Source organism: Stakelama pacifica (assembly GCF_004361835.1).
GTDB lineage: Bacteria > Pseudomonadota > Alphaproteobacteria > Sphingomonadales > Sphingomonadaceae > Sphingomonas > Sphingomonas pacifica.
This window is the reverse complement of sequence record NZ_SNWD01000002.1, coordinates 56,307-285,866: the sequence shown is the minus strand read 5'-3', so window position 1 is coordinate 285,866 and position 229,560 is coordinate 56,307. Positions and strand designations below refer to the sequence as shown.

Below are 229,560 nucleotides of genomic sequence, written 5' to 3'. Positions count from 1 at the left end.
ATATCCCTACTCAGGGATCAGAATTTGCTGTCGCGGTACAGCTGGCAGACATCCTCGTCCCATGCCTTGGCATAGCGTTCGAGCATCTGCTGCGCGGGCACCTTGCCCGACCGCACGATCTCGCGCAGCGGATCGAGAAAGCCGGTCTCATTATCGCCCGACGCATTGAACCGGGCGCGGGCGGTCAGTCCGGCATTGGCGATGTCGAGCACCTCGCCGGCAATATCGCGCAGCGTGCCGCCGCCGGGCAGGGGCGCATCGAGCGCCAGTTTGGGCACCGAATCGCGCAGCGCCTGCCGCTCTTCAATCGACCAGTCCTTGACCAGATTCCATGCCGCATCGAGCGCCTGTTCGTCATACAGCAGCCCGACCCACAAAGCGGGCAGCGCGCAGATCCGGCCCCATGGCCCGCCGTCCGCACCGCGCATTTCGAGGAAGGTTTTCAGCCGCACTTCGGGAAAGGCGGTCGACAGATGATCCGCCCAGTCATCCATGCTGGGTTTTTCGCCGGGAAGGACCGAAAGCTCGCCCTTCAGAAAGTCGCGAAAGCTAAGCCCGGCCGCGTCGATATATTTGCCATCGCGGTAGACGAAGTACATCGGCACATCGAGCGCATAGTCGGTATAGCGTTCATAGCCGAAGCCGTCTTCGAACACGAAGGGCAGCATACCGGTGCGATGCGGATCGGTATCGGACCAGATATGGCTGCGGAACGACAGGAAACCGTTGGGCTTCTTCTCGGTAAACGGCGAATTGGCGAAGAGCGCGGTGGCAAGCGGCTGCAGCGCCAGTCCGACCCGGAATTTCTTCACCATATCGGCTTCGGACGCATAATCGAGATTCACCTGAATCGTGCAGGTGCGCAGCATCATGTCGAGGCCGAGGCTGCCGACCTTCGGCATATGGTTCGCCATGATGCCGTAGCGCCCCTTGGGCATCATCGGCAGTTCGGCGCGGCTCTTGTCGGGCCACATGCCGAGGCCGAGAAAGCCGAGGCCGAGCTTTTCGCCGACAGCCTTGACCTGTTTTAGATGGCGATCCGCCTCGCCGCAGGTCTGATGGATATTGTCGAGCGGCGCGCCAGACAGTTCGAGCTGGCCTGCCGGTTCAAGGCTGACCGTGCCGTCCGGCCCGGCAAGCGCGATGACCTTCCCGCCTTCCTCAATCGGGGTCCAGCCGAATTCGGTGAGTGCCATCAGCAGGTCACGAATCCCGCCGGGCTCGTCATAAGAGGGCGCGTGCAGATCTTTCGTCGAATAGACGAACTTTTCATGCTCGGTGCCGATGCGCCAGCGCGCTTTGGGCTTTTCCCCGCCCGCGAAATACCCAACAAGCTGAGCACGATCCTCGATCGCGACCGCGTTGCTGTTCGAAACTGTTTTCGTGCTCATGCGCGCCCTGTAATCGTCTCGGCGGCGATCCGCCAGTGGGTTCACCAATCTCCCGCTGCGGCCATCCAAAGCGATGTCGCCGCCGCTGCCGCCGTATCGGCGCGCAGGATTCGCGGACCCAGCGAAATCCCGACCGCCTGCGGCACTGCCCGGATCGCAGCGCGTTCGTCTGCATCGAATCCGCCTTCGGGACCGATCAGGACCGCTGCCGGGCCGGGGCGCTCGCCCATCGCCTTTGCGGCGGGCGCGCCGCCGGTCTCGTCCGCGAAGAACAGCGTCCGTTCTTCCGGCCAATCCTTCAGCAGCGCGGAAAGTTTCACCGGATCAGCGATTTGGGGAAGCGCCGTGCGGTCGCACTGCTCCGCCGCCTCCACCGCCTGCGCGGCGAGGCGGTCGTGTTTCAGCTTGTCGACGACCGTGCGGCGGGTCAGCACCGGGACCACCCGCGCCACGCCCAGCTCGCACGCCTTTTCGACCATCCAGTCGATTCGCCCCTTTTTGATCGGCGCCATCACCAGCCAGAAATCGGGCACGCTTTCGCGGGGGCGCAGATGATCGGTGATTTCCAGCGTGAGGCCGCGCTTCTGCACCTCGCGCGCAATGCCCAGCCATTCGCCGGTCTGATCGTCGAACAGCTTTACCGGATCGCCCGGCCGGGTGCGCATCACCTGAACCAGATAATGCGCCGCGCCGCCGTCGAGGCGGAGCATCGCGCCCTGCGTCAGCCGTTCAGCGACATAAAGGCGCGGAGTGGATTGCGGCGGCCAGGCGGGGGTAGCGGGCATCCATGCCCTTTAGCGCCCGATGCCCGGCGGGGGCAATCCGCGTTCAGGCCGCGGGAAGGTTCAGCGACCGAAAAAGCGACCGTTCGATCGGCTCGTCGAACCGGCACCCGATCCGTCCGCTTTCATTCCAGATCAGCGTCGCTTCAACCGGATTGGCACCCGACAGCAGGATGCGCACCTTCTCGCCATGCTGCGCCGACGTCTGAATTCCCAGCCGACAGCCATAGATGGAAAGGTCGAGCAACTGCGCTTCGCAGGGCGGCTCGTCGGGCGCACCGATTCTCGCCTGACTTTGCCGGGCCAGAAAGGCGCGATGGCGGACATGGGCGCGCCGCTCGGCCGCCGGACAGGGTCGGTTGGGCAACGAATGGGTCTGTGGTGTCATGCTGCGCTCCATGATTCGCACCGCATATTGCGAAAAAATCGTAAATTACCGCTTAACTGCATGTCGGCGAGGTTCCGCCGCCCGGCGCTTTATGGCAGCAGGCGGCGCATGAGCCATTCCGACACCGTCGCCGATACCGAACATCGCGGCATGATCGCCATTCTGCCCGGCGCTGCGCGGCCTTATGCCCTGCTCGCGCGGTTCGACCGGCCGATCGGCTGGTGGTTGCTGTTCTGGCCCGGTGCATGGGCGATCGCATTGGCGGGCGGTGCGATTGCGCGCTGGGATCTGTTGCTCTGGTTCCTGCTCGGGTCGATCGCGATGCGCAGCGCCGGATGCGTGTATAACGATATCGTCGATCGCGATCTCGACCGGCAGGTGGCGCGCACTGCCAATCGTCCGCTGGCAAGCGGCGCAGTGTCGCTGAAGGCGGCATGGGCCTGGCTCGTCTTTCTTTGCCTGATCGGGCTGGTCGTACTGGTGCAGCTGAACCTGCTCGCGGTCGCGATTGCGCTGGGCAGCCTCGCGCTGGTCGCCGCCTATCCGTTCATGAAGCGGATTACCTGGTGGCCGCAGGCATGGCTGGGCCTTGTTTTTTCGTGGGCTGCGCTTGTCGGCTGGGCCGCAATCGCTCGCGAACTGTCGCTGGCGGGTCTGACGCTCTATGCCGGGTCGATCTTCTGGGTGATCGGCTATGATACGATCTATGCCATTCAGGATATTGAGGACGATGCGATTGTCGGCGTGCGTTCCTCCGCCCGCGCAATGGGCGCGCGGGTGCGCGAAGGCGTCGGGCTTTGCTATCTGATCGCGCTGACGCTCTGGGCAGTCGCCATCTGGCTGGTCCGGCCCGACTGGGTCGCGTTGCTCGCGCTGCTGCCGATGGCGGCGCATCTGTTGTGGCAGGTCGCAACGCTGCGCCAAGGCGATGGTGCGGGCGCGCTTCGCCGCTTCCGCTCGAACCGCAATGCGGGCTTTTTGATGTTCGCCGCCTGTCTGGTCGTCGGCACGACGCTTTGACGTCGGGGCACTGCCACCCTAAATCGCATGAATGTTGACCCCTGAACAAGCAAAAGACCGCGCCTGTGCCGCGGTCGAACGCGCCATAAGGGCAGGCGCCGATGCCGCCGATGCCGCCATCTCGACCGATACCGCGATCGCCGTTTCGGTGCGTCTGGGCGCGCTGGAGGAAGTCGAACGGTCGGAAGGTGCCGATCTGTCGCTGCGCGTCTTTATCGGTCAGCGCAGCGCGAGCGTCGGGACCGGCGAGCTCGACGATGCTGCGTTGGACGATCTTGCCCGGCGCGCGGTCAGGATGGCACGCGAGGCGAGCGAAGACCGCTGGTCGGGGCTTGCCCCCGCCGAGAGGCTGATGAAAGGCGCACCGCCCGCGCTCGACCTCGATGACGGTGCAGAGGTTAGCCCCGAAACCCTCAAGGCCGATGCGCTGGCCGCAGAGGCCGCCGCGCGCGAAGTGGCGGGCGTCACCAACTCCGAGGGCGGCAGCGCCAGCGCAAGCCGGGTGGTGATCGCGCTCGCCACCAGCCATGGCTTTGCCGGTGCCTATGCGCTCACCAGCCATGCGGTATCGGCAAGCGTGCTGGCCGGAACGGGCGAGGGCATGCAGCGCGATTACGCCCATCACTCGGCCCGCCATCGCGACCATCTCGAATCATCCGAAAGCATCGGCCGCCGCGCGGGCGAACGCGCGGTGGCGAAGCTGAATCCCGCCAGAATGGCGAGCGGCGCGATGCCCATCATCTTTGACCCGCGCATCGCACCCGGCCTGCTCGGTGCCTTTACCGGCGCGATTTCGGGCGCGCGGATCGCGCGCCGCACCAGCTTTTTGCAGGATATGCTGGGCAAGCAGGTGTTCGCGCGCGGGGTCAGGATCGAGGACGATCCGCACCGTCCGCGCGGCCTTCGCTCGCGCCCCTTTGACGGCGAAGGCCTGCCGGTATCGCCGATGACGATTGTCGAGGACGGTATGCTGGAAAGCTGGCTGCTCGACAGCGCGGCGGCGCGGCAATTGGGGCTGGAGCCGACCGGCCATGCCTCGCGCGGCGGCGGCACCACGACCAGCAACCTCTATATGGCCAATGGCAGCCAGTCGGTGGAGGCACTGATCGCCGATATCGATACCGGGCTCTGGGTGACCGAAGCGATCGGGCAGGGGATCAATCCGGTGACCGGCGACTATAGCCGCGGCGCTTCGGGATTCCTGATCGAAAAGGGCGAGGTCACGCGCCCGGTTTCGGAAATCACGATCGCGGGCAATCTGAAAGACATGTTCCTGAATATGACGCCTGCCAATGATCTGGAGTTCCGCTATGGCGTCAACACCCCGACGCTGCGGGTCGACGGCATGACGGTCGCGGGTGACTGATCGCTTCGCCGCCATTCGCGAAATTGCGGCGGAGGCGGGCGCACTTGCCTTGTCGCGCTGGCGCACCGATTTCGATCGCTGGGAGAAATCGCCGGGCAATCCGGTGTGCGAGGTCGACCTGCAGGTCGATGCGCTGCTGCGCGACCGGCTCGGCGCGCTTGATCCGGAGGCGGGTTGGCTGTCGGAAGAAACCGCCGATAATGCTCAGCGGCTGGGCGCGTCGCGCATCTGGGTGGTCGACCCGATCGACGGCACGCGCGATTATATTCGCGGGCGCGACGGCTGGGCCGTGTCGATCGCGCTGGTCGAAGCGGGCAGGCCAATATTCGGCGTGCTGGAAGCGCCCGCGCGCGGCGAACGCTGGCACGCGGTCGAGGGGCAGGGCGCCTATCGCGGCGCCGACCGGCTGATCGCCAGCGGGCGCACCGACCTTGCCGGGGCACGCGTTCCGGCGGATGCGCTTGCCAAAGCGGATCGCGATTTCGCGCTGGTCGTCAAACCCAATTCGATCGCGCTGCGCATTGCGATGGTTGCTGCCGGAGAGGCGGATCTGGTCGCGACGCTGCGCTGGGGCAATGAATGGGATGTTGCCGCTGCCGTGCTGATCGCGCGCGAGGCGGGTGCGTCGGTCACCGATGCGCTTGGCCGTGCTATCGGGTTCAACACGCCCGAGGCGCGCGCCTTTGGCGTGCTGGCCAGTGCGCCGGGCATTCACGAAGCGGCGGTAGCGCGGCTGGCCGACCGCGCACGCAGCGCGATCGGCCGGTCGGGTTAGAGCATTTTCCAGTCAGGTGGAATCACCTGAAGGTTCAGAACATGCGCCAAAACAATAACTCTAGCAGTCGATTCGTCCGATTACCGCGCCATCGGCCTTTTCCAGCGCGTCGATCGCGGCAATCTCATCATCGCTCAGCGACCAGTCGAGCACGTCGAGATTGCTCTTGCGATGTTCCAGGCTGGCGGCTTTCGGGATCGCCGAATGCCCTTTGTCGATATGCCAGCGAATGATGACCTGCGCCGGGCTCTTGCCGTGCTTTTCCGCGATGCGCCTGATCGCATCCTCCTCGAACGCAGCGCCGCGCCCCAATGGCGTCCAGGCCTGAGTCACGATACCGCGATTCCGATGATAGGCGGTGAGGTCGCGCTGCTGATGGTGCGGATGAAGCTCGATCTGGTTCACGGCGGGCACCACCCCGGTCGCATCGATGATCGCGTCGAGATGTTCGGGAAGGAAATTCGACACGCCGATCGATTTCGCCCGGCCCGAATCGCGCAGCTCGATCAGCGCTTTCCAGGTGTCGACGAATTTACCCTGTTTGGCGCAGGGCCAGTGGATCAGATAGAGGTCGACATGGTCGCGCCCCAGCAACGCAAGACTTTCCTCGAACGCAGCGATCGCTTCGCTATGACCCTGACGGTCATTCCATAATTTGGTGGTGAGGAACGCATCGTCGGCGCTGACAAAGCCGCTGCCGACGCCGCGTTCATTGTCATAGGCAGCGGCGGTGTCGATCAGCCGATAGCCGAGATCGAGGCCCTCGCGCACCGCGGCTGCGGCCTGAGAATCGGGAATCTTGTAGGTGCCGAGGCCAAGCGCCGGAATCCGGCGGCCATCATTCATGTCGAGCATCGGGGTGTCGGTCATCGGAGCTCCTTTTCGCATTTGCAGCGATGAACCCATGGACCCGCGCACAGGTTCAATCCACGGTCGAAAGCTGCAAACGAAGCCCGCCGCGCGGACGCAGGGTTACCTGCCCGACAGGGTCGGGGACCTCGCCCGGAACAAGGGCGAACCGCCGCTCCGAAAGCCAATGGGCAAGGATCACCAGTGCCTCCACGGTCGCGAACCGGGCACCGACACAGATCCTCGGCCCGGCACCGAAGGGGAGGAATTGAAAGCGATGCCGCGTCTTTTCCGAACCGGGAGCGAAGCGTTCGGGGTTAAACGCATCGGCATTCTCCCATAGCCGACGATGCCGATGGATCAGCCAGGGCCAGATCGACACGATTTCTCCGGCACGTACCGTTTCTCCTGCCAGCACATCATCGCCCAGCGCTTCGCGGTCGAAGCGCGGGGCGGGCGGATAGAGACGAAGCGCTTCATCGAGTATCTGCCGCAAATAGGGCAGCCGCTCGGGCAGCGTTGCGGCATCGCCTGTCAGGGCGGCGCGCGCTTCCTCACGTGCACGCTCCTGAACGCCGGGCGCGCCGGCCATCAGATAGCTTGCCCAGCACAGTGCATTGGCCGTGGTTTCATGTCCGGCCAGATAAAAGGTCGCGGCATTGTCGATGGCGAGCGCCACGGCCTCGCCGCCCGGATAGCGCTGGTGCAGATCGCGGATCATGCCGCCCAGAAAATCTTCCCCGCCCTCCGGTCCGCGTTCGCGCACGATCGCGGTCAGCGTTTCGCGCAAATAGCGTTGCCCGCGCGCGCCTGCCCGCGCCACATGATTCAGGCGAAGCGTCGGCAGGCCAAGGATCGCGGTCAGGCGCACCGATCCCGCCGCCTCCAGCGCGGCGGCGATATGCTTCGTCGCCTGTGGCGTCACCAGGCGCGGGTCGCCCGAAAACAGCGCTTCGGCGATGATCCGCATCGTTGTATCGGTCGCGGTTCGGGCAATGTCGATCGTGCCGCTATCGGGCCAGTCCGTCATCGCGGCGCGTGCCGCCTGCGCCATGGTGCCGGTAAGCGCGGCAACCGCGCCCGGCGCGAAGCTTGGCGCGACGATCTTGCGCTGGGTGCGCCATAATTCGCCCTCGGCGCTCAGCAGGCCGCGCCCGACCAGCGGAGCGATCAGCTTCCGGACGATGCGCGGCTTCGCATAATTGGCGGCATTGTCGAGCAGCACGCGCTGTACCGCATCGGGGTGACGGGGGATATGTACCACCAGCCCGGCCAGCCTGCGCCGCGTATGCCATTGGTCGAACGCGGCATTCGACCATCCGGCAATGGCATTGCGGGCATGTTCGCCGAACAGCGACGCCCATGGCCCCGCCATCCGGTCGAGCCGTTCGGGATGCACGGGCGGGGCAGCGGGCGATTCCATCGCGCGACTCTACTCCCGCGCCCGCGCAGGCGCTATAGACCGCGCCGTCGGTCCGGCTGTGTCCGGTGCGCCGTGCGATAGCGCATCACCGCGCCAGCCATCCGCCGGTAAAGCCCGCGCGTTCCAGACCGCGCCGGATCGGCTCGCATCGGCGCATGTAGCGCCAGATCAGATCGTCACGGGCATTGGCGATCATCGTGATGATCGGCCCCTGATCGATGCCCAGCATATCGTCATCGAGCCAGCCGAGCTCCCGATCGACGCTGCCGCGTGTCCCCTTCAGCTCCGGCCAGACGAAACTGGGGTTGAAGGCGTCGTAGAACCCATATTTGCCATAAACCCGCCCGCCCTGAAACTCAGCGAGCGCCTTGGCCGCGGGGATGACGATTTCGGGCGCGAAGGCGATCGAACCCAGCGCGGCGGTCGGCGCGATCGTGCCGTCGTCGAAGCCATATTTCAGCGTTTCGGGGCCGCGTGCCGAATAGCTGCGAAATTTGCGCTGTTCACCTGCATATTCATGCGTCGCATCGCCCGGCCCGTCACAGGCGGTCAGGCCCCAGATATCGCTTGAATACCCCTTCCACCGCATCGGATTGGCGGCCCCATAGCCGCGCTGGAAATAGGTCGCGCGGCGGCTGTTTTCGAAATAATCAAAGCCTTCCCTGCGCATGACCGTGTCGCGAATGCCGCGAAAATCGATCCAGCAATGGCTGTATTGATGGATGAACAGCGGCGGATAGGTGAGCATCCGCATGTCGCCGCTGCCGTGCCAGACTTGCGGATAGGTGCTCGTCCATCCCTGCCATGCCTCTGGCCCCACTGCATGGACCGGCGCGCCGAGCGCGAGGATATAGAGCAGCATCGCCTCATCATATCCCTTCCAGTCGGACGCGATGAAGCCGCTTTCGGGGTGCCAGCCCATGGCGATTTTGGGCGCACGCACCTGAAGCCAGGGCCATTCGATCCGGGCGTAGATCGCCTGCACCAGCTGCCGGATTTCGGCTTCCTCCGGATGATCGCCGTCGAAATATTGTGCTGCGAACAACATGCCGCCCATCAGCAGCGTGGTGTCGATCGACGATAATTCGGTCTTGCCGAAGCGTGTGCCGGTCGCATTGTCGAGGAAATGGTAGAAAAAGCCCTTATAGCCTGCATTGCCGGTCGGCTCCGGCCCCTGCGGCGCATCATGGAAGAAGCGCGCGGTGTTCAGCACGCGGGCGCGCGCCTCGGCCCGCGATACCCAGCCGCGCTCGACCCCGATGACATAAGCGTTGAGCGCGAAGCCGACTGCGGCGATGCTGCAAAACGGATTGGACGGCCAGCGATCGGGCGCAAGCCCGGTTTCAGGATCGCTCGAGACCCAGAAATAGCGGAACGTGCGATGTTCGATATCGTCGATCAGCGGCGGGAATTGCGTCGTGCCCGGCGTGGATGCGGACGTCAGCGCAGGGGTCAGCCGGTTCATCGTGCAGGCGGAGGCAAAGGCCGGAGCCGTGGCGAGAAGGGTTCGGCGATTGAACTTGGGCACGGTGCGCTCCCGAAAGCTTAGGGGCAGGATTGAACGAAATCTGACAATTGTAACCGGTTACATCACTCGACGGGCCGGGACAAGAACCACGACTTGGCGTTTTCGCTCATATCAGCGCTGCAATGGAGCCGCAGCGCAATGCGCGCGCAAAAACTCGGCATGGGAGGGCATCGCCGCGACGGAGCGACGCACGGACTGGCGCAGTTCTTCTACCCGGTGAGCGAGGCTGTTTTCGTCCATCGCACCTACCAGCGGATCGTGCCCCTTCGGGATTATTCCCTGACCCAGAAGCACCGCGACCCAGCTCGCCAGCGAAAACAGCTCGTCATCATAGCGAAAGAAGCGACCCTTTGCACGGAAAAGGTCGATTTTGCGCGCCAGAGTTTCGGGCACATCCATCGTGCGGACATGGTTCCAGAATGGCGAATCGTCGCGAGTCGTCGCGTGATAATGGAGAATGATGAAGTCGCGGACACCGTCATAGGCAGCGCGCATCAGCCGGTTATATTCCCCGGCCTCAACCTCCAGAAACCGCGTATCGGGGAAGAGCGCGAGCAGCTTTGCGATGCCCGTCTGGATCAGATGGATCGATGTCGATTCGAGCGGTTCCAGAAAACCGCCCGACAGGCCGATCGCGACCACATTACGGTTCCAGAACCGGTTGCGACGACCGGTGACGAAGGATAGGAAACGCGGCTCGCCCAGCGGCTCACCCTCGACCGAGTTCAGCAAAGCGGCGCACGCATCCTCATCGCTCAGATATTCATTTGTATAGACATATCCGTTGCCCGTGCGGTGCTGCAACGGAATGCGCCACTGCCACCCACAGCTGCGCGCCGTGGCGCGGGTATAAGGCGGCGGGTCGCCGATATTGGCGGTCGGCACCGCGACCGCGCGGTTGCACGGAAGCCAGTGGCGCCAGTCCTCATAGCCGCTTTCCAGCGCCTCCTCGATCAACAGGCCGCGAAAGCCCGAACAGTCGATGAAGAGTTCGCCCGTGACGCTGCGCCCGTCGTCCAGCGTCAGCGTATCGACAAAACCGTCCTCGCCGCGCAGCGCGACATCGCTGATCCGCCCCTCAATGCGTTCCACGCCGCGCGCCTCGGCATAACCGCGCAGATAGCGGGCGTAGAGCGAGGCATCGAAATGAAAGGCATAGGGCATCGGTCCGAACGTCGGATCGACCGTCCGGTTGAACCGTCCGGCGGCGGCGGCCATGGCGCAGGGCGCGTAATGCCAGATATCGGCGGCAAGCCCGCGCGACGCGAGCTTCAGAAACAGCTGATGGAAATTGGCGCCCTCAATATCGCGCCCGAACTGGCCGAAGGGGTGAAAATACCGCTCGCCGATCTGCCGCCAGTCGACGAATTCGATGCCGAGCTTGAACGTGCCCTGCGTATGGCGGAGGAAATCATTCTCGTCGATTCCGAGCATCTGATTGAAGGTTGCGATGGTGGGAATCGTTGCTTCGCCGACACCGACCGTCCCGATCTGTTCGCTTTCGATCAGGCGGATGCGCGTGCCACCGCCGCCCAGAAAGCGCGACAGCGCGGCGGCGGTCATCCAGCCCGCCGTCCCGCCGCCGACGATCACCACGTCGCGAATGGCGTGATCGGTCATGCAGATGCCTCCAGAGACTTCAGATATGCGGAATGGGCCGGGGCTTTCGCGGCCCCCTGTTCCAGATGCAGGCGGTGATCAGCAAGCGCGCGCTGCGCCTCGCCCGTATCGAGTGCGACGGCCAACGGATCGGCATGCGCAGGGACAGTCCCGTGCCCGAACAGCAGCGCAAGCCAGCTATGTTTGTCGAAACTTTCACCGTCGCGCATCGGCAACCGCCCGCGATGAGCGAACAGGGCGAGCGTTTCGGCGAGCAGCGGGGGCGCCGCATCGCACCGGCCCGAAAGCACATAATGAGCGATCAGGAAATCGCGGACCCGGTCGGCCTCTTCGCCGGTCTCACGGTTATACTGCGCAAGCTCTATCGCATCGAAATCGCGGTCGGGGAGCGAGCCGACGAGCCGGTCGATCTGGCTATGCAGCAGGTGCAGCGGCGCGCCCTCGAGCGGTTCGATGACCGCATAGGCATCGCCGATCGCGACGACATTGCCCGACCATGCTTGCGCGCGACGGCCGCTCGCAAACCGCACCGCACTGGCCCCCGCATCGCCGGGCTTCGCGGTAACGCGGAGGGTTTCGGTGCAGGCGGGCAGCGATATGGTTGCTTCCCATCCGTTCGAAATCGCGCGCACCCGGTCGAACGGAGGCAGCCCGGGGTCGGGCGCGGTCCGGCTGCGCTCCAGCGTGTCGGCGGGCAGCCACTGCCTCCAGTCCTGCCAGTCCGGGTCGGCCAGTGCGCGCATAAGGCTTGCCGCTACGTTGCTGGCATCGACATACATATCCGCGCGAAGCGTGCTGCCGTCGCTTAGCCGAAGCCCGGTGACGCGGCCGTCGGATACGTCCATGCCGGCCAGCGTGCCCTCGCTCACCAGCACGTCGAGATGGCGCGCATAGGCGGCAAGAAAGCGCGGATAGACGTGCAGGTCGAGCATCAGGCCATGCGCATAGTCGCCGGGCAGATCGGTTCCGCCGGGAAGAAAACGCCCCTGTTCGGCGAGCACCGCGCCCGGCGCATAATCCTGATAGGGTCGCGGTGACCCTGCGCGAAGCCATAGCGCGGCAAAGGGCAACTGCCCCTGCGCGAATCCGGCGGGGCCATAGGCGTGGAAGAAGCCGGAGCCCGGTCCGTGCCAGTCCTGATAGCGGCTTCCCAGCCGGAACGCCGCGCCGGTGCGTCGGACGATATCGCGTTCGGAAAGGCCGATATCGCTGTGAAAGTCGCCGATCGAAGGCGCTGCGCTCGCGCACAGATCGGCCAGTCCCGGCTTCAGGTCAGCGACCGGTACCAGCGCGACCGATATGCCCGGAACGCGCTTTTTCAACGCCGCGGCGGCGCTCCACCCGGCGATACCGTTTCCGACGACGGCGATGGTTCGGATGGCGCGCGATGTCATGCCAGCGCCCCGACCCGCTCCAGATAAACCGACTGGTCGGGAAGCGCCGCAGCGGCAGCGGCGACTTCCTGCCGAAGCTGATCAAGCGCGCGCGTAAGCGCCCCGTCATCCGGTCCGTCGGCGCGCTGATCATAGCCGGTCGGCACGATCCGCTGACCGAAATATACCGCAAGCCAGCTCGGTTCGAGGAAAAGCCCTTCGCGATATCTGGCGACGCGGCCGCGTTTTCGGAACAGCGCCATCTTCTCTGACAGGCTTTCGGGCACCTCCATGGTGCGCACATGGTTCCAGAACGGCGAATCGTCGCGTTGCGTCGCGTGATAATGCAGGATCAGAAAGTCGCGGATACGATCATATTCGAGATCGATCGCGCGGTTGAACGCATCCCGATCGATCGCTGCGGCAGGACGTTGCGGAAACAGCTCGATCAGCCGGGTGATCGCAATCTGGATCAGATAAATGCTCGTTGATTCGAGCGGTTCGAGGAAACCGCCCGAAAGGCCGATGCCGATGACATTGCGCACCCAGTTGCGCCGTCGCCTGCCCGCTTTAAACCGAAGCAGGCGCGGTTCGGCAAGCGGCGGGCCCTCCAGCTCGCTCAGCAATTGCTCGCGTGCAGCATCGTCGCCGATATGCGCCGAGGAGTAGACATAGCCGTTGCCGGTGCGATGCTGCAGCGGAATGCGCCAGCGCCATCCCGCCGACATGGCGACCGCGCTGGTATAAGGGAGCAGCGGCCCTTTTCCCTCGCACGGCACCGCCACCGCACGGTCGCACGGCAGCCAGCGCGACCAGTCCTCGAACGGCTCATCGCACGCCTGCCCCAGCAACAGGGAGCGAAAACCCGAGCAATCGACGAACAGATCGCCTTCGACCCGGCGGCCGTCGGAAAGGCGCAGCGCGGCAATATCGCCATGCTCTGACCGCTCTACGGCTTCGACCCTGCCTTCGATCCGTCGGGTGCCCGCTGCCTCGGCCCGGTTGCGAAGATACGGGCCATAGCGGGTCGCATCGAACTGATAGGCATAGCCATAGGTGGATGCGAGCGAGCGCGGGTCGGCCGCCGGCGGCGCGAAGCGGGCTTCGCGTGCCGCCACAATCGGAACCGAATAGTCGAACAGCGTGGCGATGCGACCGGCGCGATTGAGATAATGGTGAAATCCAACGCCTTCGACATCATGACCGAATACGCCAAAGGGGTGGATATAGCTGTCGCCGATGCGCGCCCAGTCGCGAAATTCGATCCCCAGCTTGAAGGTCGCCCCGGTCGCGCGCATGAAATCCGCTTCGTCGATACCAAGCCGTTCGTTGAATGCGCGGATATGCGGCAGCGTCGCCTCGCCCACACCGATAATCCCCACCTCTTCGGATTCGACCAGAGTGACCTGCGCCATTTGCCTGCTGAGCAGGATCGAAAGCGCGGCGGCGGTCATCCATCCGGCGGTTCCTCCGCCCAGAATTACAACGCGGATCGGCACGACGATGCTCCCCTCCATCGGCAAGGTTCCGGCTCATAACGGGTGCATGCGAAAGGCGCGAGTGTGGTTGCCCTGCAACACTTTACACGGCTTCGTTAGCGGTAACCGTTTCCACGCGAGCGGCGATATTGCTCCGGCCAGATTGGACGCTTAGGGGGGAAAGCGAACGTTCACATATTACGGCAAGCGATATGTGACGCATTCCAACGCCGGCCACAGACGTCGGCGCGGGCAGTTTTGGGGGAGTCTCAGATGAAAATCTCTATTTCCCGGCCGATCCGGCCGGTGGCAGGTCGTACGCTGCGCGTCGGCGTTTCCATTCTTGCACTGGTAAGCACAGGACAGGCTTTCGCCCAGCAGGCGGTTCCGGCGCCCAGCGCGTCCGAAACGATGCAGGATGGTCAGAATTCCAGCTCTACCGATGTCGAGGCAGCATCCAGCCAGTCGGGCGTCGAAGACATCATCGTTACCGGCATCCGCGAAAGCCTTGCTACGGCACAGTCGATCAAGCGCGATTCCGACACGGTTGTTGATGCCGTCACGGCGCAGGACATCGGCGCATTGCCCGATCGTTCGGTTACCGAAGCGCTGCAGCGTATTCCCGGCGTGTCGATCAGCCGTTTTGCCGCGGGTAACGATTCCGACCATTTCTCGGTCGAAGGTTCGGGCGCGATCATTCGCGGCCTCAACTATGTCCGCTCCGAATTCAATGGCCGCGATACCTTCTCGGTCAGCGGCGGTCGTTCGCTGAACTTCGAAGATGTTCCGCCCGAACTGCTCGCTGCGGTCGAGGCGTATAAGAACCAGACTGCGGACATGATCGAGGGCGGCATCGCCGGTTCGGTCAATCTCGTCACGCGCAAGCCGTTCGATTCGAACGAAACCCTGCTCGCGCTGTCGGCTGATATGAATTATGGCGACTTCTCAAAGCGGGGCTCGCCTTCGGTTTCGGCGCTTGGTTCGACCACGTTCGAAACCGGTATCGGCCGGTTCGGCATCCTTGCCGGCGGCTCGTTCTCGCAGCTTTACACGCGCGCCGACGGTATTCAGGTCACCAATTATCAGGCGCGTTTCAACGGCTCGCGCGACATCAACGGCGATGGCATCGACGAAACCGATACCTTCCCCGGCCTGTCGCCCGATGAGGTCGTGTTTGCGCCGCTCGGCGCGGGCGTTCGTACGCAGGATTTCAACCGCAAGCGTATCGGCATGAATGCCGCCGCGCAGTTCGAAACCTATGACGAATCGCTCGTTGCAACGCTGCAGTTCATCCGTAGCGATGCGCGTCAGACCTGGGGCGAGCGGACGTTTGAATCGGCGCCCGACAGCGCCGATCGTCAGACCTTCCCACTGCCCGGCACCAACTATACCTTCGATGACGAAGGATTGTTCGAAACCGGCATCATCTCGCTTGATCGCGGCTACACGCCCAATGGCGGTCAGCAGCGCGGCGTTCTGACCCAGCTTTCCAATCGCGGTGTGAAGACCCGGTCGGTCACCGATGATTTCGGCGGCAATGTGAAGTGGAAGGCGAACGATCGTCTGTCGTTCAACTTCGACGCGCAATATGTCCATTCGACGCGCGATCAGACCGACTTTTCGGTGCTGGGGGCGACGTTTGCCGATATCGCGCTCGACATGCGCGGCGATACGCCGGACGTCGAATTTCTTGCACCCGATGGCAGCGACAGCGCAGCATTTTTCGCGAACCCGAACAATTCCTTCTATCGCTCGGCGATGGACCATTTCGAAAAGAATGATGGTCATGAATGGGCGTTCCGCGGCGATGCGACTTATGACTTCGGCGATGAAGGGTTCCTGAAGCGGGCGAAGTTCGGCGCGCGCTATGCCGATCGCGATCAGACCGTGCGGTACACCCTTTATAACTGGGGCGTGCTCAGCGAAACCTGGGACGGTTCCAGCCCGGTGACGTTCGCCGATGCGCCGCAGGTCAATTCGGGGCTCTACAACTTCACCGATCAGTTCCGGGGGGACGGGCCGAGCGGGCTTCAGGGGCTGTATCTGCGCGGCAATCCGGCAGCCGAATATGATTCTGCGGCTGCGCAGGCGCAGGCGATCAATGCGATCTGGCGCAATCAGTTCGGCGCGAATTCGGGTGGATGGACGCCGGTGGCGCAGCGCGCGGGTGTTGTCGACGGCACGCCGTTCCTGCCGTCGGAAATCTACACCAATTCCGAAGCGACCAAGGCGGCGTATCTGCGTCTCGACTTTGGCGGCAATGTGTTCGGCAATACCGGTATTTCGGGCAATGTCGGCGTTCGCTATATCGAAACCACGGACAAGGCGACGGGCTTCTTCACCTTCCCGACGCGCGATCAGATCATCGGCAGTTCGACCGATGTCGCCACCTTCTGCGCGCAGCCATCGCAGACCAGCCCGTTCTGCGGCCTTCCCGCCGATCAGCAGCAGGCGATCCTGAGCTTCTCCGACGGCACCGCAATCAACAATACGACGCGTAACAAGTTCAGCCACTGGTTGCCGAGCTTCAACCTGAAGGTTGAGGTTGCGCCGGGTCTGATCAGCCGTTTCGCCTATTCGAAGGCGATTTCGCGCCCCGGTTTCGAACAGTTGCAGAGCACGATTCAGATCGCTCCGGCGAACGGCATCTCTGTATTCCGTCTGGAGGGCGGCAGCCGCAATTCGAACCCGAATCTGCGTCCTGTAGAAGCCAATCAGTTCGACCTGACAGCGGAATATTACTTCTCGCGCGTCGGCTCGCTGACTGCGGCGGTATTTTACAAGGATCTGACGAACGTCATCGTCTCCAACGTGTCGCAGACGCGCTCGGTGACGAATAATGGCGTGACGCAGGATGTTCTGTTCGTGGGGCCGGAAAATTCGGACGGTCACAGCCATGTGCAGGGGGTCGAGCTTGCCTATCAGCAGACCTATGACTTCCTCCCGGGTATCCTGTCGGGGCTGGGCGTACAGGCGAACTATACGTTCGTAGATGCATCGAACATTCCGCAGGGACGGGCGGCTGAGGCATCATCGCCGACGACGACGATCGACGTGTCGCGGCTTCCGCTGGCCGGCCTTTCAAAGCATACCGTCAACGCGGCGGTATTCTATGAAAAGGGTCCGATTTCGATGCGCGCCGCATATAACTGGCGTTCGCGTTATCTGCTGTCGATCCGTGACGAGATTGCGCCGTTCCTGCCGATCTTCGCTGATTCCTATGGTCAGCTGGACGGGTCGATCATCTATTCGGTGAATGACAAGTTCAAGATCGGCATTCAGGCGGTGAACCTGCTCGACAGCATCACCAAGACCGAGTCCGTCATCAATGCAGAAGGGCAGCGCGCACCGCGCAGCTATTTCCGCAACGATCGCCGCTTCTCGATCACGACCCGGATGCGCTTTTAAAGGGGTGGGGCGGGTCATGAAGGTTCGGCGCATTCTGCTGATGCCCTTCGCCGCAGCGCTCCTGACGGGCGCGGCGGCGGAGGAACCGTCCGAATCTCCGATCCGCTTCAACCAGATCGGCTTCGAACCCGGCGCGCAAAAGCGCTTCGTCGTAGAGGCGCGCCGGACATTTCGCTGGTCGCTGCGCGATGCCGCTGGCGATGTCGTGGCGCAGGGAGAAGCGACGCCACAGCCCGATCCTGAATCGGGCGAGGATGTCGCTGCCATCACCATCGATACCCCGCTACCCGCCGGGCGTTATGCATTCGTTGCGGGCGACAGCGAAAGTCGATCGGTGACGGTCGCGGCGCATCCCTTTCGCGGCCTGGCCCGCGATGCACTCGGCTTTTTCTATCAGCAGCGCGCAGGCATGCCGATCGAACGCCGCTATGTGCAGCGGGCTGATCTGGCGCGTCCTGCGGGCCATCGCAACGAAGTTGCCACCTGTTTCAGCGGGCGGGATCAGAAAGGGCTGGTCTGGCCGGGCTGCGACCGCGAAATCGATATCAACGGCGGCTGGTACGATGCCGGTGATCGCGGCAAATATGTGGTGAACGCGGGCGTCAGCGTCTGGATGCTGCTCGATGCCTATGCCCGCAGCGCGGCCGCTGGCGCCACGCCGCTAACCGGTGACGGGATAGCCGCCATGCCGGAGGCCGGGAACGGCATTCCGGATATCCTGGACGAAGCGCGCTATGAGCTCGAATGGCTGCTGAAGATGCAGTTGCCGGACCATAGCCGGGTCGCGGTTCCCGACACTGCGGGAAATAAGGTTCGGATGATCGACGGGAGCGGGCTGGTGTATCACAAGCTTGCCGATGCGCATTGGGCACCGATGCCGATCCGGGTCGAGGACGATCACCGGCCTCGCTATCTCTATCCGCCCTCGACCGCCGCAACGCTCAACCTTGCCGCGGTCGCGGCGCAGGCTGCGCGCATCTGGCGACCGATTGATCCGGCCTTTGCCGACCGCTGCCTTGCCGCAGCGCGCAGGGCATTTGTCGCCGCTTTGGCGCATCCTGCGCTGTTCGCCGACGACCGGTTCGACGGCAGCGGGGCCTATGGCGACACGGATGTCAGCGATGAGTTCTTCTGGGCGGCGGCTGAGCTCGCCGCGACGACGGGAGAGCGCCGCTATATCGACTATATCGCCGCGTCCCCCTTCGCCGACCGGAAGGCCGCGGGCGGGATCAGCTGGGGCAGTACCGCACCGCTCGGTACTATCACGCTCGCCACGCAAGACGAGCGGCTTCCCGAAACGCTCGTCGCGGCGCAGCGGCGGGCCGTCCTCGCTGCGGCCGATCGACTGGTCGCCGATGACGCGGCGCAGGGGTATCGCTTTCCTGCGGCGCCCGGACCCACGCAATGGGGATCGAACGGCGCTTTGCTGTCGAACGCGGTGCTGCTCGGCACTGCCTATGACCTTAGCGGCGATGGGCGCTATCGCCGGGCGGTAATCGATGCACTCGACTATGTTCTCGGCCGCAATCCGCTCGATCGCTCCTACGTGACCGGCTATGGCGCGCGAGCGATGCGCAACCCGCATCACCGCTTCTGGGCGCATCAGCTCGACCCGTCCTTCCCGCTGCCGCCGCCCGGCGTCGTTTCAGGTGGGCCGAACAGCAGCGCCATGGTCGATCCGGTGGCGCAGCGGATGCGGGGCAGCTGCGCAGCCCTGACCTGCTGGGCCGATGACGCCCGCGCTTATGCCCTTAATGAGGTAGCGATAAACTGGAACGCGCCGCTGCTCTGGACTGCGGTGTTCGCCGATGCCACGGCGGGCGGGGCGGGTTCGGCGGTACGCCCTCACTAATCCCCTGAATCTGCCTTGCCGCATTCCGCTTGCGGAAATCCGCCGCAATCGGCGATTGACAATCCGCGCACGCCGGAAAATTATTAAACCCGAATTATTAAATCCATTTCGTTTCAGCGCGGCCCGATGCCGCGACGGCGGATCGTTTCGGGAATATTTTTACATGACCTTCAAGCTCCCCAAAGCAGAGCGGCGCGCAGCGGCAGGCGGTGCCGATATCAGCGCTGCCCGGCTGACGCTCAGCCTGAGCGGCACCAATCTGGAGCGGGCGGGCGATTATAATCAGCGGATCGTGTTGCAGGCGATCCGGCTGATGGACGAAACGACGCGCAGCGAGCTGGCGCGCGTCACCGGCCTGACCGCGCCGACGATCGCGAACATCACAGCGAAGCTGACCGATCTCGGCTTTGTGAAGCCTGCGGGCCGGTTGCAGGGAAAGCGCGGCCAGCCGGCGATGCGGATCGTCATCAATCCCGATGGCGCTTTTTCGATCGGCCTGAATATCGATCGTGATCATATCACGCTGGTCACGCTGGACCTGGCCGGTCAGGTGCGCAGCCGGAAAAGCCGGGAGGTCGCCTTTGCGTTGCCCGAAACGGTGATCGACTATGTCCGTGAGAGCCTGCCGGCGCTGCTGAAAGAGGGCGACGTCGATCGCAACCGCATCCTCGGCGTCGGGGTGGCGCTGCCCGACGATATGGGGCGAATTTCGCTACCGCACCGCCCGCCTGAATATGATCAGTGGAGCGATACCGAGATCGGCGATCTGCTGGGCGATGTGCTGCCCTGGCCGATCTACACCGATAATGACGCGGCGAGTGCCGCGCAGGGTGAGGCGCATCTGGGCAATGGTCTTGCCGTGACCAGCTTTTTCTACCTGCTGGTCAGCGCAGGACTGGGAAGCGGGCTCGTCATTGATCGCGCCTATGTGCGCGGTGCCGATTCGCGGTCGGGCGAAATCTGGGCAATGCCCGATCCGGTGCATGGGCCGGGGCATAATGTGCAGGACACCGTATCGCTTTCCGCGCTGTACGATCGGCTGGAACAGGCGGGGCATCGGGTCGAATGCCCCAATTCGCTGGTCGATGGGTCGCCGGAAAGGCAGGCGGTCGTAGATGACTGGCTCGACGATGCGGCCGAGGTGCTGGTCCAGCCGCTGATCGCAGTGAACTGTCTGATCAATCCGGCGACGATTCTGATCGGCGGGCGGCTCCCGGGTAAACTTGCAGATGCGCTGGTCGAACGGCTGAACGCACGGATGGCGGATTGCGCGATACCGGCGGTGGCTCCGGTTCGACGTGCGGATACTGCGGACGATGCGTCGGCCATCGGAGCGGCGCTGATGCCGTTCCTCGACAGTGTGCTGCCGTCGGAATCGATTCTGATGCAGGCAGGGCGCTGACCGCAGGCGCGAATTCGCTATTCAGCCAGGCCAGTCTGTCCCGCGACGCGGGTGAACGAAACAGCCCTTTACCGGGGCGCGACGGTCCCTGTCCGGGCTGACGTTCGGCCTCGACAGTGCTGCGACTTTCCGACGTTCACCAGTAACGCATCGTCCCACAGGTAAACGCCAAATTTCAATACGATGAGCAATTGACAAACAATTTGGTTTATTTAACTTTGTCCCCAAGCTGACCGGAGAGTCGGCAAGAGCAAAGCACACAGGGGGAGGGGGACAATGAAGGTCATTCCCAGAAAGACAGGCATGGCGAACGCCTTTGCCGTATCGCTGATCGCGATGGTCGCCGGTCTGTCGGGCGCCGGATCGGCGTTCGCGCAGGACGCCGCGCGAGACAGCAGCGCGGCGGTCGACCTTGCCGATCCACTGGTGGGTACCGCGCCGCTCGATCGTCAGGATCTGATCGGAAACGCGCCGCCACCGGGTGAGCCGGTCTATTCGGGCCAGACCTCCCCCGGCGCGCGCCTGCCGCATGCATCGGTCGCGGCTTCGCCGGTCAACAACAATATCGAACTCAGCTATCCCAACGGCGTCCCGGTTCCTTATTATTATACCAATCCGACGATGATCGGATTTACCGGTGGCGGCGGCCCCACCTATGGCGGCGGCGCAGAGCCGATCGTTTCGCCGGTGGTCGGCGACTGGTCGCCCGCACCCGCCTATCGTCAGGCCTATTATGACAAGGCGCGGGAAAAGGCATCGCCCGGCTATTACTCGGTCTATCTCAACAGCTTCGATACCAGAGCCGAAATGACGGCGACGCGCTGGGCAAGCGTTATGCGCTTTACCTTTCCCAAGGCGGAACGGTCGAATGTAACCATCAGCTTTCCGCGCCATGGCGGCGAGATGGAAGTGGTCGGCGACCGGATGATCCGGGGTAAATCGGCGCAGAGCAGGGGTGCTGACGGTGCCTATTTCGTCGCTGAATTTTCGAAACCTTTTGCGGCGTTCGGCACGTTCCGAAAGGCGCCGGGCGACAATGTCGGCTGGGGCATCGGTGTGAGCGATATCGACCCGGCCGCGCGCAAAACGGACGGCAGCTATGCCGGCGGCTATGCCACCTTCCGCACCGAAGCGGGCGAGAAGATACTGGTGAAAATGGCGCATGGCACCAGCTATGCGCAGGCCGAACAGCGGCTCGCCGATGAAATTCCGGGATGGGACTTTGAGCGGGTCCGGACCGCAGCACGCGACGAATGGTCGGCGCTGCTCGGCCGGGTACGCGTATCGGGTGGCACGGAAAAACAGCGCAAGCTGTTCTACTCGACCCTGTTCCAGTCCTTTGCGAGCCCCCGCCTGATCGCCGCAAAGGGCGAGAAATTCGCCGACAGCAATGGCGAGGTGAAGACCGCAACCCATGACCGCTACGGCCCGGTGCCGTTCTGGGATACCGGGCGCAATCAGATCGTGCTGCTCGAACTGATGGAGCCTGAGGTCGTGCGCAATATCATGGCGTCCGAGCTCGATATGGCGCGCGAAACGGGGTATATGAATACCTCGTTCCACGGCGACAATGCCGTGTTCCTGTATCTCGGCGCATGGAAGCGCGGCATTCCGTTCGATTATGCTGCAGCGTACGAATATCTGCGCAAGAACGCGGTCGATCCGAAAGGGCCGCGCGGCTATCTGGCCGAATATATGCGGCAGGGCTGGATTTCGGACATTGTACCCGATCATAATCCCAGCCCGCCTTATGCCGGGGGCAAGGCCGGCGTGGCGACGACGCTGGAATATGCGTGGGACGATTATGCGCTTGCCCAATATGCGAAGAAGCTGGGCAAGGAAGAGGATTACCGCCTCTTTCTGAACCGCGCGCGCAATTATGCCAATGTCTTCGATAAAAGCACCGGCTTCATGCGCGGGCGTACCGAAGACGGTGCATGGATTTCGCCTTTCGACCCCGCCGAACCCTATTATAATTTCATGATGAAAGAGGCATCGGGCTGGTCGACGCTATGGCTGGTTCCGCAGGATGTCGGTGGACTGATCGCGCTGCTGGGCGGGCGCGAGGCGTTCAATGCGAAGCTCGATCGCTTCTTCAATACGCCCTATGCGCCCAAAGGCATTTGCCGGGACTGCACCGGCATGATCGGCCAATATGTGCAGGGCAATCAGCCCGATCAGCAGGCACCCTATCTCTATGCCTGGAGCGGTCAGCCGTGGAAGACGCAGGCACTCGTCCGCAAAATCCTGAACCTGACCTATGGCAGCGATGCAGCGGGCTATGGCTATCCCGGCATGGATGATCAGGGGGCGACATCGTCCTGGTATATGCTGAGCGCGATGGGGTTTTATCCCGTGGATCCGTCGAGCGACGTTTATGTGATCGGCAGCCCGGTGTTCGATCATGTCGCGCTCGACATGGGCAACGGCAAATCGCTCACCATTACCGCGAAGAACAATTCGCCCGATAATATGTACATCCAGTCGGCCACGCTGAACGGCCGCGCATGGAACAAGCCATGGTTCAGCCATGACGATATCAGCGACGGAGCGGCGTTCGTCTTCGATATGGGGCCGAAGCCGAACCCGAACTGGGGTTCGTCACTCGGTGCCGCGCCGCCCTCGCTGTCCGACGTGAGGAACTGAACCATGGTTCGAATCTCCGTGGCCGCCCCCCGGCGCGGAGACCGGAGCCCGGATGCCATCTTGCCTCTCCAAACATCCGGGCTCCGAACTGCCGCCATCCGCCGTGCCGGTCGGCAAGCAGGAGGAATTGCAATGAAACGACTTCTTATGCTGGCTTTCCTGTTCGCCGCGACGCCCGTGGCGGCGATGCCGCAGAGCACGACGCAGGATGGCGTCTATACCAGCGACCTCATCACTCGCTGGGGCGCGGGGGTCACCCCTGACAATGTCTGGCAAAGCTATCCCCGGCCGCAGCTGAAGCGAGCGCGCTGGCAAAATCTGAACGGGCTGTGGGACTATGCCATCGCCCCCAAAGCGGCAGCGCGGCCGCAGCGGATGGACGGGCAGATTCTGGTGCCTTTCCCGGTCGAATCCCGATTGTCGCGCGTGGCGCGCAAGGTGACGCCCGACCAGCGAATCTGGTATCGGCGCAGCTTCACCGTTCCCGCCGACTGGGCGGGCGAGCATGTCATGCTGAATTTCGGTGCGGTCGACTATGCGGCCACCGTGCTGGTCAACGGATCGGTGGTCGGCGCGCATAAGGGCGGATTTTCGACCTTCGGCTTCGACATCAGCTCCTATCTGAAACCGGGGCAGAACGAACTGATCGTTCAGGTCACCGATCCGACCAGTGCGGGTACGCAACCGCGCGGCAAGCAAATCCTCGATCCTTCCGGCATCTGGTACACGGCGGTCAGCGGGATCTGGCAAACGGTCTGGATCGAACCCGTGCCCGAACTGCACATCGCCGATGTGCGCGCCACGCCCGATATCGATCGCGGCGTCGTCGATGTGGCGGTAGCGCTGAGCGGCTGGGCTGATGATCGCGACGCAGTGCGGTTGACGGCGAGCGCAAATGGCCGGGTGGTTGCATCGACGATCATCCGCGCCAATCGCCGCGCGACGCTGACGGTTCCGCAAGCGCATCTCTGGTCGCCGGACGATCCCTATCTCTATGACCTGAAAGCGGAACTGGTTCGGGTCGAAGATCCCTATGCCGGGTCGAAGGATCGCGATCGCACCGCCTATGATTCGCGCTTCACCCAGCGTGAAGGCGCGGCCTATGCCGGTGCCCGGGTCGTGGGCGAACCGCGCGACAGCGTCGATGCCTATTTCGCGATGCGCAAGATTTCGATCGGTGAGGGCAGCGTTCAGGGCCAGCCCGCGATCCTGCTCAACAATCGCCCGCTCTTTCAGAACGGGACGCTCGATCAGGGCTGGTGGCCTGACGGGCTCTATACACCGCCCTCCGAGGAGGCGATGCGAAGCGATCTCGTCTTCCTGAAAAAGGCCGGGTTCAACATGGTGCGCAAGCATATCAAGGTCGAGCCCGCCCGCTATTATTATGACGCCGACCGGCTGGGTATGCTGATCTGGCAGGACATGCCCTCGGGCGGCGGCGAAGATCAGTTTCTTGCCGGGACCAGCCAGTATCAGGCGGTGTTCCCGTCTGACGCCATGGCGCAGCAGCAGCAGGAGCTTGCCGCGATGGTGGGCGATCTGCGCGCCTTTCCCTCGATCGTGCTGTGGGTGATCAACAATGAAGGCTGGGGACAATATGACTCAGCCACGCTCGCCCGCTTCGTGAAGGGGCTCGACCCCTCACGCCTGATCGATGCCGATTCCGGCTGGGTGGACAGCGCGCCCGACGTGTCGGACGTCTATGACATTCATACCTATGAAGATGTCCCCAAAACCCCGGCGCATCAGGCAAACCGGGCGATCGTGCTGGGCGAATATGGCGGCATCGGCCTTCCGGTCGAGGGGCATATCTGGCGCGCGGGCAAGCGCAACTGGGGATATCAGGTTGCGCGCGATGAGGCCGATTATGTCGAGCGCTTCCGCCGAAAAATGGACGAGGTGATCCGTCAGGCCAAAGAAGCGGGGCTGAGCGCTGCGGTCTACACCCAGACCAGCGATGTCGAGGATGAGATAAACGGCCTGCTCACCTATGACCGCGCCGAAGCGAAGGCACCGCCCGAAACGCTTTCGCGCATCGCCGCACCCTTGTGGGAGGCGAACGATTCGGAACGACAATGATGATGATTCGGCACCTGCCAATCGTCAGAGGTTCATCGCCTAACCACAAAATAAAACGGGAAAGTCGGGAGAATCCCAACATCGGGACACAAGGGCAATTGTGGAATAAAACATTTATTTGACAAATTGTTTTTATGATTATGAAGTGTGGATAGTTGATCGGGCGCAAGACTCGACGGGCTGACCCCGTGGGTATTGCACCCGCGACCAACAGGGAGGGAAAAACAATGAAGACATCCGGAATCCGTCTATCGAAGATCAGCGCGCGTCAGCGGCTGGTTCGTCATCTGATGCTCACCGCCAGCGCGGTGGCGGGGTTTGCCGGCGCGGCATCGGCGCAGGAAACGGGCACGCAGCAGGAAACAACGGCCCCCACCAGCGCTCAGGACGGCGCAAGCGACATCGTGGTCACCGGCTATCGCCAGTCGATCGAGGCGAGTCTTGAACAGAAGCGCGACGCCAACGCGTTTATCGACGTCATCACGGCGGAAGATGTCGGTAAATTCCCCGACAAGAACGTCGCGGATTCGCTCCAGCGCGTTCCCGGTGTCATCATCAGCCGCGACGGCGGCGAGGGCAGCCGGGTCAGCATTCGCGGGTTGAGCTCCGATCTGACGCTCACCGAACTCAACGGCAACTTCATTGCATCGACCGGCGACAATCCGTCGCGTTCGTTCGATTATGTCCTGCTCCCCTCGACCTTTATCGGCAGTGTCGAGGTGTATAAATCGGCCGAAGCGCGGCTCGACGAAGGCGGCGTCGGCGGCGTCATCATCAACCACACGCGCAAGCCGTTCGATCTCGATGCATGGTCGGGCAATGTTCAGGTCGAAGGCACCTATGCCGATGTCACCGAAAAGGTGGAGCCGAACGTGTCCGGCCTGCTGTCCTGGAAAGACCCTGAAGAGCGGCTGGGCTTCCTGGTCGGTGCGACCTATCAGGAGCGCACCAACCGCACGCTCAGCGCTTATGGTTCGTCCTGGCATTGGTGGACCGATGACAAGAGCACACAGCCTGCCGTCGATGTGAACGGCAACACCTTCGCGAACGACGATGCGATCTCGTACTGGAACAGCGGCAACGATGCCGGTACCACGACGCGCGATGGAACGCATTATAGCGGCTATTGGGCGCCGCAGTCGGTCGGCGAAACCATTCAGGACGAAAAGCGCAAGCGGCTCGGCATTCAGGCGACGGCGCAGATGAAGCCGTTCGATAACCTGACCATCACCGCCAATTATTTCCGTTTTCAGGTCAAGGGAGATTATATTTCCAGCACCATCAAGGTGCCCGAATGGGGCTATGGCAATTTCTTCACCGGTGCGAGGCTGGATCCCAGCGGTACGATCTTCACCGGCGCGACGTTCGAAGTTCCGCCTGAGGGCACCGGGTGCCGCGTGCCGGGCAATCTGTGCACCATGGAGACGCCTGCGCCCCAAAATACGCTGGTACGGCAGAAAAAAGTATCCAACACGTTCGACGTTCAGGGCGACTGGAACAAAGATCGGCTCGATGTGCATTTCGCGCTGGGCAAGACCAAGTCGGACGGCGGCCCTTCCTTCCAGTTCTACGCACAGGCAAAGCCGCGTAACGGCACCACCAACGGCAATTTCCTGAGTGCCTGGGACTTCACCAAACAGGGCATGTCGATGGAGTTCACCCCCGAGGTGCTCCAGAACATGCTGGCGGGCACCGCGCAGATCGACCTTGGTTCGACCGGCTCGGGCTTTTCGAACAGCACGCTGTCGCAGCGCTATGCGCAGGTCGACGTAACCCGGCATTTCGACAGCTTCATCGATTCGATTCAGGTCGGTGCGAAATGGCGCGATGCGTCGATCCATCGCGAAACCGGGCGGTTCGAATGGTATTCGGACGATGCGAATACGCGCCGTTTTCAGGATACGCCGGGCGGTGCGCTGGCGCTGCCTGAATTCTTCTATCCTGACTCGCTCAGCAACATTCCCGGCGGGTTCGAAACCAACGCTTTCCCGGCGATCAACATCAAGAATTACATCGATTATCTGAACAAGACCTATAATGGCCCGGTCCGTGTGCCGGAGCCGCAGAATCTGTACAATATCGGTGAGCGCATCTGGGCGGGCTATGCGCAGGTCAATTACAAGACCGAAACCGTTCGCGGCAATATCGGCATTCGTCTGGTCAGTACGAAGCAGAGCGGCACCTCGACCGACGTTCTATATTATGAGAACGACTATTGCGTCGATGGCCCTGCCGGCCCGTTCGATCCGAACAAACCGGTAGGCGAAGACGGTAACTGCCTGGTCATTCCGCAGGATCAGCGGGAAGTTCGCGTGTACAGCCCGAACAACGAGTCCAAGAGCTACACCGAAGTCCTTCCGAGCTTCAACGTTGCATGGAACGTTACCCCCGACCTCCTCGTCCGCGGGGCGGTGGCGAAGGTGATGGCGCGGCCCAGCTACGGCGATCTCGCGGGTGCGCGCTCGCTCACCTTCAATGCCGATCCGTTCGTGTTCGACCGGGCCGAATTCGGCGCGCTGCCCGGCTGGTTCGGCGGCGGCGGTAATTTTGATCTGAAGCCGTTCAAGGCATGGCAATATGATGTCGGCGTGGAATGGTATTTCCAGCGCGGATCGGTGGTCGGCGCTACGTTGTTCCGCAAGGACGTCTCCGACTTCATCGTGCCGCTGGTGCTCGACGTTCAGCAGAATGTCGCTGGCGAGGAAGTCACTATCCAGCAATATTCGACTCAGGCGAACGGGTCGAAGGCAGTGTCGCAGGGTGTCGAACTCTATGCACAGCATACGCTGAGTTTCGGCCTCGGTGCGCAGGTGAACTTCACCTATAACGACACTTCGGTCGCGGATGTCAGCCTGAACGGACAGAAGGTCGGCACCTCGCCGCTGGTCGGCAGTGCGAAGACGCAGGTCAACGCCTCGGTCTTCTACGAACGCGGCCCGGTCCTGCTGCGCGCATCGTACAACCGTCGCGGCGAAGTGGTGGGCGGTCTGTCCTCGGGGCTCAACGTCTATACCGATCCGTATGAGCAGGTTGACCTCAACGCATCGTATGAACTGTTCAACAATGTTCAGCTGACCGCATCGGTCATCAACCTGACCAAGTCGGAACAGCGTCAGCATCTGGGCAACGATACGAAGGCCCGCTTCATCTCGAACGTATATTCGGGACGGCGCGCGTATGTGGGGCTTTCCTACAAATTTTAATGGGTGAAGGAATCTCCCCCGGAACTGGGACGGCCATATTCGCGGATGGCCGTCCCGCTTTTCTTTTCCCGCCCGAACGCCCGGAGGATGTGGCATGAGACAGATGATCAAAGCGTTCGCGCTCATGGCAGCGGGTGCCATGGCAACGATGCCTGCCATGGCCGAAAATCCGATTGTGAAGGGCTGGTATGCCGATCCGGAAATCCGGATTTTCGATGGGCAATACTGGATCTATCCGACCTATTCGGATGACTTTCGGACGCCCGACCGCTCGCACCATTTCACCCGGTCGCAGCTGGAATTGCGTAAGAACAAGATGGTCCGGCCCTCATACGGCATCCAGACCTTTTTCAACGCCTTTTCCTCGCCCGATCTCGTCCACTGGACGAAGCATGAGCATGTGCTGGATGTCGAAAATGTCGCATGGGCTGCCTATGCCGTCTGGGCGCCCTCGGCGATCGAGCAGGACGGCAAATATTATCTCTTCTTCGGCGCCAACGATATTCAGAAAGATGGCGAGACCGGCGGTATCGGCGTCGCTGTGGCGGATTCGCCCGGCGGTCCGTTTCGGGATGCGATCGGCCATCCGCTGATCGACGCTTTTCATAACGGCGCGCAGCCGATCGACCCGTTCGTCTTTCGCGACGATGACGGACAGGTCTATCTCTATTATGGCGGGTGGAACCACTGCAATGTCGTCAGGCTTTCCGACGACCTGCGCTCGGTCGAGCGCTTTCCCGACGGCAGTACCTACAAGGAAATCACGCCCCCCGGCTATGTCGAAGGTTCCTTCGTCATCAAGCGCAAGGGCGTCTATTATCTGATGTGGTCGGAAGGCGGCTGGACCGGACCCGATTATTCGGTCGCCTATGCGATGGGGCCGTCCCCGACCGGCCCGTTCAAACCAATGGGCAAGATTCTGGCGCAGGATTTCCGCATTGCGCGCGGGGCGGGGCACCATTCGGTGGTCAATGTGCCGGGCAGTGACGACTGGTACATCGTTTATCACCGCAGGCCGCTGGGCGACGATAAGGGCGAGCATCGCCAGCTCGCGATCGACCACATGATCTTCAACGCGGACGGTACGATCCGTCCGGTGAAAATGACGAACAAGGGCGTGAAACCGCGCCCCTTGCCGCGCTGAGCGGCGAAAGGGAGAAAGGCAAGTGAACAGGATCGGGCGAATTGCTCTGAAGAGCGCAGCCGCAGCCATGGTGCTGGCGGCGAGCGGGGTGCCGATGGGCATGGCGCGCGAGACAGCGCCCGCTGATACCGGCGCGCTGGTCGATCTGGTCAACCCGCTAATGGGCACCGATTCCAGCTATCGCCTGTCCTATGGCAATACCTATCCGGCGATCTCGGTTCCGTTCGGTATGAACAGCTGGACCCCGGTGACGGCTGACGATGCGCGCACCGGCTGGGCCTATACCTATGATGCCGAGAAGATAAACGGCATCAAGCAGACGCACCAGCCAAGCCCGTGGATGAACGATTATGCGGCTTTCTCACTCTTCGCCGAAACCGGAGAGCTGAAGGTCGGTCAGAAAGAGCGCGGCAGCTGGTTCAGCCATAAGGCTGAGGAAGCGCATCCTTATTCCTACAAAGTCTATCTCGCCGATTATGACGTGACGGCGGAGGTCACGCCGACCGACCGTGCGGCCCAGTTCCGCTTTACGTTCCCCAAGGCGGCGGACGCCCACATCCTGCTCGACGCGCTGCCCGGCGGGTCGATGGTGAAGGTCGATGCCGCCAATCGCCGCATCACCGGCTATGTCCGCAACAATCATGGCGGCGTGCCCGACAATTTCCACAATTACTTTGTTGCCGAATTCGATCACGACTTCACCGTCACGCGGACCTGGGACGACAATGACCAGCTGACCGACGACCGGACGCGCGAGGGCGATCATGTCGGCGCGGTGGTGAGCTTTGCCACCAAAGCGGGCGAGACGGTGCATGTGAAGGTCGCCTCTTCCTTCATCAGCCCCGAACAGGCGCTGCGCAACCTGAAGAGCGAGATCGGCAGCGACGATTTCGACACGACACGCGCTAAGGCGAAGGCGGCATGGGAAAAGGAATTCGCTCGCATCCGGGTGAGCGATCCCGATCAGCAGAACCGGCGCACTTTCTATTCGGCGCTGTACCGGATGCTGCAATTCCCGCGCGAATTTTTCGAAAAGGACGCCAGCGGCAAGGTCATCCACTACAGCCCCTATGACGGGAAAGTGCATGACGGCTATCTTTATACCGATAACGGTTTCTGGGACACATGGCGCGCGGTCTTTCCCTTTTTCGCGCTGATGTATCCCGAACGCGACAGCCAGATCATGCAGGGGCTGGTCAACACCTATAAGGAGGGCGGCTGGCTGCCCGAATGGGCGAGCCCCGGCTATCGCGACGTCATGATCGGGTCGAATTCGGCGAACCTGATCGCCGATGCCTATATCAACGGCGTGCGCGGCTTTGACGCGGAAACGCTCTACGAAGCGATGATCAAGAACGCGACCACCAGCGAGGGACGACCGAAAGACAAGCGCGGCAATGTCGTCGAGGCGGTCGGCCGTGAGGGCGCGGAATATTATAACCGGCTCGGCTATGTCCCCTATGATGTCGGCATCAACGAAAATGCCGCGCGCACGCTGGAATATGCGACCGCCGATTTCTCGATCTCGCAAATGGCAAAGGCGCTGGGCAAGACCGAAGACGCCAAGAAATATGCGCAGCGCGCGCTAAATTATCGCACGCTCTATGATACCGAGAGCGGCTGGATTCGCGGGCGCAATCAGGACGGATCGTGGGAGACGCCGTTCAACCCGTACAAATGGGGCGATGCGTTCACCGAAGGCAATGCGCTGCATTATAGCTGGGCGGTGATGCAGGACCCGCAGGGCCTCATCAACCTGATGGGCGGGCGCAAGAAGTTCGTCGACCGGCTCGATTCGATCTTTACCACGCCGCCGATTTTCGACGACAGCTATTATGGTCAGACGATCCACGAAATCCGTGAGATGCAGATCGTCGATATGGGCCAGTACGCGCATGGCAATCAGCCGATCCAGCACATGCCCTATCTCTATGACTGGGCCGGTGCGCCGTGGAAGACGCAATATCATGTCCGCGACATCATGGCGAAGCTCTATGCCCCCACGCCCGACGGCTATCCGGGCGATGAGGATAATGGCCAGACATCGGCCTGGTATGCCTTCTCGGCGCTGGGCTTTTATCCGGTAGCGTCGGCAACCGGCCAATATGCGATCGGCAGCCCGCTATTCCGCGATGCGGTGCTGCAAATGCCGACGGGCAAGACGCTGCGCATCGTCGCGCAGAACAACAGCCCCGAAAATGTCTATGTCCAGTCGGTGACGTTCAACGGCAAGCCGCATCCCAAGACATTCCTGACGCATGATGCACTGGAACAGGGCGGTACGCTGACTTTCGTGATGGGGCCGAAGCCCAACAAACAATGGGGCGCCGATCCCGCCGACGCGCCGTTTTCGCTGAGCGCGCCTGCAAACTGATCGAAGGGAAGAGCCTATGACCCCCAACCGCCGACAGATCATGGCGGGGGCGGGCGCAGCCGCGCTGACCGCCGCCATGCCGCGAATGGCGAGCGCCGCTGCGTTCGTCAGCAAGCGCCCGTCGCCCGCGAAACGCAATTTCACCAGCCCGGCGATCGAGGCGGAGATTGTCCGGGTGAAGCGCGCGATCGCCGATCCCGAACTCGCCTGGCTGTTCGAGAATTGCTACCCCAATACGCTTGATACGACGGTGCAGACGGGCATGCTCGAGGGTCAGCCCGACACCTTTGTCATCACCGGCGATATCGAGGCGATGTGGCTGCGCGACAGTTCGGCGCAGGTGCAGCCCTATATCCATCTCGTCGACAAGGACCCGAAGCTGAAGCGGCTGTTTCAGGGGCTGATCCAGCGTCAGGCGCGTTGCATCCTGATCGATCCGTACGCCAATGCATTCGACAAGGACCCGACCGCGCCGTCGAAGCTTGAATGGTCGGAAACCGACAAGACCGACATGAAACCGGGCGTTGCCGAGCGCAAATGGGAGATCGATTCGCTTTGCTATCCCATGCGGCTTTCCCACGAATACTGGACGCGCACCCGCGACAAGACGCCGTTCGACGATCGCTGGAGCGCGGCGATGAAGCTTGCCGTGCAGACCTTCCGCGAACAGCAGCGCAAGGAGGATCGCGGCCCCTATCATTTCCAGCGTCAGGCATTTTCGCCGACCGATACGCTGATGCTGGGGGGCTATGGCCGTCCGACGAAGAAGATCGGCCTGATCCATTCGATGTTCCGTCCCTCGGACGATGCGTGCCTGTACCCCTTCCTCATCCCCTCCAACCTGTTTGCGGTATCGGTGCTGCGCCGGATCGCCGAAGTGCATCGCGGCGCGCGCGGCGATGAGGGCGCGGCGCGTGAAGCGGAAGCGCTCGCCCAAGAGGTAGAGGGCGCGCTTCGCGACCATGCGCTGATCCCCGATGGCAAGGGCGGGCAGGTCTGGGCCTATGAGATCGACGGCATGGGCAATTGGGTGTTCATGGACGACGCCAATGTACCCAGCCTGTCGGGCCTCGCGCTGCTGGGCGTGGTGGACAAGGACGATGCGCTTTTCCGCCGCACCGCCGATCTCGCCTGGTCGGATCGCAACCCCTATTTCTTTGCCGGAAAGGCGGCGGAAGGGATTGGCGGGCCGCATATCGGGCTCGACATGATCTGGCCGATGTCGATCATCACCCATGCGATGAATGCGCGCGATGACGCGACCATCCGCCAGTGCCTCCACTGGCTGAAGACCACCCATGCGGGCACCGGATTCATGCATGAAAGCTTCAACAAGGACGATCCCGCCAATTTCACCCGGTCATGGTTCGCATGGGCCAATGCGCTGTTCGGGCAACTGATCGTCCAGCTCGCCGATACCCGGCCCGACATCCTCGCCGGAAAAATCTGACCCCCATGAAATTCAGGGAAGAAATATCCATGATTACCGCCAGCCGTCGTCAGCTTCTTGCCGGAAGCGGGCTTGCCGCATTCGGCGGCGCAGTGCCCGTCCGCGCATGGGCGCAGGTCCCGGCACCGGGAAAGCCCGACCTGTTCGTCGGTACCGGCGGCCATGGTCATACCTTTCCGGGTGCCTCGCTTCCCTTCGGCATGGCGCAATTGAGCCCCGACACCAACACGCATGGCTGGGATGCCTGTTCGGGCTATCATCAGGATGACGGGTCGATCATGGGGTTCAGCCACACCCATTTGTCGGGCACCGGGATCGGCGACATGCTCGACGTGCTGGTCGTGCCGACACGGCAGGAGCTGAAGCTCTTCCCCGGCCCGCAGGACGCGCCCGATCAGGGCTATCGCCAGCGCTTTTCGAACGAATTCGCCGAACCGGGCTATTACCGTGTCGCGCTGGAATCGGGGGTGCAGGCAGAGCTTACCGTCACCGAACGCTGCGGCCTGCACCGCTATCGCTTTGCAGAAGGGCCGGGGCACATCCTGATCGATTTCGCCCATGCGATCGAGGATGACTGGGACAAGGGGATCGTGGTCGAGGATGCGAACCTCACCCTCCACCCCGATGGGATGCTGACCGGCGGGCGGCAGGTCAATCGCTGGGCAAAGGGGCGACACATCTATTTCGCGATGGCATTGTCGCGCAAACCCGACCGGGTGCAGTTTTTCGGCGATGACGACCAGCCGCTTCCTGATGGCGCGACGAGCGTGAAAGGCAATAAGGTTAAGGCAGCCCTGTTCTTCGATTCCGCCGGCGGGGAGCCGATTCTCATCAAGACCGGCCTGTCGGCGGTGGATGTGAAGGGCGCGCGCGATGCGCTTGCCGCCGAAGCGCCCGGCTGGGATTTCGATGGAGCGGCGCGGTCGGCGCGCGGTGTGTGGGCGAAGCATCTCGACCGGGTGCGCGTTTCGGGCGGCACGCCGGATCAGCGCACCATTATGGCGAGCGCGCTTTATCATGCGTTGCTTGCTCCGACGCTCTTCACCGATCGCGACGGACGCTATGTCGGTCTCGACCGCAAAGTGCATCAGGCGCCGAAGGGTGAGGAAGCGTACAGCACCTATTCGCTGTGGGACACGTATCGCGCACTCCATCCGCTGCTGACGCTGGTCGCCCCCGATCACGCCGCACTGCTGACCCGCGATCTGTGCCGTCAGACCGCGGAAAGCCCGTTCGGCCCGCCCGTCTGGCCGCTTCAGGGGGTAGAGACCGGCACGATGATCGGCTGGCACGCAGTATCGGTGCTCGCCGAAGCGCATGCCAAGGGGATCAAGGCCGATTATGCCGCCGCATGGCCGCATATCCGCGCGCGCGCCTTCGACCGGAATTTCAAGGATATCGACAGCACGCTGGGGCGCGGTTTCTATTATGATCTCGGCTTCATCCCGTGTGACGAAGTGTGGGAATCGGTCAGCCGCACGCAGGAATATGCGTATGACGACTGGGCGATGGCGCATCTTGCCGAAGCGGTCGGCGCGAAAGAAGACGCAGCCGCGCTTCGCAAACGGTCGCGCAATTACCGCAATGTGATCGATGCGAGCATCGGCTTTGGCCGCCCGCGCTTCAAGGACGGCAGCTGGTGGAAGGATTATGATCCGATCCAGATCGGCCATGATGTCGATAAATGGCGCGATTATACCGAAGCCAATGGCTGGCAGGCGACCTTCCTCAACCAGCATGACATTTACGGTCTGATCGACCATTTCGGCGGCGATGCGAAGTTCGAGGCGAAGCTCGACGGGCTGTTCAATGCGCCCTCGACCCTGCCCGAAAATGCGCCGCCCGATATTTCGGGGCTGGTCGGCCAATATGCGCATGGCAACGAACCCGATCAGCATGTCGCCTATATGTACGCCTATTGCGGTGCGCCGTGGAAAACGCAGGCGATGGTCCGCCGCCTGCTGACCGAGATGTACAAGGCCGATCCCGACGGCGTGATCGGCAATGACGATTGCGGTCAGATGAGCGCATGGTTCATCCTGTCGGCGCTTGGTTTCTATCCGGTCGATCCGGTCAGCGCGATCTATGTCTTCGGATCGCCATTGTTCGATGTGGCGGAGCTGGATGTGGGCGAGGGGCGCAAGCTGACCGTGCGCGCGAACGGCAATGCTCCCGATGCGCCCTATGTCCAGTCGGTACGCTGGAACGGCAAGCCATGGACGAAGAACTGGATCGCCCATGCCGATCTGGTGCGCGGCGGCGAGCTGGTGTTCGAAATGGGCAAGCGCCCCTCGCGCTTCGGCGCTGCGAAAGGCGACCGGCCGCCTTCGTTCACGAGCGAAGCATAAGCGCGCCCGACCAGCAAAAGGACAGAATCGATGAACGCACGAACCATCCTCGGCGCACTGATACTGACGCTTCCGCTTTCGGCGCATGCGCAGGGGCGGGGGCCGTCAGCGGAGGTCAATCCGTTCATCGGCACGACCAATGGCGGCAATGTCTATCCCGGCGCGACGTTGCCGTTCGGAATGGTCGCATTCAGTCCGGAGGAAACGGCGCTTCCCGGCCATGGTTTCCCGATCGCAGCGCCGGGGGGGTATGAATGGCGCTCGAACGGCATCAAGGGGTTCAGCCTGACCCATGTGTCGGGAACCGGCTGCACGGGGGCGAGCGGCGACATACCGATCATGCCGATCACCCGTGACGTGGAGGTTTCGCCGTCTTCGGTTCAGGCGGGGCTGAGCTATGCCGCGATCATCGACCATGCGAAGGAGAAAGCGAGTCCCGGCAGCTATTCGGTAACGCTGGGCAATGGCGTCGCGGTCGATCTGTCAGCGACCGAGCGAACCGCGATCGGCCGGTTCAAGTTTCCGGAGGGGCGCCCTGCAAACCTTCTATTCCGCACCTCGGACAGCGAAGTCGGCAGCACCGATTCGACGCTGAAGATCGATCCCGCCACCCGCACCGTCAGCGGGTCGGTAACGTCGGGCAATTTCTGCGGATATCTGGCCGAGGACCGGCGCGAAAGCTATTATACGCTGCACTTCGTCGCGGTCTTCGATCAGCCGTTCGAGGTTGGTGGCACCTGGCGCGATGAGCAGGTGAGCAAGGGCGCTGATCATGGCGGCGGCGGCACCACCTACGGCACACGCGGACACCCGCCTGCGGGCAAGGGCGCTGGCGGCTGGATTCGCTTCGATACCGAAAAGGGGCGCACCATCACTGCGCGGATTGGCATATCCTATGTCGATGAAGCGGGCGCGCGGGCGAACCTTGCCGCCGAAAGCCCGGCAGGCACCAGCTTTGATTCTATCCGCGACCGGGCGACGAAGCATTGGGACGCAGCGCTCGGCAAAATTGCGATCACCGGCGGCGGCGATGCGGATCGCACCGTCTTCTACACCGCGCTGTATCACGCATTGCTCGAACCCAATCTCTATAGCGACAGCGACGGGCGCTATCGCGGGTTCGACGGTGAGGTGCATTCGCTCTCGAAAGGGCAGCGGGCGCAATATGCCAATTATTCGGGCTGGGACGTCTATCGCTCGCAATTGCAGCTGGTGACGCTGCTCGACCCTCAGCGCGGGTCGGACATCGCGCAGTCGCTGTTCAATCAGGCGCAGCAAAATCATGGCGTGTGGGACCGCTGGACGCATATCACCGGCGCTACGGGCGTGATGAACGGCGATCCGTCGCCGCCCTCGCTCGCGGCGATCTATGCCTTTGGCGGGCGGGATTTCGATGTGAAGGGGGCCTATGCGTCGCTGAAACGTGCAGCAACCGTTCCGACTGCCCTCGACCTTAGCCGCAAGGGGTGCCCGGTGCTGTGCGTGGGGCAGCGGCCCGGCCTCGATCAATGGATGAATCTGCATTACATGCCGGTCGGCGCGCCGGGATGGGGATCGGCCTCGGACACGCTCGAACTGGCGGCGGCGGATTTCGGGCTCGCCGAGCTTGCCCGGATTGCCGGGGACCGGGCGGGCGAGCGGCGCTTTCGCGAACGGTCGGGCTATTGGCGCAACCTTTTCAACCCGAAAGCGACGCCGGCGGGCGGCTATATCCAGCCGCGCAACGCCGATGGCAGCTGGCCCGATTTCGACCCTGCTTCGTTCGACGAATTCGTCGAAGGCAGCGGCGCGCAATATCTGTGGATGGTGCCGTTCGATCCCGCCGGGCTGATCGATGCGCTGGGCGGTAAGGCGGCGGCGGCACAACGGCTCGATGCGTTTTTCCGCAATGTCGACGGCAGCTGGGCGGTGACCAAATCCGGGCCGCTCCATGCCGAACTCGATAACGAACCGTCGATCGGGTCGCCCTGGCTCTATGACTTTGTCGGTCAGCCCTGGAAGACGCAGGAAACGGTGCGCGCGGCGATGCGCCAGATCTGGACCGACCGGCCCGACGGCATTTCGGGCAATGACGATCTGGGTCAGATGTCGTCCTGGTATGTCTGGTCCGCGCTTGGCCTGTATCCGCTTTATCCCGGCCGTGCCGAGCTGGTGGTGGGCAGTCCGCTCTTCCCTGCGGCGGTGATCGATCGGCCCGGCGCGAAGATCACGATCCGCGCAGCCGGTGCCGAAGCCGATGCGCCCTATGTTCAGGCGCTTCGCCTGAACGGAAAGCCGCTCCACCGAGCATGGATCGATGCCGATCTGGTGGCGAAGGGCGGAACGCTCGACTTCACGTTGGGCAAAACGCCGAACCGGGCATGGGCGGTGAAGACCGAGCCGCCCGCCATTCCGTGATTCTATTGCCGGCCGGCTAATACCAGGCCGCGTTTATGCGGACCTATCTGCGTATCGCGATCCTCACCACCCGTCGTCACCCCAGCGAAAGCTGGGGTCTCCGGGGGGATTGGGGAGAACGGAGCCGCGCACCTGCAGCAGAAACCATTGCGCCGGCATGACGGCGGGGGGATGGGGCGCCATCCGTGCAGGCCGGTATTACTCCGCGCCTGCCGCCTCGCCGAACACCTCTTCGGGAAGCGCCCAGAGCAGGTCGCCGCGTTCGAGCCGCCGCCCGTCATGCGACAGCACCGCCACGCGGGCGACGGGTTTCCTGTCGCGGGCATCGACCAGCACCGGGCTGGCGGGCGTGCCGGTTTCCCAGCGTTCGCCCCATTGGCGCAGCGCGACCATGGTGGGAAGCAGCGCATGGCCCTTATCGGTGAGGTGATAGGCGATCTTGCGCCGATCCTCGGCCAGCGAACTGCGTTCCAGAATGCCATGATCGACCAGCCGGGCGAGCCGGTTCGAAAGGATATTGCGCGCAATCCCCAGTTCCGACTGATATTCCTCGAAATGATGCAGGCCGTTAAAGGCGGCGCGCAGGATCAGGAACGACCAGCGTTCGCCCATCGCCTCCAGCGCGGCGGGAAGGCTGCAGCTCGTCGCGAGCTGGCGCAAAGGTTCTCGTATCGTATCGCCCATCGCCCTGATCCTACCCCGCAAATCGCGCTTCGCCAAAGGCCAAAGTCAGCACTGCATCGCATCACCAGTTTTATATTGCAACCTACATCCGGGTAAGATAATGCTGCAGCGCATATAAACCGGATGAAAGCCATTCCCATGCGCCTGTTTCTTTCGCTTTCCGCAGCCACGCTGTTCACCGCCGCGACGCCAGCGCTTGCCGCGCCCGGCGTCTATCTTGGCGTTCCCGCCGCCGCATCGGACGATGCGACGCTGGTCACCCGCAACACCGTCTGGCACTGCAACAAGGATGGCTGCACCGCCTCGCATGACGGCCAGCGCGACATGGTGATATGCCAGCTTCTGGCGCGCAAGGTGGGCACGCTGACCGCCTTTATCGTGGACGGAGCAGCGCTGGACGAGGCGGCACTCGCAAAATGCAACGCTCGCGCGGGCTGAACGCACAAAATCGTTGCCAAGCAGCAGCAGGCGGCGGCATCTAGGTCGCGTGCTGCGCCAATATGAACTTGTTGATCGGGTCCTCGACTACGATCCCGGCGCCGATGAGGCGTTGCTGAACCGTGCCTATGTCTTTTCGATGCAGGCGCACGGGTCGCAAAAGCGCGCCTCCGGCGATCCCTATTTCAGCCATCCGATCGAGGTGGCGGGGATACTGACCGACCTCCATCTCGACAGCGAGACGATCGCGACAGCGATCCTGCACGATACGATCGAGGATACGGTGGCGACGCCGGAGGAAATTCTCGCCAAATTCGGTCCCGCTGTGGCGCGCATGGTCGATGGCGTCACCAAACTTTCCAAGATCGAGGCGCAGTCCGAAAATGAGCGCGCGGCGGAAAATCTGCGCAAATTCCTGCTCGCCATGTCGGATGATATCCGCGTGCTGCTGGTCAAGCTCGCCGACCGGCTGCACAATATGCGCACGCTCCATCACATCAAGAATCCGGACAAGCGCAAGCGGATCGCGCGTGAGACGATGGATATCTATGCCCCGCTCGCCGAGCGGATAGGCATGTACGAATTCATGCGCGAGATGCAGAGCCTAGCCTTTCGCGAGATCGAACCCGAAGCGTTCGAATCGATCACGCGTCGCCTCGACGCGCTGAAAGAAGATGGCGAGGACCGGATCGAGAAGATTTCCGCCGGGCTGCACCAGATATTGCAGCGCGGCGGGATCGAATGCGAGATTTCGGGGCGGGAGAAACATCCCTTTTCGATCTGGCGCAAAATGTCCGAACGCCATGTCAGCATGGAGCAATTGTCGGACGTCACTGCCTTTCGCGTGATCGTCGATACCGAAGAGCAATGCTATCGCGCATTGGGCCTGATCCATCGCCGCTGGCCGATGGTGCCGGGACGGTTCAAGGATTATATTTCGACGCCCAAGCGTAACGGCTATCGATCGCTCCACACCACCGTGATGCTGGCGCAGCAGCAGCGGATCGAAGTGCAGATTCGCACGCGGCAAATGCATCATCAGGCCGAATATGGCCTTGCCGCGCACTGGGCCTATAAGCAGGACGGGGTACGGCCCGATACGCAGATCCGCTGGATTCAGGATCTTGTCGAAATTCTCGACAATGCGGCGAGCCCTGAAGAGCTGCTCGAACATACCCGCATGGCGATGTATCAGGATCGCATCTTCGCTTTCACCCCGGCGGGCGAGCTGATCCAGCTGCCCAAGGGCGCGACGCCGATCGATTTCGCTTATGCCGTGCACACCGATCTCGGCGATCAGGCGGTGGGCGCGAAGATCAACGGCCGTGTCGTGCCGCTGCGCACCGCGATCGAAAATGGCGATCAGGTGCGGATTTTGCGGTCGAAGGCGCAGCAGCCGCAGCCCAATTGGCTGAACTTCGCGATTACGGGTAAGGCGCGCGCCGCGATCCGCCGCCATTTGCGGCAAAAGGCGCGGTCGGAAACGGTGGCGCTCGGCCATAAGCTCTATGACGAGATCGTCGCACGGCTGCCGGTCCCGGTGGGCGAGGACGCGCTGGCCGATGCGCTGAAACGCCTCAAATATCCCGACGAAGCGACGCTGATGGACGCCATCGCGACGCAAAAGGTCAGCGATTTCGATGTGATGGAGGCGCTGATGCCCGGTTCGGCCGACCGGTCGGAAATCGCTGCACTGCCGCGGCAGCAGCGGGCGATTTCGATCACCGGCCTTACCCCCGGCATTGCCTATACGCTCGCCGAATGCTGCCGCCCCGTACCGGGCGACCGGATCGTCGGCATTCGCCGCCCCGACAGCGCGATCGAGGTGCATTCGATCACCTGCGAACAGCTCGATTCGGCGGAAGATGCGGTATGGGTCGATCTCGCCTGGGGGGAGGGCGCCGAAGGCGGTATCGCGCGCGTCGCGGTGACGCTGAAGAACGAACCCGGCGCGCTGGGCGTGGTGGCGACGATCATCGGCGCGCACCGGGCAAATATCATGGAATTGCAGCTCGATACCCGCGACACCACGTTCCACACCAATACGGTGCATGTGCAGGTGCGCGATGCGGCGCATCTGATGAAATTGCTCGCGGCGCTTCGCGCGGCTGAAGCGGTAAGTTCGGCCGAACGGATATAATCGCTTATCGACACTGGTGTCAGCAAACGATACAATGCGCGCCATGCATCCCCATCAGCACGACATTGCGATAGCGCCCGACGACATCGACTTCATGGGTCATGTCAACAATGCGGTCTATCTGAACTGGGTTCAGGAAGCGGTGGTGGCCTATTGGGAAAAGATCGCGCCGGCGGAGGATGTCGCCCGCCACCTCTGGGTCGCGCTGAAGCATGAGATTACCTATCGCCGCCCGGCCTTCCTTGAGGACGACATCGTCGCCACGGTGGTGGCCGAGCGGGTCGAGGGCGCCCGCGCGCTGTTCCGTACCTTTATCAAGCGCGGCGAGGATGTTCTGGCCGAGGTGAAGAGCACATGGTGCTCGCTCGACGCGTCGACCATGCGCCCGATGCGGATCGCACGCGACGTGTCGCGCCGCTTCCTTCCCGAATAATCCGGTCCGTTCGTCCGCAACAAAGCGATGACGCGGGCGAAACGGGGCGTTAAAGAGGCCGGCCATGAATCGCCCCCGTCTCTCGATCGTCGTACCCTGTTATAACGAAGCGGCCTGTCTCGACATGCTGCACGCCCGCGTTACCGGCGCGGCGCGCGCTGCGGTGGGCGAGGATTACGAGATCGTGTTCGTCAATGACGGGTCGCGCGACGATAGCTGGCCGGTGATGCAGCGGCTTGCGGCCGCCGACCCCCATCTCGTCGCCATCAACCTGTCGCGCAATCACGGGCATCAGCTTGCCCTTACCGCAGGGCTCGATCTGTGCGCGGGTGAGGAAATCCTGATCATCGATGCCGATCTTCAGGACCCGCCCGAACTGCTCGCCGATATGCGCGAAACAATGCGCGCGCAGGGGGCGGACGTCGTCTATGCCGTGCGCCGCCGCCGCGAGGGCGAGACGTTTTTCAAGAAGCTGACCGCCGCTGCCTTTTACCGCGTGCTCGACCGCGTTACCGATACGCCGATCCCGCTCGACACCGGCGATTTCCGGCTGATGAGCCGCCGCGCGCTAGATGCGCTGCTCAGCCTGCCCGAACAGGCGCGCTTCATTCGCGGCATGGTGGCGTGGATCGGGTTTCGTCAGGTTCCCTTTGCTTATGACCGGGCGGAGCGCCATGCGGGGGAGACCAAATATCCGCTGTCGAAGATGATCCGCTTCGCGCTCGACGCGGTCACCGGCTTTTCCACCGCGCCGCTGCGTTTTGCCAGCCATGTCGGGCTGTGGCTCACCGGGCTTTCGCTGCTGCTGATCCTCTATATCGCCTTCGGCTGGATCAGCGGATCGGCAGTGCAGGGCTGGACCTCCACCATGCTGGTCGTCGTGATACTGGGCGCGGTGCAGATGTTCGTGCTGGGCATGATCGGCGAATATCTCGGGCGGCTTTATGTCGAATCGAAGCGGCGGCCGCTCTATCTGGTGCAGGATGTGGCGGGGCCGGTGCGCGGGCAATCGACGCTCGGCTATCATGCGGGGATGAGCCATGGCTTTGCACCGGGCGCGGTTCCCGAGCCGGTGGCGGAGCCGGAAACGCCCGGCGAATGAGGCAGGGCCGGGCAGTGCGATGAAATTTCCGTTCGGCCTTCCCAATATCGCGACCGCACCCTTTTGCCCGTCCGAAGTGCGCGGCACGGTGGCGGTGCCGCGTTCGCTCCCCTTCTGGCCCAAATTATGGCGCTATGCCGGGCCGGGATTGCTGATCTCGGTCGGCTATATGGACCCCGGCAACTGGGCTACCGATATCGAAGCGGGCTCGCGCTATGGCTATGCCCTGCTGTTCGTGATCGTTGCGTCCAGCCTGTCGGCGATGTTGCTGCAATCGCTGTGCATGCGGCTGGGCGTGGTGACGGGACATGACCTCGCGCGCATGGCGCGGCTTGAATATTCGAAAGGGGTGGCGCGGTTCCTGTGGCTGCTCGCCGAACTGGCCATCATCGCGACCGATGTGGCGGAGGTGCTGGGCAGTGCGCTTGCCTTCAACCTGCTCTTCGGCATTCCCTTATGGGCGGGGATTCTGCTCACCGCGCTGGATACGGTGCTGATCCTCGGGCTGAAAGGGAAGGGCTTTCGTCAGATCGAGGCGATCATCCTCGGGCTGGTCGGCACGATCACCGTCTGTTTCGTGATCCAGCTCGCCTTCAGCCCGCCCGATCCCGGTGCGGTGCTCGCTGGCCTCGTCCCGCGCGGAGAGGCGTTTCGCGATCCGCATGCGCTGTATCTCGCCATCGGCATTCTCGGCGCGACGGTGATGCCGCATAATCTCTATCTGCACAGCTCGATCGTGCAGACGCGAATCACGACCGAGGACGATGCATCGAAGCGCGATGCGATGAAGTTCGAAACGATCGATATCGTCGCCTCGCTGCTGCTCGCATCCTTCGTCAATGCGGCGATCCTGCTGCTTGCGGCATCGACCTTCCACGCAAGCGGCAATACGGGCGTTACTGAGATCGAGGATGCCTATCGCCTGCTCGCGCCGCTGACGGGAGCGGCACTGGCCTCGACGCTGTTCGCGGTCGCCCTGTTCGCGTCGGGGCAGAGCGCTACCTTTACCGGGACGATCGCCGGGCAGGTCATATTGGAGGGGTTTCTCGACCTGAAAATCCCCTGCTGGCTGCGCCGGGTCATTACCCGCGGGCTGGCGCTGATCCCCGCACTGGCCGGGGTGCTGATCCTTGGCGATCATTCGGTCGGGCGGCTGCTTGTCCTGTCGCAGGTCGTGCTGTCGGCGCAGCTTCCCTTCGCAATCTGGCCGCTGATCCGCTTCACCTCCAGCCGCCGCCTGATGGGCGATTTCGCCAATGGTGCGGGGGTGAAGGCAATCGCATGGACGCTGTTCGGAATCGTGAGCGGCGCGAATATCTGGCTGCTGGTGTCGTTGTTCGGAAGTTAGGGCGCGAACGGGCCGCGCCCTGACCGCCTGGGTCAGTCGCGCGGCAACGACCCCCGGGCACCGGCTCGCCGAAATCGGGCGTGCCGATGGCCCGAAAGGCCCGGCCCGCAGATGCGATTGCGTTATCCGCTGAAGAAGCGATCGGGCCGGGGATGGGGCGGGGCAGAATGCGGTTCAGCGAAAGGCGGCGCAGGGGCTCGTCGCGGTGGCGCTATGGTGCAGCACCAGCGTCACGATCGATCGCGGCGGTGCCGTCGTTCCCGTAACGCATTGCGCATCATGCGACGCATCGGTCAGCACCATCTGCGCGTGCCAGCCGGCGGGCACGGCAAGCCTGCGCGCTACCAGCCCGCCATTGACATGGACGAGCACCATTTCCCCGTCATCGGTGGAGATCGCCCCGACGGTATCGATATCATCGACCGGGATCAGGCGATAGCCGGGGCGGATATAGCGGCTGAACTGCGCCATCGCCCAATATTTGCGAGTGATGGTGATGCGATGCGCGACATCGGGAGCGGCGCGCAGATCCGCTTTGATGAGCCCCCAGTTCGAACCGGCGGTATCGGCCGGGCTGAACCCCTCGACCGCCTGCCAGAATACCCATGCGGCGGGTTCAAGCCGTTTGAGGTCGAGCACGACATGTTCGGCAAAGGCGAGCGGCGAGGTCATCCCCTGAAAATCCTGCGGGTCGCCGGGCATCGGATGGTCGTTCTCGCTCATCCACAGCCGAATGCCCGAAGCGCGCGCGATGTCGCGCACCGCGCTTTGATGCACATCGCCATAGCTATGGACGTTGAGCTGACCGATTTCGGCGCGGGCTGAGGCGGGATAGCCCGCCCAGTCGCGCAGGAAGAGCTGCGAGCTCGTCTCATCGGGTGCGGATACGACGGCGCTCAGCCCCTGCGCCCGGATCGATGCAGCGGTCGCCTCGATCATCATCGCCTGCCGCTCGGGGCTCCAGTGCGCCCCCTCCTGACGATTGCCCGCATACCAGTAATCGGTGTTCGGCTCGTTCACCGGCGACAACGTGGCAAAGCGGATATGGTGGCGCTTTTCCAGTTCGGCCGCCACGCGGGTAAGATAATCGGCGAAGCGGCGCTCATAGCCGGGGCGCAAATTATCGTCGGTCGCATTTTTCGCGCCCGATACTTCGCCCGAAACGGTCATGAACCAGGGCGGCGAATTGGAGAAAGCCTCGAAGACAGGCGCATCCACCCGGTTTCGGATCGCATCGAGCCACCAGCGCTGATTGGCATCGCGCGACCAGTCCCACATCGCCGGATCGTCGGCGCGCCACCAGTCTGTGCCGTCGGCATCCGGCGGCTGTCGCCAGAAACCCGGCACATTGGCGCCCGGTTGCGACAGCGGTTTAGCGCCGGCTTTCGCACCGCCGCCGATATTGTAGCGCGCGATTGTCCAGCCGAGCCCCTTGGGGCCATAGAACAGGTCGGCGAGCCGGTTGCGCTCGGCATCGGGCCATCCGCCGGTGACATTGGCAAACCATGCGAGCGCGGTGCCCCAACCTTCGAATCGGGTTGCCGGATGCGCCGGATCGGGTTGCAGTCGTATGTCGACAACCGGCACCGGCGCTTCGGAACGGGTCTGTGTCGCGACCGCCGGAGTGCAGGCGAAGAGCGCAATCGATATCGTGGCTGCAACACGAAGCATCACACGCTCCTGAGCCGAAGCAGCACCGCTCCATGGGCAGGGATCGTGCGCGCGACATGTCCGCTCGCCGTGCCGTCGGCGCGCCGTTGCCACAGATCGCGTATCCGGACCGCGCGCAACGCGATATGCCGCAGGTCGACGCTGAATGTGTCCGGCCGGTCGCTGGTGTTGAACAGCGCCAGATACGTATCGCCGTCGCTTGCCCGCGCGGTCCAGACCCGCAACCGGTCTTCGAGGAAGTGCGGCTGATTGTCGCTCGACGCCTGATTGACCGCAATCACTTCAGGATTGGTGAGCAGCGCGCGGGTCGTATCGTTCAGATAGCGCAGATCGCCCCCCATGATCAGCGGTGATCGCGCGATCGACCATAAAGTCATCAGCGTGCACTGCTCATCCGGGGTGAAATTGCTGTCGCGTTCGCCCAGCTTCAGCCGACCGAGCGGCAGCATATCGGCATCGGGCCAGAAACCGTCGCCCATATAAGGGTTCCAGTTTTCCAGCCGCGTGAACTGATCGTGCAGCAATCTCCAATCGTCCCAGAAGTCGTCGGATATCCGCGACATCTGCGCATATTTCCGGGCATGGTCGCCACGGATCACCGGCGTTTCGCCCGGCGACATCGACAGGATCATCGGACGCCCGGTCTTGCCGATCGCGCGATGGATCGCTTCGATTTCCGGAGCATGGGCGTCATAGGGCCGGGAAAGGTCGTCGACCTTCACGAAATCGACGCCCCACGATGCGAGCAGCGCGAAGACCGAGTCATAATAAGCCTGAGCGCCCGGTTTCGTCATATCGACGCCGTACATATCGGGATTCCAGGCGCAGGTGCTGGAGGTATCGGCAATGTCGCGCGCGCGCTTGTCGGTGCCCAGCACCGGCAGGTTGCGCTCGACCGCCAGCCGGGGAATGCCGCGCATCAGGTGCACGCCATAGCGCAGACCCAGCGAATGGACCTTGTCCGCAAGCGGTGCGAAGCCCTTACCCCCGACACTGGAAGGAAAGCGGTTGGGTGCGGGCAGCAAGCGCCCATAGCCATCCATCTCCGGCACCGGTTTCGCGGAATAGCTATAGCTGCTGGCGTCTGGCTCGTACCACTGAATGTCGACCGTCAGAATGTCGTACCCGGCAGGCTTCAGCTCGCGCGCCATGATCGCCGCCTGTTCCAGCGTCTGCGCTTCGGTAATCGTGGTGGCGAAGCTGTTCCAGCTGTTCCAGCCCATCGGCGGGGTGGGGGCCAGCACTGCCTTTGCCTGTGGCGCGCGGGGATAGGCGGAGAGGTGTGGAGCGGCGCTTAACGACAGCGCGGCAGCCGCAGATCCGCCAAGGATGGTGCGACGGGAGATAACGGTCATTTCGAGGTTCCCCGGCACTGCGCGAACGCATTCATGTCGCACGTTGCACAGGGGCATGACGGCCGGGCGACGCGCCGCGACATTTCGCTGTGTACCACTGGCCTCTCCTATTTTTCAATTATCAGACAATAAGCGTGGCCAGCGCCCTGTCAACCAGGCCGCGATTGCGATTGCTGCGGCGCAGCGACGCTTTTCGGCGGTTTGCAAGAAGGACCGGCTTGCGCGGCTTCGAAATGTCCGACTATACCAGCGACGAAAACGACCTGCTTCAGACCGGTCGTCGTCCATGGGGAGGTTTAGCGCATGATCCGGTTCATTTTCGGCGGAGTCATCACGGCTGCGATGATATTTTCGACGGTTTCAATGGCCAGCGCCGCTACCGCCAAACGATCGACTTTCGGTACGCTGTCCGACGGCACCGAAATCGACGCGGTGACGCTGACCGGTGCCAATGGGGTAAGCGCGACGATCATTTCGTTCGGCGCGACGCTTCAGGCGTTCCGGGTGCCGGATCGTAACGGTAAGCTGGCCGATATCGAGCTGGGTTACGACAATCTGGCCGATTATGTCGCGCATCCCAATTATTGGGGCGCGACCGTCGGACGCTATGCCAATCGCATCGCGGGCGGCAAATTTACGCTCGACGGCAAGGCCTATCAGCTGCCGCTGAACGACAATGGCGTCAATTCGCTGCACGGCGGCCCCGGCGGCTGGGACCGGCTGCCATGGAAAGTGGTGTCGGTGACCGAGGGCGAGCGCGGCGCTTCGGTCAGGATGGAACTGGTCAGCGCTGCCGGCGATCAGGGGTATCCGGGAACGGTTCGCGCGACCGCGACCTATACGCTTGACGATCATGGCGATCTGACGATCGACTATGATGCGGTCACCGATGCGCCGACGATCATCAACATGACCAATCATGCCATTTTCAACCTTGCCGGGGAGGGGGATGAGCGCAACATTCTGCAACACCGCCTGACCATTCCGGCAAGCCGCTTCACGCCGGTCAACGCCAATCTTATCCCGACGGGCGAGCTGCGCGATGTTGCGGGAAGCGTGTTCGATTTCACCAAAGGCCGGGTGATTGCGGAGGGCATTCGCGACGGGCAGGATCAGCAGATCGTCTATGGCCGCGGCTATGACCATAATTTCGTGCTCGACGCCGGAACGACCGCAGAGCCCAAGCTGGCCGCGCGGCTGGAGGACCCGCAATCGGGCCGGGTGCTTGAAGTGCTGACCACCGAACCGGGCGTGCAGGTCTATACCGGCAATTTCCTCGACGGCACGTTTCTTGGCAAGTCGAAGCATGTCTATCGCATGGGCGACGGTATCGCGCTCGAACCGCAGCGCTTCCCCGATACGCCGAATCAGCCGAAATTCGGGTCGGCGGAGCTGATGCCGGGCAAGCCCTATCATCATCGCATGATCTTCCGCGTATCGACCACCGACTGAACGATGTCCGCGCCTATCGGGCGGCGCGACCCGTCCGATAGCCGCATGTGATGATGGTGCCGGAAGCCATGGTCATTTTTCGGTGAGCGCTGTCTCTGTATCGATCAGCGCCTGTCGGATCAGCGCTTCGGTCCGTTCGCGCGCCAATTTGCTGTCCGAATCCGCAATCGCTTCGAACAATTCCCGGTGACTGGGAATGGGATCGCGTGGATGGCGGGTGGTGTATTTGAAGAAGGTCGTCCAGCGAACGGCCGCCGCAATCGTGCTCGACAGGCTGGCCAGAAGCTCATTGCCTGTCGCCTCCAATATCGTGGTGTGGAATTGCTGATCGGCCGCCTGCCCCACTTCGCTGTTCAGGCCGTGCGTAGCCATCAGCTCGACCGAATGGCCCATGATCGATAGTTGCCGCGCGGTGCGCCCGGTAGCGGCAAGTTCCGCCGCAGCCGGTTCGACGATCATCCGCAGCTGAAACAGGCTGCGGACATATTGCAGCGGCGGCGAACCTTCAAACATCCAGCCCAGAAGTTCGGGATCGAGAAGATTCCATTCGCTGCGATTGCGAACGCGCGTGCCCGTCTTCGGACGGCTTTCGACCAGCCCCTTTCCGGCAAGGATGCGCAACGCTTCGCGCACCACGCTGCGCGATACGCCAAGCCGCTCGGCAAAGTCGACTTCACCCTGCAGCACCGTTCCGGGCGGATGCGCGCCCGTGACAATCGCAACGCCCAGCTCTTTTGAGACCTTTACATGCGAAGGCCTGTGCCGCGCCGTTCCAGCCAATCGATTATCCTTCAGATCGCTTCCCCTCATTCTGTACCTACGACCGAGGGGCGTGGGAAAAAAGGCGTTTTATCGGATCATCCCATGCCGTAGCGCATCCAACGAACCAAATGCCGCTATATATCTCAGACAATAGTGACCGGCGCTGTTCAGAACGTCCGCTTAGCATCCTGAACAATGCTGCATCTGTCCGCTCCCGGTCGATCTGGGATGCAGGCTTAGGGGCAATGACAGCGGCAGGTTTGGCAGCGGCCTTATCCCGCTCAGCTTGCTTGAGCAGAGAATGGGCCGTCTTGGTCATATCAGGAATAAGCGCCTTAGCCGCCTCCCGGTCCTTCAGACCTAGCGACTGCTTTATCTCCCGCTTGCCAGCCATGAAGGGGCGCAGATCCGCAGGTATTCCCATGCGGAAGTAGTAGACCCCGTTAGGAGCGCGATGGAGGCATGAACACATTGGCTGTCGTCCTCGTACCTTTGTACTGGACGCTCGTAAAAATCCTAGGATTTCCGCCAATGCCTAGGCTTTCTAAGCCTTAGGGGAAAATGGTGCCCAGAAGAGGACTCGAACCTCCACGGCCTTGCGACCGCCAGCACCTGAAGCTGGTGCGTCTACCAATTCCGCCATCTGGGCACGGGGTAGGGGGCGCGAACTAGGCGAGGTGTCGGGGCTTGTCAACGCCCTTTTCACTTTTCATCTCGCGCTTGCCGTTTGGCCGTGTAACGGGCATTTGCGGCAGTTGCGAAAGGAAGACGGTGATGATGAAGAACAAGCTGGTCACGCTGTTCGGCGGCGGCGGCTTTCTGGGCCGCTATGTCGTACAGGAATTGCTGCGTGCGGGCGCGCGCGTTCGAATCGCTGAGCGCGATCCGCGCGATGCCTGGTATCTGAAACCGCAGGGCGGGGTGGGGCAGACCCAGTTCGTCGCGGCCGATATCACCCGGCCCGATACGGTCGAGCGCGCGCTGACGGGTGCCGATGCCGTGGTCAATCTGGTCGGCATTCTGTCGGGTAATTTTGAAAAAGTGCATGTCGAGGGCGCGCGCAATGTCGCTGTTGCCGCGGCAAAGGCCGGTTGCGAATCGATGGTGCAGATTTCGGCGATCGGAGCCGATCCCGATTCGCCCTCGGCCTATGGCCGGTCCAAGGCAAAAGGCGAGCAGGCGGTGCGCGAGGCATTTCCGGGTGCCACCATCCTGCGTCCCTCGATCGTGTTCGGGCGCGAGGATGATTTCGTCAACCGCTTCGCCAATATGATCGTGTCGGCACCGATCGTGCCGGTGGTGCGGCCGCAGGTGCGGTTTCAGCCGGTCTATGTCGCCGATGTCGCGCAGGCAGTGCTCGCCGCTTTGTCCGACCCCAAAACGCATGGCGGCAAGACCTATGCGCTGGGCGGTCCCGATATCATGACCATGGGCGAGCTGATCCGCTGGATCGCGAAGACCATCGGGCGCGACAAGCCGATCATCGATCTTTCCGATTCGGTCGGTTCGCTGCTCGCGGCGATGCCGGGCACGCCGATCACCAGCGATCAGTGGAAGATGCTTCAGCGCGACAATGTCGTCGGCGACGAAGCGGGAATCGCTGCGCTGGGCGTGCATCCGGTGCCGATGGCGACGGTCGCGCCGGGCTGGCTGGTCCAGTATCGCCGCAACGGCCGGTTCAGCCGGCGCATCGGCAAACCGGCCTGATCCTCTCTCTCTGTCCTGACCCCAATCGCCGGGCATTACGGCAAGGAAGCACTGCGTGACCGAACTTCTCACCATCATCCTGCTCGGCATTGTCGAGGGGGTTACCGAATTCCTGCCGGTGTCGTCGACCGGGCATCTGATCCTCGCCGGACGGTTGTTCGGCTTTCATGGCGAGGGGCAGGGGACGTTCGACATCGTGATCCAGCTGGGGGCGATCCTGGCGGTGGTGGTGCTGTACTGGCGCCGCTTCTGGCATGTGCTGGAGGGGCTGCTGCGGGGCGATAAGGGGGCGATCGTCTTTACCCGCAACGTCGCATTGGGGTTTCTGCCCTCGGCGGTGATCGGCCTGTTCGTGTATAAGGGCGTGAAGGCGCTGCTCACCAGCCCGACGCTGGGGCCGGTCGTCGTGGCGATCGCGCTGATCGTCGGGGGTGTCATCATCCTGCTGGTCGAGAAATTCGTGAAGCATCCGCCGGAAGGCAGTGTCGAGACCATGACCTGGCGCACCGCTTTGGGAATCGGCGTGGTGCAGTGCCTTGCCATGATCCCGGGGGTCAGCCGGTCGGGCGCGACGATCATGGGCGCGCTGGGCCTTGGCACCGATCGCAAGACGGCGGCGGAGTTCAGCTTCTTCCTCGCCGTGCCGACGATGCTGGCGGCATCGGGTTATGACCTTCTGAAAAGCCATGAGGGTATCGGCGAGGGCGGCTGGACGGCGATCGGAATCGGTTTTGTCGTATCGTTCGTGGTCGCAATGCTCGTGATCCGTTGGTTCCTCAACATCGTCACCAGACACGGTTTTGCGCCGTTTGCATGGTATCGTATTGCTGCTGGAACTATCGCACTGATCCTGCTTGCAATTATATAGGACCGTATCGGACCTACTTATCTGAGGCGATCAGATAAAGATGACGCAGGCGAGATTGTCGGGGATTTTATAGGTAAGCATAGCTAACCCAAAGTCCGTTTTTTGCGTGACTCGCGCCCTTCGGGACTGTATGTGACCCGCAACCGAAGGGAATGGGAAACGCATATGGCCGACAATCCGATGCTGAAATTCGTAACGCGCGGGCAGGCCTATCCGGCCAAACGCCCCGCCGGTTCGCGCGCGTCGGACTTTGATGAGATTACTGAACGCTATGCGGTGGAGTCCGCTGAGGAGCAGTCAGCGCGCTGTTCGCAATGCGGCGTTCCCTATTGCTCGGTCCATTGCCCGCTGCACAATCACATCCCCGACTGGCTCCGCCTGACCGCCGAAGGGCGGTTGCAGGAGGCGTATGAGCTGTCCAACGCAACCTCGACCATGCCCGAAATCTGCGGTCGCATCTGTCCGCAGGACCGGTTGTGCGAGGGCAATTGCGTCATCGAATTTTCGGGCCATGGCGCGGTTACCATCGGATCGGTCGAGAAATTCATTACCGACACTGCCTGGGAAAAGGGCTGGGTCGAACCGCTGGTGCCGGGGCCGGAGCGTGGCCAGTCGGTTGGCGTGATCGGGGCGGGGCCGGCGGGTCTGACCGCCGCCGAATATATGCGCCGGCTGGGCTATGAGGTGCATGTTTATGACCGGCACGATCGGGCGGGCGGGCTGCTGACCTATGGCATTCCGGGGTTCAAGCTGGAAAAGCATGTCGTGATGCGCCGCGTCGACCGGTTAAAGGCGGGCGGCATCGTCTTCCACGAAAGCTTCGAGGTTGGCCGCGATGCCAGCCTCGCCGAACTGCGCAAGCGGCACGATGCGCTGCTGGTATCGACCGGCGTGTACAAGGCGCGCAATATCAAGGCACCGGGCGTCGGCAGTGCAGGCGTGGTCGAGGCGCTCGATTATCTGATCGCGTCGAACCGCAACGGGTTCGGCGACGATGTTCCCGAATATCGCGATGGCCGCCTGAACGCGAAGGACAAGAATGTCGTGGTCGTTGGCGGCGGCGATACCGCGATGGACTGTGTCCGCACGGCGATCCGTCAGGGCGCGAAGTCAGTGAAATGCCTCTATCGCCGTGACCGCGCGAATATGCCGGGTTCGCAGCGCGAGGTGGAAAATGCCGAGGATGAGGGCGTCGAATTTGTCTGGCTGTCCGCGCCGCAGGGGTTCGATTCCGCAGGCGAAGGCGAGCGCGTCTCGGCGGTGCGCGGAACGCGGATGCGTCTGGGCGCGCCCGATGCCAGCGGCCGCCGCGCGCCCGAGCCCGATCCGGGCAGCGAATTCACCATGGACGCCGATCTGGTGGTGAAGGCGCTTGGGTTTGAGGCGGAGGATCTGCCGACCATGTTCGGTGCGCCCGAACTGGGCGTTACCCGCTGGGGCACGCTGCGCGTCGATCATTCGACCATGATGACCAGTGTCGAGGGCGTGTTCGCCGCAGGCGATATTGTGCGCGGGGCAAGTCTGGTGGTGTGGGCGATCCGCGACGGGCGCGATGTGTCGGACAAGATGCACGCATGGCTGAAGCAAAAGGCGAAGGCGAAAACCAGCGCGATGGAGGCGGCATGATGAAGACGAAGATGGTGCTGGCGGTACTGACCATATTGGCGCCGCTTCCGCTGCAGGCGCGTCCCGTTGCGCCTGCCGCTGCGCAGGAGGCGACCGCGAAAGTCACGCCGGAGCGGCTGGCCGCAGCGAAGGCGCTGATGGATGAACTGATGCCGCCGGACCGCCGCGATGCGATGATGGACGGTATGTTGCGGCCGATGATGGCCAATATCCAGCAGGGGCTGCTCAGCAATCCGCAAATGGCCGAGAAGCTGGAATCAGTCCCGCAGGCACGGTCGATCCTGCAGGCGTTTCTGAAAGAGCAGACCGAGAGCATGATGGCGCTGATGCGCAAGAATATGCCCGGTATGATCGACGCCATGGCGCACGCCTATGCGCGGCGGTTCGATACGCAGCAGTTGGGCGAGCTTCAGGCGTTTTTCGCCACCCCCACGGGGCGGGCCTATATGGAACAGTCGATGCAGGTGATGAGCGATCCCGACGTCGCCGCATGGCAGCGCAGCCTGATGCAGCAGTCGATGGAAAAGGCGCAGAAAGATGCGCAGGCGCTGGCCGAGAAGCTTGAGGCCGCCGCAAAGAACAAAGGCAACGGCCAATGAACGAAGCAGAACGCAATCGCCTTGCCCGTGAGGGCATGTACCGCCCCGAATTCGAAAGCGATGCGTGCGGCGTCGGGCTGGTCGCAGCGACCGACGGACGCTCGTCGCGCCGGGTAGTCGCCTCTGCGATCGATGCGTTGCGCGCGGTCTGGCATCGCGGCGCGGTCGATGCCGACGGCAAGACCGGCGACGGGGCAGGCATCCATGTCGACCTGCCGCACCGCTTCTTCGACGATGCGATCGACCAGTCGGGGCACAAGGTGCTGCCCAACCGGCTGGCCGTGGGGATGATCTTCCTGCCGCGCACTGACCTGAATGCGCAGGAAAGCTGCCGCACGATCGTCGAAAGCGAGCTGATCAACGCTGGCTATACCATCTATGGCTGGCGTCAGGTGCCGGTCGATGTGAGCGTGATCGGTCGCAAGGCGCAGGAAACGCGGCCTGAGATCGAACAGATCATGGTCGCCGGGCCGATGCCCGAGGATCAGGATGCGGCCGAGTTCGAAAAGGAACTCTATCTCGTCCGCCGGCGCATCGAAAAGCGCGTGATCGAATCGCAGGTACAGGGTTTCTATATCTGCTCGCTATCCTGTCGTTCGATCATCTATAAGGGCCTGTTCCTCGCCGAAAGCCTGTCGGATTTCTATCCCGACCTCAACGATTCGCGCTTCGAAAGCCGCGTCGCGATCTTTCACCAGCGCTATTCGACCAACACTTTTCCGCAATGGTGGCTGGCCCAGCCGTTCCGCTGCCTCGCCCATAATGGCGAGGTGAACACGATCCGCGGCAACAAGAACTGGATGAAGAGCCACGAGATCAAGATGGCCAGCCTCGCCTTCGGCGAGCATTCGGAGGATATCAAGCCGGTGATCCCGGCGGGCGCAAGCGACACCGCTGCGCTGGACGCCGTGTTCGAAGCGATCTGCCGCTCGGGCAAGGACGCGCCGACGACCAAGCTGATGCTGATCCCCGAAGCATGGGGCATGAACGACGATATGCCCGAGGCGCATCGCTCGCTCTATACCTATCTCGCCAGCGTGATGGAGCCGTGGGACGGCCCCGCCGCGCTTGCCATGACCGACGGCCGCTGGGCGGTGGCGGGGATGGACCGCAACGCGCTTCGCCCGCTTCGCTATACCCGCACCAATGACGGGCTGCTGATCGTCGGATCGGAAACCGGCATGGTCGTGGTTCCCGAGGCGCAGGTCGCCGAAAAGGGGCGGCTGGGCCCGGGTCAGATGATCGCGGTCGATCTGGACGAGGGCGCGGTGTTCCATGATCGCGAGATCAAGGACCGGATCGCGGGCGAGCGCGACTATGCCGCGATGATCGCCGAGTTCCTGACGGTCGACGATCTGCCGCCCGCGCCCGGCTATGCGACCGTTCGGTTCGACCGGGCCGACCTTGTCCGGCGACAGGTCGCGGCCGGGCAGACGCTGGAGGACATGGAGCTGATCCTGTCCCCGATGGTCGAGGATGCGAAGGAAGCGATCGGGTCGATGGGCGACGATACGCCGCTCGCCGTGATTTCGGACAAGCCGCGCCTAATCAGTCAGTTCTTCCGCCAGAATTTCTCGCAGGTGACGAACCCGCCGATCGACAGTCTGCGCGAACGCCATGTGATGAGCCTGAAGACGCGCTTCGGCAATCTTGCCAATATCCTCGAATCCGAAGCGCGTCCGGGCAAGGTGCTGGTGCTCGATTCGCCCGTGCTCACCGGTGCCGAATGGGTGCGGCTGAAAGCGCATTTCGAGGGGCAGGCGGCCGAAATCGACTGCACGTTCGACGCGCAGGGCGGGTCCGATGCGCTGCGCACCGCGATCCAGCGCATCCGCAGCGCCGCCGAACAGGCGGTGCGCGAGGGGCGCAGCGAGCTGTTCCTCACCGATGAACATATCGGCAGCGACCGGGTGGCGATTCCCGGCGTGCTGGCGGCAGCGGCGGTGCATACGCATCTCGTCCGCCGGGGGCTGCGCTCCTATGCCAGCGTCAATGTCCGCACCGCCGAATGCCTCGACACCCATTATTATGCAGTGCTGATCGGCGTCGGCGCGACCACGGTGAACGCCTATCTGGCCGAAGCGGCGATCGTCGACCGGCATGAGCGCGGCCTGTTCGGCGACATTGCGCTGGAGGAATGTTTCGAACGCCATCGCACCGCGATCAACGAAGGGCTGCTGAAAATCATGTCGAAAATGGGGATCGCAGTGATCTCCAGCTATCGCGGCGGCTATAATTTCGAAGCCGTGGGCCTTTCCCGCGCGATGGTCGACGATCTGTTCCCCGGCATGCCCGCGAAGATTTCGGGCGAGGGCTATGCCTCGCTCTATGTCAATGCGACCGACCGGCACGAAGCGGCGTTCGATCAGGCGGTGGTGACGCTGCCCATCGGCGGCTTTTACCGCCAGCGCGACGGGGGCGAGGCGCATGCCTATTCGGCGCAGCTGATGCATTTGCTTCAGACCGCAGTCGGCACCGACAGCTATTCGAGCTATTTGCAGTTTTCACGCGGCGTGCGCGACCTGCCGCCCGTCTATCTGCGCGATCTGATGGAATTCAATTACCCGGCGGAGGGGATCGCCATCGATCAGGTCGAAGCGATCACCGCGATCCGCAAGCGCTTCGTGACACCGGGGATGAGCCTTGGCGCGCTGTCGCCCGAAGCGCATGAAACGCTAGCCATTGCAATGAACCGGATCGGTGCGAAAGCCGTGTCGGGTGAGGGCGGCGAGGATAAGAGCCGCTACACGCCGTATGAAAATGGCGACAATGCCAATTCGGTGATCAAGCAGATTGCGAGCGGACGCTTCGGCGTGACCGCCGAATATCTCAACGCCTGCGAAGAGATCGAGATCAAGGTGGCGCAGGGCGCAAAGCCCGGCGAGGGCGGTCAGCTTCCCGGCTTCAAGGTGACCGAATTCATCGCCAAGCTGCGCCATGCCACGCCCGGCGTGACGCTGATTTCGCCGCCGCCGCACCACGACATCTATTCGATCGAGGATCTGGCGCAGCTCATCTATGACCTGAAACAGATCAATCCGAAGGCGCGGGTGTGCGTCAAGCTGGTGTCGAGCGCAGGCATCGGCACGGTCGCGGCCGGCGTTGCCAAGGCGCATGCCGATGTCATTCTGATCTCCGGCAATACCGGCGGCACGGGCGCAAGCCCGCAGACCAGCATCAAATATGCAGGCACTCCGTGGGAAATGGGGCTGTCCGAAGTCAATCAGACGCTCACCCTCAACAATCTGCGCGGGCGGGTGCGGCTGCGCACCGATGGCGGGCTGAAGACCGGGCGCGATATCGTGATCGCGGCAATTCTGGGGGCGGAAGAGTTCGGCATCGGTACGCTCAGCCTTGTCGCGATGGGCTGCATCATGGTGCGGCAATGCCATTCGAACACCTGCCCGGTCGGCGTGTGCGTTCAGGATGAGCGGCTGCGCGCCAAATTCACCGGCACGCCCGAAAAGGTCATCAACCTGATGACCTTCATCGCCGAAGAGGTTCGTGAAATCCTTGCCCGGCTGGGCTGCAAGAGCCTCGATGAGGTGATCGGTCGCACCGAATTGCTGCGTCAGGTCAGCCGCGGGGCCGAGCATCTCGATGATCTCGACCTCAACCCCATCCTCGCCAAGGTCGATGCGGATGAGAGCGAGCGGCGCTTCAGCCTGAACACCTTCCGTAACGACGTGCCCGACAGCCTCGATGCGCAGATGATCGCTGATGCGGCGATGGTGTTCGATCGCGGCGAAAAGATGCAGCTCACTTATACGGTGCGCAACACGCATCGCGCGGTCGGCACGCGCCTGTCGAGCGAAGTGACGCGCAAATTCGGCATGAACAAGCTTGCCGACGACCATGTCCATGTCCGCCTTCGCGGGAGCGCAGGCCAGTCGCTGGGCGCGTTCCTGTGCAAGGGGATCACGCTCGAAGTATTCGGCGATGCCAACGACTATGTCGGCAAGGGGCTTTCGGGCGGCAAGATCGTCGTTCGCCCGATGGTGTCCAGCCCGCTCGCGTCGAACGAAAATACGATCATCGGCAATACCGTGCTTTATGGCGCGACCTCGGGCCGGTTGTTCGCGGCGGGCCATGCGGGCGAACGCTTCGCGGTGCGCAATTCGGGCGCGCATGTCGTGGTCGAAGGCTGCGGAGCCAATGGCTGCGAATATATGACCGGCGGCTATGCGGTGGTGCTGGGCCCGGTGGGTGCCAATTTCGGTGCCGGTATGACGGGCGGCATGGCATTCATCTATGACGCGGACGGATCGTTCGAACGCCGCGCCAATGGCGGATCGATCGTGTGGCAGCGGCTCAGCTCGCTCCACTGGGAATCGGTGCTCAAAAATCTTGTCACTGACCATGCAAAGGCGACCGACAGCAAATGGTCGGCGGGGCTGCTGGAGGACTGGGATCGGATCAGGGACCGGTTCTGGCAGGTGGTGCCGAAGGAAATGCTGACCCGGCTCGACCACCCGCTCGACGAGAGCGAAGCGGTCGTCGCGGCGGAATGATGCGATTCGCGGTGGAAGGCGCGCTCTGACGCCTTCCACCGCGCCGCACGGCCCGCTAAGACCGGCGGACCATGTGGCTGCTCTATCAATTCCCGCTATGCCCCTTTTCGCGCAAGGTCCGCCTTTTGCTCGGCGAAAAGGGCGTTCCTTATGAACCTGTGCGCGAATCGCCGTGGAAGCGGCGCGATGAATTTCTCGATATGAACCCTGCCGGGCAGACGCCGGTTATGGTGCATTCGGAGCGCGGCCCGCTGCGCCCGCTGATCGATTCGATAGCGATCTGCGAATATTTCGAGGAAACGGTCGATAAATCCGCGATGATCAGCGGTACCGCCGCCGATCGCGCTGAAATCCGCCGTCTCGTCACCTGGTTCGACACGCAATTCTTCCGCGACATTACCGGCCCGTTGCTCTTTGAACGGATGGAAAAGCGGCTCGTCCATAAAATGGCACCCGATTCGAAGGCGCTGCGCGAAGCGATGAAGGCGGTCGTCGCGCATCTCGATTATATCGACTATCTGCTCGACAACCGGTCATGGCTCGGCGGATCGACGATGAGCCTTGCCGATCTGGCGGCCGCTGCGCAGATTTCGGTCGCCGATTATCTGGGCGGAATCGACTGGAAGAGCCACGGTCAGGCCAAACGCTGGTATATCGGCATGAAAAGCCGTCCCAGCTTTCGCCCGCTGCTTGCCGAGCGGATGGAAATAATCAATCCGCCCGCGGATTATGAGAAGCTGGACCTGTAACCGCAACCGGGAGCGCCGATTATGCTCGAACATCTTCCGCGCTGGCTGGGGCAGGCGATGAGCGGGCTTCGCGCCGGTGCCGACAAGCTGGTGATCGCCCGGCCCGACCTTGGCAGTTTCGAGGCGATTCGTCTTGCCAGCCCCGCCTTTGCCAACGGGGCACGGCTTCCCGAACGGTTTACCGAGGATGGTGAGGGAGTATCGCCGCCGCTTTTCTGGACCGGCGTTCCGGAAGGAACGAAGCATCTCGCGCTGATCGTCGAGGATGCCGATGCGCCTGCGCCCCGGCCGCTGGTCCATGCGGTGGTGTGGGACCTTCCGCCCGAGGATGGCGAGCTGAAGGAAGGCGAAATCCGCGCCGATCGCGAGCGCGAGGAGCCGAGAGGTGATGTCGGGCGCAACAGCTATTTCGGCGAAGGCTGGCTGCCGCCCGATCCGCCGACCGGACATGGCGTCCACACCTATGCCTTTCAGATATTCGCGCTGTCCGAATGCGACGATCCGGGGGCCAATCCGGGGCGCTCGGCGGTCGTGAAGGCGATGCAGGATAAGGTGCTGGCTGCCGGACTGCTCACCGGCACCTATTCGCGCGGGGAAGCAGCGCCTGCGGGCACGGTGAAGGTCGGCCGCGTCGGACTGGCGCGGGGGTGATGCGGTTCCCGATTGGCTGATGGCCGAGCAGGGGCGCGATCGTCGCTGCCATAAGGCAGGACTGACCGCGCCGGTGCTTGCGCTCAGGCGTTGATGACCGTCCCGCCATTGGGGTGGAGCACTTGCCCCGCCATATAGCTTGCATCCTCACAGGCGAGGAACAGGAAGCTCGGCGCGACTTCATTGGGCTGGCCCGGGCGGCCCATCGGCGTGCCTTCGCCGAAATGTTCGAGCTTCTCCTTCGTCGCCCCGCCCGAGGGGTTGAGCGGCGTCCAGATCGGCCCCGGCGCGACGGCGTTCACCCGGATGCCGTCTTCGATCAGATTTTGCGACAGGCTGCGCGTAAAGGCAGTGATCGCGCCCTTGGTAGAGGAATAATCGAGCAGTTCGGGCGAGCCTTTATACATGGTCACTGAGGTGCAGTTCACGATCGCCGCGCCTTGTTTCAGGTGCGGGCGCACTGCTTGCACCATGAAGAACATCGAGAAGATGTTGGTCTGGAACGTGCGGCGAAGCTGCTCTTCGGTAATGTCGGTGATTTCCGGGTCGGGGTGCTGCTCGCCTGCATTGTTGACGAGGATGTCGATCTTCCCGAACTCGGCAACCGTCTTGTCAGCGACCGATTTACAGAAATCTTCCTCGCCCAGATCGCCGCGCAGCGTGATCGCCTTGCGACCTTCTTTGCGGACGATCTCTGCCGTCTTCTCCGCATCGCGATCCTCGGACAGATAGACGATGGCGATATCGGCGCCTTCGCGGGCATAGAGCGCCGCGACTGCCCGGCCGATGCCGCTATCGGCGCCGGTAACGATCGCTACCTTGCCTTTCAGTCGCCCGGAGCCGGGATAGCGCGGCTCCCAGTCGGGCTTGGGATCGAGCGTGCGCTCCTCGCCGGGAAGCCCGTCTTCATGAATCCGGTCGATGGTGTCGGGATCGCTCATCGTCATTCTCCTGTCAGGCGTGGAATGACGGTCGAACCGCATGGGCAGAAGCGAAGTTCCGATGTTAACTCAGATGGTTGGGCCGGGAGGGGCGAGCCGCCCCGGCGCGGCGGCAACTGGTGCCCCGCAGGGCAGGGCCTTTCAGATCAGGCCCTGTCCCTGGGTGGCGCTCGCGATGATGAGCATTGCGGTGAGCGCGAACGACATCGCGCCGATGGCAAAAGAGCGTAGCATGGTCATGTTTCCCTGAGATGGGGGGCTGGCGCCCGATCGCGGTCAGGCGATCGGGAAAACCGGCGTGGCGGCAATCACGAAAAGCATCGTCACGCCGAGTGCGCCGACGAAAGCGGTGACATTGCGCTGAAGGCTCGAAATCTGCGTGTTCATGGTTTTAACTCCCTGATGGTGCGGCTGATCGGGACTGTCCCGGTGCCGATGCCGACTGCTGTGCAGGGAGTGTGCCAGAATCGCGAAAGCCCGGATTTCAGGGCTTTGGCCGCGCAGGCGACAAGAAGAACGGTGTATTTTGCTATGGCATGATAGCAAAATTTGCTGATCGTTAGAATTTATTCCGAAACGGTGCGGTTTCGGCCCTCATTTTTCGCGCGGTATAAAAGCGCGTCGGCGCGACGATAGACTTCGGCAAGATCCTCGCCCAGTCGTGTCCCCGTAACCCCGGAGGAAAAAGACAGCGCGCCAAGCGGCATATCGTTTTCGCGCAAACGGTAATTTTTGGATGCAACCGCCTCGCGCGCGCGCTCCATCGTCATGAGCGCCTGTTTGCGACCGACATTGGTCATCATGACCGCAAATTCTTCCCCACCGAACCGCGCGACCAGATGCCCGTCGCATTGGGTACGCAAGGTTCCCGCGATAGCTTTGAGCACGCGATCGCCGACGACATGGCCGAACCGGTCATTGACCGATTTGAAATGGTCGATGTCGCAAATCGCGATCCAGGGCATGCCCCCCGCCGCGACATGTTCGCGATAGGCATCCTCGAACGCCCGGCGATTGGGCAGGCCGGTCAGCGGGTCGCGTCGGGCGTCATCGCGCGCCTCCTCCAGCTGCAGGCGCAATTCGCTCGCTTCGCGCGTCACCTTTTCCAGTCGCGTCTCGGCCTGCTGCACATTCTCCATCATGGCGGTGGTGATGCGGATCAGCCCTTCAAGCGTGTTCGGAACGCCCTTGTCGTGATTGTCGCGCAGCGCGTCTGCGCTTGCCTGAAGATCGCGGCCGAAACCGGCGGTGTCGGCGCGGATCGTGCGCATGATTTCTTCCAGCCGCTCAAGCTGATTATGCGTGCGTGAGACCAGCCCGTGCGCCTTGCGTTCGCTCTCTCCGGCGCCGCCGCCCAGTTTTTCGATATCGTTCAGAGTCAGCTTGGCGCCTACCTGCACCAGTTCGGCCACAGTGCGGGCAAGCGGACTTTCGGGATTCGAGAGAAGGTGGTGAACAAAGGCATAGTTGGTCGGGCTGGGGTCCAGCCTGTGTTCGGTCAGGAATTCGCCGATCTTATGGAACAAACGGTCGCTCCGTCGCGATTTGAAATGATGGTCATTCTTATATAGCGCGAACATCCTTCAAATATCCCTAAGCGCAGTTGCAAGCCCCGGTTCTCCGGAACAAATGGTGCGTGCCGATAAGGGTTAGAACGAAACTGCTAACAACGCGTATCGCTCTTCACCATATTTCGTAAAGAATTTCGCCGGCATGCGACACGGACGGTCATTGCGTCGGGTCGGTCGGCCTGCCGGACATCAATGTGCGATCTTGTCCAGCGCGGCAAGCGTGTTGGTGATATGCGCAGCAGGCTGCATCGAGGAGAAGCTGTAGACGATCTTTCCGTTCCTGCCGATTACATAGCTCGTCCGGTCGGTATAGCCCGTATTCTGCCCCTTCATCGCGACATCATAGGCTTGTACGATTTCCGGGCCGGCAGCAGCGACCGGAAATTTTCCCGCGCAATGTTTTGCCGAAAATGCGATCAGCCGGTCCGTATTGCCTGCTGTCATGCCGATGACGCTCGCGCCCTTCGCTTTGAACTTGTCGATCGACTGGGCAAAGGCGGCGGCTTCGGCGTTGCATCCGGACGTGAATGCGGCGGGGAAGAAATAGAGCACGACCGGCCCTTTCTTCAGCGCGGCTGCAAGATCGACCGTGATCGGTTTGCCCGCCATCGCGCCCTTCGCGACAAATTCCGGCGCCCTTGTCCCTTCGCGCAGTTGCGCGGAAGCGGGGGCTGCGATCGCCAGGGCGATCATCGGAGCGAGCAGAAACGGGCGCATTGCGTTCATCCTTTCATCAGCGCGTAAAGGCGATGCCGATGCGCGCATGGGAATCATTCCGGTCATAATCGTTCAGCGACTCACCATAGCCGCTATAGGCCTGCCCGAATATATACACGCCGACCGAACCGTCGATCCGGGTGAGGGGGTAGGAGATAAAGGCTTCGCCCGCTGCCTTCCCCGTGCCGGGATTGCCGGTCAGCCGTCCGGAAACCTTGATGCCGTCGGTTTCCCCGACCGTCAGGCGAAGCGCGGTATAGCCCGCATAGCGCCGGATCGGTTGGCGCGGATATTCGGTCGAGAAGAAGAACCATGCCTCGGGCGCGACCTCGGCATACCAGCGGTCCGAAAGATCGAACCGTTTCGCGCCGCGCAGGAAAATCTTGTTCATGTCGACCGAATTATCGGGATCGCCCCCGTTCGAATCATGATGATAGCCCGCCGCGATTGCCAGGCTCGCATCGGGTCTGATCTCATAATAGATTTCGGGGCTGTAAATGGTGCTGGTGAACGGTGCCGATTCCTGATCGGTCGCCCAGAACATGGTCTGGGTATAGGCAAAGCGCAGCCCGTCCAATATGCCTGCTCCCTCGAACGGGCGAAGGGCGAGGCTGAACTGCAGCTTGGTGCCCGCATCGCCCGCTCCCATCACGCCATAGACCGGATCATGCGGTTCGAGGCGTGAGGTCAATCCCGAATGGCTTCCGGTCGAGGTCATGACGCCGCGTTCGACCGTCGGGGGCGGGGCAGGCGTATCGGATGAAGCCAGCGTCGGGGAGGCCGGCTGGTCGGGCGAGACCAGATGATAGCGCACCCGTACGAACCGCCCCGCAGCGACAGTTTTCGCGGCTTCATCCGGGGCGCTGAGAATCAGTGTCGTGCCGTCGTGCGCAGTCACTGCGATCCGGTCGGGCAGAGCAAGCGGGCTGGCCGTATCGCTTTCGTTGAACACGAACACATCGACGCCGTCGCGCGCCTCACGGGCATCGGCGGGCTGTTCCGGCACGACATGGCTTTGCTGTCCATGCGCGGCTGTCGCGCCAAAGAGCGACAGGGCGGCGAACAAGGTCCCGCTGCGCGAATAAGAATGGCGATTCATGGGACAAGGCCCTCCGCTGTTGATGATTGCCTGCTAGCGATCCGCGCCGCTGCCCGCTAGGCATTGTGCCATGGTATTCACGACTTCCGATATCGAACTTGCCGGGCGGCTGGCAGATGCAGCGGGCAAGGCGATCCGCCCCTTTTTTCGTGCCGAGCACGGCCTTGAAATGAAAGGCGACGATTCGCCGGTGACAAAGGCGGATCGGGCGGGCGAGGCGGCCATGCGCAGCCTGATCGTCGCCGAACGCCCGATGGACGCGATTATCGGCGAGGAAGAGGAAACGCGCGAGGGCAGCAGCGGGCGGACCTGGGTGCTCGACCCGATCGACGGCACCCGCGCCTTTATCGCCGGGCGGCCGATCTTCGGCACATTGATCGCGCTGCTCGACAATGGCTGGCCGGTGCTGGGCGTGATCGACCAGCCGATCCTCGGCGAACGCTGGATCGGCGCGACCGGGTTTCAGACGATGCTGAACGGCAAGCCTGCGCGCACCCGTCGCTGCCGCGAGCTGAACGAAGCGCTGCTCGCCACCACCTCGCCCGCTTTGTTCGATGACGATCAGCTGCACGCCTTCGAACATCTCGATTCGGCGGTGCGCAGTACGGTGCTGGGCGGCGATTGCTATAATTATGGCTGTGTCGCCTCAGGGCATCTCGATATCGTGGTCGAGGCGCAGTTGAAACTGCACGATTTCGCCGCGCTGATCCCGGTGGTCGAGGGCGCGGGCGGGCGGATGTGCGACTGGCAGGGCGATCCGCTGCACGCCGACAGCGCAGGCGAGGTCATCGCTGCGGGCGATTCCGCACGGATCGACGATATTCTGGAGGCGCTGGCCTGTCGCGGGCATTGACCGGCGCACTGGGAACTGCCGTTCAGCGCCTCTTGCGGGTACGCGCGTGAAAATCGGGCGGCTTGTCGGCGATCCAGCGCAGGAAACGGGCAATCTCGGGAACGATGCGCACTGCCGCCAGCCCCTGATGGCTGCCCGCCAGTTCGGCATTGGTCAGCGCCGCATGGATGGTACGATGGCAGATCGGATGTACCGCAACGGTCTCCCGCCCGCCCCGGCTTTTCGGCACGATATGATGTTGTTCGATCCGTTTGCCCAGCGGACGGCCGCACAATGCGCAGCATTGTGGTTCGTCGCTCGCCGATCCGGCCAGCCGCTCGCCCGCTTCGACGGCGAGCTTGCGACGCACGCGTCCGCTCATCCGATTCCCGGCGATGCAAACGGACAGGAGCGGCGAGCGGCGGTAACAGACATGGTTCGCATCCGGATCGGTTTCGACAAGGCGACGGGCGCGGGGAAATCAAGGTATCGACCGCTCTGTTAGCGATGTTTAGCATTTATTCGCTAATTTCTGCGAGCTTTCCGGCTGTGCCGATCTTCGCCCTGCTCATAAATAATCGCGACCCGTGATGATCCGTCTGTTCCGACATTCCCTGCCCACCGCCGTATTGCTGCTCGGTCTGCTTGATCTGCTGGCGCTGATTGCGGCGGCGGAGGCAGGATGGGTGGTGCGTGCGCATCAGATCGGCATGGCGGTATCGCCGCTGGCCGATCGCTGGCCGCAACTGGTGGGGTTCGCTTTTTGCCTTCAGATCGCGATGATCGCGGTCGGCGTATATGGCGCCGATGCGTTGCAATCGCTGCGCTTTGCGGCGCTCAGACTGCTGGTCGCGGTGGGGCTGGGCACGGTGTTGCTGTCGCTGCTCTATTTCCTGTTTCCGATAACAGCATTCTGGCGATCCAATCTGCTGTACGCGATCGCGCTGGCGATTCTGCTGCTGCTCGCGCTTCGGGTCGCGCTGGGCAAAGCGCTGGGTAGCGAGACGTTCAAACGGCGTATCGTGGTGATGGGCGCCGGCCAGCGCGCTCAGCGGATCAAGGCGCTGGCGCAGGCGCCCGGCTCGGGCTTCGTCGTCGTCAGCTATATTGCGATGGAGGGGGCGAGCCGGAACATTGCCGAGGCGATCGGTCGTGAGGCGATTCATAACCTTTCCGACTTCGTCGTGATGCTGAACGCGAGCGAAGTGGTGCTTGCGCTGGAAGAGCGGCGCAATGCGCTGCCGCTCAAGGATTTGCTGCGAGTCAAAACGACCGGGGTTTATGTCAGTGAGTTTTCGACGTTCATGGAACGTGAAACCGGGCGGCTCGATCTGGAAACGGTCAATCCCAGCTGGCTGATCTTCTCCGACGGATTTTCCTCGGGCCGGATGCTTTCCGCAGTGTCGAAGCGCCTTTTCGATATCCTGGCGAGCGCGACATTGCTGGTACTCACGCTGCCGCTGATCCTGATCATTGCCCTTCTGATAAAGATCGACAGCCGCGGCCCCGTTTTTTACCGCCAGCGGCGCGTGGGGCTCTATTCGGTGGGATTCGACATCATCAAGCTGCGTTCGATGCGCGTCGATGCCGAACTGCCCGGAAACGCCGTATGGGCCGAAAAGAACGATCCGCGCATCACCCGGGTCGGCCGCCTGATCCGCAAATTGCGGATCGACGAACTTCCCCAGTGCTGGAGCGTGCTGAAGGGCGAAATGAGCTTTGTCGGCCCGCGTCCCGAACGGCCCCAATTCGTCGAGGATCTTGAAGAAAATCTGCGCTATTATGCCGAACGGCACATGGTGAAGCCGGGGATTACCGGCTGGGCGCAGATCAATTATCCTTATGGTGCATCGATCGAGGATGCGCGGCACAAGCTGGAATATGATCTTTATTACGCGAAGAACTATTCGCCGTTTCTGGACCTGCTGATCCTTTTGCAGACGATTCGCGTGATCCTCTGGCCGGCCGGTGCCAGATGATCGAAGCGTCGATCCTCGCGACCCACGCTTTCGCCGCCCTGCTTTTCGTTCTGCTGGCGCTGTCGACCGTCGGCGGCGATTCGCGGGCGGCAACCCGGATCGGCTTTTGCATCGCATTCGCCGCGAGCGCGCTATGGGCGCTCAGCGTGGCGGGCATCGGCGAGGATCAGTCGGCCGCGCTGCTGGCTGAGGGCGCTCGCAACGTCACATGGGTCGCTGCGCTGTATCTCCTCTGCGGCAGCCATCATCGCCGCCGTGCGGGCCCGGCACTGGCGGTGGTGTATAGCGTCGTCGCCGGGGTGATCGTCATGGATTGCCTGCTGGTCATCGCAGCTGATTCGGTTGGGATCGCGACGGATCAGGCGGCGTCGATCCTTTCGCTGGCGCTGCTTTTGCGGATGATGGCGACACTTGCCGCGCTGGTTCTGCTCCATGCGGTATATGAAGCAGCGTCCCCGGCGGAGCGGGTGAAGCTCGTCGCGCTCGCCCTGCTTTGGGGTGGGGACTGCCTGCTTTTCGCGTTCGTGTATCTCAGCGGCAGCTGGACCGCTCCGGCGGTATTGCTGCGCGGTGTCTTTGCGGTCGGTGCCGGGCTGCTCTTCCTGCTGTCGTTGCACCGTCGCACCGGCTGGGGGGTGAAGGTATCGCGGACCTTTGCCTATCAATCGCTGTCGGTCGCGGCGATCATCGCCTATTTCATCGTCGTCGCGGTGTCGACCAGCGCGATTGCCGCCATCGGCGGCAACCATGTGCGGATGTGGCAGACCGCGTTCGTCTTCGGCTCGACTGCGGCGATGCTGACGCTGACCGCCTCGCCCTGGCTGCGCGCCTGGACGCGGGTGAAGCTTGCCAAGCATCTCTTTCGCCACCGTTATGATTATCGCGCCGAATGGATGCGCTTCACCGATACGCTGGGCAGGGCGGGGGGCGAGACCGCGCTTGAGAACCGGCTGGTAAAGGCGATTGCCGATCTGGTCGAATCGCCCGCCGGATTGCTGCTGTTGCCGGAAGGCGAAGCGCTGCGCCGGGACGGCAGCTGGAACTGGGAAGATGAAGCGCTTGCCGGCGACGACGCGTTCAGCACACGCCTCGCCCGGCATCTGGCGACGAGCGGGCGGATCATCGAGATCGACCGGATCCGGCAGGGCGAGGATCGCTGCGACGCCATCGCGGTGCCCGAAGCAATTACCGACCTGCCGAATGCCTGGGTGATCGTGCCGTTGCTGCATTTCGATCAGCTTGTCGGCGCGATCCTGCTTGCGCGTCCCCCGCTGGGCCGGGCGCTCGACTGGGAGGATTTCGACCTGCTGAAGGTCGCGGGTCGGCAGGCGGCGAGCTATCTCGCCAACGCGCGCGCCACGGCGGCGCTGATGGAAGCGCAGCGGTTCGACGAGTTCAACCGGCGCTTCGCCTTCATCCTGCACGACATTAAAAATCTGGTCAGCCAGATGAGCCTTGTGGCGCGCAACGCCGAGCGCCACGGCGATAATCCCGAATTTCGCGCCGACATGGTCGCCACGGTGAAAGAGGCGGCGAACCGGATGACCTATCTGATCCAGCGCCTGTCGCAGCGCACGGTCCGCGCGCAGACCATCGAACCGGTCGATATCGGCGACATCGCAACGCAGGTATCGCGCGTCGCCGGCCCCGATCATCCGGTCACCGTTTCGGGGGGAGAGGGCATGCTGGTCCATGCCGATGCCGCCGCGCTGCGCCAGATTCTCGAGCATCTTGTCGGCAATGCCGCAGATGCCAGTGCGTCGGGCGAGCCGATCGATATCGCTGTGTCGCAAGACGGGGATCGCGTGGCGATCGACGTGACCGATCGGGGTTGCGGCATGAGCGCAGCCTTCATTCGCGACTCGCTGTTCAAACCCTTTGTTTCCACCAAAGCGGGCGGGTTCGGCATCGGAGCGTATGAAGCACGCGAACTGGCGAGCGCGATGGGCGGCGCGCTGGCGGTCGAAAGCCGTGAGGGTGAGGGGACGCGCATGCGTATCCTGCTTTGCCCCGCGACAGGCCGGGCAGAGGCGGCATGACCGATACGCGGACCTTGCTGATCGTCGAGGACGATGCCGGGCTGCAACGCCAGCTGCGCTGGGCCTATGAAGGCTATGCGATCGTCACCGCTTCGGACCGGCAAAGCGCGATAGCGCAGCTTCGCGCCGAAATGCCGCAGGTGGTGACGCTCGATCTCGGCCTGCCGCCCGATCCCGACGGGGCGAGCGAGGGGTTCGCCACGCTGGAAGCAATTCGCAGCCTGTCGCCCGAAACCCGCGTGATCGTCGTCACCGGCCATGGCGAACGCGACAGCGCGCTGCGCGCAATTGCCAGCGGAGCATGGGATTTCTATCAAAAGCCGATCGATATCGACACGCTGGGCATCATCGTCGAGCGCGCCTTCCATGTTCACGCGATCGAGGCGGAGAATCGCCGCCTCGCCGCGCGGGTCGGGGCTGGCGACGCGCCGGGCGGTATCATCACCGCCGCCCCCGAAATGCTGAAAGTCACGCGCACGATCGAGCGGGTGGCGGGTGCCGATGTGTCGGTGATGCTGCTCGGCGCCAGCGGGACGGGCAAGGAATTGCTGGCGCGCGGGCTGCACGACGCCAGCGGGCGCGACGGTGCGTTCGTCGCGATCAACTGCGCCGCGATTCCCGAAACGCTGCTCGAAAGCGAATTGTTCGGGCATGAAAAAGGGGCGTTTACCGGGGCAGTGAAAACCACTGCGGGAAAGATCGAGATGGCGCATGGCGGCACGCTGTTCCTCGACGAAATCGGCGATGTGCCGCTCCCGCTTCAGGTGAAATTGCTGCGTTTCCTGCAGGAGCGGGTGATCGAACGGGTTGGCGGGCGAAAGGCGATTCCGGTCGATACGCGCATCGTCTGCGCGACGCATCAGGACGTCGATGCGATGGTCGCCGATGGCCGGTTTCGCGACGATCTCTATTATCGGCTCGCCGAAATTGTCGTGCCGATTCCACCGCTCGCGGCGCGCACGGGCGATGCGCTGCTGCTTGCGCACCATTTCCTGCGCCATCATGCCGCAAAAATGGAGCGGGGGGTGACCGGCTTCACCCCCGAGGCGAGGGCCGCGATCACCGGATGGGGCTGGCCCGGCAACGTTCGCGAGCTGGAAAACCGGGTGAAGCGCGCCGTCATCATGGCCGATGACAAGCTGGTCACTGCCGCCGATCTGGACTTGTCAGATGCCGAAGCGCGCGCGCCGCTCAATCTGAAAACGGTGCGCGAAGCCGCTGATCGCAAGGCGGTCCGCGATGCCCTGTCGCAGGCAGAGGGTAATATCTCGGGCGCTGCGCGGCTGCTGGGGATCAGCCGTCCGACCCTGTATGACCTGATGCGCAATCACGATCTGCAACCCTGATTTCGGGCGCGGTGGCGGCTTTGAGATGTCGCGTGTCGCCGGTATAGCACCGGCCATGACCGATCCGCTGATCCGTATCGCCGATGCGCTCGACCGGCTGGCGCCGCCGCCGCCCGATTCCGCCGACCCCGGGACCCATCCGGCCTATCTATGGCATGGCCGCGCGCTGGTCGCGGCGCGAGCGTTTCGCCCTTTGCCGCTTGAACTGCTCCACGGCGTCGATCGGCAGCGCGAGATATTGCAGGCCAATGTCGAACGTCTCGCCGACGGGCATGCCGCGCAGGATGCGCTGCTCTGGGGTGCGCGCGGCACCGGCAAATCAGCGCTTGTCAAAAGCGTGATCGGCGCGGCGCAGGCGGCGGGCAAGCGGGTCGCGCTGGTCGAGGTGGTCGCACCGCTCGACACGCTGCCTGCGCTGTTTGACGCGCTTGCGCCGGTCAGTCGCGCCTTTGCCGTATTCATCGACGATCTGGGGTTCGAAGCGGCAAGCGAGGGGCGTGCGCTGCGTTCGCTGCTCGAAGGGGGCGCCGATGCCCGGCCCGACAATGTCCGCCTGATCGTTACCGCCAATCGCCGTCATCTGATCCCGCGCGACCTTTCCGAGCAGGAAAGTGCGATCAACCCGCGCGATTCGATCGACGACAATCTCGCGCTTGCCGATCGGTTCGGGTTGAGCCTCGGTTTTCACGCGCTCGATCAGGACGGATATCTCGATATCGTACGCGGCTATGCCGAAGCGCACGACCTGCCCTTCGATTCCGAAGAGGCAGTCAACTGGGCGACCCGGCGCGGCAGCCGGTCGGGACGCGTGGCATGGCAATATATTGTTGATCTGGCGGGGCGTTCCGGAAAAAGTCTCTGAACCGGGCAGGTCGCGAACTTAGGGCGACAAGTTACGGAAATATTTATTATAATTAGTTATACTAGCGCGAACAGCGCTTGACTTGCGCGCTATGCGCGTCAGACTTTCGCATTACGATGCTGGGGGAAATCGACGTACCGGAACGGCTCGCGCCGATCATGCCGCGATGGCTTTCGCGGCTGCTCGTCGCGCTCGTTTGTACCGCCATGGCGGTGCTGGTGCGGGTGCTGCTCGACGAAATCGTTCCGGGCGGCGCTGTCTTCGCGCTGATCTTTCCCGCCGCGATGCTGGCGACGCTGTTCGCGCATTGGCAGGCAGGTGCACTGACCGCAGCGATATTGATCCTGCACAGCTGGTATTTTCTATGGCCGGTAGCTGGTTCGTTCCACTTCGCGACCGCATCGGGCCCGCTCAGCGTCGCATCGGTCACGATATCGGCGACGATCACGATCAGCATTGCAGAGATATTTCGCGCCTCCGCTCGCCGCGCCACGCGTGAGCGCGATCTGCAAATTGCCGAGCGCGATCTGTTCCTCGCCGAATTCGACCATCGGGTGAAGAATAATTTCGCTGTCGTTGTCAGCCTGCTCGACATGCAGCGGCGTCGCGCGAACGAACCGGCGACGGCGGAAGCATTGGCGGCGGCGCTCAGTCGGGTGGAGAGTATCGCCCGCGCGCATCGCCATCTGTATCGCGGCGATAGCGGGCCGGTCAGCGTCGATATGGCGTCGTATATCAAGGAGTTGTGCGACGCACTGGCTGAGGCGCTGATGCTGCGCGGGGCAATCCGGCTCGAATGCCATAGCGATCCGGTACAATTGCCGCGTGATCGGGCGGTATCGATCGGACTGATCGTCAACGAACTGGTCACCAACGCTGCCAAACATGCGTTTTCGGGGCGTTCCGAGGGGCGGATTCAGGTGTCGTTCCGCTGCGAACCGGGCGGATGGCGGCTGGCCGTCGCCGATAACGGCGTGGGTATGCCGGAGGAACCCGTGCCCGACCGCACCGATGGCGGACTGGGGCAAAAGCTGATCGATGCCTTTGCGCGTCAGGCGCGGGGTACGGTCGCCACCGAGTCGGGATCGGATGGCACGCGCGTGGTGCTGCGGCTAACGCAATAGCCGCAACGGCCGGGGGTCAGCCCAGCGCTTCGATCTGCTCGGCAAGTTCCAGCCAGCGCAACTCAGCCGCCTCTTTTTCGTCGCGCAGCTTTTCCAGCCCCCGGGTCAGCGCGGCAAAAGCATCGGGGTCGCTGGTGAACAGGTCGGGGTCGGCGAGCTTCGCCTCATCGCGCTCGATGGCAGCATCGATCTCTTCGATCCGGCCGGGCAGCAGGTCGTAATCGCGCTGATCCTTATAGCTTAATTTGGTCGGCTTCGCTTTGGGTGCCGCGCCGCCCGATCCGCCGCCGCCCTTTCCCTTTGCTTTCGCTTCGGGCTTCGGCTTGCGCTTCGCTTCCCAATCGGCATAGCCGCCCGCGATCACATCGACCGTGCCCGAACCGTCGAGGCCGAGCGTGATCGTCACGGTACGATCCAGAAAGTCGCGGTCATGGCTGACGATCAGCACCGTGCCTTCATAATCGGCGATCACTTCCTGCAGCAGGTCGAGCGTTTCGAGGTCGAGATCGTTGGTCGGCTCGTCGAGCACCAGCAGGTTCGACGACCGCGCAAATTCACGCGCCAGCAACAGGCGCGACTGTTCGCCGCCCGACAGCGTGCCGACCTTCGCATCGATCAGCGAGGGGTCGAACAGAAACTCCTTCAGATAGCCCTGAACATGTTTGCGGGTGCCGCGCACATCGACCCAGTCGCCGCCCTCGGCCAGAATGTCGCGCACCTGTTTTTCAGGCGACATCAGGCTGCGCTGCTGATCGATGAAGATACCGTCCAGCGTTTTGGCGCGCGTGATCGTGCCGCTATCGGGTTCGATCTCGCCGGTGAGCAGTTTGAGCAGCGTCGTCTTGCCCGCGCCGTTCGCGCCGACCACGCCGATCCGGTCGCCGCGCTGCACCCGCAGCGAGAAATCGCGGATGATCGTGCGATCGCCATAGGTCTTGTTCACCGAATCTGCGTCGATGACGATCTTGGTCTTCGAATCATCGCTCTGCACGGCCAGCTTGGCGGTGCCCGCCGGGCCGATCATTGCGGCGCGGGTGGCGCGCATCTGGTGCAGCTTTTCGAGCCGCCCCTGATTGCGCTTGCGCCGCGCAGTGACGCCGCGTTCAAGCCAGTGCGCCTCGATCTTCAGCTTGGCATCCAGCTTCTCGGCGGCGCGTGCTTCTTCGGCGAACACCTGCTCGGTCCATGCCTCATAGCCGCCGAACCCGACTTCGTTGCGGCGAAGCGAACCGCGGTCGAGCCACAGCGTCTGGCGGGTCAGGCGGGTGAGGAAGGTACGGTCATGGCTGATCACCACGAACGCGCCGTTGAACCGCGTGAGCCAGTCCTCCAGCCAGTCGATCGCGGCGAGATCGAGATGGTTGGTCGGTTCGTCGAGCAGCAGCACATCGGGCTCCTGCCCCAATGCGCGGGCGATCGCGGCCCGCCGCCGTTCGCCGCCGCTGGCGGTCTTTGCCGGGCGCGACAGGTCGATGCCCAGCTGATCGGCAATCGCTTCGGCAGCATATTTTTCGGGAGCATCGTCGCCCGAGAGCACGAAATCGAGCAGCGTATCGAATTGCGCGATCGCCGGTTCCTGCTCCAGCATCACCACTTTGACACCCGGCCGGATGACGCGGCGGCCCTCATCCGCTTCGATGGTATCGCCGATCAGCTTCATCAGCGTCGTCTTGCCCGCGCCGTTGCGCCCGATCAGCGCCAGCCGGTCGCGTTCGCCGATAAAGACGTTGAGATCTCGAAACAGCCATCCAGCGCCTTGCTGGAGACCAAGATTTTCATAAGCCAGAACCGGTGCCGCCATGGCGTCGGCAGGTAGGCGCGGGGGAGCCAATTCGCAAGCACGCACGTTTCACCGACCCACCGGCTTCATTCACAGGCTGTTCAACGCGCTCAAGCTATGCCAACCGAAATGCGAATGGTTGCTTTTGCCCTTTTGGCCCTTTGCGCCGTCGGCGTCATCGAGGCCCCAGCCGAAGCGCAGTCGCGCCGCAGCGATCAGAACGCTGCGCGCGAGGCGCGTGAGGCCGGGCGAATCCTGCCGATGCGGGAAATTCTGCGCCGGGTGGTGTCGCAAATGCCCGACGCACAATATCTGGGGTTCGATTTCGAGCCCGATTCCGCCGTATATACGTTGAAATTCCTGCGAGCGGGCGCGGTGATCTGGGTCGATGTCGATGGCCGATCGGGCCATATTTTGCGACGCACCGGCGGCTGATCGGGCGGCGCGGGACAATATAGGGGAACGAGATGCGAGTTCTGATCGTCGAGGATGAGCCCAATCTGCGGCAGCAGCTGCAATCCACATTGGAGGGCGCCGGCTATGCGGTCGATGTCGCCGCGGATGGTGAGGAAGGGCATTTTCTCGGCTCGACCGAAAGCTATGACGCGGTCGTGCTCGATCTCGGCCTGCCCGAAATCGACGGGCTGACCGTGCTTGATCGCTGGCGCAAAGAGGGCAAGGTAATGCCCGTTCTGGTGCTGACCGCGCGCGACAGCTGGTCGGACAAGGTGGCTGGGCTCGATGCGGGCGCGGACGATTATGTCGCCAAGCCGTTCCAGACCGAGGAACTGATCGCCCGCCTGCGCGCGCTGATCCGCCGGGCAAGCGGCAATGCATCGGCAGAGCTGGTCGCGGGCGACATCCGGCTCGATACCCGGTCGGGCAAGGTCACCAAAAGCGGCGACCCGGTGAAGCTGACCGCGCAGGAATATAAGCTGCTGTCCTATCTGCTCCACCATAAGGGCAAGGTGGTCAGTCGGACCGAGCTGATCGAACATATTTACGATCAGGATTTCGACCGCGATTCGAACACGATCGAGGTGTTCGTGACGCGCATCCGCAAGAAACTGGGTGCCGACACGATCACAACGATTCGCGGGCTTGGCTACAGTCTTGAGGATGAGGGGCAGGAAGCGGCGCAATAAGCCGTTTCGCTGTCCGCCGTCCGTACCAGCAACGTGGCCGAACCCGCTCCGCCCCCGCGCCCCTATGTGCGGATAACCGGCTCGCTCAGCCGCCGTATGATCTTCATCGCCGCGGCGTGGATCATGCTGCTGCTGTCGGGCGGCGGCTTCGCGCTCGACCGCGTGCTGACCAGCGCGGTGACGCGCAATTTCGACGATCAGCTCGAATATCTGCTGAATTCGATGATGGTGTCGGCGCAGATCGCGTCGGACGGCGGGGTGGTGTTCAACCGCCCGCTGGGTGATCAGCGGTTCCTCGAACCCTATTCGGGCCTGTACTGGCAGGTATCGGGAAAGGGCTTCGAACCCTTCGTCTCGCGCTCGCTTTGGGATCGGTTGCTGAAGGTCGATCACCCCTATCATGACATGAAAGTGCATGAATATGACAGCGGGCAGTTTCCCGATCAGAAGCTGCGCGTCGTCGAACGCGACCTGAAACTTCCCGGCTCCACCGTTATCTGGCGGTTTCAGGTGGCGCAGGACCGGCAGACGCTTGATGAGCAGATTAACGCGATGCGGCGGACGATCGTGCGCAGCTTTCTGGTGCTCGGGTTGGGGCTGATCTTCATGGTGGTGCTGCAGACCTGGTACGGGCTGATCCCGCTGCGCAAGCTGAGAATCGCGATTGCGCGGCTGCGCGCGGGCGAAATCACCCGGATCGAGGGCGAGATGCCGAGCGAAGTCGCGCCGATGGTCGAGGAACTGAACGCGCTGGTCGCGCATAATGATCGTCAGGCGGAGGAGGCGCGCCGCCATGCCGGCAATCTTGCCCACGCACTCAAAACGCCGCTGACCGTCATCATGAACGCCGCCAGCGCCCAGTCGGGCGAATTGTCGCAGACGGTGGTGCGCGAAGCGCGGACGATGCGGCGTCAGGTCGACCACCATCTTGCCCGGGCCCGCGCGGTCGGGCGGCGTGGTTCGTCGCATAGCCGCGCCGATGTCAGCGCTTCGGTGGAGGCAGTCGAGCGCGCGGTGTCGCGCCTTTATCCGCATGTCCGGATCGACACCGATTCCTCGCCCGGTCTGGTCGCGCATATCGAGCGGCAGGATCTGGAGGAGATTCTCGGCAACCTCGTCGAAAATGCCGCAAAATATGGCGGCGGCAGCGTGTTCATCACCGCGCGCGCCGAAGCTGGCTTTGTCGAGATCATGGTGGAGGATGACGGCGCGGGCATCGAGGAGGCGGATCGCCAGCGCCTGTTCGAACGCGGCGTCCGGCTCGACACGGGCAAGCCGGGCACCGGGCTTGGCCTCGCCATTGTCCGCGATGTCGCCGAAATTTACGAAGGCACGGCGAGCCTGGAGGAGAGCGAGGATCTGGGCGGATTGCTCGTTCGACTGCGTCTGCCCGCGGCGGGGTGAGGTGATTTTGCGGATCAGCCGCGCCGCCGGTCATCCCGCTGCCACGAATCGCTGCTAATAGCCTGATTCCATAAGGGGAATTGAGGAGAGCCAGCGATGACCCCGACACCGGACATATGCTATTTGTCGCGCCGCGCGGAGGAAGAGGCGATCATGGCGATCGCCGCGACCAGCCCCGTCGCCGCCGCCGCGCATGACGCGATCCGCAACCGCTACTGCGCGGTGGTCAATCAGGCGATGCGCGCGCGGCCTTTGCCTGCACGCGTCTGAAAAGCCGGCGGCGGGGGTTATTCGGCCGCCGCCGCTTGCGCGCCGAGCGACTGCATCGCTTCCGCCGCGAGGGCGAAGGAGCGCCGCCGCTTTTCGGCATCGTAAATCCCGCCGGTCAGCATCAACTCGTCGGCCCCCGTCCGCTCGATGAACGCAGCAAGGCCACGCGCCACGGTTTCGCGCGATCCGATCGCCGAACATTCGAGCACCTGATCGAGCACAGCATTGCCGTGCGCGCCCAAAGTATCGCGATATCCGGCCACCGGCGGCGGCAATTTGATCGCGCGTCCGGTGCGGATCGCCACAAAGGCCTGTTGCTGCGAGGTGGCAAGATATTCGGCCTCTTCATCGCTGTCGGCGGCGATCACGTTGAAGCCGAGCATGACATGCGGTTTCGAAAGCTGTGCCGAGGGTTTGAAATCGCGGCGATAGATAGCGATCGCCTGATCGAGCGCGGCAGGCGCGAAATGCGAGGCAAATGCGTAAGGAAGGCCCAGCGCCGCAGCGAGCTGTGCGCCGAACAGGCTGGAGCCCAAAATCCAGAGCGGCACCTTCGCCCCGCCGCCGGGCACGGCGCGCACGCCGGTTTGGCCGTCATCGGCGAAATAGCTTTGCAGCTCCATCACGTCGCGCGGGAATTGCTGCGGATCGCTTTCCAGCGTCCGGCGCAGCGCGCGCGATACCGTCTGATCCGATCCCGGTGCGCGGCCAAGGCCGAGGTCGATCCGTCCGGGATAGAGCGCGTCCAGCGTGCCGAACTGTTCGGCGATCACCAGCGGCGCATGATTGGGCAGCATGATGCCGCCCGCGCCGACGCGGATCGTCTTTGTCGCGCCCGCGATATGGCCGATCACGACCGAAGTCGCGGCGCTTGCGATGCCGGGCATGCCGTGATGTTCGGCGACCCAATAGCGATTATAGCCGCTTTGCTCCGCCTGCCGCGCCAGATCGGCGGCATGGGCGAGGGCGAGCGACGCATCGCCCCCTTCGATGATGGGGACGAGGTCGAGCAGAGAATAGCCGGTCATGCTGCTTCAGATGGTGGTTCGCTTCCCCCGCTTCCACCCCTGTCGAAATCAGAAGCCGGTCGAGAAGCGCAACGCCACCCCATAATCGTCGGACAGCGCGGCGATATTGCCGGGATCGCGGCGATAGAAGACATTGCCCGAAACCTGTCCCTCCCCAAGCGGGCGGGCATAGCCCAGTTCGGCATCGACTTCGCGACCCTGCGGCGCGAGGTTGAGCCGCTGCACCCGGAACGCCGAAACACTGCTGCTCTTATAGTCCCATGCAACCGGCAGGCTGAGGTCCAGTCCGCCCGAAGCGACGCGCAGCGGCTGGCTGATCCGCAGCGCTAGCCGGTCGCCCGCGACCGCGACATCGCGCCGTCCGATATCGAACGCATAGCCTGTCGTGCGAATCGCGCCGCCACCGGCGATTCCGGCGGTAAGGCTTGCCCGGGTCCAGCCCTGCCGCGCGCTTGCGCCCAGCGACCAGCCATCGCCCAGATCGGCGCGCGCGCCGATATCCGCGAACCATGTCACTGCGCGAGCGCCGCCCAGCGAACCGTTGAAATGCGCGCCGAGCACGCTTTCGCTCTCATCCAGCCGGGTCAGCGCGGCGCTGGTGCGAACCGCACCGAACGCCCGGTCTACCGCGAGGGTGGAGCGATAATAGCCGTACCGGTCCCAGCGGCCGCGTGCCGCTTCCATCGGCTCAGGGGCACGGTCGAGCGCCGAGCCGCGCTCCATCGCGGCGCTGACGCCCCATTGGCCGAAGGTGCGACGGATCGCGGCCGAAACATCGGCAGCGGCAGCGAAACCGCTGCTCTGCGTGGGATCGGCGGCGATCAGAAATGCGGGCTGCGACGCCCCGGCAAGACCGGCGGCAAGCGCGGTGCCGCTTTGCGAGGTAGCGATGGCGAAGGAGAGGTTTTCGCTCAGCCGCGTGGCGATGCTGGCCGCCATACCGCGTGCGCGGGTCGCCTCATCGATTCCCAGGCTGAGCGGCTGCCACGCCGTATCCGACGCACCGGGCGCGACGGTCACCGCGATCCCGATCCGGCCATTGCCCGCGCCCAGCGTGCGATAGCCGTCAGTGAGCGCTGAGGCCAGCATGGTGCGCGGCGCCGCGCTGCGCACCGTTCCGCCGATCTCCATCGTAAAGGCGCGGTCATAGGAATCGAGTATCAGCGTCTGGAGCGACCCGGTCATCGCATCGCCCATCGGCGCGGAAAGCGTTGCGTTCACGCTCGTCGACGCCGTCGCGCCGGTTCCCGCAACCGCCATCGTGCCCTGCGGACGGAATGCTTCGGTGAGGTCGAGAACGCCGTTGCCATAGACCGAATCGATCCCCGCCGCCCCGGCGTCACGCGCCGTGCGGAACAACAGCTCGACAATCTGCTTGCCGGTAAGGTTGGGAAAGGCCTGGGCGAGCAGCGCGACCGCGCCCGCGATCTGCGGCGCGGAAAAGGATGTTCCCGACCAGAGCAGCGGCATGCCCTCGGCACCGGGCGCGCGCACGCCCTCGCCCACCGCGGTCAGATAGTGCGCGGCACCGGTGCCTGCGCGGTTGCTGAAATTCGAAATTCGATCCGACGAATCGACCGACCCGGCGATGATGATCAGCCCTTTGGACACCGCCGCATCGAGCGCCGGAAGCGAAAAGCCGTCAGGGTCCGCCTTGCCGTCATTGCCCGCGCTGATCACCACGATGATCCCTGCCGCAGTCGCGCGTGCCAGCGCCTGACGCACCTGATTTCCCGCCGCATCGCCGCCCAGCGACAGGTTGATTACCCGCGCGCCGGCATTGCGGGCCGCATCGACTCCGGCCGCGATTGCGCTTTCGCTGAACAGACAGCCATCGCTGGCGCTGCCTGCCATTTCCTGCATGCAGCTTCCCGGCGTGTCGCCGCGCGCCACGAACAGCTGCGCGTCGAAGGCGACGCCGTGCGAGCCGGTATCGTTGCGCCGCCCGGCAAGGGTGAAAGCAACTGCGGTGCCATGGCCTGACACATCGTCGACGCTCGCGCCGCCAGCGACATTGCGCGATGCGGCAAGCAGCCGGTCGCCGAATTCCTGACTTTCCAGATCAATGCCGGTATCGACGATTCCGGCGACAACGCCGTTGCCCGTGGCTCCGGCCTGATAGGCCGTGATGGCGTTCATCGAAACCGCTCCGACCGAGTTACGATATTCGCCGGTATCGTAGTTGATGTTCGGACGGGGGGCGGCGGGCGCGGGGGCAGGCGTCGTAACGGGCGTCGGCGTCGGTGACGGATTGGGAAGGGGGGCGGGCGCGGCGGACGCCGGGGGCGGCGTCGAACCGGCACTGCTTCCGCTGCCGCCACAGCCGGACGTCGCGAGCGCGCCCGCAACCATGGTGGAGCCCAGAAACATGTTTTTGAGGTTCATCGGTCGCATGATGAGAATTATAGAGGTGCGCCATGGCCGCCAGTCGCGTAACAACCCGCACCCGTAATAATCCCTAGCTACCGGTGAGCAGCGCCATTCGAACGAAAATGCGAGCGCCATTGCCCCGCGTGGCGTAGCGGCCTAGATCGCGGATCGTCATGATCGAACGCCTTACCCATATCGACACCTGGATCTTCGATCTGGACAACACCCTCTATCCGGCGAGCGCCAATCTGTTCGCGCAGATCGATGCGCGGATGACCGATTATGTCGCGCAAATGCTTGATATCGGTCGGGAAGAAGCGTTTCGCGTGCAGAAGGACTATTTCCATGCGCACGGCACGACCCTTTGGGGGCTGATGGAAAATCACGCGATCGATCCGCATGATTTTCTTGATTATGTCCATGATGTCGAAATGGACGTACTGGAACATGACGCGCCGCTTGCGGCTGCGATCGCGAAGCTGCCGGGGCGCAAGCTCGTCTTCACCAATGGCGACGGCCCCTATGCGCGGCGCGTGCTCGACCGGCTGGGGCTGGGCGAGACGTTCGAGGCGATCCACGATATTCACGCGACCAGCTATCGCCCCAAGCCCGATCCGATCGTGTATCGCGGGCTGTGCGATGCTTATGCCATCGACCCCGAAACGGCGCTGTTCGCCGAGGATATGGCGCGCAATCTGAAACCGGCAAAGGCGATCGGCATGGCGACGCTGTGGGTCAATAACGGCTCCGAACAGGGGCCGGACGCGGACCGCGATTTCATCGATTTCACCACCGGCAATCTTGGCCGGTGGCTCGAACAGATTCAGGAGGCATGAGTTGAGCGAAGCGTTGCAGACCGTCATCGATCAGGGATGGGAGGACCGCGCATCGGTTTCGACCGAAACGCGGGGCGATATTCGCGATGCAGTGACGGAGGCGCTGCGCCTGCTCGATTCGGGCGAAGCGCGCGTTGCGGAGCCGGACGGAAACGGCGGCTGGCGCGTCAATCAATGGCTGAAAAAGGCGGTGCTGCTGTCGTTCCGGCTGAACGATATGCAGGCGATTCCCGGCGGCCCCGGCGGCACGCACTGGTGGGACAAGGTGCCGAGCAAATTTGACGGCTGGGACGACGCGGCGTTCCGCGCCGGCGGCTTCCGCGCGGTGCCCGGCGCGATCGTCCGCCATGGCGCGTATATCGGCAAGGGCGCGGTGCTGATGCCCAGCTTCGTCAATATCGGCGCTTATGTGGGCGAAGGCACGATGGTCGATACCTGGGCGACGGTGGGAAGCTGCGCGCAGATCGGGCGCAACGTCCATCTGTCGGGCGGGGCGGGCATCGGCGGCGTGCTCGAACCGCTTCAGGCCGATCCGGTGATCATCGGTGACGGCGCATTCATCGGCGCGCGCGCCGAAGTCGCCGAGGGCGTTCGCGTCGGTGAAGGCGCGGTGCTGTCGATGGGCGTGTATCTCGGCAAATCGACCAAGATCGTGAACCGCGAAACCGGCGAAGTCACGCGCGGTGAAGTGCCGCCTTATTCCGTAGTCGTGCCCGGATCGCTGGGCGGCGGCGACGGTAAGCCGGCGCTGTATTGCGCGGTCATCATCAAACAGGTTGATGAAGGCACGCGCGCGAAAACCAGCATCAACGAACTGCTGCGCGACTGATTTCTTTCGTCGGCGGAGCCCCACCGGCTCCGCCGACAAGCTCCTTTCGAACCGAAGCGTTAAGGATGTTCCGACCGGCGGGCCGGTTAGCATTCTATAAAGCTATCGGTTCCGGGGAGTTCACATGACCGATAGCACCATCCTGCCGCACGCATTGCCCGACGCTTTGGAAGGGCGCGACAGCGTCAGGATTCTCTCGCTCGATTGTTTCGACACGCTGCTGTGGCGCGACTGCCACGCGCCGCACGACCTGTTCCGCCTGCTTCCCGGCGTGACTCAGCAACAGCGCATCTGGGCCGAACAACATGCACGTCGTTCGACCGTGCTTCGCCATGGCCGCAACGAAGCGAAGATCGCCGAGATTTACGCGCAGCTTTTCCCCAATGCCGATGACGAGGCACGCGCGGCCGCGGTGCAGGCTGAGCTGGATCTGGAGGCGCGGCACTGTTTCGCCTTTGCGCCCACCGTGGAACTGATGCGCCGGGCGAAGGCGGCCGGAAAAACGGTCGTGATCGTCAGCGACACCTATCTGAGCGCGAAACAGCTCCGCGCCCTGATCGCGGCGAGCGCGGGCGAGGATGTCGCCGCGCTGATCGACCGGATCTTCTCCTCGTCCGATCAGGGCAAGTCGAAGAGCGAGGGCCTGCTCGGCGTCATGCTGAAGGAGATGAAGACCAAAGCGGCGCGCGTCCTGCATATCGGCGACAATCCGCGCGCTGATCTGGAAGCGGCGCAGAAGCTCGGCATCCCCGCATTGCATCTTCTGCAGTTCCGCCCCGAAACCGTGCAGCGGCTGCGGCTGGAAGCGGCATCGGGCGGGCTGGTCGATATCGGCGAGATGGCGTTTCAGCCGCACCGCGCGACGCTGGCGGCGGGCGAACCGAGGATCGACGATCCGGCCGAGGCGCTTGGTTTCAGCGTACTCGGTCCCGTGCTCGCCCCGTTCGCGCGCTGGGTGGCGCGTGAAAGCGAAGCTTTGGAAGCGAAGGGCGGCCGGGTGCATCGCCTGTTCCTGATGCGCGACGGCCATTTGCCGCGCCGGGTGTTCGACGCGATGTTTCCGCACGCGGGCAGCCATGCGATCGAACTCAGCCGTTTCACTGCGATCGCGGCGAGCATCGATACGCCCGAACGGCTTCAGGACTATATCGAGGCGGAAATCGGCAATGGCACGTCCGCCGATATGCTTCGCCAGCTTCACTTTACCGATGAGGAGGTGCGGACGATTTGCGACGCTTTGCCGCAAAAGGGTGAGGCGGTCGCGCTGCACCGCATTCTTGCGACTCCGCAAAAAAGCAAAGCGATCCAGATGCGCTCCCGTGCCTATGGCGACCGGCTGGAGGCGTATCTGCGGCGCGAAATCGATATCGCGCCGGGCGATACGCTGATGGTGATCGATCTTGGCTATAACGGCACGGTGCAGAATCAGATCGAGCCGGTGCTGCGCGAGCGGCTGGGCGTTGATGTCGCGGGTCGCTATCTGATCCTGCGCGAACAGGATGTGACGGGCTTCGACAAAGCGGGGTTGTTCGACGGATCGACGCATGACGCCGATACGCTGGAAGCGATGGCGGCCAATGTCGCGGTGCTCGAACAGCTTTGCACAGCGGCGCAAGGGTCGGTCATCGACTATACCGAAACGGGTGAGACGGTACGCCGTGACGTCAGCCTCAAGGGGCGTCAGAGCGATACGCGCGAAGCGGCGCAGAAGGGCACCGTCGGTTATGCGCTTGCCGATGGTAGCGCGATTGTGCGGGTGCAGGTTCCGGACGGGGCGATCGACTGTCGCGCGGCGGCTGCGGTGCTGTCACGCCTGATGTTCCTGCCCCAGCCTGAGGAGCTGGCAGTGCTCGAACAGTTCGAACATGACGTCAATTTGGGCGGCGATGAGGTGGTGAAGCTGTTCGACCCCGATATCGCGGCGGCGGGGCTGAAGGATCAGGGGCTTTTCTACCTCAAAGGCGCCGATCGCATGTACCTGCCCGCCGAGCTGCGCGGGCACGGCTTGCCGCTCAACCTGTCGCTGTTCGCGCAGCGGCGCTGCGGCCTCGACCTTCGTCACGCTGATTTCTGTGACAGCGGTTTCGATATCGATATTCTGCTGGCCGACGGTCGGGACGTTGTCCCGTCAAGCGTAAAAGCCTCGCCGACGCATGAGGGATATTTCGCGGTCCATGTCCCGGTCGGCGCTGGCCAATATGCGGTCGGTATCCAGTTCGGGAAAAAATACGAATGGGTGCAGATCGCTTCCGCCCGCTTCGTGCCGGTCGATCGGTTCAAAGACGATAGCAGCGCGGCCAAGCAGGAGGCGGTCGATGCAGTTCCGACGCTGGAGGGTATGGCTCAGGTCGCGCCGTACCTTTTCCAATGCGAAGAAAGCGGCTTTCTGATGGTGCCGCCGATCCCCGAAATTATCGGCGGCCCGCCGATGCTGCTATCCGTCGCTTTCCGCCCGCTTGTCGAGCGTGCGCCTTCACCGACCACCGCTGCGGTCACTGCGACTGAGCGCGTGTCGGCAGGAGCGGCGCGCTAATTTCGGTTTACCCCACCGGTGCGATGCCGAGCCGGGGGATTTCGATCTTGGGGCAGCGGTCCATCACGACTTTCAGCCCCGCCGCTTCGGCGCGGGCCGCCGCTTCTTCGTTGACCACGCCTAGCTGCATCCACACCGCCTTCGCGCCATGGGCGATCGCCTGATCGACTGCCTCGCCCGCGGCGTCTGAGTTGCGAAAGATATCAACCATGTCGACCTTCTCGATCTGCTCCAGATCGCGGAAGACGAATTCGCCATGGACATGCTCGCCGGTGATCGACGGGTTGATCGGGATCACGCGATAGCCCTGATCCTGCAGGAATTTCATCACGCCGTTCGATGCGCGGTCCGGCCGGTCGGACGCGCCGATCATCGCGATTGTCCGCACCTCTTCGAGCAGCGCTTTGATATCCTCATCGCGGGTAAGCGGCATGGCGTTTTATCCTTTCAGCGTCGCGATTCGCTCGGCGACCTTCTTTGCTATGCCGACGAACGCCTCTGCTTCGGCACCGTTCCCGGCGGCGGGCGGCGTGCCCGCATCGGAGCTGGTGCGGATCGCGATATCGAGCGGGATGCGGCCAAGAAAGGGTACGCCGAGATCGTTCGCCGCCGCTTCCGCGCCGCCGCGCCCGAACGGATCGGAAATCGCACCGCATTCGGGACAGGTATAGCCCGCCATATTCTCGACAATGCCAAGGATCGGCACGCCCGTTTTGGTGAACAGGTCGATCGCGCGGCGGGCGTCGATCAGCGCAAGGTCCTGCGGCGTGCAAACGATCACAGCGCCTGCGGGTTTATGCTTCTGCACCATCGTCAGCTGAACATCGCCGGTGCCGGGCGGCAGGTCGATCAGGATCGTGTCCCTGTCCCCCCAATCGGCATCGACCAGCTGGCCTAGCGCACTTGCCGCCATCGGCCCGCGCCAGGCGAGCGCGCTTCCCGCATCGACCATCTGCCCCATCGACAGGATCGGAACGTCATAGGGGGTGGGAACGGGCAGCAGCGTCTTTTCGCGCGCTTGCGGCTTGGTTCCCTCGACACCCATCAGCTTGGGCTGGGAAGGGCCATAGATATCGGCATCGACCAGTCCGACCTTTCGGCCGCCGCGCGCCAGAGCGATGGCGAGATTGGCCGAAACGGTCGATTTTCCGACACCGCCCTTGCCGCTCGCGATCGCGATCAGCGTGCGCTCGACCCGGCTTTGGGTCTGCGCGATTCGCACCTGCTCGACGCCGGGAACGGCGGCGGCCGCACCCTTCACATCCGCCTCAAGTGCGTCGCGCGCGGCCTGCGGCAGGCCGGTAACATCCAGGATGATATCGGCACATCCGTCTTTCATCCGAACGCTTGCCCGCCCTGCGGCGACGGGGCCAAGCGCTGCTTCCACTTGTTTTGCATCGGTCATGCGGGGGCAGATAATAGGAAATCGGCGTCTCGCCACTGTAAATCGGCGCGCATGTCCTTATAAAGGCCTGCATGGTCTATTGGACGGGGTGGATGACGCGGTTCGGCGCGATCCTGAAGAGCGAGAATAAGGGTCCCTGGGGAAGCGGGGGCTCTGGCGATGGCGAAGGTTCCGGCGGCAATGGCGGCGGACCGCGCAATCCCTGGCAGTTTCCGCCCGAAGGGCGGCGGCGCAGCGGCAGCGTGACTTCGCTGGACGACTTTCTGAAACGCGCCCGGCGTGGCGGCGGTGGCCCCGGCGGCGATGGCAGCGGCGGCGGCGGGTTTCAGGCGCCGGGCGGTCGTGGTCTGTGGATCGCCGGGATCGTCGTGATCATAGCGGTGTGGCTTGTCTTCACCTGTTTCCACATCATCGGTCCGCAGCAGCGCGGCGTGGTGACGACGTTCGGCAATTACACCCGAACGCTCGGCCCCGGCGTCAAGATGACGCTGCCCGCGCCGATCGAATCGGTGCAGAAGGTCGATGTCGAAAAGATTCGCGAAGACAGCTTCCCGAAAGGCGGCGGCGAAAATCTGGTGCTGACCGGCGACCAGAATATCGTTGATCTCAGCTATCAGGTGCGCTGGAACGTCTCCAATCCGCAAAATTATGTGTTCCAGATCCGCAATCCCGAAGACACGGTGCGCGCGGTCGCCGAAAGCGCGATGCGTGAGGAGCTTGCCGAAGTGTCGCTGGACGAAGCGATCGGTGCCGGTCGTTCGGCGATCGAAGGCCGTGCGGCGCAGCGCATGCAGCAACTGCTCAACGAATATCAGGCGGGCGTTGCTATTCAGGGCGTCGCGATCAAGAACTCCTCACCCCCCGCAGAGGTGGATGAGGCGTTCAAGAAAGTGACTGCGGCGCAGCAGGATGCGCAGGCCAATATCAATCAGGCGCGTGCTTATGCGCAGCAGATCCTTGCCGGCGCACAGGGCGAGGCGGCCGAGTTCGACAAAATCTATGCCCAGTACAAGCTGGCACCGGATGTGACTCGTCGACGGCTATATTATGAAACCATGGAGAAGGTTCTGGCGAAGTCCGACAAGACGATCGTGGAGCCCAGGGGCGTGGTTCCCTATCTTCCGATGAATTCGGGCGCGAAAAGCGTTCCCGCACCGACGACAGGCGATTCGTCCGGCGGATCGCAGGCGCAGGGAGGTGGCCAATGAACCGGGGTTTCCTGCGCAATCCGGTGACCCTTGCCGTTGCGGCACTGGTCGTCGTGCTCATCCTGCTCAACACCTTCACGATCGTTCCTGAATATCGTCAGGCGGTGGTGTTCCGGTTCCAGCAGCCGATCCGGACAGTGAACAAATGGCGCCCCGATACGCCGCTCGGCAAAAGCGGCGCCGGAGTGATCGCGAAAATTCCGTTCGTCGATCATATCGTATGGGTCGACAAGCGGGTGCTCGACCTCGAACTCGACAATCAGCCGGTGCTCTCGACCGACCAGCTCCGGCTGGAGGTCGACGCCTTTGCCCGGTTCCGGATCGTCGATCCGCTGCGCATGGTCGTGACGGCGGGGTCGGAAGAGGCAGTGCGCACCGCGCTGGCGCCGCTGCTCGGCTCTGCACTGCGCAATGAGCTCGGCAAGCGTGAGTTCGCGGCATTGCTCAGCCCGGAACGCGGGCAGGTGATGGAGAATATCCAGACCGGCCTGAACCGTGTGGCTCGCCAATATGGCGTTCAGATCGTCGATGTCCGGATCAAGCATGCCGACCTTCCGAGCGGCAGCCCCCTGCAAAGCGCGTTCCAGCGCATGCGCACCGCGCGCGAGCAGGAGGCGCTGACGATTCGCGCACAGGGGCTCAAGACCGCACAGATCATTCGCGCCGATGCCGATGCGCAGGCCGCCAAAATCTATGCCGACAGTTTCGGCAAAGACCCGAAATTCTATGATTTCTGGCGCGCCATGCAGTCCTATCGCCATACGTTCGGCGTGGACGGAACGAATCCGGAGGGCAAGACGAACATCATTCTTTCGCCCGACAATGAATATCTTAAAGAATTTGTCGGGGAATAGAGTGCCCAGTTTCGTTCATATTCAAACGAGGTTCAGCATTTCTGCGGCATGAACCCGTATTGATGCTACTCCCCACGCAATTTTGAGAGGACCGATATCCGTGCGCTACGCTTACGCGATCACCACCGCACTACTCCTCGGCGGCGCAGCCGCTTCGATGACGATTCAACAGCCGGCGGGCGCGCAGACGGCGCAGAATGACCGCAGCAACATGGCGCAGGTCGCGCCGCGCCCCGGTGCGCCTGCCAGCTTCGCCGATATGGTGGAAAAGCTGCAGCCGGCGGTGGTCAACATCTCCACCACGCAAAAGGTGAAGGTGAATGCCAACCCGTTCGCCGGAACGCCGTTCGAACAGTTTTTCGGGCAGCAGGGGGGCGGGCGTCCGGTCACGCGTGAGGCGGAATCGCTCGGCTCGGGCTTTCTGATTTCGCCCGACGGCTATGTCGTCACCAACAACCACGTGATCGCAGCGGGCAGCGCCAATGCGGTGGTGCAGACGATCACCGTGACGCTGACCAACGGCAAGGAATATAAGGCGAAGCTGATCGGCAACGATCCCGCCTCCGACCTTGCGGTGCTGAAGATCGACGGCACCAACCTGCCCTTCGTCAAATTCGGCAATTCCGATTCGGCGCGCGTCGGCGACTGGGTGATCGCGATCGGTCAGCCTTTCGGTATCGGATCGTCGGTGACTGCGGGTATAATTTCCGCCGTTCACCGCGTGACCGGCGGAGGCCCTTATGACCGCTTCATTCAGACCGATGCCGCGATCAACCGGGGCAATTCCGGTGGCCCGATGTTCGACATGCAGGGCAATGTGATTGGCATCAATTCACAAATCCTCTCGCCCTCGGGCGGCAATGTCGGCATCGGCTTCGCGATCCCGGCGACCGAGGCGCAGCCGATCGTCAACACCCTGATGAAGGGCGACAAGGTTCAGCGCGGCTATCTGGGCGTGCAGATTCAGCCGATGACTGACGATATTTATGACGCACTGGGCGTCGAGCGCGGCAAGGGCGAACTGATCGCCGGGGTCGAACCGGGCGGTCCGGCGGCGAAGGCCGGGATCAAGCAGGGCGATCTCGTTCTGAAGGTTGATGGCAAGGACGTCACCAACGAACAGTCGCTGAGCTATCTGGTCGCCAATGTGAAGCCGGGTGAAACCATCCCGTTCGAAGTGCTGCGCGATGGCAAGCGGATGACGGTGCGTGCGACGCTCGCTCAGCGGCCGCCCGAAAGCGAGCTTTCCCAGTTCAGCCAGGGGGACGATGAGGGCATTCCGCAGAACCCTGATTCAGAGACCAAGAGCCCGACCGAATCGCTCGGCATCAATGTGACTGAGATCACGCCGCGCATCGCGCGTCAGCTGGGCGTGTCGGCCGATACCAAGGGCGTGGTCGTGGTCGGTGCCGACCCGTCGAGCGATGCCGCGCAAAAGGGTCTGAGCCGGGGCGATATCATCTATTCGGCGAACCGCGTGCCGGTGACCTCCGCCGCCGAACTAGGCAGTGTGGTTGCCAAGGCGAAGGCCGCAGGGCGCAGCCAGGTGCTGCTCTATGTCCGCCACAATAATGTCAGCGCCTATGTTGCGGTGGGCATCGATAATGGTGATGACGAATAATCGCTGAAAAAGCACCACGCATGACGCGGTGAAAAAGGCCCGTCCGGGAAACCGGGCGGGCCTTGTGTTTTTTGGCGGGCGGATGTGTGAATTGATAGCGGGCTGCGTTTATGCCGACCTATCCGAGTATCGGGATCCTCGCCACCAGCCGTCACCCCGGCGAAAGCTGGGGTCTGCGGGAGGCTTGGGGAGAACGGAGCAGCGCACCGGCAGCATATGCGAGCGTGCGCCGGCATGACGGCGGGTGGATCGGTCGCCATCCATGCAGCTTGGTATAACCCTTGCCCTTCAGGGGAGGGGCTGGGGTGGGGCGTGCCCCGATTGGGGGCCATGCCATCACGCGCTATAGCGGCAGGCTGGGCTGGGCCGCCTGCGCTTCGGCGTCGCTATGGTCGATCCCCGAGAGCGTCAGCCCGAGCAGACGAATGCCGAGCGCGGTCGGAAGAAATTGATCGAGCAGCGTTTCACCGGTCGCCAGAAATGCATCGCGCCCCGCCACATCATGCGGGAAGCTGATCGCCCGTGTCCGTGTGGTGAAGTCGGCAAAGCGGACCTTCAGCGTCACCGTGCGCCCGCGCGCGCTGCTCCGCTCGACCCGCTCCCATGCTGCATCGGCAACCCGCGCCAGCGCCGCAAGAAGCGAATCGCGATCGCGCAAATCTTCGCCAAAGGTACGTTCGGCACCCACCGATTTGCGCGGACGGTCGGGCCGCACCGGGCGATGATCCTCTCCACGCGCCGCACCATAGAGATATTCGGCGCTCGACCGGAAATGCGCGGTCAGAAAGTCGAGGCTCTTGGTGGCAAGGTCAGCGCCGGTGTGAATGCCCAGCCGCTCCATCTTCGCCGCAGTCACCGGCCCCACGCCGTGAAACCGTCGGATCGGCAGCGTTGCGACAAATGCGGCACCGCGCGCCGGCGGGATGACGCAAATCCCGTCGGGCTTGTTCTGGTCCGACGCCAGTTTCGCGATGAACTTGTTATACGACACACCGGCCGAGGCGGTGAGGCCGGTCTGTTCGCGGATGCGCGCGCGAATCGCTTCGGCAATGGCGCTGGCCGATCCAAGGCCGTGCCGGTCCTCAGTCACGTCGAGATAGGCCTCATCCAGCGACAGCGGCTCGATCAGGTCGGTATAATCAGCGAAAATCTCGCGTATCTGCCCCGACACTGCACGATAGACCTCGAACCGGGGCGGTACGAAGATCAGATCGGGGCAGCGGCGAATCGCGGTGACCGAGGGCATCGCCGACTTCACCCCGAAGCGCCGCGCCTCGTAACTGGCAGCCGCCACCACCCCGCGCGCCTTCGCCCCGCCGACGGCGACGGGAAGCCCGCGCAAATCGGGGTTGTCGCGCTGTTCGACGCTCGCGAAAAACGCATCCATATCGACATGGATGATCTTTCGGACGGAGGGAGCGGGGTTGGACATAGCAAGAACATTTCCGCCATAGCGCGAAACGCCTGCACATGTCATCAGGGCGCATCGAAAACCATGACAGCCAGGATAGAGCCTTGAACGATGAGAAGCGCGGCGGCGTCGCCGAACGATCCCCGGCGGAGCTGACGCTTCGCGCGATATTGCTGGGCGGGCTCATCACGCTGCTGTTCACCGCCGCCAATGTCTATCTGGGGCTGAAGGTCGGGCTGACCTTCGCAACATCAATCCCCGCCGCTGTCATTTCCATGGCAATCCTGCGCGGGTTCAAGGATTCGACGATCTGGGAAAACAATATCGTCCAGACGGTGGCAAGTGCTGCCGGAACGCTGGCCGCGATCATTTTCGTCCTGCCGGGACTGGTGATGATCGGCTGGTGGCAGGGCTTTCCCTATTGGACGACGGCAGCGATCACCGGAACGGGCGGGATATTGGGGGTGCTATTCTCAGTGCCGCTGCGCCGCGCGCTGGTGGTCGATAGCGACCTTCCGTACCCGGAGGGCAAGGCAGCGGCCGAAGTGCTGAAAGTCGGGTCGCAATCGCGTGAAGGTGCGGCGGAAAGCAGCAAGGGGCTGTCAGTGCTGCTGTGGAATTCGATCGCGAGCGCGGGCTTTGCCGTACTCACCCAGACGCGGCTGGTCGCGGGTGAGGCGACGCGCTGGTTTCGCGTCGGCAGCGGTGCGACCGGCGGCGGATTCACGCTGTCCTTCGCGCTGATGGGTGTCGGGCATCTGGTCGGCATATCGGTCGGGCTTGCCATGTTCGTCGGCGTGATCGTCTCTTCGGGCATCCTGCTTCCCATCCTCACCACGCAAAACCCGCTTCCCGGCGGGCCGGAGGCATGGGCGGGGCAGATATTGGGTGATGATATCCGTTTCTTTGGTGCGGGCGTGATCGGCGTGGCGGCGATCTGGACGCTGCTGCGGATCGCAGGGCCGGTGATCGGCGGGGTGCGCTCCGCCATGGCGGCGAGCCGCGCGCGCCATGCGGGCGAAGCATTGGCGGTCGAGGAGCGCGACCTGCCCATCGCGATCGTCGGGGCAGGGTCGGTCGTGATGCTGATTGCGATCGGGTGGCTGCTCTACAGCGTCATCGCATCGGGGCCGCTTGCCGGGTCGGAGGCACTGCTGGTGTCGGGTGCGGTCGTGTTCGTTGCGGTCATCGGCCTGCTGATTGCGGCGGTTACCGGCTATATGGCGGGGTTGATCGGCGCATCCAATTCGCCGGTTTCGGGGATCGGTATCCTGTCGGTGGTCGCCGCCGCGCTGATGCTCGCCGGACTGTTCGGGCGCGATTCGTCCCCCGATACGGTGGCGGCGCTGGTCGCCTATGCGCTGATCGTGACCGGCGTCGTGTTCGGCGTGGCGACGATTTCGAACGACAATCTTCAGGATCTGAAGACCGGGCAACTCGTCGGCGCGACGCCGTGGAAGCAGCAGGTGGCGCTGGTCATCGGCGTAGTCTTCGGGTCGCTGATCATTCCGCCGGTGCTCGACCTGCTCAACAGCGCGTTCGGATTTGCGGGCGCACCGGGGGCAGGCCCGAACGCGCTTCCCGCACCGCAGGCGGCGCTGATCTCTGCGCTGGCAAAGGGCGTGCTGGGCGGCGACCTTAACTGGGCGATGATCGGCTGGGGCGCGGTTGCCGGCGTGATCTTCGTGATACTCGACGAAGTGCTCGGCGCATTGGGGCGGATGCGGCTTCCCCCGCTCGCGGTCGGGATCGGTGTCTATCTGCCCATGTCGCTGATGCTGCCGGTATCGGCGGGCGCGCTGATCGGCTGGTTCTACGACCGCTGGGCGGCAAAGCGGAAGGACCCGGAATTTGCCGAACGGATGGGCGTCCTCACCGCAACCGGCATGATCGTCGGCGAAAGCCTGTGGGGCGTGGTGTTTGCAGGGATCGTTGCCGGGGCAGGAAGCGGCGATGTGCTGTCGCTCGCCGGACCCGGTTTTGAAGGTGTGGCGCTGGTCATCGGCGTGGTACTGTTCGTCGCGCTGATGACGTTGCTGTATCGGCGCACAAGGCGGCTGGTGACGGTGGAATAACCATTACCCGTCATTGCGAGCGTAGCGAAGCAATCCAGTGCCCGTTGCGCGTAGCTGGATTGCTTCGGCCCTGCTGCCCTCGCAATGACGGGGAGCACGATGCTCAGCCGCGCCCGCGATAGCCGGGCACGTCCTGATCGGGCAGCCACATGCCGGCGGGCGGCGGGCCGGACTGCCAGAACACGTCGATCGGAATGCCACCGCGCGGATACCAATATCCGCCGATGCGCAGCCAGTGCGGAGCCATTTCGGTGAATAGCCGTTCGCCGATGCCGACGGTGCAATCCTCATGAAACGCCGCATGGTTGCGGAACGCGCCGAGGAAGAGCTTGAGCGATTTCGATTCGACGATGCTCTCATTCGGCGCATAATCGATGACGAGATGCGCGAAATCGGGCTGCCCCGTCACCGGGCAGAGCGAGGTGAATTCGGGTGCGGTAAAGCGCACCAGATAGGGCTTTCCGGGGCGCGGATTGGGAACATAATCAAGCTCCGCAGCTTCGGGAGAAGCAGGAAGCGGGCTGGTCTGGCCGAGATGCTTTGGTGTCATGACCGGCGATGTAGGGATTGAGGACGCGCAAGGGAATAATGGTCGGCACCCTCATCCCGATTCTGGGCGATCAGCTCAGCCCCGATATATCTTCGCTCAGCGATGCCGATCCTGCCGATACGGTCGTGCTGATGATGGAGGTCGCCGAAGAGACGGGCTATGTCCGCCATCACAAGGCGAAGCTCGCTTATGTCCTCTCCGCCATGCGCCATCATGCCGATCGTCTGCGCGATCTGGGCTGGCGGGTGGACTATATCCGGCTCGACGACCCCGATAATTCGGGCAGCTTTACCGGTGAAGTCGCGCGCGCGGTGGAGCGGCATTCGCCCGACCGGATCATCGTCACCGAAGCGGGCGAATGGCGCGTGGCTGCGATGCTCGGGGCGTGGGACACCCGGTTCGAGGCGGAGGTCGATATTCGCCCCGACACGCGCTTCCTCGCCAGCCATGCCGAGTTCGATGAGTGGGCGGAAGGGCGCAAACAGCTCCGCATGGAATTTTTCTATCGCGAGATGCGGCGCAAGACCGGCCTGTTGATGGACGGGGACAAACCGGCAGGCGGCGAATGGAATTACGACAAGCAGAACCGGAAAGCCCCGCCATCGGGCACGCTCGACATGCCGCGCCCGATCCGGTTCCAGCCCGACGATATCACCCGCGAGGTGCTTGATCTGGTCGCGGCGCGTTTTGCCGATCATCCGGGCAGCCTCGACCATTTCCACTTCGCGGTCAGCCATGAAGAAGCGATGCGGCAGAAGCGCAATTTCCTAGACCATGCGCTGCCCTGTTTCGGCGATTATCAGGACGCGATGCTGACGGGCGAGCCGTTCCTCTGGCACTCCCTGCTGTCGCCCTATCTCAATTCCGGGCTGCTCGATCCGCTCGATCTGTGCCGCGATGTCGCGGAGCGATATGCGCAGGGCAAGGTGCCGCTGAACGCTGCCGAAGGGTTTATCCGCCAGATTATCGGATGGCGCGAATATGTGCGCGGCATCTATTGGCGCGAAGGGCCGGACTATGGCGACCGCAACTTCCTGAACGCGACGCGCGACCTGCCCGCTTTCTACTGGACCGGTGAGACCGACATGCATTGTCTGGCGCAATCGATCGGTCAGACGCTCGACCATGGCTATGCCCATCATATCCAGCGGCTGATGATTACCGGCAACTTCGCGCTGCTGATCGGTGCCGATCCGGCGCAGGTGCATCGCTGGTACCTCGAAATCTACGCCGATGCCTATGAATGGGTCGAACTGCCCAACACGCTGGGGATGAGTCAGTTTGGCGATGGCGGGCTGCTGGCGTCCAAACCCTATGCCTCGTCGGGCAGCTATATCGACCGGATGAGCGATTATTGCGAGGCCTGCCGCTATGATGTGAAGCAGCGGACGGGCGCGGATGCGTGCCCGTTCAACGCGCTCTATTGGGATTTTCTGGCGCGCAATCAGGATCGGCTGGGCGATAATCGCCGTCTCGCCATGCCCTATCGGAGCTGGGAGAAAATGGATGCGGACGTGAAGCGTTCGCTCCGGGCGAGTGCGCGCGCCTTTCTCGACCGGCTCGACGCGGGCGGTGAGCCGACCTAGAACAGGAACGCGATGATGCGCAGTGCAGGGGGTTCGATCATGGAAGCGCTGGTTTCGACTCAATGGCTTGCCGAAAATGGCGGTGCGGGGGATCTTAAAATCCTCGACGCCAGTCTGTTCCTGCCAGAAATGGGCCGCGACGCGCGCGCCGAATTCGCGGACGGGCATATTCCGGGCGCGCGCTTCATGACCCTTGCGGCAATCGCCGATCCCGATGCAGGCCTGCCGATGATGCTGCCGCAGGACGAAGCGTTCGCGGACCATATGCGCGCGCTTGGCATCGATAGCGGCGACCGGGTGGTGCTGTATGACGGATCACCACTGCACAGCGCGGCGCGCGGATGGTGGATGCTGCGCGTGTTCGGTGCGGAGCAGGTCGCGATCCTCGATGGCGGTATAGCGCGGTGGCAGGCCGAGGGGCGGCAGCTCGAAACCGGGAATTTGCCCTATGATCCGGGCGATTTCGCAACCCGGTCGGATCGATCGGGCGTGCGCGATCTTGCCGCGATGAAGGCCAATCTCGACAGCGGTGCGGAGCAGGTCGTCGATGCCCGCTCGCCCGCGCGCTTTGCCGGCAGCGAGCCCGAAAGCCGCCCCGGCGTCGAACCGGGGCATATTCCGGGGTCGCGTAACCTCTATTATCCCGGCCTGTTCCACAGCGACGGCACATGGAAGCGGGGCAAGGAACTGGCGGCGGCGATCGAAGCGGCGGGGGTCGATATCGACCGGCCGATCGTGACCACCTGCGGATCGGGCGTCACCGCCGCAGTGCTGACATTCGGGCTGCATCTGCTTGGGCGACAAGCGGCGCTATATGATGGTAGCTGGAGCGAATGGGGCGCGGAACCGACCGCGCCGAAGGAACTGGGACCAAAGGAATTGGGTAAAGCGTGAGCGATACGGGCGACAGCGACATCGGACAGGGCACCCGGCTGGTCACGGCGGGCCGGCGCAAGGAATGGACACGAGGGATCGTCAACCCGCCGGTCTGGCGTGCCTCGACCATCCTGTATGACAGCATCGCCGATATGCGCGCCAATGCGACGCGCGACACGCATCACCGCCTGTTTTACGGGCGGCGCGGCACGCCGACGCAATGGGCGCTCGCCGACGCGCTGACCGAAATGGAGCCGGGGGCGGAGGCGACCTTCCTCTATCCCAGCGGCGTTGCGGCGATTTCGGCGGCCCTGCTGTCGGTATTGTCGCCGGGTGACGAATTGCTGCTGCCTGACAGCGCCTATGAACCGACCACGTCTTTCGCCAATGGGATGCTGAAGCGGTTCGGCATCACCACGCGAGTGTACGATCCGATGATCGGCGCGGGAATCGCAGAGCTGATCGGAGAGAATACGCGCGCCATCTTCCTCGAAAGCCCCGGAAGCCTGACCTTCGAGGTGCAGGATATTCCGGCGATCGTCGCGGTGGCAAAGGAGCGCGGGCTGGTGACGCTGCTCGACAATACCTGGGCGACGCCGTTGCTGTTTCCCGCGATCGCAAGGGGCGTGGATTTCTCTATCCTTGCCTGCACCAAATATATCGTCGGCCATTCCGACGTGATGCTCGGATCGGTGACGACGACGAAGGAGCATTGGCATCAGTTGCGCTCGACCAGCTTCCAGCTTGGCCAGACCGTGGGGCCGGACGATGCATGGCTCGGCTCGCGCGGATTGCGCACCATGGGCGTGCGACTGAAGCAGCATGGAGAGAGCGCGCTGCGCATCGCCAAATGGCTGAAGGAACAGCCGGAAGTGGCGCGCGTCCTGCACCCGGCACTCGACGACTGCCCGGGCAGCGAATTTTTTCATCGCGACTTTGCGGGCGCTTCGGGGCTGTTCAGCATCGTGCTGAACGATTGCAGCGACGATCAGCGCGCGGCGATGATCGATTCGCTCAGGCTGTTCGGCATCGGGTTCAGCTGGGGCGGGTTTGAAAGCCTCGCCATTCCCATCGATCCCGACAAGCTTCGCAAGGTCGTGCCGTGGAAGGCGCAAGGGCCTGCGGTGCGGCTGCATATTGGTCTGGAAGACCCCGACGACCTTATCGCCGATCTGGAACAGGGGTTGCGATGCTGCCGACCGAACCGCTGAACGATATCGCCATCTGGCTCGCGTCGAACGGGATCGCCCGTCCGACAACCGCCGACATGGTCCAGACGGCGGTGGCGTTCGCGCTGGTCCTGCTCGCGCTGCTGTGCGGCTGGCTGGTCGATCGCTATTCGGGCGACCGGCTCGAGGCGCTGTGGAGCAAGGTCGTCGGCGGCTATGGCGAGGGGCTTGCCCCACGCATGGGCAAGATTGCGCGCCATGCCACCGTCGCGCTGCTGCTCGCGCTGATCAGCAATGGCTGGGTGTGGAACGGACTGTCGGCGATCATCATCGGCCTTGCCATGGGCGGCGCGGTCGCGCTGGGTTCGCGCAGCATTTTGCGCGGCCTGCAATTGCCGCGACAACTGGCATGGCTGGTTGCTGCGGTGCTGTTCGTCGTCGTCCTGTCGGGCGCGATCCATAATGCGACGAACGAGTTCAACCTGCTCGCCTTGCTCGATACGGTCGGGTTTTCGGTCGGCAGCCGACGGTATTCGCTGCTGTCGCTGGCGACGATCGCGGTTGCGGCGATCATATTGTTCGCGCTCGTCCGGCTCGCCAACCGGGTGATCGCCCATTCGATCGCCCGCGCCAAAAGCTTCGACCCCGCGCAAAAGCTGCTGATCCAGAAACTCGCCGGTATCGCGGTGCTGATCGTCGCCTTCTTTATCGGCATCGATTTCCTGCAAATCGACCTGACGACCTTTGCGGTATTTTCGGGCGCGCTTGGCCTAGCGGTCGGTTTCGGTCTGCAAAAGACGGTCGGCAATCTGATCGCCGGGATCATCCTGCTGATGGACCGGTCGATCAAACCGGGCGACGTGATCGTGGTGGGCGACAGTTTCGGCTGGGTGAACAAGATCGGCGTGCGCGCGGTCAGCGTCATTACCCGCGACGGGAAAGAACATCTGATCCCGAACGAAAATCTGATGACGCAGGAGGTGGAAAACTGGTCCTATTCGGACCGGAATGTCCGCGTGCGGATTCCGGTCGGGGTTTCCTATGATTGCGACCTCAAACTCGCGCAGGAACTGATGCTTCAGGCGGCGAAGGATTCGCCCCGCGTGCTGAAAACGCCCAAGCCCAATGTGTGGCTTGCCGCCTATGGCGACAGCTCGGTCGAGCATGAGATTCTGGCATGGATCAACGATCCCGAAGGCGGGGTGGGCAATGTCCGCTCCGACGTGCTCAACCGGCTATGGTATCTGTTCAAGGATAACGGCATCGAAATCCCGTTCCCGCAGCGCGACGTGCATGTGAAGAGCTGGGCCGAAGCGGCAAAGCCGGGTGCGGACAAAGGCTGATACGATCAAGCATGATGTGCTACGGATGTCGGCATCGCGAGGAGCGTAGCGACGCGGCGATCCAGAGAGGGTTAATTTCGAGCGCGGGGATCTGGATTGCCGCGCCCCTTCGGGGCTCGCAATGACGATCATGTCATGGGTGCAACGCAACATAGCCTTGTACGAGCCGCTGTCTTTTCGCTGACGCCTCAGCGCCCTACATAGGGGCGGTGAATTCTCAATCGATCACCGCCCGCATCGCCGACGGCGTCGCTTCCGTGCCCGCTGCCGAATGGGACGCCTGTGCCGGAGCCGCGAATCCGTTTCTTTCCCATGCTTTTTTAAGCGCGCTCGAAGCATCGGGGTCGGTCGGGCCGGGCACCGGCTGGCAGGCGCTGCCGGTCATCGTCGATGATTCGGACGGCAGGCCCGCCGCAATCGCGCCTGCTTATGCCAAGGGGCATAGCCAGGGCGAATATGTCTTCGACCATGGCTGGGCCGATGCATGGGAACGGGCAGGCGGCGATTATTACCCGAAGCTGCAAATCGCGGTTCCCTTCACCCCCGTGCCGGGGCCGCGGCTGTTGCTGCGCGCCGCACAGGCCGCGCCCGCGCTGATCGCCGCGCTGGAGGCGGTGACCGACAATAACCGCCTGTCCTCCGCCCATGCGACCTTTGTCGAACCCGATCAGGTGGCGGCGTTCCGCGATGCGGGCTGGCTGATCCGACGGGGCAATCAGTTCCACTGGGCGAATCAGGGCTATGCGAGTTTCGACGATTTCCTTGACGCGCTCGCCAGCCGCAAGCGCAAGGCCGTGCGCAAGGAGCGCGCCCGCGCGGTCGAGGGGCTCACCATTCGTCACCTGACCGGCAGCGAGATACAGGAGGCGCATTGGGACGCCTTTTGGGAATTTTATCAGGATACCGGCGCGCGCAAATGGGGGCGCCCCTATCTTACGCGCCCCTTCTTCTCCCTGCTGGGCGAGACGATGGGCGACAAGGTGCTGCTGATGTTCGCTGAGCGCGACGGCGTGCCGATCGCGGGGGCGCTGAACCTGATCGGAGAGGATGCGCTGTATGGCCGCTATTGGGGCTGCAGCGAGGACGTACCCTTCCTTCATTTCGAGCTTTGCTATTATCAGGCGATCGACGCCGCGATCGCGCGCGGCCTTGCCCGGGTAGAGGCGGGCGCGCAGGGCGAGCATAAGCTCGCGCGCGGCTATGTGCCCGTGCCCACATGGTCGGCGCATTATATCCCCGATCCCAATTTCCGCCGCGCGGTCGCCGACTATGTGGCGCATGAGGCAGCGGCGATGGCTGAGGAACAGGATTATCTGGGCGAGCTTGCGCCCTTCAAACGATCGGGGTGACCGGGCACATCGTTTTTGGTGACCGACGCGCTTTTCGGGCCGTCCTTCGCCACCCGATTTTTCCCGTCATCGGATAGCGCCAGCCGCGCGGCGAGGCGCTTGTCATGCCGTGCGCGGGCGAACATCTCGGGGCCATAGGGGCCGAGATCCTCCATGCGCAGGCGCGGGGCCGCCGCATCATGATCGATGCGGAACAGCGCGTTCGATCCGTCACGCCATACGGGGATCAGCCCTGCCTCCAGCCGTTTGTCATACGCGGGCGGTTCGATCATCCAGACATAGTCGAACGCGGAGCGGGGGAACCCCGCCAGCGCGCCCGCGATCGGCCGCCACCATTCGCGCGGGCATTGGACGTCGCTGACGATCTCCGACGGGTCGTGGCGATAGCCCTGCCCCTCGGGGAAGCGAACGGTGAGCAGCTGCCCGCCCTCCATCGACCATTGGTCGTTAGCGTACGCCAGACGGCGTTCGAGCGCGATTCCGGCAAGATGCTGAAGCCGCGTCATCTTCCATTCGTTGTAACAGGTCTCGCCCACAAAGGTGACGAGCCGCGCACCGACGGGAAGATGGTTCAGCGCCGCCAGATTGCGATCATAGGCCTTGTCGTAAAGATAGAAGCTCGCCGCCGTCGCGCCCATGCGCACCCCGAAAAAGGCAAGGCCGATCGCCGCGATGATATGCGCCCGGCGCATCGACAGGCCGGGGCGCGGGCGAATGGCGATCAGCGCGACCATGAAGATGTACGGCACCAGCCGCATATCGGCATAGGCCGATCCGAACACCACGCGCGGCAACAGGATATAGACGGCGAGCAGCAGCAGCGCCGACAGCGTCAGGTTGCGCGAATATTGGATGTTCGGATCGCGCAGCCCGCGCAGTAGCACCAGATACAGGACGGCAAGGCAGGACAGGTCGAAAAGCTGCCAGCGGTCGCGGAAAACCTGCGTCACCCACAGCATCTTCGCGCGCCAGTTGAACCAGTCGAAGGTCTGCCCCGAAACATGGCCCGTTCGCCACGCCACCATCAGCACGGCGGGCCCGGCAAGCACGATGCAATGCAGCCCGGCATAGAAAGCGGCGGCAATCCAGCTCTGCCAGCGATCCTCGCGCCGGTCGCGCTCGCGAACCAGTTCGCCCGAAAAAGCGAGCAGGCCGAGCAGCCCCCAGCCATAGGTATGCGCGACCCAGATGATGAAGGAGAGCGGTACGAAAATCGCGGCGCGCAGCCGAAATTTGTTCAGCCGTCCCAGCCGCAGCCATAACGCGAACGCATTAAGCGCCAGCGCCATCGAGAGCGCGAAATTGACGAAGCCGAAATAGAAGGGGAAGCTGTACACCAGCGGCAGCGCGAACAACGCGGTTGCCGGGATGCGGCCATGCACCTCGCGTGCGATCCACAGCAGCCCAAGAGCGGTGAGCGCCGGAATCGCGATCACGATCAGCTTCACCGCCGCTTCCAGCCCGATCAGCGCGCCCAGCGGAATGACGAGCAGATCGACGCCCAGATTGCCGATCAGGCTCCACTGAAAATTATACCAGTCCTTCAGCCAGGGAACGCTGTCATAGGCCTGTTGCACGCGATAGCGGCCCATATGGCCGGGCAGGTCGACCAGCGGCGGGATATCGGGCCAGACCAGCGGGATCATGGCGACAAGCACCATCGCCACGACAAACGCGCGCGTTTGCCACCAGTTGAGTTTGACCTTTGTTACCCGGTTCATCGCGCGGCTTTTACTGCGATGCAGCGGAGAGGGGCAAGCATTTCACTGCTCGCCCCCGTTCCGCTTTATGCGTCGCGGCGGCCCAGCAGGCGCAGGCGAAGCGCATTCAGCTTGATGAAACCGGCGGCATCGCGCTGGTCGTACGCGCCTTCGTCGTCTTCGAACGTCACGACCTTTTCGCTGTACAGCGAATGCGGCGATTTGCGGCCGATGATATGGACGCCGCCCTTGTAGAGCTTCAGCTTGACCGTGCCCGCGACCTTTTCCTGACTATGGTCGATTGCGGCCTGCAGCATCTCGCGCTCAGGCGAATACCAGAAGCCGTTATAGATCAGCTCGGCATAGCGCGGCATCAGCTCATCTTTGAGATGCGCCGCGCCGCGATCGAGCGTGATCTGTTCGATCGCGCGGTGCGCGGCGGCATAGATGGTGCCGCCCGGCGTTTCGTACATGCCGCGGCTCTTCATGCCGACAAAGCGGTTTTCGACCAGATCGAGGCGGCCGATACCGTGCTTGCGGCCAAGTTCGTTGAGCGCCTCAAGCAGCGTCGCCGGACTCATCGCTTCGCCGTTCAGCGCGACGCCGTCGCCCTTTTCGAAATCGATCGTGATGACTTCCGCCTGATCGGGCGCGTCTTCCGGATTGACCGTGCGCGAGAAGACATAATCGGGGACTTCTTCCCACGGATCTTCGAGCACCTTGCCCTCGGACGAGGTGTGGAGCAGGTTCGCGTCGGTGGAGAAGGGGCTTTCGCCGCGCTTGTCCTTGGGCACCTGAATCTGATGCTTTTCGGCGAAATCGATCAGCGCGGTGCGGCTGTTCAGATCCCATTCGCGCCAGGGCGCAATGACTTTGATATCCGGGTTGAGCGCATAGGCCGACAGTTCGAACCGAACCTGATCGTTACCCTTGCCCGTCGCGCCATGCGCCACCGCATCGGCGCCGACTTCGGCGGCAATCTCGATCAGCCGCTTCGAAATCAGCGGGCGCGCAATCGACGTGCCGAGCAGATACAGCCCTTCATACATCGCATTGGCGCGCATCATCGGGAAGACGAAGTCGCGAACGAACTCTTCGCGCAGATCGTCGATATAGATATGTTCGGACTTCACGCCCGCCGCTTCGGCCTTTTTGCGGGCAGGCTCCAGCTCCTCGCCTTGCCCCAGATCAGCGGTGAAGGTGACCACTTCGCAGCCATATTCGGTCTGCAGCCATTTCAGGATCACGCTCGTGTCGAGGCCGCCCGAATAAGCGAGCACGACCTTTTTGATATCCGGGCGATCGATCTTGTCGGCCATCAGTATCTCCGAAAAAGCAGCTATAAACCCGCGCGCTCTATTGCGCTGAGGGCTAGCGCGCAATGCTTCGCGTGAGCCGGGGCATATAGCAGCCGAGCGCGAGTGCGCGATAGGCATAGCCCGACAGCAGCGCGATCCATACGCCGTCCGCCGCCATGGGGCGCAGCGCAAGGTCGGTGAGGACATAGGCGGCGGTGGCGACAACCGCGCTGTTGCGCAGCGCTCTGCCCTCGGTCGCGCCGATGAAAATCCCGTCGAGCAGCCATGCGGGCGCTCCGATCAGCGGCACGAGCGCGGTGAAATGGAGCAGGCTGCCCGCCGTAGCGCGCACCGCCTGATTATCGGTGACGAACGCGATTACGGGCACGCCGCTGATCCAGATCAGCAGTGCGAAGATCAGCCCCGCGCCAAAGGTGAACTCACCCGTCAGGCGGATCGCGCGCAGATAATCGCTATGCGACCCCCTGCCGATCGCGCCACCGATCCGCGATTCGGCAGTGAAGGCGAACCCGTCGAGCACGAAGGCGGAGATGCTGACGAACTGCATCAGCACCTGATTGGCGGCGAGCGGCACCGTGCCCAGCCGCGCGCCCGCATTGGCGAACCATGCGAACATCAGCAGCAGGGCGATGGTGCGGATCATGATATTGGCGTTCACCGCGAACAGGCGGCGGATTGCAGGTGCGGTGAACAGGCTGGCTCGCTGCGTGCGGATCGCGGCAATCGCGCCGGGGCCGAGCACATATACGGCAATGCCAAGCCCCGTGGCAAGCGCTGCCCATTCGGCGATCGCGGTGCCGAGCCCCACGCCCCCTGCGCCCATGCCAAGCCGCCAGACGAACAGGATGTCGAGCGCGGCATTGATAAGGTTCATGACGATCTGGAGCAGCAGCGCCGCGCGCGTGCGGCCCAGCCCCAGCAGCCAGCCATTGATCGCGAAAACGCCAAGCGAAGCAGGCGCCCCCCAGAAGCGTGCCGCGACATAGCCTTTTGCCGACGCGTCCAGCGCCTCCCCGCCCGCCAGCAACGCAAAGGCGGCGGGGATCAGCAGCCATTGCAGCGCGAACAATGCAGCGCCGATGCCGAGGCCAAGTGCCAGCCCCCGCACCAGCATCGCGCGCACTTCTTCGCTATCGTCCGCGCCCAGTGCCTGCGCGGTCATGCCGGTCATCCCCATGCGCAGGAAGCCGAAGGTCCAGAACAGGAAATTGATGACCGTGGTGCCGAGCGCCACCCCGGCGAGCGCCGCCGCATCGCCGGTCCGCCCGATCACCACCGTATCGGCAAGGCCGACGAGCGGCACCGTCGTCTGACCCAATATGATGGGCCATGCCTGTGCGAAGATCGCGGCGCGGCTGAGAGGGCGGGCGGTCATGTCCGCGCCGCTTTATGGCGGAGCGGCGGCGATTGCCACCGCCGCTTGCCGGTTTATTCGGCGGCCTGTTGCCGGTCCGCAGACCCCGTGAGCCTTGCCTCTTCCGCGATCATATAATCGCGCGTGATCGGCAAAGTGTGGCGGTTGCGCGCATATTGCACCTGAAAATTGACCATCTCGTCATAGCTGAACGCCGTTTCCGCCCCTGCGAGATAGTAGAGCCACATGCGGTAGAAGCGCTCATCGTACAGCTCGATGATCTGCTCCTTTGCCGCAACCGTGCGGTCGTACCAGCTTTTCAGCGTATAGCCGTAATGCAGGCGGAGCACCTCGACATCGGTCACGAACATATGGTTCGGTTCGTTCGGCGCGATCATCTCCGACAGTGCTGGGATATAGCCGCCGGGGAAGATATATTTCAGCGTGAAAGTATCGGTGACGCCCGGAGGGCCCATGCGGCCGATCGTGTGGATCAGCATCACGCCTTCATCGGTGAGCAGCTCGCGGCATTTTTTGAAGAAGACCGGATATTGCGGCGTTCCGACATGTTCGAACATCCCGACCGACACGATCCGGTCGAATTTGCCGTCGATATCGCGATAATCGATCAGCTGGAATTTGACCTTGTCGGCAACGCCTGCCGCTTCGGCGCGCGCCTTTGCGATCTTGATCTGCTCTTCGCTCAGCGTGACGCCGAGCACCTCGACCCCGTATTTCTCATGCAGATACAGCGCCATGCCGCCCCAGCCGCAGCCGATATCGAGCACCTTCATACCCGGCTTCAGATACAGCTTGGCCGCGATATGCGCTTTCTTGTCGAGCTGCGCCTGTTCCAGCGTCTCGTTTTCCGGATCGGTCCAATAGGCACAGCTATATTGCCTGTCAGCGTCGAGGAAAAGGTCGTACAGCCGCTCGGACAGATCGTAATGATGCGCGACATTCTGTTTCGACGTCTTCGCCGCATTGCGGCTCTGCACCTTGTGCGCGATGGCATTCATCACCCGGCGCGGCATGCTGGCGCCCAGCGTGCTGCGCTTGTCTTCCCATGCGTCATTGGCGCGGGCCAGCACGATCAGGTCGCGAATATCGCCCTGTTCGACCTCCAGCCGACCGTCCATATAGCTTTCGGCGGCACCCAGCGCGGGATCGGCGAGGATCTGCGTGAAGACCTTGCGATCCTTCATCCGGATCGTCACCGATCCGAGTTCGGGGTCGGGCGTGCCGAAGGTACGCTGCCTGCCATTGGGGAAAATGACGGTCAGCTCACCGCGCTGTACCATCCGGTCTAGAAATCGATCGATCAGTGCCATGGCGCGGAATTAGTGCGTTCGCGCGGCGGATTCCAGTCTCAACCGTACATTATATCCCGGCATACCAGTCATAGCCGGCAATATCCTCCCAAAGTCCCCCTTTTCCGCCGCCGATTCCGGCAAGCGAGGCGACCGCTTCGATCCCCATAACGTATTTTGCGTGCTTATATCCCAGCTGCCGTTCGACGCGCAGGCGTACTGGCGCGCCATGGCCGACCGATAGCGGCGCGTCGTTCATCGCCCACGCCAGAATCGTTTGCGGGTGAAAGGCATCGATCAGGTCGATCGATTCGTAATAGGGAACCGTGCCGCCGCGATAGCGGTCGGCGCAGTGGAACACGATATAGCGCGCCTCCGGCTTCAGCCGCGCGGCGTCGAGCAGCATCGACAGGCGGGGGCCCGTCCATTTGCCGATCGCGCTCCACCCCTCGACACAGTCATGCCGGGTGATCTGGGTCCGGGCGGGAAGCGAGCGCAGCCGGTCGATCCCGATGTTGAGCGGGCGTTCGACCAGCCCGCCGATGTTCAGCCGCCAGTCGGCGAAATCATTTGCGGCGAGCGCGTTATACGCATCGGTATTCGGATTGCGCGTGCCGTTGGTCCGGAATCGCGGCGACATTTCCGGCGCGGCATATTCGCGGGCAAGCGCGTTGCGGTCGCTCACCAGCCGTTGCAGCGTCCGGTTCGCATCATCGCCCGAATAGAGGATTTTGCGGAAGGTCTCGTTGCGGCCCAGCGCGTCGCAGCCCGAAAGCAGCCCGCCCGCGCCCGCGATCAGCCCCGTCGTCACACCGCGCCGGGTGAACAAGCGGCTCATGCGTCTTCTCCTTCGGGGATTTTCCACCAGCCGGTGATCATCGCGCGCACCTCGCGGATCGGTCCGGCAAGGATGACGAGCGTCAGGTGCACGATGATGAACAATACGATCAGCGCGGCGGCGATGAAGTGGATCGATCGCGCCGATTGCCGTCCGCCGAACAGATCGAGCAGCCATGGCCATGCGGCGTCGATCCCCGGGGACATGGTCAGTCCGGTTCCGATCAGCACGGGCAGCAGCACGAAGATGACGGCGGCATAAGACAATTTTTGCAGTATGTTGAACGCGCCGGGATTGGCGGGATCGTGAAAGCGAAAGGCGAGATGCTGCTTCATATCGTGCCACAAATGGCGCGGCGCGACCTCATGCGCGCGAATGCGCAGATCGCGCTGAAAATGGCGATTTATCAGGCTCACCAGCATGAACAGCAGCAGGCCGAATGCGAGCAGCAGCGCGAAAGTAAGATGCCAGCGCCGGGCAAGCGCCAGATTATAGGTCGACGGAATCGTCGCCCATCCCGGAAAGCGCGAAAAGCTGATCCACGGATGGTCGTAATTCGCGCCATACTGGCCCCAATATAAATGCGGATGCGCGTTCAGGATCATCAGCCCCGACCCCAGCATGACGAAGATCGTCACTGCGCTCACCCAGTGCCAGACCCGCGTCGGCAGCCGGTGCCGATAGATTTTTCCGTCGCGCTTTTGCCGTTCCATCGTCCGTTCCCGCTCGCTGGCCCGTGGGCATGGCCGAATAGCATGCCTGCCCTGCTTTGTCGGCGCTTGATTGTGCAGCATAAAGACGCGACTAGATGAACCATGGCTGACATGCATTTTTACGAGCCCGCAAACGGGCATGGTCTCGCCCATGATCCGCTGAATTCGATCGTCGCGCCGCGGCCCATCGGCTGGGTCAGCACGCTGAGCGCGGAGGGGGAGCGTAACCTTGCGCCCTATTCCTTCTTCAACCTGTTCAACTATCGCCCGCCGGTGATCGGTTTCTGCTCGGTCGGGTGGAAGGACAGCGTCGCAAATGCAAAGACGACCGGCGAATTCGTCTGGAACCTCGCAACCCGCGAGGTGGCAGAGGCGATGAACCGGACCTCCACCATGCAAAGGGTCGATGAATTCGACCATTCGGGGCTGGAACAGGCCCCTTCCAGACTGGTGAAGCCGGGCCGGGTCTCGGCGTCGCGCGTCCAGTTCGAATGCCGGACGAGCCAGATCGTCCAGCTGAAAACCGCTGCCGGGGGCGATATCGAAAGCTGGCTGGTGCTCGGCGAGGTGGTCGGCATTCATATCGATCGCGACCTGATCGTCGACGGCGTGTACGACACGGCAAAGGCCCGCCCGATCATGCGCGGCGGCGGCCGGGGCGATTATTTCGAACCGGGCGAAAAATTCGAAATGCTGCGCCCCGAATGACGCCGGGCCGCCCCCGGTGAAGCGAGTCCATTCGCGTCCGCCCTCGGCATGGGTCGCGGCGCTGCTCTGGCGAAGCTATTGGGGGCTGCCGACGCTGATGGTGGCGCTTGCGCTGCCGCTGATCGTGTTGCTGCTCCATGCCGATGCGAAGGGCGCGGGCAATGCGCTCGCCGCGCTCGGCTGGCCGTTCGATTTCGGCGGGAGTGCGGCGCAGAGCCTCGCCTCGTCGCTGGTGACGCTGTATGGCGCGCTCGCCACGCTCTATTTCTCGATCAGCCTGCTTGTGCTCACCATCGCGGCGAGCAATCTGGGTGTCCGGCTGATCGATCGCTGGATTTCGCGGCGCACGACACGCGTGACGCTGGGGCTGTTGCTGGTCGGGCTGGCCTGGGCGGTGCTGGCATTGCTGGCGGTCGATCCTGACGGCGCCGCGCCGCGTATTGCCCGGCTGACCATCGCGACGCTCGCCTGTCTGACGCTGCCCTTATTGTGCTGGCTTTCCTACGCGTTGCACGATCTTGGTCGCACGATTCAGGTCGATACGGCGATCGCAGCGCTGGGCGCCGATGCAGTACAGGAGGCGCGTCCCTATTCGCGCGCCTGCGACAGCGGCCCCGATTGCGACTGGGAAAGCGGCGAGGCGGTGACCGCGCGGCGCAGCGGCTATGTCGAAACGATCGACCTTAATACGGTCGCCGATCATGCCGGGCGTGCGGGCGGATATTTCCGGCTCGAGACCGGGCAGGGGGCGTTTGTGATGGCGGGGGACCGGCTGGGCACTGCGCTGGGTTGCGACGCTGCCTGCCGCAACCGGATCGGCCGCGAATTCGCCATCGGATCGTTTCGCAGCGCGCCGCAGGGCGCGGTTTTCTATGTCCGCCTGCTGGTGGAGATCGCCGCGCGGGCATTGTCGCCGGCGGTCAATGATTTCTACACCGCGCGCGCCTGTGCCGACACGCTGGGTGCGGTGATGGCGGCGCATGGCCGGCTGGGGCAGGGGGATCAGTGGATCGGCGACCGAGACGGTGCGGCCCGGTTGCTGATCGTCCGGGCACGCTTCGCTGCGATCTTTGACGGGCCGCTCGCTGCCTTTCGCCAGTCAGCGGCGGCCTATCCGGTCGTCGCCTCGCGCCTGCTCGACATGTATGGGCGCGTGCTGGCGCGTGAGATCGACCCGGTGGTGCGCGCCGCGATTATTGAGCATCGCGCGATCCTGCTCGCCCATGCGCTGGCCAAGGCCGAGACCGAAACCGATGCCCGCGCGCTCACCGACGCCGCTCAGCCATAGGCCCGCCAGAAAAAGGCGAGCGTCACCGTCGCCGTCCATAATAACGTCCAGATTCGGATCGGCGTTGCGGGCACGCGCCGTCCCAGCGCCGCCGCGCTCCACCCGCCGACCAGCGCTCCGGCGAGCATCGGCAGGCACGCCCACCATGCTACCATCCCGAAGCCGATAAAGATGAACGCCGCCGCGCTGTTGGCGATGGCGAGCATCAGCGTGCGCGCCGCGAACATCTCGCGCGGGGTGGCTCCGGCGAGCAGGCCGTAGGTCGCGGTCATCATCATCCCGATCCCGCCGCCGAAATAGCCGCCATACAGGCCCAGCAGCCCTTGCGCCGCGAACAACGCGGTACGCCCGATCGTCACCCGCGCCTGCAGCCAGCGCGCGGCGCCTTTGCCGAACAGCAGGATCAGAAAGGCAAGCAGCAACAACCAGGGAATGATCAGGTCGAAGACGTCTGTCGGCGTCAGCACCAGCAGCACGCTGCCGATCAGCGCGGCGGGAAAGGTGATGGCGGCGAGCTGCAACGGCCGCGCCTCCCCGACCGGGCCGAGCTCGTCGCGAAAGGTCAGCGCGCTTGCTGCCGCGCCGGGCAGCAGCGCGAAATTCGATGTCGCATTGGCGTTGGTGGCGGGAAGGCCGAGCGCGATCAGTGTCGGCATGGTCGCGAAACTGCCGCCCCCGGCAAGCGCGTTCATCGCCCCGCCCAGAAAGCCGCCCCCGACCGCCAGAAGAATCGTGGCGAGGTCCATGGCGAGCGCCTTAGGCGAGCGGCGCTCGCTTGGCGAGCCGGTCGCTGACGCGACCAGCCGTTATAAAATGGGGTGAATGGCGACCGGAAAGGGAACGCGAACAGCATAAAGGCATTGGGCTGTCATGCCGCCACAATATTCGGTCGGCATATGTATTGCGTATCAAAGAGTGTTGGAGTCGATGATGAAAGGCCAGCGCGATCCCCGCGAGCGGCGCTATTCCCCCTCGCTGCGTGTGGCGGCGGAAGCTGTGTACGGCACGCGCGCCCGACCGGCCTTCGCTCCGGCGATCCCGCTCGATTCGCGGTCCGAACCCGGCCTTGGCGACGAGCTTCATATGCGCGAGCGGCACATCGCCTGACGCGCGTCGGGAGCGTCTTATCCACCGGGCAAATCGTCATCGCGAGAAGCGAAGCGACGAAGCGATCCAGCGGCACGCGCGCCGCTATGGATTGCCGCGCCCTTTCGGGGCTCGCAAGGTTTGGGGTGGTGCCAGATGGCCACGGCCCCGGCCTTCGCCGGGGCGACGATTGTGGAAAGATGCGGTGCATACAAGCCGCTGAGACCATGCGTCGCCCCGGCGAAGGCCGGGGCCGATGGCGTATGGCGCTATGATTGCACGGAGCGGTGGCGGTCGGGTGCGGCGGTCTGGATCGCCTGACGTCGGCACCATAGGTTCGGATCGACGCACCCTGGTCTCAGTCGTCGCTCCCGACCCCCGGTTCAGGCAGGACCGGCGGCGTGGAGTCCATATAGGTCAGAAAGCTTTCCCAGATAAAATGGGCGCGCTCCCGCGTCAGCTCCAGCTTGCAGCCGAGCGCCATCGCGCCCCGGATCGTGCCGCTCTGCCAATAGCGGTAGATATTGTCGCATTGCGCATCGCGATATTTTTCCCACGCCTTTTGCGCGGCGTCGAACCCGGTAAGCAGTTCTTTTTCGGTCGCGGCCGGCGGGTCGCCTGCCCCCTGCGCCACGCGTTCACGCGCGGCTGCGAGATAGCGATCCAGTTCGGCCTGCGCGGCATCCACCTGATTTGCCAGACACTGATTGACCGCAATGGTCGTGCTGCCCTCACAAGGGTCAGTCTTGCCCCCGGCCTGCATCGGCAACAGCGCCAGCAGGGCAAGCGCGGCGATCATGCCTCCTGCACCGCCGCTTGTGCCGCCATCCGGTCGAGCTCGGCGCGGCTCTTCTTCTCGCTCGCGGTTTTCAACTGGCCGCAGGCTGCGTCGATATCGCGCCCGCGCGGGGTGCGGACGGGTGCCGAAATCCCGGCTTCGAACACGATATTGCTGAACGCGCGAATCCGGTCCGGGTCCGAACATTCATAGGGCGCGCCCGCCCATGGGTTGAACGGGATCAGATTGACCTTGGCCGGCAGGCGATATTTGCGCAGCAGGCGGACCAGCTCGCGCGCATCGTCGTCGCTGTCATTCTTGTCCTTCAGCATCACATATTCGAACGTGATGCGCCGGGCATTGTTTGCGCCGGGATAATCGGCACATGCCTGAAGCACGTCCTCAATCCCGTATTTCTTGTTCAGCGGCACGATCTCGTCGCGCACATCCTTGTTGGTCGCGTGCAGCGACACGGCAAGGTTCACGCCGATCTCTTCGCCGCACCGTTCCATCATCGGCACGACGCCGCTGGTCGAAAGCGTGATTCGCCGCTTCGAAAGCGCCAGCCCGTCGCCGTCCATGACGAGCTTCAACGCCAGCTTCACATTCTCGAAATTATAGAGCGGCTCGCCCATGCCCATCATGACGATGTTGGTCAGCATCCGCCCCTCGGGCTGGCTCGGCCATTCGCCCAGCGCATCGCGCGCCAGCATTACCTGCCCGACGATTTCGCCCGCGGTCAGATTGCGGACGAGCCGCATCGTGCCGGTGTGGCAGAAACGGCAGTTGAGCGTGCAGCCGACCTGACTCGAAACGCACAGCGTTCCCCGATCGGCATCGGGAATGAACACCATTTCATAATCCTGCCCGTCGGGTGAGCGGAGCAGCCATTTGCGCGTACCGTCGGTCGAAACCTGCGCCTCGACCACGTCGGGGCGGCTGATGACGAAGCGTTCCTCCAGCCAGGGATGCTGCGCCTTGGCAATGTCGGTCATCTTCGTGAAATCGGTGACGCCGCGATTATAGATCCAGTGCCACAGCTGTTTGGCGCGCAATTTCGCCTGACGCGCGTCCCAGCCCGCCGCCTCCAGCGCTTCGCGCACCGATTCTTTCGACATGCCGAGAAGGTCGATACGGCCATCGGCGCGCGCGGGCATGGCGCGCGGAACGGGCACGGGGTCGATATGCCCCGGAATGGGCATTGCGGGCTGCGAAGCTGTCTGCATGCGCCGCTATATACGCGATGGCGCGCGCAATTGCTAGCTGGCCGGATTGGCGCCCTGCCGCGTCAGACAGGTAAGCGCGGCGGCATCGATCGCGCTCGCCGCGCCGTCCAGCGCATAAAGATCGGCAAAGGGGCTGCCGCGCCGGTCGACCGCCGCGACGCGCATTGATCGGCCCGCGCGAATCGCAGCGACGATTGCTGCATCGGTCGCGGGGTTCGGCGCGTCGGCGATCCGGTCCTTCGCGATCAGCGCGAACCGCCGGTCGCCGACAAAAAGCGTCACCGCCGCCCCCGGTCTCGCCGCGCGGCTCAGCCGGAACTGCACCTCGCCCCGGCGGCCGAGCGTCGGCCAGTCGCCGATCGCGGCAAAGGCATCGCTACCGCGCGGGCGAACCGGCTGCGCGATCGCATAGCAGTGCGGCGGCGGCGAATCGCGAAACGCGCCCCAGCCCTGATATATGCCGATCGATTCGCGCTGCGGGGAAGTTGCCCCGATCAGCGCGATACCCGCGATCAGCGCGGCAAGCGGCTTCACGCGGGCGCCTTGCCGCTTCCGCGATGGATCAGGCTTTCGACCCCGGCTTCGATCCGGACGATCGACCCCTGCGGCAATCCCTCGGCAATCGGTGCGCGATATTCGGGATGGGTATCGGCACCCGTCATCACCCCGCGCAGCACCCGGCTCGACATGCCGTGCATGATGACCAGCCGGTCGCCGGGCGAATCGCTTTCCGCCAGCCATCCGCCGACCCGCGCCGCGATCGAATCATAGCGTTCGCCATCAGGCGCCGGCTGCAACAGCCCGGTTGCCGGGTTGATGACCGGGCCGACTTCGCGAATCACATCGTCATAATAGCGCCCGCCCCAGCTCCCCATGCCGATTTCGACCAGCCGGGGATCGGTTTTCGTATCGTGCCAGTCGAGTTCCAGATGCTCGGCAATCACCGCCAGCGTCTGCAGCGCGCGCCCCGTCGGCGATGCCCACAGGGTCAGCGTGGGACGCGGTCCCAGTTCGGCGCGAAGCGCGCGGCCCATTTCGTCCGCCTGTATAAATCCGTTTCGAGTCAACGGGGTATGGACGGCGTCGCCCTGCAACCGCCGCGCGGCGTTAAAGACGGTTTCGCCATGGCGGGCGATAAAGTCCCGACCAGCTCTCTCGCGACTAGATTTCATACCCCCCATTTCAAGAGCCTGTGGCGCAAAAGCAACGCTTTTTCCCGTTTATCTGGGGTTCATGCAACGCAACGCTTTTTCTGCGCATTACCGCCATCCCAACCAAGCAAAGGGGCCTCCCAAAGTACGGGAGGCAGTAGAAGATCGTTAAGGAGTTTTTTGTATGCGTACGCTTACCATGACCGCGATTGCGGCAGTCGCCACCGGCGCTTTCGCCGCTCCTGCCATGGCGCAGGATATCCCGTTCAACGGTCCGCGTATCGGCGTCATCGCCGGCTATGACGGTATCCGCCCGGGCAGCAGCGAAGACAGCGATATCCAGGGTGACGACCAGACGGTCGACGGTTTTCAGTACGGTGTCGATGCCGGCTATGACGTCAATCTGGGCAGCGCCGTGATCGGTGTCGAAGGCGAAGTCGCCGATTCGACCGGCAAGGTGAACCCGTATAATGGCGAAGCCAATTATTTCGGCTATGGTCAGGTAAAGACCGGCCGTGACCTGTATATCGGCGCGCGCGCCGGTGCGCTCGTCACGCCCTCGACGCTGCTGTATGCGAAGGCGGGCTACACCAATGCCCGGCTCGACCTGACCGCGCAGGACGCCGAAACCGAAACCGGCCGTCACTTCAATCTCGACGGCTATCGCGTCGGTGCGGGTGTCGAGCATCAGTTCGCGGGCAACCTCTATGGTAAGGTCGAATATCGCTATTCGAACTATGGCAAGGCCCGGTTCGAATATGCCGATGGCTCGAACACCAACAATTTCGATGTCGATACCGACCGTCATCAGGTCGTTGCCGGCGTTGGCATGCGCTTCTGATCGAAGCGTGCCGTTCGAATTTCGAACGCAAAAGGGGTCGGAGCAGCTTGCTCCGGCCCTTTTTCGCGTTAGAGAGGCAATGATGAGCGAATTGCCGTCGCCGGAATCACTTGACCGGCGGCACAGGACATAAATGGGCGTTATGCCCGGGGGTTGAAGATGAAGGCGACGATCGAACGTGCAACCTTGCTGAAGGGGCTGAGCCACGTTCAGTCAGTGGTCGAGCGGCGCAACACGATCCCGATTCTTTCGAACGTGCTGATCGATGCGAGCGGCGAGGGTTCGATTCGCCTGATGGCGACCGACCTTGACCTGCAGATCGACGAAACCGTTGCTGCGGCGGTCGATCAGCCGGGCACCACGACGGTATCGGCGCACACTTTGTTCGACATCGCCCGCAAGCTGCCCGAGGGCGCACAGGTCGAACTTTCTGCAGCAGAGGGTAAGCTGAAGATCAGCGCGGGTCGCTATTCCTCCTCGCTTCCGACGCTGCCGCGCGACGACTTTCCGGTGATTGCCGAGGGCGATCTGCCGACCGTTTTCGAGCTTCCCGCCGAAACGCTGAAGCAGATCATCGACAAGACGCGATTCGCGATCTCGACCGAAGAGACGCGCTATTATCTGAACGGTATTTTCTGGCACGTCGCCGATGACGAACAGCCGGTGCTCAAGGCTGCGGCGACCGACGGTCACCGCCTCGCCCGCGTCACCGTGGTTCGCCCCGACGGGGCCGAGGGGATGCCCGACATCATCATCCCGCGCAAATGCATCGCCGAGCTGCGCAAGCTGCTCGACGAGGTCGATGGTTCGGTCGGCGTATCGCTGTCGCCGTCGAAGATTCGCTTCGATCTGGGTCAGGCGATCCTGACGTCGAAGCTGATCGACGGGACCTTCCCCGATTACAGCCGCGTCATCCCGACCGGCAATGACAAGCTGCTCAGGCTCGATCCAAAGGCGTTCATGGAAGGCGTCGATCGCGTCTCGACCATCGCCACCGAAAAAACCCGCGCGGTGAAGATGACGCTCGATCGCGACAAGATCACGCTGTCGGTCACCAGCCCCGAAAATGGCGCTGCCGCCGAGGAAGTCCCCGGCGATTATGCCGCGCAAGGGTTCGAAATCGGCTTCAACAGCCGCTATCTGCTCGACATTCTGAACCAGATCGAGGGCGATATGGTCGAGGTCCACCTCGCCGACGCTTCCGCACCGACGCTGATTCGCGAAAATGAAAAATCGCCGGCGCTCTACGTGCTGATGCCGATGCGCGTCTGATTCGGGCGGGCGGCGGGCGAAGCGCCTGCCGCCGCTTTCATGCGGGCGGCGCTAACCGCGCTGCGCTTTCGCCCCGAAAATCGTCATTGCGAGGCCCGCAGGGCCGCGGCAATCCAGTGTTGTCGGGCGCCCCGCTGGATTGCTTCGCTTCGCTCGCAATGACGGTGTGGAGGATGGGGCGGCCCGCTCCCGCCCGCCTTACTGCGCCAGCAGCGCGCTCGACTTCGCCTTGCCAGCATCGCGGACCGCGCGCGCTTTGGCGGCGCCTTCGCGGCGGACCAGCTTGGCTTCGGTCTTCAGCGCGTCGGCGCGGACCTTCAGCCTTTTACCCTCGAACGTGCCTGCCTGACCGGCCTGTTCCTCAAGCTGCTCGGCCTGCGATTCCATCTCGCTCGCCTTTTTGTCGGCGGCGGCTTCGATCGCATCGGCCTGCGCATCGGCGGCATCGACGATTTGCTCAGCCTGTTTTTCCTGCGGCGTCTTGGGCGAGCAGGCGGTGAGCGACATGCCGGCAGCGGCCAGCGCGAGCAGAGGAGTGATGGTTCGCATTGCAGGCTCCGTCTTAAGCGTTAGGGACTGTGCATGGCAATCTCTCGCCTCACCCTTACCGATTTTCGCAACCATGCCGATGCCGTTCTGACGCCCGGACATGGGTTTGTCGTACTGACGGGTGAGAATGGTGCGGGAAAGACGAACGTGCTGGAGGCGGTTTCGCTCCTCGCGCCGGGAAAGGGCCTGCGCCGGGCAAGCCTGACCGACATGGCGCGGCAGGGCGGCAGCGGTGCGTTCGGGGTGGCGGCGCGCATCGAGGGGGAGGTCGATCTCGGCACCGGTACGCGCGCCGATGCGCCCGAACGGCGGCTCGTGCGAATCAACGGCGCGGGCGCGCCCGCCACCGCGCTTGCCGACTGGCTCACCATTTTGTGGCTCACCCCGGCGATGGACCGGATTTTCGTCGAAGCGGCGGGCGAGCGGCGGCGCTTTCTCGACCGGCTGACCATGGCATTGTCGCCCGCGCACGCCCGCCACACCAGCCGTTACGAAGCCGCGATGCGCGCGCGCAACCGCCTGTTGAGCGAAGCCGAAAAGGGCGTTCGCACGCTCGATACCGAATGGCTCGCCGTGCTGGAAAGCGCGATGGCGGAGCATGGCGCGGCGATCGCGGAAGCGCGCGAAGAGGCGGTGCGGCTGCTCGGCGACCGGATCATTGCTGAACCGGAGGGGCCGTTCGCCCGCGCCTCGCTTTCGATCGATGGGTGGCGCGACGAAGGCCGGTTGCTCGCCGAACTGGCCGAGGGGCGTCGCCGCGATGCCGCCGCCGGGCGAACGCTCGCCGGGCCGCATCGCAGCGACCTTGCCGTCACGCATGTGGCGAAGGAGCAGGCGGCGGCGCTGTGTTCGACCGGTGAGCAAAAGGCGCTGCTGCTCGGCATCGTCCTCGCCCATGCCGATCTGGTGGCGGAGCGGGTCGGGCGCGCCCCCATATTGCTGCTCGACGAAGTGGCCGCACACCTCGATCCCGTCCGGCGGGAGGCGCTGTTCGGGCGGCTTGCCGGGCGCGGTCAGGTGTGGATGACGGGCACCGAACCCGCGCTGTTCGACGCGCTCCCCGCCGATGCGACACGCTATACCGTGGCGGGCGGCACCATCGCCTGATTGTTCTCACACCCTCGCCATTGCGAGTCCCGAAGGGGCGCGGCAATCCAGAGCGGGCATATCGCTCTGGATCGCTTCTTTGCTGCGCTTCTCGCGATGACGATGGGGGGTGGGCCAGACCTCGTCACAACGCTATGGATTGACTTTTCGGCAATTAAGCGCCATCTGGCCGCCAGCGACGCGTCATGCAGCGTGATCTGGCCCGGTTAACCCCGTGCCACGGCTCCGCGTCGATTGCTCGAACAAGCTTCCCATATCACGCGGGGGTGCCTCTCTTCCCCGCCCGCTTTGCGCCTTGTGGCGCAGGGCGACGGCATATTTGCCAAGGAACTTTATGTCTTTTTCCAAACTCGGCCTTAACCGGTCGCTCGTCGATGCGCTCGCCCAAAAGGGATATGAGACGCCGACCCCCATTCAGGCCCAGTCGATCCCCGCACTGCTGGAGGGCAATGACCTTCTCGGCATCGCGCAGACCGGCACGGGCAAGACGGCGGCGTTCATGCTGCCCTCGATCCAGCGCCTGACGTCTGCCAACAATCGCGTAAAGCCGATGCGCTGCCGCATGCTGGTGCTTGCGCCGACGCGTGAACTCGCCAGCCAGATCGCCGAAAGCGCCAAGGAATATGGCCGCTTTTCCAAGATGCGGATCGCGACCGTGTTCGGCGGCGTTCCCATCGGCCGCAACCGCCGCGATACGGCGGCGGGCGTCGATATTCTGGTGGCGACGCCGGGCCGTCTGCTCGACCTGATCGATCAGAAGTGCATGAGCCTTGCCGATCTTGAGATTCTGGTGCTCGACGAAGCCGATCAGATGCTCGACCTCGGCTTCATCCATTCGCTGAAGCGCATCGTGAAGATGCTCCCCGCCGATCGGCAGAGCCTGTTCTTCTCGGCCACCATGCCCAAGACGATTCGCGAACTCGCCGGCAGCTTCCTGACCGATCCGATGGAGGTGAAGGTCGCGCCCGTATCGTCGACCGCCGAGCGCGTCGAACAATATGTCACGTTCGTCAACCAGAAGGAAAAGCAGGCGCTGCTGACGCTTTTCCTCGAAAATAACGAAATCGATCGCGCGCTGATCTTCAGCCGCACCAAACATGGTGCCGATCGCATCGTGAAGCTGCTCGCCGCCAACGGCATCGCCGCGAACGCGATCCACGGCAATAAGAGCCAGCCGCAGCGCGAAAAGGCGCTTGCCCAGTTCCGTTCGGGCTCGGTCAAGCTGCTCGTCGCCACCGACATCGCCGCGCGCGGCATCGACGTGTCGGGGGTGAGCCATGTCATCAATTTCGATCTGCCCAACGTGGCCGAACAATATGTCCACCGCATCGGCCGCACCGCGCGCGCGGGCAATGACGGCATCGCCTTTGCTTTCTGTGACGAGGAAGAACGCCCCTATCTGCGCGGCATCGAAAAGCTGACGCGGCAGAAGATCGACGTCGTTCCGCTCCCTGCGAATTTCGTCGAAGAGCAGGAGCGGATCAAATCGACCCGCACCGGCCCGATCCCGCCCGAGCGCGAAGAGCGCAGCCGTGGTCCGCGTCAGGCACAGGGCCCGCGTCGTCCGCGCAAGACGCACGATGCCAAGCCCGCAGGCGCCGCACGCGGCAAGCCCGGCGGCGGCAATCGCAGCCGCAGCGCCGGTCGCGGACGCGGCAAGCCCAAAGCCGCTTCGGGTCAGGGCTGAACCCGCTTCCGACGCTCACCGTCATGGCCAGCGCCAGCGAAGCAACTCGGCGTGTTGCTCATACACCGTCACCCCGGCCTCCGTGCCGGGGTCCACGGCGCGGCAATGAAAACGGGGTGAGGGGGCGTGGCAAGGTGGATGCCGGGACGGACCCGGCATGACAGCCGGCAAGAGCGTGATGACGCGGCGTCGCTTTACGCAAGCCCCTCCCCTTCAGGGGAGGGGTTGGGGTGGGGCGTCGCGACGAAGATCACGACCGCGCATCCCCCACCCCCGCCCCCTCCCCTGAAGGGGAGGGGTGAGCAATTCGATACCGCCCCGCTCTTCCGCCTCACCCCCGCACCATCTCCAGATCCGCTTCATCCAGCGCGCGCAGCGAAATGCCCTTCGTCTCTTTCAGGAACAGCGCGCCGATCAGGCTGACTGCCCCCGATCCCAGCACATACAGCGCAATTGGCACCCAGCTTTCATACTCGCGCAGCAACGTCGTCGCGATCAGCGGGGCCCAGCTTCCCGCGACCAGTGCGGTCGCCTGATAGCCGATCGACACGCCTGAATAGCGCATTCGCGTCGGAAACATCTCTGCCATGATCGCGGGCTGCGCCGCATACATCAGCGAATGGACGATCAGGCCCAGCACGATCGCGGCAAGGATCACCATGGTCGCGCCGGTATCGAACATCGGAAAGGCGAGGAACGGCCACACCATCATTGCGGCGGCCCCGGCAATATAGACCGGGCGACGTCCCGCACGATCGGCAAGCCCGCCGATCAGCGGTATCGCAATTGCCTGCGCGATATGCGCAACGAACAGCAGCGCGAGGATGCGGGTCGTCGAAATCCCTTCATGGTCGAGATAGGTGATCGAGAAGATCACGACCATGTAATAGAGGATGTTCTCGCCGAACCGCATCGCCATCGCGGTGAATACGCCGCGCGGATAGCGGCGAAATACTTCGGCGATGCCATATCCGGCGGCTTCCTCCGCCTGCGTCTCGCGCTTTGCCGCTTCGAAGACGGGTGAATCGCTGACCTTGGTGCGGATATAATAGCCGATCAGCACGATAACGGCGGACAGCCAGAACCCGACGCGCCAACCCCATGCGTCGAACGCCTGCGACGAAAGCGACGCCGACAGCACCATCAGCACGACGGTGGCGAGCAGATTGCCGACCGGCACGCCCGCCTGCGGCCAGCTTCCCCAGAATGCGCGGGAGCGGTTGGGGCTGTGCTCGGTCACCAGCAGCACCGCGCCGCCCCATTCGCCGCCCAGCGCGAATCCCTGCAGAAAGCGCAGCAGCACCAGCAGGACCGGTGCCCAATAGCCGATCGCGCCGAAGGTCGGCAGGCAGCCCATCAGGAATGTCGACAGGCCGATCAGCACCAGACTGAATTGCAGCAGCGATTTGCGCCCCATCCGGTCGCCGACATGGCCGAATATCACCCCGCCCAGCGGACGCGCTAGAAAGCCGACGGCATAGGTACCGAACGCCGCAATGATGCCGTCCAGATCATTGCCGCTGTCGGGAAAGAACAGCCGCCCGAACACCAATGTGGCGGCGGTGCCGTAGAGGAAGAATTCGTACCATTCGACCACCGTGCCCGCCATCGACGCCGCCACCACGCGGCGCAGCATCGGCAGGTCGCCTTTCTCCTCATGCTCCATCCACCGCTCCTCTTTTTTCTCATTTGTCGGCGGAGTGTGCATCCATGCAACGCCCGTGCGCAAGCGGTGCAATCGAGCGCATTTCGCCAGGTAAAATATCCGTTGCAGCGAAGGCAGAAAAGCACGCGAACGTGCAGGCTATATCGCGCTGCAATGCGCAGGGTTTGCAGCATTGGAACCGGTTCAGGCGAAGCCATTCCGGCTGATTTCTGCGCTTTGCTCATATGTTGCAAAAATGCCACGCAATATTGCAGAGTTCGGTAATTGTGCATCGCGGCGGTTACAAGCCTCGCCGCGCTTTGCTAGGTCGCCGCCACGTTCCGCGTAATCTTGAAAATTCCGGGCACGTCTGGCGCCCATATTTGCCGATGCGCGGATAGAACTATCCGATGACTTTGCGCGTGCGCGTTTCGCGCGCCGTAAAGCCCAAGAAGATAACCCAATAAGGGGAACAACATGACCAGGTTTCTGACCGGCGCGTCTTTGGGCGCCCTCGTCACTTGCTTCGCCGTGCCTGCGATGGCGCAGACGACAACCACGACCACCACCACGACCCGGAGCGCGCAGACTCCCAAAAAGCCGCGCACGGGCGGGGTGAAGGACATCGTCGTCACCGCGACCAAGCAGAACGAAAATCTTCAGGACGTTCCTGTTTCGGTTCAGGCGATCGGCGCGGAAGAGCTGACCCAGCTCGGCGTTTCGACCTTCGACGATTATCTGACTCAGCTTCCCAACGTCACCGCCGGTGGCGGCGGGCCGGGGCAGAACACCATCTATATTCGCGGTCTTGCCTCGACCACGCCGAACCTGACCACGGCGGGCGTCGCGGGGCTCGCGCCCAATGTCGCTTTCTATCTCGACGAACAGCCGCTGACCCAGCCGGGCCGCAACCTCGACGTCTATGCCGCCGATCTTGAGCGGATCGAGGTGCTTTCGGGGCCGCAGGGCACGCTGTTCGGCGCCAGTTCGCAGGCAGGCGTGGTCCGCATGATCACCAACAAGCCGGTGCAGCGCTTCGAAGCCTATGCCAAGGGCGAGACGTCGTTCACCAAGGGCGGCGATCAGAGCTACAAGGCGGAGATGATGCTGAACGTCCCCGTCACCGACAAGCTGGCGGTGCGCGGCGTGGTCTTTCTCGACCATCAGGGCGGCTATATCGACAATGTCCATGGCACGCGCTCGATGCGCGACAGCGCGCGGTTCCGTCCCGAAGGCACCGTCCGTTATAACGGCGTTCCGGTCAGCGAGCGCCGCAAGGGCGTCCAGTCGGACGCGGCTTCGCTCGACTATATCGACAACAATGTCACCTTCCAGAATGCGGACAATGCCCGTCTGGTCGAGGATGATTTCAACACCGCGCAATATTCGGGCTTCCGTGCCTCGGCGCGCTATGAATTTACGCCCGACTGGAACGTGACGGTCGCGCATATGCGTCAGGGTCTCGACACCGACGGCGTGTTCTTCGCCGATCCCGAACTCGGCCTCGATGACCCGTCGATCCAGCGCTATTCGCCCGACAATATGAGCGACGATTTCTCCAACACCGCATGGACGGTGGAGGGTCGCCTCGCCGCGCTCGATATCGTCTATACGGGCGCCTATACCGACCGCGAAACGCATCAGAATGTCGGCTATTCCGACTATCTGTTCGTCGGTCAGTATATCCCTTATTATATGTGCGACACGGCGGTCGCCTATCCCGACACGGTTGCCAACGCGCCCGCCGATCCGACCTGCTATGCTCCCAATCTGGCGGTGAAGTCGGACAGCGACACCACCGTGTTCACGCAGGAACTGCGCTTCAGCACGCCGCAGCAGGAGCGTATCCGCTTCACCGGCGGCGGTTTCTATTCGAACACCGTGCTCAAAGAGCTGAACGATTATTATTATGCCGATGAGCGGGTTCGCGGGAATGACGGCGTAACGCGCGGCTTTTCGGACATCTATCCGTTCACCAATACTGCGGTGACGGGCACGACCGGCAATGCCTTTCCCGGCTATTACGGCGATCCCGGCCCGCTGCCCGCCAATGTCGGCTTCCGCAACGATGTGAAGCGTACCGATGAGCAGTTTGGCATCTTCGGCGAAGCATCGTTCGACATCATCCCCGATGTGCTGACGATCACCGGCGGCGCGCGCTATTACAACGTCCAGGTCGATCTGGAAGGCGCCGCAACCTCGTCCTTCTGTAAGCTCAATTCGCCGATCTTCGGCGCAAATGTGGGCGTGCCGGTTGATGAGCAGACCAATATTCCGGGCTGTGGCGGTACCAATCTGTCGCTGAAATACGGACCCGACAATCCCGACGGCAATCCGGACAAGGCAAAGAGCGAAGGCACGATCTTCAAGGGCACGCTGACCTATACGCCGACGCGCGACCTGCTCTTCTACGCCACCTATTCGGAAGGCTTCCGTCCCGGCCTGCTCAACCGTCCGGGCGGCGCGCAGGGCCCCGGCAACTATACCGTGCCCTATGCGCTCGACACCGATGAGGTGAAGAATTACGAATTCGGGTGGAAGACGCAGCTGTTCGATCGTCAGCTTCGCTTCAACGGCAGCGCATTCTATGTCGATGTCAGCAAGCTTCAGACCGGCATCTTCGATCCCAGCATCACCAATCTGTTCTTCTCGGACAATGCGGCGAATGCAGAGATCAAGGGCGTAGAGGGCGAATTCACCTTCGCACCCTATTCGGTGCCGGGCCTGACGCTGGCAGGGGCGTTCTCGTTCCTCGATACCGAGATTACCGAGGTTCTGACCCCGACCGACGATGTGCAGGAAGGCTCGCCGCTTGCCTTCGCACCTGATTTTCAGGGCAATATCCGGATTCGCTACGAATGGGATATGGCGAATGGCATGACTGCGCATGTGATGCCGCAGATGGTGCATTCGGCGTCGAAATACACCGACATCATCGACATCAACAAGCTGCGGCTCGACAGCTACACGACCTTCAGCCTCACCGCTGGTGTGCAGAAGGATCAGTGGTCCGTCGAAGTGTTCGGGGAAAATCTCTCCGACGAACGCGCCGAAATTTCCGGCAACTTCAACTTCGACCGGCCGCGCGTGATGATCAACCGCCCGCTTACGGTGGGCCTGCGCGTCGGGTACACGTATAATTGATGCAAGCGAATGCGGCGTGCCGGTTGTGCGCCGCACCTATTGATCCGGCGGCGGGCGGACCTTCGGGTCTTGCCCGCCGTTCGGCAATAAGATCAGTTGTATTGGTCCGAACCCATCGCATCATCGTCATTGCGAGCCCCGAAGGGGCGCGGCAATCCAGAGGCGACGTGCGTATCGCCGGATCGCCACGCCGCTTCGTTTCTCGCAACGGCGGGTTCTGTGGTGGCAGACCGCCACGGCCCCGGCCTGTGCCGGGCCGACGCAATGGTGTCAGCAGCTTGTATGCACCGCGATTTTCCACACTCGTCGCCCCGGCGCAGGCCGGGGCCGGTGGCGTGTGATGCTATTATGGTTGCGCAGAGCGGCGTGATGCAAGGCTGCGGGCGGTGTAGCGCGCTGGATTGCTTGACGTTCGTATAATAGGTTTGGATCAACGCCGGTTGATATCAGGGCACGGAAAGGGCGTAATGCCAGAAACGATCGATACGGCTGCGGCAGTGCAGGCGGCGCAGCGCGCCTTGCAGGGCGGGCGGCATGGCGAAGCGCTCGCGCTTGCCGATGACGCACTTGCCGATGCACCCGGGGATCGCGACCTTCTCTATGTCGCTGCGGTCGCGGCGCGCTTTGCCGGGCAGCATGACGCAGCGTTGGCATATCTTTCGCGTCTGATCGAAGCAGCGCCCGAATATGGCCGCGCCTATCAGGAGCTGGGCCATCTTGCCCGCGATACCGGCGATGCCGATGCCGCGATTCTCCATTATGCCCGTGCCTGTCGCCTCAACCCCGCGCTCGATGCAAGCTGGCGCTGGCAGGCGGAATTGCTCGCCGCGAAAGGTCGCCCGGCCGAGGCGGCGGCTGCGCGCGCACAGGCCGACCGGCTGGCCGCGCTGCCGCGCGAACTGCTCGCCGTCACCAATATGATTCATGAAGGCCGCGTGCTGAAGGGGGAAAGCCTGTGCCGCGCCTTCCTCAAAGCCAATCCGCACCATGTCGAGGCAATGCGCCTGCTCGCCGATATCGGCAGTCGGCTCGGCGTAATGGAAGATGCCGACTTTCTCCTCGAAAGCGCAGTGACCTTCGCGCCTGACAATATCCAGCTGCGGCTCGACTGGATTCAGGTGCTGCGCAAGCGGCAGAAATTCGCCGAAGCGCTACGCGAGGCGGAGGCGCTGTACGCGCGCGATCCCGAAAATCCGCTGTTCCAGTCGCAACTGGCGATCGAGGCAATGCAGACCGGCGATTATACCCGCGCCTTCGCCCTGTTCGATGCGGTGCTCGAAAAGCTGCCGCACGACCCCGCGACGCTGACGTCGAAGGGGCATGCACTCAAAACGCGCGGCGAACATAAACAGGCCGTCGCCTCCTATCGCGCGGCGACCGTGGCGAAGCCCGATCATGGCGACGCATGGTATTCGCTCGCCAACCTCAAAACCTATCGCTTCGAGGATGCGGAGATCGACCGGATGCGCGCGCTGGTGGAGCGGCCCGATCTGGCGTTCATGGACCGGGTGCATCTCAATTTCGCGCTGGGCAAGGCGTATGAGGATCGCGGCGATTATGCCGAAAGCTTCCGCTTCTATGCGGACGGCAACGACCTCAAACGTCGCCAGTCGCGCTATGATGCGCAGAAGATGTCGCGCGAACTGGCGCTGCAGGCGGAGTTTTGCACGCCCGAGCTTTTCGCGGAAAAGGCAGGCAGCGGCGATCCCGCCCCCGATCCCATTTTCATCCTCGGCCTGCCGCGCGCCGGATCGACGCTGATCGAACAGATACTGGCCTCGCACAGTCAGATCGACGGGACGCTCGAACTCCCCAATATTCTCAGCCTTGCGCACCGCCTGCGTGGCCGCGCGCGTGCAGCGGGGGAGGGGGAATATCCCGCCAATCTCGCCGATCTGCCGCCGGAAGCGCTCGCCAAAATGGGCAGCGATTTCATCGAAAACACCCGCATCCACCGGCAGGGCGCGCCCTTTTTCATCGACAAGATGCCGAATAATTTTCGGCACATCGGCCTCATCCATCTGATCCTGCCCAATGCAAAGATCATCGACGCGCGCCGCGACCCGATGGATTGCTGCTTTTCGGGCTTCAAACAGCTGTTCGCCGAGGGGCAGGAATTCACCTATGGCCTGACCGAGATCGGCAGCTATTACCGCGATTATGTCGACCTGATGGATCATTGGGACCGCGTCCTGCCGGGCAAGGTACTGCGCGTGGCCCATGAAGACGTGCTCGACGATCTCGAAGGGCAGGTTCGCCGGATGCTCGACTATCTCGGCCTGCCGTTCGAACAGGCGTGCCTCGACTTCCACAAAACCGACCGCGCGGTCCGCACCGCAAGCTCCGAACAGGTACGCCGCCCGATCAACCGGTCGGGGGTAGGCGTGTGGCGGAACTACGAACCGTGGCTCGACGACCTGAAAGCGGCGCTTGGGCCGGAGCTGGCGCAGTAGCGGCGCTGTCGTGAGCATAGCCTTTCGCCCGCTACCCCCGCACCCAGGCCCACCGATCGAACGCACTCGCGCGCCGCCGGTCGATGTCATTTTTCGCTGCCGTCCCGTTCGGAATAGACGACATATTGCGACTTTCCTGCGGCCTTGGCGGCATATAGCGCCGTATCGGCAAGGATCATGAGGCTGGTCATGGTCAGTTCCTTCGCCGCGCAGCCCGGTGCCACACCGATGCTCACCCCGATCTCCACCTGCACGGTCGGTTCGATGGTATAGGGCATTCCGATCGACGCGATCAGCCGCTGGCTCAGCTGCCCCAGCGTGCTGGGGGAACCCTGTTCGACCAGCACCAGAAATTCGTCGCCGCCCAGCCGGCAGACCGTGGCATCGGAACCGGCCGCCGCCGTCAGACGCCGACCCACCTCCTGAAGCAACAGGTCGCCGATATGATGGCCGAACCGGTCGTTGACCTGTTTGAACCCGTCAAGGTCGAGGTACAACAAAGCCGGCTGCGCCGCCCCGGCGGTCATCCGTTCGAACGCCCCCTCGAAACCGCGCCGGTTCATCAACCCGGTAAGCGGATCGTGAAACGCCTGATTGCGGCTGTCGATTTCCGCAATGATCGCGCGCACCGTGACACGGCGGTGCTGCTTTATCATGGCCTTGTTCAGCAATACGAACATTCCGCCCTGACACAGGATCAGCGGAAGGAATTGCGGAAACAGATATCCGAAACTCGCCTTGAAACTGAGATCGATCATCAGCACCTGCGCCATTGCATAGCGCGGTGCCATGAAGTTGCGCCCGATAATGCCGCCGATCCCGGCGAGGCTGGACGCAAGCACGATCACGGTCATCGCAATGTCGCGGGACAGCACGATCGCCATGATCGCGGCGGCCTGGTTGGCGGCCCATGCCAGACCGACGACAAAAAACGGGTCGGTACGCGTCGACCAGACCCGCAATGCCCCCAGTCGGGCGGCAAGAAGCGCGACTTCCATCCCGACAAGCGCCAGGAGGACGGGATCGCCGATCCGATAAAAGGCGACCAGCAGCACGGCGATCGAATTGACGGCGGCCAGAACGAAAAATCTCGGCGACGACCGAAACATCGCACCAAGTCGCGTGCGTACATCGGGCGGAAGGTTCGGATCGATCGACACGATCCAGCGCAATATGGCCGATCGTGGCGCGACATAGTGGGAAGTTCCCGGCATTCGTCTTTTCCCGATTGAACAGCAGCCCCTATCAGGAACAGGTTTAAAAGCTGCTAATCGACCTTGAGCCGCGCCGAAACGAACATGGATAATGCAGCGCCGCGCGCCGGTTGCAACGTGGCCGGGGCGCGATCGGGTGGTGCGATCGACGTGTCCCGACGCTGCGTCGTCAGCCGCAGATGACCCCGCGCCACATAGCGCTGTCCTACATGGCGCAAATCTGGCAGACCGAAGCCATGTACACTTCCCGCCCTTCGCCTCGCTTTGCCGTCCGGCATCGCGCGGGGGAGGGGGCGGGAGGGGGGACGTAGTGTGAACTTCCACAACTTCCGCGACCACCCCACCCCCGCGTATATCCGCGAATCAGTCGTCTTCATCCTCGAACCCGACCAGATCGAGCGCGCGCGCCTTTATCTGGTGCAGCCCGCACCAGTGCACCAGCGCATCCTCGCGGCCATGCGTCACCCATACTTCCTTCGGCGCAATCTCACGGATGGTGCTCGTCAGCTCGTCCCAGTCGGCATGGTCGGACAGGATCAGCGGCAGTTCGACATTGCGCTGGCGCGCCCGTTGCCGCACGCGCATCCATCCGCTCGCCATCGCGGTGATCGGATCGGGCAGCCGCCGCGACCAGCGATCATTGAGAGCGCCGGGCGGGCTCAGCACGATATGCCCCTTCATCTCGCCTTTGTCGGTATCGGTGGCGGGGCGCAGTTCGCCCAGATCGACGCCATGTTCGGCATACAGATCGCACAGACGCTGCAACGCGCCATGGATATAGATCGGATCGCCATGCCCCATGGCGCGAAGCTCTGCGATCACCCGCTGCGCCTTGCCCAGCGCATAGGCACCGACCAGCACGCAGCGATCGGGATTCGCGTGCAGCGCATCGAGCAGCTTCGTCAGCTCATCATGCGTTTCGGGATGGCGAAAAACCGGCAGGCCGAACGTCGCCTCGGTAATGAACACATCGCACCGGACGGGCTCGAACCGCGCACAGGTGGGATCGGCACGGCGCTTATAATCGCCCGACACCACCACCCGCTCGCCGTCATGGTCGAGCACGATCTGCGCCGATCCAAGCACATGGCCCGCCGGCACGAAGCCGATATCGACCTCGCCCAGTCGGATCGTCTCGCCATAGGCGACCGGCTGTCCGAGTTGCGGGCCATAGCGCGCCTCCATGATCGCCAGCGTTTCCGGCGTCGCCCATACCGTGCCGTGCCCGCCGCGCGCATGATCGGCATGGCCATGGGTGACGAGCGCGCGGGGTTTGGGCGCGGAAGGATCGATCCACGCATCGGCGGCGGGGATGTAGATTCCTTCGGGATGCGGTTCGATCCAGTTTCCGACAGACATTTCAACGATATGGGGTGGCCGCGCTCACCATGCCAATCATCGTGCCACGGATCGAATGCAGCTGCCCATGGGTTGATCGCGCAACGACAGGAGAGAGACGATGGATCTGGGAAGCCTGTGGGGCGTGATGACGATTTTGGGGCCTATTCTGCTGGCCGCGGTCATCATCTGGGCAATATTGCACAATCGCACCAGCCGCGAACAGGACGCGCATACCGAAGCCGCGACGCAGCGCATGTATGATGAACAGGAGCGCGACGACAAGGCGAACGAAAACCGCTGACCGGTCCGGGCGGGTCGGGGACGACATTGTTTTGAGCACGTCGCATGGCGATATGCTGGCAGTGAACGCGCCTTCCTTGTCAGCCCCGATCGATCCCCCGCTTACCGCACCGCTGCGCGACTGGTTCGCGGCGCGCGGCTGGCAACCCCGGCGGCATCAGCTCGACATGCTGGCAGCGGCACGGGCCGGGCAGCACAGCCTGCTCGTCGCGCCGACGGGTGCGGGAAAGACGCTTGCCGGATTCCTGCCCAGCCTCGACGATCTTATCGCCCATGGCGGGGCGGAGGGGCTGCACACGCTGTACGTCTCGCCGCTGAAAGCTCTGGCGGTCGATGTGCAGCGCAATCTGCTCACCCCGATCGAGGAAATGGGCCTGTCGCTGCGGGTGGAGACACGCAGCGGCGACACCCCTTCGGACCGCAAGGCACGCCAGCGCACCCGCCCGCCGCATATCCTGCTCACCACCCCCGAATCGCTGAGCCTGCTGCTCAGCTATCCCGATAGCGACCAGTTATTCGAAACGCTGAAGACGGTGGTCATTGATGAGGTGCACGCCTTCGCCACGCAAAAGCGCGGCGATCTGTTGTCGCTGTCGCTCGCCCGGTTGCAGCGGCTCGCCCCCGATATGCGGCGCGTTGCGCTGTCGGCAACGGTCGCCGACCCCGACGGCTATCGGGCCTGGCTCGCCCCCTATGGCGATATCGACAGCGTTGCGAAGGTGGTGGGGGAGAAGGGTGCCGATCCCGATATCGCGATCCTGTTGCCGCAGGACCGCGTGCCATGGTCGGGCCATTCGGGCCGCTATGCCGCTGCACAGGTGATGGCCGAGATTGAGACGCATCAGACCACGATCGTCTTCTGCAACACCCGCAGCCTTGCCGAACTGATCTTTCAGGATCTGTGGAAGGCTAACGAGATGCAGCTTCCCATCGGCGTGCATCACGGGTCGCTGGCGCGAGAGGCGCGGCGCAAGGTGGAGGCAGCGATGGCGGACGGAAAGCTGCGCGCGCTGGTCGCGACCGCCAGCCTCGACCTTGGCGTCGACTGGGGCAATGTCGATTGCGTCATCCAGATGGGCGCGCCCAAGGGATCATCGCGCCTGCTGCAACGGATCGGGCGCGCCAATCACCGGCTCGACGAACCGTCCGAGGCGGTGGTGGTCCCCGGCAACCGGTTCGAATATCTCGAAGCGCGCGCGGCGCTCGATGCGGTGGAGGCGGGCGAGCTCGACCCCGATATCTTCCGCCCCGGCGGGCTGGACGTCCTCGCCCAGCATCTGATGGCATGTGCTTGCGCCGCGCCGTTCGATGCGGCGGAGATGCTGGAGGAGGTGCGCGGGGCGCTTCCTTATTCGGCGCTCGACGACGATACGTTCGAGCGGGTGCTCAATTTCATCGCCGATGGCGGCTATGCCCTGCGTGCCTATGACAAGTTCAAACGCCTGACCAAAGACACTGACGGGCTGTGGCGGGTCTCCCATCCGAAGTTCGTCACCCAGCATCGCCTGAACGCGGGGATCATCGTCGATGCCTCTACCCTCGACGTTCGGTTCAAAAACGGGCGAAAGCTCGGCACGGTGGAGGAATATTTCGCTGCCTCGCTTACCCCCGGCGATACGTTTTTCTTTGCCGGGATGAGCCTTGAGGTAGAGCGGATGGACGCGATCGATCTGGTCGTGCGGGCGACCGCACGGCCGGCGCGTATCCCGAGCTATAGCGGCGCGCGGATGCCGCTATCGACCAATCTTGCCCGGCGGGTGCGCGGCTTTCTGCACGATCCGGAGCAATGGGCGCGCTTTCCCGACGATGTGCGCGAATGGCTGGAGGTGCAGCGCTATCGCTCGATCCTGCCGGGGCCGGATCAGCTACTCGTCGAAACCTTCCCGCGCGAGGGGCGCCATTATATGGTCGCGTACAGTTTCGAAGGGTGGAACGCGCATCAGGCGCTCGGCATGCTGATCACCCGGCGGATGGAGGGGCAGGGGCTGAAGCCGTTGGGGTTTGTCGCCAATGACTATGCGCTTGCCTGTTACAGCCTCGATCCCGTTACCGATCCGGCGTCACTGTTTTCGCCCGACATATTGGAGCATGAATTTGTCGAATGGGTGCAGGGATCGGCGCTGCTCAAACGCGCCTTTCGCGAAGTCGCGGTGATCGGCGGGCTGGTCGAGCGCCAGCATCCGGGCAAGCGAAAGAGCGGGCGGCAGGTCACTTTTTCCACCGACCTGATTTACGACGTGCTGCGCCGCTATGAGCCGGACCATTTGCTGCTGCGTGCGGCATGGGAGGATGCGCGCGCGCGGATGACCGATGTCGGGCGGCTGGGCGATCTGCTCGACCGCGCGGGCGATACGATGGTGCATCGCGACCTGCCGCGCGTCAGTCCGCTTGCCGTGCCGGTGCTGGTGCTGATCGGGCGGGAGAATGTGGCGCAGGGGAGCGCGGATGACGAATTGCTCGAACAGGCGGAAGTGCTCGCCGCCGAAGCCATGGCGCGCGATTGACGGATGCGTGGGAAGCGGCGATAGAGAAAAGATGGTTCCCCTTTCGTTCGCCGGTCATGAGTTTCTGACGCGTCCCGACGGTGCGCTGTTCTGGCCCGCGCGCCGGGCGCTGCTCGTCGCCGATCTGCATTTCGAAAAGGCGAGCTGGTATGCGGCGGGCGGCCAGATGCTGCCGCCTTATGATTCGATTGATACCTTGCGGCAGCTTGATGCCGTGGTGCGCGCTCTGGAGGTCGAGCAGGTCTGGTGCCTTGGCGACAGTTTCCATGACGCTGCCGGGTGCACGCGGCTGTCGGATGCGGCGCAGAGGCTGCTGCGCGACCTGACCCAGCGCACCCGCTGGACGTGGATCACCGGCAATCACGATGCCGGGATGATCGATCATTGCGGCGGCAGGATTGTCGAGGAGGCGCAGGTCGACGGCCTGATCCTGCGCCACGAAGCACTGGCAGGCGAAACGCAGCCCGAGCTTTCCGGCCATTATCACCCCAAATTGCGCGTATCGGTGCGCGGCCGCCGGGTGTCGCGCCGCTGCTTCGTTGCGACGCCGACCAAGCTGATCCTGCCCGCTTTCGGCGCGCTCACCGGCGGCCTCGACGCTGCACACCCCGAAATCCTGCGCGCGGTGGGGCGCGGAGCCGAGGCACTGGTCGCAACCGAGCGCAAATTGCTGCGCTTCCCGATCGCGGCCTGACGCAATAGCGCAAGATCGGTCGCGCGCCGATCGTCGGGATGCGGCTAATTCGCCTTGCCACGAAGGAGGAAAGGGAACGCCGTGCCACCGCACTATCAGGAACGCATGCAGCGGGTGCTCGACCATATCGACCGCAATCCCGATGCCGATCTCAGCCTTGATCGGTTAAGCGACGTCGCGGCGTTCTCAAAATACCATTTCCACCGTCAGTTTTCGGCGATCTTCGGTCTGTCGGTGCATCGCTATGTGCAGCTCGTCCGGATGCGGCGTGCCTCCTATCAGCTCGCTTTTCGCGATGCGGACGGCGTGACCGACATAGCGCTGGATGCGGGATATGAGGCGTCTGACGCCTTTGCCCGCGCTTTCCGCCAGAACTTCGGACAATCGCCGTCCGAATTTCGAACCGCGCCGGACTGGCGATCGTGGCTTGCCGCCCTCGGGCCGCTAACCTTCGCACGGAGCAAGCATTTGACCAACTATAGCCTGCAAGACGTCACCATCACCGATTTTCCCGCAACGCCGGTGGCGCTGATGAAACATCACGGCGATCCCGAGCGGATTTATGCCACCATCCAGCGTTTCATTGGCTGGCGCAGGGCGACCGGGCTGGGCAAGGACATCACTGCTACCTTCAACATCTTTCATTCCGACCCGCGAACCACGCCGCCCGAGGCGTTTCGCATGGACCTGTGTGCGGCCTCGAAAGGCCCTGTCGCACCGAATGACGCCGGCGTGGAGGAGGGGCTGATCCCGGCCGGGCCTTGCGCGGTTCTGCGTGTCGTGGGAAATAGCGAAAATCTGGAGGCAGCGGCCTTGTTTCTGTACCGGGAATGGCTGCCGCAAAGCGGTGAAGAGCCACGGGATTTCCCGCTTTTCTGTCAGCGCGTGCGATTTTACCCCGATGTGCCCGAACCCGATAGCGTGACGGACCTGTTCCTGCCGATCGATCAGGGCGCGCGTGCGGTGGGCGGTCCCGGGCGCATCGCTACATAAGCGGTGCGCAGGCCCGGTCGGAACCCCAGCCCTTCATAGAAAAGATGAACGCGCGGATCGGCGCGGCCGCTTTGCATCAGGACATGATGGCAATCGCTTTGCCAGGCATGGTCCAGCGCAGCGGTAACGACCGAACGGCCATGACCCAAGCCGCGATGATCGGGGTGGGCGACGACATTTTCCAGAAAAGCGTGCGACCTGCCGGCGCGCAACAGGTTGGGCGCGGTGATCAGCGTACATGTCGCGACGATTTGCATATCCAGCGCTCGAACGAAGGTGAAGATATGAGAGCTGGCCAGCATGTCGCGCCAGATTTGTTCGGCCCGTTCGACGGGTTCGGCAGCCGCGCTCACTTCCGACGATTCGAACAGCGCGAGAAGCGCCGGCAAATCCTCAGGCCGGGTGAGGCGGGTGACGGGAACTGGCAGCGCCTATGCCCCCTTTTCGTCGCAACGCACCGGGCCGGGGCCGCGGCTGGTGCAGGCGGCGGGGCCGTCGATGGTTACATCGCCTACCCCCATTGCGGTGATGTCGGCGGAGCGGGTGGCGGTGAAATGGTTGCTGCCGGTCCCATCCGATGTCACGGCAAGGTCGCGGACGGTCAGCCCGCCCGCATCGATCGCGCCCGATCCGCTATTGGTGAAGCGGGCATTGGCGGCGGCCCCACCCAGTTTCAATAGCCCCGATCCCGCCACCACGCCGGTCAGCGAATCGGCGATGACATTTTCCACCTCGATCCGGCCCGATCCCATCACGCCGAGCCGGACATCCATGCCCTCGGCCTTATCGAGGGCGAGCGAGCCGCCGCCCCGAACCGCTGCCTCGCGCACCTTGTCGGTGGTGACCGCGATGACCGGGCGCTCGTGTCGTTCGCCCGGCCAGCCGCCCCAATTGCTGTTGCTCGCCGAAACGGTCAGCACCTTGTCCTCGACTGACAGCGAAACCTGATCGATCGCCCGGTCACCGCCGGTGACGATCGCGCCTGAGGGCTTGCCCGTAACCGCCACAACCCGGAACGCGCCGTCGATCCGGATTGTGTCGAACCCGGTCAGCATCACCTTGCGCTCGCTCGCATTGGCAAGCGGGGGGGCGACTAATATAACGGCGAACAAAGCGAAGCGGATCATAGCCCTATTATAGGCGACGCGATCCCCGATAACGCAACCGGGAGATTAGCCGCAGCGCACACTTCCCGATCCGGCCTTGCTCGTCGTGCAGCGTGGTTGGCCCTTCACATCGACATTACCCGATCCGCGCAGCCCGATAGTGACGGGACCGTTTACCCGTGCGCCGACATTGCCCGACCCGGCGACCTGAATCGTCGCCGATTTCGTTGTGAGGCCGCCCGCATCGACATCGCCCGATCCTGCGATCGAAATATCCAGCGTATCGGCAGTGCCGCCTATCCCGATATCGCCCGAACCGGCGATGGAAAGCTTCACATCGCCGCCGCTCTGGCGCTTTACGAGGATATTACCCGACCCCTTGATGGCGCCGGTAAAACCGCCTTGCACTTCGCCGATCATCAGATCGCCCGATCCTTTGATCGACCCGGAAAAGGGGCCGGCTGCCCGGTCGATTTCCACATCGCCCGATCCCTTGGTTTCCACTGCAGTTATGCGCGGCATCGTGATGGTCAGATGCGCATTTCCGCGCGAAATGCCCCAATTGCCCTTTTTCATGCCGATATGCAGCTGCGAACCGCTCACGCTGAGTTGCATCCGATCGAGCAGATCGGGATCGCCTTCTCCGCGAACCGAGAACGCCTGCCCAGTGTGGATGGTGATGTCGGTCGAACCGCTGGCGTCGACCTTATCGAACCCGGAGACGTTCCACTCGCGCTGACCATCGGCGCGTGCGGTGGAGGCGGCGGGGATATCGGCGAATCCGTTGCAGGCAACGAGCGGCAGAGCGGCCAGAGCGAGTAGAAGACGCATGCGAAAATCCTCTTCGGTGTATCGCCGTTATAATACACCAAGATGCAGGCCGCGCAAATGAAAAGGGCGGCCCGTTGCCGGACCGCCCCTCATGGATGGAACGAAACCGAAGCCTATCAGGCGGCAGCTGCGTCCTTTTCCTTGTTATATTTGGGTGCCGCTTCGCGCAGAATATCGAGGATTTTTTCAAGCGCGGCGGGTTCGTCGACCTGTTCCATCGCGGCCAGTTCGCGCGCAAGACGCGAGGCAGCGGCTTCGAAAATCTGCCGCTCCGAATAGCTCTGCTCGGGCTGGTCATCGGCACGGAACAGGTCGCGCACGACCTCCGCAATCGATACCAGATCGCCGGAATTGATCTTGGCTTCATATTCCTGGGCGCGGCGCGACCACATGGTGCGCTTCACCTTGGGTTTGCCCTTCAGCGTATCGAGCGCTTCTTTCAGCGTCTTGTCGCTGGAGAGTTTGCGCATGCCGACGCTTTCGGCCTTGTTGGTGGGCACGCGCAGGGTCATGCGTTCCTTTTCGAACCGGAGGACATACAGTTCGAGCGGCATTCCCGCGATTTCCTGTTTCTGGAGCTCGATAACACGACCGACGCCGTGCTTGGGATAAACAACGTAATCGCCGACATCGAAGGACAGCGCCTTTGCAGCCATAGGGGTGCAACCTTTCCGTGAACTATTGCCCAAGGGACAGCGCATCGCTACGGCTCGGCTCTGCCGCGCCGGAACAATGCGACCGGGGCGAGAATCAAACGTCTCCGGGCGGAGAGAAACCCTCTCCGTCAGCTACCCGTTTAACATAGCCGTAATAAAATTACTAGCGATCATCGCACGACTTCGCACCGCATCGGCACAAAAAGCCATTGCGCGGGCGAAATTACGCGGTTCGCGCTGTTCCGCGCCGCAGCGACGGCAGGCGCGTGATCAGTCGCCCTTGCCGGGCTCGGGCGAGAAATATTTCTCGAACTTGCCCTCTTCGCCCTTATGCTCGTCGGCATCGTCGGGCGTCTGTCCGGCATTGGTCGTGACATTGGGCCATTGGGCCGAGAAGGTCGCGTTCACCTCAAGCCATTGTTCCAGACCGCCCTCGGTATCGGGCAGGATTGCCTCGGCCGGGCATTCGGGTTCGCACACCCCGCAATCGATGCATTCGCTGGGGTTGATGACGAGCATATTCTCGCCCTCATAGAAACAGTCGACGGGGCACACCTCGACACAATCCATATATTTGCAACGGATGCAGGCATCGGTCACGACATAGGTCATCGGGTAACAGCTCCAGTCAACATCTCGGTTCCTGCTATGCGGCGTCGCTTGATGCGTCAACGTCTTTGGTATTGCCGGGAATGAGTTCGGTGAAAAGCGTGGCCGCTTCGGCAGGCGGACCGCGCCGGACCGGCAATGCCTCTACCCGCAGAATGCGGACGCTTCCATCGCGGGCAAATGCGATGATCGAGCCGGGGCGCACCTGCGCATGAGCGCGATCGATCCGCCGCCCATCGAGGCGCATCGTGCCCGATTCGGCCATTTTCTGTGCGATGCTGCGCGACTTGGTCACGCGCGCCCACCACAGGAAGCGATCGATCCGCATCCGGGGCGTATCAGCCATTGCGAAGGTCCAGATCGGCGAGCGCGGCAAAGGCGTTTTCCGGGCGCGGCGCGGCTGGCTTTTCGCGGCGCGGGGCAGGGCGGCCGCGCCAGATCCAGCGCGGCGTGCCCTCGTGCGGGCTGGTGGCGCGAAAACCGAGTCGTGCCATTAGCCGGTCGAGCGTTTCGGGCTTCAAACCGATCGATACCGCAAGCGCTGGATCGGGCGCGAAGGGCTTGCGCCCCTGCCGCGCATCGTGCGCAGCTTTCGAAATACGCTCGATCAGGTCCATGCGTACCGCCTGCCCCCCGATCGCGCGAAATCCCATAGCCGGGCTGGCGCCGCCTGTGCCCCGGTCGAGCACCGTCGCGCCCTCGGGCGGCAGCGCGCGGACCGGGTCGCCGCGCAGGCGGAACAAGAGGTGGCGCCACCGGGTCGCCGCAGGCTTCATCAGCCGGGGATCGAAAATATCGAGTACGCCGATCGTGATGCCCGCTTTGCGCAGCCGCCGTCGCTCTTCGGGCGAAAGCGCGGCGACCGAATCGGCAAGCGGATCGCGCGGGGTAAGCCCGCCATGATCGCCCAGCGCAGCCGCCACGGCGCGCAGCGCGGGCGATGCTTGCGGGTCACGCGCGATTGCATCGAGCCGGGTGAGCGCTGTGCAATGCCGGGAGAGTTCGCTTTCGACCCATCGCTGCGCGCGCGCTTCCACTGTGGCGCGATCTGCCGCTTCGAGCGAATCGAGCGCGCGGTCGAGCAGGATGCGAGGGCGGGTGAGCGCCAGGCCGGCCTTTAACCGCGCGAACGGTACGCCCTGCCATAACAGCCGCGCTTCCTCGCCGGTATCGAGCGCGAATTCCTCATCCTTCGCCTGTGCCAGCGCATCGGCCCGCCGGGCCAGTTCCTTGCCCAGCCGCTTTTCGGCGGCGGCGAGCAGCATGCGCTTGTCGCTCGCCCGCGCATCAGCGGCGACGGTGAAGCGAAAGCCGTTGAGCGTGCCGAGCTGATGCGTATCGACCATCACTTCTCCTTCAGCGCCGATTTCGACCGGCAGGTCGGCGGCGCCGCTGCCGATCTGGCGAAGCAGCGCCGAGGTGCGCCGGTCGACAAAGCGCTGAGTCAGCCGGTCGTGCAGCGCGTCGGAGAGCTTTTCCTCGATCGCGCGGGTGCGCTCGGCCCAGTGCATGGGGTCCGCAAGCCAGCCGTCGCGATGCGCGATATAGGCCCAGCTGCGGATCGCGGCGATGCGCGCGGCGATCATCTCGACATCGCCCTGCACATTGTCGAGCTTCGCAATCTCGCCGGCGAACCATGGGTGCGGAATATGGCCGCTGCCCTCGGTCAGATGGCTAAAAATACGCCCGACGAAGCGTGCATGCGGATCGACGCCCAGCTTGCGGAAATCGGGAAGCCCGCATGCAGCCCAGAGCCGATTTACCGCACCTTTGCCGCGCGCGCGCTGGCGCACCCAGTCCTCATCGGCGAGCCGCTTGAGCACGGCAAGGTCGATCGCCTGTGGCGCGGCGCGCATCACGCCCGGTTCGGGACGTGCCTCGAGTCCCGCGATCAGCGTATCGAGGCTGGAAAGGTCGGGCGCGCCGTCGCGCCAGAACAGATGGTCGAGCCGGGGGATGTGATGCCCCTCGATCGCCATGACCTCTTCGGGGGTGAAGGCATCCGGCCCCTCTTCGTGCAGTGCGCCGAACGTGCCGTCGCGCTGATGCCGTCCGGCGCGCCCTGCAATCTGCGCCATTTCGGCGACGGTCAGGCGGCGACGACGGCGGCCGTCAAATTTGTGGAGCCCCGCAAAGGCGACATGCGTAACATCGAGGTTCAGGCCCATGCCGATCGCATCGGTGGCGACCAGATAATCGACCTCTCCCGACTGGAACATCTGCACCTGCGCATTGCGGGTTCGCGGCGACAGCGCGCCCATCACCACCGCCGTGCCGCCGCGCAGTCGCCGCAGCGTTTCGGCGACGGCATAGACCTCTTCAGCGGAAAAGGCGACGATCGCCGAGCGGCGGGGCAGGCGCGAAAGTTTTTTCGCACCCGCATAGCTCAGCGTCGAAAAGCGCGGCCTGCCGATGATCTCCGCATCGGGGACCAGCGCTTTGAGCATGGGGCGTAAGGCGTCGGATCCGAGCAGCATCGTTTCCTCCCGGCCCCGTGCGCGCAGCAACCGGTCGGTAAACACATGGCCCCGTTCCGGGTCTGCACCCAGTTGCGCCTCATCCAGCGCGAGGAACGCAGCTTCGCGATCCAGCGGCATGCTTTCGGCGGTGCACAGCAGCCAGCGGGCATTTGCGGGCAGGATCTTCTCCTCGCCCGTAATCAACCCAACCGAATCCGCGCCCTTTATCGCAACCACCCGGTCATAGATTTCGCGCGCGAGCAGACGCAGCGGAAAGCCCATAATGCCGCTGGAATGCGCGCACATCCGCTCCACCGCGAGATGCGTCTTGCCGGTATTCGTCGGACCCAGCACTGCCGTTACCGGGCTGCGCGCGAAATTACTCATCACGATTGCCAAGATCGCGATTGTCGCCCGGTTGCGCAACCGAAACTCGCAATTGTCCGGAACGGAGCGCGGCAAACGCGCTGAATTGTCACGGTTTCCGACGTTCGCCGTCTTTCCGCAACGTTTCGCCGCAGGACGAGCCGCAGCCCCGCCCGGTTAAATTGACTTTAGCATATAGGATACATCACCAATTCATTTCGGGCCGGGTTCAAGCGGTTCACTTCACAACGGGGGGCGGCGCACCTTGTTTTTGCGCAACGATCTGGCATTCGATCACGGCAGCGGCACAGGCGCGATCTCCTTCGGTCGCCTGCCGCAGGCGGATCGTCCCCGGACCTTTGCCGACCGTTTCCGCGACCGCTTTCCTGATTTCGAAATCGCTCCCGATCTGGGATCGAATATCGGTTCGCGCGAATGGTGGCGCGGTGCCGCGACCTGTGCGGGACTGTGCGCGCTCACCGTGCTGCTGGCGCCGGGCATTTCGCGCCCGATCCTTTCCGAATCCGCGCCTGCCCTGACCGGCAGCGAATGGGATGCGGCGCAAACCCAGTCGATTTCCGCGCTGGCGCTCGGCGCGACGACGGGCAAGCACAGCCCGGCAACCAGTCTTGTCCATCCGCTTGCCGATACGCCTGAGCGCCCGATCATTCAGGCGAGCGCGCTGGTTGGCCATGGCGATGACCTTGCCGCCGTGCTGCGCCGCGCGGGTGTCGGCGCGGATGAAGCGAAGCATGCCGTTTCCCTGATCGATACGGCGCTGGGCGATGGATCGATCGAACCGGGCACCCGGCTTGCGCTGACGCTGGGCCGCCGTTTCGATAAATCGCAGCCCCGCCCGCTGGAAAAGCTGGCCTTCCGCGCGCGCTTCGACCTGCGCGTCGAGCTGGAGCGCGCGGAATCCGGACTGGTCGCGCACCGCATTCCGATCGCGATCGATCATACGCCGCTGCGCATCACCGGTCGGGTCGGCGGCAGCCTCTATCGGTCGGCACGCGCCGCCGGCGCGCCCGCGCGCGCGGTGGAGGCCTATATCAAGGCGATCGCCAGCCGCCTGCCGATGTCGCGGGTCGACAGCAATGATACATTCGATCTTGTCATCGAACGCGCGCGCGCGGAGACCGGCGAGGTTCAGCTCGGCGATCTGATGTATGCCGGGCTCGATCACAAGGGCGGCGACGTTGATCTGCTGCGCTGGGACAAGGGCGGCAAAAGCGCCTGGTATGATCGCAAAGGCGTCGGCGAAACCACCGGCATGATGGTCATGCCGGTACAGGGGCGGATCACCTCCACCTTCGGTATGCGCATGCATCCGCTGCTGCATTATAAGCGGATGCATAAGGGACTGGATATTGCCGCGCCGTCAGGCTCGCCGATCCGCGCTGCGGCGGCGGGAACGGTGATCTTTGCAGGGCGTGCGGGCGGCTATGGCAATCTGATGAAGATCCGCCACAGCAGCGGCTATGTCACCGTGTACGGCCATATGAGCAAATTTGCGGTGCGCGCGGGCGCGCATGTCGATCGCGGGCAACGGATCGGCAGCGTCGGATCGACCGGTATCTCCACCGGCCCGCACGTCCATTATGAGGTTCAGAAGAACGGTCGCGCGATCAATCCGCAGGGCGTCAGCTACGCCACGACCGACCGGCTGGGCGGCAGCGCGCTGAGCGCATTCAAGGCGAAATTGTCCAAGCTGCTCGCGCTGCCGAGCGCGGCAGAGCAAGCCGAGGCGGTGGCCGCAAAGCCGGAGCATTCTCCCAAGGGATAATACGCCGGGCTTTGCGCACCGGCCGGTCAGCGTCCCTGCGTTCGCCAGCGGCGGATGGTTTCGGCGATCACGCCTTCCTCACCGCCTGTCCGGCTCCAGAGTTCCGAAAAGACCGGATCGTCCGAGGCCGGGCGCTTATCCTCGTCCAGCGTATCGAAGGCGACGCGGATGGGGGTCGCCACGCCTTCGCCGCAAATGATGCATTCGCGGTTACGCAGCGCCGGCAGCGCATCAAGAAAGCCGCGCGCTCCCTCCGGCATGGCGCCGCGCACATAGGCCTGATCGCGATCATTGTTGAGCCGCATCGACAGGATCGTCCCGCATTGCGAGAGCACCCCTTCCGCAAGGTCGGAGGGGCGCTGCGTGATAAGGCCCAGCGACACCCCATATTTGCGCCCTTCCTTGGCAATGCGCGACAGAATGCGCCCGACCGCCGATCGATCCGCATTGCGTTCATTGGGGATGTAGCGATGCGCCTCTTCGCACACGAGCAGGATCGGATGCTGCGCCGAACCGCGCGACCAGATCGCGAAGTCGAATACCATCCGGCTGAGCACCGCGACCACGACCGAGGTGATTTCGGACGGCACACCCGACACGTCGATGATCGAAATGGGTTTGCCGTCGCCCGGCAGGCGGAAGATGCGGCTCATGAAATTCGCCATGGTGTCGCCGACCAGCATGCCGGAAAACATGAAGGCATAGCGCGGATCAGCCTTGATCTCGTCGATCTTGCCTTTCAGGCGCAGATAGGGGGCGGTGTCGGTGGCCTTGTCCATCCGCCCCATTTCATTGGTGATGATGTTGGTAAGGTCGGACAGCAGATAGGGGATCGGCGCATCGACGGTCAGCTTCGGCACCTCCTGCGCCAGCCGGTTCTTCGCCTTTGCCATCAACAGGCAGCGGGCCAGAATATCGGCATCGACCTGCCGTGCCGATCCTTCGCTGGTCAGGAACACCTCGCAATGTTCCTCGAAATTCATCAGCCAATAGGGCATTTGCAGGTTCGAAACGTCATATAGCGCCCCGTTCGTGCCGAATGCAGCAGCATATTCGCCATGCGGATCGATCATCACGATATGCCCCTGCGGCGCGAGCGCGCAGATGCGGTGGAGGATCAGCGCCGCGGCGGTGGATTTGCCCGTACCGGTCGACCCCAGCAGCGCAAAATGCTTGCCCAGCATCGCATCGATATAGAGCGAGGCGGGGATATCGCTGGTCGGATAGACGGTGCCGATCCCGATCGTCGCGCGGCCATCGGCGGCGTACACCTGATTCAGGTCGGCGCTGGTGACCGGATGGATTTCACAACCCGGCACCGGATAGCGGGTGACGCCCCGGCGGAAGCGACAGAGCTTTCCGGTGAGCTGCTCCTCATCGCCTTCGCCCAGAAAGTCGAGCAGCGCCGAAATCCGCGCGCCATCCTCCCCGATCAGCTTCAGCGAGCGGATCGTGGCGATCAGCCATGACGATCCGACACGCAGCTTTACCTGCGACCCGACCGACCCGCTATGGGCGACCAACGTGTCGGAATGCCCCGAAAGCGCCAGAATCCGCGCGCGATCAAGGATGGCAAGGCCGCCCGATCCGGCAATGTCGACGAGAATGCCGATCGAATCGCTACTACGGGCACGCGGCGCATCGCTATGCCCGTCCTGGTCGCTTTCGTGGTCGAACGCGCGGCTCGCATCCATATGGTATCTGCCCGTTGCTGGAGTTCAGGCAGGCAATGGCATGTCGCTGGTAAATATAAGGTTTTGCTGCGGGTGCTTTAGAAGCGACGCCAGAGCGCCCCCGCACCCCAGCCGAGAACGACCGACAGCGCAACCGCGCACAGACCGTATAGCAGCGACGCATGGTTCGCCGCACGCGCGACGAACCGTTCGAACCCCGATTTGCGAATGATGATCTCGCGGGTTGCAGCGGCAAGAACATGGCCGTCGCGGACCAGAAAGGTCTCGGCGGTGAAGCGTCCCACCGGAACGCGGGCGGGAATGGGGATGCGCGCGCGATACAGCACGCCGTCGGTAATCTCGACCGCGTCGGGCGATTCATAATAAAGCCCGTGGCGACGACGCAGATCGACCAGCCCGGCGGCAAAACGCTGCTGCGTATCGGCGGATGTGCCCGACGCGGGCGATAATTGCAGCCGGTCGAGGCCCATTTCATAAATGGCGCGTGTCCGGTCATCGACGATCGTGTCGAGCGGCCGCGACGATGCGACGGCATAGAAGGTTGGTGCGGAGCGATAGCGCATCCGCTCGGCATTCACCCAGATTCCGGCGACCTTCTGCTTCTCGCGCACCTGTACCGCCTCGGTCGGCCCTTTGACGACGATGACGATATCGGCCTGGTCCTTACCCGGATCGGGCACGCGCCCGCGGGGATAGAGGATCGCGCCGAAGAGAAGCAATTCGGCGCCGGTAAAGCTGTAGATAATGTCGATATCGCGCTGCGAGACATCGGGTACCAGCACCGGTTTCGCCGCGCCGAGCAGTAGCGGCGCAAGCATCAGCAGGGCAAGCGCGCGCCTCACAAGGGTTCGACCGAATAGATTTCATCCGGTCGCCAGCCAAGCCCCAGCGCCATGCGGAACGCGACCAGCAGCACCAGCACGGCGAGCGCGAGGCGGAGATATTCGGGCTTGATCTTCTGCGCGAAGCGAACGCCGATCTGCGCGCCCGTCACGGATCCGAGCAGCAGCAGCGCAGCAAGCACGATATCGACGGCTTTCGTGGTCAGCGCATGCGTCATCGTCGCACTCGCCGTCACGAACAAGGTCTGGAACAGCGAGGTACCGACTACCACGCGCGTCTGCATGCCGAGCAGATAGAGCATCGCCGGGATCAGGATGAATCCGCCGCCGATGCCGAGCAGCGTGGTGAGAATGCCGACGCCGAACCCCAGCAGCAGCGGCGCGAGCGGAGAAATATACAGGCCCGAAGCATAGAATCGGGTACGCAGCGGCAATGACGCGACCAGCGGATGGTGCCGCCTTTTGCGCGGCCGCGATGGTGTGCCCGACCGGCTCGACCGGATGGCGCGAATCGATTCGGTTGCCATCAGCGACCCGACCGATCCCAGCAAGACGACATACAGGATCGCGATGACGGTATCGATCTGCCCGGTCTGCTGTAACAGGCTGAACAGTCCGGCACCGGCGAGCGAGCCCATGACACCGCCGATGACCATCACGCCGCCCATCTTCATATCCACGCCGCCGCGCCGGAAATGGGCGGAAACGCCGGAAATGCTCGATCCCGTGACCTGCGAAGCGGCGGAGGCGGCGGCAACCGTGGGGGAGATGCCGTACACGATCAGCAGCGGGGTGGTCAGAAACCCTCCGCCCACGCCGAACATGCCCGACAGAAATCCCACCCCGCCACCGAGCAGGATGATGACAAGGGCGTTCACCGAGATATTGGCGACGGGCAGATACAGGTCCATTGGCCCCAGCGATAGTCGCATCGCGCGCCGGAAAAAAGCCGGTTCGACCGGGCGGGATCAGAAATCCGCGCCCAGTGTCAGCGCAAGCCCCGATCCTGGGTCGGCATTGCCGGCGACGCGCCGGCGCCATTCGAGCGACAGCCGCGCATTGCCGCCCGCTACCGGCAACGCCGTGGTGAGGGCGGGGCCGATATCCAGCCGCCTTGCCCCGCGCTGTATCCCGCCCCATCCACCAAGTCCCAGCAGAACCGGGCGCGCGCCGATCGTCGCGACCTGCCGCGTGACGCGGACTGCTCCGCCCGCGAAATAGTCCGCCCGGTCGCGGGCGATCACGCCGACCTCGCCATAGCTGTCGAGCTGCAATCCATGGCCGACCGGCGCGGGTCCTTGTCCGCCGACCAGCGCGATCGACGGGCCGCCGCGCTGATGATCCAGTCCGAAACGCTGCTCGGCGAGCAGCGTGACCGGCGCATCGAACGGTTTCCAGGCAAGCCCGGTCATTACCTCCGCCCCGCTGGTCGAAAGCGGCGATGCAGCGCGCAGGCTGAGGCTGAGCCGGCTTTCGGAATCGAGCAGATAGGTGGTGCGCATTCCCGCCTGACTGCCGCCAAGGCTGGCAAGGCCGGCGCGGAACGGCCCGCCGCTTCCGGGGCGGTAGAAAACCCAGCCGCTTGCCCGCCAGCGATCGGGCGGGGGCGGCAAACGCGGCATTGGCCCCGATATCGGCGGCCCTGTCGTGTTGTCGATCGCATGGGCGCTGCCAAAGGTGGTCATCGCGGCGAGTGCGAGCCTTTGCCGCCGTGGGTCTATGGAATCCTCAGTGACCGCATGCCCGGCAACTTGCGTACGCGCGGGCGGACCGGCGCGCTCGCCCGGCCGCGGCGTCGGTGCATGCGGAGCGGAAGCGATCGGCCGGGGCGCGGGCGGGCGCGCATGGTTCGCCAGCCGGGGCATTGGCAGCGGAACGCCTCGCTCGATTGCCTCGGGCAGCGATCCGGTGGCGATCCAGATCATGCCGATGCGCAGCATGGTCCATCCCACAAGCACGCTGCCGGCAAAACGTAGCGGACGCCCCTTCATCGCAGGGCCATTTCTTCCTCGGTTTCGGGGAAGCGGTGCACGGTCTTGTCCCAGCGGATCGCTGCGCCGAACAGCATGGCGATATAGCGGGTGAGGGCGCGCCGCGCCGCCAGCAGCGCGATATAATTGCCGACCATCGCGCGCGGGAGCGACCATAGCCCCTGACGCCACCCGTACAGCCGCCCGCTGAACCAGGCACGCACCGTCAGTCGCCAGCACAGCAGGAGCAGGGTCGCGCTCAGCACCATCCGCATCGGCGTGGAGATGGCGGGCGGCGCGATGTCGAACAGCGAATGGGCGAGCAGCGAAAGCCCGGTCGAAACCACGCCGATATAGCCCGCCAGCAGCACGATCACCGCCATCAGCGCTCGCCGGTCGCGCATCCGCATCCAATGTTCGGAAAGCGCGCCTGCGCGTCCCCATCCGGTACGATCCCATCCGGCAAGCGCGATACCGGTCATCCAGCGCGCCTTTTGCCGGATCGCAGCGTCGAGCGTTGCCGGGAAAAAGGCACGCACCGCTATCGGCGGGCCGTTCCGCCTCTCGCTGATCCGCGCGAAGGTTACACGCCCGCCGAGGCGCGCGACGGTCAGGCCCATTTCATAATCTTCGGTCAGGCTGGACCCGTCGAACGGCCCGTCCTCGCGCTCATCCGCAATGCGTTGCAGCATCTCGCTGCGCACTGCGCAGCCGACCCCGGCGAGCGGTATGGCGGCGCCGACTGCATGACGAACCGGCAGCACCAGCCCGTGCGCCACCGCGAACTCATCGCCATAATGACCGGCAACCAGCCGCGAGCTCGGATCCATCAGCGGCACAACCGGCAATTGCACCAGATCATGATCGCGGATCAGCGCAGCATGGACGCGCAGCTCGCTCGGGTGGATCACATCCTCGGCATCATGGATGATGACCGCCTCGGGCATCGGCTCGCCGGACGCTGCGTCCTGCACCATCGCGCGCCAGATCGCGTTCAGACAGTCCGCCTTGGTCGTCGGACCGGGCTTGGGCCCGATGACCAGCCGGACGCGCAAACTGGTCGCTGCGACTGCCGCCACCGCCCCGATCGTCGCCCGATCATTCGGATAGGTGCCGACATGGATCGTGTAATCGGCATAATCGATGCGATCGAGCGCCTGCCGCAGCATCGCTTCGATGACATTGGATTCGTCCCATGCAGCGATAAATATGGCGAGTCGCGGCGCATGGTCGCGGGGTATATCGGCGAGCAGCCGGGGCACGGCTTCGCGTTTTCGCAGCGGCGACAGCCGCCGCGCCAGATACACGGCATCGACGGCGAGATCATCGATCCCGCCGATAAGAAAACCCGCTCCAGCGAACAGCGTGCTTTCATGCGCGACGCTGTCCAGCGCCGCGAGAATCGATGCCCCGTCCATTCGTGCCCCCCTCGCACAGGACGGACTTTCCTGTTCGATGGCGGGAAAGACAAGCCATTACGCCGCAATACCGTAATATTACGGTACAGGGGAGCCAATCACTGCCTCACGCGTTTGGCGCTCCGGTCCTTAACCCTTTCAGGACTGGTGTTAACCACGCACCCGGCCGCGCCGGCCGCGTATCGTCGGTGCGGCCGAAGCGGCCGCACCTTGTCCGATCACCAGAAAAAGTCGCGATAGACCCGAAGCACGGTACCGGTGCGGACGTCGATCAGCAGCACATCGTCGTAATGGCGGACCCAGCGCTGAAACCGGCTGGCAGGGGGCAGGCGGAAATAGCCGGGATCGCCGATATAATAGCGGCTGGAAAAATAGGCCGGCCGGATGCGGACGCCGGGGCGGAATCGGTGATAGCGGAACGGCGCGTTCCAGCGGCCGCGATGATAGATCGACCGATGGCTGCGGCGATAGTCGCGCCAGGCATAGCGGCTCCAGCGGCGCTGAGCCGCGCGCCGGTCGTGCCGTACAACCCGCCGGTCATGGCGGATGTCGCGCGCCCGCTCACGGCGATAATGGCGCCGGTCGCGCCTGACTTCGCGCCGGTGATGGCGCACTTCGGCGCGTCGTTCGTGGCGATTGGCCCGCCGCTGATGGTCGCGATCATGATGCCGCGCGCCATGGTGCGACTGGGCCAGTGCAGGCGCTGCCCCCATGGGCAGCGCTACCGCCGCCATCAGGCCGGCCATCAAAAAATTCCGCATGGATGCTTCCCTCCTCAGCATTGCGGGCAAGCGGGCCGAAAAATGCCCGCACGCCGTTCATGAGGAGGAATATCGCAGCGTCGTGCTGAACCCGCCGGGAATGACATTGTCAGCGAAATGAAAGGGGCCTGCCCGATCGGCCCCGAAGGATTATTGCGGCGGCTGCTGCCCCATGCCGCCCGGCGTCACCGTGCCGATATTGCCGAACAATTGCTGGAAGAAGCCGCGCTTGCGTCCCAGAGTCGGCGTCTTTTCATCGGTCGGATTGATCTGCGCGACCTGCTCCATGCCCATCTTGTCGACAGCGGCAACCGTTCCGTTCTTGTCGAAGCGGATGCGAACCACGGTCTGGCTGGTCGGATCGGGACGGGTAAAGGCAAGGCTGTTCGTGTTGCGGCCCCAATAATACCATTCGGGCGAGTTGAACTCGCCGGTCAGCGTCGGCTGACCCAGCATGGTCGCGACCGAATCGCGATCGTCCACGCCCGGCTGCACCGCATTCACCAGATCGGCGTCGAAGACATAGCCGTGATGCGCCTGCACCTTGGCACATCCGCCGGTAAGCGCCGCACCGGCCAGCGCGCCGCCAAGGGCAATGGATTTCAACAAACGCGACATCGACAAATTCTCCAGCGCCCCCGCAATCGGCCAGCGGCGCATTGCATCATGCGCCCGCGCCCTCAATATGCGGCAAGGCGCTGTGCCACAAGGGCCGCGATAGCGATAAGGGGAGCGAATGGGATTGATCGGCAGGCTGTTCGGCGCATCCGACCGGAAAAGCGGCGCTGCATTATATGATGCGGTGGTTGCGCGCGGCCGTGCGCCGCACTGGTATATCGAAGGCGCGGTTGCCGATACGGTCGACGGGCGATTCGACATGATCGCTGCCATTTTGTGCATGGTATTGCTGGCGATCGAGGCGAAGGACCGCGAATCGCGCCTCGGCGTCGATATTACCGAGCGTTTCGTCGACGATATGGACGGACAGCTTCGCGAGATCGGCATTGGCGACATCGTTGTCGGAAAGCATATCGGCAAGATGATGGGGATGCTCGGCGGACGGCTCGGCGCCTATCGCGATGGCTTGGCGATGGGTGATCTTTCGCCCGCGCTGGTGCGCAACCTGTATCGCGGCGAGGCGCCTGACGCGGCGGCGCTCGCGCATGTCGCGGGCGGGCTGGCACGGTTTCGCGCGGCGCTAGGCGAGCTGCCGCTCGCCCGCATCGAACAAGGAGAGTTGCCCGAATGACCGCACCCGAATTCAGCCGTCCGCACCGCCTCGATCAGATCGGCGGCGCTCGCGGCGAGATCAGCATTGCGGCCGAACCGGACGAGCGCGATGCGCTGAAAGAGCGCTTCGGCCTGCTCAGCCTTTCCGGGCTGGAGGCGCGCTACCGGCTGGATCGCGACGGGCAGGTGGTGACCGCGAGCGGCCATGTCAGCGCAAAGGCAGAGCAGGCCTGTATCGCAACCGGCGGCCCGGTGCCCGCGAAGGTGGAGGAGGATTTCACCGTCCGATTCGTCCCCGCCGCCGCGCCCGATCAGGAAGAGATCGAGCTGGAGCAAGACGATTGCGATACGATTTTTTACGATGGCGGCACGATCGACATGGGCGAAGCGGTTGCCGAAACCATGGCGCTCGCCCTCGACCCGTTCCCAAGAAGCGACAATGCTGAGGACGTGCTGCGCGAAGCAGGCGTTCTGCGCGAGGATGAGGCGGGACCGTTCGGCGCACTGGCCGGCCTTCGCGATAAGCTGGGAGGTAAAAAAGGGTAGACGGCGCAGGTCGGTTTTCAGGAAACAGACGCAGCGCGAAACGTAACAGAGCGGCGGGAACTTCGCGCGCAACAGCTTTCTTAACTGCCCTGGCTTCCCTCCACCCCAATTCCGCACGCCAGCAGCTGCGCGACCTGATCGGCAATTCGCTCCGCATCCTCACTGTCGTCCCACACGCCGAAGCGCAAGCCGAGAAACACGTTCATTCCCATGATCGCCCAGGCATGGACTTCGGACATGCCGGAACGCAGTTCGCCGCGTTCGCTTGCGGCCTGAAGACGGGCTTTGATACGGTCGGCGGTGTTCGCGTAATGCGCGCGAAAGCTTTCGGGATCGACGAATTCGGCCTCGTCGATGATTCGATAGATTTCCTTGTGCGCCCGAACGAAACGGACGAATTCCAATAGTCCGGCACGCTCCGCCGCAATCTGATCTCCCGCCGACCGGAGCGCGGGCGCGACCGTGTCGCGCACCTGACCCGACATGTCGCGCACAAGTGCGCGAAAGATCGCATCCTTCGAATCGAAATAGGTGTAGAAGGTGCCGAGCGCTACCCCTGCGCGGCGGGTAATCCCGCTGATCGATCCTTCGTGAAACCCTTTGTCGCCAAATTCTTCCGCCGCCGCATCGAGCAGCGCGCGCAATGTCCTGCGCCCGCGTTCGGTGCGCGGTTCCTTGCCGCTGCTCGCCGCTCTGGTCGCGTTCATGCACCCTTCTCCCACGCCATTACGCACCCGGATGATGTTCGAAGTTGAAACCCGGTTCAGGTTTCAGTATAGCGTCCTCCGATCAGGCACAACCCGGCAACCATAGCCGGGGGTGCGAAGGAGAGGAAAATCCGATGCTTTTGACGCTTCGTTCCGCACGTCTTTCGTACATGGCGGGAGCAGCTGCGCTCGCCCTTATCGCCGGCAGCGCGCAGGCGCAGTCGACCGAAACCCCCGACCCGCAAAGCGCGGAGGCTGCCGATAGCGGTGAGGGCGAGATTATCGTCACCGCGCGCCGCCGCGCCGAATCGCTGGTGAAAGTGCCGATCGCAGTCACTGCCTATAGCGGCGAGGATCTCAGCCGGTCGGGCGCAATGGACATCACCGATATCGCGCAGACCACGCCCAACACCACGCTGGAGCCGTCGCGCGGCACCAACAACACGCTGACCGCGTTCATTCGCGGCGTCGGGCAGCAGGACCCCGTTTCGGGGTTCGAACAGGGCGTCGGCATCTATCTCGACGATGTGTATCTCAACCGGCCACAGGCGGCGGTCCTCGACATTTATGACGTCGAACGGATCGAGGTGCTGCGCGGGCCGCAGGGTACGCTCTATGGCCGCAACACGATCGGCGGCGCGGTGAAATATGTCACCCGCCCGCTGTCCGATCAGCCGATGGTCAGCGCGCGGGCAAGCTATGGCAGCTATGATCAGGCCGATCTGGTGGTCAGCGCCAGCACGCCGATCAACGACATTATCCGCGTCGGTGCGGCGGGCGCGCGCCTGTCGCGTGGCGGGTTCGGCAAGAACCTGACGACGGGCGAGGATAATTATAACAAGGATATCTGGGGCGCGCGCGGCACGGTGGAGATTGGCGGCTATGGCCAGCCGGTGCTGATCCGTATTTCGGGCGACTATACCCGTGACAAGAGCAATGCGCGCGGCGGGCATCGCCTGATCCCCGGCCAATTGTCGGGCGCACCGGTACTGGACGATGTGTATGACACGCGCGGCGGGCTGAACGATCCGAAACAGGATGTCGAAGCCTATGGCTTTGCGATCAATGCGACGATCGACCTGAATGACGCGATCACGCTGCGGTCGATCAGTGCATGGCGAAAGGATGACAGCGCCTCACCCATCGATTTCGACGCGCTGCCTGCGGTCGATCTTGATGTGCCGGCCTATTATCGCAACGAACAGATCAGTCAGGAATTCCAGCTTCTGTACGATAGCGACCGGCTTCACGGGCTGCTCGGTTTCTATTATCTCGACGCCAGCGCGGATACGCAGTTCGATGTCCGGCTGTTCACGACACTCGCCGGGCTGACCGCGTTTACGCAAGCCGATGTCGATACCGAAACCTATGCGGTGTTCGGCGATCTTACCTTTGACCTGACCGACCGGCTGAGCATCTCTGCGGGCGGGCGCTATACGTGGGACAAGCGTAACGCGGACATTTTGCGGCAGAATTATCTGGGCGGCGGCTCGCCGGTGTTCGGCGGAGCGGGTGTCGCCTCCGGTGCCCCAAGCACCAACTTTTCGGGCAGCAAGGCATTCGACAAATTCACGCCGCGCGTGTCGATCAGTTTCGAACCCACGCCCGATTCGAACCTCTATGCAAGCTATTCCAAGGGGTTCAAGGGCGGCGGCTTCGATCCGCGCGGGGTGGGTGTCAATGCGCCCGATCTGAACGGCGACGGCGTGGTGTCGGAAGCCGAAGTCACGTCCTTCCTCAGCTTCGATCCCGAAGCGGTCGACAGCTATGAGGTCGGGTATAAGGGCAGTTTCTTCGACAATGCCCTCTATCTCGCATTGGCCGGATTCTATGCCGATTATACCGATGTGCAGATACCCGGATCGGTCGCCTGCACCGTCGGGGGGATTTCGACATTTTGCGGCGTGGTCTCCAATGCGGGCAAGGCGACGTTCAAGGGCGTGGAGTTCGAAGGCCGCGCCCGACTGGCGCGCGACCTGTTCGCCGGCGGCGACCGGGTGAATTTCAACACCGCAATCGGTTTTATCGATGCGAAATATGATGAATATGTCACCAATATCGGCGGTGTTCCCACCGATGTTGCCGACTATCGCAAGGTACAGAATACGCCCAAATGGACGGCGAGCGGCACGCTAAGCTATACCGCGCCGGTCGCGGGCGGATCGATCTATGCCGGATCGACTTTGTCCTATCGCAGCAAAACCTATCAGTTCGAAATCCCCAATCCCTATATCGATCAGAAGGGCTATGCGCTGCTCGATGCGAGCATTGTGTGGACCGCGCCGGGCGATCGCTGGACGCTGGGTGTGCATGCGAAGAACATCACCGATGAACGCTACAAGACATCGGGCTATACGTTCGTGAACGCCGATCCGGTGACGGGTGCGATCATTCCGGGTGCAAACGGCCTGCCGGTCGGTAATCTGGGGCGGGAGGGGACGCTGACCGCCTTTTACGGCAATCAACGCCAGATTTTCGCAACCGTTGGTTTCAGGTTCTGATCCGGGCAAAGCCGTGCTAGGCAGGTACGGCATACCTGATTTACGAAAGCGACCCGGCGCAAAAGCCGGGCGCGTGTCAGGGGAGGATAGGAGCGCGCATGACCGATAAGCCGAAAGTGGCGCATCGCAACCGCTGGCTGGTGCTGGCGATGCTGCTTGTCGTTTACACCTTCAACTTTCTCGATCGCCAGATCCTGGGCATTCTCGCCGTACCCATTCAGGAAAATCTGGGGCTGAGCGACAGCGAATTCGGCATTATCGGTGGGACAGCCTTTGCCATTCTTTATTCGGTGCTGGGTGTTCCGCTGGCGCTGCTCGCCGACAAGGTGGGCAAAAGCCGGGTGATTGCAGGATCGCTGGTGGTGTGGAGCGGGTTCACTGCGCTGTGCGGCACGGCGTGGGGCTTCTGGTCGCTGTTCCTGTACCGGCTGGGCGTGGGTGTGGGGGAGGCGGGCGGCGTCGCCCCGTCCTATGCGCTGATCGCTGACTATTTCCCGGTGAAGGAGCGGGCGCGCGCCATCGCCATCTATTCGCTCGGCATCCCGATCGGGCTGGGGTCGGGCGTTCTGCTCGGCGCCTATATCGCGGCGAACGTCAACTGGCAGGCGGCGTTCATTACCGTCGGTATCGCCGGGATATTGGTCGCTCCTGTCTTTCTGTGGATCGTGCGTGACAAGCCGATGCCGAAGCCGGAGGGCGTGCGCGAACCGATGCTCGCCGTGCTCGGCATTCTTTCGCGCAAACCGGCCTTCTGGCTGCTGGCTACAGGGGCGGGGTGCAGCTCGATGGCCGGATATGGCCTTGCTTTGTGGGTGCCGAAGATTATCGCGGTGCAATTCGGCTGGACCCAGCCGGGAGAGCTGGTGAAGGTCGGACAGTTCATGGCGTCGCTGCTGCTGATCGGCGGTACGGCGGGGATGTTCCTTGGCGGCGTGGTTTCCGATAAGCTCGCGGCAAGTGACCGCGCCTGGTACGCCCGCGTGCCCGCCATCGCGTGGGTGCTGACCGCGCCGCTCTTCATGGCCGGACTGCTCACCACCTCGCCGGTGCTTGCATGGTGTTTCCTGATCTTCGCCAATTCGTTCAATACGCTGTGGTTGGGGCCGCTGGTGACGGCGAGCCAGCATCTGGCACCTGCCCGGATGCGTGCGGGCACGTCGGGCGCGTTCCTGATGATCAACAACCTGTTGGGGCTGGGCATCGGCCCCTGGCTGATGGGCGCGATTTCGGACCAGCTAAAGGGCGGCTATGGCGTGGATTCGCTGCGCTATGCGGCGATCATCTGTGTCGGCCTGTATCTGGTGGCGGCGGTGCTGGTGCTGCTCGCGATCCGCTCGCTCAAGCGCGACTGGGTAGAGGGAGAGGCGTAACGCCCGGGCACTCGCCCAATCTGCCGCACCATCGTCATTGCGAGCTCCGAAGGGGCGCGGCAATCCAGAGCGGCATGCGTTGTCGCTCTGGATCGCTTCGTCGCTGTGCCCCTCGCGATGACGAATGGGGAAGCGTATTGCAACGTGGCGTAGCGCCGCCCCGGCAGCATCACCTTTCGCGGGTCGCGGCGAACTTCACGTCGGGATAGCGTTCGGCGACATAGCCGACTTCCCACGCGCTTTTTGCCATGAAGACGGGGTTGCCGTCGCGGTCCTTCGCCATCGCGCTTCGGTTGATGTCGGTGAAATCCTTCAGCGTTTTGGGGTCGGCGGCCGACACCCAGCGCGCGGTTTCATAGGGCGCCATTTCCAGCCCCGCCGCGACCTTATATTCCGCCTCCAGCCGCGAAATCAGCACTTCCAGCTGAAGCTGGCCCACCACACCGATCACGATATTCGCGCCGATTTCGGGGTAGAAGACCTGCGTCACCCCTTCCTCGGCCATGTCATCCAGCGCTTTGCGAAGCTGCTTGGTCTTGGTCGGGTCTTTCAGCGCGACGCGGCGCAGGATTTCGGGCGCGAAGTTCGGCAGGCCGGTAAATCGCACCTGCGCCTTTTCGCTCATCGTATCGCCGACGCGCAGCGTGCCGTGATTGGGGATGCCGATAATGTCGCCGGGGAACGCCTCTTCGGCTAGCTCGCGGTCCTGTGCGAAGAACAGGATCGGCGAATGGATCGCTACCGGCTTGCCATGACCCGTCGGGGTCAGCTTCATGCCGCGCTTGAACGTGCCCGAACACAGCCGCATGAACGCGATGCGGTCGCGGTGATTGGGGTCCATATTCGCCTGCACCTTGAAGATGAAGCCGGTGACTTCATCGTTCATCGGGTCGACCGGCGCGGGTTCGGCGGGCTGCGGACGCGGCGGCGGGGCGTGTTCGGCAAGCGCGCCGATCAGCGCATCGACGCCGAATTGCTTTAGCGCCGACCCGAAATAAACGGGCGTCAGATCGCCATTGCGATACGCCTCGACATCGAAGGGCGCATAGCCCGCCATGGCAAGTTCGGCATCCTCGCGCAGCTTGGCAAGCCCTTGCGCCGACAGGATTTCGTCGAGCTGCGGATCGTCGAGCCCGCTGGTCTGGATCACCTTGCCCTGAAATTCGCGGCTCGGCCCTTCGGGCAGCAGCAGCCGGTTGCCGACAAGGTCGTACACGCCTTCGAACTGACCACCCAGACCCACGGGCCAAGTCATCGGCGTGACGTCGAGCGCGAGCAGGTCGGCGATCTCGTCCAGCGTCTCGAAATTCTCACGCCCTTCGCGATCGACCTTGTTGACGAAGGTGATGATCGGCACCGAACGCAGGCGGCAGACTTCGAACAATTTGCGCGTCTGGCTTTCGATGCCCTTGGCGACGTCGATCACCATCACCGCCGAATCGACTGCGGTCAGCGTGCGGTACGTGTCCTCGGAAAAGTCTTCATGCCCCGGCGTGTCGAGCAGGTTGAAGGTGATGCCTTCGCGCTCGAACGTCATCACCGACGAGGTGACCGAAATGCCGCGCTGCTGCTCGATCTTCATCCAGTCGGAGCGCGCGCGCCGCGCCTGCCCGCGCGCCTTCACCTCACCGGCAAGATGGATCGCGCCGCCGAACAGCAGCAGTTTTTCGGTCAGCGTGGTTTTGCCCGCGTCAGGATGCGAAATGATCGCGAACGTACGGCGATCGGGAATCTGGTTCATGGCCGGGCGTTTAGGGGCTGCGGTGCAAAACGGCAATGGCGGCAGCGGGTATCGCGCCGTCCCGCAGCCGATCAATATTGCGAAAGCCCGTTATTGCGCCGTTAATCGCCCTCGCTATAGCCGTGCGCCATGATCGAGACCGAACGGCTAATCCTGCGTCCGCTCACGGTGGACGATTTCGAAAATGTGCACCTGCTATGGGCGCAAACCGAAATCGGCGCGCTGTGGCGCGGCGCGCCTTTGTCCCGCGAGGAGCGCGAGAAGCGCCGCGCGGTTCAGGTGTCGCTTTGGGAAGATCAGGGCTATGGCATGTTCGCCTGGATCGACCGGTCGAACCGAGCCTTTGTCGGTGAAGGCGGTCTGTCGCATTTCCAGCGCGATTTCGGTCCTGAATTCGATGACAGCCCGGAAGCTGCCTGGGCGCTGATGCCCGAATATCAGGGACGTCGTTTCGCCTATGAAGCGATGCGCGCGGTGCATGACTGGTATCGGGAAAATTTCGGGGCGCAGCGCACGGTATGCATCATCGATCCGGGCAACCTGCCGTCGATCCGGCTGGCCCAGCGACTCAGCTATCGCGCGATCGACGAACGCGACTATCGCGATGCGCAGGTGACGGTGTTCGAACGGGCGGCCGACACCGAATAGCGTGCTGCTCGCCCCGCCGGAGGATGTTCCGGCGGGGCGGGGCAGGCTTTATCCGCGCAGGGTTGCGCCCTGCTTTGCCGCTGCTGCAACGACCTTGTCGGCAATTGCCTTGAGCTCTTCATCGGTGAAGCTCTTGTCACCGGGTTGCAGGGTGATTTCGATGGCAAGGCTCTTCTTGCCCTCTGCCACGCCCGCGCCGGTGAAGACGTCGAACAGCCGCGCATCGGTGATTGCTTTCTTGTCCGCGCCCTTCACCGCGCGGATCAGCGTGTCGGCGGTCATGTCGGCATCAACCAGAAACGCGAAATCGCGCGTCACCGGCTGAAGCTGTGCCGGAGTGTAGGCGGGGCGCAGGAACCCGGTCGACCGCTTTTCGGGAATTGCGTCGAGGAAGATTTCCACCGCCGCAACCGGTCCATCGAGGTCGAGCGCCTTCAGCACGCGCGGATGCAGCACGCCGAACGTCGCGAGCACGTTCTTCGGCCCCAGCCGCAGCGTCGCCGACCGGCCCGGATGCCAGGCATCGCCCGCATCGCCCATCACCAGCAGATTGGCGACCGGCGCGCCCGCTGCTTCCAGCAAAGCGAGCGCCGCTTCCTTGGCATCATAGCCGTCGAAGCTGCGCGCCTTGCCCGTGCGCCAGGAACGCGGCGCGGCATCGCCTGCCATGACCAGTGTCAGCGTCGGATGTTCGGTATCGCCGATATAGCGGCGGCCGAGTTCGAACAGGCGAACGCTGTCCTCGCTATGCGCAAGGTTGCGCTGCGCGGCGGTCAGCAGGCCGGGGAGGAGCGAAGGTCGCATGACCTTCATATCCTCGCTGATCGGATTGGCGAGCGTCCAGTTGCCGCCGCCGAAGATCGCCGCATCGCTTTCGGAAATGAAGCTCCACGTAATCGCTTCATGGAAACCGCGCGTGGCGGCTGCACGGCGCAGCTTGCGCTCCAGCTTCTGCTCCCATGTCGCGGTCGGCTGCGCCACGCCTGCGGGGCGGGGCAGCGGCTGTGACGGCACATTGTCGATGCCGTGGATGCGGACGACTTCCTCGACCAGATCGGCGGGGCCGGTAACGTCGCGGCGCCATGTCGGGACAATCGCCTGCGTCCCGTCCGCGCTTATTTCGAAGCCGAGGCGGGTAAGAATGTCGGTCTGCGTCGCGGTATCGAGGTCGATCCCGCCCAGCGTGCGCGCCATTTCGGGTTTGAAGGCAACGCTGCGCGGCTCAGCAGGCGGATTGCCCGCGCGGGTGATGCCGCTTGCGCTGCCGCCGCACAGGCTGGTCACCAGCCGCGTGGCGATCGCCAGCCCTTCGTCAAGAAAGGCAGGATCGACACCGCGTTCGAACCGCTGGCGCGCGTCGCTCGTCAGGTTCAGCTTCTGCCCGGTCTTCGCAATCGCTTCGGGGGTGAAATAGGCGCATTCGATTAGCACGTCGCTGGTCGTATCGGCAACGCCCGAATGTTCGCCGCCCATGATGCCGCCAATATCGTGCACCGCCGAGGAATCGGCGATGACGGTCATGGTTTCATCAAGCGTGTAGGCCTTTTCGTTGAGCGCAACCACGCTCTCGCCCGGCTTCGCCTTGCGCGCGACCAGTCCGCCGTCGAGCTTAGCCAGATCATAGACGTGCAGCGGACGGCCAAGATCGATCATCACGAAATTGGTGATGTCGACCAGTGCCGAAATCGGCCGCTGCCCAATCGCGGTCAGGCGGCGTTTCATCCATTCGGGTGCTTCGCCATTGGCGACGCCCGAAACGCGCTGGGCATAGAAAGCCGGGCAGCCTTCCTGATCCTCGATTGCGATGTCCGGCCCGTCGCCTTCGCCCTCGACCGGGGCGGTGCCGCCGAACTCGGCATAGACCTGATCGAGCGGTTTCAGCGTGCCGAGGCCCGCCGCCGCCAGATCGCGCGCGACGCCGCGAACGCCCATGCAATCCTGCCGATTGGGGGTGATCGCGATGTCGATGACCGGATCGTTCAGCCCGGCAAATTCGGGATAGGGCGTGCCGACCGCGCCAAGCGCGTCTTCGCTAAGTTCGATGATTCCGTCATGCGAATCGCCCAGTTCCAGCTCGCGCACCGAACACATCATGCCGTTCGAGGTCACGCCGCGAATCGCAGCGACCTTCAGCGTGAAATCGGAACCGGGAACATAGGCACCGGGAGGGCCGAATACGCCGATCAGGCCGGTGCGCGCATTGGGCGCGCCGCACACCACCTGTTGCGGTTCGCCGCCGGCATCGACCGAAAGCACCTGCAATTTATCGGCGTCCGGATGCGGCTTTGCCTCCAGCACCCGCGCGACGATGAAATCCGAAAGCTTTTCGCCCGGATTTTCGATCCCCTCGACCTCAAGACCGATGCGGGTCAGCGCTTCTGCGACCGTGTCGATATCGGCATCGGTGTCGAGATGCTGTTTCAACCAGCCAAGCGTGAACTTCATGCCCCGACTCCTCCGGACAAGGTGGGAATATCAAGCGCGGAAAATCCGTAATGGCGCAGCCAGCGCAGATCGCCGTCGAAGAACGGGCGCAGATCGTCCATGCCATATTTCAGCATGGCAAGCCGGTCGACGCCGGTGCCGAAGGCAAAGCCCTGCCATTCGTCGGGATCGAGGCCGCACGCTTTGATGACATTGGGGTGCACCATGCCGCTGCCCAATACTTCCATCCAGCCTTCCGACCCGCCGACGACCCGGCGACCCTTTTCATAGGAATAGCCGATATCGACCTCTGCCGAGGGTTCGGTGAAGGGGAAATAGCTGGGGCGCAGGCGCAGGACGATATCGTCGCGCTCGAAATACGCCTTGAGGAACGTCTCAAGCGTCCATTTTAGATGGCCGAGCGTAATCCCCTTGTCGATGACCAGTCCTTCGATCTGGTGGAACATCGGCGTGTGGGTGGCGTCGCTGTCGCTGCGATAGACGCGGCCCGGCGCAATGATGCGCACCGGCGGCTTGCCCTGCATCATCGTGCGGATCTGCACCGGCGAGGTGTGGGTGCGCAGCAGATGCGCCTGCTTTCCATCTTCGCCTTTCGGGAAATAGAAGGTGTCGTGCATCGCGCGCGCCGGGTGCGTCTCAGGGATGTTGAGCGCGGTGAAATTGTGCCAGTCGTCTTCGATCTCGGGCCCGCTGGCGACCGCGAAGCCGAGATCAGCGAAGATTTCGGCGAGTTCGTCCATCACTTGGCTCACCGGGTGGATGCTTCCGGGGCGCACGGCATCGACCGGCAGCGTCATGTCCATGCGTTCGGCGGCGAGCTGCGCCTCAAGCTGCGCATTTTCGAGCTTTTCCTTGCGTGCAGCGATGGCGTCGGTCACCGCCTCGCGAAGCGCGTGGATGCGTGGGCCGTTTTCCTGACGCTCTTCGGGCGTCATCTTGCCCAAGGATTTCAGCATGGCGGTGATGACGCCCTGCTTGCCCAGCGCATGGACGCGCACCGCGTCGAGCGCCTCCAGCCCGGCGGCGGTGTCGATCGCGGCGAGCAAATCCTCGCGAAGCTGGTCGAGATCGGTGTCCAAGATCATGTCTCCATCCGGCCATGCGGCCTTAACGAGCGAAAAGTTCGGAAAGATTAGGCTGGTCCGCTTCGAAGCCTAAGCCGCGTGCAAGATCAACCCATGGCGCAATTTTCCGTACGAATAGGTGACAGTCGCTTCCCTGTCGTATCCCCGCGAACGCGGGGGTCCAGAGCAACCTGACGCTTGCTTGCGGCTTCTGGATTCCCGCTTGCGCGGGATTACGGGGAGGGCAACCGGCCTGAAGATACGAAAAGGGCGCGGGTGGCAGTTCCACCCGCGCCCCTTTTTTAGCGCGTCGCTGTCAGGCCGAAATTTAAGCGGCCTGAGGCAGAGCCGCCTTCGCCTGAGCGACGATGGCGCTAAACGCTTCGCCTTCATGCATTGCGATGTCGGCCAGAACCTTGCGGTCCAGATCGATACCGGCGAGCTTCAGCCCGTGCATGAACTGGCTGTAGGTCAGGCCTTCTGCGCGAACGCCCGCATTGATGCGCTGAATCCACAGCGCGCGGAAATTGCGCTTCTTAACCTTACGGTCGCGATAGGCGTACTGACCGGCCTTTTCGACGGCCTGACGTGCGATACGGATCGTGTTCTTGCGACGGCCATAATAGCCCTTCGCCTGATCCAGAATCCTTTTATGCTTCGCCTTGGTGGTCGTACCACGTTTGATGCGTGCCATGGTCCGTTACTCCTTACTTCAGGCCGTACGGCGCCCAGAGGCGCACATGACCGGCATCCGAATCGGAAAGCACGGACGTGCCACGATTCTGGCGAATATATTTGGCGTTATGGCTGCTAAGGCGGTGCCGCTTGCCGGCCACGCCGTGCTTCACCTTGCCAGTGGCGGTGAATTTGAAGCGCTTCTTAACGCCGCTCTTCGTCTTGAGCTTGGGCATTTTGTCTCCTTTCGCATGATGCGCGGCCTGCGAACGGACTCGGCAGCCCTTGATGGCCGGCCAGTTCCTTAATGGTCGCGCGGAAAGGCGGGCGCATAGCGTAACCGCTTCGTCTTGGCAAGCGAGGAGCGTGCGGAACTCATGCCCTGCCGGCGCTTTTATCGCGAATGAACAATGCTCATGCTTCTGCTTCGCCAGACAGCGTTACCGCCCGGTGGCGCGATCGTGCAAGCCGGACATGGTCCCGCATTCCGCCGATGGTGCCCGCCCGTGCACCGCGTTGGGCACGGATCGCGATTCGCGTCCTGTATGGCCTGATCGCCGCGTTGTTTCTGTGCTGGCTGATCCTTTTCATCACCAAAGGGCGGTTCCTGAAAGGCCCGTTCGAAAGCATCGCCAGCCGCCTGTCGCATCGCAACGTTCAGGTGGCTGGCGACTTTCAATTCTATTTCAACCCGATTGATGTGCATTTTCGTGCCGATGGCCTCAGCGTTTCCAACCCCGACTGGGCGAAGCAGCGCAATTTCTTTCAGGCCCAGCGAATCGATGCCGATATCGCGACGCTGAGTTTCCTGATCGGTCAGCGCCGGGTCCATCGACTGGCGCTCGACGGCGCGACGGTGGATTTCGAATGGGATGCCGACCATGCGCGCAACAGCTGGACCTTTGGCGATCCGAAGGAAAAGGGAAAGCCGCTCGACCTGCCGACGATCACGCGGGCCCGCTTCGCAGGTACGCAGCTTCGCTATAGCGATCCCAAGGGGCAGCTTGGTGCCGACATCCGGTTCGATACCGTGGCGACAAGTGGTTCGCGCATCGGTCAGGCGCTGCGGTTCAAGGGGACGGGGGAGGCGCGCGGAACCCCCTTCAACGTGCTCGGCGCGCTGCTTTCGCCCGACGATACGGTTTCGGGCGGGCGCAATCAGCTAGCCATGCGCGTGACGACTGCCGATGCGCGCGGCGATGTCAGCGGTACGTTGCCCGGCGCGACCGAGCTGGACGGAGCCGATCTGCATGCCGATGTGCGCGGCGCGAATCTCGCCAGCCTGTTCGCGGTGCTGGGCGTCCCCATCCCCGATACGCGCCGCTATCACCTGACGACAGCCTTTACCAAGGCGGGGGACGAATGGCGGCTGACGGGTTTGAAAGGCAAATTCGGCGATAGCGACCTTTCGGGCAAACTCACCGTTCGGCTGGGCGAGCCACGGTTGAAGCTCACCGGCGACCTTTCCACCCGGACGCTCGATATCGTCGATGTCGGGCCGTTCATCGGCTATGACCCCAACCGTCTGGCGGAACAGGGTGCGAAGGGCGCGATCGAGCAAATTGGCGGGCATCCCCGTGTGCTTCCCGATGCAAAGCTGCGAATCGACGCGCTCGCCAATGTGGATGCCGAAATCCGCTATCGCGTGCGTACGATCCGCGCGCCGAACCTGCCTGTTTCGAATGCCGATCTGACGCTGAACCTCGACAACCGGCTGCTCAAATTGTCGCCGCTTACCTTCGACATGGCGCGCGGGCATGTCAGTTCGGACATCAGCATCGATGCACGGCGCGATCCTGTCGTTACCGATTATGATATACGCCTGTCGCCGACGCCGATGGGCGTCCTGCTCGCCGGATGGGGGGTGGAGCAATCGGGGACCAGCGGCGTGTTGAAGGCGCGGGTGAAGCTCACCGGGCGGGGCGATTCGGTGCATGAATCGCTCAGCAACGCCGATGGCCGGATCGCCATCATCATGCCCAAAGGCACCTTCTGGGCGCGCAATGCGCAGCTTGCCGAGATTGATATCGGTACTTTCGTCCAGAAGATGTTCGAGGATAAGCTGAAACAGCCGGTCGAGATTAATTGCGGGCTGATCGGCTTCACGGTGCGCGATGGCGTGGCGGCGGCGGACCCGATCCTGATCGACACTGCGAAGAATGTGATGATTGGCCGTGGCGGATTCAGTTTCCGGAACGAGGCGCTCGACCTTGCCTTCCGCGCCGATTCAAAGAAATTCTCGCTGTTCTCCGGCCAGTCCCCGGTCGCGATCAAGGGCTATTTCGCCAAACCCGCTATCGATCCGATCAGCGGCGACCTGCTGGCTCGCGCAGGCACGGCCATAGGCCTGGGGCTGGTCGCCACGCCGGTCGCGTCGGTCCTGTCGTTCGTCGATATCGGCGATGCAAAGGCAACCGCCTGCGGCCCCGTTCTGGCAGGCGCAAAGGCAAGCGCTCAGCGCACCGCAAAGGGCGAAAAGCGCGACGATGTCGGCAATGGCACCACCGCAACGAGCGAAGACGGCAAACAGGACAAGGGCGAGAAGAAGGAGCAGCGCAAGAAATTCCTCGGCATTTTCTGATGCCGAGGAAAAATGTAATCAGGCCGAAGGAAGGGGCGTCGCGAGGCGAGCATTTGCAGCCCGGATTTCTTCGCGCCGCGCGGTTCGCTCATCGATGCGCATAGCGACGCGCACAGAGATAGCGGGAATGATCGCAACAATCAGACCCACAACCACCGCATCAACGACAAGCATCGGCCATAACAGTATCGGCTCCCGCCCGACCGCATAGCGATTGAGCATTTGATGAAGGATATTGATCGGTAGCCGCCCGACGAAGAAGAGCGGCAGGGCGTAAAGGTAGAGCAGGCCGGTTCTTCGCGCCGAGGCGATTGGATTGGGTACGGCTCCGTCCGTTGCGCTCGATACTATCCACGCCATCAGCAGCGGCTCGATAAAAACCTGGCCAAGGCCGATTGTGGCCTGGACGGGCAGCACCTTGTCTTCGGCGAGATATTGGCGGGCGTAGAATAGTGCTCCAAACAGGATCAACGAATAGATCAGATAAGGAAGGTACCGCAGAAAGGCGATGCCCGGCGCTGATACGGCGCGATTGGCGCGCACCGTTCCAAGGTAGCGCAGAACGAAAAAACCGCCGACATAAACCGACAGCATCTTGATCCAGCCCAACATCATGCGCGAACTGTTCATGGGCACGGCACGCGCAGTCTCGACATTTTCAAACATGCCGATGCGATATTCCACGACGTGCTGGGCGAACTCCCAAAGGATGATGGCCCCGAACATCCAGCGCAGCGCATAAAGCGTTCGCGCACCGTCGAAATGCGCCCCGACCAGATCAGTTCCAAAATGCTTCAGCCACTTCATTGTTCGGTCTCCTCATCTTCTTCGAAAACGAAAATGTCGCCGGGCTGGCAGTCGAGCGCGCGGCAAACAGCTTCGAGGGTCGAAAAGCGGATCGCTTTGGCTTTTCCGGTCTTGAGAACCGAAAGATTGGCGAGCGTAATGCCGACCCGGTCGGACAATTCGGTAAGCGTCATCCGCCGCGCATGGAGCAGGTCGTCGAGCTTGACGGTGATCGGCATCAGACCGTTCCCTCAAGATCATCGCGCATCGCAACACCCTGTTCGAAGATGCCGGCGAGGATGAACAGGAGCAGGACGAGCAGCCAGCCAAGCAGTGACGGGCTCCAGCCGATCCAGTCGATATCGTTCTTTTGGGCATAGAAGGAGAGGAGGCCCCCCAGCAGATCGAGAAGCTGAAAACCCAGGATCAGCCACGCCATTTTCCGAAGTCTGACGGCATTGGCGGTGATGAAGGGCGTTCCCTGACCCACGGTATCGATCATTCGCGATAGCAGAGCCAGCAACAGGCCAACGGGAATTGCGGCGACGGCGCCAAGTATGAGTGCCAGCCTCATAAAGTTCAGCACCATCGGCGCCTGATCGATACCGTATTTTGTACCTACCGCCGTCAGAATGACATCCGGCGACACCGCCCACCATGCCAGAACGGCGACGAATCCCGCGCCTGCCAGAATGTTGAGCCAGAATAATCCCCGCACAAGGAAGCGCGACAGTTTCAGAACATTCATGATGTATCGACCTACGATATCTCTCTTATCGAATTTCGATAAACTCGAATTTATCGATAGTCAATAAAGCAGTATCGATTTTCGATAAATATCAAGGCGTATCTGGATGGAGAAATCCGCTCATATCCTGCGTCGAGGTGGACCTATCCGCATGTTGCGACCCTCGCCACCAGTCGTCACCCCCAGCGAAAGCTGGGGTCTCCGGGTTGCTTGGGTGAAGCGGAGCATCGCGATGCGCTATCGGGAATAAAGCGACAGCCCCGCGATAAGCAGGCTCACCGTAGCTATGCCGAATTGCGGGATACGCAGCGCGGCGAAATGGGCAGGGGCATTGCCTTTGAGCGCGGCGCGGGTGTCGAGGATCGCAGCGAGCGCGAAGCCTGCCGCCAGCAGGAATACCGAGAGCGCGGGCCAGGGCAGGAGCAGCGCGAGGCCCGCGGTAATGAAATACACCAGCATCGTCGCGATCTCGACCCCGGTGCATGCGCCGCGATAGCCGAACCCGAATCCGCGCCGGACGCCGCCGACAAAGGTGAGGATCATCGCACCCCATATCGTCATCAGCCACACCGCAATGCTGGGCCATGGGGCAGGCATCGCCCAGCAGGCAAGCGCGGCAGCGATGAAGGGAAGCATCGGGCCATAGCCGAAAATCAGGCTGTCGATCGGGATGGGCGGGGCGGCGACGCGGTTCATGCCGCTTCAAACCGCCCGACCCGGGGAAGGGTTGCGCCGTCCCTGCGTTGCATCCCCTTGCGCCAAAGAAAAGGGCCGGAAGGTGTCGCCACCTCCGGCCCAAATCTTTCGCAAATGGTTGGCGGGGCCGGCAGTCCCGGCCCCGACGCCATGGATCAGAAGTCCATGCCGCCCATGCCGCCCATTCCACCCATGCCGCCGGGCATGCCGCCGCCGGACTTGTTGTCCTCGGGCAGTTCAGCAACCGTTGCTTCGGTGGTGATGAGCAGACCGGCAACCGAAGCTGCGTCCTGCAGCGCGGTGCGAACGACCTTGGTCGGGTCGATTACGCCGACCTGAACGAGGTTTTCGTACACGTCGGTTGCGGCGTTGAAGCCCATGTTCGGGTCGTTGCCGTCGAGCAGCTTGCCCGAAACGACCGCGCCGTCGAAACCGGCATTCTGAGCGATCTGACGCAGCGGAGCGTAGAGCGCCTTGCGGACGATATCCACACCGCGGGTCTGGTCGTCATTCTCACCGGTAACGCCTTCCAGCGCCTTGGTTGCGTACAGAAGCGCGGTACCGCCGCCGGGGACGATGCCTTCTTCAACGGCTGCGCGGGTTGCGTGCAGCGCGTCGTCGACGCGATCCTTGCGCTCCTTGACCTCGACTTCGGTGGCACCGCCGACCTTGATCACGGCAACGCCGCCTGCGAGCTTGGCGAGACGCTCCTGGAGCTTCTCACGATCATAGTCGCTGGTGGTCGATTCGATCTGCTGACGGATCTGATCCGTGCGTGCCTTGATCGATTCGGCTTCGCCTGCGCCGCCGACAATCGTGGTGTTGTCCTTGTCGATGGTGACGCGCTTTGCCGTGCCGAGCATGTTCAGCGTGACGTTTTCGAGCTTGATGCCCAGGTCTTCGCTGACGACTTCGCCCTTGGTCAGGACAGCGATGTCTTCCAGCATCGCCTTGCGACGATCGCCGAAGCCCGGTGCCTTGACCGCAGCAACCTTCAGGCCGCCGCGAAGCTTGTTGACGACCAGCGTTGCGAGTGCTTCGCCTTCGATGTCCTCAGCAATGATGAGGAGCGGACGACCCGACTGAACGACCGATTCGAGGATCGGCAGCATCGCCTGCAGGTTGGTCAGCTTCTTTTCGAAGATCAGGATATAGGGGTCCTGAAGTTCGACGTTCATCTTTTCCGGGTTCGTGACGAAGTACGGCGACAGATAGCCGCGGTCGAACTGCATGCCCTCGACGACGTCGAGCTCGAAATCGAGACCCTTCGCCTCTTCGACGGTGATCACGCCTTCCTTGCCGACCTTTTCCATGGCTTCGGCGATCTTTTCGCCGACTTCCTTGTCGCCATTGGCCGAGATGGTGCCGACCTGTGCAACTTCCTGATTGCCCGAAACCGGCTTCGAACGGCTCTTAATGTCCTCAACCACCTTCTTGGTGGCGAGGTCGATGCCGCGCTTGAGGTCCATCGGGTTCATGCCAGCCGAAACCGACTTCATGCCTTCGCGAACGATCGCGCGGGCCAGAACGGTTGCGGTGGTGGTGCCGTCACCGGCGACGTCGTTGGTCTTCGAAGCGACTTCGCGGACCATCTGTGCGCCCATATTTTCGAACTTGTCCTTAAGTTCGATTTCCTTGGCGACGGAAACGCCGTCCTTGGTGATGCGCGGTGCGCCGAAGCTCTTTTCGATGACGACGTTGCGACCCTTCGGGCCGAGCGTCACCTGAACTGCGTCGGCGAGGATGTCGACGCCGCGCATAATGCGTTCACGTGCGTCACGCGAAAATTTTACGTCCTTGGCTGCCATATGACTAACCTTTCTGTAATTTCGTTATCCCGGCGACACGGCCGGGAACGGTAGATTTCAAGATGCGCGCCCTTTCGGGCGGCTCCGGCATGGCTGCCGGAGCGAGCGATATCGTCAGGCTACGATGCCCAGAATGTCGCTTTCCTTCATGATCAGAAGGTCTTCGCCCTGAACGCGTACTTCGGTGCCGGACCATTTGCCGAACAGAATGCGGTCGCCCGCCTTCACGTCGAGGGGGGTCACCTTGCCATCTTCCGACTTGGCGCCTGCACCGGCGGCGACGACTTCGCCTTCCTGCGGCTTTTCCTTGGCGGTGTCGGGGATGATGATGCCGCCGGCCGTCTTTTCTTCGGCCTCAACGCGGCGAACGAGCACGCGGTCGTGCAGCGGACGAAAGTTCATGCGCGCTATCCTTTCCTGCATAAATTGAGTTTTAGCACTCACCTAATGCGAGTGCTAACGGAACGGGATATGCGAACGCCGTGCGGTGTCGTCAACGGGTATGGGAACAAAAATTTGCATTGCGATGACGGTGCGGGCCGAGCCGTGTTGTCGCTACGGCAAAAGCCCCAGCCGCGCCCGCATGCCCCAGCGTCCGCACAGCATCACGGCGGCGAAAGCGAGTCCGGTAGCGAGCCCGATCCAGATGCCGACACCCGCATAACCGAGCGTGAAGCCGAACAGGATGGCGGTGCCGAATCCTGCCGCCCAATAGGAAAATCCGGCGATGATCATCGGCACCCGCGTATCCTGAAGCCCGCGCAGCACGCCCGCCGCGACTGCCTGCGCCCCGTCGAACAGCTGGAACACGGCAGCGATAGCGAGATATTCGACCGCCAGCGCGACGGTGCGCGCATTGGCGTCATTGACGTCCAGATATAGCGATACGAAGAATCGCGGCGCTACCCATAGCGCGACCGCGGTCAGCGCCATGAAGCCGATCCCCATGGCCAGCGCCACGCGCCCGGCCACTTCGATCCAGCGATGATCGCGCGCGCCATAGGCCATGCCGACGCGAATGGTCGCTGCCTGTCCGATGCCCCATGGCACCTGAAAGGAAAGCGCCGCGATCTGCAGCGCGACCGCATGGGCGGCGACCTCAGTAACGCCGATCAGGCCCATCAGAAAGGCTGCGGCACTGAACACCGCGCCTTCGAACGTCATCGTCAGCGCGATCGGAACGCCGAGCCGGACCAGCTCCCAGAAACGGCTCCATTCGGTCCGCCACCAATTGCCGAACAGGTGATAGCGGCGCAGATGCCGGTCGGTGAACAGGATGACGATATAGGCGCCGAGCATCGCAAGGCTGGTGATCGTGCTCGCCAGCGCAGCGCCCTCGAGTCCGAGCGCCGGGAAGCCCAGATTTCCGAACACCAGCACCCAGTTGCCGATAATGTTGACGCCAAGCGCAAGCGCCGTGACCGCCAGTGCCCAGCCGGGGCGACCCAGCGCCGACACGGTAATGCGCAGCACCGCCGAGGCCATGGTCGGGATCATCGCGACCAGCAATATGTCGAGATAGCGGCCCGCCGCCGCTGCAGCCGCTGCATCCTGCCCCAGCAGGCGAAGCATGGATTCGCCGAACAGCAGGAAGGGGAAAAGCGGCAGTGCGGCGATGGTGCCGACCCATAAAGCCATGCGGAACGAGCGCCGAACCTCGCGCACCGCATGGCGACGACGGCCGAGCTCGGCAGCGATGACCGGCGACGCCGCGGTGACCAGTCCGATCAGCGCGAACATCAGCACGGTGTAATAATAAACGCCCAGCGTTGCCGCAGCGAGCGCTTCGGTACCCAGCCGCGCGACGAAGATCACATCGCTGGCATAGACTGCCATCTGCAACAGATTCGCGGCGACCAGCGGCCATGCGAGCCGCCATAGCGCGCGCAGCTCGCCCCGCCAGTCGGCGGGCGCGCTGCCGGTAAGCGGCGGATGGCTGATGACGGGCGATTCCATGATGCAGCGGCCTGTAGCAGGCGGGAGGCGGTTTGCCGCAATTGCTTTTTTGGCGGGAGCGCGGGCGTATTGCCGGGGTAAGACTCTTTGTGTACGCCGGTGCGCGCCGTATTGGGCGGCGAAATGTGCGGGAGAAGCAATGGTGCGACTGGTACGCGGCGCCTGGAAAATTTTGGTCGGGATCAAGGATGCGCTGGTGCTCGCGCTGCTGCTCCTTTTCTTTGCCGGCCTGTTCGCCGTGCTGTCGGCACGTCCCGACAATAAGGCGATCGAGGACGGCGCCCTGTTTCTCGCGCTCGATGGGACGATCACCGAACAGCCTGCCCGGATCGATCCGACGGCTGCACTGACCGGTCAGGCGATCCCGCACGAATTCGCGCTTCAGGACGTTACCCGAGCGCTGGAAGCGGCGAAGGGCGATGACCGGGTGAAGGCGGTCGTGCTTGACCTGGACGGGTTCATGGGCGGCTATCCCGCCGCGCTGACCAGCGTGGCGAGCGCGATCGCCGATGTCCGCAAAAGCGGAAAGCCCGTGCTGGCCTATGCCACTGCCTATACCGATTCGGGCTATATGCTTGCCTCTGCCGCGAGCGAAATCTGGTCCGATCCGATGGGCGGCGTGCTGATCCGCGGACCGGGCGGGTCGCAGCTTTATTATAAGGGGCTGCTCGATAAGCTCGGCGTCAACGCGCATATCTATCGCGTCGGCACCTATAAGTCGGCGGTCGAACCCTATATGCGCTCCGACCAGTCGCCTGCCGCGAAAGAGGCGATGCAGGCGCTGTACGGATCGATTTTCAGCCAGTGGCAGGAAATGGTCGCGAAGCTGCGGCCACAGGCCGATATCAAGGCGATGGTCGCTGACCCGGCAACGCTGATTGCCGCAGCGAACGGCGATCTGGCCAAGGCTTCGATGAACGCGAAGCTGATCGATCATATGGGCGACCGGATTGCGTTCGGGAAGCGCGTGGCGGAGATTGCGGGTACGCCCGATGACCGTCCGGCGGGGAGCTTCAGAGCGATCGGTTATCAGGACTGGCTCGACGCGCATCCGCTGCCGACGACCGGCGACGCGATCGGCGTCATCACCGTTGCGGGTGAGATCGTCGATGGCGAAGCGAAGCCGGGCATGGCGGGCGGGGAGACGATTTCGCGCCTGATCCTCGATGCGCTGAAGGACGACAAGCTGAAGGCGCTGGTGGTTCGCGTCGATTCGCCCGGCGGATCGGCGCTTGCGTCTGAACAGATTCGTCAGGCGCTGCTTCAGGCAAAGGCGAAGGGCATCCCGGTCGTAACCTCGATGGGATCGCTCGCTGCGAGCGGCGGGTACTGGGTGTCGACGGCGGGCGAGGAAATCTTCGCCGAACCCAATACCATCACCGGTTCGATCGGCATTTTCGGCATCATCCCGACCTTCGAGGATACGCTGAAAAAGATCGGGGTGAATGCCGATGGCGTGAAGACCACGCCGCTATCGGGGCAGCCCGATATCTATGCGGGCACCACGCCCGAATTCGATCAGATCCTGCAATCGCAGATCGAGAACGGCTATGCTCGCTTTGTCGGCCTCGTCGCCAAATCGCGCAAGATGACGCCGGAGCGCGTGAATGAGATCGGTCAGGGCCGCGTGTGGGTCGGCGGCGATGCGCGTCAGCTGGGGCTCGTCGACAAGTTCGGCGGGCTGGACGATGCCATTGCCGAAGCGGCGAAGCGCGCGAAGCTCGACCCCAAAAAGGTCCATGCCGAATATCTGACCGAAAAGCCGGGCGAGTTCGAACAGCTGATCGCATCGCTGCTGCGCGAAAGCGATGATAAGGATAACGACCATGTCAGCGCCGATGCGACGACCGATCTGTTCGCCCGGGTGGGGATGGAGCGGCGCGCGATGCTGGCACAGGCGTTCGGCGATGCACGGCGGCTGGTCGATGCCGGGTCGGTTCAGGCGCGCTGCCTGCAATGCGCGGGGCTGGGGCCGGTCGCGCCTTCGCCTGAAGATACGAAGCTGGTCAGCCTCTTCCTTCAGCACGCGGCGCAATAATTTCGCCGTCGGGGCGGATCAGCGCTTTCCGCGATAGGCGGGAAGCGCGATCCGCCAGTGCAGCGCTGCGCCGCGAAGCCCGAACCCGGCAAAGGTCGCGATAATCGCTGCGGCGAAAGACGGCGTATCGAACTGATGCAGCGTGACGTAAGTTGCCGCTGCCAGCGCGGCCGCAGTAACATAGAGCTCCGGCCGCATCAGGATCGACGGTTCGTTGGCGAGCATGTCGCGGATAATGCCGCCTGCACAGGCATTGACGATGCCCAGCACCGCAGCAGGGACCGGCGGAATGCCAAAGCCCATCGATTTCGCCGCGCCGAACACCGCATAGGCGGCAAGCCCGACAGCATCGAGCCACGCAAACAGCTTTCCCTGCCACCAGCGTTCGGGCGTAAGCCAGACGGTCAGCGCCGCGCCGATGCAGATCCCGGCGACCACCCGGTCATGGACCCAGAAAACCGGCGCGTCGATCAGAAGGTCGCGCAGGGTTCCGCCCCCCACGCCGGTAATCAGCGCAAAGAACATGGCGGTGACGAGCGTCTGGCCCGCGCGCGTGGCTGCAACCGCACCGGTGGCGGCGAATACCGCGACCGATAGCAGGTCGAGCCAGGGCAGGAGCGGGCCGATTTGCCAGGCGACGGGGGGTGTCATGGCGCGCCCCCTAATCGCTTTTGCGGCTCCTGCAACCATCGGGATTGCCGCAATGACCGATTTTCATCATTTTTCGCATGCGCGGGGGCTGGAAAGCAGCGCCGCGATGCGCGAAAAGATGTCCCATGCAACGTACCCCTGTCCCGCTTTTCGGCATCGCGCTTCTGCTTGCGGCGCTGGCCGGTTTCGTCGATGTCCTCGCTTATACCAGTATCGGCGGCTATTTTGCCTCGTTCATGAGCGGCAATACCACCCAGTTCGGTATCGGCCTCGGCGATTCCGACTGGGGCCCGGTGTTTACCGCAGGGTCGTTGCTGCTCGCCTTTCTGTGCGGCGTGGTGATCTCGGCGATCGTCGCCGATGCGGTTCGCGGCCCTGCGCATGGCGTGGTGATGCTCAGCTGTACTGTGTTTCTGGTCCTTGCCGCCATTTTGCAGATGACCGGTTTCACCGGGCTCGCCGTGCTTTCGCTTGCCGCAGCGATGGGGGCGGAAAATGGCGTGTTCAGCCGCGACGGCGATATCCGCATCGGACTGACCTATATGACCGGGACGCTGGTGCGTTTCGGGCAGCGGCTCGCCAATGCGCTGATGGGCACAGGCAGTCGGTTCGGATGGGCGCGCGATCTGGCGCTATGGCTGGGCTTTCTGCTCGGCACGGTGCTGGGCGCGATCGCCTATCGTTCGGCGGCGGATCGCAGTTTCTGGATCGCCGCGCTGGTTTCGGCGGTGATGACGGCGCTGCTCGGCATCATGGCGCGAACCCGGCTGTTGCAGCGGGATGAGCACATCGCTTGACTCTCGCGCGCTTCGCGGCTAGCTGCGCGCACTTCGTGATCGACCCCGCACCCCGGTGAAGCGGCGGTCCTGCCCGATGGGCGGGCGATGACCGGGACCTGATCGGCGGGCCGTTTGTGAAAGCGGCGCTCCGGTCTTCGTTGTTCGCAGTTAAGGAAAGAGACATATGTCGAAGCGTTCGAGCGCCAAGTATAAAATCGACCGCCGGATGGGCGAAAACATCTGGGGTCGTCCAAAGAGCCCGGTCAACAAGCGTGAATATGGCCCCGGTCAGCACGGCCAGCGCCGCAAGGGCAAAATGTCGGATTACGGCATTCAGCTGCGCGCCAAGCAGAAGCTGAAGGGCTATTACGGCGACATCACCGAAAAGCAGTTCAAGCGTTCCTATGAGGAAGCTTCGAGCATGAAGGGCGATACCTCGCAGAACCTGATCGGCCTGCTGGAACAGCGCCTCGACATGGTCGTGTATCGCGCCAAGTTCGCGCCGACCATTTTCGCTTCGCGTCAGCTCGTCAGCCATGGCCACATCCGCGTCAACGGCGTGAAGTGCAACATCGCGTCGCGCCGCGTCGTGCCGGGCGACGAAATCACGCTGGGTTCGAAGGCGCAGGAAATGGCGCTGGTGATCGAAGCGCAGAGCCTGCCCGAGCGTGACATTCCCGATTATGTCGCTCCCGACGGCGCAGCAAAGGTGACCTTCACCCGCGTGCCGCAGCTCGACGAAGTGCCCTATCCGGTGAAGATGGAACCGAACCTGGTCGTCGAATTCTATTCGCGCTGATCCGAAGGTTTCCAAGCTTATCAAAAGGGGAGCGAAGTTTCGCTCCCCTTTTTTTGTGCGCTGGCTGTCCGCGTTGCTTATTTGATGTTCAGGCTTTTGTGCAGAAACTGATCGGCTTTCTCCAGCATTTCGGCCCGGACCTTCGCATCGGCAAGCTGGTGGTCGAAGCCGTCGAACGTCACCAGATCGGCCTGTTTTCCGGCGCGGCGTAACCGGTCCAGCATGACGCGCGATTGCATGATGTCCACATTCGCATCGGAAGTGCCGTGGAACATCAGCACCGGCGCCTTGAAACTATCGGCGTGGCGTGCGGGGGAACCTGATGCGATGTGCTCGCCGGAGCCGACTGACACTGCCACCAGACCGTAATTGGTATAATTGCGGCTCTCGTCCTTGGTGAGTTCGAAATCAGTGACCGGCGCGATTGCTACCACTGCCTTGAACAGATCGGGGTCGAGAACCTGGCTCTGCAAGGCGGCATAGCCACCATAGGACCATCCAACGATCGCCAGTTTAGCCGGATCGGCGATACCCTGTTTTACCAGCCACCTCCCCGTGTCGTTGACATCGCTGATCGCCCGGTCCCACGACCGGAAACCATTATTCTGAAACCAGCTGTCGCCATATCCGGAGGAACCGCGATAATTTGGTTGCAGCACGACAAAGCCGCGCGCAGCAAAAAACTGGCTCAGCCAGTCGAACCCCCATGAATCGCGCGCGCTCGGGCCGCCGTGCGGCAGAACGATGGCGGGAAGGTTCTTGCCGTCACTGCCTACCGGCATGGTCAGATATGCCGGTATCAAGGCGCCGTCATCGGCGGGGATGGTGACCTGCTTCACCGGCGCCAGAGCGTAATTTTTGAGCTGCGGGCGAATCCGGAAAACCTCGTCGAGATGACCGGTTTTCTTGTCAAAAACGTAATAATGGCCCGGATCGGTGTCGCTGCTTGCCCGAATGAGCAATATCGATTCGTCGTCGCTCGCATCGTCCACGCTAAGGACAGGAAGATCGGGTAGCGCCTTGTGAAAAGATGCGAGCAGCGATTTCAATTGGGGATCGAACATCTCAATATGTTCGAAGTCGGTTGTATAGCTCGCACCGACCATGCGCGCGCGCCGCCCGATCGTTTGCAAACCGTCGACATCGACATCGGGTCGGGAGAATAAGAGTTTCGGCGCGCTGCCTTCCGAAAGTTGCTTGGTAAACAAGGCCCGGCGACCGTTGAGATTGGCAAATCCATAAGCAATATTTTGCTTGGAATCGACCAGGACGGGATAAAAGCCCTGTTCGGTCTGGCGGTCATAGCTGCTGAAATCACGCCACTGATTGCCTCCCGCTTCGCGAAACTGAAAAACGAGCTGACTGTTGAGTCTGCTGTTCGCGCTCACCGGGTCGAGTACGCGAATGCGGACATTGCCCTGCATGTCGGCGATATAATCGTCGCTGATCGCCGTGGGGCGCTCTACCATCTTTGCGCTGAACCTGTCGGGGTCGATTGCATCCAGACCCACCCCTTCGGATGTGTTGGCCAGATGCGTACCGGTCGTCGATTCCGGAATATAGTCGTGTGTGACGAGCGCATCAGGATGATCAGGGCTTCCGCGATAGACAATGGATCCCCCGATGTTTGAAAATCCAAGCGAGAAGGGAGTAGCCTGAGAAGAAAGCACTTTCTGGTCGCTACCATCATCCTTAACCGCGAGCAGGCGGGTGGTTACGGTCGCCTGGCCCAGCGCATAGGTATCTGCCGTCACCTGCAATTTGCAGATCAGCGAATGCATGGAGATCCAGCCGCAATATCGGATCCGCGCGGAGCCGCCGGGAACCTTTAGAATGGGCTTGGTGGATACGGTGCCTTCGAGCGACGAAATGGCAAGTACGGTGCCGCCATCGATCGGGTTTGGTGTCACGATGGCAGCGCGGTTGCCATCGGGCGACAGACTGATGGCTTGAATATCGGGCAACTGGCCAAACGCTTTTGCCGTTTCCGACAGGCTATGGCTGTCGGTCCTCGGCGGCGGTGTCGCACCATAAGCGATTGCCGAGCTGGCTAGCAGAGCCGTAAGCGTAACGCTTCGCAACGAATGACGCATCGATATATTTCTCCCCTCGCGGTCAGATTGCCGCAGCGCGGGTCACGCCGCAATGCCATATGCAAAGGTGCCATGGCTGGACGTGGGGTATGGCTTTCGGCAAGCTGGGGCAGATATAGTTTTCAGGAGAAGGCGATGCGTTTGTCGGCAGCAATTTTGTTGGTGATGCCAATGGTTTGTACTGTGTGCCATGCGCAAACCGCACCGGCAGCGCCCGATATTTCGGTCGATACGCTGAAAACGGTGACCAGAGAGCTTTCGGACGACAAGTTCGAAGGGCGCGCTCCGGCGAGCGAGACCGAGCCTGCGGTGCTTGAATATATCGTCAGCCAGTTCAAGGCGGCGGGGCTGAAGCCGGGAAACAACGGCAAATGGCTGCAGGACGTGCCGCTCGTTCAGATTACCGCTCAGAACGTAAAGCCGCTGACCTTCACGGGAGGCAAACAGCCGCTTTCGCTCGATTACCGCACCGATATGGTCGTCGCGACCTATCGCGTAACGCCGGAAATCGACCTGTTGAACAGCGATGTCGTGTTCGTCGGCTATGGCATCAACGCGCCTGAGCGCGGCTGGAACGATTATGCGGGCGTGGATGTGAAGGGGAAGACGGTCGTCATCCTCGTCAACGATCCCGACTGGAAGACCGCATCGCGTGAAGGCCCGTTCGAAGGGCGGGCAATGACCTATTATGGCCGTTGGACATACAAATATGAGGAAGCGGCGCGGCAGGGTGCTGCCGCCGCGATCATCGTCCATCAGACCGAACCCGCCGCTTATGGTTGGGGCGTGGTGCGGTCGAGCTGGACCGGGCCGCAGCTCGAACCCGATATTGCCGGCGACCATATGGACCAGTCGAAGGTGATCGGCTGGATTCAGCTCGATCCTGCAAAGAAGCTGTTCGCGGCAGCGGGTAAGGATTTCGACGCACTTGCCGAGGCTGCAACGCATAAAGGGTTCAAGGCGGTGCCGCTGGGCGTGAAAGCGTCCACCGGCTTCGTCAATTCGATCCGGCGTCAGGCGTCTAAGAACGTCGTCGGCATTTTGCCCGGCACCGAAAAACCCGATGAGGTCGTGCTGTTTTCGGCGCATTGGGACCATCTCGGCAAATGCGACGCGATTCAAGGCGATGATATCTGCAACGGTGCGCTCGACAATGCGAGCGGGGTTGCGGGGCTGGTCGCGCTGGCAAAGGCGAATGTCGAAGCGGGGCCGACCAAACGAAGTCAGGTCTATCTGGCGGTGACGGCCGAGGAATCGGGGCTGCTGGGGTCGGCCTATTATGCCGCAAACCCGGTATTCCCGCTCGCCAAAACGGTTGGCGGCGTCAATATGGACGTGCTGAACGTGAAGGGCCGGGTGAACAATTTCGTGATCACCGGTGCGGGAAAATCCGAGCTTGAGGATATGGTCCGCCCGCTGGTCGCGGCGCAGGAACGCGCCATCGAACCCGAAGCACATCCCGAGGCGGGCGGCTATTATCGTTCCGACCATTTCAGCTTTGCCAAAAAGGGCGTGCCGATGCTCGACGCGGCGGGCGGTAACGATCTGGTTAAGGGCGGCAAGGAGGCCGGCGAGGCCGCGGACAAGGACTATGTCGACCAACGCTATCACAAGCCGCAGGACGAATATGATCCCAACTGGGACTGGTCGGGCGCGATCCAGGATCTGACGGTCTATTATCAAATGGGCCGCGAGCTTGCCGATGGGACAAGCTGGCCCAACTGGTATGAATCGTCGGAATTTCGCAAAATCCGCGATCAGTCGCGCGCCGCTGAGTAACGGGCTTTTCCGATTGCACAGAAGCGGGTAGGTGCCCGCGCCATGACCATCGTTCACGCTCCGCCGCCCGAATGGGCACCGCATCAGGCCGTCTGGATCGGCTTTCCCAGCCATCAAGAGCTGTGGGGGGATGCATTCGAAGCGGCGCAGCGGGAGACGGCAGCGTTTGCCGATGCCGTCCATGCGGGCGGCGCGGGCGAGACGGTGCTGCTGATCGCGGCGAGCGAGGAAGCCGCCGCCACTGCGCGCGCGCTGGTCGATCCCGGCGTTCGCGTCGAGGTCGAGCATTTCGGCGATGTGTGGCTGCGCGATACCGGCGTAATTCTGGATGGCGAGGGGCGCGCGCACCGCTTCGGCTTCAACGGCTGGGGCCGGAAGTATGAATATCCGGGCGATGAGGATGTCGGTGCGCGGCTGGCCCAAAAACGGGGCATGGCGATCACCGAACATGACTGGGTACTGGAAGGCGGCGCGATTGACGGCGACGGCTCCGGCGTGATCGTCACGACGCGGCAATGCCTGCTCAACCCCAATCGCAATGCCGAATCGGGCGAGGCGGAGACCGAGGCGCGGCTGAAGCGCGACCTTGGCGCGACGCGCGTGCTGTGGCTGGAAGAGGGCCTCGCCAACGACCATACCGATGGGCATGTCGACAATCTGGCGCGCTTTGTCGGGCCGAACCGGCTCGCGCTTCCGGAGGCAGCGGGTGAGGATGACCCCAATGCCGCAGTCTATGCAGAGGCGGCGCGGGCGGCAGCGGCGTTCGGGGTAGAGATTGTACGCATCCCCTCGCCGGGGCGCGTTCTGGATGACAGCGGCGAGATCATCCCGGCCAGCCATATGAATTTCTATATCGGCAATGCGACCGTCGTGGTGCCGACCTATGGGCAGGACAGCGATGACCGCGCGGTTGCCGCGATCGGTGCGCTGTTTCCGGATCGCAAGGCAGTGGGGCTTCGCGCCGACCATATCCTGACCGGCGGCGGCAGCTTCCACTGTATCAGCCAGCAGATTCCCGCCTGACCGGACCATTCGCCATCGCCTGACGGATCATCGGCCTGCCTCGCTGCGTTCCCCGCAGCAAAGGAGACCGATGATGACCGACCAGAGCGAAACCCTGACGACGCGCGAAACCCGCCCCGACCTGCAAAATCGCGGCTATGTGCTCACCCGCTTCGGTGATGCCGATGCGATGGAATTGCGCGATCTGGACATGCCACAGGCGCATGAGGATGAAATCGTCCTGCGTGTTCATGCTTCCAGCGTGAACCCCGTGGATTACAAGATCCGCGACGGTGAAGCGCCGTTCGTCGAGGAATCTGCGCTTCCCGTCATTCTGGGCCGTGATGTGTCGGGCACGATCGAGAATATGGGGCCGGATGCGCATAATATGCTGCGCCGGGGGGACCGGATCGTCGCGCATATGGGCGAGATGGTTCGCGGCGGCCATGCCCGCTTCGTTCGCGTAAAGGCGATGGAGATGACCGCGCTTCCCGACAATGTCGATATGGTCGAGGCAGGCACGATGCCGCTGGTCGCGATGACCGCATGGCAGGGCCTGTTCGACCATGGCCATTTGCGTGAGGGGCAGAGCGTGCTGATCCATGGCGCGGCGGGCGGAGTTGGCCATGTCGCGGTTCAGCTGGCAAAGGCGAAGGGCGCCAAGGTGATCGCAACCGCCGGAACCGATGATCTGGATTTTGTGCGCGGCCTCGGCGCCGACCGGGTGATCGATTACAAGAAAGAACAGTTCGAGGATCAGGTTGCCGATGTCGACATGGTGTTCGACCTGGTCGGCGGTGAGACGCGCGACCGGTCCTGGAGCGTGCTGCGCAAGGGCGGCGTGCTGATCACCACCTTGTCCGAACCCGACAGCGAAACGGCGGCGAAGCATGAGGTCCGCGCGGAAACCTATATGGCGCATCCCGACCCGAAGGCGCTGGGGCAGGTCGTCGCGATGATGGCTGACGGCAAGCTGAAGGTCACCATCGCCGAGCGACACGCATTTGAAGACATCCGCACCGCCTATGACCGCGCCGAAAACGGCCATTTGCGCGGCAAGGTCGCGATCGTGATGGAATAAGCAGCAGAGCCGAGGTTGTGCGGGGGCGGCGCAGGTGCCACTTTCCCTTGTAAAGGGGAGCCCCGCATGACCGTTGCACTGTTGTTTCTCTGGTTCGCGCTGTTGGTGCTGCCCGACATACCGGCGCGCCGATCGCTGGAACGCGCGCTGATCGAGGTTCCTGCGCGCAGGCTGAACGAATTAAATCGCGGGCTGGTGATCGTGACGATCGCACTGGCGGTGCTGGGCTTGTTGCTGTTCCAGCTTCTGGAACAGGACGGCATGCTGCTGTTCAGTATGGCGTTGCCGGAACTGAGCATGATCCTTGCGTCGGTCGAGGTAACGACGCTGGTCGATATCGTCGCGACGGCGCTGGTAGTTTCGGCAGGTATCAAGATGCGGCAGGTGACTGGTCTGATTATCGCGACCATGTTCCGCCCCCGCGCCCGGACAAAACGAACACGGGTGCAAAGGGGACATTCCGCCAATGATGACGAGGACGGTCCGGCCACGCTGGCGCTTGCCGCATGACGGGGCTGTAATCCATGTCCGGGGCGACTAGATAGGCGGGCATGAGCGAGATCACCGTTGCGGCGCTGCAATGCGCCTTTTCCACCGATACTGCCGCCAATATCGCGCGAGTCACCGAACTGGTCCGCGAAGCGGCGGGGCGCGGCGCGCAGGTGGTGTTGCCGCCCGAATTGTTCGAGGACGAATATTTCTGCCGCGTCGAGGATGAGGCGCTGTTCGCCAACGCAAAGCCAACCGCCGAACATCCGAGCGTCATCGCCATGCAGAAACTGGCGAGCGAATTGTCGATCCATATCCCAACCAGCTTTTTCGAAAGCGACGGGCCGCATCATTATAACAGCCTCGCCATGATCGGTCCCGATGGACGGATCGCGGGCGTGTATCGCAAGAGCCATATTCCCGACGGGCCGGGCTATGAGGAGAAATTCTATTTCCGGCCCGGCAATACCGGATTTCGGGTGTGGGACGGTCCGGGGGCGAGGCTGGGAGTCGGCGTATGCTGGGACCAATGGTATCCGGAAGCGGCGCGCGCGATGATGCTGATGGGCGCGGATGTGCTCTTTTACCCCACCGCGATCGGCAGCGAACCCTATGACGATCAGCTCGATACCGCGCGGATGTGGCGGCGCGCGATGCTGGGCCATGCGGTGTCGAACGTCGTGCCGGTGATCGCCGCCAACCGGATCGGAAAAGAGGGCGACCAGACCTTTTACGGCACCAGCTTCATCTGCGACGAATGGGGCGATGTGCTGGCCGAGCTTGGGCGAGAGGAAGAGGGCGTGATTACCGCGACGCTCGACCTCGACCGGGCAAAGCGCCACCGCGCCGGCATGGGCTTCTTTCGCGACCGCCGCCCCGAACTGTACGGACGGCTGGCGCAGGATGTCTGATCGCGCCGCCGCGCCGCGCGATTGGCAGCGGCGTTTTGCTTCCCTATAGCGCTTGGCATGGAGCGGCTGGACGGTGGCTCGACGGTCGCTGACCCGTATCGGGGGGCGATTGTCGCGCTTGGCAATTTCGATGGATTTCATCGCGGGCATCAGGCGGTTGTCGGGCGCGCGATTGCGCGTGCGCGGCAGGAAGGGCGTCCGGCGATCGTCGCGACGTTCGACCCGCATCCGGTACGCTATTTCCGGCCCGACACGCCGCCCTTTCGCCTGACCACGCTGGATCAGCGGCAGCGCCTGTTCGGGGAAGCGGGCGCGGATGCGATGCTGGTCTTCACCTTTGACGCGGCGCTGGCCGGGATGACGGCGCGGCAATTTGCCGAGCATCTGGTCGGGCCGCTGGGCGCGGGCGGAGTGGTGACGGGCGAGGATTTCACCTTTGGCAAGGGGCGCGAGGGCGATGTCGCCATGCTGCGCGCGCTGGGCGAGGAGCTGGGCTTTACCGCTGAAGCGGTCGCGCCGGTTGGTGACGGCGATGCGGTGGTCTCGTCCAGCCGTATCCGCGACCTGCTGCGCGAAGGAAATCCGCGCGCGGCGGCGGCGCTGCTCACCCGGCCCTTTGCGATTCGCGGGGTGGTCGAGCCGGGGGCGAAGCTGGGGCGCGAGCTTGGCTATCCCACGGCAAATCTGCGCATGGGAAGTTATTTGCGGCCGCGCTACGGAATCTACGCGGTGCGTGGGCATCTGCCCGATGGGCGGATGGTCGATGGTGCAGCGAATCTGGGCATCCGACCGAGCATCGACCCGCCGACCGAATTGCTCGAACCCTATTTCTTCGATTTTTCGGGCGATCTGTACGGGCAGGTGATCGAGGTCGATCTGATCGAGTTTCTGCGTCCCGAAGCGAAGTTCGACGATATGGATTCGCTTAAACGCCAAATGGCCGAGGATTGCGATCGCGCACGGGCGATCCTCACGGCGGGCGGATAGCATGTGCAGTCGCTGACCCGATCGTCATTGCGAGAAGCGAAGCGACGAAGCGATCCAGAGACGCACACGCGGCTCCGGATTGCCGCGCCCCTTCGGGGCCCGCAATGACGATTTTGCGATAGAATCGAGTTTAGGTGGGTATGGGCGTGCCGGGCGTTTGCGCCATTTTCTGCGTAAGCGCCCCGTTACATAGATTTCCCGCTTTTGTTGCGCGCGCGCCTGCTTTAACGCATCGGCCCTGATGACCGAAGAAACCAAGGACTATCGCGACACCGTCTTCCTGCCGAAGACGGATTTCCCCATGAAGGCAGGGCTTGCGCAGAAAGAGCCCGCCATTCTGGACCGCTGGGCGCGAATTAATCTCTATCAGAAGCTGCGTGAGGCGCGCGCCGGTGCGGAGCGCTTCATCCTGCATGACGGCCCGCCTTATGCGAATGGCGACCTGCATATGGGCCATGCGCTGAACAAGATCCTGAAGGATCTGGTGGTGCGCAGCCAGACGCTGCTGGGCAAGGATGCGCCCTATGTGCCCGGCTGGGACTGTCACGGTCTTCCCATCGAATGGAAGGTGGAAGAACAGTATCGCAAGAAGAAGCTGAACAAGGACGAGGTCGATCCGGTCGCGTTCCGCGCCGAATGCCGCGCTTATGCCCAGAAATGGGTCGATGTGCAGCGCGACCAGTTTCAACGGCTGGGCGTGATCGGCGACTGGGCCGATCCGTATCTGACGATGAAGTTCGAGAGCGAGGCGATCATCGCGGGCGAGTTGCTCAAATTCGCCGAACGCGGGCAGCTGTATCGCGGCGCGAAGCCGGTGATGTGGTCGCCGGTCGAAAAGACCGCGCTGGCCGAGGCCGAGGTCGAATATGAGGACATCACCTCGACCCAGATCGATGTGGCGTTCGAGATCATCGAAGCGCCGAATGCGCCGGAGCTGGTCGGTGCGCATGCGGTAATCTGGACCACGACGCCGTGGACGATTCCGGTCAATCAGGCGCTTAGCTACGGCAATGCTATCCATTATCAACACTTCAAAGCTAGCGACGGAAAACGCTATGTCGTTGCTTTCGACCTCTTGGATAAGTTCAAGGCTCGAACTGGCCTAACAATCGAAAAGTTCGACGACGAGCCCGACAGTCTCGATGAAAATGAGTCTTTGAGTAAGTTCGTAAGTCACGGACTAGAGGGCTCGCAACTTGCTGGGGCGAAAGCGCGCCACCCGATGCACGCACGCGGCGAGTTTTACGCAAAGCCTCGCCCGTTCCTCGATGGATCGCATTTCGTCACGACCGATGCAGGTACGGGGCTGGTCCACATGGCGCCGGACCATGGCGAGGACGATTTCCTGCTGTGCAAGGCGAACGGGATCGATCCCGTTTTCGCGGTCACCGACGATGGCAAATATCGCGACGACTGGGCGTGGCTTGGCGGGCAGGGCTCGGTCATCAACAAGAAGTTCGTGGCGTCCGACGGGCCGATCTGCACCGATTTGCGCGAAGCGGGCGCGCTGCTCGCCGCGTCGGACGATTTCACGCACAGCTATCCGCATAGCTGGCGGTCCAAGGCGAAGATCATCTTCCGCTGCACGCCGCAATGGTTCATCCCGATGGATGCGCCGCTCGACCAGCCGCTGCCCGAACGCGTGCGCGAAGGCCATGCGGTGGGTGAGGATATTGCCGAAGCAACCGGCATGCACGTCAATGAGGACGCGCCCACCCCGGCTAGCGCCGCGGTCAATCACAATGGCGCGACGCTGCGTGGCACCGCGCTCGACGCGATCGAGAATACGCGCTGGGTGCCCGAACGGTCGAAGAACCGCATCCGGTCGATGGTGGAGGGCCGCCCCGACTGGGTGATCAGCCGCCAGCGGGCATGGGGCGTGCCGATCCCGCTCTATGTGCATCGCACCAGTGGCGATTATCTGCGCGACGAAGCGGTCAATGGCCGCATCCTGTCGGCATTTCGTGAGGGCGGGGCCGATGCATGGTTCGCCGCCGATCATCAGGCGCTGCTCGGCGCCGATTATCATCTGGCCGAGTATGAGCCGGTCACCGACATTCTCGACGTCTGGTTCGATTCGGGATCGACGCACGCCTTCGTGATCGAAGCGCGCTATGGCGAGGGCGTTCGTGCCGATCTGTATCTGGAAGGGTCAGATCAGCATCGCGGCTGGTTCCAGTCGAGCTTGCTCGAAAGCAGCGGCACGCGCGGTCGTGCGCCCTATGATGCGGTGCTGACCCATGGCTTTGCGCTCGACAAGAACGGGCGCAAAATGTCGAAATCGATCGGCAATATCGTCGACCCGCTGAAAGTCATCGATCAGTCGGGGGCGGATATCCTTCGCCTCTGGGTCGCCAGTACCGATTATTTCGAAGATGTGCGTATCGGCGACGAAGTGCTGAAGGGCACCGGGGACGCATATCGCAAGATCCGCAACACCTTCCGCTATATGCTCGGCGCGCTCGACGGCTTCACCGATGCCGAAAAGGTCGACGTCGCCGATATGCCGGAGCTGGAGCGGTATATCCTGCTCAGGCTCGGCGAGCTGGACGTGGAATTGCGCAGCGCGGTCGATTCGCTGCAATTCCATCGCTATGGCCGCGCGCTGAGCGATTTCGCGAATGAGGACCTGTCGGCCTTCTTCTTCGATATTCGCAAGGATTGCCTGTATTGCGATGGTGAGGACAGCCAGCGCCGCCGCGCCTATCGCACCGTGCTCGATATCCTCTTCCACGCGCTGGTCCGCTATGCCGCGCCGATCCTCGTCTTCACGGCAGAGGAGGTGTGGCAGACACGCTTCCCGGATGAAGATGGGTCGGTGCATCTGCTGACCTGGCCGGAACTGCCCGCGCTGCCCGGTGACAATGCGATCAGCACCAAATGGGCCGATATCCGTGCGCTGCGCGAGCGGGTGACCGAGACCATCGAACCGCTGCGCCGCGAAAAGACCATCCGGTCGAGCAACGAAGCCGAAGTATGGGTGCCGGAAATGCCGCTGCCGCCCGAGGATCTGTCCGAAATTTTCATTTCATCGGCCGTTCATCGCGGCGAAGGCGAAATTCGGGTAGAGCGCACCGCATATCATAAATGCGGGCGGTGCTGGCGGCATCTGCCCGAAGTCGTGGCGGACGGCGAATTGTGCGACCGCTGCGCTGAGGTTGTGAAGGCATGAAACGCACCCGAATCATGGCCCTGCTCGTCGCGCTGGCTATATTCGCGGTCGATCAGGCGGTGAAATGGCTGGTCACCGGCCCGCTGGGCATCGACCAGCCGGGCGACATGATGACGGTCCTGCCGATCTTCAATCTGCGCTATGTCGAGAATATCGGCGTGTCGCTCGGCCTGCTTGCGGCCAATAGCGAGGCGACCCGCTGGGCGCTGGTCGCGCTGACCGCCGCGATCGCGCTGGGCGTGGCGGTGTGGATCACGCGGGAGAAGAACCGGTTCGATCTGATCGCGCTGGGGCTGGTGCTGGGCGGTGCGCTCGGCAATATTCTCGACCGCGTGCGGCTTGGTTTCGTGGTGGATTATGCCGATCTTCATTTCGGTGGTTTCCAGCCCTTTTTGGTCTTCAACGTCGCCGATGCGGCGATTACGATCGGCGTGCTGATCCTTTTGCTCCGTGCCCTGCTGGTGCGTGACAAAAAGGGGGACGAGCGCGCCAAAGTGGAGAATGCGAATGCGTAAAACCCTAGTCACCGCAGCGGGGCTGACCGCCCTGGTGCTCGTCTCCGCCTGTAGCCGCAGTGCATCGATGAATCGCGGCCCCGACGAATTTGCCGTCGCGCGCCAGCCTCCGCTGGTGATCCCGCCCGATTATGCGCTGGTCCCGCCGCAGCCGGGCGCGGTGCGTGCGAACGAAGAGCCTGCGTCGCGCCAGGCATTGCAGGCAATGTTCGGCGGCGCTGCACCGCGCAGCACGATCGAGCGCGACGCGCTGAACGCCGCTGGCGACGATGTGTCCGATCCGGGCGTCCGCTCCTCGGTCGGCGATCCCGATACCAAGGTGGTGGACAAGGGAGAGACCACGCGCAGCATCGTCGCAGCGCCCGCCGGTGACGGTCAGGATGCGCGAGTCACGACGCCGCAATAACAAGCTGTGGCGATGAGCGTCATTCGCTGAGGCAATCGTCATGGCGAGCGGCGTAGCCGCGCGGCGATCCGGTGGGGCGCGTAATTCTGGATTGCAGCGCCGCTTCGGGACTCGCAATTGTCGCTGCGCTTCTTGCAAAGGCGGATCTGGGTTGGGGTGGCAAACGGGTGCGGCCCCTGCCTTTGCCGGGGCGACGATTTCGGAAAACCGCGGTGCATATAAGTCGCTGACACAATGCGTCGCCCCGGCGCAGGCTGGCGCCGTGGCGCGCTATGGTGGCGGGCTGCGGGCGGTGTGACGCTCCGGATTGCCTGACATTGGTACCATAGGTTCGAAACAACGCAGGTCGGTATCGGATACACAAAACGCCGCGTCGTACGTGACGGCGCGGCGTTTTGTGTCGGGAGCGGATGATCGGCTCACCCGCCCCTTAGAGCGCTCAGGCGATCAGAAGCTCGCCCCGATCGAGAAGACGACCGTGGCGTCGGCGATCGGTGTCGTTCCGCCCTTTGAGAAATTGGGCAGCAGATAGGCCGCATCCGATTTGGAAATGTCGGTGTCGATATAATGTACGCCCAGCGTCAGCGATTTGTACACGACACTGCCGCCCAGCGACCAGTCGAAATAGGTGCCGGTCGGCGCGATGCTGGTGCCGTTGGGGCCAAGGCCCGAATTGCCGTCCGAATAGCCGATATGCGCATCCAGCGTCACCGGCGTGTTCATGATGGCGTAGGCGCCGTCGCCCGACAGATAGAGATTGTCTTCCTTATCGCCCGGATCGTCGGGTGTGCCCGCAGCGGCCGCAGCGCCGGTATAATAGACCTTACCCAGCGCCTTTTGCGGCGGGGCGTAGGAGACATTGGCGGCGAGCGAGAGCGGCCCGATCTCGCCGCTTAGCTTTGCATGCAATTCCGCAAAGTCGGTGGTATCAGCGCCACCCGGATACATGATCCAGGTCAGACCGAGGTCGAGATTACCGCCCCCGCCAACCGGAACGACAACGCCGCCCAAGAGGTCGAGTTCGGTGTTCGATCCGCCGAACGTCCCCCATCCGGCAAGGTTCGAACCCCAGAAACCGGCATAGACGCCGCTTTCATGGCTAACCGTCAGACCCGCCTGAAACGCCATTTCCTTGTCGGTCTGCGATACGCCGCGATAGCGATAATCGGTGACCAGCGTGGCACTGCCGCTGATGGTGATCGGTTCGGGCGGCGCCGTATCCTGCGCCATGGCAGGGGTAGCGGTTGCGGCGGCAAGTATGCCGCCGATCAAAATCGTGGAGAAGCGCATCGTGTCCCTTTCTGTGAACAAAGTGGCGATGTCACTCCTGCGGCGTCCCTCCCGTGCATCATTCGGCGTGCATGGTGACGGCGACGACATAAGCCTGCCGATTTCGCCGCCATTGCACAATAAATTTTACGTAAAAGTTTAAAGCAAGACATTTTATGTTGCTGCGCTGCAACAGGTTGCCTGCGATTATTTCACCGCGACGATGGCATCGACTTCCACCGCCGCGCCCAGCGGGAGTACCGCGACGCCGACCGCGCTGCGCGCATGGCGGCCGGGTTCGCCGAACAGCGCCTGCATCAGTTCGGACGCGCCGTTGGCCACCTTTGCCTGATCGGTAAAGCCCGGCGCGCTGTTCACGAACACGCCCAGCTTCACGATCCGCTCGACGCGTGAAAGATCGCCCAGCGCGCGGCGCATCTGCGCGACCAGCATCAGCGCACAGCGCTGCGCCGCCTGATTGCCATAGTCGACATCGCGGTCTTCACCCAGGCGCCCGGTCATCAGCGCGCCGTCGAGAAAGGGAAGCTGCCCCGAAATATGGAGCAGGCCGCCATGTTCCACCGTCGGCAAATACGAAGCCACCGGCGCTGCCGCCTCGGGCAAGGTGAGGCCGAGCTCTTTCAGCCGTGCATCGATCATATCCGTCATTGCCGTCCATCCTCCTGTGGGTCGAGCGCAGCGGGAGCGCCCAGAAAACGTGCTAAAATCCAGTCGCATGCCGCGCGCCAGTCGTCGATGCGCGCATGCGCATGCGGCGCAGCGGGAATATGCGGGGCGAGCGCAGGTTCAGCGACCATGTGCAAGCGGTGAACCTCAGGCGCGTGCTCGGCCACCGACTGGTGGTGGGTGGCGAGATCGTCGACGAACACGGTCACGGGGTTGCCGAATTCCGCGACCAGCCGCGCGACCGGACTGCCCTTGCCGCCCTGATTGCATTCGACGCGGTGGCGAATGCCGTGCGTCGCCAGCTGATCGATCCGGTGCGTCCGGCAATGGTCCTGCAAATTGGTGAGGATTACGATATCGGCGACGCCGCTGATGGTGCGCAGCGCGGTTTCGGCATGGGGCACCAGCGTCTGGCGGTCCATCTGACCCGGAAAAAAGCCGCTGATGAGCGACCACATTTCCTCGGCGGGGACCGGATCGCCAGAGGGGCGCCGCCGGATCGCCTGCTCGAAACTACCGTGTTCGATGTGGAAATCGATATCATGCGCTTCGTCGAGCCAGGCGCCGAAATGGCGCACCATGTGCAGCAGCACTTCGTCGCAATCGGTAATCAGCAGCGGTCGCATATATCCTCCAGAGCGCGGCGCGCGCTTACCAGATCGGCGGGCGCGCGATCCAGTGCGTCGGCGCAGGCGATCAGATCGGGTTCGTGATTTTCGAGAAAGGCGATCGCCGCCATCATGATATGCGGCGTGCCTGCGCGGGCGCGCAGCGTGTCGACATCGAGTCCGGTCAGCGCCAGAAATCGTTCACCGCGCGAATCGGATTGCAAAATCCACCCCAGCGCGCCGAGCGCAATGATCGCCGGATCGTCCTTCGGGCTGGTGTCGCGCGCTGTCATCGGTAAAAGCATGCCTGTGGGAATGGGACAGATAGCGCCGTGGCAAAGACCGTACTCGTTGTCGAGGACAACGAACTCAATCTGAAATTATTTTGCGATCTGCTGCGCGCGCACGGCTTTGCCGCCGAGCCCGTTCGCGACGGGCGCGACGCGGTCGAACGCGCGCGCGCAGTCGAACCCGACCTTGTCATCACCGACATCCATCTGCCCTATGTCACGGGACTCGAACTGATCGGGCAGATGCGCGGCGATACCGGGTTGAAAGATGTGCCGATTATGGCGGTGACCGCCTATGTCGGACGCGAGGATGAAGAGCGCGTGCGCGCTGCCGGGGCCAATGCCTATGTGTCGAAGCCGATCGGCGTGGCGCGGTTCATGGAAGAGGTGCTCGCGCTGGTCTGAGCGACTCGGCGGCGCGGGACGCATCTGGTACGACACGCGCGGAAAAGGGCGCGCGCACGAATGCGCCGCCCGATATTCGATTCGCGATGATCACACGGCGGGACGATGCCCGCCGGCGAATCACTTCATCTTTGCTTCTTTGAAATCGACGTGCTTGCGCGCGATCGGATCATATTTGCGGAAGCTCAGCTTTTCGGTCTGGTTACGCGGATTCTTCTTCGTAACGTAGAAGAAGCCGGTATCAGCCGAGCTGACGAGCTTGATCTTCACGGTGGTCGGCTTGGCCATGACCCAATGTCCTTCGAGGGTTCGATTAAACGTAAAAAGCGGCGATCACCCAGCAAGGCCGGGCCCGCCGCTCACAGTCGCCGCCGCATGGCGCAAAAGGGGGCGCTTTGTCAAGCGCTGCTGCCGGAATACCCATTGCGACCCGGTAAAAGTACCGATCGGCAGCCAATGAATGCAGAAAATTTTGTAAGCCTTTGATCCAGAATATCGATTGCTGTGATCGGCTATTTTTGGCGGTTTGCGGGGACACAATCGCCACAGGGATCGTTAGTGTAACGAATTTCGAAGACTCAACAAAAGGGAATCTGCATCATGGCCGATACCGCACTCGACACGCCGACCGACCTTAAGGACAATCAGACCAAAACCGTGGCGCAGGCGCTGAACGGCATTCTGGCCGACAGCTATGCGCTGTATTTCAAGACGAAGAACTTCCACTGGCACGTTTCGGGCCCGCATTTCCGCGACTATCATCTGATGCTCGACGAACAGGCAGCGCAAATCCTTGCGACCACCGACGATATTGCCGAGCGGGTGCGCAAGACCGGCAATACGACGCTGCGTTCGATCGGCGATGTCGCCCGGCATCAGTCGATCAAGGACAATGACGCCGATTTCGTGAAGCCCGAAGACATGCTCGCCGAACTGCGCGAGGATAATCTCGCGCTGGTCGCCAGCCTGCGTAAGGCGAAGGACATTGTCGACGAAGCGAAGGACAATGCCACCAGCGGCATCCTCGACGACTGGACCGACCAGGCCGAAGAACGCGCCTGGTTCCTGTTCGAGGCAAGCCGCCGCTGATCGCGGCGCCGGAGCCGGTTGATGCAAAGGGGGCGTTCCGCGTCGCGGGGCGCCCCTTTTTACGTGCGGTATATTTGAACGGATTGCTTACGAAGCGAAGTCGGGAAGCGTGAGGTCGATAGCGACGGTAAACGTGGATCGACTGCGCTCGACACGAACGGGAGGGATGAGAAGATTTCTATCTGCCTATCGCGTCACATATCGGCTTTCTGGCTGAGTAACGGGCCTTTCGTCGATCCGAACCTGTGAAAGGTGCAGCGGCAAGCGATCCAGAGGGCCGCACCGCCCGCAGCCTGGCATGACGCCGCATTAACCGCTCCCGCTCCACACCACCATAGCGGCACACGCCATCAGCCCAGGCCTCCCGCCGGGGCGACGCATATGGTTAGCGGCTTGTATGCACCGCGATTTCTACAAGCGTCGCCCGGCGAAGGCCGGGGCCGCTACCGTCTGCCACCACCCAAGCCCGAACGCGCCCTCGCGAGGAGCACAGCGACCATTGCGAGCCCCGAAGGCGCGCGGCAACCCAGGGGCGGCACATGCCTCGCCCGATCGCGGCGTCGCTGCGTTCCTCGCGAAGACGATCCTGGCAGTAAGTCCGGGTTACGGCAGGCTCGTATCACGGGGCCGATCCGGTACGGAAAAAACAGCAATCGCTCGCTCCCCCCGGGAACCAGCGGCGCGTTCCGCGCGCTGACATGGCGAATCAACAGGGAGATTTTTCATGCTCAAACTCGCACTTACGTTTCTGATCATCGGTATCGTGCTGGCAGTGCTGGGCTTTGGCGGCATCGGCGGTGCGTTTATCGGTATCGCCAAGATACTGTTCTTCATTGCGCTGGCGCTGTTCGTGATTTTCCTCGTGCTCGGCCTGATGGCGGGCAAGAAGGTCAAAGACGCGATCGACTGACGGTGACGACGAACCGGCGAGGGCTCGGCTGTCATGCATGATTTTGCCGAGCTGCTCGACCGGCTGATTTACACAAGGTCGCGCAATGCGAAGCTGAAGCTGATCGCCGATTATCTGCGCGCCGCGCCCGACCCGGATCGCGGCTGGGCGATGGCGGCGCTGACCGGTGACATCGATCTGAAGGGCGTAAAGCCATCGGTGATCCGCGCGATGATCGAGGAGCGCGTCGATCCGCTCCTTTTTCGCATGAGCCGTGATTTCGTCGGCGATACGGCGGAAACAGTGGGGCTGCTCTGGCCTGAGCCCGACCAAGCGCGGGCGGCGGCGCTGAGCGGCGAAGCGCTGAGCGTTGCGAATGTCATCGACCGGCTTGCCCATTTGTCGCGCGGCGAGGCGGCGGCGGTGCTTGCCGACATGCTCGACCGGCTGGCGGCGGAGGAGCGGTTCGCGCTGTTGAAGCTCGCCACCGGCGGGCTTCGCGTGGGCGTGTCGGCGCGGCTTGCCAAAACGGCGCTGGCGCAGGGCTTCGGGCTGGATGTGGATGCGGTGGAGGAGGTCTGGCACGGGCTGAAACCGCCTTATGTCGAACTATTCGCGTGGGGCGAGGGGCGCGGGAGCCAGCCCACCCCGGCGGATGTGCCGGTATTCCGCCCGTTCATGCTCGCCCATCCGCTGGAAGATACCGACATCAATCTCGCCGATTATGCCGCCGAGTGGAAATGGGACGGCATCCGCGTGCAGATCGTCCGGGTGGCGGGCGAGACGCGCCTCTATAGCCGCGCCGGCGACGATATCAGCGCTGCCTTTCCCGATGTCGCGTCAGCGTTTGAAGTGACGGGCGTGGTCGATGGCGAATTGCTGGTCCGCGGCGAAGGGCAGGGTGGCGCGCTGGGCGACGGGGCAGGTGCTGCCAGTTTCAACGCGCTGCAGCAGCGGCTCAATCGCAAGAGCGTCACGAAGAAGATGCTGCGCGACAGCCCGGCGTTCGTGCGCTGCTATGACCTGCTGTTCGACGGCGAGGAGGACCTGCGCGCGCTGGACTGGGAAGCGCGGCGGGCTCGGCTGGAAGCGTTTGTGGCACGGCTCGATCCGGACCGGTTCGATCTGTCGGCGCTGATCGAAGCCGAGGATTTTGAACAGCTTGCCGAAATTCGCGAGGGCGCGCGCGAAGGGGCAATCGAGGGCGTGATGCTGAAGCGTCGCGATTCGGCCTATGTTGCGGGCCGCCGGGTGGGGCTCTGGTATAAATGGAAGCGCGATCCGCTGACCGCCGATTGCGTGATGATGTATGCGCAGCGCGGTAATGGGAGGCGGTCGAGCTTTTATTCCGACTATACGTTCGGGTGCTGGAACGAAGCGGGCGAGTTGCTGCCGGTGGGCAAGGCCTATTCGGGATTTACCGATGAGGAACTGAAATGGCTCGACCGGTTTGTGCGCAACCATACGGTCGGGCGGTTCGGGCCGGTGCGCGAGGTGGAAAAGACGCTGGTGCTCGAAGTAGCGTTCGATTCGGTGCATGATTCGAAGCGGCACAAATCGGGGCTCGCGATGCGCTTTCCCCGGATCGCGCGCATCCGCCGCGACAAGCCGGCCGCCGAGGCCGATCGAATCGAAACGCTGCGCCGGATGATCAGTTAGTCGCTGGCGGTGCGGGCCATGCGATCTGAAAGATGGTGGGCCAGTTCTTGCCGGTAACGAACAGCCGTCGCCGTTTGGCATCCCATGCGATGCCGTTCGGGACCGAATCGGGATCGGTGGCATGGATTTCGCGGGCGAGCGGATCGAGATCGATAACCTTCATCACCGCGCCGCTTTTCGGATCGATCTGAATGATGGCATTTACCCGCCACACATTGGCGAGGATCGTGCCGTCGACCCATTCGAGTTCGTTGAGATTGTTGATCGGATCGCCGCGAAACGTGACGGTCAGGCGTCGCTTTTCCGAAAAATCCTTCGGATCGATGAAGCGCAGCTGCGGCGTACCGTCGGAGAGGATGATCGAATCGGGTGAAGAGGTCATGCCCCAGCCCTGACCCGGATAGCGAAAGCTGCCGACCGGTTTCAGCGAATCGCGCTTCCACCGGAAGCCCTTGCCCGATTTCCAGGTGACGCTGAGGATCTGATCCTTCCAGTCGGTAATTCCTTCGCCGAACAGCGAGGGATCGATCGCGACGCGGTGAAGGACCTTGCCGGTCGCGGGATCAACCTCGCGAATGTCCGAAATGCCGATCTGACCGGTGCTTTCGAAGAATTTGTCGTCGCGGAAGAACAACCCCTCGGTAAAGGCATTGGTGTCATGCGGCAGGCGCGCCAGGACCTCAGCACGCAGAGTCGGTGGGCGGGCAGGTGCCGCCGTCGATGGCGCGGGCGCCGCCTGCTGCGCGGGCAGGCTGTACGCGAACAGCGGGGCCGCGACCAGTGCCGCGACCCCGCTCATGATTTTCGCGAATCGGTATCGACGCATCGCGCGATTCCGGACCCGCGCGAACCGTTACTGCATCGGCTGCAGATTGACGGCGGCATATTTGCCGCGACGATCGACTTCCAGCTCGAATTCGAGCCGGTCGCCTTCGTTCAGCGTCGGCATGCCGGCGCGTTCGACGGCGGAGATATGGACGAAAGCGTCGGGCTGACCATCGTCGCGCTGAATGAAGCCGAAGCCCTTCATCGCGTTGAAGAATTTGACCGTTCCGGTCGCCTTCTCACCGGTGAGCTGACGCTGCGGGCCGCCGCGCGGAGCACCGCCGGGGGCGCCGCCGCCAAAGCCGCCTTCGCGTTCGCGCGGTGCGCGCTCTTCGACCGGCATCGGTTCGCCGTCGATCTTCAGATCGGTCGCCGAGACGCGGCCGCCGCGATCGACGAGCGTGAAGCCGAGCGGCTGACCTTCGGCCAGTCCGGTAAGCCCTGCCTGCTCGACCGCAGAAATGTGCACGAACACATCTTCGCCGCCATCATCACGAACGACGAAGCCAAAGCCCTTTTGTCCGTTGAAGAATTTGACCACGCCGGTCGCTTCGCCGACGACCTGGGGGGGCATGCCGCGCCCGCCGCCACCGCCGCCGCCACGGAAACCACCGCCGCCGCCGCCGCCGAAACCGCCGCGATCACCGCCGCCGAAACCGCCACGATCACCGCCACCGAAACCGCCGCGATCGCCACCGCCGAAGCCGCCGCCAAAGCCGCCACCGCGCCTGTCATCAAAACCGCCGCCGCGCCCGAAATCCTGCGGCCCTTCATCTCCGAAGAAATCCCGCTTGTCTCTGCCGCGCCCGCCGCGATCACCCCGGCGTCCTTTATCGAAACTCATTGCCCTGTTCATCTTCCCGGTTCGTCCTTTGGTATCCATGAAGCCCTGGCGCCGGACGAAAAGAACGCAGGATTTCGGGCGCTTCAACAACTGCACCACAAAGCAGTGTAACGCAAAATCGCAGGCGTCGCGAACGAAATCTGTGCTTACTTTGCGATTCGTTATCAGATACTTATCCGGCCCCCGCCGATTTGGCTTTTGTGAGGACCGATGGCAGAGATCGCTGCGCTACTGACCGACCCCTCCGCCTGGGCAGCGTTGCTGACCCTGATTGTGCTGGAAGTGGTGCTGGGCATCGACAATCTGGTGTTCATCTCGATCCTGTCGAACAAGCTGCCCGAACATCAGCAGGCAAAGGCGCGGCGGGTGGGTATCATCCTCGCGCTGGGGCTGCGGCTGGTGCTGCTGTCGATGATCGCCTGGCTGGTCGGGCTGACCAAGCCGGTCGTGGATCTGGGCATTACCGGCGCGCCGGGGCCGCATGGCGAGCCGACGTTCGAAACCGCCTTTTCGCTGCGCGACCTGATCCTGATCGGCGGCGGGCTGTTCCTCGTCTGGAAAGCGACGAGCGAGATTCACCACAATGTCGATTCGCACGAATCCGATTCGGTGCTCGATAAAAAGGGCAGGAAGGGCCTGACCTTTGCGTCGGCGATCGTGCAGATTCTGGCGCTCGACATGGTGTTTTCGATCGATTCGATCCTGACCGCAGTCGGGATGAGCGACGATCTGCCGGTAATGGTGACCGCAGTGATCGTCGCGGTCGGCGTGATGCTGTTCGCGGCCAACCCGCTGGCCGAATTTATCGGGCGTAATCCGACCGTGGTGATGCTGGCGCTGGGATTCCTGCTGATGATCGGGGTAGTGCTGATCGCCGACGGGTTCGGGGTGCATGTGCCCAAGGGCTATATCTACACCGCCATGGCCTTTTCCGCCGGAGTCGAGGCGCTCAACATTTTTGCGCGGCGCTCGCGCGAAGGAAAAAACGCAAAGAATGGTGCGAGTCCCGATACCGGCCATTGAGCGTTCAGCCATTCGGGGCTAGGCGGATCGGATGGCCGTTTATTTTCATGAAGAAGACCTGCCCGCCGACGTGCTGGGCCCCGGCGCTGTAGCCGTCGATACCGAAACCATGGGGCTGATCACGCCCCGCGACCGGCTGTGCGTCGTTCAGATTTCCGACGGGCGGGGCGATGAGCATCTCGTGCGCTTCGGCCCCGACAGCGATTATGCGGCGCCGAACCTGAAAGCGGTGCTGGCTGATCCGGCGCGGCTGAAACTCTATCATTTCGCGCGGTTCGATCTGGCGGCGATTCAACGTTATCTGGGCGTCGTCGCGGCACCGGTATACTGCACCAAGATCGCATCGCGGCTGGTGCGTACCTATACCGATCGGCATGGCCTGAAAGATCTGGCGCGCGAGCTGGTCGGTGCGGAAATTTCGAAGCAGCAGCAATCGTCCGACTGGGGCGGGCCGGAACTTTCGGACGCGCAGCGCGAATATGCAGCCTCAGATGTGCGCTATCTGCACGGCATGAAGGCGGAGCTCGACAAGCGGCTGGCACGCGAAGGGCGGACGGAGCTTGCCCAGGCATGTTTCGACTTCCTGCCGCATCGCGCCGCGCTCGACCTCGCGGGATGGCCCGAAATCGATATCTTCGCCCATGCCTGAGGACCGGCGGCCATGTCGGAAATAGCGCGCCGCACCCGAACCGCGCGCCAGCAATGGGCAGCGCCCGGCAGTCCCCACGACAAAGTGGTAGCGACTGCGCAAAAGCTGCTTCCGGCAGCGGTCGGCGTGCTGGCCGCGTTTCTGGTCATTGCGCCGCTGATGAACGATACCGAAATGCGCTTCATCCTCGACAAGCGGAAGGTTGAAGTGGCGAAGGAACGAATGAAGCTGGTGAGCGCCCAGTATCGCGGCGAGGACACCAAGGGGCGCAGCTTCACGCTGACCGCCGGATCGGCGGTGCAGCGCAGTTCGGCGGAACCGGTCGTGCGGCTGAACGATCTGTCGGCTGAGATTCAGCTGCCCGATGGTCCGGCGCAGCTAAAGGCCGGTCAGGGCCATTATGACATGCAGAAGGATACGGTGTCGGTCGACGGTCCGGCGACGTTCCGCGCCGAGAACGGGTACAAGATCGATACGCGCAATGCGGTCGTCGATCTGAACCAGCGAACGATGAAGAGCGACGAGAAGGTGGAGGGCACCACGCCGTTGGGCACGTTCAGCGGCGATTCGATTCAGGCCGATCTTCAGAACCGTACGGTACGGTTGCAGGGCAATGCCCACTTGCGGATCGCGCCCAAGCAGGCGAAAGGGCGCTGATGAAACGGCCCATGCCCCTGATTTTGCTCGGCGCGCTTGTTCTGGCAGGCGGCGCAGCGGCGCAGACGCGCCACAATACCAATGCGCCGATCGATTTCTCGGCTGATCAGATCGAATTGCAGGACAAGGCGAATCGCGCGATTCTGTCGGGTTCGGTCGCGGTCCGCCAGGGCGAGATGACGCTCGATTCGGCGCGGATGACGGTCCATTATACCGGGCAGATTGTCGGCGGATCGCCGCAGGTGTCGCGGCTGGATGCATCGGGCAATGTCGTCATCACCCGGCCCGACCAGAAAGCTCGCTCGCAATATGCGGTCTATGACCTGAACAGCCGCGTGGTGACCCTGCTCGGCAATGTGACGCTCAATCAGGGCGGCAATGTCCTGAACGGCGGGCGGGTGACGATCAATCTCGACACCGGGCGCGCGACGATCGACGGTTCGGCGGTCGGCAGCGGGCGCGACGATTCGGGCAATGTGACGCGCAGCAACGGCAGGGTGACGGGAACCTTCTCGGTTCCCAAGCGGAACTAAAGGGCGCGGCGCACCCCCTTTCCTCCGGCGCGATAATCATGCACGATTCATGCCGTCGGCGCGCGAGGTGGCATGAACCGTTCGGCGCAGATAGGGTGAGATGATGGACGATACGAGCAGCTTTGCCGAACTGGAGCCGGTTACCGAAACGCCGCCCGACAAAGGGCTGGCGGTCGTTTCCATCGCCAAATCCTATGACAAGCGAGTCGTGCTGTCGGATGTGTCGATGTCGGTCGCGCGGGGCGAAGTTGTCGGCCTGCTCGGCCCCAATGGCGCGGGCAAGACGACGAGCTTTTATTCGGTGATGGGGCTAGTGAAGCCCGATGCCGGGCGAATCATGCTCGACGGCGAGGATATCACCCCGCTGCCCATGTATCGCCGCGCCATTCTTGGGCTGGGCTATCTGCCGCAGGAAACCTCGATCTTTCGCGGGCTGTCGGTCGAAAAGAATATCATGGCGGTGCTGGAGCTTGCCGAACCGGACAAAGCGGCGCGCGAGCGGCGGCTCGACCAACTGCTCGACGAATTCGGCCTGACCCGGTTGCGGGCATCGCCTGCGATGGCGCTGTCGGGCGGTGAGCGGCGGCGGGCCGAGATTGCCCGGGCTCTGGCCGCCGATCCGAAGATCATGCTGCTCGACGAACCGTTTGCCGGCATCGATCCGATCTCGATCGCCGATATTCGCGATCTGGTCGCCGAGTTGAAGAACCGCGATATCGGCGTGCTGATCACCGATCACAATGTCCGCGAGACACTGGAAATCGTCGACCGCGCGTATATCATCTATGACGGGCGGGTATTGTTCACCGGTTCGCCGTCCGAACTGGTCGCCGATGAGAATGTCCGGCGGCTGTATCTGGGCGAGGGCTTTTCGCTGTAGGGCTATGAGCCTCGCCCCGCGCCTCGATCTGCGCCAGTCGCAATCGCTGGTGATGACGCCGCAGCTTCAGCAGGCGATTCGGCTGCTGGCGCTGTCGAACCTCGAAATCGAAACCTATCTCGCCGAAGAGATTGAGAAGAACCCGCTGCTCGAATCGCGTGGCGATGACGATGGGCCGGGCGAGCGCGAGCCGGAAATGCGCGAGATGCGCGATGGGCCCGCCGATGCGACCGAATTGCTGCGCGAAGGCGAGGGCGCGGGCGAGGCGGCGCTGGATGTCGATCTGTCGGTCGAATCATTCCACCATGACAGCGCCGCCGATTCGATGGGCGGGCTGGACGGCGCGCTTGGGCTGGGCGGTGCGGCGTCGGGGGCGATGCCTGAGGACGGACCGGATTTCGATAGCTTTGCAAGCGGAGCCGAAAGTCTTTCCGATCACCTGCTGGCGCAGGCGGGGGCAGCGATTGCAGGGGGCGATTCGTTTATCGCGGCGCATCTGATCGATCAGATCGACGAGGCGGGCTATATCACCGTGCCGCTGCGCGACATTGCGGACCGGCTGGGCGTGCCGCTGGCGCGGGTCGAGGCAGTGCTGGCGATCATCCAGACCTTTGATCCCACCGGCGTGGGCGCGCGGTCGCTTTCCGAATGCCTGGCGCTGCAGGCGAAAGAGGCGGATCGATACGATCCGTGCATGGCGGCGCTGATCGACAATCTCGATCTGGTAGCGCGCGGTGAGATGGCGCGGCTGAAACGGATATGCCGGGTCGATGACGAGGATATGGCCGATATGGTGCGCGAGCTGCGCGGCTATGATCCCAAGCCCGGCCTGCGCTTCGGCGGTGAGGCGGCGCAGGCGGTGGTGCCCGATATCTTTATTGCGCGGCGCGGCAGCGGCTGGGCGGTCGAGATTAACAGCGCGACGCTGCCGCGCGTGCTGATCAACCGGTCCTATTATGCCGAACTGTCTTCGGGGCCGCAGGACAAGGCGTCGAAAAGCTGGCTTTCGGACTGTCTTGCCAGCGCCAACTGGCTGGTGAAAGCGCTCGACCAGCGACAGCGCACGATCATCCGGGTCGCGAGTGAGATCGTGAAGCAGCAGGAAGCGTTCTTCCTGAACGGCGTTGCGCATCTGAAGCCGATGACGCTGCGTCAGGTCGCCGATGCGATCGAGATGCACGAATCGACCGTGAGCCGGGTGACCAGCAACAAATATCTGAGCTGCGCGCGCGGCCTGTTCGAGCTGAAATATTTCTTCACCAGCGCGATTCAGGCAGCCGATGGCGGCGATGCGGTTTCGGCTGAGGCGGTGAAGTCGGCGATTCGCGCGCTGATCGCGGCGGAAGAGCCGAAGAAGATTTTGTCGGATGATACGCTGGTGGAACTGTTGAAGGCGAAGGGGTTCGATATCGCGCGGCGCACGGTGGCGAAATATCGCGAATCGATGGGGATCGGGTCTTCGGTGCAGCGGCGGCGGCAAAAGGCGCTGGGCGGGTAAGGCTGCGCGAGCCGACTGCTGGTTTGATAAGAGAAGAAGGGCGGTCCTTCGCCGGGCTCAGGACCAGCGGGTTTTGGGGCGCGTGTTTTTCCGCAAGAGGCTGATTAGGCGGGTTTGCGGAGCGATGGATGCCGGGACAGGCGCGACAGGACGGGTGGCCGACGCTTGCGGCCCCGGCCTGCGCCGGGGCGACGATTGGGGTTATACCACCCGTTTCGCGGCGATCGGCGCGGGGTTGGTGCACGGGTCGTTCGCGCCGCCATGGCCGCCCTCAAGCTGGCTGACGAGCAGGAAGCCGCCGATCACCAGCACGACGAAGGCGATCGATAGCAGGCCCAGATATTTCTCAATAAACGCCTTTGCCCATGCGCCGAACAGGCGGAAGAGCAGGCCGACCAGCATGAACTGGAAACCCCGGCTGACGATGCTTGCCCAGATAAAGGTGAACAGGTTCATATGAATGAAGCCTGCGGTGATCGTCACCAGTTTGAACGGGATCGGGGTCGCGCCCTTCACGATGATGAGCTGCGCGCCATATTCGCGAAGGTAGCAGGCGGCCGAGGGGAATTTGTCGGCAAGGTGGAGCCATTGCAGCAATTGCTGACCAAAGGCGTCGTACACGAAATAGCCGATGGCATAGCCGAGCAGACCGCCCAGAACCGACCCGATCGTGCAGATCGCGCCATAGCGCAGCGCACGCTTTGGCTGGGCAAGACACATCAGGCCGAGCAGCGGGTGCGGGGGCACCGGGAAAAAGCTCGATTCGACAAAGGCGAAGAGGAACAGCCAGCGTTCGGCATGGCGATGCGCCGCCTTTGCGAGCATCCAGTCATAGAGGCGGCGTAGCATGCGCTGGTGCTTAGCGAAGCGGCCCGGACTTGGGAAGCAGGGGCGTGTGCGTGGCATGGGATCGTTACGGGACAAAAATCCGCTCGCCTGCCCGGTGGGCGGTGCGTACATTGCGCCCCCATGCAGATCAGCTTCATCAAATGTCACGGATCGGGGAATGATTTTCCGCTGGTCGATGCGCGCGCTCTGACGCTTTCGGATGAGGAATGGGCGAATGTGGCCCGGCTGCTTGCGAACCGCGAAGGGCCGGTGGGCGGGGACGGACTGTTGCTGCTGACGCCGGGCGATGCGGCCCATGATTTCGGGATGCGGATGTTCAATTCCGACGGGAGCGAGGCCGAGACGTGCCTGAACGGGCTGCGCTGTACGGCTCGGCTGGGGTTCGAACTCACAGGGCTGAACGAAGCGCGGGTGAAGCTGAAGACCAGCAGTGCGACCGCGCGGCGGTGCGAGGCGATTGCCGATGGCGTGGTGACGATCGAAACGCGCGCCGGACCGGCATCCACCGATCCCGCCGATGTTGGAGTGAAGGTCGATGCGCCGGTAGTGGATTCGCAGATTCCGGGCCTGCCGAGCGAGCGGCGCTTTACCGGCGTCGCGATGCCGAACCCGCATCTGGTCACCTTTGTCGATGCGGTGGATGAGGCGGAACTGGTCGCGCTGGGCGACTGGTGCGAGGCGGGGCCGGACCTGATCCCGGCGCGCGCGAATGTGAGTTTCGTGGTGGCCGAGCCGCAAGGCCTGTTCGTGCGGACCTATGAGCGCGGGGTCGGCCTGACCGATAGCTGTGGCAGTGCGATGGCGGCGAGCGCCTTTGCCGCCGGGCTGACCGGGCGCAAGGAATTTGGCACGGCGGTGATGATTCGCAACCGGGGCGGCATGGTCGTCGCTGAGGCGCAGGCACCCGAATCGGGCGGACTGGTGTCGATCCGGGGCAATGCGACCTTCACCTATGACGCAGGAATCGAGATTGATCCGGCGGCGGGCAGGCTGGGCGAACTGGTGGTGCATAACCGGCGGTTCGATGAGGCGAAGGCGTGGGGGGCGCTGGTCGCGAGCCTCGACTGATTCGGGTGGGTAACGGGATGTGGCGGTAAGCGCGCTTCACTGAACGAATCGTCATCGCGAGAAGCGGAGCGACGAAGCGATCCAGTGATGTGGACGCCGCTCTGGATTGCTTCGCCCTGTGGGCTCGCAATGACGATGGTGCGACAGGTTTGGATCAATCCACACTGGCTTAGGGCTTTTTGTGCCGCGCCCTCGCCTTTTGCCGCAGGGCTGATAAGCTTTCACCAATGCCGTTTCGCAGCTTTCTTGGCCTGATGCTGATCTGTGTGGTCTGGGCGCTGAATGTGGTGGTCAGCAAGCTGGTGGTCGGCGACCTTGGCGTGCCGCCGATTTTCTATGCAGCGCTGCGTGCCGCCGTGGTGGCAATCGCGCTGATTCCGGTGTTTCGCACGCTGCCGCCGCAATGGTTCAAAACCGCTGCGGTTGGCTTCGCGATCAGTGGTGGGTCGTTCGCCTTGCTGTTTTTGGGTCTGAAAAGCGCCACGCCCGCCTCCGCCGCCATTGTGAATTTGTCGGGTGCGCCGCTGACGGTTCTGTTCGCGATTTTGCTGCTGAAGGAAAAGATCGGCTGGCGGCGCGGGGTCGGGATTGCGGTGACCTTTATCGGCGTGGTGATCGCCATCGCATCGCCGTCGAGCATGGAAGCGTCGAGCGGCCTGTACCTGATCGCCGGGTCGGCGGCCGTCGCAGCGCTGGGGGCGGTGGTGCTGAAACAATTGGAGTCGAGCGCTGCGCAGGTTCAGGCCTGGGCCGGGCTGGCGTCGGTGATCGTGTTGTTGCCGCTGAGCGCGGTTACGGAAAGCGGGCAGTTCAGTGCGGTGCTTGCTGCGGGATGGCGATTCGTGGCGGCGCTTTGCTTTTCGGGGCTGGTCGTGTCGGTCCTCGCGCACACCGCCTATTTCCGGATGCTGAAAACCTATGACGCGAACCTGATCGCGCCGCTGACGCTGATGACGCCGATCCTTACGATTGTGTTTGGCGCATGGCTGACCAGAGATCCGGTCGGAATTTTGCTGATCACAGGCGCCGGGATTGCGGTGCTGGGCGTGCTGATCATCATCCTGCGGCCCGCCAGAACCTATCGCCGGGGCTATCTGGTGCGGGCGCGATTGTAACCATATAGGTTATTTGCTCTTGACATCGTCACGCTGTTGTGTCACCTGTTCGGCACGCTGAGAAAATGTGAGTCGAGACGAGGACGGGCCGGGCGGCGAAGGTCGCTTTTACGGCCTTTTTTTGTGCGCGGGAGGGGCGAATGGTGGGCGAGCGGGTGACCGGTCAAGGTGCGAGGCGAGCAACCAAAGGGGTAAGGCGTAAAGCGGTCGCGAAGGCGCGCACCGTGTCGCTGCCGGTGCGCAAGGCGTGCTTTCTGGAAGTGCTACGCCAGACCGGCAATGTCAGCCGGGCGGCGCGCGAGGCGGGGTTGTCGAGTTCGACCGTCTATGCGCACCGGGCGAAACAGCCCAAATTCGCACGCGACTGGGATGCGGCGGTGGCCGAGGCGCTCGACAATCTGGAGGCGGAACTGGTCGATCGCGCGACGCGGGGGGTCGAAAAGCCGGTGTATTATCGCGGCGAGATCGTCGGCAATGTCCGCAATTATTCGGACGCGCTGGCGATGTTCATCCTGAAGGCGCGGCGTCCGGAAATCTATGACCGGACGGGCGGCGGCCCTGCCGTGGCGGGGATTCGCGGGATGACGCAGGAAGAGGCCAAGGCCGAAGTGCTGCGGCGGCTGGACAGAATCGCGGCGGCGCAGATCGCGAGGGGCACGGTGATCGACAATGACGACGCCGGAGATGCAGGAGAGGAGGCGTGAAGGAGCGCGCGGAACTCCTTGCCACCGCCGAAGAGCGACGCAGGTTGGAGAAACGGGATCAGGACTGGAAGACGCTGCTCGGCACCTGGGAGGTATGGGCCGATCCCCGGCAATTGCCGCCGCCGGGCGACTGGCGGACCTGGCTGATGCTTGCCGGGCGCGGGTTCGGCAAGACGCGAACCGGCGCGGAATGGGTGCGTAGCCTTGCCGAAGCCGACTCGGGTGCCCGGATCGCGCTGGTCGGTGCGACCATGGCGGAGGTGCGCAGCGTTATGATCGAAGGCGAAAGCGGGATTTTGGCGAGCGTGGTGCGCGACGACGACCTGCCGACCTTCGAAGTGTCGCGCGGGCGGCTGGTGTGGCGCAATGGCGCGCAGGCCTTTGTCCATTCTGGCGAGCGGCCCGACGGGCTGCGCGGGCCGCAATTTACCGCCGCATGGTGCGATGAGATTGCGAAATGGTCGTATCCGAGGGAATGTTGGGACAATCTGGCGATGTGCATGCGGCTGGGCGAAGCACCGCGCGTGCTGGTGACGACGACACCGCGCCCGATCCCGCTGCTGCGCGAGATGATGAAGCGCGACGATGTGGCGCTGGTGCGCGGGCGGACGACCGATAATGTGCAGCTTCCCCCCGCGTTTATCGATGCGGTGAAGGAACATTATGGCGGCACGCGGCTGGGTCGGCAGGAGCTGGACGGCGAACTGATCGAGGATGTCGCGGGGGCGTTATGGAGTCGCGACTTGCTGGAGAATGTGCGGGTGCGGGCGGTGCCTGCGCTGCGCCGGGTGGTGGTAGCGGTCGATCCGCCTGCCGGGAGCAAGGGCGATGCGTGCGGGATCGTTGCGGTGGCGCTGGGGCGCGATGGGAAAGCCTATGTGCTGGAGGATGCGAGCGTCGCGGCGACCAGCCCCGAACGCTGGGCGCGGGCGGTGGCGGCGTGCGCGGTGCGTAATGGTGCGGATCGGGTGGTGGCCGAGGCGAATAATGGCGGTGAGATGGTGCGCAGCGTGCTGATTGCCGCCGATGCCGCGCTGCCGGTAAAGCTGGTCCATGCGAGCCGGGGGAAGGTGGCGCGCGCCGAGCCGGTCGCGGCTTTGTATGAGGGCGGGAAGGTCGCGCATATCGGCGCGTTTCCCGCGCTGGAGGATGAGATGTGCGGGCTGGTGAGCGGGGGCGGCTATGAAGGGCCGGGGCGGTCGCCCGATCGCGCCGATGCGCTGGTGTGGGGGCTCACCGAGTTGATGCTCAAGCGGCGGGCGCAGGTCGGGATACGGTTGTTGGGGTGAGGGGGGTGTTTATTCGCCGGGTTGCGACAACAAGCGTCGCCCCGGCGAAGGCCGGGTCCGTTGGCGTGTGGCGTTGGCTCGCGCGGGGCGGTGGCGGTTGGTGTGGGGTGAGGTGATCCGGCGTCGGCGCGCGGCGCTCTGGATTGCTTCGTCGCTGCGCTCCTCGCAATGACGGGTTTGGGGTTGGCTTGGGTGGCAGACGGTGGCGGCCCCGGCCGTCGCCGGGGCGACGGTGTTGTCGACCGTTGCGGGAAATGCCAAACCGGGCGAGAATATTCTCGCCCGGCGGCATCAAAGGAAGGAAGAGGTAAACCGGATATAATAATCGCGACGTGCGGCACCCTTAGAGGGGAACGGCTCAACCGATTTCGCTACTGGTCTACTTCGAACGTCCAAATGATACCATTCCCAAGACGGCTGTGGGCCGGCCTGGTAATTCGGAACGAGCGCGAGCATTGCGCACCTCCTTCTCTATGGTACCGCCCAGACTTCGTTTTCTTGCAGACGATCATCATGAGAGCACTCACCGCGCTTCGCACCAGCGAGGTTCGGCATCTAAGGATTTCACGACGCCCGGTATCAATCTGAGCAGATTGAACATAACGAGAAAACCTTGATTCGCAAACGGAGAAAATTCGACCCTAATGTGTGTTTTGGCTTTGGCGTGGCGGGCGAGTCCGCAGTGGCGGCTGGTTGTCGCAGGCAATCGGGATGAGTTTCATGACCGGGCGGCGCTGCCGCTGGCGCGGTGGGAGGATGCGCTGCGGGTGATTGGCGGCCGCGACGTGCTGGGCGGGGGAACCTGGCTTGGCGTTGCGGAAGGCGGGCGCTTTGCGGTCGTGACCAATGTGCGCGCCGGACCGCCGGACCGGCACAAATTGTCGCGCGGGGCGCTGGTCAGCGATATGTTGCGGCGGGGGAGCGCGGCGATCGTCAGCGCACTGCCGGAAGCCTATAATCCGTTCAACCTGATCGCGATCGATGGCGATCAGGTGAACTTCATGACCAATCGGCCCGAGGGGCTGGTGCGGCCATTGGGGCCGGGGATGCATGGCCTGTCGAACGGGGTGATGGACAAGCCCTGGCCCAAGACGAAGAAGCTGGAACGCGCGGTGGCCGAATGGATCGAGCGCGGGACGGGCGAGCGCGAAACGCTGTTTGCGGCGCTGGCCGATGAAGAGCCTCCGCGCGGGATGACGGGATATGGCGGGGACAGGGATGAGCCGGAGGGATCGCCGATCTTCATCCGCAATCCGCGCTATGGCACACGCTGTTCGACCGTGGTGACGGTGGATGCCGAAGGACATGGCGTGATCGCCGAGCGGCGTTTCGATGCGAAAGGCAATGCGGTGGGCGACAGCGAAGTCGAATTTCTGTGGCCCGAGGTCGCGCCATGACGCCGCGCGAGCTGATCGATACGGCGCAGGTGCCGGGCGGCGAGCCGCTTCGCCTGTTCCGCCGGGGCGACGATTATATGATCGTGCTCGAGCGCAACGAATTGATGAACAGCCGGATGAGCGGGTCGGAAGAAGCGCTGTCGACGCTGACTGCCGAGCGGCTGGCGGAGCGGGGTGCGCAGCGCTGGCTGATCGGCGGGTACGGCATGGGCTTTACGCTGCGCAAGGCGCTGGCCGTGACTGGGGGCGAGGTCGAGCTGGTCGTTGCTGAGCTGGTGCCCAAGATTATCGAATGGGCGCGCGGGCCGATGGCGGAGCTTGCGGCCGGGTGTCTGGACGATCCGCGCGTGTCGGTGGTGATCCGCGATGTCGGTGCGGTGATTGCGGCGGAGCGGGGGGCGTATGACGCGATCCTGCTCGATGTCGATAACGGGCCGGACGGGATTGTGCGTGAGGGCAATGACGGGCTGTATTCGCATGCCGGGCTGGCGCGGGCGAAGGCAGCGCTGAAGCCTGGCGGGGTGCTGGCCGTGTGGTCGGCGGCGCCCGATCCTGCCTTTGCGCGGCGGGTGCGTGAGGCGGGGTTTGCGGTGGAGGAAGTCGCGGTGCGGGCGCGCAGCAACGGCAAGGGGCCGCGGCATGTGATCTGGCTGGCGCGCAAGGGGTAGCGGCTGGGGCAGGGTTCTCGACTTCGCTCGGAACCGGCGGTTCGGCGCGGTCCGACCTCAGAAAAGCATAAGTCGTCATTGCGAGCGGCGTAGCCGCGCGGCAATCCAGTGTGGTGCGTGCTGCTCTGGATTGCTTCGCTTGCGCTCGCAATGACGGTTTTGGGTGGGGCGTGGTGGCAGACGATGGCGGCCCCGGCCTGCGCCGGGGCGACGATTTTTGGGAATCGCTGTGCACATAAGCCGTTAACATTGTGCGTCGCCCCGGCGCGGGCCGGGGCCGCTGGCGTGCGGCGCTGTGGCTGCGTGGAGATGGGGCGGTCGGAGCGGGCGACGCCTCCGGGCTGAGCGGGTGAGGGGCACTCGCTGATTTTCCCTGATGGGGCTTTTTCGGAGATGGGTATGAAATGGTTCGGCCGAAAATCGGCCGGGCGCGAGGAGTCGCGTCCGGTGTTGTCGCGTGTCAGTGCCGGGGTGCCGGTGATCGGGGAATGGCCGCGCAGCTATGAGGCGCAGGTGCGCGATGCGTATCTGGGCAATGCGGTGGCGCAGCGGGCGGTTCGGCTGGTTGCCGAAGGGGTGGGGGCCGCGCCGGTTGCTGCGTCTTCGCCGGAGCTGGCGGCGCTGATCGGGGCGACGTCTGGCGGGCAGGGGCTGATGGAGAGGCTGGCGTCGCATCTGCTGCTGCACGGCAATGGCTATGTGCAGGCGATTGCGGACGGGGCGGGCGGCGTCGGCGAATTGTTCGCGCTGCGTCCCGAACGGGTGAGCGTCGAGCCGGATGCGCAAGGGTGGCCCGTCGCCTATCGCTATCGGGTGGGGGAGCGGATGACGCGGCTTGCCGCAGAGGATGCGGGCGGGCGGCCGCAGGTGGCGCATATCCGCAGCTTCCATCCGGTCGATGACCATTATGGGCTGGGGTGTCTGGGCGCGGCGGCGGGGGCGGTCGCGATCCACAATGCGGCGGCGAAATGGAACAAGGCGCTGCTCGACAATGCCGCGCGGCCAAGCGGGGCGCTGACGTACGAATCGGGCGATGGAGCGTCGCTGTCCCCTGAGCAATTCGAGCGGCTGAATGCGGAGATGCAGGCGGCCTTTGCGGGCGCGGCCAATGCGGGGCGCCCGATGCTGCTGGAAGGCGGGCTGAAATGGCAGGCGATGAGCCTGTCGCCCGCCGATATGGATTTTGTCGGGCTGAAGGCGAGTGCGGCGCGCGAGATTGCGCTGGCCTTTGGCGTGCCGCCGATGCTGCTCGGGCTGCCCGGCGACAGCACCTATGCCAATTATCGCGAGGCGAACCGCGCGCTGTGGCGGCAGGCGATCCTGCCGCTGACGGGGAAAATATTGTCGGCGCTGGAACAGATGCTGGCCGGATGGATACCGGGGGCGGCGCTGTCGGTCGATCTCGACCGGGTGGCGGCGCTGGCCGAGGATCGCGAAAGGCTATGGGCGCAGGTGAGCGCGGCGGGGTTTCTGTCGGATGAGGAGAAGCGGGCGATGCTGGGGATTGGGCAGGCGGGTTGAGGCGCGCGGGGCGATGGCCAGGGCGTAATCGCGAGGCGCGTAGCGACGTGGCGATCCAGCGACACGGACGCCGCTCTGGATTGCTTCGCTTCGCTCGCAATGACGGTGAGGCGTTACGTCCAGGTGCCGTGAATCGGGGGGAGCGCGATTCGGCAGACGCGGGCTTCGGCGTCCCAGACGCCGCCATGGGCCTCGCACTTTTTCACCAGAATGATGTCGGACCACCACAGAAATACGAGCAGCGCGGCGAGCAGTGCCACGAACATGAACAGGATTCGACCGGTCGAGGGGCGCATGGCGCTCCGGTAGGCCAGGCGATGCGCTGAGGGCAAGGGAGATGAGCGATGAGCAACGAACCGGTGCTGACGCACCTGATCGAACAGGCAGAGGCGGCAGGCGCGGCGCGGGTGACGCTGCGCGCGATCGTCGAGGAGGCGGGCGAACTGGGCGCGATGCGTGCGCTGAAACATATGGGGCTGGATGATCCGCAGGCGGCAAGGGACATGGGCGAGCTGCGGCAATTGCTGGCGGCATGGCGCGACGCCAAGAAATCGGCGCTGAAGGCGGCGATCGGTTGGCTGGTGCGGCTGGGGCTGGCGCTGGTGCTGATCGGCCTCGCCGTGCGGACGGGCTTTTCCGAATGGGTGAAATGAGCGTGCGGTTCGCGGGCTATGCCGCGATCTTCGATTGCCCCGACCGGGGCGGCGATGTGGTGCGCAAAGGCGCATTCGGAGCGGGTGCGGTGCGCGAGGGCGTGCCGCTGTTGTGGCAGCATAGCGGTGCGCCGGTGGGCGAGGTTGCGCTGATCGGTGAGGATGCGCGCGGGCTTCGCGTGACCGGAAGGATCGCTGATCCGGCGCTGGCGCGGCTGGTGGCTGGTGGCGGGGTGACGGGCCTGTCCTTCGGATATCGCGTCAGGGCGGCACGCCAAAGAACATATCGTGAACTAACGGCGCTGGATCTGATTGAGGTCAGCCTAGTGGCGCAGCCGATGCAGCGGCTCGCCCGGGTTCACGCAGTGGTGGTTGAAGAGGAGAAAATAGCATGACGACACAGATTACGGGCGATGCGCTGAGCATGACCTTTGCGGGGCAGGAGAAAGCGGGCGTGCCGGGTGCGCGACCGATGCTGATGGGTAGCACCGCGCCGGGGGCGGAGCTGTTCGGCGGGTTTTTGCGGTCGGGCAGTGGTGCGGTCGAGCTGAAGGCGATGTCGGGGGTGAGCGACGGTGCGGGCGGCTATGCCGTGCCGCAGGAAATCGATGCGATGATCGACCGGACGCTGGCCGATATTTCGCCGATCCGCAGCATCGCCAATGTCGTGAAGGTGGGCAGCGCAGGCTATCGCAAGCTGGTGACGAGCGGCGGTACGCCGTCGGGCTGGACCGGCGAGGGCGATGCACGGCCCGAAACGGCAAGCCCGGTGTTCAACGAGATCGCGCCGCCGATGGGTGAGCTTTACGCCAATCCGGCGGCGAGTCAGGCGATGCTCGACGATGCGGCATTCGATGTCGAAAGCTGGCTGGCGGGGGAGATTGCGAGCGACTTTGCGCGGGCCGAAGGGGCGGCGTTCGTTGCGGGCAATGGCATCAATCGGCCGAGCGGGTTCCTGAACGCCGCCATGGCGCGCACCGGGGACGCAACCCGCGCCTTTGGCACGCTGCAATATGTGCCGAGCGGGGCGGATGGTGCGTTTGGCGAGGAGCCCGACGAACTGCTGATCGATCTGGTTCAGTCGCTGCGCGCGCCGTACCGGCAGGGGGCGGTGTTCGTGATGAATTCGGCGACGCTGGCGCATGTCCGCAAGCTGAAAACGGCGGACGGTGCATTTCTGTGGCAGCCGTCGCTGGCATCGGGGCAGCCCGCTACATTGCTCGGCTATCCGGTGGTCGAGGCCGAGGATATGCCCGATATCGCGCCCGACCAGCCGGCAATCGCGTTCGGCAATTTCAGGGCGGGCTATCTGATCGCCGAGCGCAGCGCGACGCAGATTCTGCGCGATCCGTACAGCAACAAACCGTTCGTCCATTTCTATGCCACCAAGCGTGTCGGCGGGATGGTGAGCAATTCGGAGGCGATCAAGCTGATGAAGTTCGCCGCGAACTGAGGGGTGCCGGGGCGCTTTGTGAAAACGGGCGCCCCCCGTTCCTTCCCACCAACCGAAATGGAGAAAATCGATGCAGCCACCTTTTCCGGCGGCGGCGATCGCGGCTGCGCGCGATGCAGCCGCCGTCTATCTTCGCGATGGAAGCAGCGTCAATCAGGCGCGGATCGAGGCAATTGCGGGCGCTGCGCTGAGCCTCGCCGAGGCGTTTACCGGGCAGGCGCTGATGCTGCGCGAGCATGTCGCGGTGCTGCCGGTGACCGGCGAATGGATGCCGCTGCCCACTGCGCCGGTTGCTGCGGTCACCCAGGTGGCGGGACTGCCAGCCGAAGGGGCGGCGTTCGCGCTGCCGGTCGGTGCCTATGCAGTGGATGTGGACGCGCGCGGTGAGGGCTGGGTGCGGGTGATCGCGCCGGGCATTGCCGGGCGGGTGCAGGTGACGTTCAGCGCCGGGCTGTCGCCGGACTGGGAGCATCTTCCGCACGCCATCCGGCAGGGAGTCGTGCTGCTGATCGCGCATCTTTCGGATGAGCGCAGCGCGGATGATCCGCCGCCCGCCGCCGTGACGGCGCTGTGGCGGCCCTTTCGGCGGATGCGGCTGGCCGCTCCGCAAGCGTTTCGCGCAGCGGTGGGAGGATAGGATGTTCGAACGACTGGAGGCGCGCGGGCAGGTGCTGGCGCGTGAGGCGGCCCGGGCCGAGGCGAAGCGGATCGCTGGTTCGGTCGATGTGCCGGGGATCGGCGTCGAGGTGACCGATGACGGCGTCGTGCTGACCGGACGGGGATTGTGGCGGCGATGGATCAACGATGCGCGGTGGCGCTGGATCGCGGGATGGGCGGCATGAGTGGGGGCGAGGCGCTGCGCCGCGCGGTTGCGGCGGCGCTGGCCGATGCGATCGGGGCGGAGGTGACGGCGGTGTTCGATGCGCCGCCGCTGCGCTCCGCCATGCCCTATGCGCTGGTCGAGGAAGCGCAGCTTTCCGACTGGTCGACCAAGGACATGGCGGGGCGCGACGGGCGGGTGAGCGTGGTGATCCATGATGCGGGCGAGCGGCCCGAACGGCTGCGCGGGCTGGCGGAGCGGGCGGAGGCGGCGATCGGTGCACTGCCGTCCGCGCTGGGTGAGGGCTGGCGGATCGCGGCGCTGACCCTGACGCGCAGCCGGATCGTGCGGCAGGGCGAGCGGCACTGGAGTGCCCTTATCGAATTTCGCGTGGGCATGCTGCGCAGCAACTGAACAAGGGAGGCAAGGCAATGGCAGTCGAAAAGGGCAGCGCATTTCTGTTGAAGATCGGCGACGGCGCGGCGGCGCCGACCTATCGCACGATGGCGGGGCTGCGCACGACGCAGCTTTCGGTGAATGGCGAGATGGTCGCGATCACGTCGAAGGATTCGGGCGGGTGGCGCGAATTGCTGTCGGGTGCGGGGATCCGGTCGGTCAGCGTGTCGGGGGCTGGCGTGTTTACCGGGTCGGAGGCTGAGACGCGGCTGCGGAATAACGCGCTTTCGGGGCAGATCGACGACTATCGGCTGAGCTTCGAGGGCGGCGAGACGATGACCGGGCGGTTCCTGATTACCCGGCTGGACTATGCCGGCGATCATAATGGCGAGCGGACCTATACGCTGGCGCTGGAAAGCTCCGGCCCGGTGGTGAGCGCATGAGCGCCAATCCAGAGCGCGGCGAGGCGCAGATTCGGGTCGGGGGCGAGATGTTGCTGCTGCGCCCCAGCTTTGCGGCGCTGGTCGCGGCGGAGGGGGAGCTGGGGCCGCTATTCGCGCTGGTCGAGCGGGCGGTGGCGGGTCGGCTGGCGCTGGGCGAGATGGTCGGGCTGTTCTGGCATTGTCTGGTCGCGGTGCCCGAGGGGCTGAGCCGCGAGGCGTTCGGTGAGGCTGTGACGGCGGGCGGGCTGGCGGCGGCGAGCCCGGCGCTGCGCATGCTGCTGCAACAGATATTGGCGGGGCGGTGAGCGAAACGTTCGCGCGGCGTGCCGGGCGGCTGGCCGGGGCGGCCGGGCTCTGGTTCGGCTGGTCGCCCGATCAGTTCTGGCGCGCCACCCCGGCGGAGTTTGCCGCGTTGCTGATCGCGGCGCGGGGCGACGAGGCGGAGCCCGCCGATAGCGTGCTGATCGCCCGGATGATGGAGGCAGATCCCGATGGATGAGGAAATCGAACGGCTGATGGTCAGCGTTCGCGCCGATACGCGCGGCTTTTCGCGCGATGTGGATTCGATGCGGCAGGAAATGGAGGGACCGTTCGCGGCCGGGGTGCAGCGCGCCGAGCGCTCGGTCGAAACGACGCTCATCCGGGCGATCCGCAGCGGAAAGCTGGGGTTCGAGGAGCTGGAAAAGGTCGCGGTCGCGGTGCTCGACACGATTGCGGCCAAGGCGATTGAGGGGGGTATCGCGGCGTTGCTGGGCGGCGGCGGCGAGGGCAGCGCTGCACCGTCGGCGGGAGCGCTGCTGAGCGCGCTGGTCGGGCTGCCGGGGCGGGCGACGGGCGGACCGGTCAGCCCGGCGCGGCCCTATCTGGTCGGTGAGCGCGGACCCGAATTGTTCGTGCCGACGACGAGCGGAAACGTAGTGCCGCAGGCGGCAGGCGGGCCGCGTGAGGTGCGCGTGTCGATCAATATCAATGCGGCCGGAGGCGATGCGCCGCAGGCGCTCGCCCGGTCAGGGCGGCAGGTGGCGCGCGCGGTGAAGGCCGCGCTGGCGGAGGCGGGGTAATGGGATATTGGCTTGCCGAGGCGCGGCGCGGGCAGGATGCCGATGCGATCAAGCGGTTCGATCCGCGATTCTGGACGGTGAATTTTCCAAGGCCGATGATGGCGGCGGTGACGGCAGAGGCGCACGATTCGCTGCGGGTGACGTGCGCCTTTTACCGGCGCGATGATCTGGCCGGGTTGATCTGGGCGTCGGAGGATGCGTACGATCATCCGTTGCTGCGCTATGCGACGGATCGCGATTATCGGCGGTGCGTGCTGTCGTTTCGCTGGCGATCGTCGGGGGTGCGCGCCCTGGATGCGGTCAACGGGCCGGTGCTGACGATCGAGGGGCGCGATGCCGCGGGTGCGCCGCGCGCATGGTATGTGCGGCTGTGGAATTATGCGCACGGCGCGCCCGAAGATGCGCGGGTCCGGCTCGATTTCGGCGAGCTTTCCGGGGGGTTTTTGCTTCCCGATGAGGCCGATCCGGTCTGGGCGGGCGATGTCGACCGGATGTTCGTGTCGCTGGTGCCGCCCGATTATGACGGCAGCGACGCGATGCTCGCCGCGCCGGGCGAGGGCTGGGCGGAACTGAGCGAGATCGTTTGCGAAGGATCGGGCAGCGTCATCGCGATCGGCGACGCGATCGTGCCCGAACATCGGCTGGGGATCGCGAACGGCTATGACGACAGCTATCACCTGACCCCGGCGCGGGTGCTGCGTAACATCCTGCACCTCGGCTATCGCGGCGATATCGTCCATTATGTCGGGATGAGCCATTATTTCCGGCTCGAGCAGGTTTCGGGCGGGCTGTATGTCAGCCTGAAGGGCGGGACGCTGAACGCCCCGTGTGCTGCATGGCATCGCGATTTTGCGGCCTGTGCAAAGGCACTTGGGTTCGGGGTGATCTGGTCGCTTTCCTACGAATTGTTCGACGCGCATTGCTGGAACGACTGGAAGCAGCGGGCGAGCGATGGGTCGCCGGCGCTGACCGGATGGGAGCCGCCATCGACCCTGCTGTCGCCCGCGCATGACGGGGCGATGGGATATTTGCGCAGCGTGGCGGCGGCGTTCGTCGGGATCGCAGCTGAGGCCGGGCTGGCCGTCCAATTTCAGATCGGCGAGCCCTGGTGGTGGGTGATGCCCGATGGGCGGCCCTGCCTGTACGATGCGGCAGCGAAAGACGCGTTCGGTGGGGCGCCGGTGGCGATCGCGAACGTGCGCGGGGCGCTTTCGGAGGCGCAGCGCGATTTGCTCGATCAGGCAGGGGCAGTGCTGGCGGCGTCGACGCTGGCGCTGCGCGATGCGGTAAGGGCGGCGGCGCCGGGGGCGGTGGTGATGTTGCTCGCCTATCTGCCGACGGTGCTCGATGCGCGCGCGCCGGAGGTGCAGCGGATGAACCTGCCGGTCGGCTGGGCACGGCCTGCCTTCGATATCCTGCAGCTCGAAGATTATGACTGGGCGCAGGCGGGCAATGAAGCGGCGAGCGCGCGGGCGATTGCGCGAGTCGCGGCGCGGCTGGGCTATCCGGCGGACGAGCAGCATTATTTTGCGGGGTTCGTGCTTCGCCCCGAGGATCGCGGGCAATGGGATGCGATTCATGCAGCGGCGCTGCGCGGGCAGGCACGCGGGGTGGCGGCGACGTTCGTCTGGGCACTGCCGCAGGTGATGCGCGACGGTTTCATTCATTTTGACGAGGAGGCGGCGGTGCAGGCTTTTGACGATGTGCTGTTCCCGATTGCGCTGGGCAGCGAGGCCGAAGTGACGACCGAAGTATCGACCGCGATCGTCACCAGCGCGGGCGGATATGAGAAGCGCAATGCCGACTGGGCAGCGGCACGGGGTCGCTATGATGTCGGACCGGGGGTGCGATCCGAAAGCGATATCGCGACGCTGATCGATTTCTATCGCGCGCGGATGGGCCCGGCACGGGGGTTCCGGTTGCGCGATCCGTTCGATCACCGCTCCGGCCCCGAAGGTGCGGCGACCGATCAGCGGATCGGGACGGGCGACGGCGAGAGCGTCCGCTTTGCGCTGGTGAAGCGGCATGGCGAGAGCGAGCGGCGGATCACCCGGCCGGTGGCGGGCAGCGTTCGCGTGGCGGTGGCGGGGGTGGAGACAGCGAATTTCACGCTGGCCGAGGGCGGCTGGGTCGAGCTGGACGAAGCGCCCGCGCACGGTGCGGTGGTAACTGCGGGCTTCTCCTTCGATGTGCCGGTGCGCTTTGCCGAGGACCGGCTGAGCGTTGCGCGCGCGACGTTTCTGGCAGGGGTGGCGTCATCGGTGCCGCTGATCGAGGTTCGCGAGGCATGAGCATGGCGTGGTTAGAGGGGTCGCTGACCGCCATGACCTTTTGCTGGCGGATCGAGCGGCGCGACGGGGTAGCGATCGGGCTGACCGCGCATGATCGCGATCTGATGATCGATGGCCTTCGCTATCGCGCGTCGCCGGGGATGGTGCCCTCGGCGATCGAGCGGAGCGCCGATTTTGCGCCTGACAATGTCGAGATTGCCGGCGCGATGTGCAGCGATGCGATCAGCGAGGCCGATCTGCTCGCCGGGCGCTGGGAAGGGGCGACAGTGACGCTGTTCGCCTGCGACTGGGAGACGGGCAGCGAGCCGCTGGTGCTGGCCAGCGGGACGATCAGCGATGTGGCGATGGAGGATCAGGGCTTTACTGCGGAGCTGCGCGGGATTGCGGCGGCGCTCGACCTGCCGGTGAACGAAGTGACCTCACCCGGATGCCGCGCGATGCTGGGCGATGCGCGGTGCCGGGTGGCGATGGCGGGGCGGCGGCGCTTTGCGCGGGTGGTTGCGGTGGAAGGCGCGGTGCTGGGGATCGATCGGGCCGAGCCGGTCGCCAATGCCTATGGCTGCGGCATGCTGCGCTGGATGAGCGGCGGCAATAGCGGGCTGCGCGATGCGATTGCGGTGTCGGACGGCGCGACCGTCACGCTGCGCAGCCCGCCGCGCTTTGCGGGGGAAGGCGCGCTGGTCGAGCTGGTCGAGGGGTGTGACAAACAGCTTTCGACCTGTGCGGAGCGCTTTGCCAATGCAGGGAATTTTCGCGGAGAGCCGTATCTGCCGGGGATCGACCTGCTGACGCGCTATCCGGGCGAATGACTCCGGGGGAGCGTGCCGCTGAGGCGGCGATGGCGATGATCGGCGTGCGGTTCCGGCTGCATGGGCGCGATCCGGCGTTCGGGCTGGATTGTGTGGGGCTGGCCGCGGCGGCGCTGGGGAGCGATCGGCTAGGACCGGTTGCGACCGGCTATGGCTTGCGCAGCGGGGACAGGGGCAAGGCGGAGGCAGCGCTGATGCGCGCCGGGCTGAAGCGCGTGGAGGTGCCGGCGTCCGGCGATGTTCTCGTCGCGATGGCCGGGCCGGGGCAGATCCATCTGGCGGTGCTGGTGCCCGGCGGGCTGGTCCATGCCGATGCGATGCTGCGCAAAGTGGTGTTCCGGCCGGGCGATCCGCCCTGGCCGGTCGAGGGATATTGGCGAGTGACGAGCGGGGAGAAGAGCGATGGCGACGCTGATGCTGACAGTCGCGGGCGGGGCGATCGGCGGGCCGCTGGGTGCCGGGATCGGGGCAGCGCTGGGGCGGACGATCGACCGGTCGGTGCTGTTCCCTGCCGAAAGGCGCGAGGGGCCACGGCTGACCGAACTGGCGGTGCAGACATCCTCTTATGGCAGCGCGATACCGCGCCTGTACGGCACGATGCGCGTGGCGGGCACGGTGATCTGGTCGACCGATCTGATCGAGCATCGCTCCACGTCAGGCGGCAAGGGCGCGCCGAAAGTGACGCGCTACAGCTATAGCGCGTCCTTTGCGGTGCTGTTGTCGGCGCGGGCAGTGCAGTCGGTGGGGCGCATCTGGGCCGACGGAAAGCTGCTGCGCGGCGCGGCGGGCGACTTCAAGATGCACACCGGCTTTCGTTTGCATTCGGGCGGCGAGGATCAGGTGCCCGATCCGCTGATCGTCGCAGCGGAAGGGGCGGGGGTGACGCCCGCACATCGCGGCTGCGCTTATGCGGTGTTCGAGGATATGGCGCTGGAACCATTCGGCAACCGCATCCCGTCGCTGACATTCGAAATCGTCGCGGATGCTGGCGAGGTCGATATCGGCGCGGTGCTGGCCGATAGCAGCCAGGGTCTGGTGACGGGCGAGGCGGGTACGAAGCTGACCGGCTATTGCGCTTATGGCGAGGATGTCCGCGCAGTGGTCGAACAGCTGGCCGAAGCGAGCGGATGCTGGGCTGCTCCGGATACCGGGCGGATCGTGCTGGCTAACGGGAATGCGGAGCCGCTGACGATTGCGGATAGCGGGGCGCGGGCGCAGCATGAGGGCGGGGGCGTCAAATCGCGCAGGATCGCCGATACGCTGTCGCTGCCGTCGGCGGTGGCGCTGGCTTATTACGATCCCGAACGCGATTATCAGGCGGGGCTGCAACGCGCCGTTTCGCAAGGCTCGGGGAGCGAGCGCAAACAGGCGCTTCCCGCCGCGATGCGCGCCGTGGCGGCAAAGGCGATGGCCGAACAGAGCCTTGCCGCAGCCCGGGCGGCGCGGGAGCGTCGGCGGGTTACGCTCGACTGGGCACAGCTGCCGGTGGGCCCGGGGGCGTGCGTGCGCATTGCGGGCGAGGCGGGCATCTGGCGCGTCGCGGGATGGACGTTCGAGGCGATGGTCGTGACGCTCGACCTGCGCCGGGTGACGAGCGGGGCGCTGCCGGGCGGGGCGAGCGTCGGGCGGGTTCTGCCCGCGCCGGACGAACGGATAGGGATAAGCTATGTAACCGCGTTCGAACTGCCGCTGCTCAACGATACGAGCTGGGATTCGCCGCGTATCGGGATCGCTGCATGCGGTGCGGGCAAGGGCTGGCGTCAGGCGGCGCTGATGCTCACCAGCGATGGCGGCGCGTCCTGGCAGCCGCTGGGCAACAGCGCGCCGGCGGCGGTCATAGGCCGGATCGTAACGCCCGCGCCGAGCGCGAGCGCGCTGATCGAGGATCGGCACAACCATATCGAGGTCGAGCTGTTCGCAGGCTGGATGACACTGAACAATGCCGATGCGCAGCGGCTGGACGGCGGCGCCAATCTGGCGCTGGCGGGCGAGGAATTGCTGCAATTTGCCGAGGCTGCGCCGGTGGGCGAGCGGCGCTGGCGCCTTTCCGGGCTGCGGCGCGGATTGCGGGGAACCGAGCGGCATCGCGCCGGGATGGCGGCGGGGGATCGGTTCACGCTGATCGACCGCGACACGATGCTAATACATGCAGTTTCCGTCGCGCGGATCGGCGGCGAAATCCGCATTCGTGCGATCGGGACCGATGACGATCCGGCGCAGGGACCCGAAGCGCGTGTCGCGATTGATGGGCGATCAGTCGTTCCGCCGTCACCGGTACATTTTCGCGAGACGCGCGAGGGCGGGACGGCAGCGCTCAGCTGGGTGCGGCGGAGCCGGAGCGGCTGGCTCTGGATCGACGGCGCGGAGACGCCGCTGGGCGAAGCAGCGGAATCTTATCTGTTCGATCCCGGCGATGGCGGGCGCGTCCTTGCGCTTTCCGAACCGCGCTATGCGGGCGCGCGGGGCTGGAACGCGAACGCCATGGTGCAGCAAGCGGGCGATTGGGGACGATCGCCGCCGGTATCTTTGAAGGAGGAGGACAAGCAATGAGCGTCAGCGAAGATCATACCGCCCGGCTGAATTTGCCGCTGCTCTGGGCCGGACAGGCGCAAAAGGAGCTGTTCCACAACGAAGCCCTTACCCTGCTCGATATGCATGTGCAGCCGATCGTTCTGGAGATCGGCGCCGCTGCTCCTCCCGCCGAACGCGCCGAAGGCGATATGTGGGTGGCAGGTGCCGATGCGAGCGGCGAATGGGCGGGACATGCGGGTATGATCGCGGGATGGACCGGAGGCGGCTGGCGCTTCATCGCGCCGAGGCCGGGAATGTGCATCTGGTCACGCCAGCATGACTGCATGGCATTCTATCGCAACGGTGGCTGGCGAGTCGGCGATTTGCGGGGCACCGGCGTGACGATTGACGGCATTCAGGTGGTCGGCGCGCGACAGGGGGCCATCGCGGAACCGGACCGCGGCGATACGATCGATAGCGAAGCGAGAGCGGCGATTTCCGCTATTTTGGGCGCGCTTCGGAGCCATGGCCTGATTGATTGAAATTAGTGTGGCTTTTGCGCCACAGATGCATGAATTGTCGGCTTGCGTGGAAACCAACCCTTAGTTAGGGAGTTTGCGCTGTCCGTAGGACACTTTGAAAGGGGATTAAGATGCGCAAGCTAGTCGCTACTGTGGCGCTCGCTACGACCGCGCTAAGCACTCCCGCCCTCGCCCGCGATAATTCGTGGTATGTGGGCATTGATGGTGGTGCGACGCTGGTCGAAGACATTGATTTCGACATCAGCAATGCTGGCACCAACCTTGGCACCGCCACGGTTGACAGCAATTACGGCTGGGACACCGACGGCGTCGTCGGCTACGATCTCGGCAAGTTCCGCCTTGAAGCGGAAGTGGGCTATAAGCGCGCCAGCGTCGACAGCTTCACCTCGAGCACCACGACGCTCGGCGCTCCGGCAGGCGTGTATGACGCCGGCGGCAGCACCAGCGCGCTCAGCTTCATGGTCAACGGCCTTCTCGACTTCGGTGGTGAAGACGGCTCGGTCGGCGGCTTTGTCGGCGGCGGTGCGGGTGTTGCTCGCGTAAAGGCGAACAACTACGCAGTCGCGGCTGGTCAGTTCCTCGACGATTCCGACACGGTGTTCGCCTATCAGGGCATCGCCGGCATCTATGCGCCGGTCACCGATCACATGGACGTGTCGCTGAAGTATCGCTTCTTCTCGACGCTGGACGCGGACTTTGTCGATTCGGCCGGTCGTTCGTTCGAAGGCAAATATCGTTCGCACAGCCTGATGGGCGGCGTAACGTATAACTTCGGTGCGCCGACGCCTCCGCCCCCGCCGCCCCCGCCGCCGCCCCCGCCGCCTCCTCCCCCGCCGCCGCCGGCACCTGAGCCGGAACCGGTTGTGTGCACCCCGGGACCGTATATCGTGTTCTTCGGATGGGATAAGGCGGACATCACGCCTGAAGCAGCAAGCATCCTCGACAACGCCATCTCGGCATATCAGGATTGCGGCAATGCGCAGGTGATGCTGGCCGGTTACACCGATACGTCGGGTTCCGCGAAGTACAATATGGGCCTGTCCCAGCGTCGTGCCGAAGCGGTCAAGGCGTATATGACGCAGCGCGGTATCCCCGACAGCGTCGTTTCGACCGAAGCATTTGGTGAAACCAATCTTCGCGTTCAGACGGCTGACGGTGTGCGCGAACTCCAGAACCGCCGTGTGGAAATTTCCTACGGTCCGGGTTCGGGCATGTAAGCCAGGATCCTCTGGATCAAAGAATTGGGGAGGTCGGCTTGCCGGCCTCCCTTTTTCTTTGTGTCGGGAAGGGCGATGGTGTCGCTGTTCCCGGGCCGAGCGGATGGCAAGCCGTTTGCGGCCTATATCGCAGCCGAATGATCCGCAGCTGCGGTACTATCGTGAACGCGAGCTGCGCACGGGTGCAGCAACCCTGTGTGTTACCCGACCGGGTCAGTCAGTCGCGGCTTCCTGAAACATGCTACAAGGCGGATTTGGCTTGGGGTGATGGCAGACGTTGGCGGCCCCGGCCTGCGCCGGGGCGACGATTATGGAAAAGCGCGGTGCATATTCGTCGCTAATCCCTATGCGTCGCCCCGGCGGAGGCCGGGGCCGTGGGCGTGTAGCGCTAAGGTCGCGCGCAGCGGCGTGAGATGCGCGGCTGCGGGCGGTGTGGTGCTCCAGATCGCCTGGCCTGACGCTGGCACCGCAGGGGCAACGCAGGTCGGTATAAGCCCTGCGCCGGACTGCGCAAAAGCCCGGTCGCTTTGGTCAGTCGGATTCGATCCAGTCGGGGAGCACTGCGCCGTCCAGCGCATCGATCCGGCGATGCTCGACCATCAGGCCTAGATCGGGATAGCGGATCCGGGTGCGCGGTCCCTCTTCGCCGATCGGCACGACGAGGAGGCGGCGGTTCACCTTGCTTCGATAATGCATCCGGGCGGTATTTTCCTGCCCGATAAAACAGCCTTTGTCGAAGCTGACCCCGTTTAGTTCGCGGGCATTGCATTCGAGCCATAAGATTTTGTCCTGACCCAGCTCGGCCGCGCCTTCGGTTACCCCAAGGCGGAGGCGATGCTCGCGCCAGCCGGTAACGGGGCGATCATCGGCGGCGCCAAGCCAGCGCCGCCCCAGCGCGGCAAGTCGCGGGTCGGGGGTCCCGCTGTCGCCATCGCGCGACCAGTGCACGCCGCCTTCGACCGGCTCGATCGCGATCGCACGACGCAGGCGATAGAGCGACAGGCGGCGGACAAGCGAGTCGCGCGCGCCCGTTTCGCAATCGATCAGGATCGCATCGCCGTCATCCCACAGAATGAAATCAAACAGCGCCTTTCCCTGCGCGCTGAGCAGCCCGGCCCATTGCGGCGCATCGGGCCCGACAAGATTGACGTCGCGAGTCACCAGCCCCTGTAGAAAGCCGCGCACATCCTCCCCCGCTACACGGATCAGGGCGCGGTCGGAGAGCCAGGTCGGCGGGCTGGTATCGGTCATAGCGAACAGGTAGGAACGGGCGACGCGTTAAGAAAGGGCCCGTATATGGAAAGCTTCGACCTTAAACTTACCGGCGGAACGGTGCACCTGCCGTCCGGGCCGGCGAAGCTGGATGTCGGTATTCGCGACGGCAGGATCGCCGGGCTGGGGATCAGCGGCGATGCCGGGCGCGTGATCGATTGTACCGGGCTCGACATCCTGCCCGGCGTGATCGATTCGCAGGTCCATTTTCGCGAGCCGGGGCTGGAGCATAAGGAAGATCTGGAAAGCGGCAGCCGGGCGGCGGTGCTGGGCGGGGTGACGGCGGTTTTCGAAATGCCGAATACCAAACCCAATACCGACAGCGTCGAGGCGATCGAAGACAAGCTTCGCCGCGCCAAAAACCGGATGTGGTGCGATCATGCCTTTTATGTCGGCGCGACCGCAGCGAATGCCGAACAGCTCAAGGAGCTGGAGCGCGTGCCGGGTACGGCGGGGGTGAAGATTTTCATGGGGGCCTCGACCGGCGACCTGCTGGTCGCCGAGGATCGAGAGCTTGCGCGCGTTCTGGCATCGGGGAGCCGTAGGGTGGCTATCCATGCCGAGGACGAGGCGCGGATGAATGAGCGTGCCGATCTGCGCCGTGCGGGCGATCCGTCCTCCCACCCCGAATGGCGCGACGATGAAAGCGCGATCCGCGCAACACGGCGCATCCTGACGCTGGCGCGCGAGGCACGACGGCGCATTCATGTGCTGCACATTACCACGCCCGCCGAGCTGGAGTTGCTGTCGCAGCACAAGGATATCGCAACCTGCGAGGTCACACCGCAGCATCTGACCCTTGCGGCGGAGGAGGCCTATCCGACGATCGGTACCTATGCCCAGATGAACCCGCCGATCCGATCGGGCGAGCATCGCGCCGGGCTGTGGCACTGGCTGGGGCAGGGGGTTCCCGATGTGCTCGGATCGGACCATGCGCCGCACACGCTGGAGGAAAAGGCAAAGCCCTATCCGCAAAGCCCCAGCGGCATGCCCGGTGTGCAGACATTGCTGCCGCTGATGCTCGATCACGTCCATCATGGGCGACTGACGCTGCAACGGCTGATCGACCTGACCAGCGCCGGGCCGCAGCGGATTTTCGGGCTGGTCGGTAAGGGACGGATCGTGCCCGGCTATGATGCCGATCTGACCATCGTCGATCTGAAGCGGCGCTGGATGGTGGGCGAGGACTGGCTCGCCTCACGCGCCGGATGGTCGCCCTTTACCGGGCGCGAACTGACCGGCAAGCCGATCGGCACGATCATTCGCGGGCAGCAGGTGATGTGGGACGGCGAGCTTGCTGAGACAGCGATCGGGCAGCCGGTCCGGTTCGAAGCGACCGCATTCGCCTGATCCCGCATGGGTCCCGGGGCGCGGCGAGCAACCGCGCCGCGCCCCGAACCCGCGCCTCGCTCAGAAGGGCAGCCAGCGCTGATGATCGCTGAACTTCATATAGCCGACATTGGCGCCCAGCCGCCATCCGACGCCCAGCCGGACGGGAATCAGCACGATATCGCCGCGCCGCAAATAGGTAGCTGAAAAGCCGCCGACAAAATATGCGCGCCCTTCGGCGGCGGGGAAGCGCTTATACAGATCCTGCGTGTCGTAGAGATTATAGACCAGCACGAATACTTTGGTGGCATCGCCGCCGACATCGAACCCGACCGACGGGCCGGTCCAATATACCGGCCGCTGCCCTTCGATCTTGTGGAACAGCGTGCCCGAACCGTAGCGCAGGCCGAGCACGAACGCGCCCGATGCCTCGCGCCCGGCGATATAGGCATTGGGTTTGCCCTGATCGGCCAGAATATCTTCGATAATGCCGGCAAGACCCTGCGCGCCCTTGCCGAACACCCCTTCCGCCGCCGCGATCAGATCGTCCCGCTCATAGGTCGCGGCATTCGCCTGTTGCGCGGTGGGAGCGGGGGTTTGCGTCGACACCGGGGCCGAGGTCTGGCTGTTCGGCGTGCTATAGCTCGGCGCCTGCTGGGTCGATTGCTCGGGCGGGGTATAGCCGGGATCGTAGGAATCGGACGGAGTTTCAGTCTGCGCCGGATAGCCGGGCGACTGGCTCGTCGCGGGGGCCGGATATTGCTGCTGTGCGGGCGGGCTGGACAAATCGCCGTCGATCACCGTGTCAGGGTCGACCGTGCGAATCTGCGCCTGTGCCGGTGATGTCACCGCAAACACCGCCAGTAATGTAACGATCCAACCAATACGCATGATGTCCCCTGAGCTCGTCCTTCGCCGAAGATTCGACCTTATGCGGGGCGCGTCTTAGCCTGCAATGAACCGTGCGGCCACCGCCTGCACATTCGCGATGAACGCCATGATAAACACCGGTTGATCTGTCCCGCGCCCCCCGCTATAGGCGCTCGCTCTGGCCGATACACTCGGAGACGTGGGTGAGTGGCTGAAACCAGCGGTTTGCTAAACCGCCGTATGGATAAATTCCGTACCGAGGGTTCGAATCCCTCCGTCTCCGCCAGCCGCCGGTCTTCGGCGAGCTTTGACGAACCGCCGCAATTAACAAAAACCGCTGAAAAACGGCGCTTTATGCGGGTGAATTATCCGCGGTCGGTCGCGATCGTTCGTCCCAGACCGTAGATATTTTTATGACCACTTTTATGACTAGCTTTTTCCGAATATGTGCCGCATACCTTATTCGAGGTTCTCAGGATGCATGCTCGCGGAAAGCTTCACGTTCGCCAGATTGCCGGTCTGACGAAGCCGGGTGTCTATTCGGATGGCGGAGGACTCTATCTGCGGGTCAGAAGGACCGGTAGTCGGTCATGGCTTTTTATCTGTATGATCAATGGAAAGCGCCGGGAAATGGGACTCGGATCCCTTCTCGATGTCTCCCTCGGACAAGCGCGCGCCAAAGCACTTGAAGCTCGGCAGCTCTTTCTGGAAGGCCGCGATCCTATCGAAGAACGGCGAGAATCGAAGTCGATCGCCGCAACTACGACAGTTTTGTTCGGACCATTCACCGAAGCACTGATTGACGATATTGAATCCGGTTTTCGAAACGAAAAGCATCGTAAGCAGTGGCGGTCGACGCTACGTACGCATGCGGCGCGACTGTTCTCCAAACCCGTTGATGAGATCCAGACAGAAGATGTCGTCGAAGTTCTGCGACCGATTTGGTTGGAACTGCCTGAAACCGCTTCGCGCGTTCGTGGCCGCATTGAGCGCGTGCTCGATGCAGCGAAGGCCAAAGGTCATCGGAGCGGAGAAAATCCGGCGCGCTGGCGTGGGCATCTCGATCTTCTGTTGCCGCGACGGCCTAAGGTGTCGGTTGAGCATCATGCAGCACTACCCTTTATTGAACTAGCTGCTTTCATGGGCGAATTGCGGAGGAGGCCCGCGATCGCTGCACGGGCGCTCGAATTTACGATTTTGACCGCTGCACGCTCTGGCGAGGTTCTCGACGCGACTTGGGGTGAAGTGGATCTGCGTGCCGCTATCTGGACAGTTCCAGGAGAACGAATGAAAGCGGGTCGCGAACATCAGGTGCCTCTGAGTGAAGTGGCCTTAAGCTTGCTGAACTGTTTGGCGAAAGAATCACGCTCGGCCAGCGATCGGATTTTCACCAATACAGATGGCCACAAACTGTCAAACATGGCGATGTCGATGGTTCTTCGTCGGATGAAGTGTCGAAACGTGACTGTACACGGCTTCCGATCGACGTTTCGAGACTGGGCTGGAGAGCGGACGGATTTCCCCCGCGAAGTAGTCGAAATGGCGCTTGCGCACGCCATCGAATCAAAGACTGAGCGAGCTTACAGACGCGGGCGCGCGCTGGAGAAGCGACGCCTCCTTATGGAGGATTGGGCGTCATATTGTGCTCAATTGCGGCGTGGATGAAAATACCTGGGCGCAAAGGGGTGTCCTGATGACGACGTTTTAATCCTACCGCTGGCGTACGGGCGAGGGTTCTCTATTTTAGGATCTGGCACGGTGCTTTGGCATGGCGACTTTGGGCGGTGTTTACGCTCTTCGGGCTCCGCTACGCAGCCCATTGCTTCAGATGCGCTGATGCGCGAGGCAATCGCCGGGCTCTAATCCCAGTTGGGGGAAACTGGGGATCTCGTTATTGCCTCGGCGGCCGCGGTCGGCTTGGGACAGCGATGTTCGTAGTGAAAAGGGATAGCCTGATAAGTGCGGCAGCGGGTTTCTCGCCGATCGTGCTCGGCGCAAGCGCATTCGGGCTGATCGATGCGGTCGTCGGAACTGACCGGCCAATATCAACCAACGACAAGCATCCACAGTCCCATCGCGAACATCATCACATTTTCGGTCAGTGAGACGAAGCCGAGCGGCACGTTCGATCCACCGCCTACGCAAGCGCACTTTAGCTCGCGCTTCTGGATGTAGACGGCGTAAAACACCGAAATCGCGCCCACGCCGCCGATGAACAAGGCGATCGGCACCGACAGCCAGTTCAGCGCGTGCGCGATCATCAGCGCGCCGGCCAGCCCCTCGCCGAACGGGTAGAGATAGGCATAGGGCACCCAGCGTTTGGCGAGCAGGTCGTAGCCAAGAAACATGGTCGCGAAGCCGTCAACATCCTGCAGCTTCTGCATCGCGAGCAGACACATCGAGATGGCGATGAACAGCTCGGCCGTCATCACGCTCAGTAGCGCACCCGTCAGCAGCCAATTGACCGCCAGCGCCATCGCCGCGCCCATGCCGAAGATCGCGATCACCGGCTTGTAGCTGGTCGCGCTCGGGTCCTTCACCGGCTTGCCGAAGAAGCGCCGCAGATCGTCATAGCCGCCGACGCGTTCACCGCCGATAAATGTCTGCGGTGTCGTCTTCACGCCGTTCTTTTCCTTGAACGCGTCGGTTTCCTCGCGCGTGGTCAGGGGATGATCTTCGACCTTGTACCCCTGGCTTTTGAGCAGATGCAGCGTCTTCAACCCGAAGGGACAGACATGCTTGTCCATCACCATCCGGTATACGGTGGCGGCCCTGTCGCGCGTGTTCGGCGCGGTGCTCATGTCGTTCATCGTTTCACCTTTTCGAACAGTTCGACCAGTTCGCCGAACTTAACCTGCTGCTCCGCCGGATCGCCCGACCGGATGGCATCGGCGACGCAGTGTGCGGCATGATCCTTCAAGACCGCGTTTTCGACCTTGGCGAGCGCGGCTTTCACCGCCTGCACCTGATAGAGAATGTCGAGGCAGTAGCGATCGTCCTCGACCATCTGCGCGAGGCCGCGGACCTGTCCTTCTATTCGCCGCAAGCGGTTCACAACGGCACTGCGCATAGTGTGGTCCTCAAGATACCCCTGTAGGGTATAATCGGAATTGGCCGAGTGGGTTTCAACCTCGAGCAATATTGGTCGACGATCGTGGACATTCGACGTCGTCAGCGAGGAAGCGAGCTTTCTGACCCAAGATAGGCGGCGTACATTTTGCCGGCGGCAAGGTCGGAGTTTGACACGGTAACGGTTCGGTTGCCGGCATCGAGAAATCCGAACAGGTCCACCACGCCGCCGATCTTCAGGGTCGCTTTGCCTGCAGCCGCGTCGATTGCCGAAATCCGGCCAAGTTTCCGTCCCTCGGCATCAATAACACGCGTTCCGACATTGGTGCGATCGACGGAGTCGAACCGGTTGGGGAAGGGCAGCGTCGTCAAGCGTCCAGCGCCGGTCTCGAGAATTCGAGCTGCCTCGTCCGGACGCCCTGTCTGGACCGCATGACGCGCCGATTCCACGAATTTATAGGCAGCCTCACCCGCAGGTCCCAGTTCGTCGCGCATGACGCGTCCGAGCCTGCGGGCGTCGTCAAGCGTCTTCATTGCCTCGTGCCGGCGTGACGGGCTCCGCAGCGCCGTTGCTGCCTTTTGAAAGTCCTTTGCAAGGCCCTTGACCAAAGGACGAGGAGAGCGTGCATCTGCCAGCTGCGCGACTTGCGAAGCAGCCGGAAGTGAGGTCGGCAAGGCACCTGCCGATAGAACCGACAACGCAAGAATTGTGTGGGGCGCAATGCGGATCATGGTGGAATTCCTCAATATTATTGTTCGCTGGTGCGAGCTTCTTGCCCGCGGCGCCCGTCGCGTTCGTCCTTGTTCATCTTTTTCAGCATGTCTTCATGTCCCTGGCCGTGTTTCCAGCCGATCGCGACCAGCCAATAGTTCATCGGGTACGTGAAGATGAAGCCAACCATCAGCCCCAAGGCGCCGAAGGTCCAGAAGGCGTAGGTATCGGGCAGCGGCTGAGCACCGACCGTTGCTGGCGTGACAAAGCGCATGACCAGCCCCATCCCCAGCATCACGGTGATCATGGAGAAGAATTCCGCACGGCCGCCCTTCCAAATCGACTCGAACCAGCCATTGTCGTGCATGCGCATCGCCCAGGTCTGGAAGATGAACCAGCCAAGCAGATAGCCGATGAGATATTCGAACCAGAACTCACCCCAGAAGCTGAAGCCTTCGACGCGGGCAAAGACCATTGCCGTCATGATCCCCATGCCGTCGCCGCCGACGCAATGCGTGGCGGACGCGACCACCTTGCGCCACGTCGGTTTCGAATATTGCGTGAAGCGCTCCGTCTTTGCCTTGCGTCCTTGGACGCGTCCGATGTCGCCAGGCCGCGACGTCACGAGATAGAGGGCGACACCAACCAGCGAGAAGAAAAAGACGATGATCGGCCAGGCGACCTTCAGCGGTGGATTGAGTGCGCTGTTGGCAGTGTTCGCGTCTATCGCGATCGCAACCGCGCCGATAACTCCGATCGCGTACCAGCTGATCGCAAAGGCCGGCGACGCCATGAATGGCAAGACATGCGCCACCCAGTCGAGAAATCCCATCATTCTTTCTCCCTGTTTTGCGACTGAAAAAAGATCGAGGGGCGCAGGGGGTCCGGCGCGTAACAAATAGGACAACCCCTCGGAATCGCTTGATTCCGGGGAACATCTAGCCTGCGTGACGTTTGAGGTTGCAGGTATCGATGTCGGAGATAGAAGCTGCTCTATTTCGCTTCCTTGGTGGCCCTGATTTTCGCGCTGGCGCTGCTTGGCCAGTTGGCCTCACCTAGTTCTTGGCCGACATCGTGGCCGCAGGCGATGCCGTTTCTCGGCGGTGGTGATCAGGGCGCGCACGCCTGGCAGCGCTATCACATCCGCTATTATTCGATGACGCTGTTGTTCATCGCCTTCGAGATGGAGATGATGTTCATGTATCCCTGGGCGGTCGTCTTCGTCGCCGAGGGGA

The 229,560-nt window shown here is 63.4% G+C and carries 202 protein-coding genes, 2 tRNA genes and 1 pseudogene (1 of these 205 cut by a window edge); 119 read left to right on the top strand and 86 right to left on the bottom strand.

Features of this window, described 5'->3' with window-relative positions; translation table 11 throughout:
• Positions 1-17 precede the first annotated feature (17 nt).
• Genes EV664_RS04430 through EV664_RS04420 form a run of 3 tightly spaced genes read right to left on the bottom strand, consistent with a single transcriptional unit; the run spans position 18 to position 2,561 of the window.
• The gene (locus EV664_RS04430) at positions 18-1,391 is read right to left on the bottom strand and encodes a glutamate--cysteine ligase (RefSeq protein WP_133494477.1); all 1,374 of its coding nucleotides are present in this window, start codon (positions 1,389-1,391) and stop codon (positions 18-20) included.
• A 41-nt stretch (positions 1,392-1,432) separates the two neighbouring features.
• The gene (locus EV664_RS04425) at positions 1,433-2,176 is read right to left on the bottom strand and encodes a 16S rRNA (uracil(1498)-N(3))-methyltransferase (protein WP_133494476.1); all 744 of its coding nucleotides are present in this window, start codon (positions 2,174-2,176) and stop codon (positions 1,433-1,435) included.
• A 43-nt stretch (positions 2,177-2,219) separates the two neighbouring features.
• The gene (locus tag EV664_RS04420; protein WP_162848769.1) at positions 2,220-2,561 is read right to left on the bottom strand and encodes a PilZ domain-containing protein; all 342 of its coding nucleotides are present in this window, start codon (positions 2,559-2,561) and stop codon (positions 2,220-2,222) included.
• Between the two features lie 108 nt (positions 2,562-2,669).
• Between EV664_RS04420 and ubiA the strand changes: the two genes are divergently transcribed.
• From ubiA to EV664_RS04405, 3 genes are read left to right on the top strand one after another with little or no spacing between them, the layout of a single operon-like run.
• Positions 2,670-3,581 carry a 4-hydroxybenzoate octaprenyltransferase gene (gene ubiA / locus EV664_RS04415; RefSeq protein WP_133494474.1) on the top strand — a complete coding sequence of 304 codons (912 nt, stop codon included), beginning with the start codon at positions 2,670-2,672 and terminating at the stop codon, positions 3,579-3,581.
• Positions 3,582-3,612: 31 nt separating this feature from the next.
• Positions 3,613-4,947 carry a TldD/PmbA family protein gene (locus EV664_RS04410; RefSeq protein ID WP_133494473.1) on the top strand — a complete coding sequence of 445 codons (1,335 nt, stop codon included), beginning with the start codon at positions 3,613-3,615 and terminating at the stop codon, positions 4,945-4,947.
• Entirely contained in the window at positions 4,940-5,722 is a 783-nt protein-coding gene (locus tag EV664_RS04405; protein ID WP_229668098.1) for a 3'(2'),5'-bisphosphate nucleotidase CysQ, read from the top strand. The genes EV664_RS04410 and EV664_RS04405 overlap by 8 nt, the downstream gene beginning before the upstream one ends.
• Before the next feature lie 60 nt (positions 5,723-5,782).
• On the opposite strand, the gene EV664_RS04400 is transcribed toward EV664_RS04405, so the two are convergent.
• From EV664_RS04400 to EV664_RS04375, 6 genes are all read right to left on the bottom strand, one after another.
• Positions 5,783-6,592 carry an aldo/keto reductase gene (locus EV664_RS04400; RefSeq protein ID WP_133494472.1) on the bottom strand — a complete coding sequence of 270 codons (810 nt, stop codon included), beginning with the start codon at positions 6,590-6,592 and terminating at the stop codon, positions 5,783-5,785.
• Between the two features lie 52 nt (positions 6,593-6,644).
• Complete coding sequence (locus EV664_RS04395) at positions 6,645-7,994, bottom strand: cytochrome P450 (RefSeq protein ID WP_133494471.1); 1,350 nt, start codon at positions 7,992-7,994, stop codon at positions 6,645-6,647.
• Positions 7,995-8,079: 85 nt separating this feature from the next.
• Entirely contained in the window at positions 8,080-9,522 is a 1,443-nt protein-coding gene (locus EV664_RS04390) for a glucoamylase family protein (RefSeq protein WP_229668099.1), read from the bottom strand.
• Positions 9,523-9,633: 111 nt separating this feature from the next.
• Complete coding sequence (locus EV664_RS04385) at positions 9,634-11,142, bottom strand: tryptophan halogenase family protein (RefSeq protein WP_133494470.1); 1,509 nt, start codon at positions 11,140-11,142, stop codon at positions 9,634-9,636.
• Positions 11,139-12,536, bottom strand: coding sequence for a tryptophan 7-halogenase (locus tag EV664_RS04380; RefSeq protein WP_133494469.1), 1,398 nt, complete (start codon positions 12,534-12,536; stop codon positions 11,139-11,141). Before EV664_RS04380 ends, EV664_RS04385 begins: the two co-directional genes overlap by 4 nt.
• On the bottom strand, positions 12,533-14,032 hold the full coding sequence (locus EV664_RS04375; protein WP_133494468.1) for a tryptophan halogenase family protein: 1,500 nt from the start codon (positions 14,030-14,032) through the stop codon (positions 12,533-12,535). The genes EV664_RS04380 and EV664_RS04375 overlap by 4 nt, the downstream gene beginning before the upstream one ends.
• Before the next feature lie 234 nt (positions 14,033-14,266).
• Here EV664_RS04375 and EV664_RS04370 point away from each other — a divergent pair, with 234 nt between their 5' ends.
• The 11 genes from EV664_RS04370 (at position 14,267) to EV664_RS04320 (ending at position 38,296) form a co-directional block, all read left to right on the top strand.
• Positions 14,267-17,401 carry a TonB-dependent receptor gene (locus EV664_RS04370; RefSeq protein ID WP_133494467.1) on the top strand — a complete coding sequence of 1,045 codons (3,135 nt, stop codon included), beginning with the start codon at positions 14,267-14,269 and terminating at the stop codon, positions 17,399-17,401.
• A 16-nt stretch (positions 17,402-17,417) separates the two neighbouring features.
• Positions 17,418-19,253, top strand: coding sequence for a glycoside hydrolase family 9 protein (locus tag EV664_RS04365; protein WP_229668100.1), 1,836 nt, complete (start codon positions 17,418-17,420; stop codon positions 19,251-19,253).
• Between the two features lie 163 nt (positions 19,254-19,416).
• Complete coding sequence (locus EV664_RS04360) at positions 19,417-20,655, top strand: ROK family transcriptional regulator (protein ID WP_133494466.1); 1,239 nt, start codon at positions 19,417-19,419, stop codon at positions 20,653-20,655.
• 276 nt (positions 20,656-20,931) lie between these two features.
• The gene (locus EV664_RS04355; RefSeq protein ID WP_211338465.1) at positions 20,932-23,301 is read left to right on the top strand and encodes a GH92 family glycosyl hydrolase; all 2,370 of its coding nucleotides are present in this window, start codon (positions 20,932-20,934) and stop codon (positions 23,299-23,301) included.
• Between the two features lie 132 nt (positions 23,302-23,433).
• Positions 23,434-25,380 (top strand): glycoside hydrolase family 2 protein, encoded by a 1,947-nt coding sequence (locus EV664_RS04350; RefSeq protein WP_188656361.1) that lies wholly within the window; start codon positions 23,434-23,436, stop codon positions 25,378-25,380.
• Between the two features lie 227 nt (positions 25,381-25,607).
• Positions 25,608-28,583, top strand: a complete 2,976-nt coding sequence (locus EV664_RS04345; protein WP_229668101.1) for a TonB-dependent receptor — start codon at positions 25,608-25,610, stop codon at positions 28,581-28,583.
• Positions 28,584-28,677: 94 nt separating this feature from the next.
• Positions 28,678-29,727, top strand: coding sequence for a glycoside hydrolase family 43 protein (locus EV664_RS04340; protein WP_162848768.1), 1,050 nt, complete (start codon positions 28,678-28,680; stop codon positions 29,725-29,727).
• A gap of 94 nt (positions 29,728-29,821) precedes the next feature.
• Entirely contained in the window at positions 29,822-32,101 is a 2,280-nt protein-coding gene (locus EV664_RS04335; RefSeq protein WP_229668125.1) for a GH92 family glycosyl hydrolase, read from the top strand.
• Positions 32,102-32,117: 16 nt separating this feature from the next.
• On the top strand, positions 32,118-33,551 hold the full coding sequence (locus EV664_RS04330; protein ID WP_133494465.1) for a glycoside hydrolase family 125 protein: 1,434 nt from the start codon (positions 32,118-32,120) through the stop codon (positions 33,549-33,551).
• Between the two features lie 29 nt (positions 33,552-33,580).
• Positions 33,581-35,899 (top strand): GH92 family glycosyl hydrolase, encoded by a 2,319-nt coding sequence (locus EV664_RS04325; protein WP_133494464.1) that lies wholly within the window; start codon positions 33,581-33,583, stop codon positions 35,897-35,899.
• A 30-nt stretch (positions 35,900-35,929) separates the two neighbouring features.
• Entirely contained in the window at positions 35,930-38,296 is a 2,367-nt protein-coding gene (locus EV664_RS04320) for a GH92 family glycosyl hydrolase (RefSeq protein ID WP_133494463.1), read from the top strand.
• A gap of 198 nt (positions 38,297-38,494) precedes the next feature.
• Here the strand turns inward: EV664_RS04320 and EV664_RS04315 are convergent, their stop codons facing one another.
• Positions 38,495-38,980 (bottom strand): winged helix-turn-helix transcriptional regulator, encoded by a 486-nt coding sequence (locus EV664_RS04315; RefSeq protein ID WP_133494462.1) that lies wholly within the window; start codon positions 38,978-38,980, stop codon positions 38,495-38,497.
• Between the two features lie 138 nt (positions 38,981-39,118).
• Here EV664_RS04315 and EV664_RS04310 point away from each other — a divergent pair, with 138 nt between their 5' ends.
• The 5 genes from EV664_RS04310 to EV664_RS04290 all read left to right on the top strand — a co-directional run bounded on the left by EV664_RS04310 (position 39,119) and on the right by EV664_RS04290 (position 44,441).
• Positions 39,119-39,418, top strand: a complete 300-nt coding sequence (locus EV664_RS04310) for a CC_3452 family protein (protein WP_133494461.1) — start codon at positions 39,119-39,121, stop codon at positions 39,416-39,418.
• A gap of 49 nt (positions 39,419-39,467) precedes the next feature.
• Positions 39,468-41,558 (top strand): RelA/SpoT family protein, encoded by a 2,091-nt coding sequence (locus EV664_RS04305; protein WP_133494460.1) that lies wholly within the window; start codon positions 39,468-39,470, stop codon positions 41,556-41,558.
• A 34-nt stretch (positions 41,559-41,592) separates the two neighbouring features.
• Complete coding sequence (locus EV664_RS04300) at positions 41,593-41,991, top strand: acyl-CoA thioesterase (RefSeq protein ID WP_133494459.1); 399 nt, start codon at positions 41,593-41,595, stop codon at positions 41,989-41,991.
• Between the two features lie 64 nt (positions 41,992-42,055).
• Positions 42,056-43,093 (top strand): glycosyltransferase family 2 protein, encoded by a 1,038-nt coding sequence (locus EV664_RS04295; RefSeq protein ID WP_133494458.1) that lies wholly within the window; start codon positions 42,056-42,058, stop codon positions 43,091-43,093.
• A 19-nt stretch (positions 43,094-43,112) separates the two neighbouring features.
• A complete protein-coding gene (locus tag EV664_RS04290; protein WP_133494457.1) occupies positions 43,113-44,441 on the top strand; it encodes an Nramp family divalent metal transporter in 1,329 nt (442 codons plus the stop codon).
• 174 nt (positions 44,442-44,615) lie between these two features.
• Here EV664_RS04290 and EV664_RS04285 read toward each other — a convergent pair whose 3' ends face one another.
• Both EV664_RS04285 and EV664_RS04280 read right to left on the bottom strand, forming a co-directional pair.
• The gene (locus tag EV664_RS04285; protein WP_133494456.1) at positions 44,616-46,112 is read right to left on the bottom strand and encodes a glycoside hydrolase; all 1,497 of its coding nucleotides are present in this window, start codon (positions 46,110-46,112) and stop codon (positions 44,616-44,618) included.
• Entirely contained in the window at positions 46,112-47,467 is a 1,356-nt protein-coding gene (locus EV664_RS04280; protein ID WP_133494455.1) for a glycoside hydrolase family 27 protein, read from the bottom strand. Before EV664_RS04280 ends, EV664_RS04285 begins: the two co-directional genes overlap by 1 nt.
• A 342-nt stretch (positions 47,468-47,809) precedes the next feature.
• Between EV664_RS04280 and EV664_RS04275 the strand changes: the two genes are divergently transcribed.
• Positions 47,810-48,919 carry an aldose epimerase family protein gene (locus tag EV664_RS04275; RefSeq protein ID WP_229668126.1) on the top strand — a complete coding sequence of 370 codons (1,110 nt, stop codon included), beginning with the start codon at positions 47,810-47,812 and terminating at the stop codon, positions 48,917-48,919.
• A 72-nt stretch (positions 48,920-48,991) separates the two neighbouring features.
• Here the strand turns inward: EV664_RS04275 and EV664_RS04270 are convergent, their stop codons facing one another.
• The 3 genes from EV664_RS04270 to EV664_RS04265 all read right to left on the bottom strand — a co-directional run bounded on the left by EV664_RS04270 (position 48,992) and on the right by EV664_RS04265 (position 50,330).
• The gene (locus EV664_RS04270; RefSeq protein WP_229668102.1) at positions 48,992-49,699 is read right to left on the bottom strand and encodes a FadR/GntR family transcriptional regulator; all 708 of its coding nucleotides are present in this window, start codon (positions 49,697-49,699) and stop codon (positions 48,992-48,994) included.
• A 37-nt stretch (positions 49,700-49,736) separates the two neighbouring features.
• Positions 49,737-50,153, bottom strand: a complete 417-nt coding sequence (locus EV664_RS19755; protein ID WP_373287487.1) for a DUF6538 domain-containing protein — start codon at positions 50,151-50,153, stop codon at positions 49,737-49,739.
• A 90-nt stretch (positions 50,154-50,243) separates the two neighbouring features.
• Positions 50,244-50,330, bottom strand: a tRNA-Leu gene (locus EV664_RS04265).
• A 128-nt stretch (positions 50,331-50,458) separates the two neighbouring features.
• On the opposite strand from EV664_RS04265, the gene EV664_RS04260 reads away from it, so the two are divergent.
• The 7 genes from EV664_RS04260 to EV664_RS04230 all read left to right on the top strand — a co-directional run bounded on the left by EV664_RS04260 (position 50,459) and on the right by EV664_RS04230 (position 60,392).
• Positions 50,459-51,388 carry a complex I NDUFA9 subunit family protein gene (locus tag EV664_RS04260; protein WP_133494731.1) on the top strand — a complete coding sequence of 310 codons (930 nt, stop codon included), beginning with the start codon at positions 50,459-50,461 and terminating at the stop codon, positions 51,386-51,388.
• 55 nt (positions 51,389-51,443) lie between these two features.
• Positions 51,444-52,256: an undecaprenyl-diphosphate phosphatase gene (locus tag EV664_RS04255; RefSeq protein WP_133494452.1), complete on the top strand. Its 813-nt coding sequence runs from the start codon at positions 51,444-51,446 to the stop codon at positions 52,254-52,256.
• Positions 52,257-52,421: 165 nt separating this feature from the next.
• Complete coding sequence (locus EV664_RS04250) at positions 52,422-53,882, top strand: NAD(P)-dependent oxidoreductase (protein WP_133494451.1); 1,461 nt, start codon at positions 52,422-52,424, stop codon at positions 53,880-53,882.
• Positions 53,831-54,481, top strand: a complete 651-nt coding sequence (locus EV664_RS04245) for a DUF2059 domain-containing protein (RefSeq protein WP_133494450.1) — start codon at positions 53,831-53,833, stop codon at positions 54,479-54,481. The genes EV664_RS04250 and EV664_RS04245 overlap by 52 nt, the downstream gene beginning before the upstream one ends.
• On the top strand, positions 54,478-58,992 hold the full coding sequence (gene gltB / locus EV664_RS04240) for a glutamate synthase large subunit (protein ID WP_133494449.1): 4,515 nt from the start codon (positions 54,478-54,480) through the stop codon (positions 58,990-58,992). The genes EV664_RS04245 and gltB overlap by 4 nt, the downstream gene beginning before the upstream one ends.
• A gap of 71 nt (positions 58,993-59,063) precedes the next feature.
• Positions 59,064-59,741: a glutathione S-transferase family protein gene (locus EV664_RS04235; RefSeq protein ID WP_133494448.1), complete on the top strand. Its 678-nt coding sequence runs from the start codon at positions 59,064-59,066 to the stop codon at positions 59,739-59,741.
• Between the two features lie 21 nt (positions 59,742-59,762).
• The gene (locus tag EV664_RS04230) at positions 59,763-60,392 is read left to right on the top strand and encodes a YbhB/YbcL family Raf kinase inhibitor-like protein (RefSeq protein ID WP_133494447.1); all 630 of its coding nucleotides are present in this window, start codon (positions 59,763-59,765) and stop codon (positions 60,390-60,392) included.
• A gap of 83 nt (positions 60,393-60,475) precedes the next feature.
• On the opposite strand, the gene EV664_RS04225 is transcribed toward EV664_RS04230, so the two are convergent.
• The 4 genes from EV664_RS04225 to EV664_RS04210 form a co-directional block, all read right to left on the bottom strand.
• Entirely contained in the window at positions 60,476-61,333 is an 858-nt protein-coding gene (locus EV664_RS04225; RefSeq protein WP_133494446.1) for an SDR family oxidoreductase, read from the bottom strand.
• Between the two features lie 566 nt (positions 61,334-61,899).
• Positions 61,900-62,859, bottom strand: coding sequence for a GGDEF domain-containing protein (locus EV664_RS04220; protein ID WP_229668104.1), 960 nt, complete (start codon positions 62,857-62,859; stop codon positions 61,900-61,902).
• 234 nt (positions 62,860-63,093) lie between these two features.
• Positions 63,094-63,621 carry a peroxiredoxin gene (locus EV664_RS04215; RefSeq protein WP_133494730.1) on the bottom strand — a complete coding sequence of 176 codons (528 nt, stop codon included), beginning with the start codon at positions 63,619-63,621 and terminating at the stop codon, positions 63,094-63,096.
• 16 nt (positions 63,622-63,637) lie between these two features.
• On the bottom strand, positions 63,638-64,720 hold the full coding sequence (locus EV664_RS04210; protein ID WP_133494444.1) for a phospholipase A: 1,083 nt from the start codon (positions 64,718-64,720) through the stop codon (positions 63,638-63,640).
• 70 nt (positions 64,721-64,790) lie between these two features.
• Here EV664_RS04210 and hisN point away from each other — a divergent pair, with 70 nt between their 5' ends.
• Positions 64,791-65,573, top strand: a complete 783-nt coding sequence (hisN, locus tag EV664_RS04205) for a histidinol-phosphatase (RefSeq protein WP_133494443.1) — start codon at positions 64,791-64,793, stop codon at positions 65,571-65,573.
• A gap of 22 nt (positions 65,574-65,595) precedes the next feature.
• On the opposite strand, the gene EV664_RS04200 is transcribed toward hisN, so the two are convergent.
• The gene (locus EV664_RS04200) at positions 65,596-65,934 is read right to left on the bottom strand and encodes an HNH endonuclease (RefSeq protein WP_133494442.1); all 339 of its coding nucleotides are present in this window, start codon (positions 65,932-65,934) and stop codon (positions 65,596-65,598) included.
• Between the two features lie 208 nt (positions 65,935-66,142).
• On the opposite strand from EV664_RS04200, the gene EV664_RS04195 reads away from it, so the two are divergent.
• The 5 genes from EV664_RS04195 (at position 66,143) to EV664_RS04175 (ending at position 72,902) form a co-directional block, all read left to right on the top strand.
• Positions 66,143-67,531: a TIGR03013 family XrtA/PEP-CTERM system glycosyltransferase gene (locus EV664_RS04195; protein WP_133494441.1), complete on the top strand. Its 1,389-nt coding sequence runs from the start codon at positions 66,143-66,145 to the stop codon at positions 67,529-67,531.
• Positions 67,528-69,570 (top strand): XrtA/PEP-CTERM system histidine kinase PrsK, encoded by a 2,043-nt coding sequence (gene prsK, locus EV664_RS04190; protein ID WP_133494440.1) that lies wholly within the window; start codon positions 67,528-67,530, stop codon positions 69,568-69,570. Before EV664_RS04195 ends, prsK begins: the two co-directional genes overlap by 4 nt.
• Positions 69,567-70,916 (top strand): PEP-CTERM-box response regulator transcription factor, encoded by a 1,350-nt coding sequence (gene prsR / locus EV664_RS04185; RefSeq protein WP_133494439.1) that lies wholly within the window; start codon positions 69,567-69,569, stop codon positions 70,914-70,916. The genes prsK and prsR overlap by 4 nt, the downstream gene beginning before the upstream one ends.
• 55 nt (positions 70,917-70,971) lie before the next feature.
• Positions 70,972-71,778, top strand: a complete 807-nt coding sequence (locus EV664_RS04180; protein WP_133494438.1) for an ATP-binding protein — start codon at positions 70,972-70,974, stop codon at positions 71,776-71,778.
• Between the two features lie 116 nt (positions 71,779-71,894).
• A complete protein-coding gene (locus tag EV664_RS04175) occupies positions 71,895-72,902 on the top strand; it encodes a sensor histidine kinase (RefSeq protein WP_133494437.1) in 1,008 nt (335 codons plus the stop codon).
• A 16-nt stretch (positions 72,903-72,918) separates the two neighbouring features.
• Here the strand turns inward: EV664_RS04175 and EV664_RS04170 are convergent, their stop codons facing one another.
• Positions 72,919-74,703, bottom strand: a complete 1,785-nt coding sequence (locus tag EV664_RS04170; protein WP_133494436.1) for an ABC-F family ATP-binding cassette domain-containing protein — start codon at positions 74,701-74,703, stop codon at positions 72,919-72,921.
• 114 nt (positions 74,704-74,817) lie between these two features.
• Here EV664_RS04170 and EV664_RS04165 point away from each other — a divergent pair, with 114 nt between their 5' ends.
• From EV664_RS04165 to EV664_RS19145, 4 genes are all read left to right on the top strand, one after another.
• Entirely contained in the window at positions 74,818-75,117 is a 300-nt protein-coding gene (locus EV664_RS04165) for a hypothetical protein (protein WP_308423512.1), read from the top strand.
• Positions 75,118-75,149: 32 nt separating this feature from the next.
• Positions 75,150-75,827, top strand: a complete 678-nt coding sequence (locus EV664_RS04160) for a response regulator transcription factor (RefSeq protein ID WP_133494434.1) — start codon at positions 75,150-75,152, stop codon at positions 75,825-75,827.
• Between the two features lie 33 nt (positions 75,828-75,860).
• On the top strand, positions 75,861-77,231 hold the full coding sequence (locus EV664_RS04155) for a sensor histidine kinase (RefSeq protein WP_229668105.1): 1,371 nt from the start codon (positions 75,861-75,863) through the stop codon (positions 77,229-77,231).
• A gap of 96 nt (positions 77,232-77,327) precedes the next feature.
• Positions 77,328-77,501: a hypothetical protein gene (locus EV664_RS19145; RefSeq protein ID WP_162848767.1), complete on the top strand. Its 174-nt coding sequence runs from the start codon at positions 77,328-77,330 to the stop codon at positions 77,499-77,501.
• A gap of 17 nt (positions 77,502-77,518) precedes the next feature.
• Here EV664_RS19145 and EV664_RS04150 read toward each other — a convergent pair whose 3' ends face one another.
• Both EV664_RS04150 and EV664_RS04145 read right to left on the bottom strand, forming a co-directional pair.
• Positions 77,519-78,529 (bottom strand): LLM class flavin-dependent oxidoreductase, encoded by a 1,011-nt coding sequence (locus EV664_RS04150; protein ID WP_133494433.1) that lies wholly within the window; start codon positions 78,527-78,529, stop codon positions 77,519-77,521.
• 48 nt (positions 78,530-78,577) lie between these two features.
• Complete coding sequence (locus tag EV664_RS04145; protein WP_229668106.1) at positions 78,578-80,914, bottom strand: S8 family peptidase; 2,337 nt, start codon at positions 80,912-80,914, stop codon at positions 78,578-78,580.
• Positions 80,915-81,072: 158 nt separating this feature from the next.
• On the opposite strand from EV664_RS04145, the gene EV664_RS04140 reads away from it, so the two are divergent.
• From EV664_RS04140 to EV664_RS04130, 3 genes are all read left to right on the top strand, one after another.
• On the top strand, positions 81,073-81,735 hold the full coding sequence (locus tag EV664_RS04140) for a pyrimidine 5'-nucleotidase (RefSeq protein WP_133494432.1): 663 nt from the start codon (positions 81,073-81,075) through the stop codon (positions 81,733-81,735).
• 1 nt (position 81,736) lies between these two features.
• The gene (gene dapD / locus EV664_RS04135; RefSeq protein ID WP_133494431.1) at positions 81,737-82,564 is read left to right on the top strand and encodes a 2,3,4,5-tetrahydropyridine-2,6-dicarboxylate N-succinyltransferase; all 828 of its coding nucleotides are present in this window, start codon (positions 81,737-81,739) and stop codon (positions 82,562-82,564) included.
• A gap of 124 nt (positions 82,565-82,688) precedes the next feature.
• Entirely contained in the window at positions 82,689-85,097 is a 2,409-nt protein-coding gene (locus tag EV664_RS04130) for an HAD family hydrolase (protein WP_133494430.1), read from the top strand.
• A gap of 7 nt (positions 85,098-85,104) precedes the next feature.
• On the opposite strand, the gene EV664_RS04125 is transcribed toward EV664_RS04130, so the two are convergent.
• Together EV664_RS04125 and EV664_RS04120 are read right to left on the bottom strand one after the other, a co-directional pair.
• Entirely contained in the window at positions 85,105-85,530 is a 426-nt protein-coding gene (locus tag EV664_RS04125; protein ID WP_133494429.1) for a CoA-binding protein, read from the bottom strand.
• 6 nt (positions 85,531-85,536) lie between these two features.
• Positions 85,537-86,502, bottom strand: a complete 966-nt coding sequence (locus tag EV664_RS04120) for an Mrp/NBP35 family ATP-binding protein (RefSeq protein WP_133494428.1) — start codon at positions 86,500-86,502, stop codon at positions 85,537-85,539.
• 71 nt (positions 86,503-86,573) lie between these two features.
• Here EV664_RS04120 and hflK point away from each other — a divergent pair, with 71 nt between their 5' ends.
• From hflK to EV664_RS04105, 3 genes are all read left to right on the top strand, one after another.
• Positions 86,574-87,710 carry an FtsH protease activity modulator HflK gene (hflK, locus tag EV664_RS04115; protein ID WP_133494427.1) on the top strand — a complete coding sequence of 379 codons (1,137 nt, stop codon included), beginning with the start codon at positions 86,574-86,576 and terminating at the stop codon, positions 87,708-87,710.
• Positions 87,707-88,564, top strand: a complete 858-nt coding sequence (gene hflC / locus EV664_RS04110; RefSeq protein ID WP_133494426.1) for a protease modulator HflC — start codon at positions 87,707-87,709, stop codon at positions 88,562-88,564. The genes hflK and hflC overlap by 4 nt, the downstream gene beginning before the upstream one ends.
• Positions 88,565-88,664: 100 nt before the next feature.
• Entirely contained in the window at positions 88,665-90,185 is a 1,521-nt protein-coding gene (locus EV664_RS04105; protein ID WP_133494425.1) for a DegQ family serine endoprotease, read from the top strand.
• A gap of 343 nt (positions 90,186-90,528) precedes the next feature.
• Here the strand turns inward: EV664_RS04105 and dinB are convergent, their stop codons facing one another.
• Positions 90,529-91,617: a DNA polymerase IV gene (gene dinB, locus EV664_RS04100; RefSeq protein WP_133494424.1), complete on the bottom strand. Its 1,089-nt coding sequence runs from the start codon at positions 91,615-91,617 to the stop codon at positions 90,529-90,531.
• An 83-nt stretch (positions 91,618-91,700) separates the two neighbouring features.
• On the opposite strand from dinB, the gene EV664_RS04095 reads away from it, so the two are divergent.
• Entirely contained in the window at positions 91,701-93,671 is a 1,971-nt protein-coding gene (locus EV664_RS04095) for an OPT family oligopeptide transporter (protein ID WP_229668107.1), read from the top strand.
• A gap of 103 nt (positions 93,672-93,774) precedes the next feature.
• Here the strand turns inward: EV664_RS04095 and queF are convergent, their stop codons facing one another.
• Positions 93,775-94,221: a preQ(1) synthase gene (queF, locus tag EV664_RS04090; RefSeq protein WP_133494422.1), complete on the bottom strand. Its 447-nt coding sequence runs from the start codon at positions 94,219-94,221 to the stop codon at positions 93,775-93,777.
• A 38-nt stretch (positions 94,222-94,259) separates the two neighbouring features.
• On the opposite strand from queF, the gene EV664_RS04085 reads away from it, so the two are divergent.
• From EV664_RS04085 to EV664_RS04065, 5 genes are all read left to right on the top strand, one after another.
• A complete protein-coding gene (locus tag EV664_RS04085) occupies positions 94,260-95,807 on the top strand; it encodes a cryptochrome/photolyase family protein (RefSeq protein ID WP_133494421.1) in 1,548 nt (515 codons plus the stop codon).
• Between the two features lie 39 nt (positions 95,808-95,846).
• Positions 95,847-96,701 (top strand): 3-mercaptopyruvate sulfurtransferase, encoded by an 855-nt coding sequence (gene sseA, locus EV664_RS04080; RefSeq protein ID WP_133494727.1) that lies wholly within the window; start codon positions 95,847-95,849, stop codon positions 96,699-96,701.
• Positions 96,698-97,894 (top strand): cystathionine beta-lyase, encoded by a 1,197-nt coding sequence (metC, locus tag EV664_RS04075; protein WP_188656363.1) that lies wholly within the window; start codon positions 96,698-96,700, stop codon positions 97,892-97,894. The genes sseA and metC overlap by 4 nt, the downstream gene beginning before the upstream one ends.
• Positions 97,873-99,195, top strand: coding sequence for a mechanosensitive ion channel family protein (locus EV664_RS04070; RefSeq protein ID WP_229668108.1), 1,323 nt, complete (start codon positions 97,873-97,875; stop codon positions 99,193-99,195). The genes metC and EV664_RS04070 overlap by 22 nt, the downstream gene beginning before the upstream one ends.
• A 209-nt stretch (positions 99,196-99,404) precedes the next feature.
• The gene (locus tag EV664_RS04065) at positions 99,405-100,544 is read left to right on the top strand and encodes a GNAT family N-acetyltransferase (protein WP_133494420.1); all 1,140 of its coding nucleotides are present in this window, start codon (positions 99,405-99,407) and stop codon (positions 100,542-100,544) included.
• On the opposite strand, the gene EV664_RS04060 is transcribed toward EV664_RS04065, so the two are convergent.
• The 6 genes from EV664_RS04060 to EV664_RS04035 form a co-directional block, all read right to left on the bottom strand.
• Complete coding sequence (locus EV664_RS04060; protein WP_229668109.1) at positions 100,505-102,265, bottom strand: hypothetical protein; 1,761 nt, start codon at positions 102,263-102,265, stop codon at positions 100,505-100,507. The genes EV664_RS04065 and EV664_RS04060 overlap by 40 nt on opposite strands.
• Positions 102,266-102,330: 65 nt before the next feature.
• Positions 102,331-103,563 (bottom strand): argininosuccinate synthase, encoded by a 1,233-nt coding sequence (locus tag EV664_RS04055; protein WP_133494419.1) that lies wholly within the window; start codon positions 103,561-103,563, stop codon positions 102,331-102,333.
• A gap of 52 nt (positions 103,564-103,615) precedes the next feature.
• The gene (locus EV664_RS04050; protein ID WP_133494418.1) at positions 103,616-104,938 is read right to left on the bottom strand and encodes an MATE family efflux transporter; all 1,323 of its coding nucleotides are present in this window, start codon (positions 104,936-104,938) and stop codon (positions 103,616-103,618) included.
• Between the two features lie 53 nt (positions 104,939-104,991).
• On the bottom strand, positions 104,992-106,248 hold the full coding sequence (locus EV664_RS04045) for an SAM-dependent methyltransferase (protein ID WP_133494417.1): 1,257 nt from the start codon (positions 106,246-106,248) through the stop codon (positions 104,992-104,994).
• Between the two features lie 49 nt (positions 106,249-106,297).
• Complete coding sequence (locus EV664_RS04040; protein ID WP_133494416.1) at positions 106,298-107,065, bottom strand: molybdopterin-dependent oxidoreductase; 768 nt, start codon at positions 107,063-107,065, stop codon at positions 106,298-106,300.
• Positions 107,062-107,778 carry a cytochrome b/b6 domain-containing protein gene (locus EV664_RS04035; protein WP_133494415.1) on the bottom strand — a complete coding sequence of 239 codons (717 nt, stop codon included), beginning with the start codon at positions 107,776-107,778 and terminating at the stop codon, positions 107,062-107,064. Before EV664_RS04035 ends, EV664_RS04040 begins: the two co-directional genes overlap by 4 nt.
• Before the next feature lie 102 nt (positions 107,779-107,880).
• Between EV664_RS04035 and EV664_RS04030 the strand changes: the two genes are divergently transcribed.
• Both EV664_RS04030 and EV664_RS04025 read left to right on the top strand, forming a co-directional pair.
• A complete protein-coding gene (locus EV664_RS04030; protein ID WP_133494414.1) occupies positions 107,881-108,486 on the top strand; it encodes a flavin reductase family protein in 606 nt (201 codons plus the stop codon).
• A gap of 16 nt (positions 108,487-108,502) precedes the next feature.
• Entirely contained in the window at positions 108,503-109,774 is a 1,272-nt protein-coding gene (locus EV664_RS04025) for a DUF2254 family protein (protein WP_133494413.1), read from the top strand.
• Here the strand turns inward: EV664_RS04025 and EV664_RS04020 are convergent.
• Entirely contained in the window at positions 109,765-110,520 is a 756-nt protein-coding gene (locus tag EV664_RS04020; RefSeq protein ID WP_133494412.1) for a sulfite exporter TauE/SafE family protein, read from the bottom strand. The genes EV664_RS04025 and EV664_RS04020 overlap by 10 nt on opposite strands.
• Positions 110,521-110,701: 181 nt before the next feature.
• On the opposite strand from EV664_RS04020, the gene EV664_RS04015 reads away from it, so the two are divergent.
• Positions 110,702-110,881 (top strand): hypothetical protein, encoded by a 180-nt coding sequence (locus tag EV664_RS04015; protein ID WP_133494411.1) that lies wholly within the window; start codon positions 110,702-110,704, stop codon positions 110,879-110,881.
• Positions 110,882-111,218: 337 nt separating this feature from the next.
• Here the strand turns inward: EV664_RS04015 and EV664_RS04010 are convergent, their stop codons facing one another.
• From EV664_RS04010 to EV664_RS03995, 4 genes are read right to left on the bottom strand one after another with little or no spacing between them, the layout of a single operon-like run.
• The gene (locus EV664_RS04010; protein ID WP_133494410.1) at positions 111,219-111,659 is read right to left on the bottom strand and encodes a lysozyme inhibitor LprI family protein; all 441 of its coding nucleotides are present in this window, start codon (positions 111,657-111,659) and stop codon (positions 111,219-111,221) included.
• Positions 111,656-112,864 (bottom strand): dual-specificity RNA methyltransferase RlmN, encoded by a 1,209-nt coding sequence (gene rlmN / locus EV664_RS04005; protein ID WP_229668110.1) that lies wholly within the window; start codon positions 112,862-112,864, stop codon positions 111,656-111,658. The genes EV664_RS04010 and rlmN overlap by 4 nt, the downstream gene beginning before the upstream one ends.
• A 33-nt stretch (positions 112,865-112,897) precedes the next feature.
• Complete coding sequence (locus EV664_RS04000; RefSeq protein WP_133494409.1) at positions 112,898-113,398, bottom strand: hypothetical protein; 501 nt, start codon at positions 113,396-113,398, stop codon at positions 112,898-112,900.
• Positions 113,395-114,036: a histidine phosphatase family protein gene (locus EV664_RS03995; protein WP_133494408.1), complete on the bottom strand. Its 642-nt coding sequence runs from the start codon at positions 114,034-114,036 to the stop codon at positions 113,395-113,397. The genes EV664_RS04000 and EV664_RS03995 overlap by 4 nt, the downstream gene beginning before the upstream one ends.
• 163 nt (positions 114,037-114,199) lie before the next feature.
• On the opposite strand from EV664_RS03995, the gene EV664_RS03990 reads away from it, so the two are divergent.
• Both EV664_RS03990 and dnaN read left to right on the top strand, forming a co-directional pair.
• Positions 114,200-114,856, top strand: coding sequence for an outer membrane protein (locus EV664_RS03990; protein WP_133494407.1), 657 nt, complete (start codon positions 114,200-114,202; stop codon positions 114,854-114,856).
• A 159-nt stretch (positions 114,857-115,015) separates the two neighbouring features.
• Positions 115,016-116,128 carry a DNA polymerase III subunit beta gene (gene dnaN / locus EV664_RS03985; RefSeq protein WP_133494406.1) on the top strand — a complete coding sequence of 371 codons (1,113 nt, stop codon included), beginning with the start codon at positions 115,016-115,018 and terminating at the stop codon, positions 116,126-116,128.
• A gap of 198 nt (positions 116,129-116,326) precedes the next feature.
• Here dnaN and EV664_RS03980 read toward each other — a convergent pair whose 3' ends face one another.
• Positions 116,327-116,677, bottom strand: coding sequence for a hypothetical protein (locus EV664_RS03980; RefSeq protein WP_133494405.1), 351 nt, complete (start codon positions 116,675-116,677; stop codon positions 116,327-116,329).
• A gap of 33 nt (positions 116,678-116,710) precedes the next feature.
• Here EV664_RS03980 and recF point away from each other — a divergent pair, with 33 nt between their 5' ends.
• Together recF and EV664_RS03970 are read left to right on the top strand one after the other, a co-directional pair.
• A complete protein-coding gene (gene recF / locus EV664_RS03975; protein ID WP_133494404.1) occupies positions 116,711-117,784 on the top strand; it encodes a DNA replication/repair protein RecF in 1,074 nt (357 codons plus the stop codon).
• A gap of 334 nt (positions 117,785-118,118) precedes the next feature.
• Complete coding sequence (locus tag EV664_RS03970) at positions 118,119-119,471, top strand: DEAD/DEAH box helicase (RefSeq protein ID WP_133494403.1); 1,353 nt, start codon at positions 118,119-118,121, stop codon at positions 119,469-119,471.
• A gap of 331 nt (positions 119,472-119,802) precedes the next feature.
• On the opposite strand, the gene EV664_RS03965 is transcribed toward EV664_RS03970, so the two are convergent.
• Entirely contained in the window at positions 119,803-121,137 is a 1,335-nt protein-coding gene (locus tag EV664_RS03965) for an MFS transporter (RefSeq protein WP_133494402.1), read from the bottom strand.
• Between the two features lie 456 nt (positions 121,138-121,593).
• Between EV664_RS03965 and EV664_RS03960 the strand changes: the two genes are divergently transcribed.
• Both EV664_RS03960 and EV664_RS03955 read left to right on the top strand, forming a co-directional pair.
• The gene (locus EV664_RS03960; RefSeq protein WP_133494401.1) at positions 121,594-124,260 is read left to right on the top strand and encodes a TonB-dependent receptor; all 2,667 of its coding nucleotides are present in this window, start codon (positions 121,594-121,596) and stop codon (positions 124,258-124,260) included.
• Positions 124,261-124,727: 467 nt separating this feature from the next.
• Positions 124,728-126,713 (top strand): tetratricopeptide repeat-containing sulfotransferase family protein, encoded by a 1,986-nt coding sequence (locus tag EV664_RS03955; RefSeq protein ID WP_133494400.1) that lies wholly within the window; start codon positions 124,728-124,730, stop codon positions 126,711-126,713.
• 86 nt (positions 126,714-126,799) lie between these two features.
• Here the strand turns inward: EV664_RS03955 and EV664_RS03950 are convergent, their stop codons facing one another.
• Positions 126,800-127,927, bottom strand: a complete 1,128-nt coding sequence (locus EV664_RS03950) for a GGDEF domain-containing protein (protein WP_133494399.1) — start codon at positions 127,925-127,927, stop codon at positions 126,800-126,802.
• Positions 127,928-128,290: 363 nt separating this feature from the next.
• Positions 128,291-129,286: a ligase-associated DNA damage response exonuclease gene (locus EV664_RS03945; RefSeq protein WP_133494398.1), complete on the bottom strand. Its 996-nt coding sequence runs from the start codon at positions 129,284-129,286 to the stop codon at positions 128,291-128,293.
• A gap of 100 nt (positions 129,287-129,386) precedes the next feature.
• Between EV664_RS03945 and EV664_RS03940 the strand changes: the two genes are divergently transcribed.
• The 4 genes from EV664_RS03940 to EV664_RS03925 all read left to right on the top strand — a co-directional run bounded on the left by EV664_RS03940 (position 129,387) and on the right by EV664_RS03925 (position 133,759).
• A complete protein-coding gene (locus EV664_RS03940) occupies positions 129,387-129,569 on the top strand; it encodes a hypothetical protein (RefSeq protein ID WP_133494397.1) in 183 nt (60 codons plus the stop codon).
• A gap of 52 nt (positions 129,570-129,621) precedes the next feature.
• Positions 129,622-132,072, top strand: a complete 2,451-nt coding sequence (locus tag EV664_RS03935) for a ligase-associated DNA damage response DEXH box helicase (protein WP_133494723.1) — start codon at positions 129,622-129,624, stop codon at positions 132,070-132,072.
• Between the two features lie 31 nt (positions 132,073-132,103).
• The gene (gene pdeM / locus EV664_RS03930; protein WP_133494396.1) at positions 132,104-132,766 is read left to right on the top strand and encodes a ligase-associated DNA damage response endonuclease PdeM; all 663 of its coding nucleotides are present in this window, start codon (positions 132,104-132,106) and stop codon (positions 132,764-132,766) included.
• Positions 132,767-132,847: 81 nt separating this feature from the next.
• Complete coding sequence (locus EV664_RS03925; protein ID WP_229668111.1) at positions 132,848-133,759, top strand: AraC family transcriptional regulator; 912 nt, start codon at positions 132,848-132,850, stop codon at positions 133,757-133,759.
• Here EV664_RS03925 and EV664_RS03920 read toward each other — a convergent pair.
• The 7 genes from EV664_RS03920 to EV664_RS03890 all read right to left on the bottom strand — a co-directional run bounded on the left by EV664_RS03920 (position 133,714) and on the right by EV664_RS03890 (position 139,807).
• A complete protein-coding gene (locus EV664_RS03920) occupies positions 133,714-134,148 on the bottom strand; it encodes a GNAT family N-acetyltransferase (protein WP_211338464.1) in 435 nt (144 codons plus the stop codon). The two genes, EV664_RS03925 and EV664_RS03920, sit on opposite strands and share 46 nt — an antisense overlap.
• Before the next feature lie 42 nt (positions 134,149-134,190).
• A complete protein-coding gene (locus EV664_RS03915) occupies positions 134,191-134,886 on the bottom strand; it encodes a GIN domain-containing protein (protein WP_133494394.1) in 696 nt (231 codons plus the stop codon).
• A 45-nt stretch (positions 134,887-134,931) separates the two neighbouring features.
• The gene (locus tag EV664_RS03910) at positions 134,932-135,696 is read right to left on the bottom strand and encodes a head GIN domain-containing protein (protein ID WP_133494393.1); all 765 of its coding nucleotides are present in this window, start codon (positions 135,694-135,696) and stop codon (positions 134,932-134,934) included.
• A gap of 116 nt (positions 135,697-135,812) precedes the next feature.
• Positions 135,813-136,352, bottom strand: coding sequence for a CarD family transcriptional regulator (locus tag EV664_RS03905; RefSeq protein ID WP_133494392.1), 540 nt, complete (start codon positions 136,350-136,352; stop codon positions 135,813-135,815).
• A gap of 270 nt (positions 136,353-136,622) precedes the next feature.
• Complete coding sequence (gene fdxA / locus EV664_RS03900; protein WP_133494391.1) at positions 136,623-136,964, bottom strand: ferredoxin FdxA; 342 nt, start codon at positions 136,962-136,964, stop codon at positions 136,623-136,625.
• 34 nt (positions 136,965-136,998) lie between these two features.
• Positions 136,999-137,307 (bottom strand): RNA-binding S4 domain-containing protein, encoded by a 309-nt coding sequence (locus EV664_RS03895; RefSeq protein WP_229668112.1) that lies wholly within the window; start codon positions 137,305-137,307, stop codon positions 136,999-137,001.
• Positions 137,300-139,807: a helicase-related protein gene (locus EV664_RS03890; protein ID WP_133494390.1), complete on the bottom strand. Its 2,508-nt coding sequence runs from the start codon at positions 139,805-139,807 to the stop codon at positions 137,300-137,302. The genes EV664_RS03895 and EV664_RS03890 overlap by 8 nt, the downstream gene beginning before the upstream one ends.
• A gap of 244 nt (positions 139,808-140,051) precedes the next feature.
• Between EV664_RS03890 and EV664_RS03885 the strand changes: the two genes are divergently transcribed.
• Complete coding sequence (locus tag EV664_RS03885; RefSeq protein WP_133494389.1) at positions 140,052-141,572, top strand: M23 family metallopeptidase; 1,521 nt, start codon at positions 140,052-140,054, stop codon at positions 141,570-141,572.
• Between the two features lie 26 nt (positions 141,573-141,598).
• On the opposite strand, the gene EV664_RS03880 is transcribed toward EV664_RS03885, so the two are convergent.
• The 6 genes from EV664_RS03880 to EV664_RS03855 form a co-directional block, all read right to left on the bottom strand.
• The gene (locus EV664_RS03880; protein ID WP_133494388.1) at positions 141,599-143,266 is read right to left on the bottom strand and encodes an ATP-binding protein; all 1,668 of its coding nucleotides are present in this window, start codon (positions 143,264-143,266) and stop codon (positions 141,599-141,601) included.
• 77 nt (positions 143,267-143,343) lie between these two features.
• Positions 143,344-144,084, bottom strand: a complete 741-nt coding sequence (locus EV664_RS03875; protein WP_133494720.1) for a TIGR02186 family protein — start codon at positions 144,082-144,084, stop codon at positions 143,344-143,346.
• Positions 144,085-144,104: 20 nt separating this feature from the next.
• The gene (locus tag EV664_RS03870; protein WP_133494387.1) at positions 144,105-145,019 is read right to left on the bottom strand and encodes a sulfite exporter TauE/SafE family protein; all 915 of its coding nucleotides are present in this window, start codon (positions 145,017-145,019) and stop codon (positions 144,105-144,107) included.
• 57 nt (positions 145,020-145,076) lie between these two features.
• Positions 145,077-146,099, bottom strand: a complete 1,023-nt coding sequence (locus EV664_RS03865; RefSeq protein ID WP_133494386.1) for a hypothetical protein — start codon at positions 146,097-146,099, stop codon at positions 145,077-145,079.
• The gene (locus EV664_RS03860) at positions 146,096-147,496 is read right to left on the bottom strand and encodes a glycosyl transferase family protein (RefSeq protein ID WP_133494385.1); all 1,401 of its coding nucleotides are present in this window, start codon (positions 147,494-147,496) and stop codon (positions 146,096-146,098) included. Before EV664_RS03860 ends, EV664_RS03865 begins: the two co-directional genes overlap by 4 nt.
• A gap of 218 nt (positions 147,497-147,714) precedes the next feature.
• A complete protein-coding gene (locus EV664_RS03855; RefSeq protein WP_133494384.1) occupies positions 147,715-148,257 on the bottom strand; it encodes an RcnB family protein in 543 nt (180 codons plus the stop codon).
• Between EV664_RS03855 and EV664_RS19615 the strand changes: the two genes are divergently transcribed.
• The gene (locus tag EV664_RS19615) at positions 148,256-148,378 is read left to right on the top strand and encodes a hypothetical protein (RefSeq protein WP_268237626.1); all 123 of its coding nucleotides are present in this window, start codon (positions 148,256-148,258) and stop codon (positions 148,376-148,378) included. The two genes, EV664_RS03855 and EV664_RS19615, sit on opposite strands and share 2 nt — an antisense overlap.
• A gap of 29 nt (positions 148,379-148,407) precedes the next feature.
• On the opposite strand, the gene EV664_RS03850 is transcribed toward EV664_RS19615, so the two are convergent.
• On the bottom strand, positions 148,408-148,875 hold the full coding sequence (locus EV664_RS03850; RefSeq protein ID WP_133494383.1) for an outer membrane protein assembly factor BamE: 468 nt from the start codon (positions 148,873-148,875) through the stop codon (positions 148,408-148,410).
• A 118-nt stretch (positions 148,876-148,993) separates the two neighbouring features.
• Here EV664_RS03850 and EV664_RS03845 point away from each other — a divergent pair, with 118 nt between their 5' ends.
• Positions 148,994-149,506, top strand: coding sequence for a ubiquinol-cytochrome C chaperone family protein (locus EV664_RS03845; protein WP_133494382.1), 513 nt, complete (start codon positions 148,994-148,996; stop codon positions 149,504-149,506).
• Entirely contained in the window at positions 149,503-150,033 is a 531-nt protein-coding gene (locus EV664_RS03840) for a YceD family protein (protein ID WP_133494381.1), read from the top strand. Before EV664_RS03845 ends, EV664_RS03840 begins: the two co-directional genes overlap by 4 nt.
• Before the next feature lie 80 nt (positions 150,034-150,113).
• On the opposite strand, the gene EV664_RS03835 is transcribed toward EV664_RS03840, so the two are convergent.
• Positions 150,114-150,740: a TetR/AcrR family transcriptional regulator gene (locus EV664_RS03835; protein ID WP_133494380.1), complete on the bottom strand. Its 627-nt coding sequence runs from the start codon at positions 150,738-150,740 to the stop codon at positions 150,114-150,116.
• A gap of 134 nt (positions 150,741-150,874) precedes the next feature.
• On the opposite strand from EV664_RS03835, the gene EV664_RS03830 reads away from it, so the two are divergent.
• Positions 150,875-153,241: a TonB-dependent receptor gene (locus EV664_RS03830; protein WP_229668113.1), complete on the top strand. Its 2,367-nt coding sequence runs from the start codon at positions 150,875-150,877 to the stop codon at positions 153,239-153,241.
• A 98-nt stretch (positions 153,242-153,339) separates the two neighbouring features.
• Positions 153,340-154,611, top strand: coding sequence for a spinster family MFS transporter (locus tag EV664_RS03825; RefSeq protein WP_133494379.1), 1,272 nt, complete (start codon positions 153,340-153,342; stop codon positions 154,609-154,611).
• A 169-nt stretch (positions 154,612-154,780) separates the two neighbouring features.
• On the opposite strand, the gene EV664_RS03820 is transcribed toward EV664_RS03825, so the two are convergent.
• On the bottom strand, positions 154,781-156,352 hold the full coding sequence (locus EV664_RS03820; protein ID WP_133494378.1) for a peptide chain release factor 3: 1,572 nt from the start codon (positions 156,350-156,352) through the stop codon (positions 154,781-154,783).
• 129 nt (positions 156,353-156,481) lie between these two features.
• On the opposite strand from EV664_RS03820, the gene EV664_RS03815 reads away from it, so the two are divergent.
• On the top strand, positions 156,482-157,000 hold the full coding sequence (locus EV664_RS03815; protein WP_133494377.1) for a GNAT family N-acetyltransferase: 519 nt from the start codon (positions 156,482-156,484) through the stop codon (positions 156,998-157,000).
• Positions 157,001-157,048: 48 nt separating this feature from the next.
• Here EV664_RS03815 and pheT read toward each other — a convergent pair whose 3' ends face one another.
• The 4 genes from pheT to rpmI form a co-directional block, all read right to left on the bottom strand.
• A complete protein-coding gene (gene pheT / locus EV664_RS03810; protein ID WP_133494376.1) occupies positions 157,049-159,445 on the bottom strand; it encodes a phenylalanine--tRNA ligase subunit beta in 2,397 nt (798 codons plus the stop codon).
• Complete coding sequence (gene pheS, locus EV664_RS03805) at positions 159,442-160,530, bottom strand: phenylalanine--tRNA ligase subunit alpha (protein WP_188656364.1); 1,089 nt, start codon at positions 160,528-160,530, stop codon at positions 159,442-159,444. Before pheS ends, pheT begins: the two co-directional genes overlap by 4 nt.
• A gap of 307 nt (positions 160,531-160,837) precedes the next feature.
• Complete coding sequence (rplT, locus tag EV664_RS03800) at positions 160,838-161,203, bottom strand: 50S ribosomal protein L20 (RefSeq protein ID WP_133494375.1); 366 nt, start codon at positions 161,201-161,203, stop codon at positions 160,838-160,840.
• 13 nt (positions 161,204-161,216) lie between these two features.
• Positions 161,217-161,420 carry a 50S ribosomal protein L35 gene (gene rpmI / locus EV664_RS03795; RefSeq protein WP_133494374.1) on the bottom strand — a complete coding sequence of 68 codons (204 nt, stop codon included), beginning with the start codon at positions 161,418-161,420 and terminating at the stop codon, positions 161,217-161,219.
• A gap of 257 nt (positions 161,421-161,677) precedes the next feature.
• Between rpmI and EV664_RS03790 the strand changes: the two genes are divergently transcribed.
• On the top strand, positions 161,678-163,765 hold the full coding sequence (locus tag EV664_RS03790; RefSeq protein ID WP_133494373.1) for an AsmA family protein: 2,088 nt from the start codon (positions 161,678-161,680) through the stop codon (positions 163,763-163,765).
• An 18-nt stretch (positions 163,766-163,783) separates the two neighbouring features.
• Here the strand turns inward: EV664_RS03790 and EV664_RS03785 are convergent, their stop codons facing one another.
• The 7 genes from EV664_RS03785 to EV664_RS03755 form a co-directional block, all read right to left on the bottom strand.
• A complete protein-coding gene (locus EV664_RS03785) occupies positions 163,784-164,572 on the bottom strand; it encodes a hypothetical protein (protein ID WP_133494372.1) in 789 nt (262 codons plus the stop codon).
• Complete coding sequence (locus EV664_RS03780) at positions 164,569-164,790, bottom strand: helix-turn-helix domain-containing protein (RefSeq protein ID WP_133494371.1); 222 nt, start codon at positions 164,788-164,790, stop codon at positions 164,569-164,571. Before EV664_RS03780 ends, EV664_RS03785 begins: the two co-directional genes overlap by 4 nt.
• Positions 164,790-165,299, bottom strand: coding sequence for a DUF2975 domain-containing protein (locus tag EV664_RS03775; protein WP_133494370.1), 510 nt, complete (start codon positions 165,297-165,299; stop codon positions 164,790-164,792). Before EV664_RS03775 ends, EV664_RS03780 begins: the two co-directional genes overlap by 1 nt.
• A 237-nt stretch (positions 165,300-165,536) precedes the next feature.
• Complete coding sequence (locus EV664_RS03770) at positions 165,537-165,995, bottom strand: DUF3429 family protein (protein WP_133494369.1); 459 nt, start codon at positions 165,993-165,995, stop codon at positions 165,537-165,539.
• Between the two features lie 155 nt (positions 165,996-166,150).
• Positions 166,151-167,803 carry a chaperonin GroEL gene (gene groL, locus EV664_RS03765; RefSeq protein ID WP_133494368.1) on the bottom strand — a complete coding sequence of 551 codons (1,653 nt, stop codon included), beginning with the start codon at positions 167,801-167,803 and terminating at the stop codon, positions 166,151-166,153.
• 114 nt (positions 167,804-167,917) lie between these two features.
• The gene (groES, locus tag EV664_RS03760) at positions 167,918-168,205 is read right to left on the bottom strand and encodes a co-chaperone GroES (RefSeq protein WP_133494367.1); all 288 of its coding nucleotides are present in this window, start codon (positions 168,203-168,205) and stop codon (positions 167,918-167,920) included.
• Between the two features lie 153 nt (positions 168,206-168,358).
• On the bottom strand, positions 168,359-169,759 hold the full coding sequence (locus EV664_RS03755; RefSeq protein WP_133494366.1) for an MATE family efflux transporter: 1,401 nt from the start codon (positions 169,757-169,759) through the stop codon (positions 168,359-168,361).
• 142 nt (positions 169,760-169,901) lie between these two features.
• Between EV664_RS03755 and sppA the strand changes: the two genes are divergently transcribed.
• Positions 169,902-171,797: a signal peptide peptidase SppA gene (gene sppA, locus EV664_RS03750; protein ID WP_133494717.1), complete on the top strand. Its 1,896-nt coding sequence runs from the start codon at positions 169,902-169,904 to the stop codon at positions 171,795-171,797.
• 18 nt (positions 171,798-171,815) lie between these two features.
• Here sppA and EV664_RS03745 read toward each other — a convergent pair whose 3' ends face one another.
• Positions 171,816-172,448 (bottom strand): trimeric intracellular cation channel family protein, encoded by a 633-nt coding sequence (locus EV664_RS03745; protein WP_133494365.1) that lies wholly within the window; start codon positions 172,446-172,448, stop codon positions 171,816-171,818.
• 125 nt (positions 172,449-172,573) lie between these two features.
• Between EV664_RS03745 and EV664_RS03740 the strand changes: the two genes are divergently transcribed.
• Together EV664_RS03740 and rpsD are read left to right on the top strand one after the other, a co-directional pair.
• The gene (locus tag EV664_RS03740) at positions 172,574-173,245 is read left to right on the top strand and encodes a YoaK family protein (protein ID WP_133494364.1); all 672 of its coding nucleotides are present in this window, start codon (positions 172,574-172,576) and stop codon (positions 173,243-173,245) included.
• A 166-nt stretch (positions 173,246-173,411) separates the two neighbouring features.
• Positions 173,412-174,026 carry a 30S ribosomal protein S4 gene (gene rpsD, locus EV664_RS03735; protein ID WP_133494363.1) on the top strand — a complete coding sequence of 205 codons (615 nt, stop codon included), beginning with the start codon at positions 173,412-173,414 and terminating at the stop codon, positions 174,024-174,026.
• Between the two features lie 77 nt (positions 174,027-174,103).
• Here the strand turns inward: rpsD and EV664_RS03730 are convergent, their stop codons facing one another.
• Positions 174,104-176,119, bottom strand: a complete 2,016-nt coding sequence (locus tag EV664_RS03730) for an alpha/beta hydrolase family protein (protein ID WP_133494362.1) — start codon at positions 176,117-176,119, stop codon at positions 174,104-174,106.
• A gap of 171 nt (positions 176,120-176,290) precedes the next feature.
• Between EV664_RS03730 and EV664_RS03725 the strand changes: the two genes are divergently transcribed.
• The 9 genes from EV664_RS03725 to EV664_RS03685 all read left to right on the top strand — a co-directional run bounded on the left by EV664_RS03725 (position 176,291) and on the right by EV664_RS03685 (position 186,461).
• Positions 176,291-177,898, top strand: coding sequence for a M28 family metallopeptidase (locus EV664_RS03725; RefSeq protein WP_229668114.1), 1,608 nt, complete (start codon positions 176,291-176,293; stop codon positions 177,896-177,898).
• Positions 177,899-177,940: 42 nt separating this feature from the next.
• On the top strand, positions 177,941-178,921 hold the full coding sequence (locus EV664_RS03720) for an agmatine deiminase family protein (RefSeq protein ID WP_133494360.1): 981 nt from the start codon (positions 177,941-177,943) through the stop codon (positions 178,919-178,921).
• Between the two features lie 73 nt (positions 178,922-178,994).
• Entirely contained in the window at positions 178,995-179,981 is a 987-nt protein-coding gene (locus EV664_RS03715) for an NADP-dependent oxidoreductase (RefSeq protein WP_133494359.1), read from the top strand.
• 66 nt (positions 179,982-180,047) lie between these two features.
• Positions 180,048-180,491: a hypothetical protein gene (locus tag EV664_RS03710; RefSeq protein WP_133494358.1), complete on the top strand. Its 444-nt coding sequence runs from the start codon at positions 180,048-180,050 to the stop codon at positions 180,489-180,491.
• A gap of 41 nt (positions 180,492-180,532) precedes the next feature.
• Positions 180,533-181,381 (top strand): N-carbamoylputrescine amidase, encoded by an 849-nt coding sequence (aguB, locus tag EV664_RS03705; protein ID WP_133494357.1) that lies wholly within the window; start codon positions 180,533-180,535, stop codon positions 181,379-181,381.
• Positions 181,382-181,438: 57 nt separating this feature from the next.
• A complete protein-coding gene (locus EV664_RS03700) occupies positions 181,439-182,368 on the top strand; it encodes a bifunctional riboflavin kinase/FAD synthetase (protein ID WP_133494356.1) in 930 nt (309 codons plus the stop codon).
• 241 nt (positions 182,369-182,609) lie between these two features.
• The gene (gene ileS, locus EV664_RS03695) at positions 182,610-185,540 is read left to right on the top strand and encodes an isoleucine--tRNA ligase (RefSeq protein ID WP_133494355.1); all 2,931 of its coding nucleotides are present in this window, start codon (positions 182,610-182,612) and stop codon (positions 185,538-185,540) included.
• Positions 185,537-186,055 (top strand): signal peptidase II, encoded by a 519-nt coding sequence (lspA, locus tag EV664_RS03690; protein ID WP_133494354.1) that lies wholly within the window; start codon positions 185,537-185,539, stop codon positions 186,053-186,055. The genes ileS and lspA overlap by 4 nt, the downstream gene beginning before the upstream one ends.
• On the top strand, positions 186,048-186,461 hold the full coding sequence (locus EV664_RS03685; protein WP_133494353.1) for a DUF3035 domain-containing protein: 414 nt from the start codon (positions 186,048-186,050) through the stop codon (positions 186,459-186,461). Before lspA ends, EV664_RS03685 begins: the two co-directional genes overlap by 8 nt.
• Positions 186,462-186,908: 447 nt before the next feature.
• On the opposite strand, the gene EV664_RS03680 is transcribed toward EV664_RS03685, so the two are convergent.
• From EV664_RS03680 to EV664_RS03665, 4 genes are all read right to left on the bottom strand, one after another.
• The gene (locus EV664_RS03680; protein WP_133494352.1) at positions 186,909-187,751 is read right to left on the bottom strand and encodes a TorF family putative porin; all 843 of its coding nucleotides are present in this window, start codon (positions 187,749-187,751) and stop codon (positions 186,909-186,911) included.
• Between the two features lie 186 nt (positions 187,752-187,937).
• The gene (locus tag EV664_RS03675) at positions 187,938-188,399 is read right to left on the bottom strand and encodes a RidA family protein (protein ID WP_133494351.1); all 462 of its coding nucleotides are present in this window, start codon (positions 188,397-188,399) and stop codon (positions 187,938-187,940) included.
• Positions 188,396-189,043, bottom strand: coding sequence for an HAD family hydrolase (locus EV664_RS03670; RefSeq protein WP_133494350.1), 648 nt, complete (start codon positions 189,041-189,043; stop codon positions 188,396-188,398). The genes EV664_RS03675 and EV664_RS03670 overlap by 4 nt, the downstream gene beginning before the upstream one ends.
• Complete coding sequence (locus EV664_RS03665) at positions 189,028-189,318, bottom strand: DUF3572 domain-containing protein (protein WP_133494349.1); 291 nt, start codon at positions 189,316-189,318, stop codon at positions 189,028-189,030. Before EV664_RS03665 ends, EV664_RS03670 begins: the two co-directional genes overlap by 16 nt.
• 39 nt (positions 189,319-189,357) lie before the next feature.
• Here EV664_RS03665 and EV664_RS03660 point away from each other — a divergent pair, with 39 nt between their 5' ends.
• Positions 189,358-189,720, top strand: a complete 363-nt coding sequence (locus EV664_RS03660) for a response regulator (protein WP_133494348.1) — start codon at positions 189,358-189,360, stop codon at positions 189,718-189,720.
• A gap of 120 nt (positions 189,721-189,840) precedes the next feature.
• Here the strand turns inward: EV664_RS03660 and rpmG are convergent, their stop codons facing one another.
• Positions 189,841-190,008, bottom strand: coding sequence for a 50S ribosomal protein L33 (gene rpmG, locus EV664_RS03655; protein WP_133494347.1), 168 nt, complete (start codon positions 190,006-190,008; stop codon positions 189,841-189,843).
• 312 nt (positions 190,009-190,320) lie between these two features.
• Between rpmG and EV664_RS03650 the strand changes: the two genes are divergently transcribed.
• The 3 genes from EV664_RS03650 (at position 190,321) to EV664_RS03640 (ending at position 193,357) form a co-directional block, all read left to right on the top strand.
• Positions 190,321-190,809, top strand: coding sequence for a Dps family protein (locus tag EV664_RS03650; protein ID WP_133494346.1), 489 nt, complete (start codon positions 190,321-190,323; stop codon positions 190,807-190,809).
• Between the two features lie 724 nt (positions 190,810-191,533).
• Positions 191,534-191,719: a DUF1328 domain-containing protein gene (locus EV664_RS03645; protein ID WP_133494345.1), complete on the top strand. Its 186-nt coding sequence runs from the start codon at positions 191,534-191,536 to the stop codon at positions 191,717-191,719.
• A gap of 33 nt (positions 191,720-191,752) precedes the next feature.
• A complete protein-coding gene (locus EV664_RS03640; RefSeq protein ID WP_133494344.1) occupies positions 191,753-193,357 on the top strand; it encodes a cisplatin damage response ATP-dependent DNA ligase in 1,605 nt (534 codons plus the stop codon).
• Here the strand turns inward: EV664_RS03640 and EV664_RS03635 are convergent.
• Together EV664_RS03635 and EV664_RS19610 are read right to left on the bottom strand one after the other, a co-directional pair.
• Positions 193,350-194,156 carry a glutaminyl-peptide cyclotransferase gene (locus tag EV664_RS03635; protein ID WP_188656365.1) on the bottom strand — a complete coding sequence of 269 codons (807 nt, stop codon included), beginning with the start codon at positions 194,154-194,156 and terminating at the stop codon, positions 193,350-193,352. The genes EV664_RS03640 and EV664_RS03635 overlap by 8 nt on opposite strands.
• A gap of 54 nt (positions 194,157-194,210) precedes the next feature.
• Entirely contained in the window at positions 194,211-195,026 is an 816-nt protein-coding gene (locus EV664_RS19610) for a cold-shock protein (RefSeq protein WP_133494343.1), read from the bottom strand.
• A gap of 210 nt (positions 195,027-195,236) precedes the next feature.
• Here EV664_RS19610 and EV664_RS03625 point away from each other — a divergent pair, with 210 nt between their 5' ends.
• The 6 genes from EV664_RS03625 (at position 195,237) to rpoN (ending at position 200,266) form a co-directional block, all read left to right on the top strand.
• Positions 195,237-196,049, top strand: coding sequence for a TerC family protein (locus EV664_RS03625; protein WP_133494342.1), 813 nt, complete (start codon positions 195,237-195,239; stop codon positions 196,047-196,049).
• 31 nt (positions 196,050-196,080) lie between these two features.
• The gene (locus EV664_RS03620; protein WP_133494341.1) at positions 196,081-196,698 is read left to right on the top strand and encodes a ribonuclease D; all 618 of its coding nucleotides are present in this window, start codon (positions 196,081-196,083) and stop codon (positions 196,696-196,698) included.
• A 12-nt stretch (positions 196,699-196,710) separates the two neighbouring features.
• Entirely contained in the window at positions 196,711-197,355 is a 645-nt protein-coding gene (gene lptC / locus EV664_RS03615; RefSeq protein ID WP_133494340.1) for an LPS export ABC transporter periplasmic protein LptC, read from the top strand.
• On the top strand, positions 197,355-197,888 hold the full coding sequence (locus EV664_RS03610) for an LptA/OstA family protein (RefSeq protein WP_133494339.1): 534 nt from the start codon (positions 197,355-197,357) through the stop codon (positions 197,886-197,888). Before lptC ends, EV664_RS03610 begins: the two co-directional genes overlap by 1 nt.
• 103 nt (positions 197,889-197,991) lie before the next feature.
• On the top strand, positions 197,992-198,768 hold the full coding sequence (lptB, locus tag EV664_RS03605; RefSeq protein ID WP_133494715.1) for an LPS export ABC transporter ATP-binding protein: 777 nt from the start codon (positions 197,992-197,994) through the stop codon (positions 198,766-198,768).
• A gap of 4 nt (positions 198,769-198,772) precedes the next feature.
• Entirely contained in the window at positions 198,773-200,266 is a 1,494-nt protein-coding gene (rpoN, locus tag EV664_RS03600; RefSeq protein ID WP_133494338.1) for an RNA polymerase factor sigma-54, read from the top strand.
• Between the two features lie 201 nt (positions 200,267-200,467).
• On the opposite strand, the gene EV664_RS03595 is transcribed toward rpoN, so the two are convergent.
• Positions 200,468-201,115, bottom strand: coding sequence for a YqaA family protein (locus EV664_RS03595; protein ID WP_133494337.1), 648 nt, complete (start codon positions 201,113-201,115; stop codon positions 200,468-200,470).
• A gap of 120 nt (positions 201,116-201,235) precedes the next feature.
• Between EV664_RS03595 and dapF the strand changes: the two genes are divergently transcribed.
• The 7 genes from dapF (at position 201,236) to EV664_RS03560 (ending at position 208,877) form a co-directional block, all read left to right on the top strand.
• Positions 201,236-202,183 carry a diaminopimelate epimerase gene (gene dapF / locus EV664_RS03590; RefSeq protein ID WP_133494336.1) on the top strand — a complete coding sequence of 316 codons (948 nt, stop codon included), beginning with the start codon at positions 201,236-201,238 and terminating at the stop codon, positions 202,181-202,183.
• Positions 202,184-202,410: 227 nt separating this feature from the next.
• Positions 202,411-203,298, top strand: a complete 888-nt coding sequence (locus EV664_RS03585; protein WP_133494335.1) for a DMT family transporter — start codon at positions 202,411-202,413, stop codon at positions 203,296-203,298.
• A gap of 140 nt (positions 203,299-203,438) precedes the next feature.
• A complete protein-coding gene (locus EV664_RS03580) occupies positions 203,439-204,002 on the top strand; it encodes a hypothetical protein (protein ID WP_133494334.1) in 564 nt (187 codons plus the stop codon).
• Positions 204,003-204,046: 44 nt separating this feature from the next.
• Positions 204,047-205,291, top strand: coding sequence for a DNA-packaging protein (locus EV664_RS03575; RefSeq protein ID WP_229668131.1), 1,245 nt, complete (start codon positions 204,047-204,049; stop codon positions 205,289-205,291).
• Between the two features lie 644 nt (positions 205,292-205,935).
• Positions 205,936-206,688, top strand: coding sequence for an NRDE family protein (locus EV664_RS03570; RefSeq protein WP_133494333.1), 753 nt, complete (start codon positions 205,936-205,938; stop codon positions 206,686-206,688).
• Positions 206,685-207,356: a spermidine synthase gene (locus EV664_RS03565; protein ID WP_133494332.1), complete on the top strand. Its 672-nt coding sequence runs from the start codon at positions 206,685-206,687 to the stop codon at positions 207,354-207,356. The genes EV664_RS03570 and EV664_RS03565 overlap by 4 nt, the downstream gene beginning before the upstream one ends.
• Before the next feature lie 399 nt (positions 207,357-207,755).
• Entirely contained in the window at positions 207,756-208,877 is a 1,122-nt protein-coding gene (locus tag EV664_RS03560) for a phage portal protein (protein ID WP_133494331.1), read from the top strand.
• A 113-nt stretch (positions 208,878-208,990) separates the two neighbouring features.
• On the opposite strand, the gene EV664_RS03555 is transcribed toward EV664_RS03560, so the two are convergent.
• Positions 208,991-209,173: a hypothetical protein gene (locus EV664_RS03555; protein ID WP_133494330.1), complete on the bottom strand. Its 183-nt coding sequence runs from the start codon at positions 209,171-209,173 to the stop codon at positions 208,991-208,993.
• A 48-nt stretch (positions 209,174-209,221) separates the two neighbouring features.
• On the opposite strand from EV664_RS03555, the gene EV664_RS03550 reads away from it, so the two are divergent.
• The 16 genes and pseudogenes from EV664_RS03550 to EV664_RS03475 all read left to right on the top strand — a co-directional run bounded on the left by EV664_RS03550 (position 209,222) and on the right by EV664_RS03475 (position 221,073).
• Complete coding sequence (locus EV664_RS03550) at positions 209,222-209,530, top strand: DUF6127 family protein (protein WP_133494329.1); 309 nt, start codon at positions 209,222-209,224, stop codon at positions 209,528-209,530.
• Positions 209,527-209,925 carry an HK97 family phage prohead protease gene (locus EV664_RS03545; protein WP_133494328.1) on the top strand — a complete coding sequence of 133 codons (399 nt, stop codon included), beginning with the start codon at positions 209,527-209,529 and terminating at the stop codon, positions 209,923-209,925. Before EV664_RS03550 ends, EV664_RS03545 begins: the two co-directional genes overlap by 4 nt.
• A complete protein-coding gene (locus EV664_RS03540; protein WP_133494327.1) occupies positions 209,922-210,983 on the top strand; it encodes a phage major capsid protein in 1,062 nt (353 codons plus the stop codon). The genes EV664_RS03545 and EV664_RS03540 overlap by 4 nt, the downstream gene beginning before the upstream one ends.
• Before the next feature lie 70 nt (positions 210,984-211,053).
• The gene (locus EV664_RS03535; RefSeq protein WP_133494326.1) at positions 211,054-211,620 is read left to right on the top strand and encodes a head-tail connector protein; all 567 of its coding nucleotides are present in this window, start codon (positions 211,054-211,056) and stop codon (positions 211,618-211,620) included.
• A 1-nt stretch (position 211,621) separates the two neighbouring features.
• Positions 211,622-211,825 carry a hypothetical protein gene (locus tag EV664_RS03530; protein ID WP_133494325.1) on the top strand — a complete coding sequence of 68 codons (204 nt, stop codon included), beginning with the start codon at positions 211,622-211,624 and terminating at the stop codon, positions 211,823-211,825.
• Complete coding sequence (locus EV664_RS03525) at positions 211,822-212,217, top strand: DUF3168 domain-containing protein (RefSeq protein WP_162848766.1); 396 nt, start codon at positions 211,822-211,824, stop codon at positions 212,215-212,217. The genes EV664_RS03530 and EV664_RS03525 overlap by 4 nt, the downstream gene beginning before the upstream one ends.
• A 17-nt stretch (positions 212,218-212,234) precedes the next feature.
• Entirely contained in the window at positions 212,235-212,642 is a 408-nt protein-coding gene (locus EV664_RS03520; RefSeq protein ID WP_133494323.1) for a phage major tail protein, TP901-1 family, read from the top strand.
• Positions 212,639-212,947 carry a gene transfer agent family protein gene (locus EV664_RS03515; protein ID WP_133494322.1) on the top strand — a complete coding sequence of 103 codons (309 nt, stop codon included), beginning with the start codon at positions 212,639-212,641 and terminating at the stop codon, positions 212,945-212,947. The genes EV664_RS03520 and EV664_RS03515 overlap by 4 nt, the downstream gene beginning before the upstream one ends.
• Complete coding sequence (locus EV664_RS03510; protein ID WP_133494321.1) at positions 212,944-213,141, top strand: phage tail assembly chaperone; 198 nt, start codon at positions 212,944-212,946, stop codon at positions 213,139-213,141. The genes EV664_RS03515 and EV664_RS03510 overlap by 4 nt, the downstream gene beginning before the upstream one ends.
• On the top strand, positions 213,134-213,703 hold the full coding sequence (locus EV664_RS03505; protein WP_133494320.1) for a tail tape measure protein: 570 nt from the start codon (positions 213,134-213,136) through the stop codon (positions 213,701-213,703). Before EV664_RS03510 ends, EV664_RS03505 begins: the two co-directional genes overlap by 8 nt.
• Positions 213,703-215,994, top strand: a complete 2,292-nt coding sequence (locus EV664_RS03500) for a DUF2460 domain-containing protein (protein WP_133494319.1) — start codon at positions 213,703-213,705, stop codon at positions 215,992-215,994. Before EV664_RS03505 ends, EV664_RS03500 begins: the two co-directional genes overlap by 1 nt.
• 2 nt (positions 215,995-215,996) lie before the next feature.
• On the top strand, positions 215,997-216,803 hold the full coding sequence (locus EV664_RS03495; RefSeq protein ID WP_133494318.1) for a DUF2163 domain-containing protein: 807 nt from the start codon (positions 215,997-215,999) through the stop codon (positions 216,801-216,803).
• Positions 216,800-217,183 (top strand): annotated as a pseudogene (locus tag EV664_RS19750) (peptidoglycan endopeptidase); the annotation flags it as partial. The gene EV664_RS03495 and the pseudogene EV664_RS19750, both read left to right, overlap by 4 nt.
• Positions 217,184-217,205: 22 nt before the next feature.
• Positions 217,206-219,353, top strand: a complete 2,148-nt coding sequence (locus tag EV664_RS03485; protein WP_133494317.1) for a GTA baseplate fiber-binding domain-containing protein — start codon at positions 217,206-217,208, stop codon at positions 219,351-219,353.
• Positions 219,350-219,856: a DUF2793 domain-containing protein gene (locus EV664_RS03480; protein ID WP_133494316.1), complete on the top strand. Its 507-nt coding sequence runs from the start codon at positions 219,350-219,352 to the stop codon at positions 219,854-219,856. The genes EV664_RS03485 and EV664_RS03480 overlap by 4 nt, the downstream gene beginning before the upstream one ends.
• Before the next feature lie 110 nt (positions 219,857-219,966).
• Positions 219,967-221,073, top strand: coding sequence for an OmpA family protein (locus EV664_RS03475; protein ID WP_133494315.1), 1,107 nt, complete (start codon positions 219,967-219,969; stop codon positions 221,071-221,073).
• A gap of 531 nt (positions 221,074-221,604) precedes the next feature.
• On the opposite strand, the gene ygfZ is transcribed toward EV664_RS03475, so the two are convergent.
• Positions 221,605-222,324 carry a CAF17-like 4Fe-4S cluster assembly/insertion protein YgfZ gene (gene ygfZ / locus EV664_RS03470; RefSeq protein WP_133494314.1) on the bottom strand — a complete coding sequence of 240 codons (720 nt, stop codon included), beginning with the start codon at positions 222,322-222,324 and terminating at the stop codon, positions 221,605-221,607.
• Between the two features lie 45 nt (positions 222,325-222,369).
• Between ygfZ and EV664_RS03465 the strand changes: the two genes are divergently transcribed.
• Entirely contained in the window at positions 222,370-223,695 is a 1,326-nt protein-coding gene (locus tag EV664_RS03465) for a dihydroorotase (protein WP_133494313.1), read from the top strand.
• Between the two features lie 60 nt (positions 223,696-223,755).
• On the opposite strand, the gene EV664_RS03460 is transcribed toward EV664_RS03465, so the two are convergent.
• The gene (locus tag EV664_RS03460; RefSeq protein ID WP_133494312.1) at positions 223,756-224,565 is read right to left on the bottom strand and encodes a DUF1134 domain-containing protein; all 810 of its coding nucleotides are present in this window, start codon (positions 224,563-224,565) and stop codon (positions 223,756-223,758) included.
• A gap of 172 nt (positions 224,566-224,737) precedes the next feature.
• Between EV664_RS03460 and EV664_RS03455 the strand changes: the two genes are divergently transcribed.
• Both EV664_RS03455 and EV664_RS03450 read left to right on the top strand, forming a co-directional pair.
• Positions 224,738-224,830 (top strand) — tRNA-Ser (locus EV664_RS03455).
• 191 nt (positions 224,831-225,021) lie between these two features.
• On the top strand, positions 225,022-226,209 hold the full coding sequence (locus EV664_RS03450; RefSeq protein ID WP_133494311.1) for a tyrosine-type recombinase/integrase: 1,188 nt from the start codon (positions 225,022-225,024) through the stop codon (positions 226,207-226,209).
• Between the two features lie 380 nt (positions 226,210-226,589).
• On the opposite strand, the gene EV664_RS03445 is transcribed toward EV664_RS03450, so the two are convergent.
• The 4 genes from EV664_RS03445 to EV664_RS03430 all read right to left on the bottom strand — a co-directional run bounded on the left by EV664_RS03445 (position 226,590) and on the right by EV664_RS03430 (position 229,160).
• Entirely contained in the window at positions 226,590-227,354 is a 765-nt protein-coding gene (locus EV664_RS03445) for a MauE/DoxX family redox-associated membrane protein (protein ID WP_425326415.1), read from the bottom strand.
• A complete protein-coding gene (locus EV664_RS03440; RefSeq protein WP_133494310.1) occupies positions 227,351-227,614 on the bottom strand; it encodes a metal-sensitive transcriptional regulator in 264 nt (87 codons plus the stop codon). Before EV664_RS03440 ends, EV664_RS03445 begins: the two co-directional genes overlap by 4 nt.
• Positions 227,615-227,715: 101 nt before the next feature.
• Positions 227,716-228,345 carry a hypothetical protein gene (locus tag EV664_RS03435; RefSeq protein WP_133494309.1) on the bottom strand — a complete coding sequence of 210 codons (630 nt, stop codon included), beginning with the start codon at positions 228,343-228,345 and terminating at the stop codon, positions 227,716-227,718.
• Positions 228,346-228,362: 17 nt separating this feature from the next.
• Entirely contained in the window at positions 228,363-229,160 is a 798-nt protein-coding gene (locus EV664_RS03430) for a DUF4396 domain-containing protein (protein ID WP_211338463.1), read from the bottom strand.
• Between the two features lie 252 nt (positions 229,161-229,412).
• On the opposite strand from EV664_RS03430, the gene EV664_RS03425 reads away from it, so the two are divergent.
• A protein-coding gene (locus EV664_RS03425; RefSeq protein WP_229668117.1) for an NADH-quinone oxidoreductase subunit A crosses the window boundary here: on the top strand, positions 229,413-229,560 show its 5' portion. 92 nt of this gene lie beyond the right edge of the window; the window shows 148 of its 240 coding nt (coding positions 1-148); it begins with the start codon at positions 229,413-229,415; its stop codon lies beyond the right edge, outside the window.

What these genes read in the sequence shown, in the direction of transcription:
- EV664_RS04430 (WP_133494477.1), bottom strand. Translation starts at nt 1,391, where the DNA reads ATGAGCACGAAAACAGTTTCGAACAGCAACGCGGTCGCGATCGAGGAT.
- EV664_RS04425 (WP_133494476.1), bottom strand. Translation starts at nt 2,176, where the DNA reads ATGCCCGCTACCCCCGCCTGGCCGCCGCAATCCACTCCGCGCCTTTAT.
- EV664_RS04420 (WP_162848769.1), bottom strand. Translation starts at nt 2,561, where the DNA reads ATGACACCACAGACCCATTCGTTGCCCAACCGACCCTGTCCGGCGGCC.
- ubiA (WP_133494474.1), top strand. Translation starts at nt 2,670, where the DNA reads ATGAGCCATTCCGACACCGTCGCCGATACCGAACATCGCGGCATGATC.
- EV664_RS04410 (WP_133494473.1), top strand. Translation starts at nt 3,613, where the DNA reads ATGTTGACCCCTGAACAAGCAAAAGACCGCGCCTGTGCCGCGGTCGAA.
- EV664_RS04400 (WP_133494472.1), bottom strand. Translation starts at nt 6,592, where the DNA reads ATGACCGACACCCCGATGCTCGACATGAATGATGGCCGCCGGATTCCG.
- EV664_RS04395 (WP_133494471.1), bottom strand. Translation starts at nt 7,994, where the DNA reads ATGGAATCGCCCGCTGCCCCGCCCGTGCATCCCGAACGGCTCGACCGG.
- EV664_RS04385 (WP_133494470.1), bottom strand. Translation starts at nt 11,142, where the DNA reads ATGACCGATCACGCCATTCGCGACGTGGTGATCGTCGGCGGCGGGACG.
- EV664_RS04380 (WP_133494469.1), bottom strand. Translation starts at nt 12,536, where the DNA reads ATGACATCGCGCGCCATCCGAACCATCGCCGTCGTCGGAAACGGTATC.
- EV664_RS04375 (WP_133494468.1), bottom strand. Translation starts at nt 14,032, where the DNA reads ATGGAGGGGAGCATCGTCGTGCCGATCCGCGTTGTAATTCTGGGCGGA.
- EV664_RS04370 (WP_133494467.1), top strand. Translation starts at nt 14,267, where the DNA reads ATGAAAATCTCTATTTCCCGGCCGATCCGGCCGGTGGCAGGTCGTACG.
- EV664_RS04365 (WP_229668100.1), top strand. Translation starts at nt 17,418, where the DNA reads ATGAAGGTTCGGCGCATTCTGCTGATGCCCTTCGCCGCAGCGCTCCTG.
- EV664_RS04360 (WP_133494466.1), top strand. Translation starts at nt 19,417, where the DNA reads ATGACCTTCAAGCTCCCCAAAGCAGAGCGGCGCGCAGCGGCAGGCGGT.
- EV664_RS04355 (WP_211338465.1), top strand. Translation starts at nt 20,932, where the DNA reads ATGAAGGTCATTCCCAGAAAGACAGGCATGGCGAACGCCTTTGCCGTA.
- EV664_RS04350 (WP_188656361.1), top strand. Translation starts at nt 23,434, where the DNA reads ATGAAACGACTTCTTATGCTGGCTTTCCTGTTCGCCGCGACGCCCGTG.
- EV664_RS04345 (WP_229668101.1), top strand. Translation starts at nt 25,608, where the DNA reads ATGAAGACATCCGGAATCCGTCTATCGAAGATCAGCGCGCGTCAGCGG.
- EV664_RS04340 (WP_162848768.1), top strand. Translation starts at nt 28,678, where the DNA reads ATGAGACAGATGATCAAAGCGTTCGCGCTCATGGCAGCGGGTGCCATG.
- EV664_RS04335 (WP_229668125.1), top strand. Translation starts at nt 29,822, where the DNA reads ATGGGCATGGCGCGCGAGACAGCGCCCGCTGATACCGGCGCGCTGGTC.
- EV664_RS04330 (WP_133494465.1), top strand. Translation starts at nt 32,118, where the DNA reads ATGACCCCCAACCGCCGACAGATCATGGCGGGGGCGGGCGCAGCCGCG.
- EV664_RS04325 (WP_133494464.1), top strand. Translation starts at nt 33,581, where the DNA reads ATGATTACCGCCAGCCGTCGTCAGCTTCTTGCCGGAAGCGGGCTTGCC.
- EV664_RS04320 (WP_133494463.1), top strand. Translation starts at nt 35,930, where the DNA reads ATGAACGCACGAACCATCCTCGGCGCACTGATACTGACGCTTCCGCTT.
- EV664_RS04315 (WP_133494462.1), bottom strand. Translation starts at nt 38,980, where the DNA reads ATGGGCGATACGATACGAGAACCTTTGCGCCAGCTCGCGACGAGCTGC.
- EV664_RS04310 (WP_133494461.1), top strand. Translation starts at nt 39,119, where the DNA reads ATGCGCCTGTTTCTTTCGCTTTCCGCAGCCACGCTGTTCACCGCCGCG.
- EV664_RS04300 (WP_133494459.1), top strand. Translation starts at nt 41,593, where the DNA reads ATGCGCGCCATGCATCCCCATCAGCACGACATTGCGATAGCGCCCGAC.
- EV664_RS04295 (WP_133494458.1), top strand. Translation starts at nt 42,056, where the DNA reads ATGAATCGCCCCCGTCTCTCGATCGTCGTACCCTGTTATAACGAAGCG.
- EV664_RS04290 (WP_133494457.1), top strand. Translation starts at nt 43,113, where the DNA reads ATGAAATTTCCGTTCGGCCTTCCCAATATCGCGACCGCACCCTTTTGC.
- EV664_RS04285 (WP_133494456.1), bottom strand. Translation starts at nt 46,112, where the DNA reads ATGCTTCGTGTTGCAGCCACGATATCGATTGCGCTCTTCGCCTGCACT.
- EV664_RS04280 (WP_133494455.1), bottom strand. Translation starts at nt 47,467, where the DNA reads ATGACCGTTATCTCCCGTCGCACCATCCTTGGCGGATCTGCGGCTGCC.
- EV664_RS04275 (WP_229668126.1), top strand. Translation starts at nt 47,810, where the DNA reads ATGATATTTTCGACGGTTTCAATGGCCAGCGCCGCTACCGCCAAACGA.
- EV664_RS19755 (WP_373287487.1), bottom strand. Translation starts at nt 50,153, where the DNA reads ATGTGTTCATGCCTCCATCGCGCTCCTAACGGGGTCTACTACTTCCGC.
- EV664_RS04260 (WP_133494731.1), top strand. Translation starts at nt 50,459, where the DNA reads ATGAAGAACAAGCTGGTCACGCTGTTCGGCGGCGGCGGCTTTCTGGGC.
- EV664_RS04250 (WP_133494451.1), top strand. Translation starts at nt 52,422, where the DNA reads ATGGCCGACAATCCGATGCTGAAATTCGTAACGCGCGGGCAGGCCTAT.
- EV664_RS04245 (WP_133494450.1), top strand. Translation starts at nt 53,831, where the DNA reads ATGGCTGAAGCAAAAGGCGAAGGCGAAAACCAGCGCGATGGAGGCGGC.
- gltB (WP_133494449.1), top strand. Translation starts at nt 54,478, where the DNA reads ATGAACGAAGCAGAACGCAATCGCCTTGCCCGTGAGGGCATGTACCGC.
- EV664_RS04235 (WP_133494448.1), top strand. Translation starts at nt 59,064, where the DNA reads ATGTGGCTGCTCTATCAATTCCCGCTATGCCCCTTTTCGCGCAAGGTC.
- EV664_RS04230 (WP_133494447.1), top strand. Translation starts at nt 59,763, where the DNA reads ATGCTCGAACATCTTCCGCGCTGGCTGGGGCAGGCGATGAGCGGGCTT.
- EV664_RS04225 (WP_133494446.1), bottom strand. Translation starts at nt 61,333, where the DNA reads ATGAGCGATCCCGACACCATCGACCGGATTCATGAAGACGGGCTTCCC.
- EV664_RS04215 (WP_133494730.1), bottom strand. Translation starts at nt 63,621, where the DNA reads ATGCGCCCGTTTCTGCTCGCTCCGATGATCGCCCTGGCGATCGCAGCC.
- EV664_RS04210 (WP_133494444.1), bottom strand. Translation starts at nt 64,720, where the DNA reads ATGAATCGCCATTCTTATTCGCGCAGCGGGACCTTGTTCGCCGCCCTG.
- hisN (WP_133494443.1), top strand. Translation starts at nt 64,791, where the DNA reads ATGGTATTCACGACTTCCGATATCGAACTTGCCGGGCGGCTGGCAGAT.
- EV664_RS04200 (WP_133494442.1), bottom strand. Translation starts at nt 65,934, where the DNA reads ATGAGCGGACGCGTGCGTCGCAAGCTCGCCGTCGAAGCGGGCGAGCGG.
- EV664_RS04195 (WP_133494441.1), top strand. Translation starts at nt 66,143, where the DNA reads ATGATCCGTCTGTTCCGACATTCCCTGCCCACCGCCGTATTGCTGCTC.
- prsK (WP_133494440.1), top strand. Translation starts at nt 67,528, where the DNA reads ATGATCGAAGCGTCGATCCTCGCGACCCACGCTTTCGCCGCCCTGCTT.
- prsR (WP_133494439.1), top strand. Translation starts at nt 69,567, where the DNA reads ATGACCGATACGCGGACCTTGCTGATCGTCGAGGACGATGCCGGGCTG.
- EV664_RS04180 (WP_133494438.1), top strand. Translation starts at nt 70,972, where the DNA reads ATGACCGATCCGCTGATCCGTATCGCCGATGCGCTCGACCGGCTGGCG.
- EV664_RS04175 (WP_133494437.1), top strand. Translation starts at nt 71,895, where the DNA reads ATGCTGGGGGAAATCGACGTACCGGAACGGCTCGCGCCGATCATGCCG.
- EV664_RS04170 (WP_133494436.1), bottom strand. Translation starts at nt 74,703, where the DNA reads ATGGCGGCACCGGTTCTGGCTTATGAAAATCTTGGTCTCCAGCAAGGC.
- EV664_RS04165 (WP_308423512.1), top strand. Translation starts at nt 74,818, where the DNA reads ATGGTTGCTTTTGCCCTTTTGGCCCTTTGCGCCGTCGGCGTCATCGAG.
- EV664_RS04160 (WP_133494434.1), top strand. Translation starts at nt 75,150, where the DNA reads ATGCGAGTTCTGATCGTCGAGGATGAGCCCAATCTGCGGCAGCAGCTG.
- EV664_RS19145 (WP_162848767.1), top strand. Translation starts at nt 77,328, where the DNA reads ATGACCCCGACACCGGACATATGCTATTTGTCGCGCCGCGCGGAGGAA.
- EV664_RS04150 (WP_133494433.1), bottom strand. Translation starts at nt 78,529, where the DNA reads ATGACCGGCTATTCTCTGCTCGACCTCGTCCCCATCATCGAAGGGGGC.
- EV664_RS04145 (WP_229668106.1), bottom strand. Translation starts at nt 80,914, where the DNA reads ATGAACCTCAAAAACATGTTTCTGGGCTCCACCATGGTTGCGGGCGCG.
- EV664_RS04140 (WP_133494432.1), top strand. Translation starts at nt 81,073, where the DNA reads ATGATCGAACGCCTTACCCATATCGACACCTGGATCTTCGATCTGGAC.
- EV664_RS04130 (WP_133494430.1), top strand. Translation starts at nt 82,689, where the DNA reads ATGACCGATAGCACCATCCTGCCGCACGCATTGCCCGACGCTTTGGAA.
- EV664_RS04125 (WP_133494429.1), bottom strand. Translation starts at nt 85,530, where the DNA reads ATGCCGCTTACCCGCGATGAGGATATCAAAGCGCTGCTCGAAGAGGTG.
- EV664_RS04120 (WP_133494428.1), bottom strand. Translation starts at nt 86,502, where the DNA reads ATGACCGATGCAAAACAAGTGGAAGCAGCGCTTGGCCCCGTCGCCGCA.
- hflK (WP_133494427.1), top strand. Translation starts at nt 86,574, where the DNA reads ATGGTCTATTGGACGGGGTGGATGACGCGGTTCGGCGCGATCCTGAAG.
- hflC (WP_133494426.1), top strand. Translation starts at nt 87,707, where the DNA reads ATGAACCGGGGTTTCCTGCGCAATCCGGTGACCCTTGCCGTTGCGGCA.
- dinB (WP_133494424.1), bottom strand. Translation starts at nt 91,617, where the DNA reads ATGTCCAACCCCGCTCCCTCCGTCCGAAAGATCATCCATGTCGATATG.
- queF (WP_133494422.1), bottom strand. Translation starts at nt 94,221, where the DNA reads ATGACACCAAAGCATCTCGGCCAGACCAGCCCGCTTCCTGCTTCTCCC.
- EV664_RS04085 (WP_133494421.1), top strand. Translation starts at nt 94,260, where the DNA reads ATGGTCGGCACCCTCATCCCGATTCTGGGCGATCAGCTCAGCCCCGAT.
- sseA (WP_133494727.1), top strand. Translation starts at nt 95,847, where the DNA reads ATGGAAGCGCTGGTTTCGACTCAATGGCTTGCCGAAAATGGCGGTGCG.
- EV664_RS04070 (WP_229668108.1), top strand. Translation starts at nt 97,873, where the DNA reads ATGCTGCCGACCGAACCGCTGAACGATATCGCCATCTGGCTCGCGTCG.
- EV664_RS04060 (WP_229668109.1), bottom strand. Translation starts at nt 102,265, where the DNA reads ATGAACCGGGTAACAAAGGTCAAACTCAACTGGTGGCAAACGCGCGCG.
- EV664_RS04055 (WP_133494419.1), bottom strand. Translation starts at nt 103,563, where the DNA reads ATGGCCGACAAGATCGATCGCCCGGATATCAAAAAGGTCGTGCTCGCT.
- EV664_RS04050 (WP_133494418.1), bottom strand. Translation starts at nt 104,938, where the DNA reads ATGACCGCCCGCCCTCTCAGCCGCGCCGCGATCTTCGCACAGGCATGG.
- EV664_RS04045 (WP_133494417.1), bottom strand. Translation starts at nt 106,248, where the DNA reads ATGGCACTGATCGATCGATTTCTAGACCGGATGGTACAGCGCGGTGAG.
- EV664_RS04040 (WP_133494416.1), bottom strand. Translation starts at nt 107,065, where the DNA reads ATGAGCCGCTTGTTCACCCGGCGCGGTGTGACGACGGGGCTGATCGCG.
- EV664_RS04035 (WP_133494415.1), bottom strand. Translation starts at nt 107,778, where the DNA reads ATGGAACGGCAAAAGCGCGACGGAAAAATCTATCGGCACCGGCTGCCG.
- EV664_RS04030 (WP_133494414.1), top strand. Translation starts at nt 107,881, where the DNA reads ATGGCTGACATGCATTTTTACGAGCCCGCAAACGGGCATGGTCTCGCC.
- EV664_RS04020 (WP_133494412.1), bottom strand. Translation starts at nt 110,520, where the DNA reads ATGGACCTCGCCACGATTCTTCTGGCGGTCGGGGGCGGCTTTCTGGGC.
- EV664_RS04015 (WP_133494411.1), top strand. Translation starts at nt 110,702, where the DNA reads ATGATGAAAGGCCAGCGCGATCCCCGCGAGCGGCGCTATTCCCCCTCG.
- EV664_RS04010 (WP_133494410.1), bottom strand. Translation starts at nt 111,659, where the DNA reads ATGATCGCCGCGCTTGCCCTGCTGGCGCTGTTGCCGATGCAGGCCGGG.
- rlmN (WP_229668110.1), bottom strand. Translation starts at nt 112,864, where the DNA reads ATGCAGACAGCTTCGCAGCCCGCAATGCCCATTCCGGGGCATATCGAC.
- EV664_RS03995 (WP_133494408.1), bottom strand. Translation starts at nt 114,036, where the DNA reads ATGAAATCTAGTCGCGAGAGAGCTGGTCGGGACTTTATCGCCCGCCAT.
- EV664_RS03990 (WP_133494407.1), top strand. Translation starts at nt 114,200, where the DNA reads ATGCGTACGCTTACCATGACCGCGATTGCGGCAGTCGCCACCGGCGCT.
- dnaN (WP_133494406.1), top strand. Translation starts at nt 115,016, where the DNA reads ATGAAGGCGACGATCGAACGTGCAACCTTGCTGAAGGGGCTGAGCCAC.
- EV664_RS03980 (WP_133494405.1), bottom strand. Translation starts at nt 116,677, where the DNA reads ATGCGAACCATCACTCCTCTGCTCGCGCTGGCCGCTGCCGGCATGTCG.
- recF (WP_133494404.1), top strand. Translation starts at nt 116,711, where the DNA reads ATGGCAATCTCTCGCCTCACCCTTACCGATTTTCGCAACCATGCCGAT.
- EV664_RS03970 (WP_133494403.1), top strand. Translation starts at nt 118,119, where the DNA reads ATGTCTTTTTCCAAACTCGGCCTTAACCGGTCGCTCGTCGATGCGCTC.
- EV664_RS03965 (WP_133494402.1), bottom strand. Translation starts at nt 121,137, where the DNA reads ATGGAGCATGAGGAGAAAGGCGACCTGCCGATGCTGCGCCGCGTGGTG.
- EV664_RS03960 (WP_133494401.1), top strand. Translation starts at nt 121,594, where the DNA reads ATGACCAGGTTTCTGACCGGCGCGTCTTTGGGCGCCCTCGTCACTTGC.
- EV664_RS03955 (WP_133494400.1), top strand. Translation starts at nt 124,728, where the DNA reads ATGCCAGAAACGATCGATACGGCTGCGGCAGTGCAGGCGGCGCAGCGC.
- EV664_RS03950 (WP_133494399.1), bottom strand. Translation starts at nt 127,927, where the DNA reads ATGCCGGGAACTTCCCACTATGTCGCGCCACGATCGGCCATATTGCGC.
- EV664_RS03945 (WP_133494398.1), bottom strand. Translation starts at nt 129,286, where the DNA reads ATGTCTGTCGGAAACTGGATCGAACCGCATCCCGAAGGAATCTACATC.
- EV664_RS03940 (WP_133494397.1), top strand. Translation starts at nt 129,387, where the DNA reads ATGGATCTGGGAAGCCTGTGGGGCGTGATGACGATTTTGGGGCCTATT.
- EV664_RS03935 (WP_133494723.1), top strand. Translation starts at nt 129,622, where the DNA reads ATGCTGGCAGTGAACGCGCCTTCCTTGTCAGCCCCGATCGATCCCCCG.
- pdeM (WP_133494396.1), top strand. Translation starts at nt 132,104, where the DNA reads ATGGTTCCCCTTTCGTTCGCCGGTCATGAGTTTCTGACGCGTCCCGAC.
- EV664_RS03915 (WP_133494394.1), bottom strand. Translation starts at nt 134,886, where the DNA reads ATGATCCGCTTCGCTTTGTTCGCCGTTATATTAGTCGCCCCCCCGCTT.
- EV664_RS03910 (WP_133494393.1), bottom strand. Translation starts at nt 135,696, where the DNA reads ATGCGTCTTCTACTCGCTCTGGCCGCTCTGCCGCTCGTTGCCTGCAAC.
- EV664_RS03905 (WP_133494392.1), bottom strand. Translation starts at nt 136,352, where the DNA reads ATGGCTGCAAAGGCGCTGTCCTTCGATGTCGGCGATTACGTTGTTTAT.
- fdxA (WP_133494391.1), bottom strand. Translation starts at nt 136,964, where the DNA reads ATGACCTATGTCGTGACCGATGCCTGCATCCGTTGCAAATATATGGAT.
- EV664_RS03895 (WP_229668112.1), bottom strand. Translation starts at nt 137,307, where the DNA reads ATGGCTGATACGCCCCGGATGCGGATCGATCGCTTCCTGTGGTGGGCG.
- EV664_RS03890 (WP_133494390.1), bottom strand. Translation starts at nt 139,807, where the DNA reads ATGAGTAATTTCGCGCGCAGCCCGGTAACGGCAGTGCTGGGTCCGACG.
- EV664_RS03880 (WP_133494388.1), bottom strand. Translation starts at nt 143,266, where the DNA reads ATGGATGCGAGCCGCGCGTTCGACCACGAAAGCGACCAGGACGGGCAT.
- EV664_RS03875 (WP_133494720.1), bottom strand. Translation starts at nt 144,084, where the DNA reads ATGCTTGCGCCGCTACTGCTCGGCGCGGCGAAACCGGTGCTGGTACCC.
- EV664_RS03870 (WP_133494387.1), bottom strand. Translation starts at nt 145,019, where the DNA reads ATGGACCTGTATCTGCCCGTCGCCAATATCTCGGTGAACGCCCTTGTC.
- EV664_RS03865 (WP_133494386.1), bottom strand. Translation starts at nt 146,099, where the DNA reads ATGAAGGGGCGTCCGCTACGTTTTGCCGGCAGCGTGCTTGTGGGATGG.
- EV664_RS03860 (WP_133494385.1), bottom strand. Translation starts at nt 147,496, where the DNA reads ATGGACGGGGCATCGATTCTCGCGGCGCTGGACAGCGTCGCGCATGAA.
- EV664_RS19615 (WP_268237626.1), top strand. Translation starts at nt 148,256, where the DNA reads ATGGATGCTTCCCTCCTCAGCATTGCGGGCAAGCGGGCCGAAAAATGC.
- EV664_RS03855 (WP_133494384.1), bottom strand. Translation starts at nt 148,257, where the DNA reads ATGCGGAATTTTTTGATGGCCGGCCTGATGGCGGCGGTAGCGCTGCCC.
- EV664_RS03850 (WP_133494383.1), bottom strand. Translation starts at nt 148,875, where the DNA reads ATGTCGCGTTTGTTGAAATCCATTGCCCTTGGCGGCGCGCTGGCCGGT.
- EV664_RS03845 (WP_133494382.1), top strand. Translation starts at nt 148,994, where the DNA reads ATGGGATTGATCGGCAGGCTGTTCGGCGCATCCGACCGGAAAAGCGGC.
- EV664_RS03840 (WP_133494381.1), top strand. Translation starts at nt 149,503, where the DNA reads ATGACCGCACCCGAATTCAGCCGTCCGCACCGCCTCGATCAGATCGGC.
- EV664_RS03835 (WP_133494380.1), bottom strand. Translation starts at nt 150,740, where the DNA reads ATGAACGCGACCAGAGCGGCGAGCAGCGGCAAGGAACCGCGCACCGAA.
- EV664_RS03830 (WP_229668113.1), top strand. Translation starts at nt 150,875, where the DNA reads ATGCTTTTGACGCTTCGTTCCGCACGTCTTTCGTACATGGCGGGAGCA.
- EV664_RS03825 (WP_133494379.1), top strand. Translation starts at nt 153,340, where the DNA reads ATGACCGATAAGCCGAAAGTGGCGCATCGCAACCGCTGGCTGGTGCTG.
- EV664_RS03820 (WP_133494378.1), bottom strand. Translation starts at nt 156,352, where the DNA reads ATGAACCAGATTCCCGATCGCCGTACGTTCGCGATCATTTCGCATCCT.
- EV664_RS03815 (WP_133494377.1), top strand. Translation starts at nt 156,482, where the DNA reads ATGATCGAGACCGAACGGCTAATCCTGCGTCCGCTCACGGTGGACGAT.
- pheT (WP_133494376.1), bottom strand. Translation starts at nt 159,445, where the DNA reads ATGAAGTTCACGCTTGGCTGGTTGAAACAGCATCTCGACACCGATGCC.
- pheS (WP_188656364.1), bottom strand. Translation starts at nt 160,530, where the DNA reads ATGATCTTGGACACCGATCTCGACCAGCTTCGCGAGGATTTGCTCGCC.
- rplT (WP_133494375.1), bottom strand. Translation starts at nt 161,203, where the DNA reads ATGGCACGCATCAAACGTGGTACGACCACCAAGGCGAAGCATAAAAGG.
- rpmI (WP_133494374.1), bottom strand. Translation starts at nt 161,420, where the DNA reads ATGCCCAAGCTCAAGACGAAGAGCGGCGTTAAGAAGCGCTTCAAATTC.
- EV664_RS03790 (WP_133494373.1), top strand. Translation starts at nt 161,678, where the DNA reads ATGGTGCCCGCCCGTGCACCGCGTTGGGCACGGATCGCGATTCGCGTC.
- EV664_RS03785 (WP_133494372.1), bottom strand. Translation starts at nt 164,572, where the DNA reads ATGAAGTGGCTGAAGCATTTTGGAACTGATCTGGTCGGGGCGCATTTC.
- EV664_RS03780 (WP_133494371.1), bottom strand. Translation starts at nt 164,790, where the DNA reads ATGCCGATCACCGTCAAGCTCGACGACCTGCTCCATGCGCGGCGGATG.
- EV664_RS03775 (WP_133494370.1), bottom strand. Translation starts at nt 165,299, where the DNA reads ATGAATGTTCTGAAACTGTCGCGCTTCCTTGTGCGGGGATTATTCTGG.
- EV664_RS03770 (WP_133494369.1), bottom strand. Translation starts at nt 165,995, where the DNA reads ATGAACCGCGTCGCCGCCCCGCCCATCCCGATCGACAGCCTGATTTTC.
- groL (WP_133494368.1), bottom strand. Translation starts at nt 167,803, where the DNA reads ATGGCAGCCAAGGACGTAAAATTTTCGCGTGACGCACGTGAACGCATT.
- groES (WP_133494367.1), bottom strand. Translation starts at nt 168,205, where the DNA reads ATGAACTTTCGTCCGCTGCACGACCGCGTGCTCGTTCGCCGCGTTGAG.
- EV664_RS03755 (WP_133494366.1), bottom strand. Translation starts at nt 169,759, where the DNA reads ATGGAATCGCCCGTCATCAGCCATCCGCCGCTTACCGGCAGCGCGCCC.
- EV664_RS03745 (WP_133494365.1), bottom strand. Translation starts at nt 172,448, where the DNA reads ATGACACCCCCCGTCGCCTGGCAAATCGGCCCGCTCCTGCCCTGGCTC.
- EV664_RS03740 (WP_133494364.1), top strand. Translation starts at nt 172,574, where the DNA reads ATGCAACGTACCCCTGTCCCGCTTTTCGGCATCGCGCTTCTGCTTGCG.
- rpsD (WP_133494363.1), top strand. Translation starts at nt 173,412, where the DNA reads ATGTCGAAGCGTTCGAGCGCCAAGTATAAAATCGACCGCCGGATGGGC.
- EV664_RS03730 (WP_133494362.1), bottom strand. Translation starts at nt 176,119, where the DNA reads ATGCGTCATTCGTTGCGAAGCGTTACGCTTACGGCTCTGCTAGCCAGC.
- EV664_RS03725 (WP_229668114.1), top strand. Translation starts at nt 176,291, where the DNA reads ATGGTTTGTACTGTGTGCCATGCGCAAACCGCACCGGCAGCGCCCGAT.
- EV664_RS03720 (WP_133494360.1), top strand. Translation starts at nt 177,941, where the DNA reads ATGACCATCGTTCACGCTCCGCCGCCCGAATGGGCACCGCATCAGGCC.
- EV664_RS03715 (WP_133494359.1), top strand. Translation starts at nt 178,995, where the DNA reads ATGACCGACCAGAGCGAAACCCTGACGACGCGCGAAACCCGCCCCGAC.
- EV664_RS03710 (WP_133494358.1), top strand. Translation starts at nt 180,048, where the DNA reads ATGACCGTTGCACTGTTGTTTCTCTGGTTCGCGCTGTTGGTGCTGCCC.
- aguB (WP_133494357.1), top strand. Translation starts at nt 180,533, where the DNA reads ATGAGCGAGATCACCGTTGCGGCGCTGCAATGCGCCTTTTCCACCGAT.
- EV664_RS03700 (WP_133494356.1), top strand. Translation starts at nt 181,439, where the DNA reads ATGGAGCGGCTGGACGGTGGCTCGACGGTCGCTGACCCGTATCGGGGG.
- ileS (WP_133494355.1), top strand. Translation starts at nt 182,610, where the DNA reads ATGACCGAAGAAACCAAGGACTATCGCGACACCGTCTTCCTGCCGAAG.
- lspA (WP_133494354.1), top strand. Translation starts at nt 185,537, where the DNA reads ATGAAACGCACCCGAATCATGGCCCTGCTCGTCGCGCTGGCTATATTC.
- EV664_RS03685 (WP_133494353.1), top strand. Translation starts at nt 186,048, where the DNA reads ATGCGTAAAACCCTAGTCACCGCAGCGGGGCTGACCGCCCTGGTGCTC.
- EV664_RS03680 (WP_133494352.1), bottom strand. Translation starts at nt 187,751, where the DNA reads ATGCGCTTCTCCACGATTTTGATCGGCGGCATACTTGCCGCCGCAACC.
- EV664_RS03675 (WP_133494351.1), bottom strand. Translation starts at nt 188,399, where the DNA reads ATGACGGATATGATCGATGCACGGCTGAAAGAGCTCGGCCTCACCTTG.
- EV664_RS03670 (WP_133494350.1), bottom strand. Translation starts at nt 189,043, where the DNA reads ATGCGACCGCTGCTGATTACCGATTGCGACGAAGTGCTGCTGCACATG.
- EV664_RS03665 (WP_133494349.1), bottom strand. Translation starts at nt 189,318, where the DNA reads ATGACAGCGCGCGACACCAGCCCGAAGGACGATCCGGCGATCATTGCG.
- rpmG (WP_133494347.1), bottom strand. Translation starts at nt 190,008, where the DNA reads ATGGCCAAGCCGACCACCGTGAAGATCAAGCTCGTCAGCTCGGCTGAT.
- EV664_RS03650 (WP_133494346.1), top strand. Translation starts at nt 190,321, where the DNA reads ATGGCCGATACCGCACTCGACACGCCGACCGACCTTAAGGACAATCAG.
- EV664_RS03645 (WP_133494345.1), top strand. Translation starts at nt 191,534, where the DNA reads ATGCTCAAACTCGCACTTACGTTTCTGATCATCGGTATCGTGCTGGCA.
- EV664_RS03640 (WP_133494344.1), top strand. Translation starts at nt 191,753, where the DNA reads ATGCATGATTTTGCCGAGCTGCTCGACCGGCTGATTTACACAAGGTCG.
- EV664_RS03635 (WP_188656365.1), bottom strand. Translation starts at nt 194,156, where the DNA reads ATGAGCGGGGTCGCGGCACTGGTCGCGGCCCCGCTGTTCGCGTACAGC.
- EV664_RS19610 (WP_133494343.1), bottom strand. Translation starts at nt 195,026, where the DNA reads ATGAGTTTCGATAAAGGACGCCGGGGTGATCGCGGCGGGCGCGGCAGA.
- EV664_RS03625 (WP_133494342.1), top strand. Translation starts at nt 195,237, where the DNA reads ATGGCAGAGATCGCTGCGCTACTGACCGACCCCTCCGCCTGGGCAGCG.
- EV664_RS03620 (WP_133494341.1), top strand. Translation starts at nt 196,081, where the DNA reads ATGGCCGTTTATTTTCATGAAGAAGACCTGCCCGCCGACGTGCTGGGC.
- lptC (WP_133494340.1), top strand. Translation starts at nt 196,711, where the DNA reads ATGTCGGAAATAGCGCGCCGCACCCGAACCGCGCGCCAGCAATGGGCA.
- EV664_RS03610 (WP_133494339.1), top strand. Translation starts at nt 197,355, where the DNA reads ATGAAACGGCCCATGCCCCTGATTTTGCTCGGCGCGCTTGTTCTGGCA.
- lptB (WP_133494715.1), top strand. Translation starts at nt 197,992, where the DNA reads ATGGACGATACGAGCAGCTTTGCCGAACTGGAGCCGGTTACCGAAACG.
- rpoN (WP_133494338.1), top strand. Translation starts at nt 198,773, where the DNA reads ATGAGCCTCGCCCCGCGCCTCGATCTGCGCCAGTCGCAATCGCTGGTG.
- EV664_RS03595 (WP_133494337.1), bottom strand. Translation starts at nt 201,115, where the DNA reads ATGCTACGCCGCCTCTATGACTGGATGCTCGCAAAGGCGGCGCATCGC.
- dapF (WP_133494336.1), top strand. Translation starts at nt 201,236, where the DNA reads ATGCAGATCAGCTTCATCAAATGTCACGGATCGGGGAATGATTTTCCG.
- EV664_RS03585 (WP_133494335.1), top strand. Translation starts at nt 202,411, where the DNA reads ATGCCGTTTCGCAGCTTTCTTGGCCTGATGCTGATCTGTGTGGTCTGG.
- EV664_RS03580 (WP_133494334.1), top strand. Translation starts at nt 203,439, where the DNA reads ATGGTGGGCGAGCGGGTGACCGGTCAAGGTGCGAGGCGAGCAACCAAA.
- EV664_RS03570 (WP_133494333.1), top strand. Translation starts at nt 205,936, where the DNA reads ATGTGTGTTTTGGCTTTGGCGTGGCGGGCGAGTCCGCAGTGGCGGCTG.
- EV664_RS03565 (WP_133494332.1), top strand. Translation starts at nt 206,685, where the DNA reads ATGACGCCGCGCGAGCTGATCGATACGGCGCAGGTGCCGGGCGGCGAG.
- EV664_RS03560 (WP_133494331.1), top strand. Translation starts at nt 207,756, where the DNA reads ATGAAATGGTTCGGCCGAAAATCGGCCGGGCGCGAGGAGTCGCGTCCG.
- EV664_RS03555 (WP_133494330.1), bottom strand. Translation starts at nt 209,173, where the DNA reads ATGCGCCCCTCGACCGGTCGAATCCTGTTCATGTTCGTGGCACTGCTC.
- EV664_RS03550 (WP_133494329.1), top strand. Translation starts at nt 209,222, where the DNA reads ATGAGCAACGAACCGGTGCTGACGCACCTGATCGAACAGGCAGAGGCG.
- EV664_RS03545 (WP_133494328.1), top strand. Translation starts at nt 209,527, where the DNA reads ATGAGCGTGCGGTTCGCGGGCTATGCCGCGATCTTCGATTGCCCCGAC.
- EV664_RS03540 (WP_133494327.1), top strand. Translation starts at nt 209,922, where the DNA reads ATGACGACACAGATTACGGGCGATGCGCTGAGCATGACCTTTGCGGGG.
- EV664_RS03535 (WP_133494326.1), top strand. Translation starts at nt 211,054, where the DNA reads ATGCAGCCACCTTTTCCGGCGGCGGCGATCGCGGCTGCGCGCGATGCA.
- EV664_RS03530 (WP_133494325.1), top strand. Translation starts at nt 211,622, where the DNA reads ATGTTCGAACGACTGGAGGCGCGCGGGCAGGTGCTGGCGCGTGAGGCG.
- EV664_RS03525 (WP_162848766.1), top strand. Translation starts at nt 211,822, where the DNA reads ATGAGTGGGGGCGAGGCGCTGCGCCGCGCGGTTGCGGCGGCGCTGGCC.
- EV664_RS03520 (WP_133494323.1), top strand. Translation starts at nt 212,235, where the DNA reads ATGGCAGTCGAAAAGGGCAGCGCATTTCTGTTGAAGATCGGCGACGGC.
- EV664_RS03515 (WP_133494322.1), top strand. Translation starts at nt 212,639, where the DNA reads ATGAGCGCCAATCCAGAGCGCGGCGAGGCGCAGATTCGGGTCGGGGGC.
- EV664_RS03505 (WP_133494320.1), top strand. Translation starts at nt 213,134, where the DNA reads ATGGATGAGGAAATCGAACGGCTGATGGTCAGCGTTCGCGCCGATACG.
- EV664_RS03500 (WP_133494319.1), top strand. Translation starts at nt 213,703, where the DNA reads ATGGGATATTGGCTTGCCGAGGCGCGGCGCGGGCAGGATGCCGATGCG.
- EV664_RS03495 (WP_133494318.1), top strand. Translation starts at nt 215,997, where the DNA reads ATGGCGTGGTTAGAGGGGTCGCTGACCGCCATGACCTTTTGCTGGCGG.
- EV664_RS03485 (WP_133494317.1), top strand. Translation starts at nt 217,206, where the DNA reads ATGGCGACGCTGATGCTGACAGTCGCGGGCGGGGCGATCGGCGGGCCG.
- EV664_RS03480 (WP_133494316.1), top strand. Translation starts at nt 219,350, where the DNA reads ATGAGCGTCAGCGAAGATCATACCGCCCGGCTGAATTTGCCGCTGCTC.
- EV664_RS03475 (WP_133494315.1), top strand. Translation starts at nt 219,967, where the DNA reads ATGCGCAAGCTAGTCGCTACTGTGGCGCTCGCTACGACCGCGCTAAGC.
- ygfZ (WP_133494314.1), bottom strand. Translation starts at nt 222,324, where the DNA reads ATGACCGATACCAGCCCGCCGACCTGGCTCTCCGACCGCGCCCTGATC.
- EV664_RS03465 (WP_133494313.1), top strand. Translation starts at nt 222,370, where the DNA reads ATGGAAAGCTTCGACCTTAAACTTACCGGCGGAACGGTGCACCTGCCG.
- EV664_RS03460 (WP_133494312.1), bottom strand. Translation starts at nt 224,565, where the DNA reads ATGCGTATTGGTTGGATCGTTACATTACTGGCGGTGTTTGCGGTGACA.
- EV664_RS03450 (WP_133494311.1), top strand. Translation starts at nt 225,022, where the DNA reads ATGCATGCTCGCGGAAAGCTTCACGTTCGCCAGATTGCCGGTCTGACG.
- EV664_RS03445 (WP_425326415.1), bottom strand. Translation starts at nt 227,354, where the DNA reads ATGAACGACATGAGCACCGCGCCGAACACGCGCGACAGGGCCGCCACC.
- EV664_RS03440 (WP_133494310.1), bottom strand. Translation starts at nt 227,614, where the DNA reads ATGCGCAGTGCCGTTGTGAACCGCTTGCGGCGAATAGAAGGACAGGTC.
- EV664_RS03435 (WP_133494309.1), bottom strand. Translation starts at nt 228,345, where the DNA reads ATGATCCGCATTGCGCCCCACACAATTCTTGCGTTGTCGGTTCTATCG.
- EV664_RS03430 (WP_211338463.1), bottom strand. Translation starts at nt 229,160, where the DNA reads ATGATGGGATTTCTCGACTGGGTGGCGCATGTCTTGCCATTCATGGCG.